The sequence below is a fragment of the Cutibacterium sp. 37298 genome (assembly GCF_023838685.1).
Classification (GTDB): Bacteria; Actinomycetota; Actinomycetes; order Propionibacteriales; family Propionibacteriaceae; genus Cutibacterium; species Cutibacterium acnes.
The window spans coordinates 56,093-286,778 of sequence record NZ_JAJNRJ010000003.1; the positions used below are offsets into that span (position 1 = coordinate 56,093).

Annotated in this window: 208 protein-coding genes, 4 tRNA genes, 10 pseudogenes and 1 riboswitch (2 of these 223 cut by a window edge); of the genes and pseudogenes, 57 read left to right on the top strand and 165 right to left on the bottom strand. The window is 60.7% G+C overall.

Features of this window, described 5'->3' with window-relative positions; all coding sequences use genetic code 11:
• Window positions 1-1,512 carry the 3' portion of a phospho-sugar mutase gene (locus tag LRP59_RS08915; RefSeq protein ID WP_002514724.1) on the top strand. It extends 165 nt beyond the left edge of the window, so 1,512 of the gene's 1,677 nt are visible here — the last part of the coding sequence; its start codon lies beyond the left edge, outside the window; the stop codon is at window positions 1,510-1,512.
• A gap of 31 nt (window positions 1,513-1,543) precedes the next feature.
• Here LRP59_RS08915 and LRP59_RS08920 read toward each other — a convergent pair whose 3' ends face one another.
• Complete coding sequence (locus LRP59_RS08920; RefSeq protein WP_002514725.1) at window positions 1,544-3,217, bottom strand: class I adenylate-forming enzyme family protein; 1,674 nt, start codon at window positions 3,215-3,217, stop codon at window positions 1,544-1,546.
• Between the two features lie 186 nt (window positions 3,218-3,403).
• Between LRP59_RS08920 and LRP59_RS08925 the strand changes: the two genes are divergently transcribed.
• From LRP59_RS08925 to LRP59_RS08935, 3 genes are all read left to right on the top strand, one after another.
• Window positions 3,404-4,057: a uridine kinase gene (locus tag LRP59_RS08925; protein WP_002522136.1), complete on the top strand. Its 654-nt coding sequence runs from the start codon at window positions 3,404-3,406 to the stop codon at window positions 4,055-4,057.
• 30 nt (window positions 4,058-4,087) lie between these two features.
• Window positions 4,088-5,791, top strand: coding sequence for an MFS transporter (locus LRP59_RS08930; protein ID WP_002533562.1), 1,704 nt, complete (start codon window positions 4,088-4,090; stop codon window positions 5,789-5,791).
• A 287-nt stretch (window positions 5,792-6,078) separates the two neighbouring features.
• Window positions 6,079-6,711, top strand: a complete 633-nt coding sequence (locus tag LRP59_RS08935; protein ID WP_002514728.1) for a 3'-5' exonuclease — start codon at window positions 6,079-6,081, stop codon at window positions 6,709-6,711.
• Between the two features lies 1 nt (window position 6,712).
• Here the strand turns inward: LRP59_RS08935 and metG are convergent, their stop codons facing one another.
• From metG to LRP59_RS08970, 7 genes are all read right to left on the bottom strand, one after another.
• Window positions 6,713-8,518: a methionine--tRNA ligase gene (gene metG, locus LRP59_RS08940; RefSeq protein WP_187361753.1), complete on the bottom strand. Its 1,806-nt coding sequence runs from the start codon at window positions 8,516-8,518 to the stop codon at window positions 6,713-6,715.
• A gap of 82 nt (window positions 8,519-8,600) precedes the next feature.
• Entirely contained in the window at window positions 8,601-9,503 is a 903-nt protein-coding gene (locus LRP59_RS08945; RefSeq protein WP_002514730.1) for a ribonuclease H, read from the bottom strand.
• Window positions 9,500-9,913, bottom strand: coding sequence for a cytidine deaminase (locus LRP59_RS08950; RefSeq protein WP_002514731.1), 414 nt, complete (start codon window positions 9,911-9,913; stop codon window positions 9,500-9,502). Before LRP59_RS08950 ends, LRP59_RS08945 begins: the two co-directional genes overlap by 4 nt.
• Before the next feature lies 1 nt (window position 9,914).
• Window positions 9,915-11,273, bottom strand: coding sequence for an ABC transporter permease (locus LRP59_RS08955; protein WP_002514732.1), 1,359 nt, complete (start codon window positions 11,271-11,273; stop codon window positions 9,915-9,917).
• On the bottom strand, window positions 11,270-12,541 hold the full coding sequence (locus tag LRP59_RS08960) for an ABC transporter permease (RefSeq protein WP_002514733.1): 1,272 nt from the start codon (window positions 12,539-12,541) through the stop codon (window positions 11,270-11,272). Before LRP59_RS08960 ends, LRP59_RS08955 begins: the two co-directional genes overlap by 4 nt.
• The gene (locus LRP59_RS08965; protein WP_002514734.1) at window positions 12,538-14,127 is read right to left on the bottom strand and encodes an ABC transporter ATP-binding protein; all 1,590 of its coding nucleotides are present in this window, start codon (window positions 14,125-14,127) and stop codon (window positions 12,538-12,540) included. Before LRP59_RS08965 ends, LRP59_RS08960 begins: the two co-directional genes overlap by 4 nt.
• 135 nt (window positions 14,128-14,262) lie before the next feature.
• Entirely contained in the window at window positions 14,263-15,333 is a 1,071-nt protein-coding gene (locus tag LRP59_RS08970) for a BMP family protein (RefSeq protein ID WP_156190656.1), read from the bottom strand.
• On the opposite strand from LRP59_RS08970, the gene LRP59_RS08975 reads away from it, so the two are divergent.
• Window positions 15,242-15,463 carry a hypothetical protein gene (locus tag LRP59_RS08975; RefSeq protein ID WP_002519606.1) on the top strand — a complete coding sequence of 74 codons (222 nt, stop codon included), beginning with the start codon at window positions 15,242-15,244 and terminating at the stop codon, window positions 15,461-15,463. The two genes, LRP59_RS08970 and LRP59_RS08975, sit on opposite strands and share 92 nt — an antisense overlap.
• A gap of 125 nt (window positions 15,464-15,588) precedes the next feature.
• On the opposite strand, the gene LRP59_RS08980 is transcribed toward LRP59_RS08975, so the two are convergent.
• From LRP59_RS08980 to LRP59_RS08995, 4 genes are all read right to left on the bottom strand, one after another.
• Window positions 15,589-16,830, bottom strand: coding sequence for an aminoglycoside phosphotransferase family protein (locus LRP59_RS08980; RefSeq protein ID WP_002514737.1), 1,242 nt, complete (start codon window positions 16,828-16,830; stop codon window positions 15,589-15,591).
• Window positions 16,827-18,233, bottom strand: coding sequence for a hemolysin family protein (locus LRP59_RS08985; protein WP_002514738.1), 1,407 nt, complete (start codon window positions 18,231-18,233; stop codon window positions 16,827-16,829). The genes LRP59_RS08980 and LRP59_RS08985 overlap by 4 nt, the downstream gene beginning before the upstream one ends.
• A gap of 127 nt (window positions 18,234-18,360) precedes the next feature.
• Window positions 18,361-19,509: a hypothetical protein gene (locus LRP59_RS08990; RefSeq protein ID WP_002533393.1), complete on the bottom strand. Its 1,149-nt coding sequence runs from the start codon at window positions 19,507-19,509 to the stop codon at window positions 18,361-18,363.
• On the bottom strand, window positions 19,506-21,710 hold the full coding sequence (locus LRP59_RS08995) for an NADP-dependent isocitrate dehydrogenase (RefSeq protein WP_148378563.1): 2,205 nt from the start codon (window positions 21,708-21,710) through the stop codon (window positions 19,506-19,508). The genes LRP59_RS08990 and LRP59_RS08995 overlap by 4 nt, the downstream gene beginning before the upstream one ends.
• A 195-nt stretch (window positions 21,711-21,905) precedes the next feature.
• Here LRP59_RS08995 and LRP59_RS09000 point away from each other — a divergent pair, with 195 nt between their 5' ends.
• The 3 genes from LRP59_RS09000 (at window position 21,906) to LRP59_RS09010 (ending at window position 25,692) form a co-directional block, all read left to right on the top strand.
• Window positions 21,906-22,757 (top strand): formyltetrahydrofolate deformylase, encoded by an 852-nt coding sequence (locus tag LRP59_RS09000; RefSeq protein WP_002522125.1) that lies wholly within the window; start codon window positions 21,906-21,908, stop codon window positions 22,755-22,757.
• A gap of 180 nt (window positions 22,758-22,937) precedes the next feature.
• On the top strand, window positions 22,938-23,921 hold the full coding sequence (locus LRP59_RS09005) for a malate dehydrogenase (RefSeq protein ID WP_002532004.1): 984 nt from the start codon (window positions 22,938-22,940) through the stop codon (window positions 23,919-23,921).
• A gap of 427 nt (window positions 23,922-24,348) precedes the next feature.
• Window positions 24,349-25,692, top strand: coding sequence for an aldehyde dehydrogenase family protein (locus LRP59_RS09010; protein WP_002514744.1), 1,344 nt, complete (start codon window positions 24,349-24,351; stop codon window positions 25,690-25,692).
• Window positions 25,693-25,768: 76 nt separating this feature from the next.
• Here LRP59_RS09010 and LRP59_RS12035 read toward each other — a convergent pair whose 3' ends face one another.
• The 4 genes from LRP59_RS12035 to LRP59_RS09030 are packed head-to-tail and all read right to left on the bottom strand — an operon-like array spanning window position 25,769 to window position 28,178.
• Window positions 25,769-26,107, bottom strand: a complete 339-nt coding sequence (locus tag LRP59_RS12035; RefSeq protein ID WP_002522121.1) for a DUF3017 domain-containing protein — start codon at window positions 26,105-26,107, stop codon at window positions 25,769-25,771.
• Entirely contained in the window at window positions 26,104-26,967 is an 864-nt protein-coding gene (locus LRP59_RS09020) for a bifunctional methylenetetrahydrofolate dehydrogenase/methenyltetrahydrofolate cyclohydrolase (RefSeq protein WP_002514746.1), read from the bottom strand. The genes LRP59_RS12035 and LRP59_RS09020 overlap by 4 nt, the downstream gene beginning before the upstream one ends.
• A gap of 14 nt (window positions 26,968-26,981) precedes the next feature.
• Entirely contained in the window at window positions 26,982-27,947 is a 966-nt protein-coding gene (locus tag LRP59_RS09025) for a hypothetical protein (protein ID WP_002522120.1), read from the bottom strand.
• 51 nt (window positions 27,948-27,998) lie between these two features.
• Entirely contained in the window at window positions 27,999-28,178 is a 180-nt protein-coding gene (locus LRP59_RS09030; RefSeq protein ID WP_002522119.1) for a hypothetical protein, read from the bottom strand.
• Here LRP59_RS09030 and LRP59_RS09035 point away from each other — a divergent pair.
• Both LRP59_RS09035 and LRP59_RS09040 read left to right on the top strand, forming a co-directional pair.
• Window positions 28,177-30,600 carry an alkaline phosphatase family protein gene (locus LRP59_RS09035; RefSeq protein ID WP_002514748.1) on the top strand — a complete coding sequence of 808 codons (2,424 nt, stop codon included), beginning with the start codon at window positions 28,177-28,179 and terminating at the stop codon, window positions 30,598-30,600. The genes LRP59_RS09030 and LRP59_RS09035 overlap by 2 nt on opposite strands.
• A 317-nt stretch (window positions 30,601-30,917) precedes the next feature.
• The gene (locus LRP59_RS09040) at window positions 30,918-31,238 is read left to right on the top strand and encodes a hypothetical protein (RefSeq protein ID WP_002522117.1); all 321 of its coding nucleotides are present in this window, start codon (window positions 30,918-30,920) and stop codon (window positions 31,236-31,238) included.
• A 75-nt stretch (window positions 31,239-31,313) separates the two neighbouring features.
• Here the strand turns inward: LRP59_RS09040 and purH are convergent, their stop codons facing one another.
• The 9 genes from purH to sucC form a co-directional block, all read right to left on the bottom strand.
• Window positions 31,314-32,864, bottom strand: a complete 1,551-nt coding sequence (gene purH, locus LRP59_RS09045; RefSeq protein ID WP_002514750.1) for a bifunctional phosphoribosylaminoimidazolecarboxamide formyltransferase/IMP cyclohydrolase — start codon at window positions 32,862-32,864, stop codon at window positions 31,314-31,316.
• The gene (gene purN / locus LRP59_RS09050) at window positions 32,861-33,484 is read right to left on the bottom strand and encodes a phosphoribosylglycinamide formyltransferase (protein ID WP_002514751.1); all 624 of its coding nucleotides are present in this window, start codon (window positions 33,482-33,484) and stop codon (window positions 32,861-32,863) included. The genes purH and purN overlap by 4 nt, the downstream gene beginning before the upstream one ends.
• Before the next feature lie 24 nt (window positions 33,485-33,508).
• Window positions 33,509-34,009: a 6,7-dimethyl-8-ribityllumazine synthase gene (gene ribH / locus LRP59_RS09055; protein WP_002514752.1), complete on the bottom strand. Its 501-nt coding sequence runs from the start codon at window positions 34,007-34,009 to the stop codon at window positions 33,509-33,511.
• Window positions 34,006-35,322, bottom strand: coding sequence for a 3,4-dihydroxy-2-butanone-4-phosphate synthase (ribB, locus tag LRP59_RS09060; protein ID WP_002514753.1), 1,317 nt, complete (start codon window positions 35,320-35,322; stop codon window positions 34,006-34,008). The genes ribH and ribB overlap by 4 nt, the downstream gene beginning before the upstream one ends.
• On the bottom strand, window positions 35,316-35,930 hold the full coding sequence (locus LRP59_RS09065) for a riboflavin synthase (RefSeq protein WP_002522114.1): 615 nt from the start codon (window positions 35,928-35,930) through the stop codon (window positions 35,316-35,318). Before LRP59_RS09065 ends, ribB begins: the two co-directional genes overlap by 7 nt.
• Window positions 35,923-36,918: a bifunctional diaminohydroxyphosphoribosylaminopyrimidine deaminase/5-amino-6-(5-phosphoribosylamino)uracil reductase RibD gene (gene ribD / locus LRP59_RS09070; protein ID WP_002514755.1), complete on the bottom strand. Its 996-nt coding sequence runs from the start codon at window positions 36,916-36,918 to the stop codon at window positions 35,923-35,925. Before ribD ends, LRP59_RS09065 begins: the two co-directional genes overlap by 8 nt.
• Before the next feature lie 74 nt (window positions 36,919-36,992).
• Window positions 36,993-37,127: riboswitch (FMN riboswitch) on the bottom strand.
• Window positions 37,128-37,204: 77 nt separating this feature from the next.
• Window positions 37,205-38,698, bottom strand: coding sequence for a DUF6350 family protein (locus tag LRP59_RS09075; RefSeq protein WP_002514756.1), 1,494 nt, complete (start codon window positions 38,696-38,698; stop codon window positions 37,205-37,207).
• A 148-nt stretch (window positions 38,699-38,846) separates the two neighbouring features.
• Window positions 38,847-39,740 (bottom strand): succinate--CoA ligase subunit alpha, encoded by an 894-nt coding sequence (gene sucD, locus LRP59_RS09080; RefSeq protein ID WP_002514757.1) that lies wholly within the window; start codon window positions 39,738-39,740, stop codon window positions 38,847-38,849.
• A 3-nt stretch (window positions 39,741-39,743) separates the two neighbouring features.
• Window positions 39,744-40,919, bottom strand: a complete 1,176-nt coding sequence (gene sucC, locus LRP59_RS09085) for an ADP-forming succinate--CoA ligase subunit beta (protein ID WP_002514758.1) — start codon at window positions 40,917-40,919, stop codon at window positions 39,744-39,746.
• Between sucC and LRP59_RS09090 the strand changes: the two are divergent.
• A pseudogene (locus tag LRP59_RS09090) lies at window positions 40,899-41,189 on the top strand (hypothetical protein). The gene sucC and the pseudogene LRP59_RS09090 sit on opposite strands and share 21 nt — an antisense overlap.
• On the opposite strand, the gene pcrA reads toward LRP59_RS09090, so the two are convergent.
• Complete coding sequence (pcrA, locus tag LRP59_RS09095; RefSeq protein WP_002533385.1) at window positions 41,146-43,578, bottom strand: DNA helicase PcrA; 2,433 nt, start codon at window positions 43,576-43,578, stop codon at window positions 41,146-41,148. The pseudogene LRP59_RS09090 and the gene pcrA overlap by 44 nt on opposite strands.
• A gap of 435 nt (window positions 43,579-44,013) precedes the next feature.
• On the opposite strand from pcrA, the gene LRP59_RS09100 reads away from it, so the two are divergent.
• The 6 genes from LRP59_RS09100 (at window position 44,014) to LRP59_RS09125 (ending at window position 49,054) form a co-directional block, all read left to right on the top strand.
• Entirely contained in the window at window positions 44,014-44,976 is a 963-nt protein-coding gene (locus LRP59_RS09100) for a MetQ/NlpA family ABC transporter substrate-binding protein (protein ID WP_002514761.1), read from the top strand.
• 31 nt (window positions 44,977-45,007) lie between these two features.
• The gene (locus tag LRP59_RS09105; RefSeq protein ID WP_002514762.1) at window positions 45,008-46,105 is read left to right on the top strand and encodes a methionine ABC transporter ATP-binding protein; all 1,098 of its coding nucleotides are present in this window, start codon (window positions 45,008-45,010) and stop codon (window positions 46,103-46,105) included.
• Complete coding sequence (locus LRP59_RS09110; RefSeq protein WP_002514763.1) at window positions 46,105-46,758, top strand: methionine ABC transporter permease; 654 nt, start codon at window positions 46,105-46,107, stop codon at window positions 46,756-46,758. The genes LRP59_RS09105 and LRP59_RS09110 overlap by 1 nt, the downstream gene beginning before the upstream one ends.
• A 108-nt stretch (window positions 46,759-46,866) precedes the next feature.
• Window positions 46,867-48,129, top strand: a complete 1,263-nt coding sequence (locus LRP59_RS09115; protein WP_032499773.1) for a phosphatidylserine/phosphatidylglycerophosphate/cardiolipin synthase family protein — start codon at window positions 46,867-46,869, stop codon at window positions 48,127-48,129.
• Window positions 48,130-48,261: 132 nt separating this feature from the next.
• The gene (locus LRP59_RS09120; protein ID WP_002522105.1) at window positions 48,262-48,540 is read left to right on the top strand and encodes a GlsB/YeaQ/YmgE family stress response membrane protein; all 279 of its coding nucleotides are present in this window, start codon (window positions 48,262-48,264) and stop codon (window positions 48,538-48,540) included.
• Window positions 48,541-48,769: 229 nt separating this feature from the next.
• Complete coding sequence (locus LRP59_RS09125) at window positions 48,770-49,054, top strand: PspC domain-containing protein (RefSeq protein WP_002514767.1); 285 nt, start codon at window positions 48,770-48,772, stop codon at window positions 49,052-49,054.
• Between the two features lie 251 nt (window positions 49,055-49,305).
• Here LRP59_RS09125 and guaA read toward each other — a convergent pair whose 3' ends face one another.
• Window positions 49,306-50,859, bottom strand: a complete 1,554-nt coding sequence (gene guaA, locus LRP59_RS09130; protein ID WP_002531992.1) for a glutamine-hydrolyzing GMP synthase — start codon at window positions 50,857-50,859, stop codon at window positions 49,306-49,308.
• Between the two features lie 12 nt (window positions 50,860-50,871).
• Here guaA and LRP59_RS09135 point away from each other — a divergent pair, with 12 nt between their 5' ends.
• Together LRP59_RS09135 and cysE are read left to right on the top strand one after the other, a co-directional pair.
• A complete protein-coding gene (locus tag LRP59_RS09135) occupies window positions 50,872-51,066 on the top strand; it encodes a hypothetical protein (RefSeq protein ID WP_002514769.1) in 195 nt (64 codons plus the stop codon).
• Entirely contained in the window at window positions 51,056-51,628 is a 573-nt protein-coding gene (gene cysE, locus LRP59_RS09140; protein WP_002514770.1) for a serine O-acetyltransferase, read from the top strand. Before LRP59_RS09135 ends, cysE begins: the two co-directional genes overlap by 11 nt.
• Before the next feature lie 8 nt (window positions 51,629-51,636).
• Here cysE and LRP59_RS09145 read toward each other — a convergent pair whose 3' ends face one another.
• The 5 genes from LRP59_RS09145 to LRP59_RS09165 form a co-directional block, all read right to left on the bottom strand.
• Window positions 51,637-51,984 (bottom strand): chorismate mutase, encoded by a 348-nt coding sequence (locus LRP59_RS09145; protein ID WP_002522102.1) that lies wholly within the window; start codon window positions 51,982-51,984, stop codon window positions 51,637-51,639.
• A gap of 57 nt (window positions 51,985-52,041) precedes the next feature.
• Window positions 52,042-53,145 carry a GuaB3 family IMP dehydrogenase-related protein gene (locus LRP59_RS09150; RefSeq protein ID WP_002514772.1) on the bottom strand — a complete coding sequence of 368 codons (1,104 nt, stop codon included), beginning with the start codon at window positions 53,143-53,145 and terminating at the stop codon, window positions 52,042-52,044.
• Between the two features lie 33 nt (window positions 53,146-53,178).
• A complete protein-coding gene (gene guaB, locus LRP59_RS09155) occupies window positions 53,179-54,693 on the bottom strand; it encodes an IMP dehydrogenase (protein WP_252236852.1) in 1,515 nt (504 codons plus the stop codon).
• A gap of 97 nt (window positions 54,694-54,790) precedes the next feature.
• Window positions 54,791-56,320: a polyprenol phosphomannose-dependent alpha 1,6 mannosyltransferase MptB gene (mptB, locus tag LRP59_RS09160; RefSeq protein ID WP_002514774.1), complete on the bottom strand. Its 1,530-nt coding sequence runs from the start codon at window positions 56,318-56,320 to the stop codon at window positions 54,791-54,793.
• 48 nt (window positions 56,321-56,368) lie between these two features.
• On the bottom strand, window positions 56,369-56,677 hold the full coding sequence (locus LRP59_RS09165; protein ID WP_074025730.1) for a hypothetical protein: 309 nt from the start codon (window positions 56,675-56,677) through the stop codon (window positions 56,369-56,371).
• Between LRP59_RS09165 and LRP59_RS09170 the strand changes: the two genes are divergently transcribed.
• Window positions 56,615-58,354, top strand: coding sequence for a sodium:alanine symporter family protein (locus LRP59_RS09170; protein WP_002533382.1), 1,740 nt, complete (start codon window positions 56,615-56,617; stop codon window positions 58,352-58,354). The two genes, LRP59_RS09165 and LRP59_RS09170, sit on opposite strands and share 63 nt — an antisense overlap.
• Window positions 58,355-58,474: 120 nt before the next feature.
• Here LRP59_RS09170 and LRP59_RS09175 read toward each other — a convergent pair whose 3' ends face one another.
• The 6 genes from LRP59_RS09175 to LRP59_RS09200 all read right to left on the bottom strand — a co-directional run bounded on the left by LRP59_RS09175 (window position 58,475) and on the right by LRP59_RS09200 (window position 64,603).
• On the bottom strand, window positions 58,475-59,044 hold the full coding sequence (locus LRP59_RS09175; protein ID WP_002522098.1) for a hypothetical protein: 570 nt from the start codon (window positions 59,042-59,044) through the stop codon (window positions 58,475-58,477).
• Between the two features lie 327 nt (window positions 59,045-59,371).
• A complete protein-coding gene (groL, locus tag LRP59_RS09180) occupies window positions 59,372-60,967 on the bottom strand; it encodes a chaperonin GroEL (RefSeq protein ID WP_002514777.1) in 1,596 nt (531 codons plus the stop codon).
• 11 nt (window positions 60,968-60,978) lie between these two features.
• Window positions 60,979-61,275 (bottom strand): co-chaperone GroES, encoded by a 297-nt coding sequence (gene groES, locus LRP59_RS09185; RefSeq protein WP_002514778.1) that lies wholly within the window; start codon window positions 61,273-61,275, stop codon window positions 60,979-60,981.
• A gap of 205 nt (window positions 61,276-61,480) precedes the next feature.
• On the bottom strand, window positions 61,481-62,485 hold the full coding sequence (locus LRP59_RS09190; RefSeq protein ID WP_023269314.1) for an LppM family (lipo)protein: 1,005 nt from the start codon (window positions 62,483-62,485) through the stop codon (window positions 61,481-61,483).
• A gap of 119 nt (window positions 62,486-62,604) precedes the next feature.
• Window positions 62,605-63,399 (bottom strand): hypothetical protein, encoded by a 795-nt coding sequence (locus LRP59_RS09195; protein WP_148378565.1) that lies wholly within the window; start codon window positions 63,397-63,399, stop codon window positions 62,605-62,607.
• Window positions 63,400-63,403: 4 nt separating this feature from the next.
• Complete coding sequence (locus LRP59_RS09200; protein ID WP_002514781.1) at window positions 63,404-64,603, bottom strand: THUMP-like domain-containing protein; 1,200 nt, start codon at window positions 64,601-64,603, stop codon at window positions 63,404-63,406.
• A gap of 97 nt (window positions 64,604-64,700) precedes the next feature.
• Between LRP59_RS09200 and LRP59_RS09205 the strand changes: the two genes are divergently transcribed.
• Complete coding sequence (locus tag LRP59_RS09205) at window positions 64,701-65,279, top strand: hypothetical protein (RefSeq protein WP_002514782.1); 579 nt, start codon at window positions 64,701-64,703, stop codon at window positions 65,277-65,279.
• A gap of 26 nt (window positions 65,280-65,305) precedes the next feature.
• Here the strand turns inward: LRP59_RS09205 and LRP59_RS09210 are convergent, their stop codons facing one another.
• The 8 genes from LRP59_RS09210 to tsaE form a co-directional block, all read right to left on the bottom strand.
• Window positions 65,306-66,058, bottom strand: a complete 753-nt coding sequence (locus tag LRP59_RS09210) for an ABC transporter ATP-binding protein (RefSeq protein WP_002514783.1) — start codon at window positions 66,056-66,058, stop codon at window positions 65,306-65,308.
• Complete coding sequence (locus tag LRP59_RS09215; protein ID WP_002514784.1) at window positions 66,055-67,134, bottom strand: iron ABC transporter permease; 1,080 nt, start codon at window positions 67,132-67,134, stop codon at window positions 66,055-66,057. The genes LRP59_RS09210 and LRP59_RS09215 overlap by 4 nt, the downstream gene beginning before the upstream one ends.
• A 22-nt stretch (window positions 67,135-67,156) precedes the next feature.
• On the bottom strand, window positions 67,157-68,326 hold the full coding sequence (locus LRP59_RS09220; RefSeq protein WP_002514785.1) for an ABC transporter substrate-binding protein: 1,170 nt from the start codon (window positions 68,324-68,326) through the stop codon (window positions 67,157-67,159).
• Between the two features lie 125 nt (window positions 68,327-68,451).
• Window positions 68,452-68,943: an 8-oxo-dGTP diphosphatase gene (locus tag LRP59_RS09225; protein WP_002514786.1), complete on the bottom strand. Its 492-nt coding sequence runs from the start codon at window positions 68,941-68,943 to the stop codon at window positions 68,452-68,454.
• Between the two features lie 113 nt (window positions 68,944-69,056).
• Window positions 69,057-70,100, bottom strand: a complete 1,044-nt coding sequence (gene tsaD, locus LRP59_RS09230) for a tRNA (adenosine(37)-N6)-threonylcarbamoyltransferase complex transferase subunit TsaD (protein ID WP_002514787.1) — start codon at window positions 70,098-70,100, stop codon at window positions 69,057-69,059.
• Window positions 70,093-70,560 (bottom strand): ribosomal protein S18-alanine N-acetyltransferase, encoded by a 468-nt coding sequence (gene rimI, locus LRP59_RS09235; RefSeq protein ID WP_002514788.1) that lies wholly within the window; start codon window positions 70,558-70,560, stop codon window positions 70,093-70,095. The genes tsaD and rimI overlap by 8 nt, the downstream gene beginning before the upstream one ends.
• The gene (gene tsaB, locus LRP59_RS09240) at window positions 70,557-71,213 is read right to left on the bottom strand and encodes a tRNA (adenosine(37)-N6)-threonylcarbamoyltransferase complex dimerization subunit type 1 TsaB (protein ID WP_002514789.1); all 657 of its coding nucleotides are present in this window, start codon (window positions 71,211-71,213) and stop codon (window positions 70,557-70,559) included. The genes rimI and tsaB overlap by 4 nt, the downstream gene beginning before the upstream one ends.
• Window positions 71,213-72,106 (bottom strand): tRNA (adenosine(37)-N6)-threonylcarbamoyltransferase complex ATPase subunit type 1 TsaE, encoded by an 894-nt coding sequence (gene tsaE, locus LRP59_RS09245; protein ID WP_002514790.1) that lies wholly within the window; start codon window positions 72,104-72,106, stop codon window positions 71,213-71,215. Before tsaE ends, tsaB begins: the two co-directional genes overlap by 1 nt.
• 211 nt (window positions 72,107-72,317) lie before the next feature.
• On the opposite strand from tsaE, the gene LRP59_RS09250 reads away from it, so the two are divergent.
• Window positions 72,318-72,998 carry an HNH endonuclease family protein gene (locus tag LRP59_RS09250; protein ID WP_002520618.1) on the top strand — a complete coding sequence of 227 codons (681 nt, stop codon included), beginning with the start codon at window positions 72,318-72,320 and terminating at the stop codon, window positions 72,996-72,998.
• A 9-nt stretch (window positions 72,999-73,007) separates the two neighbouring features.
• On the opposite strand, the gene LRP59_RS09255 is transcribed toward LRP59_RS09250, so the two are convergent.
• The 5 genes from LRP59_RS09255 to LRP59_RS12250 form a co-directional block, all read right to left on the bottom strand.
• A complete protein-coding gene (locus LRP59_RS09255; protein ID WP_002531270.1) occupies window positions 73,008-74,483 on the bottom strand; it encodes a DEAD/DEAH box helicase in 1,476 nt (491 codons plus the stop codon).
• Entirely contained in the window at window positions 74,459-74,923 is a 465-nt protein-coding gene (locus LRP59_RS09260; protein ID WP_002519626.1) for a hypothetical protein, read from the bottom strand. Before LRP59_RS09260 ends, LRP59_RS09255 begins: the two co-directional genes overlap by 25 nt.
• A gap of 538 nt (window positions 74,924-75,461) precedes the next feature.
• Window positions 75,462-77,801: a hypothetical protein gene (locus tag LRP59_RS09265; RefSeq protein ID WP_002537435.1), complete on the bottom strand. Its 2,340-nt coding sequence runs from the start codon at window positions 77,799-77,801 to the stop codon at window positions 75,462-75,464.
• Window positions 77,801-78,496, bottom strand: coding sequence for an ABC transporter ATP-binding protein (locus LRP59_RS09270; RefSeq protein WP_148378589.1), 696 nt, complete (start codon window positions 78,494-78,496; stop codon window positions 77,801-77,803). Before LRP59_RS09270 ends, LRP59_RS09265 begins: the two co-directional genes overlap by 1 nt.
• A gap of 38 nt (window positions 78,497-78,534) precedes the next feature.
• Window positions 78,535-78,840 (bottom strand): peptidase inhibitor family I36 protein, encoded by a 306-nt coding sequence (locus tag LRP59_RS12250; RefSeq protein WP_002533556.1) that lies wholly within the window; start codon window positions 78,838-78,840, stop codon window positions 78,535-78,537.
• A 288-nt stretch (window positions 78,841-79,128) separates the two neighbouring features.
• Between LRP59_RS12250 and LRP59_RS09275 the strand changes: the two genes are divergently transcribed.
• A complete protein-coding gene (locus LRP59_RS09275; protein ID WP_002514796.1) occupies window positions 79,129-80,268 on the top strand; it encodes a glycosyltransferase family 1 protein in 1,140 nt (379 codons plus the stop codon).
• Window positions 80,269-80,311: 43 nt separating this feature from the next.
• Here LRP59_RS09275 and LRP59_RS09280 read toward each other — a convergent pair whose 3' ends face one another.
• The 3 genes from LRP59_RS09280 to glmS form a co-directional block, all read right to left on the bottom strand.
• On the bottom strand, window positions 80,312-81,757 hold the full coding sequence (locus tag LRP59_RS09280; RefSeq protein WP_002514797.1) for an NAD(P)H-hydrate epimerase: 1,446 nt from the start codon (window positions 81,755-81,757) through the stop codon (window positions 80,312-80,314).
• 90 nt (window positions 81,758-81,847) lie between these two features.
• A complete protein-coding gene (locus LRP59_RS09285; protein ID WP_002514798.1) occupies window positions 81,848-82,195 on the bottom strand; it encodes a holo-ACP synthase in 348 nt (115 codons plus the stop codon).
• Window positions 82,196-82,316: 121 nt separating this feature from the next.
• A complete protein-coding gene (glmS, locus tag LRP59_RS09290; protein ID WP_002514799.1) occupies window positions 82,317-84,164 on the bottom strand; it encodes a glutamine--fructose-6-phosphate transaminase (isomerizing) in 1,848 nt (615 codons plus the stop codon).
• Window positions 84,165-84,343: 179 nt separating this feature from the next.
• On the opposite strand from glmS, the gene LRP59_RS09295 reads away from it, so the two are divergent.
• The 3 genes and pseudogenes from LRP59_RS09295 (at window position 84,344) to coaA (ending at window position 87,613) form a co-directional block, all read left to right on the top strand.
• Window positions 84,344-85,363, top strand: coding sequence for a triacylglycerol lipase (locus LRP59_RS09295; protein ID WP_002522084.1), 1,020 nt, complete (start codon window positions 84,344-84,346; stop codon window positions 85,361-85,363).
• 128 nt (window positions 85,364-85,491) lie between these two features.
• A pseudogene (locus tag LRP59_RS09300) lies at window positions 85,492-86,501 on the top strand (esterase/lipase family protein).
• Between the two features lie 128 nt (window positions 86,502-86,629).
• Entirely contained in the window at window positions 86,630-87,613 is a 984-nt protein-coding gene (gene coaA, locus LRP59_RS09305) for a type I pantothenate kinase (protein WP_002522082.1), read from the top strand.
• Window positions 87,614-87,657: 44 nt separating this feature from the next.
• Here the strand turns inward: coaA and LRP59_RS09310 are convergent, their stop codons facing one another.
• The 5 genes from LRP59_RS09310 to LRP59_RS12155 form a co-directional block, all read right to left on the bottom strand.
• Entirely contained in the window at window positions 87,658-88,326 is a 669-nt protein-coding gene (locus tag LRP59_RS09310) for a hypothetical protein (protein ID WP_080542573.1), read from the bottom strand.
• A gap of 95 nt (window positions 88,327-88,421) precedes the next feature.
• Window positions 88,422-89,774: a phosphoglucosamine mutase gene (gene glmM / locus LRP59_RS09315; RefSeq protein ID WP_002514806.1), complete on the bottom strand. Its 1,353-nt coding sequence runs from the start codon at window positions 89,772-89,774 to the stop codon at window positions 88,422-88,424.
• Window positions 89,775-89,999: 225 nt separating this feature from the next.
• A complete protein-coding gene (rpsI, locus tag LRP59_RS09320) occupies window positions 90,000-90,521 on the bottom strand; it encodes a 30S ribosomal protein S9 (RefSeq protein WP_002514807.1) in 522 nt (173 codons plus the stop codon).
• A gap of 22 nt (window positions 90,522-90,543) precedes the next feature.
• The gene (gene rplM, locus LRP59_RS09325; RefSeq protein ID WP_002514808.1) at window positions 90,544-90,987 is read right to left on the bottom strand and encodes a 50S ribosomal protein L13; all 444 of its coding nucleotides are present in this window, start codon (window positions 90,985-90,987) and stop codon (window positions 90,544-90,546) included.
• Between the two features lie 263 nt (window positions 90,988-91,250).
• A complete protein-coding gene (locus tag LRP59_RS12155; protein WP_041444540.1) occupies window positions 91,251-94,532 on the bottom strand; it encodes an endo-beta-N-acetylglucosaminidase in 3,282 nt (1,093 codons plus the stop codon).
• Window positions 94,533-94,649: 117 nt separating this feature from the next.
• Between LRP59_RS12155 and LRP59_RS09340 the strand changes: the two genes are divergently transcribed.
• A complete protein-coding gene (locus LRP59_RS09340) occupies window positions 94,650-95,555 on the top strand; it encodes a hypothetical protein (protein ID WP_002514811.1) in 906 nt (301 codons plus the stop codon).
• A 119-nt stretch (window positions 95,556-95,674) separates the two neighbouring features.
• Here the strand turns inward: LRP59_RS09340 and LRP59_RS09345 are convergent, their stop codons facing one another.
• Window positions 95,675-95,968 (bottom strand): DUF1540 domain-containing protein, encoded by a 294-nt coding sequence (locus LRP59_RS09345; RefSeq protein ID WP_002514812.1) that lies wholly within the window; start codon window positions 95,966-95,968, stop codon window positions 95,675-95,677.
• 173 nt (window positions 95,969-96,141) lie between these two features.
• Between LRP59_RS09345 and trmB the strand changes: the two genes are divergently transcribed.
• From trmB to LRP59_RS09375, 6 genes are all read left to right on the top strand, one after another.
• Window positions 96,142-97,086 carry a tRNA (guanosine(46)-N7)-methyltransferase TrmB gene (gene trmB / locus LRP59_RS09350; protein WP_014598637.1) on the top strand — a complete coding sequence of 315 codons (945 nt, stop codon included), beginning with the start codon at window positions 96,142-96,144 and terminating at the stop codon, window positions 97,084-97,086.
• Entirely contained in the window at window positions 97,083-97,922 is an 840-nt protein-coding gene (gene truA / locus LRP59_RS09355) for a tRNA pseudouridine(38-40) synthase TruA (protein ID WP_002514814.1), read from the top strand. The genes trmB and truA overlap by 4 nt, the downstream gene beginning before the upstream one ends.
• Complete coding sequence (locus LRP59_RS09360) at window positions 97,919-98,539, top strand: class I SAM-dependent methyltransferase (protein WP_002514815.1); 621 nt, start codon at window positions 97,919-97,921, stop codon at window positions 98,537-98,539. The genes truA and LRP59_RS09360 overlap by 4 nt, the downstream gene beginning before the upstream one ends.
• Window positions 98,540-98,607: 68 nt before the next feature.
• Entirely contained in the window at window positions 98,608-99,870 is a 1,263-nt protein-coding gene (locus LRP59_RS09365; protein WP_002514817.1) for an energy-coupling factor transporter transmembrane component T, read from the top strand.
• On the top strand, window positions 99,867-101,522 hold the full coding sequence (locus LRP59_RS09370) for an ABC transporter ATP-binding protein (RefSeq protein WP_002514818.1): 1,656 nt from the start codon (window positions 99,867-99,869) through the stop codon (window positions 101,520-101,522). Before LRP59_RS09365 ends, LRP59_RS09370 begins: the two co-directional genes overlap by 4 nt.
• The gene (locus LRP59_RS09375; RefSeq protein WP_014604194.1) at window positions 101,519-102,331 is read left to right on the top strand and encodes an ECF transporter S component; all 813 of its coding nucleotides are present in this window, start codon (window positions 101,519-101,521) and stop codon (window positions 102,329-102,331) included. The genes LRP59_RS09370 and LRP59_RS09375 overlap by 4 nt, the downstream gene beginning before the upstream one ends.
• A gap of 1 nt (window position 102,332) precedes the next feature.
• Here LRP59_RS09375 and fabG read toward each other — a convergent pair whose 3' ends face one another.
• The 3 genes from fabG to LRP59_RS09390 form a co-directional block, all read right to left on the bottom strand.
• Complete coding sequence (gene fabG / locus LRP59_RS09380; protein ID WP_002514820.1) at window positions 102,333-103,094, bottom strand: 3-oxoacyl-ACP reductase FabG; 762 nt, start codon at window positions 103,092-103,094, stop codon at window positions 102,333-102,335.
• A 92-nt stretch (window positions 103,095-103,186) separates the two neighbouring features.
• Complete coding sequence (locus LRP59_RS09385) at window positions 103,187-104,800, bottom strand: hypothetical protein (RefSeq protein ID WP_002514821.1); 1,614 nt, start codon at window positions 104,798-104,800, stop codon at window positions 103,187-103,189.
• Complete coding sequence (locus LRP59_RS09390; RefSeq protein ID WP_032504820.1) at window positions 104,782-105,525, bottom strand: ABC transporter ATP-binding protein; 744 nt, start codon at window positions 105,523-105,525, stop codon at window positions 104,782-104,784. The genes LRP59_RS09385 and LRP59_RS09390 overlap by 19 nt, the downstream gene beginning before the upstream one ends.
• 980 nt (window positions 105,526-106,505) lie before the next feature.
• Here LRP59_RS09390 and LRP59_RS09395 point away from each other — a divergent pair.
• Window positions 106,506-107,123 carry a superoxide dismutase gene (locus LRP59_RS09395; RefSeq protein WP_002514823.1) on the top strand — a complete coding sequence of 206 codons (618 nt, stop codon included), beginning with the start codon at window positions 106,506-106,508 and terminating at the stop codon, window positions 107,121-107,123.
• 149 nt (window positions 107,124-107,272) lie between these two features.
• On the opposite strand, the gene LRP59_RS09400 is transcribed toward LRP59_RS09395, so the two are convergent.
• Entirely contained in the window at window positions 107,273-107,458 is a 186-nt protein-coding gene (locus LRP59_RS09400; RefSeq protein WP_002522073.1) for a hypothetical protein, read from the bottom strand.
• A gap of 46 nt (window positions 107,459-107,504) precedes the next feature.
• Between LRP59_RS09400 and LRP59_RS09405 the strand changes: the two genes are divergently transcribed.
• From LRP59_RS09405 to LRP59_RS09425, 5 genes and pseudogenes are all read left to right on the top strand, one after another.
• Window positions 107,505-108,734: a beta-galactosidase gene (locus LRP59_RS09405; protein WP_002522072.1), complete on the top strand. Its 1,230-nt coding sequence runs from the start codon at window positions 107,505-107,507 to the stop codon at window positions 108,732-108,734.
• Complete coding sequence (locus LRP59_RS09410) at window positions 108,685-110,394, top strand: beta galactosidase jelly roll domain-containing protein (protein ID WP_236887511.1); 1,710 nt, start codon at window positions 108,685-108,687, stop codon at window positions 110,392-110,394. The genes LRP59_RS09405 and LRP59_RS09410 overlap by 50 nt, the downstream gene beginning before the upstream one ends.
• A gap of 257 nt (window positions 110,395-110,651) precedes the next feature.
• Window positions 110,652-112,265, top strand: a pseudogene (locus tag LRP59_RS09415) (family 20 glycosylhydrolase); the annotation flags it as partial.
• Window positions 112,266-112,361: 96 nt separating this feature from the next.
• Window positions 112,362-113,771 carry a discoidin domain-containing protein gene (locus LRP59_RS09420; RefSeq protein WP_002514827.1) on the top strand — a complete coding sequence of 470 codons (1,410 nt, stop codon included), beginning with the start codon at window positions 112,362-112,364 and terminating at the stop codon, window positions 113,769-113,771.
• Window positions 113,772-114,106: 335 nt separating this feature from the next.
• Window positions 114,107-115,477, top strand: a pseudogene (locus LRP59_RS09425) (MFS transporter); the annotation flags it as partial.
• 17 nt (window positions 115,478-115,494) lie between these two features.
• Here the strand turns inward: LRP59_RS09425 and LRP59_RS09430 are convergent.
• The 12 genes from LRP59_RS09430 to secY form a co-directional block, all read right to left on the bottom strand.
• The gene (locus tag LRP59_RS09430) at window positions 115,495-116,127 is read right to left on the bottom strand and encodes a hypothetical protein (RefSeq protein WP_002519640.1); all 633 of its coding nucleotides are present in this window, start codon (window positions 116,125-116,127) and stop codon (window positions 115,495-115,497) included.
• Complete coding sequence (locus LRP59_RS09435; RefSeq protein ID WP_002514829.1) at window positions 116,127-117,344, bottom strand: glycosyltransferase; 1,218 nt, start codon at window positions 117,342-117,344, stop codon at window positions 116,127-116,129. Before LRP59_RS09435 ends, LRP59_RS09430 begins: the two co-directional genes overlap by 1 nt.
• A gap of 109 nt (window positions 117,345-117,453) precedes the next feature.
• Complete coding sequence (rplQ, locus tag LRP59_RS09440; RefSeq protein WP_002514830.1) at window positions 117,454-118,017, bottom strand: 50S ribosomal protein L17; 564 nt, start codon at window positions 118,015-118,017, stop codon at window positions 117,454-117,456.
• Window positions 118,018-118,321: 304 nt separating this feature from the next.
• Window positions 118,322-119,338, bottom strand: a complete 1,017-nt coding sequence (locus tag LRP59_RS09445) for a DNA-directed RNA polymerase subunit alpha (RefSeq protein ID WP_002514831.1) — start codon at window positions 119,336-119,338, stop codon at window positions 118,322-118,324.
• A gap of 242 nt (window positions 119,339-119,580) precedes the next feature.
• Window positions 119,581-120,186: a 30S ribosomal protein S4 gene (gene rpsD / locus LRP59_RS09450; RefSeq protein WP_002514832.1), complete on the bottom strand. Its 606-nt coding sequence runs from the start codon at window positions 120,184-120,186 to the stop codon at window positions 119,581-119,583.
• A gap of 30 nt (window positions 120,187-120,216) precedes the next feature.
• Entirely contained in the window at window positions 120,217-120,624 is a 408-nt protein-coding gene (rpsK, locus tag LRP59_RS09455) for a 30S ribosomal protein S11 (protein ID WP_002514833.1), read from the bottom strand.
• Between the two features lie 71 nt (window positions 120,625-120,695).
• Complete coding sequence (gene rpsM, locus LRP59_RS09460) at window positions 120,696-121,067, bottom strand: 30S ribosomal protein S13 (protein ID WP_002514834.1); 372 nt, start codon at window positions 121,065-121,067, stop codon at window positions 120,696-120,698.
• 378 nt (window positions 121,068-121,445) lie between these two features.
• Window positions 121,446-121,559, bottom strand: coding sequence for a 50S ribosomal protein L36 (rpmJ, locus tag LRP59_RS09465; protein WP_002514836.1), 114 nt, complete (start codon window positions 121,557-121,559; stop codon window positions 121,446-121,448).
• Between the two features lie 78 nt (window positions 121,560-121,637).
• Window positions 121,638-121,859: a translation initiation factor IF-1 gene (infA, locus tag LRP59_RS09470; RefSeq protein WP_002514837.1), complete on the bottom strand. Its 222-nt coding sequence runs from the start codon at window positions 121,857-121,859 to the stop codon at window positions 121,638-121,640.
• Between the two features lie 214 nt (window positions 121,860-122,073).
• On the bottom strand, window positions 122,074-122,913 hold the full coding sequence (gene map, locus LRP59_RS09475; protein WP_002514838.1) for a type I methionyl aminopeptidase: 840 nt from the start codon (window positions 122,911-122,913) through the stop codon (window positions 122,074-122,076).
• 1 nt (window position 122,914) lies between these two features.
• Window positions 122,915-123,484: an adenylate kinase gene (locus LRP59_RS09480; protein WP_002515951.1), complete on the bottom strand. Its 570-nt coding sequence runs from the start codon at window positions 123,482-123,484 to the stop codon at window positions 122,915-122,917.
• Window positions 123,481-124,800 (bottom strand): preprotein translocase subunit SecY, encoded by a 1,320-nt coding sequence (secY, locus tag LRP59_RS09485; protein ID WP_002514840.1) that lies wholly within the window; start codon window positions 124,798-124,800, stop codon window positions 123,481-123,483. Before secY ends, LRP59_RS09480 begins: the two co-directional genes overlap by 4 nt.
• Window positions 124,801-124,970: 170 nt before the next feature.
• Here secY and LRP59_RS09490 point away from each other — a divergent pair, with 170 nt between their 5' ends.
• Window positions 124,971-125,609, top strand: a complete 639-nt coding sequence (locus LRP59_RS09490; RefSeq protein ID WP_002514841.1) for a hypothetical protein — start codon at window positions 124,971-124,973, stop codon at window positions 125,607-125,609.
• On the opposite strand, the gene LRP59_RS09495 is transcribed toward LRP59_RS09490, so the two are convergent.
• The 28 genes and pseudogenes from LRP59_RS09495 to rpsJ form a co-directional block, all read right to left on the bottom strand.
• The gene (locus LRP59_RS09495; RefSeq protein ID WP_002520600.1) at window positions 125,599-126,957 is read right to left on the bottom strand and encodes an MFS transporter; all 1,359 of its coding nucleotides are present in this window, start codon (window positions 126,955-126,957) and stop codon (window positions 125,599-125,601) included. The two genes, LRP59_RS09490 and LRP59_RS09495, sit on opposite strands and share 11 nt — an antisense overlap.
• Window positions 126,958-127,036: 79 nt before the next feature.
• A complete protein-coding gene (locus LRP59_RS09500; protein ID WP_002514843.1) occupies window positions 127,037-127,783 on the bottom strand; it encodes a glycerophosphoryl diester phosphodiesterase in 747 nt (248 codons plus the stop codon).
• Window positions 127,784-127,904: 121 nt separating this feature from the next.
• On the bottom strand, window positions 127,905-129,611 hold the full coding sequence (locus tag LRP59_RS09505) for an ABC transporter family substrate-binding protein (protein ID WP_002514844.1): 1,707 nt from the start codon (window positions 129,609-129,611) through the stop codon (window positions 127,905-127,907).
• Between the two features lie 200 nt (window positions 129,612-129,811).
• Window positions 129,812-131,524: an ABC transporter family substrate-binding protein gene (locus LRP59_RS09510; protein WP_002514845.1), complete on the bottom strand. Its 1,713-nt coding sequence runs from the start codon at window positions 131,522-131,524 to the stop codon at window positions 129,812-129,814.
• Window positions 131,525-131,771: 247 nt separating this feature from the next.
• Window positions 131,772-133,904 (bottom strand): annotated as a pseudogene (locus tag LRP59_RS09520) (dipeptide ABC transporter ATP-binding protein).
• A complete protein-coding gene (locus LRP59_RS09525; protein WP_002514848.1) occupies window positions 133,901-134,902 on the bottom strand; it encodes an ABC transporter permease in 1,002 nt (333 codons plus the stop codon). Before LRP59_RS09525 ends, LRP59_RS09520 begins: the two are co-directional and overlap by 4 nt.
• 12 nt (window positions 134,903-134,914) lie before the next feature.
• Window positions 134,915-135,898 carry an ABC transporter permease gene (locus LRP59_RS09530; protein WP_002514849.1) on the bottom strand — a complete coding sequence of 328 codons (984 nt, stop codon included), beginning with the start codon at window positions 135,896-135,898 and terminating at the stop codon, window positions 134,915-134,917.
• A gap of 304 nt (window positions 135,899-136,202) precedes the next feature.
• Window positions 136,203-136,643 (bottom strand): 50S ribosomal protein L15, encoded by a 441-nt coding sequence (gene rplO / locus LRP59_RS09540; protein WP_002521986.1) that lies wholly within the window; start codon window positions 136,641-136,643, stop codon window positions 136,203-136,205.
• A 1-nt stretch (window position 136,644) separates the two neighbouring features.
• Entirely contained in the window at window positions 136,645-136,827 is a 183-nt protein-coding gene (gene rpmD, locus LRP59_RS09545) for a 50S ribosomal protein L30 (RefSeq protein WP_002514851.1), read from the bottom strand.
• Window positions 136,827-137,474, bottom strand: a complete 648-nt coding sequence (gene rpsE / locus LRP59_RS09550) for a 30S ribosomal protein S5 (protein ID WP_002514852.1) — start codon at window positions 137,472-137,474, stop codon at window positions 136,827-136,829. The genes rpmD and rpsE overlap by 1 nt, the downstream gene beginning before the upstream one ends.
• Window positions 137,475-137,498: 24 nt before the next feature.
• Window positions 137,499-137,882 (bottom strand): 50S ribosomal protein L18, encoded by a 384-nt coding sequence (rplR, locus tag LRP59_RS09555; RefSeq protein WP_002514853.1) that lies wholly within the window; start codon window positions 137,880-137,882, stop codon window positions 137,499-137,501.
• Between the two features lies 1 nt (window position 137,883).
• The gene (gene rplF, locus LRP59_RS09560; RefSeq protein WP_002514854.1) at window positions 137,884-138,426 is read right to left on the bottom strand and encodes a 50S ribosomal protein L6; all 543 of its coding nucleotides are present in this window, start codon (window positions 138,424-138,426) and stop codon (window positions 137,884-137,886) included.
• 28 nt (window positions 138,427-138,454) lie between these two features.
• Window positions 138,455-138,862 (bottom strand): 30S ribosomal protein S8, encoded by a 408-nt coding sequence (gene rpsH / locus LRP59_RS09565; protein WP_002514855.1) that lies wholly within the window; start codon window positions 138,860-138,862, stop codon window positions 138,455-138,457.
• 158 nt (window positions 138,863-139,020) lie between these two features.
• Window positions 139,021-139,206, bottom strand: coding sequence for a type Z 30S ribosomal protein S14 (locus LRP59_RS09570; RefSeq protein WP_002514856.1), 186 nt, complete (start codon window positions 139,204-139,206; stop codon window positions 139,021-139,023).
• 7 nt (window positions 139,207-139,213) lie between these two features.
• Window positions 139,214-139,843, bottom strand: coding sequence for a 50S ribosomal protein L5 (rplE, locus tag LRP59_RS09575; protein WP_002533365.1), 630 nt, complete (start codon window positions 139,841-139,843; stop codon window positions 139,214-139,216).
• Complete coding sequence (gene rplX / locus LRP59_RS09580) at window positions 139,840-140,208, bottom strand: 50S ribosomal protein L24 (protein ID WP_002514858.1); 369 nt, start codon at window positions 140,206-140,208, stop codon at window positions 139,840-139,842. Before rplX ends, rplE begins: the two co-directional genes overlap by 4 nt.
• On the bottom strand, window positions 140,209-140,577 hold the full coding sequence (gene rplN / locus LRP59_RS09585; RefSeq protein WP_002514859.1) for a 50S ribosomal protein L14: 369 nt from the start codon (window positions 140,575-140,577) through the stop codon (window positions 140,209-140,211).
• Between the two features lie 589 nt (window positions 140,578-141,166).
• Window positions 141,167-141,439, bottom strand: a complete 273-nt coding sequence (gene rpsQ / locus LRP59_RS09590) for a 30S ribosomal protein S17 (protein WP_002514860.1) — start codon at window positions 141,437-141,439, stop codon at window positions 141,167-141,169.
• A gap of 2 nt (window positions 141,440-141,441) precedes the next feature.
• Entirely contained in the window at window positions 141,442-141,675 is a 234-nt protein-coding gene (gene rpmC / locus LRP59_RS09595) for a 50S ribosomal protein L29 (protein ID WP_002514861.1), read from the bottom strand.
• Entirely contained in the window at window positions 141,675-142,094 is a 420-nt protein-coding gene (rplP, locus tag LRP59_RS09600; RefSeq protein WP_002514862.1) for a 50S ribosomal protein L16, read from the bottom strand. The genes rpmC and rplP overlap by 1 nt, the downstream gene beginning before the upstream one ends.
• A gap of 1 nt (window position 142,095) precedes the next feature.
• Window positions 142,096-142,905: a 30S ribosomal protein S3 gene (gene rpsC / locus LRP59_RS09605; RefSeq protein WP_002514863.1), complete on the bottom strand. Its 810-nt coding sequence runs from the start codon at window positions 142,903-142,905 to the stop codon at window positions 142,096-142,098.
• A 1-nt stretch (window position 142,906) separates the two neighbouring features.
• Window positions 142,907-143,368, bottom strand: a complete 462-nt coding sequence (gene rplV / locus LRP59_RS09610; protein ID WP_002514864.1) for a 50S ribosomal protein L22 — start codon at window positions 143,366-143,368, stop codon at window positions 142,907-142,909.
• Between the two features lie 17 nt (window positions 143,369-143,385).
• On the bottom strand, window positions 143,386-143,667 hold the full coding sequence (gene rpsS, locus LRP59_RS09615; RefSeq protein WP_002516048.1) for a 30S ribosomal protein S19: 282 nt from the start codon (window positions 143,665-143,667) through the stop codon (window positions 143,386-143,388).
• A 15-nt stretch (window positions 143,668-143,682) separates the two neighbouring features.
• On the bottom strand, window positions 143,683-144,519 hold the full coding sequence (rplB, locus tag LRP59_RS09620; protein ID WP_002514866.1) for a 50S ribosomal protein L2: 837 nt from the start codon (window positions 144,517-144,519) through the stop codon (window positions 143,683-143,685).
• Between the two features lie 26 nt (window positions 144,520-144,545).
• The gene (gene rplW / locus LRP59_RS09625) at window positions 144,546-144,854 is read right to left on the bottom strand and encodes a 50S ribosomal protein L23 (protein WP_002514867.1); all 309 of its coding nucleotides are present in this window, start codon (window positions 144,852-144,854) and stop codon (window positions 144,546-144,548) included.
• Complete coding sequence (rplD, locus tag LRP59_RS09630; RefSeq protein ID WP_002514868.1) at window positions 144,851-145,756, bottom strand: 50S ribosomal protein L4; 906 nt, start codon at window positions 145,754-145,756, stop codon at window positions 144,851-144,853. The genes rplW and rplD overlap by 4 nt, the downstream gene beginning before the upstream one ends.
• Entirely contained in the window at window positions 145,753-146,424 is a 672-nt protein-coding gene (rplC, locus tag LRP59_RS09635; protein WP_002514869.1) for a 50S ribosomal protein L3, read from the bottom strand. Before rplC ends, rplD begins: the two co-directional genes overlap by 4 nt.
• An 11-nt stretch (window positions 146,425-146,435) precedes the next feature.
• Window positions 146,436-146,747, bottom strand: coding sequence for a 30S ribosomal protein S10 (rpsJ, locus tag LRP59_RS09640; RefSeq protein ID WP_002514870.1), 312 nt, complete (start codon window positions 146,745-146,747; stop codon window positions 146,436-146,438).
• 575 nt (window positions 146,748-147,322) lie between these two features.
• Here rpsJ and LRP59_RS09645 point away from each other — a divergent pair.
• Window positions 147,323-149,239 (top strand): 6-carboxyhexanoate--CoA ligase, encoded by a 1,917-nt coding sequence (locus tag LRP59_RS09645; protein ID WP_002533364.1) that lies wholly within the window; start codon window positions 147,323-147,325, stop codon window positions 149,237-149,239.
• Here LRP59_RS09645 and LRP59_RS09650 read toward each other — a convergent pair.
• The 3 genes and pseudogenes from LRP59_RS09650 to gltX form a co-directional block, all read right to left on the bottom strand.
• Window positions 149,220-150,479, bottom strand: a complete 1,260-nt coding sequence (locus LRP59_RS09650; protein ID WP_032504822.1) for a hypothetical protein — start codon at window positions 150,477-150,479, stop codon at window positions 149,220-149,222. The genes LRP59_RS09645 and LRP59_RS09650 overlap by 20 nt on opposite strands.
• 94 nt (window positions 150,480-150,573) lie before the next feature.
• Window positions 150,574-150,900, bottom strand: a pseudogene (locus tag LRP59_RS09655) (hypothetical protein); the annotation flags it as partial.
• A complete protein-coding gene (gltX, locus tag LRP59_RS09660; RefSeq protein WP_002521992.1) occupies window positions 150,900-152,318 on the bottom strand; it encodes a glutamate--tRNA ligase in 1,419 nt (472 codons plus the stop codon). The pseudogene LRP59_RS09655 and the gene gltX, both read right to left, overlap by 1 nt.
• Window positions 152,319-152,446: 128 nt before the next feature.
• Here gltX and LRP59_RS09665 point away from each other — a divergent pair, with 128 nt between their 5' ends.
• From LRP59_RS09665 to LRP59_RS09675, 3 genes are all read left to right on the top strand, one after another.
• A complete protein-coding gene (locus LRP59_RS09665; protein WP_002514875.1) occupies window positions 152,447-154,144 on the top strand; it encodes a glutamine--tRNA ligase/YqeY domain fusion protein in 1,698 nt (565 codons plus the stop codon).
• A gap of 102 nt (window positions 154,145-154,246) precedes the next feature.
• On the top strand, window positions 154,247-156,193 hold the full coding sequence (locus LRP59_RS09670; protein WP_002514876.1) for a bifunctional UDP-sugar hydrolase/5'-nucleotidase: 1,947 nt from the start codon (window positions 154,247-154,249) through the stop codon (window positions 156,191-156,193).
• Window positions 156,194-156,270: 77 nt separating this feature from the next.
• Window positions 156,271-158,064: an alpha/beta-hydrolase family protein gene (locus LRP59_RS09675; RefSeq protein WP_002514877.1), complete on the top strand. Its 1,794-nt coding sequence runs from the start codon at window positions 156,271-156,273 to the stop codon at window positions 158,062-158,064.
• A gap of 117 nt (window positions 158,065-158,181) precedes the next feature.
• Here LRP59_RS09675 and tuf read toward each other — a convergent pair whose 3' ends face one another.
• The 26 genes from tuf to LRP59_RS09800 form a co-directional block, all read right to left on the bottom strand.
• Entirely contained in the window at window positions 158,182-159,375 is a 1,194-nt protein-coding gene (gene tuf / locus LRP59_RS09680; protein ID WP_002514878.1) for an elongation factor Tu, read from the bottom strand.
• Window positions 159,376-159,643: 268 nt separating this feature from the next.
• Window positions 159,644-161,506, bottom strand: a complete 1,863-nt coding sequence (locus tag LRP59_RS09685) for a hypothetical protein (RefSeq protein WP_252236862.1) — start codon at window positions 161,504-161,506, stop codon at window positions 159,644-159,646.
• 35 nt (window positions 161,507-161,541) lie between these two features.
• Window positions 161,542-162,498 carry a hypothetical protein gene (locus tag LRP59_RS09690; protein WP_032499791.1) on the bottom strand — a complete coding sequence of 319 codons (957 nt, stop codon included), beginning with the start codon at window positions 162,496-162,498 and terminating at the stop codon, window positions 161,542-161,544.
• Window positions 162,499-163,135: 637 nt separating this feature from the next.
• Complete coding sequence (fusA, locus tag LRP59_RS09695) at window positions 163,136-165,229, bottom strand: elongation factor G (RefSeq protein WP_002514882.1); 2,094 nt, start codon at window positions 165,227-165,229, stop codon at window positions 163,136-163,138.
• A gap of 132 nt (window positions 165,230-165,361) precedes the next feature.
• Window positions 165,362-165,832: a 30S ribosomal protein S7 gene (gene rpsG, locus LRP59_RS09700; protein ID WP_002514883.1), complete on the bottom strand. Its 471-nt coding sequence runs from the start codon at window positions 165,830-165,832 to the stop codon at window positions 165,362-165,364.
• Window positions 165,833-165,835: 3 nt separating this feature from the next.
• Window positions 165,836-166,207, bottom strand: a complete 372-nt coding sequence (gene rpsL, locus LRP59_RS09705) for a 30S ribosomal protein S12 (protein ID WP_002514884.1) — start codon at window positions 166,205-166,207, stop codon at window positions 165,836-165,838.
• Between the two features lie 316 nt (window positions 166,208-166,523).
• Entirely contained in the window at window positions 166,524-167,054 is a 531-nt protein-coding gene (locus tag LRP59_RS09710; RefSeq protein ID WP_002514885.1) for a hypothetical protein, read from the bottom strand.
• Between the two features lie 151 nt (window positions 167,055-167,205).
• Window positions 167,206-168,471, bottom strand: a complete 1,266-nt coding sequence (locus LRP59_RS09715) for a choice-of-anchor M domain-containing protein (protein WP_187361754.1) — start codon at window positions 168,469-168,471, stop codon at window positions 167,206-167,208.
• Between the two features lie 46 nt (window positions 168,472-168,517).
• A complete protein-coding gene (locus LRP59_RS12160) occupies window positions 168,518-168,841 on the bottom strand; it encodes a hypothetical protein (RefSeq protein WP_002522000.1) in 324 nt (107 codons plus the stop codon).
• 234 nt (window positions 168,842-169,075) lie between these two features.
• Window positions 169,076-172,957, bottom strand: coding sequence for a DNA-directed RNA polymerase subunit beta' (locus tag LRP59_RS09720; protein WP_002514888.1), 3,882 nt, complete (start codon window positions 172,955-172,957; stop codon window positions 169,076-169,078).
• Between the two features lie 169 nt (window positions 172,958-173,126).
• Entirely contained in the window at window positions 173,127-176,606 is a 3,480-nt protein-coding gene (locus LRP59_RS09725; protein ID WP_023269330.1) for a DNA-directed RNA polymerase subunit beta, read from the bottom strand.
• A gap of 299 nt (window positions 176,607-176,905) precedes the next feature.
• Window positions 176,906-177,298 carry a 50S ribosomal protein L7/L12 gene (gene rplL, locus LRP59_RS09730; protein ID WP_002514890.1) on the bottom strand — a complete coding sequence of 131 codons (393 nt, stop codon included), beginning with the start codon at window positions 177,296-177,298 and terminating at the stop codon, window positions 176,906-176,908.
• A gap of 13 nt (window positions 177,299-177,311) precedes the next feature.
• On the bottom strand, window positions 177,312-177,926 hold the full coding sequence (rplJ, locus tag LRP59_RS09735) for a 50S ribosomal protein L10 (RefSeq protein ID WP_002514891.1): 615 nt from the start codon (window positions 177,924-177,926) through the stop codon (window positions 177,312-177,314).
• Between the two features lie 425 nt (window positions 177,927-178,351).
• Window positions 178,352-179,050, bottom strand: coding sequence for a 50S ribosomal protein L1 (rplA, locus tag LRP59_RS09740; protein WP_002514892.1), 699 nt, complete (start codon window positions 179,048-179,050; stop codon window positions 178,352-178,354).
• Between the two features lie 89 nt (window positions 179,051-179,139).
• Window positions 179,140-179,571, bottom strand: coding sequence for a 50S ribosomal protein L11 (rplK, locus tag LRP59_RS09745; RefSeq protein ID WP_002514893.1), 432 nt, complete (start codon window positions 179,569-179,571; stop codon window positions 179,140-179,142).
• A gap of 129 nt (window positions 179,572-179,700) precedes the next feature.
• Window positions 179,701-180,612, bottom strand: a complete 912-nt coding sequence (gene nusG, locus LRP59_RS09750; RefSeq protein ID WP_252236855.1) for a transcription termination/antitermination protein NusG — start codon at window positions 180,610-180,612, stop codon at window positions 179,701-179,703.
• A 23-nt stretch (window positions 180,613-180,635) separates the two neighbouring features.
• Window positions 180,636-181,286 carry a preprotein translocase subunit SecE gene (gene secE, locus LRP59_RS09755; protein WP_002514895.1) on the bottom strand — a complete coding sequence of 217 codons (651 nt, stop codon included), beginning with the start codon at window positions 181,284-181,286 and terminating at the stop codon, window positions 180,636-180,638.
• 93 nt (window positions 181,287-181,379) lie between these two features.
• Window positions 181,380-181,452: transfer RNA gene (locus tag LRP59_RS09760), tRNA-Trp, on the bottom strand.
• An 82-nt stretch (window positions 181,453-181,534) separates the two neighbouring features.
• A complete protein-coding gene (locus LRP59_RS09765; protein ID WP_002514896.1) occupies window positions 181,535-182,869 on the bottom strand; it encodes an aminotransferase class I/II-fold pyridoxal phosphate-dependent enzyme in 1,335 nt (444 codons plus the stop codon).
• Window positions 182,870-182,972: 103 nt separating this feature from the next.
• Window positions 182,973-184,103: a UDP-N-acetylmuramate dehydrogenase gene (locus LRP59_RS09770; protein WP_002514897.1), complete on the bottom strand. Its 1,131-nt coding sequence runs from the start codon at window positions 184,101-184,103 to the stop codon at window positions 182,973-182,975.
• Entirely contained in the window at window positions 184,100-184,516 is a 417-nt protein-coding gene (locus LRP59_RS09775) for a MaoC family dehydratase (protein ID WP_002522005.1), read from the bottom strand. Before LRP59_RS09775 ends, LRP59_RS09770 begins: the two co-directional genes overlap by 4 nt.
• Complete coding sequence (locus LRP59_RS09780) at window positions 184,513-184,941, bottom strand: MaoC family dehydratase N-terminal domain-containing protein (protein WP_002514899.1); 429 nt, start codon at window positions 184,939-184,941, stop codon at window positions 184,513-184,515. The genes LRP59_RS09775 and LRP59_RS09780 overlap by 4 nt, the downstream gene beginning before the upstream one ends.
• A gap of 145 nt (window positions 184,942-185,086) precedes the next feature.
• Complete coding sequence (rpmG, locus tag LRP59_RS09785; protein WP_002514900.1) at window positions 185,087-185,257, bottom strand: 50S ribosomal protein L33; 171 nt, start codon at window positions 185,255-185,257, stop codon at window positions 185,087-185,089.
• Window positions 185,258-185,312: 55 nt separating this feature from the next.
• Window positions 185,313-185,387 (bottom strand) — tRNA-Met (locus LRP59_RS09790).
• Between the two features lie 65 nt (window positions 185,388-185,452).
• Window positions 185,453-185,525, bottom strand: a tRNA-Thr gene (locus LRP59_RS09795).
• Between the two features lie 202 nt (window positions 185,526-185,727).
• Window positions 185,728-185,809, bottom strand: a tRNA-Tyr gene (locus tag LRP59_RS09800).
• A gap of 171 nt (window positions 185,810-185,980) precedes the next feature.
• Here LRP59_RS09800 and LRP59_RS09805 point away from each other — a divergent pair.
• Complete coding sequence (locus LRP59_RS09805; RefSeq protein ID WP_002514901.1) at window positions 185,981-186,874, top strand: exodeoxyribonuclease III; 894 nt, start codon at window positions 185,981-185,983, stop codon at window positions 186,872-186,874.
• A 1-nt stretch (window position 186,875) separates the two neighbouring features.
• On the opposite strand, the gene LRP59_RS09810 is transcribed toward LRP59_RS09805, so the two are convergent.
• From LRP59_RS09810 to LRP59_RS09830, 5 genes are all read right to left on the bottom strand, one after another.
• A complete protein-coding gene (locus LRP59_RS09810) occupies window positions 186,876-187,811 on the bottom strand; it encodes an enoyl-CoA hydratase/isomerase family protein (RefSeq protein WP_002514902.1) in 936 nt (311 codons plus the stop codon).
• A gap of 103 nt (window positions 187,812-187,914) precedes the next feature.
• Entirely contained in the window at window positions 187,915-189,489 is a 1,575-nt protein-coding gene (gene mptB / locus LRP59_RS09815) for a polyprenol phosphomannose-dependent alpha 1,6 mannosyltransferase MptB (protein ID WP_312845853.1), read from the bottom strand.
• Window positions 189,486-189,794 (bottom strand): 4Fe-4S binding protein, encoded by a 309-nt coding sequence (locus LRP59_RS09820; protein ID WP_002514904.1) that lies wholly within the window; start codon window positions 189,792-189,794, stop codon window positions 189,486-189,488. Before LRP59_RS09820 ends, mptB (LRP59_RS09815) begins: the two co-directional genes overlap by 4 nt.
• A complete protein-coding gene (locus LRP59_RS09825) occupies window positions 189,791-190,375 on the bottom strand; it encodes an NADH-quinone oxidoreductase subunit C (protein ID WP_002514905.1) in 585 nt (194 codons plus the stop codon). The genes LRP59_RS09820 and LRP59_RS09825 overlap by 4 nt, the downstream gene beginning before the upstream one ends.
• Window positions 190,372-190,770, bottom strand: coding sequence for an NADH dehydrogenase (locus LRP59_RS09830; protein ID WP_002522008.1), 399 nt, complete (start codon window positions 190,768-190,770; stop codon window positions 190,372-190,374). The genes LRP59_RS09825 and LRP59_RS09830 overlap by 4 nt, the downstream gene beginning before the upstream one ends.
• A 152-nt stretch (window positions 190,771-190,922) precedes the next feature.
• Between LRP59_RS09830 and LRP59_RS09835 the strand changes: the two genes are divergently transcribed.
• The 5 genes and pseudogenes from LRP59_RS09835 (at window position 190,923) to LRP59_RS09855 (ending at window position 197,103) form a co-directional block, all read left to right on the top strand.
• Window positions 190,923-192,887, top strand: a complete 1,965-nt coding sequence (locus LRP59_RS09835) for a 2-oxoacid:acceptor oxidoreductase subunit alpha (RefSeq protein WP_002533342.1) — start codon at window positions 190,923-190,925, stop codon at window positions 192,885-192,887.
• Between the two features lies 1 nt (window position 192,888).
• Window positions 192,889-193,974: a 2-oxoacid:ferredoxin oxidoreductase subunit beta gene (locus LRP59_RS09840; RefSeq protein WP_002514909.1), complete on the top strand. Its 1,086-nt coding sequence runs from the start codon at window positions 192,889-192,891 to the stop codon at window positions 193,972-193,974.
• Between the two features lie 210 nt (window positions 193,975-194,184).
• Window positions 194,185-194,613 carry a hypothetical protein gene (locus LRP59_RS09845; RefSeq protein WP_002533343.1) on the top strand — a complete coding sequence of 143 codons (429 nt, stop codon included), beginning with the start codon at window positions 194,185-194,187 and terminating at the stop codon, window positions 194,611-194,613.
• 305 nt (window positions 194,614-194,918) lie between these two features.
• Window positions 194,919-195,046, top strand: a pseudogene (locus LRP59_RS09850) (toxin PIN).
• A 74-nt stretch (window positions 195,047-195,120) separates the two neighbouring features.
• Window positions 195,121-197,103, top strand: coding sequence for a M13 family metallopeptidase (locus LRP59_RS09855; protein ID WP_002533345.1), 1,983 nt, complete (start codon window positions 195,121-195,123; stop codon window positions 197,101-197,103).
• Between the two features lie 57 nt (window positions 197,104-197,160).
• Here LRP59_RS09855 and LRP59_RS09860 read toward each other — a convergent pair.
• The 6 genes and pseudogenes from LRP59_RS09860 to LRP59_RS09885 form a co-directional block, all read right to left on the bottom strand.
• A pseudogene (locus tag LRP59_RS09860) lies at window positions 197,161-197,373 on the bottom strand (ABC transporter permease); the annotation flags it as partial.
• Between the two features lie 788 nt (window positions 197,374-198,161).
• Entirely contained in the window at window positions 198,162-199,316 is a 1,155-nt protein-coding gene (locus tag LRP59_RS09865; protein WP_252236857.1) for a hypothetical protein, read from the bottom strand.
• 22 nt (window positions 199,317-199,338) lie between these two features.
• Window positions 199,339-199,794: a hypothetical protein gene (locus LRP59_RS09870; protein WP_230617350.1), complete on the bottom strand. Its 456-nt coding sequence runs from the start codon at window positions 199,792-199,794 to the stop codon at window positions 199,339-199,341.
• Window positions 199,795-200,584: 790 nt separating this feature from the next.
• Window positions 200,585-201,811: a hypothetical protein gene (locus tag LRP59_RS09875; RefSeq protein WP_002514914.1), complete on the bottom strand. Its 1,227-nt coding sequence runs from the start codon at window positions 201,809-201,811 to the stop codon at window positions 200,585-200,587.
• Window positions 201,808-202,428, bottom strand: coding sequence for an ABC transporter ATP-binding protein (locus LRP59_RS09880; RefSeq protein ID WP_002514915.1), 621 nt, complete (start codon window positions 202,426-202,428; stop codon window positions 201,808-201,810). The genes LRP59_RS09875 and LRP59_RS09880 overlap by 4 nt, the downstream gene beginning before the upstream one ends.
• Before the next feature lies 1 nt (window position 202,429).
• On the bottom strand, window positions 202,430-203,362 hold the full coding sequence (locus LRP59_RS09885; protein ID WP_002522014.1) for a hypothetical protein: 933 nt from the start codon (window positions 203,360-203,362) through the stop codon (window positions 202,430-202,432).
• On the opposite strand from LRP59_RS09885, the gene LRP59_RS09890 reads away from it, so the two are divergent.
• The 3 genes and pseudogenes from LRP59_RS09890 to LRP59_RS09900 all read left to right on the top strand — a co-directional run bounded on the left by LRP59_RS09890 (window position 203,303) and on the right by LRP59_RS09900 (window position 204,774).
• Window positions 203,303-203,449: a hypothetical protein gene (locus LRP59_RS09890; protein WP_014604206.1), complete on the top strand. Its 147-nt coding sequence runs from the start codon at window positions 203,303-203,305 to the stop codon at window positions 203,447-203,449. The genes LRP59_RS09885 and LRP59_RS09890 overlap by 60 nt on opposite strands.
• Before the next feature lie 72 nt (window positions 203,450-203,521).
• Window positions 203,522-204,472: pseudogene (locus LRP59_RS09895) on the top strand (ABC transporter permease); the annotation flags it as partial.
• A complete protein-coding gene (locus LRP59_RS09900) occupies window positions 204,469-204,774 on the top strand; it encodes a hypothetical protein (protein ID WP_002514918.1) in 306 nt (101 codons plus the stop codon). The pseudogene LRP59_RS09895 and the gene LRP59_RS09900, both read left to right, overlap by 4 nt.
• Before the next feature lie 153 nt (window positions 204,775-204,927).
• Here the strand turns inward: LRP59_RS09900 and LRP59_RS09905 are convergent, their stop codons facing one another.
• The 19 genes and pseudogenes from LRP59_RS09905 to LRP59_RS09990 all read right to left on the bottom strand — a co-directional run bounded on the left by LRP59_RS09905 (window position 204,928) and on the right by LRP59_RS09990 (window position 225,037).
• Window positions 204,928-205,800, bottom strand: coding sequence for a CoA ester lyase (locus LRP59_RS09905; protein WP_254943293.1), 873 nt, complete (start codon window positions 205,798-205,800; stop codon window positions 204,928-204,930).
• A 92-nt stretch (window positions 205,801-205,892) separates the two neighbouring features.
• Window positions 205,893-206,675 (bottom strand): precorrin-6A synthase (deacetylating), encoded by a 783-nt coding sequence (cobF, locus tag LRP59_RS09910; RefSeq protein ID WP_002514920.1) that lies wholly within the window; start codon window positions 206,673-206,675, stop codon window positions 205,893-205,895.
• Window positions 206,676-206,705: 30 nt separating this feature from the next.
• Window positions 206,706-207,680 carry a polyprenyl synthetase family protein gene (locus LRP59_RS09915; protein ID WP_002514921.1) on the bottom strand — a complete coding sequence of 325 codons (975 nt, stop codon included), beginning with the start codon at window positions 207,678-207,680 and terminating at the stop codon, window positions 206,706-206,708.
• Window positions 207,670-207,863: pseudogene (locus tag LRP59_RS12255) on the bottom strand (hypothetical protein). Before LRP59_RS12255 ends, LRP59_RS09915 begins: the two are co-directional and overlap by 11 nt.
• Before the next feature lie 8 nt (window positions 207,864-207,871).
• A complete protein-coding gene (gene nuoN, locus LRP59_RS09920) occupies window positions 207,872-209,488 on the bottom strand; it encodes an NADH-quinone oxidoreductase subunit NuoN (RefSeq protein WP_002514922.1) in 1,617 nt (538 codons plus the stop codon).
• Entirely contained in the window at window positions 209,485-210,978 is a 1,494-nt protein-coding gene (locus tag LRP59_RS09925) for an NADH-quinone oxidoreductase subunit M (protein WP_002514923.1), read from the bottom strand. Before LRP59_RS09925 ends, nuoN begins: the two co-directional genes overlap by 4 nt.
• 17 nt (window positions 210,979-210,995) lie before the next feature.
• Window positions 210,996-212,882 carry an NADH-quinone oxidoreductase subunit L gene (nuoL, locus tag LRP59_RS09930; RefSeq protein ID WP_002514924.1) on the bottom strand — a complete coding sequence of 629 codons (1,887 nt, stop codon included), beginning with the start codon at window positions 212,880-212,882 and terminating at the stop codon, window positions 210,996-210,998.
• A 10-nt stretch (window positions 212,883-212,892) separates the two neighbouring features.
• Entirely contained in the window at window positions 212,893-213,192 is a 300-nt protein-coding gene (gene nuoK, locus LRP59_RS09935; RefSeq protein WP_002514925.1) for an NADH-quinone oxidoreductase subunit NuoK, read from the bottom strand.
• Entirely contained in the window at window positions 213,189-214,043 is an 855-nt protein-coding gene (locus LRP59_RS09940; protein WP_002514926.1) for an NADH-quinone oxidoreductase subunit J, read from the bottom strand. The genes nuoK and LRP59_RS09940 overlap by 4 nt, the downstream gene beginning before the upstream one ends.
• On the bottom strand, window positions 214,040-214,639 hold the full coding sequence (gene nuoI / locus LRP59_RS09945; RefSeq protein ID WP_002514927.1) for an NADH-quinone oxidoreductase subunit NuoI: 600 nt from the start codon (window positions 214,637-214,639) through the stop codon (window positions 214,040-214,042). Before nuoI ends, LRP59_RS09940 begins: the two co-directional genes overlap by 4 nt.
• On the bottom strand, window positions 214,639-215,961 hold the full coding sequence (gene nuoH / locus LRP59_RS09950) for an NADH-quinone oxidoreductase subunit NuoH (protein WP_002514928.1): 1,323 nt from the start codon (window positions 215,959-215,961) through the stop codon (window positions 214,639-214,641). Before nuoH ends, nuoI begins: the two co-directional genes overlap by 1 nt.
• On the bottom strand, window positions 215,958-218,396 hold the full coding sequence (locus LRP59_RS09955) for an NADH-quinone oxidoreductase subunit G (protein WP_002514929.1): 2,439 nt from the start codon (window positions 218,394-218,396) through the stop codon (window positions 215,958-215,960). The genes nuoH and LRP59_RS09955 overlap by 4 nt, the downstream gene beginning before the upstream one ends.
• Window positions 218,393-219,727 (bottom strand): NADH-quinone oxidoreductase subunit NuoF, encoded by a 1,335-nt coding sequence (nuoF, locus tag LRP59_RS09960; RefSeq protein WP_002514930.1) that lies wholly within the window; start codon window positions 219,725-219,727, stop codon window positions 218,393-218,395. Before nuoF ends, LRP59_RS09955 begins: the two co-directional genes overlap by 4 nt.
• Window positions 219,724-220,509 carry an NADH-quinone oxidoreductase subunit NuoE gene (gene nuoE, locus LRP59_RS09965; RefSeq protein ID WP_002514931.1) on the bottom strand — a complete coding sequence of 262 codons (786 nt, stop codon included), beginning with the start codon at window positions 220,507-220,509 and terminating at the stop codon, window positions 219,724-219,726. The genes nuoF and nuoE overlap by 4 nt, the downstream gene beginning before the upstream one ends.
• On the bottom strand, window positions 220,506-221,807 hold the full coding sequence (locus LRP59_RS09970) for an NADH-quinone oxidoreductase subunit D (RefSeq protein ID WP_002514932.1): 1,302 nt from the start codon (window positions 221,805-221,807) through the stop codon (window positions 220,506-220,508). Before LRP59_RS09970 ends, nuoE begins: the two co-directional genes overlap by 4 nt.
• The gene (locus LRP59_RS09975) at window positions 221,807-222,631 is read right to left on the bottom strand and encodes an NADH-quinone oxidoreductase subunit C (RefSeq protein ID WP_002514933.1); all 825 of its coding nucleotides are present in this window, start codon (window positions 222,629-222,631) and stop codon (window positions 221,807-221,809) included. Before LRP59_RS09975 ends, LRP59_RS09970 begins: the two co-directional genes overlap by 1 nt.
• Window positions 222,628-223,185 (bottom strand): NADH-quinone oxidoreductase subunit B family protein, encoded by a 558-nt coding sequence (locus LRP59_RS09980; RefSeq protein ID WP_002514934.1) that lies wholly within the window; start codon window positions 223,183-223,185, stop codon window positions 222,628-222,630. Before LRP59_RS09980 ends, LRP59_RS09975 begins: the two co-directional genes overlap by 4 nt.
• A gap of 94 nt (window positions 223,186-223,279) precedes the next feature.
• Window positions 223,280-223,663, bottom strand: a complete 384-nt coding sequence (locus tag LRP59_RS09985) for an NADH-quinone oxidoreductase subunit A (RefSeq protein ID WP_002527916.1) — start codon at window positions 223,661-223,663, stop codon at window positions 223,280-223,282.
• Window positions 223,664-223,759: 96 nt separating this feature from the next.
• Complete coding sequence (locus LRP59_RS09990; RefSeq protein ID WP_002527917.1) at window positions 223,760-225,037, bottom strand: geranylgeranyl reductase family protein; 1,278 nt, start codon at window positions 225,035-225,037, stop codon at window positions 223,760-223,762.
• Window positions 225,038-225,260: 223 nt separating this feature from the next.
• Between LRP59_RS09990 and LRP59_RS09995 the strand changes: the two genes are divergently transcribed.
• Both LRP59_RS09995 and LRP59_RS10000 read left to right on the top strand, forming a co-directional pair.
• Window positions 225,261-225,746 carry a hypothetical protein gene (locus LRP59_RS09995; RefSeq protein WP_002514937.1) on the top strand — a complete coding sequence of 162 codons (486 nt, stop codon included), beginning with the start codon at window positions 225,261-225,263 and terminating at the stop codon, window positions 225,744-225,746.
• A gap of 189 nt (window positions 225,747-225,935) precedes the next feature.
• Complete coding sequence (locus LRP59_RS10000) at window positions 225,936-227,099, top strand: isochorismate synthase MenF (RefSeq protein ID WP_002533350.1); 1,164 nt, start codon at window positions 225,936-225,938, stop codon at window positions 227,097-227,099.
• Window positions 227,100-227,164: 65 nt separating this feature from the next.
• On the opposite strand, the gene LRP59_RS10005 is transcribed toward LRP59_RS10000, so the two are convergent.
• Window positions 227,165-228,901, bottom strand: a complete 1,737-nt coding sequence (locus LRP59_RS10005) for a DUF6297 family protein (protein WP_002514939.1) — start codon at window positions 228,899-228,901, stop codon at window positions 227,165-227,167.
• Complete coding sequence (locus LRP59_RS10010; protein WP_002519588.1) at window positions 228,898-229,551, bottom strand: ABC transporter ATP-binding protein; 654 nt, start codon at window positions 229,549-229,551, stop codon at window positions 228,898-228,900. The genes LRP59_RS10005 and LRP59_RS10010 overlap by 4 nt, the downstream gene beginning before the upstream one ends.
• Before the next feature lie 148 nt (window positions 229,552-229,699).
• On the opposite strand from LRP59_RS10010, the gene LRP59_RS10015 reads away from it, so the two are divergent.
• Together LRP59_RS10015 and LRP59_RS10020 are read left to right on the top strand one after the other, a co-directional pair.
• The gene (locus tag LRP59_RS10015; RefSeq protein WP_002514941.1) at window positions 229,700-230,419 is read left to right on the top strand and encodes a demethylmenaquinone methyltransferase; all 720 of its coding nucleotides are present in this window, start codon (window positions 229,700-229,702) and stop codon (window positions 230,417-230,419) included.
• Between the two features lies 1 nt (window position 230,420).
• On the top strand, window positions 230,421-230,686 hold the beginning of the coding sequence (locus LRP59_RS10020) for a TM0106 family RecB-like putative nuclease (protein WP_002514942.1). 1,483 nt of this gene lie beyond the right edge of the window; the window shows 266 of its 1,749 coding nt (coding positions 1-266); its start codon is at window positions 230,421-230,423; the stop codon falls past the right edge of the window.

Sequence of the window (230,686 nt, forward strand, 5' to 3'; positions counted from 1 at the left end):
GCCGGACCATTGACCTTCGGCACCGCTGGTCTACGCGCGGCGCTCGGCCCCGGCCCGTCCCGCATGAACCGAGTCGTTGTCCAGCGTGCCGCTGCCGGTTTCGCTTCCTGGTTGCGCTCCCACAGCAGCCGAGGAGGAACCGTCGTCATCGGTTTCGACGCTCGTCACAATTCTGACGTCTTCGCCCGCGATACCGCCGAGATCATGGCCGGGGCAGGTTTCCACGCCTTGTTGGCCGACTCCCCTATTCCGACCCCGGTGACGGCTTTCGCTATTAAGCACTATGGGGCAGTTGCCGGTGTCATGGTGACGGCCTCCCACAATCCTCCCGCTGATAACGGGTACAAGGTCTATCTGGGAGACGGTTCCCAGATCGTTCCACCCACCGACGCCGAGATTGCCCACGAAATCGAGGTCGCGTCTGAAGAGCCCGTGGGTGCGATTGTTCGCGGTGACGACATTGAGTTTATCGGCGACGAGCTCATTGATGCCTATGTCTGTCGCGCCGCCAAGCTGACTACGGCCAATCCCGACGTCACCTGGGTTTATACCGCCATGCACGGGGTCGGAACACGGGTCGTGCGTCGTCTCGTTGAGAAGGCTGGCTTACCCGAATTTATCGGGGTGACCGAGCAGCTCAATCCAGACCCGGACTTCCCGACTGTAGCCTTCCCGAACCCCGAGGAGCCCGGCGCCATCGATCTGGCCATTGCTCAAGCCCGCAAGCACGACGCCGACGTCGTTATCGCCTCTGACCCCGACGCCGACCGCTGCGCCGTAGCAGCCGTTATTGACGGGGACTGGCGGATGCTTACCGGCGACGAACTGGGCACTCTTCTTGGTGACGATGCCCTGCGTCGTGGTCTCGACGGTGTTTACGCCAACTCGGTGGTTTCATCGACCTGTCTGGGACGGATGGCTAAGGCTGCCGGACGCGAACACCACATGACCTTGACCGGGTTCAAGTGGATCGGCCGTGTGCCTGGACTCGTCTTCGGCTATGAGGAAGCCATTGGTTACTGCTGCGATCCTTCCCACGTACCCGACAAGGACGGCATCACCGCCTTGGCGACGATCCTGCGTCTGGTCGGTGAACTCAAGGCCTCCGGCACCACCATAGCCGAACGTCTCGACGAGATCTGGGCCACCCATGGTCTACACCGCACTTCCCAGCTCGCGGTGCGCGTCACCACCATGTCGATCATCTCCCAGGCCATGGACCGCTTGCGCAACCAGCCCCCCGCAACCCTGCTAGGTGATCGCGTCGATGTCTGCGACCTCGACGATCCCAGCAATGGGTCCGGGCTACCACAGCAGAACGCGATCGAGCTGACCGGACCTCGCGTTCACGTCGTCACTCGTCCCTCAGGCACCGAGCCGAAGCTCAAGTGCTACCTCGAGGTACGCGCAGCCCCAGCGGAATCGGCCGCCGATCTGTCAGCCACCAAGGCCCGTCTTGACGCAGACATGACGACCCTACGAGACGAGATGTCCCAGGCTCTCGGAATCTGAGCGTCCCTGCGACCCGGACGATGCGTCCTCGTCAGTAATGACGGGGACGCACGAATGTGTCGGCCTCCCGGCATGCCATAGCGGTTGCCTCAACATGCTTCTTCTTGCCCGTCGGCGTCATCGGCAACTTGTTAACGAAGCGGTAGGCGCGAGGTCGTTTGAACCGGGCCAGGTCCTCACTAGCCAGGCAGTGAGCCTCCAGCTCATCAGCTGTCACTGCAGCAGCGTCAGGATCGGCCACCACGTAGGCAACGACCAGCTGCCCCCATTCCGGATCAGGCAGACCCACCACGATCGACTCCAGGACGCTCGGGTGGGATTCCAGCACGGACTCCACCTGGGTTGAGAACACGTTCTCACCACCGCTGATAATCATCTCGTCCTTACGTCCGACGATGGTGACGAACTCATGCTCGTCCCAAGTCGCGAGGTCACCCGGGTAGAACCATCCGGCATGGAACTTCGGATCCTTCGAGCCAGTCTCGCCGGAGTAGGACATACCGCACTTGGGACTGCGCATCGCGACCTCACCGACCTCAACGCCGTCCTTGGCGGCCAGCTCGTCGGGCTCAGCGATACGGTCGTCAAAAACCTTGACCACCTCGACGTCGTCATCAGTGCTGGCCCGACCAGCTGTACCGGCCATTCCCGGCAGATCGAAGGGACGCAGGAAGGTGTTCCAGAAGGTCTCAGTGGTGCCGTACCCGTTCGAGATGTTGGGGGTGAGAACCTCCATATACCGGCGGGCCGAGCCGGCGTCAAGTGGGGATCCCATCGTAACGATGCCCTTCAATCCCGACAGGTCACGCGCATTCTTCTCCTGGGCGCGGGCCAGACGCTCCAGGGCCGTCGGTGCGCCGATGAGGAAGGTGATGTGGTAACGGCCCACCCAGTCGAGCACGGTGTCGGCGTCGAACTCGCGCATCGGCACCACCGATCCCCCGACGTAAAAGGTGGGGTTAGGACCGCCAGAGTGCAGGCCACCACGGTGGAACCACGGAGTCATGTTCAGGGTGCGGTCCTGTGGAGTGAGCGGGAAGTGCATGATGACATCGTGCGCGCTCATGACCTCCACGAAGGACGGCAGCGGAACACCTTTCGGCAGGCCGGTCGTCCCTGAGGTGTAGAGACGGATGACCTCGTCATAGGTGCTGAGGTTCGACGGACGATCCGGGGCCCTCCCATCGGCCTGGGACAAAGCGGTGTCGAAGTCGACGGCGCCGTCGGGCAGATCCGGTGAGGTGCCAGCCGGAGCCACCTGGATGAGAAAGGGCGTCGGGGTCTCAGACTCCGGGGCGACCTCCGCAATGGCGGGCAGCACTCGAGAGGTGATCTCGGCGTCGTGGACCAACACTTTCGGGCGGGCGTCACGCAGGGCGCAAGCCAATTCTCCGGGAGCGAGCCGACAGTTAAGGACGGTTCCCACCGCCCCCAAACGGTGAGCGGCCAGGTAACAGATGGCGAACTGCGGGGTATTGAACAGCTCGAAAGCAAAGGTGTCCCCGGGACCGACCCCGTGTTGCGAAAGCACAACGGCGAACCGTTCGACGTCAGCGGCCAGCTCACGGTAGGTCCAGGTGCGATCGGTTGCCGGGTCGATCATGGCAAGCGAATCGCCGAATCGGTGTAGGTTACGCTCCAGCCCTGCCACATAGGTGAAGTCGTGTTCAACGTATGCGCGCAACGGCTGTGAATCAAAGCCCATGAAAGACACCTCTCTGCCAATGTTTAAACGTAATTGCCACGTTACGCCGGTCACGGTCGGCTTCTCAGCGTGGTGGGTGGTAAGTGACGCTGGCGTTTGTTCGTCACCCCGACCGCTCCAGCTCACGCCCGAGGGTTAGGGCGGTCCTCATGGAGTCATGAGAGCATCGGGCATTGTGATGCTTGGATGTCGTATGGCTTTTCCGCAAGGGCCGAATCGGCGTACGTTCCCTATGCATTCCCGATAGACTCGGCAGCCGTGGCGCGCACGATCATCCTATTGGCAGGACCCTCTGGATCCGGGAAATCTCATCTCACTCATATGGCGGATTTACCCGAGCTACGCCTCGACGACTTCTACCGAGATCACGATGAACCCGGATTACCCGTGGTGCGCGACATGGTCGACTGGGACGACGTCGCCTCCTGGAATCTTCCGGTCGCCGTCGAAGCCCTCGGGGAACTCGCCACCACGGGACACACCGTCGTCCCTTGCTACGACATCTCACGGTCTCGAGCCGACGGCAACCACGTCGTCGAGGTTGGAGACGCACCGGCAGTCATTGCGGAGGGGATTTTTGCCCCCGACTTGCTGGAGCCATGTCTGCAGGCGGGCCTCAACGTGCTACCGATCTGGTTGGACCGGCCTCGCTGGTTGAACTTTGCCCGGCGTCTCGTCCGAGATTTGCGGCAGCATCGCAAGTCTCCACCCGTGTTGGTCCGTCGCGGTCTCGCCTTACGCCGGGCTGAACCGGCACTGCGGTCACGAGCTATCGTCATGGGATTTCAACCTATGAGTATGAGGCGAGCAAGTGCCACTGTCGCCGCCCTGATGGGCTGAACGCAGGAGAGGTTTTCAACCTTTTGGCCGATGCCGATGGATCATCGCCTTCATAATGTCGACAGGGTCGAAAGGAATGCCGTGCCAGACACCACCTTCGCCGCCACTGCGGCCCAGCCCATCCCCGGGCGCTGGAAGGCCCTCGCCGTCCTCGCTGCAGGGCTCTCCCTCATCATCTTGGACGGCACAATCGTCGGTGTTGCCCTACCGACGATGATTTCGGCCCTCAACCTGAACCTCACCGACGCCCAGTGGGTCAACGCCATATACAACGTCATCTTCGCTGCTCTCCTGCTCGGAGCCGGCCGTCTCGGCGACCGGATCGGGCGTCGCACCACCTTCACAGCTGGCGTGGTCCTGTTCGTCGGAGGATCCCTGCTGGCCGCAACGGCGTCGGGACCTGGCTCCCTCATCGCCTCGCGTACCGTCCAGGGTGTGGGAGGCGCGCTCGTGTTGCCGTCCACCCTGTCATCGGTGAACTCACTCTTCCAGGGCAAGGATCGCGCCGCCGCTTTCGGCATCTGGGGTGCCGTCATGAGTGGCATGGCAGCCCTCGGCCCACTGCTGGGCGGAGTCTTGACTGAATACGCGTCATGGCGTTGGATCTTCTGGGTCAACCTTCCGTTGGGGCTGCTGGTACTGGCTGGAATTGCCACATGGGTGCCACAGACTCACGGCAGACCTGCTGACAAAGGCGTCGATGTCGACGGTGTACTCACCTCAGCCATCGGCTTTGGCCTGCTCGTCTTTGGGCTCATTGAGGCCACCACCCTGGGGTGGTGGGATAAGAAACAAACCTTCAAAGTTTTCGGGTGGGAATGGCCGACCAGTTGGTCGATGTCCCCCGTGCCGTGGGCGATCGCTATCGGCCTGGTTTTCATCATGCTATTCGTCGTCTGGGAGCATCACCGCGCCAAGGTTGACCGCGACGCTCTGCTTGACCTGACTCTGTTCCGGGTAGGGACGTTCTCCTGGGGTAATCTCACCGCCGCCACAGTGGCCATCGGCGAATTTTCCCTCACATTCGTACTGCCGCTGTTCCTAGTGAACTCGCTTGGTCTCTCGACGGTACGTACTGGGATCGTGCTCGCCGCAATGGCCTTGGGTGCATTTTTCTCCGGGGCGTCGGCACGTCACCTAGCCGCGAGGATGGGTGCCACCGGGGTGGTCGTCCTCGGGCTGACCCTCGAGGTCGTCGGCGTCGGGCTGCTGGCCTGGGTCGTCGGTGTGCAGGGATCCACCTGGCTGATTGTTCTTACTCTCATTGTCTACGGTGTTGGGCTCGGCCTCGCCTCGGCCCAGCTGACCTCGACGGTGTTGCACGACATTCCTGCCGACCAATCCGGGGCAGGATCGGCCACCCAGTCGACGGTACGTCAGCTGGGTTCGGCCTTCGGCGCCGCCATCGCCGGGACGGCGCTGGGATCGGCCATGAACCACACCATTCCCGACGCGGTGGCCTCGATCAGCGCAGTACCGACCAGAGTCCTCGACAAGCTCGTTCACATCACTGAGGACTCAACCGGTTCGGCCATTCCAGGACTTCGCCATGCGTCTGCCCACAGCCCCTTCATTCGCCCGCTCGGTGAATCCCGCGACGCCGTCATCGGCAACCTCGAGACCGGTTTCGCTCACGCAGCAGCGTGGTCGATCGGGTTGTCGTCGCTGTTTCTGGTCATCGGTCTGCTCGGGGCGATCATGGTGAGGCACGAGGCACGCAAGCAGGTCGGCTAGCAGCGCCATAACGGTACCCCAGAGGAGAACAGCTCCTATCCCCACGTATCTTGCATTCATGTGCACCGAAATGTTCCAGTAAATGCAGCAGTGCACTGAGCGATTTCCCTCGAGCTGCTGGCGTTGCCAACACACTGCCTCAATTGACAGCACCACTGCCCGACGTCACGTCAACCAAACCCTACCGACGCCGCTGTAGGGGATCGCCAGTGTCGCAGGTGGGAACTATTCTGACGCCAGTCGCTTTCCGAGGACAGGAAAACAAGAGGGGTAAAGCGGAGGTACACATGGCGTTGCAGAAATGGCCCAACCGAGGCGCGAGCAACGCCACACCGGCAGGCTTCATGTCGACCCGGAGGACTCAGCGTCGGTCCTTCTTCATCCCCTCCCCCTCGCAGATCGCCGAGCCGAGTTTCGTCGCGGTGGACTTCGAGACAGCCAACCGAATGGGCGGAGTATCGGCCTGCCAGGTGGCCATGGTGAAGGTGTGTGACGGACAGATCGTCGACAGGTTGAACACCTTAATCCGTCCGCCCAAGGGGTGGGACTCCTTTGAGTTCACCTATCTGCATGGCATCTCTGCAGCCGACGTCGCGGACGCCCCCAGCTGGACCAACATTGCCGACACCGTTTCCCACTTTGTGGATGGGGTGACCGTATACGCCCATAACGCCGCTTTCGACTCCCGGGTGTGGCGACAGCTTGACGAGCACTTCGGCACCACCACCCTGCCCGCACCGTTCTTTTGCTCGTATCGGACAGCGCAGCGCCTCATCCCGGGGTTACCCAACTACAAGCTCCCCACGGTGCTTCACGCTTGTGCCCCGAATTACCAGCTCAACCATCATCGAGCCGACTCCGACGCCGAAGCCTGCGCCCTCATCGTCTGCGAGTTACAGAGACGGGCGCAGGCAAGCTGACTCACTGCGGGTTGACCGGGGCCCATTGCGGACCGGTTTGGGCGAGCTTAGCGTCGAGCTTCCGGAAGATGGGCGAAGTTTTAGACAGCGGAGTACCTACCGTGATTTCATGACGGCCCCATGACGCCTGCTCGGTGGCGTAATCCCCCATGAGGATCGGTGCCCCATCGGTCTCAATGAGCTCAGGCTGGGCCGCCCACACACCCTCACCACCAAGGGCCTCATAAATCTTCTGCGCCGAATGAGGCATGAACGGGGTCATCATGGTGTTAACGTCACTCACGACCTGCAAAGCCACATGCAGCACGGTGTCACGACGCTCAGGATTGTCCTTGAGCTTCCACGGTTCCTCAGCAGAGATATAGGCATTAGCTAGCCCAACGATCCTCATCGCCTCAGTAATAGCCGCCTTGAATCTGGCGTGGGCAAGCAACCCGCCCACGGTGTCAAACCCAGCAGCAGCGGCATCCAGCAACTCACGGTCAGCGTCTGTCAACTCACCAGCAGCCGGAATCTCGTGGCAATTCTTGAACGCCATCGAAATCGACCTGTTAACGAGGTTGCCCCACTCGTTGGCGAGCTCAAAGTTCACCCGGCGGACAAACTCTTCCCAGGTGAAGTCCGTGTCCTGATTTTCCGGACCGGCAACCGCAATGAAGTAGCGCAGGGCGTCGGGACCGAACTCATGCAGGAAATCTCCGACAAAAATAGTGGCACCACGAGAGTTCGACACCTTTGAACCACTCATCGTCAGAAACTCGCTGGAAACAATCTCGGTGGGAAGGTTGAGGGTTCCAAGTTCCTCGGATGGCTCGCCACCCTTATCGCCACGCCCATTTGTACCCAACAGGATGCCGGGCCAAATGACCGAGTGGAACACGATGTTGTCCTTGCCCATGAAGTAGTACGAACGAGCGTCCTCGTCATTCCAGAACTCACGCCACGCATCAGGCCTACCAATACGGCGCGCCCACTCAATCGAGGCAGACAGGTATCCGATAACAGCGTCGAACCACACGTAGATCGACTTCATCGGGTTGTCCTGCCAGCCTTCTACCGGCACGCGAATGCCCCAGTCGAGATCGCGGGTAATAGCGCGCGGACGCAACTCCTCAAGCAGGTTGTGGGAAAACTTCAAGACATTCGGACGCCAATCGGTGCGAGTGTCAATCCACGATGCCAACGACTCGGCCAGAGCAGGAAGGTCAAGGAAGAAATGCTCGGTCTCGCGAAACTCGGGAGCGGCCCCTGTGGTCTTTGACCTGGGGCCGATGAGGTCGGCCGGGTCGAGCTGACGGCCACAGTTGTCGCACTGGTCACCGCGGGCGTCGTCGTATCCACACACCGGGCAGGTGCCCTCAATGTAACGGTCCGGAAGGGTACGTCCGGTCGATGACTCAAACGCCCCCATCTCGGACCTCTTGACGACGTAGCCGTTTTCGTGGAGGCGAGTAAAGATCTCCTGGGTGACGTGAGCGTGGTTGTCGGTCAGCGTCGACGTGTACAGATCGTAGGACAATCCGAGCCCCTGCAAGTCTGCCGCGATGATGCGGTGGTACTTCTCAGCGCACTCCTGAGCCGTCACGCCCTCCTGATCAGCCTTGACTGAAATAGCGGTGCCATGACAATCCGAGCCGGAAACCATGAGGACTCGGTGGCCCGACATTCGCATGTACCGGGCAAAGACGTCAGAGGGGACACCGAATCCGGAAACATGGCCGATATGTCGAGGCCCATTAGCGTAGGGCCACGCGACGGCGGCAAGAACGTTGGCACACATGAGGTTAACTCTATCGGTAGCCGACATCGAGGATGTCAACGATTGAAGCAGCGTAGGTCGATGCTATGTACCGATCGAGGTCATCGTGGTTCATGACCCGAGCAACTTGTCAGCGCACCGGGGTGATTTGGTGGAACCTCAACTGCCAGCCCCTATCTGGGTCGCGGTGCCATAGCGAAACCCGCACGCTGACCCGAGATCCTGCCCGTGCCCGCCACCGCAGCAGGACGTCCTGTGGGCCAGTCCTTACCATTCCGAGAATCTCAATACTGGCCCTCACCTCGGGGACCGGCATGTCGGCCAAAGCCCGACCTCGCGTCCACAGTCGGCCATTCCCGTCATGTTCGATGAAGTCAGGGGCGGCAAGCTCCTCCAAAGCGCTGCGGTGGGCGATCGCATCAGTCTCCAGGAAGCGGCGCTCTTTGTCGGTGAGGATGCCGATAAGCTCCTGGTCGGGAGTGACAGGGCGCTCGGGTAGATCAAACAACCGCTCTTGCTCATCACCGTTCCCGGGCCTCGGCACATCTTCTTGCGACTGCGGTCTTCGGTCGACCCCGCCGAACCCAGGCCCGCGATCGACCGGCGTGCCGTCGCGGAAGGCCGTGGCGGCGGCGCGAGCACGCTGATCGGCGGCCTCGTTCATAGCATGGCCAGCGTGCCCTTTCACCCACTCAAAGGTGACGTCACGGCCGTCGAGCTCTTCATCAATGGGCTCGAGGAGGTCCCGGTTGAGTACCGGCTTGCCGTCACGTTTGCGCCATCCATGACGTTTCCATCCCGGAATCCACTTCGTGCAGCAGTTAATGGCGTACTGAGAGTCACACAAGATCGTCAGTGGCTCGTTGGCGTCACGAGTGGCGCGCAAAACGTCGAGAACGGCCTTGAGCTCACCCATGTTATTCGTACCGCGTGGCCAACCGCCGGCAGCCCAGGTGTCGTCGTCGATATACCAGGCCCAGCCGGCTGGCCCCGGATTGTCGAGGGAGGACCCGTCAGCTGCGGCCACTATCATGACTTCTCCTGCTGGTTGGCGACACGATCAAGGTTGTCGACGCCGAAGGCCTGCGGTAGCACCTCGGTCATCGTTTGCACCCCGGCTGGAGTGTCGATGAGCATCGTCGGGCCACCATGTTCCCACAGCAGTTGGCGACAACGCCCACACGGCATGATCGTCTCACCCATAGCGTCCACGCAGCAGAAGGCGAGAAGGTGCCCACCACCCCCGGCCACGAGGTCACTGATAAGCCCGCACTCTGCACACAAGGTGACGCCATAACCAGCGTTTTCCACATTGCATCCGACGACGACGCGACCATCCTCAGCAAGCCCGGCTGCTCCCACTGGGAAGTGGGAGTACGGCACGTAAGCTCGTTTCGTCAGTTCGTGAGCTCGACAGCGTAACGCGTCCCAGTCGACGTCCACGTCACTCCTTGATGTAAGGGGTGCCATCGGAGGCCGGTGCCCTCACCTTGCCAACCAGACCGGCCACAGCAACGATCGTCGCAATGTACGGCAAGATAAGCAGAAACTGCGAGGGCATCGGGGCGCTGATCGTCGACAGCTCGGTGGACAGCTGGGTTACGAAGCTGAAAAACAGCGCCATGACGGCGGCCAAACCTGGACGCCAACGGCCCATGATGAGAGCGGCAAGAGCGATGAAGCCGTTACCCACCGTGATGTCCTTCGAAAATGACCCGACGGTACCAATCGTGAAGTAAGCGCCACCCAGGCCAGAAAAAACGCCACCAACGAGCACTGCTGACCAGCGCACTCCAGCAACCGAGATACCCACAGTGTCAGCGGCCTCGGGATGCTCGCCAACAGACCGGACTCGCAGCCCCCACTTAGTGCGCCACAGCAGGAACCACACCAGCGGAATACAGAGGAACCCGATATACACCAACACAGTCTGGTCGAAGAAAATCGGGCCAAAGAACGGAATCTTCGACAGCCCCGGGATCGCGACTGCTTCCATGATCGGTGCCGTGTTGTATTCCTCGGCGTTCGGAGAAAGCAACTGGGTGTAGAAGAAGCCCGTTAGACCAGATGCAAAAAGGTTGACGACCACGCCCATAACAACGTGGTCGACAAAATATTTGATGGTAAAGACAGCCAGCAACGCGGCAGTTAGCACAGACGCGACGATCCCTACAACAATGGCGGCAAAAATAGACTTCGTGATGGATCCGACGAGGGCTGCCGCAAAGGCTGCCGTGAGCATCTCGCCTTCGATAGCGACGTTGACGACGCCAGCACGCTCACACATGACGCCGCACAGTGCGCCGAGGACTAGCGGAGTGGCCACAGACAAGGTGCCCTGAAGCTGGCCTGCGACCTGGAATGGCAAGCCACGTCCGGCAGCAGCCCAGCTCAGGAACCCGACGATGATGGCGATTCCGGCGACGACACCGGCAGTAACCGTGAGAGTGTGACGGCTGCGCCCCATAAAGAAAGCCCCAGCCGCCAGCAAACACGCAATAGCGCTAACGAGCACAACCGGGAACCCAGACACACTCATAGTGCCCAATTCCTTCCCGGCGAGGGCGTCAGTAAAGGCGAAACGCGCCTCGCCTGACGTTGTGGTCAGCAGAATAAACAGCACCAACGCCATGATGCCGATGAGTACGCCCGTGGACAGTCGATGCGTACGGGCCTCACGCGATTCCACCTGTTCAAACTCCAGTTCCTTATCGAGGGCCTCGCTGGCTTCAGCGGGGAGCTCGATACCGGTCTTGGTGATATCAGAGGTGGTAGGCCGGGGAAAACGCGATGCTGGGCTCATGCCAGGGCTCCCTTCGTGGTGGTGTCGGCTGGGACCGGCCCACGGTCACGTTTCTTAGTGCGCTTTTCTCTGCGCGTTGTGAGGAAGGGCAGGACCGTCTTGACCAGCATCGGAGCGGCCACAAACATGACGATCACCGCCTGGATGACCCGAACGAGGTCCAAGGAGGTCTGGGTCATGGCCTGCATACGCAAACCGCCCTGGTTCATAGCGCCCCAGAACAGGCCAGCAAGAACGATGCCGAGCGGCTTAGAACGACCCAATAGGGCCACCGTGATGGCGTCGAAGCCGATGGTTCCGACCAGACCGATAGACAGCTGAGTTGGAGTGGCACCGGAGATCGGACCCAACGCCACCTCGACACCTGCCATACCGGCCAAGCCGCCGGAGATAATCATCGTCCACGCGATAATGGAGTTGGTATTCATACCAGCGGTAGCCGAGGCATTCGGATTGGATCCGACCGCACGGATCTGGAAGCCCAAAGGAGTTCGATCAAGCAGCCGCCAGGTGCCCACGGCAAGCAGCAGGGCCAGGAAGAATCCGAGGTGCAACTGAGATCCGGCCATCCGCGGGAACGTGGCGTTCCAGTCGACAATAGGGGCGATCGGGTCGGTACGGCCAGGCATCTGAAAGGCCTTGGTCGTCAGCAACCAAGCCAGCAGACCACCAGCAATGTAGTTGAGCATGATCGTCACGATGACCTCGTTGACTCCAGCGCGGGCCTTGAGGATGCCAGCGATGCCACCCCAGATCGCTCCGCCAATGAATCCGGCAATCACTGCAAAAAACAGATGAACCGGCAGCGGCAAGGAGTGGAAATTAAACCCAACCCAAGCGGCCAATGTTGCTCCGGCAATCGCCTGACCCTGACCACCAATATTAAACAGGCCAGCCTTGAAACCCAGACCAATGGCAAGACCGCCACAAATGAGGGGGGCCGACTGGGCCGTCGTCGCAGTAAGAGCCTGCCAGGATCCGAAAGCTCCCTGGAACAGGGCCGCGTAGGCCGAAGAAATCTGAGCCCACGAGTCGCTCAAAGCGTCAGGACGAGAGAACAGGTAGCTCCACTCCTTGTTGATCGCGGGATCAGCGGCCACCATAACGATGGCCGAGACGATGAAAGCCAGCACAAATGCTGCAACCGTCACCCACAGATCATTCCAGGGGAAGGAACGGTGCGAGGTAGCCTCAGTCTGGGAAGCGGTAGCTGCCGTCGGAGAGGTGGCCTCTTTCGACGCAGTGGGCTTCGGGGATTCAGTGCTCATTCCGAGACCTCCTTGTGTCCCTTGGCGACGCTGTCACACGCCTCGTCATAACTGAATCCGGCCATCATGAGGCCGAGAACATCGCGGGGAGTTCCCGCCGGTGCGATGCCAACGATGCGACCGCGGTACATCACCGCAATGCGGTCCGATAGCGCCTCGATTTCGTCAAGCTCAGTGGAGACGATGAGCACCGCTGTGCCGTTGTCACGCTCCTCGACCACCCGCTTGTGCAAGAATTCGATAGCACCGACGTCGACACCGCGGGTGGGCTGAGAAGCCACCAGAACACTCAACGAACGCGAAAGTTCGCGCGCCAACACGACCTTCTGCTGGTTACCGCCCGACAATGAGGACACCGGCAACGAAGCCGACGGGGTGCGAATGTCGAACTCCTCGACACGGTCACGTGCATTGTCAGCGATCCGCTTGAGCTGAAGGTTACCGTGCTTGGAGTACGCGCCAACCTGATTCAGCACGAGGTTCTCAGCGATGGAGAACTCGCCAACAAAACCGTCCCGCTGACGATCCTCAGGCACGAATCCGAGTCCGGCCTCAATAACCTTGGCGGGGGCCGCTCCAGTGGTGTCCTTGCCATCAATGCGGATCGTTCCCGCCGTCGGCTTCATGAGTCCGAGCAGGGAGGAAGCAAGCTCCGTCTGACCATTACCCTGTACTCCGGCGACGCCGAGAATCTCACCCCCCGCGACGGACAATGACACGCCGTCGACAACGACTGATCCGCGGTCGTCAGCCACGGTGAGGTCCTTGATGTCCAGGCGAGAGCCGGTCGGCTTAGCCTCGTCCTTATCAACGACGAGCTTGACGACCCGTCCCACCATCATCTCAGCAAGTTCGGCCTCGGACTGGTCCGCGCTGGCCGTGCCTACGATGCGGCCGCGTCGGACCACAGTGATGTCGTCAGCGATGGCACGAACCTCACGCAGCTTGTGGGTAATGAAAACGATGGCCCGGCCCTCATCACGCAAGGTCTTCATAACAGCCATGAGCTCGTCGATTTCCTGTGGGGTAAGCACAGCAGTGGGCTCGTCAAAGATGAGGTACTGAGCGTCGTTGGCTAGGGACTTCAGGATCTCGACACGCTGCTGGACGCCAACCGGCAGGTTCTCGATGACCGAGTCTGGATGGACGTCAAAGTGGTAGCGATCAGACAATTCGCGCACCTTTGCGCGAGCCCGTCGCATCGACAGGATGCCAGCGGTCGATTCTTCCCGCCCCAACGCTATGTTCTCAGCCACCGTGAATACGTTGACGAGCATGAAGTGTTGGTGAACCATTCCAATACCGGCCGCCATGGCCTGCTTGGAATTATCGAAGTGTTGCTCCACCCCGTCGATGTAGACCTGCCCTTCATCGGAAGGCAGCAAGCCGTACAGAATGTTCATCAGGGTTGACTTGCCGGCACCGTTTTCACCGAGCAAGCAGTGGATTCGCCCGGGAACGATGTCGAGGTCGATGTGGTCGTTGGCCGTGAGGGTCCCGAATCTCTTCGTGACGCCGCGCAGGCTCAGCCCATCTTTGAGGGGTGCATTGTCACCGGGTGGGGCGACGGTGGTGTTGGTGGTCACGGGGCAGATCCTTCCACGTCTGGTCCCTGATGTCGCGTGCGCCGACGACGCGCCGACCTCCACAGGAAGTCGGCGCGTCGTCGTCTCACGTGGTTGGCCGCACAGCGGCTGAGCGAACTGAGTTCGCGCTCAGACTCACTTAGGCTGGGCCTTTGAGGTGATTGTGATCTTGCCGGAGTTGATGTCGTCCTTGATCATCTTCAGCTCGTCCTTAACGTCAGCGGGGATCTTGGAGTCGAACTCGTGGAACGGGGACAGGCCGGTGCCACCGTCTTCCAGGGAGCCGACGTACGGCTTGTTGTCGAATTTGCCGTCCTTGGCAGCCTTAACCGCATCGAAGACGGCAACATCCATACCCTTGAACACCGAGGTGATGATATTCGAGCAGTAGGCCGGCTGGGTCTTGCAGCCATCACCATCAACCCAGATGGCATTGGCCTTTCCGCCCGAGGACTTCACAGCTTGCAGCGCGCCGTTTCCAGCATTGCCCGCCACCGGCAGAAGGATGTCGGCACCCTGGTTGAGTAGTGCTTGAGCAGTGGCCTTGCCACCAGAGACGTTCTGGAACGGGTTGGGCTGCGGGACGAACTGACCGTCCTGCTTCTTGACATCCCAACCAATAGCTTGAACCGACTTGTGCTTCTGCTTGTTGTAGTAGTCAACGCCCTGGGAGAAACCATCCATGAAGATGGTGACGGTCGGGATCTTCATACCGCCGAAGGTGGCAACCTTGCCTGTCTTGGTCAGTGCGGAAGCCAGGTAGCCGGCCTCAAAGGAAGACTGGGCAGTGTTGAAGATCAGCGGCTTAAGGTTCTCAGGAGGATTCGCCGGGTTGTCGTCAACGATGGCGAACTTGACGTTCGGGTTTGCTTTGGCAGCAGCGAGGGTGGGCTTCTCGAGCAGGAACCCAACGGAGATGATGATCGAGCACTTAGCGTCCACCATGGACTGCAGGTTGGTGGCGTAGTCCTTATCGTCCTTCGACTCAACCTTGGCGGTCTTCACGCCGAGATCGCTCGCAGCCTTGTTGAGGCCCTGAAGAGAGGTCTCGTTGAAGGATTTGTCGTTAAAACCGGCAGAGTCGGAGACCATACAGGCCTTAAACTCACCGGAGTTGGAGTTGTCCTTCCCAGCAGCAGACGTGGAGGAACCCGCCGAGGAGCCCGTGGACGCGTCCGGAGCCTGCGCGCAGGCCGACAGTGACAAGGCTGCGGCAGCGAAAACGGCGGGAATAGCGAGGTGTAACTTCTTCACGGACTGCCTCCTGGAGCAGACGATGATCCAACGGTGGAAAACCCGTGGGGCATGTGTCGCCGATCGGGCCATAAAACTGTAACCCCTTCGTGGAGAAATCGACACCTTAACGGTCAAACTGGCCCCAAGAAGCAGGAGCATATCGCCTCGACCTTGGGTGGCGCCAGCAATTCATAGGGCGAGCGGGTCCATAGAGCGAACGGGGCGTCAGGCCACCTGATTGACCAGAGCTTCAGCCGCGTCAACGATTGATAAGGTTTCGGCCTGCCAGTTGTCCTCTTGGCTGCGATAAGGCCCGGTAGCCAGCGAAATCGCGACCGCCGCAGAACGCAGCCTCAACTCAATCGGATCGACCCGCGCATCAAAGACCGGAACCCACGCTGTCAAAATCTGCCGCATGCGATCGGCCTGGGGTACATTCATGCGCTGCACCGTAGACAGGTGGGCAACGAGACACGCGAGATCATCGGACCGGCGTCCCGGTCCGATGGTGTCAACGTCGAGGATTCCGCACACGTGGCCATTCCACACATGGATCTGGCCCTCGTGAAAATCTCCATGGGTGGGTTCGTTCTCTGCCGGCACATCTGACAGCCCTGTGGTAATGATCTGAGCCATCCTTTCTAACCGTTCGCTCTGGTCCGGCAGGGCAGCTGTGACCATACGGCTGTAGTGAGCGACCGATTCGCTCCACGGTGACCGGCGCGGAAGGTCGCACACCTGCGGAGGTAACTGGTCGAGTAGACCAACAAGGCTCTCGGCGGTGCACGGACTTCCTGGTTCAAATAGCGCCTTGCTAAGTGGGCATCCCGGCAATTCGGTAAGAAAAAGCAGGTTGTCCTCGGTGACGCCGGCCACCCTCGGGCTCGGCACCGACGCACGGGTCAGTAAGTCGTAGCGGGCCAGCGTCGCCTGAAAGATGCCCTCACGCAACACCTTGACATAGAAGCGCCGATTGTTGACCTCAACGCACAACACCGCGCGACGTCGCGGCCGATATCCGATCATGTGCAGATTGATCTGCTGGGCGCTCACCCGGGCGCCAACCAAGTTAAGGTCAGAGATGATGGCTGCCATCTGTTCGGGGTATGCCGCGCGAGATAGTCCCGGCAGATCAGGGTCGTCAGGATAACGCCAGACGGCGACCTCCCGGGATCCGTCAACATAAATGTCAGCACGTGAATCAGTCACTGCCGGGCCACTCGCTCGGGCACTCATGCCGAAGAGTTCCTGCCGCTCCCCCGCAGGCCACTGCACCCGAGCCTGATAGGTCGCTGTCGTGGACTGACCAGGGTTCGCGTCAACGTGGTCGAGGTGCCAATCGACGAGCCCTCCACCAGCGTGCTCGACAGCTGCTTTCAACAACTCACCGGCCTCCGGGCCAGTCAGCAAGACCGCTCCGTCGGCATCTTTTCCGGGAACGCCGAGCCATGCGGGTCGCCTCCTCACGCGCTTGCCGCCTCCCGCTCAGGGCGCGGGACTGCCGACGCCCCCGCTGGCACCGTTGGCGCGCCAGGCGCATCCAAGCGACGAATCCTCAGCCACGCTGCACGTAGACCATCAACCTCGGTAACCGTCAGCTCAATATTGGGATCGGGTTCAACATCCTCGTCGTCTTCATCGGGCACGTATCCAACCGGATCGAGGTGAACGTCGACCTGGGCACCCTTAGTAGGCACCTCACCGGTCTGAGCCATGAAATACCCCGCGAGAGTGTCGTAAGGCCCCTCGGGCAGCACCAGACCAACCTTGTCGGAAAACTCTTCGAGCGTGGTTAGGCCGTCAATATCGCGCTGCCTGACGTGAGCCAGGTCAGACGGTTCAACGGTGTCGTACTCATCGGTAATATCGCCAACTATCTCCTCGACGAGATCCTCCAAAGTGACGATGCCAGCCGTGCCACCGTATTCGTCGAGCACAATCGCCAAGTGAGCATTAGTGCGACGCATCTCGGTCAGCGCCTTAAGCACTTTGACGCTATCGGGTAAGGAAACGACGGTACGTACCAGTTGGGATACCCGACTGGTACGAATTTGAGGGTCGAGTTCGAGTAGATCTCGAACGTGAACAAATCCAAGCACCCGATCCGCCGATCCATCGATCACCGGATACCGAGAATGGGACCCGTCGCGAACCACCTGAGCCGCCTGAACAGCCTTCATTGATCCCTGCAGAAAGTCGACCTCGGTGCGCGGAACCATTACTTCGCGCAAGGACTTCTCTCCCACGGCGAAGACCTCGTCAAGGATGGTGCGCTCCTCGTCCCCCAACGTCGCCGAGGAGACGACCATGGAACGAATCTCCTCGTCGGTCACCTCTTCGCGAGCCGCAGTTGGATCACCGCCAAGGATCTTAACGACAAGGTCTGTCGAAACCCCCAAGAACCAAATGATAGGCCGGAACAAGGTAGCAATACCGTTTACCATCGGGCCAAGCGCCACGGAGAATCCCTCTGCACGCTGCATGGCCAAACGCTTAGCTACAAGCTCACCTAACACGATCGAAAAGTAGGAAATAATGACCGTGATAGTGACGAGGGCGACCGTTGCAGCCACTGACGCCGACATTCCCCAGGACTCGAATACTGGCGCGAGCTCGCTGGCCAGCGTCGCACCACCAAAGGCGGAGGCAAGGAAGCCTGACAAGGTGACGCCGATTTGCACCGCAGAAAGGAAACGATTGGGATTTGATTGCAGCTTTTGAATGGAACGACCGCGAGATCCGCGGGTCGCCGCCAACTGCTTGATCTGGGAATCGCGGAGGCTCACCAGCGCCATCTCGGCAGCCGAAAACACCCCGCCCACGAGGATGAACAAGAGAATAAGGGCGGCGTTCTCAAAGACCTCAGCCACGGGCCTTCACCATTCCTCTCTTCACAGAGGCAATAACGAAGGTGGCGTGACTATCGCCCTCCCGGTCATCGTTGTGCATAAGACAAGAATAGGAGCTCAGCCCGGCAGAACTCCACGGCAGGACGCCTCAGGGTGAGAGGTTGTGTCCTAAGATGTCCAGGCTCCACCACGTCGAGACTGCCGAGATGACGAGGACGAACACCGCTTGAAGCCATCTCGGACTCCGGTCAAGCAATCTCGCCACTGGCAGAAATGCCGGAAAAGCGGGCAGCAGAAATCGGGCCTTGGAGTTGAAATACCCCTGCATGTGACCTATGAAGATCACGGTCACAAGCACGTATACCGTCAACCACACCTGTTCGCGTCGAACTGCCATGACGATGCCAAGGGCGAGATACATGCACCAGGCCAGGGCGACCAAGCCGGTATACCGCCAGTCGAACGGAACGTGATCCATCCGCGAATGAAGGTCTTCCCACGTGTCAAGCAGGGTCCCCATCTCGCTCCCCCACGCCTTCTGAACAAGCAGGTAACCATTCCATCTACCAGTGCGATGAGCGACGATAACAAACCAGGTCAGCAATCCCAGCGGGCTCAACGCCATCCCGACGAAACGACGCCACCGCTGCCCCGCTTCAGCCTTCGTACACAGGCTCGTCAACCACGCGATACCGAGGACGATGCACACCGGGGCGACGGATGCCCGGAACAGACCGGCGACGCCAACGAATACGCCCGCGAGGATCCACCGTCCCGACAGGATGGCAAGCAGTCCGAGCCCAACAAGGGCGATAAACCAGCCCTCGGTGTATCCCATCGATTCAACGACAGCACGAGGCGCGGCGCCCCAGCACGCCACCAACAGCACCGCTGCGGTCGGTCCTGCCACTCGGTGTCCGACCGCTATGATGACCGCAGCGGCTGTGAGGAAACCCATCTGCGCGGCAATGAGGATCGCTAAATACGGCGACATCCCGGTGACAACGATGATCACCCTGCCAAGAGCTGGCAGCCCTGGCAAAAACGCCAGATCGGATATCCAGGGATCGGTATGGCCAAACATGGGGTTGGGCCAGTGATAACCCCCAGCCGCAATGACGGAATACCACCTTCCGTCCCATCGAGTCAGCCTCGGAACGACCGGTCCGTCCGAAGCCATCGCCGCTATGAGGGCCAGGCGTTGAGCCACCCACACGGCAAGACCGATGCCGATGGTGATGAACCACCGACGTCGGTCCACATCCTCATGACCGGCCGAAATCGGGGCTGCACTCACAGGGATTCAATGATCGCGTTAAAAGTGGTGCTGGGACGCATGGCCTCCGCGACGAGCTCCTCGTCAGGGTGGTAGTACCCGCCCATATCGACCGGGCTGCCCTGGACCCCGTTGAGCTCCTTCAGGATCTGGTCCTCACGAGCAGCCAGCTCGGTCGCGACATCGGAGAATCGGTCGGCAAGTTCGGCATCATCATGCTGAGCAGCCAGCTCGGCAGCCCAATAGCGGGCCAGCCAGTAATGAGACCCCCGGTTGTCGATCTGTCCGAGTTTGCGGGCCGGGGAGCGGTCGTTCTCGAGGAAAGCACCGATGGCCTTGTCAAGGGTCACCGCAAGTATTCCCGCTTTGGTGCCCTCGCTGGTCTGGTCGATGTGCTCGAGGCAAGCACCTAGAGCGCAGAACTCGCCCAGGGAATCCCACCGCAGGTAGTCCTCAGCGACGAACTGGGCGACATGCTTGGGGGCCGAGCCTCCGGCACCAGTTTCGAACAAGCCGCCACCAGCCAGCAGTGGGACGACCGAGAGCATCTTGGCACTAGTACCAATCTCCAGAATCGGGAAGAGATCAGTGAGGTAGTCGCGCAGCACGTTGCCGGTTACCGAGATAGTGTCCTCCCCGCGGCGGATCCGCGCCAGGGTGAACTTCATAGCGTCGGCAGGGGCCAGGATGCGAATATCCAACCCCTCGTGCTTCGGCAGATAGGCCTTGACCTTCTCAATGACGCGGGCGTCATGAGCACGGTTCTCATCGAGCCAAAATACCGCCGGGGTATTGGTGATGCGTGCCCGCTCAACGGCCAAGCGCACCCAATCGCGCACCGGGATGTCACGCACCCGGCTCATGCGCCACACGTCACCGGCTTCGACCTGCTGGCTCGTCAACACCTCGTCACCACAGCGCACCTCAACGCGGCCGTCATGGGGGACGATGAACGTGGTGGGGTGAGAGCCGTATTCCTCCGCCTTCTGAGCCATCAGGCCGACGTTCGGGACATCGCCCATGGTGGCCGGGTCGAGGGCGCCATGCTCGCGGGAGTCGTCCATGATCGCGGCGTACATGGTGGCGTAGCTGCGATCGGGGATGCAGGCTAGGGTCTCTTGTCTCTTACCTTCGGCGTTCCACATACATCCGGAATCGCGGACGACAGTTGGCATGGAAGCGTCGATGATGACGAGGTTGCCGGCATGCAGATTAGTAATGCCGTTGTCGGAATCGACCATGGCCAGGGCCGGGCGAGCAGCGAAGGCAGAATCGATGGCCGTCTTAATTGCAGTCGCGCGTTCTGCGGGAAGCTTCTCGAGGCGGGTGTAAAGGTCGCCCAGTCCAAGATCGGGATTGACGCCTACCGAGTTGAGGTCGTCACCGTATTTCTCGAAGACGTCGACGAGGAAGGTGCGCACTGCATGGCCAAAGAGGACCGGGTCGGAGACTTTCATCATCGTCGCCTTGAGGTGAACCGACCACAGTAGATCCTCTTCGTTGGCCTGGGCCAGGGAAGAAGCGTAGAACTCGTCAAGGGCATCAACGGACATAAAGGTAGCATCAACGATCTCACCGTCGAGAGTCTTGATGCCGCCGGCCAAGGTCGTCTCGGAACCATCGGTCCCGATGAGCACAACGTCGAGATCCTGCCCCCGGGAGACGAAAGACTCTTCATGGTCGAAGAAATCTCCGTGGTCCATATGCGCGACTCGGGCCTTGACCTGATCAGTCCACTGTCCCATCCGGTGCGGGTGAGCCTTGGCGTATGCCTTGACCGCGGCGGGGGCGCGACGATCGGAGTTCCCCTGACGCAATACGGGGTTCACCGCCGAACCGAGCACGGTGGCATAGCGAGCAGCGATTTCCTTCTCCTCATCGGTGGAAGGCTTGTCTGGGAAGTCCGAAAGCTCGTAGCCCTGAGACTGCAGCTCGGCAATAGCGGCCTTAAGCTGCGGGACCGATGCCGAGATATTGGGCAGCTTGATGATGTTGGCATCCGAGGAGCCGGTAAGCTCACCTAGCTCAGCTAGATGGTCGGCAACTTTCTGATCCTCATTCAGGCGATCCGGGAACTGGGCCAGGATGCGCCCCGCCAACGAAATATCCGAGGTCGTGATGTCAATACCCGACTCGTCGAGGAATCCCTCCACGATGGGTAGTAAGGAATATGACGCGAGGGCGGGGGCCTCGTCGATCTTGGTCCAGACGATGGTAGGCATGCACGAACTCCTGTGGTCGAGAGGAACGCCGGTGTGCAACCCGGCAGGGCGTCTAGCGGTACTTCGTCTTAAGAATAGTGGAGATGGCGGACATTTCTGACACACCGAAAAGGAACACCATAGAACACCGAATTGTCGTCATCCAGTTCGCGAGATATCGCATCTGGTGTGGCGAGGCCGACTACCGTACCGGTCATGTCGGAATCCCATGAGCTCGTCGTCACCTGGACTAGCCCGGATCACCCCGGACTTGTCCATGCCGTTACCGGGGCGTGCGCCCAGGTGGGCGGAAACCTCACAGAGTGTCAGCAATTCACTAGCACCGACACCGGAAACTTCTTCATCCGGTTGCAGGTCGAGTCAGCGAGCAGCCGGGCCGACCTCGAGTCGGCCGTCAGTGAACTCGCCAGAAAGTGCAACGCTACTGTCCACGTCGACGAGTTGGGACGGCCCGTCCGTACCCTCATCTTGGCCTCCAAAGCGCCCCATTGCCTGTCTCACTTGCTGTTTAACCGAGACGCTGGTCGGCTGCCAATCGACGTCGTCCAGGTCATGGCGAATCATCCTGACCTCGCCGACTTGACTGCTTTCCATAAGGTCCCGTTCCGGTGGCAAAAAGTCGACCGCGAGTCCAAGACGTCTTTCGAGCAGGAGGTATTACGCACCGTCGGGGACCTTGATGTCGAGCTCGTCGTATTGGCCCGCTATATGCAGATCCTTTCTCCTGAACTGTGTGAGCAACTGTCAGGACGGTGCATCAACATTCACCATTCTTTCCTGCCCGGTTTCAAAGGTGCCAACCCGTACCGCCAGGCCCATTCCCGCGGGGTCAAGCTCATTGGCGCGACGGCCCACTTCGTCACCGTCGACCTTGACGAGGGCCCCATCATCGAACAGCGAGTGCAACGGGTCAACCATTCTCAGACGGTGGCTCAACTCACCGCCGTCGGCCAGGACACCGAATCTGCCACCCTTAATGAGGCCGTCCGTCTGTTCGCTGAGCACCGCACTTTCCTAGACGGAATGCGCACCGTCATCTTGCAGTAGCGGTACCTCCTAACACCCCCCACCAGGGCCGTCATCCGATCCCACATGGCGGGCCGCCACCTGGCCCTCATGGGTGAGGTCATTCTTGATACGAATAAGTCCCCCGGCCAACTTCACATCGTCACCGCGAGTAGGCTTCAAAATAGCCAAGTGTCATCGAGGACTTTCAAGGAGAGATCCATGACCCAGACCCCAGTCAAGATTGCCGTCACCGGAGCTGCTGGCCAGATTTGCTACAGCTTGTTGTTCCGCATCGCTTCCGGTTCGCTGCTCGGAGACACTCCTATCGAGCTTCGCCTTCTCGAGATCACCCCGGCCCTCAAAGCCCTTGAGGGCGTCGTCATGGAGCTTGACGACTGCGCCTTCGGCAATCTCGTGAATATCGAGATCGGTGACGATCCAAAGAAGGTCTTTGACGGAGTTAACGCCGCCTTCCTCGTCGGCGCCATGCCCCGCAAAGCGGGTATGGAACGTTCCGATCTGCTCACCAAGAACGGTGCTATCTTCACCGCCCAAGGCAAGGCCCTCAACGACGTCGCTGCCGACGACGTCCGCGTTCTCGTCACCGGCAACCCCGCTAACACCAACGCCCTCATCGCTGCTACCAACGCGGTCGACATCCCGAACGACCACTTCGCCGCCTTGACTCGTCTGGATCACAACCGCGCCAAAACGCAGCTTGCCCGCAAGACCGGAAAGACTGTCAATGACGTCCGTCACATGACCATCTGGGGCAACCACTCCTCCACCCAGTACCCCGACGTCTTCCACGCCGAGGTCGCCGGCCAGAAGGCCACCAACCTGGTGGACGAGGCTTGGATCGAGAACGAGTTCATCCCAACCGTCGCCAAACGTGGCGCTGCCATTATCGACGCTCGCGGCGCCTCCTCGGCTGCTTCGGCCGCTAACGCCACCGTCGAGTGCATGCGCGACTGGATGGGCTCTACTCCTGAGGGAGACTGGGTGTCCATGGCGATTCCGTCTGACGGCTCTTACGGTGTGCCCGAAGGCCTCATCTCTTCCTTCCCGGTAACTATCACCAATGGCAAGGTCGAGATTGTTCAGGGTCTTGACATCGACGACTTCTCGCGCGCCAAGATCGACGCCTCTGCCAAGGAGCTGGCCGACGAGCGTGACGCCGTCAAGGAACTCGGCCTCATCTGATCGACCCGACGAACGGGCCCGGAAAACGTCACGTTTCCGGGCCCGTTCTGCGCGTCACGGCGTGAAATTTCGGTAGTTTCGGCCGGTAGTCGAGCGTCGAGAGAGATGCACCACACTTATGCACGAATGTGCAGTACATCGTGGTTACAGCCCCGGCGATGACAGTGCGTATAGCCCTGATATAAAGCGGTTTGCAGCCCGATTCGAGGGCTTGGTGTGCAGTGATAAAAGCCACAATTAAGGCACCCGCAGAAATGCTCATTAGTGCACGCTCAGGCATGCCTTAACTGCACCTCGGACACGTTCTGGTTGTTGCTCTAGACGAGCGACTGTCGCCATTTCTATGATCGATGCGTCAGATGTCCTGATGTCCACCGCAAGGAGGCGGATCTCCCCCAGGACTCCACACCCGAAGGAGCCAGCAGCCATGACCACCACAGCAGTCCCTCCCACCAGCACCCAACTCTGCGGAGTGTTCGCCGACATCGACGCCGCAGTGGCTGCCGCTCATAAGGCCTTCCTCGCCTTCTCTGACTGCTCCTTGGCGCAGCGCCGTATCTTCATCAATGCCGTGCGCGAAGCCGCCAGTCAGCAGGAACGTCTGGAATACATGGCCACGGCTGCTGTCGAGGAGACCGGGATGGGCAACGCCCACCACAAGGTTCTCAAGAATCTCTATGCAGCAACCCGCACCCCTGGTGTCGAAGATCTCGTCATGGAGGCACGTCAGGGCGACGACGGCTTGACCACCCTCGAATACTCCCCCTACGGAGTCATTGGCGCCATCACGCCGACGACGAATCCCACTGAGACAATCATCTGCAACACCGTCGGAATGTTGGCTGCCGGTAATACCGTCGTCTTCAGCCCCCATCCGCGGGCTCGTCATCTCAGCGCATGGCTCGTTGACGTTCTCAATCGCGCGATGGTCGAGGCGGGAGCTCCCGACAACCTCATCACTGTCATCACTGAGCCGACTCCAGATACCACCAAAGCTCTCATCACCCACCCCGACATCACGATGCTCGTAGCGACCGGCGGGCCGCAGATCGTCAACATGGTGCTGTCGAGCGGCAAGAAAGCGATTGGGGTCGGATCGGGCAACCCGCCTGCCGTCGTCGACGAAACCGCTGATGTGGCCAAGGCCGCCAGCGACATCGTCCAGGGAGCCAGCTTCGATAACAACCTGCCGTGCACCGCTGAGAAGGAAGTCATCGTCGTCGCCGAAGTGCTGCCCCAGCTCATGACAGCCATGACGGCCAATGGCGCGCAGGTTGTCAGTGATCCCGAGGAGCTCGCCAAACTGCGTTCTTTACTGCTCGACCCTTCTGGCACTCGACCGAATACCGCATGGGTTGGTCAGGACGCCCAGAAGATCCTGCGGGCTGCGGGGATTGAGCCTCATCAGGACACCCGCTTGGTGACAATGGTTACTGATCCGTCGGACCCGTTCGTGCAGGTGGAGATGCTCATGCCAGTGGTGCCGGTGGTTCCCGTCACCGATTACCTCACCGCCATCGACTTGGCCGTCGATCTGGAGCACGGCAACCGTCACACTGCGATCATGCACTCCAAGGATGTTTCGCGGTTGGACCTCATGGCCCGACGCATCCAGACGACGATCTTCGTCAAGAATGGGCCGTCTTTCGCCGGCATTGGGATCAACGGGGAAGGGTTCGCCACTTTCACTATCGCGGGGCCAACCGGTGAGGGGCTGACCTCGGCCCGCAGCTTCGCTCGTCGGCGGCGTTGCGTTCTGGACGCACATTAAGTTCTGCGTTCCGGGCAAGACCCTGCGCGATGTCCCACCCACGCCACTAGTGAGACATCGCACAGGTGAGTTGACGTCACCTCGTGAGGATGACGACGACCATCACCGCCCCTAGCCCTAGCAGGAGAACCGAATCGATCCACCGTGCCCGGACCGCTAATAACCCGGCACATTGTTCGGGCAGCACTACCCGCAAAATCCCTGCCATAACCACCGATGCCGCAAAGACCATCGCGCCGCGACGCCAGTGTCCCGTGCCCATGACGATTGCTGAAGCAGCAACCCCGAGCAGACAGACCGTGAGCGCCCACCAAGATTGAAGATGCTCCTTAGATTCAGCGCAGCGCTCGCTCCGTCGAGCATGTCGAGTCGCGGTACCGACGGGCGCCTCAGCGGCGTGGCGCGGCTGCCTCATGAAAGATCCGCGGCGAGCCGTTCAGCCCGGTCTACCACGTTGGATAGCAACATGGCGCGAGTCATCGGTCCAACGCCACCGGGGTTCGGAGAGACCCACGCGGCCTTCTCCCACACGTCGGCAGTAAAGTCGCCCTGGATCTTCCCCTCGGCAGTCCGTGACACACCGACGTCCACGAGGACTGCCCCTTCACGGATCATGTCGGCATTAATGAGTCCCGGCGACCCAGCAGCGCCAATAATGATGTCGGCCTGCCGGGTGTGTTCGGCAAGGTTACGGGTCCCGGTGTGACACAGGGTGACGGTGCAGTTCTCCGAACGACGGGTCAGCAGTAGCCCGAGCGGACGTCCCACAGTCGTACCGCGTCCGACCACGCAGACGTTGGCACCCGGCAGCTCGATGCCATGACGGGTCAGCAACTCGACGATGCCGCGCGGAGTGCACGGTAGCGGGGCCGGCTCGTTGAGAACAAGACGCCCCAGTGATGCCGGGGTCAAGCCGTCGGCGTCCTTGTTAGGGTCGATGAGGTTAAGCGCCCAGTTCGTGTCGATATGACGTGGCAGCGGTAGCTGAACGATGTAACCGGTGCAATGCGGGTTGGCATTGAGACCGCGGATCTTTTGAGCAAGTTCCTCCTCGGTAACGTCGGCAGGCAAATCAACACGAATCGATTCAATGCCTACTTGCGCACAATCGCGATGCTTGCCAGCGACGTACTGGTGCGAGGCCGGGTCCTCCCCGACGAGCACGGTGCCCAGTCCCGGTACGACACCTTGATCGCGCAGGACTGCTACGCGTTCGGCCAGTTCGGACTTGATCGCGGCGGCAGTAGCCTTACCGTCGAGTTTCTGGGCGGTCATGGATCCTCCTTGTGTCACGGCCTCAACAGGTCCCTATCTTTCCACGAGAACCGCGTTCCCTCGACCACCATCGTCGCCACGTCAATAACCCGATCAATCGTGGTCTCGTCCATCACCGGAGGCAGACTGACGAGGTCGTCGGGCCAGTCGACGTCTATATGCTGCGGCCGATCCCAGTGCAATGGCCCAACCACGCCGACGTTACGTAGCCGGTCTGCCAACTCATCGGCGGCCGGGTGCCGAAGCACCATCGCGCAGCGGGCACTCGGATTGACGATCTGGGCCGCCTCCAAGCCGCTCAGAAGGGCAGCGCGGGTCTGGTCCACCCGGCGAGAGAACTCGGCAACGTTAAACCCTTCAAATTCAGCTCGGGCGTCATCGTCGGGAGGAACTGGAGCCCAGCAGTCGTCGGCCAGGTTTTCAGCTTCTTCGAAGGTGTCGAGGCCTCGGTCCTTCAAAAACCGACGCCGGGCCCTCGTCAGAAACACGTCTTTGTTGTCTCGCGTTCCAACGAGTTCCGAAAGGTCGTCGTCTGCTTGCACCCATGCGACCTCGGTCAGGGGAAGAAGCTTGCGAATACTGACCACCTCGATATCAGCGGGGGTCAGGGACGGCGCAAGAAAAGAATGAGTACGATCGACGACAATTGGCACACTGTCACGACGAGCCTGCTTGAGCACCTCGACGAGCTTCGAACTTGGCTGAATTCCGAAGGTCTCGCAGGTCAACACCGCTGGGTGTTCACCTTGGCGTCGGCAGGCGGCAAGGGCATCAGCAAGAGCGTCCGCGTCGAGCTGGAAGTCGTGGCCGACCGGCAGTCTGCGTACCCGGTATCCTTCTAATTGCCATGGAGTAATCATCGTCTGGCAGGAAAACCAGGGCACCATCAGGCTGTTTGAGCGGCCCCTCTTGCCGCTACAGAGCCCGTCGCGAAGCCATCTGGCAGTCACCGCAAGCGCTTGCCGACCGAGCGCCGTCATCGTCGTCACTGTCACACCATCACCACACATTCACCAGCAATTCTCGTGCTGTTAACCAGCTACTCTCCCAGCCTCCGACTGCCATCGGTAGACCGGTGTCATGCATGCAACACGTCGCCGCCTCACCAGTACGGTGGACACCTCGACCGGCACCTCGACATCAGTCCCGGTTAACACCATTTCACCAAAACCCCACACATCTCCCTTTGCCGGGTATAGACCTGTCGTCATGCACATCCACAGACGATTCACGAAGGCTGTCGGAGCCGCCGTCGCCGCCGGCCTCCTTGCATTTGGGTTGTCAACCCCCGCCCCAGGGCTTGCCCTGCCCGCCGAGGGAGTTCCCGTGAAGGCCGGGAACGCCCCCGCTCACACCACCATCACGACGACGAATCCTGCCACCGGCAAGATCAAGCACGTGTGGCTTATCATCCTCGAGAACAAGTCCTACGACGAGAACTTCACCGGGCTCAACCAGAACTCCTACCTGTGGAAGGAACTCCCCCGTCAAGGTGCTCTCCTTAACCACTACTACGGCACCGGCCACTATTCCCAGGACAACTACATCACCCTCGTTTCGGGCCAGGCGCCACAGATGGACCTGCAAGAGGATTGCGGGGACGTCAATTCGAACTTCGGGTCTAATTCCTCAATTATCCGTACCCACACCGGCAAGGAATTCGGACGCAATGACAATTACGGTCAGGCAATGTCTCTCGCCGGGCCGAATGCTCCAGCCGGAAAGAATGGCTGCACCTACCCCAAGAATATTCCCACCCTGTTCAACCAGTTCGATGCCGCAGGGGTGACGTGGAAGGGATACGCCCAGGACCTGCGCAACCACCCGGGCCGTGAGGATGGCCTGGCCGGGTCGCCAGGCACCCTCGCCAACACCCCCGACAAAAACCCCAAGGTCATGAAGACGAACGCGCAGGACGAGGCCAGAGGGATCACCTCGTACACCGGCGCCCAGGCTGACGACCAATACGTCGCCAAGCACTTCCCCTTCGTGTGGTTCCACTCCATCATCGGCAATGACGGCACCGGCAAGGACGCACTGACCCATCCTATTGACGGCGGTACCCCCTCCGACACCAAGCACATCGTCAATCTTGACGATCACTCCCACGGTCTGGTGAGCGATCTGTCTCAACCCGCCGACCAGGTGCCAGCCTTCAACTGGATCACCCCGAACAACTGCTCAGACGCCCACGACGCTACGTGCAAGGGCAACAACCTGTCCGGTCTCTTCGACGCCCACGGTAACCCGGACTACTCCAAGCCCCTGACAACCCCACCGAAGAACCACACCGGTGGCCTCTACGCCGCCGACCTGTGGCTGCGCTACTACATCCCGCTCATCGAGAAATCGGCCGCCTTCAAGGACGGCGGTCTCATCGACGTCACCTTCGACGAGGCCAACCCGCCCTTCGCGAACCTGTCGTTCAACAACGCGACCGACAACACTGACGTCGCCAAGGCTGCTCGCCGACATGAGCTGTACAACTACTCCCCCCAGACGGTGAAGAACCTCGCCCCCGGCTACCAGAAGTACGCACCCGGCACCTTCCCCGGTGCCACAACGATGGCCAGGAACTATCTCAAGGCCGACCTCGCCGGACAGAACATCAACGGTAGGAACGTCGACTGGGAGCCCACCGGCCCGAACTCCACCCTGGCCACCGACGAGCACGGCAACCAGCTCTTCCCCGGTCCGGGAGGAAACGGCTTTATCACCCGGCCCCCGTCGTGTGAGCAGGACACCAAGCTCGTCAACGCCGACAAGTCCAACTGTGTCCATGGTGCGAAGAACACCGGGGCGAACTGGGGATATTCGCAGGCGTCAACCCTCAAAGCCTCCGCCACCGCCGGTAGCTCGACAGTCCAAGCTGACGTCACGGTCGCCGACATCGGACGCCGGGTCACCGGCAACGGTATTCCCGAGGGGGCCCACGTCGGTAACGTGACCAACCTTGGACCGAACATGGTCGCGTCGGCCTCGGACCCCGTCACGAAGGGCATGTTCACCCTGGTCGATAAGAATGACAACCCCTTGACCACAACCGGTGTTGTGTCGTCCGTCAAACTTTCGGCCACCGGCGTCCCAGGCCATCTAGCTGAAGGGGAAACTCCGGCGTCGACCTTCGACGCACACGACGCCACCCCGGGAGGCGGCATCACCGGATCGATCCTCATCTCCCCCTACATCAAGCCCGGAACCGTCAGCTCCACCCACTACAACCACTTCTCCTGGCTGCGGACGATGGAGGACATTTTCTCCGTCTCCAAGGGCAAGGACACTCGTCAGCTTGAGGCTGGCACCGTTTCCGGTGGCCTCGACGGAGCCGGGCACCTCGGCTTCGCTGCCCAGGCCGGATTGGGAACCTTCGGGAAGGACGTCTTCACCAACTTGTCCGCCGGCAACGAACCCCACCCGAGTGCCAGCACCACCGCGGGTGTCCCGAGTAACCGCCCAACCCTCGCACCATCCCGCAGCCCGGCCACTCATCCACAGTCGGGCAAGCCCGATCTGCCCCACACCGGGACCGAGGGCACAGTTGACCCGGTATCCGACAGCCATGCCTCGATGGAAACCGGCCTGGCAGTCATCGGTGCAGCCCTGGGCACACGGACCTGGCACCGCCACCACTGAACGGGAAGAACATGAGTCGTCACACCACGCCCCGACGAGGGCACCGCACCAGCATCCGTGAGGTCAGTCGCCAGGTTGCCGTGCTCGGATTGTGTACTGCAACAGGCCTGCTCGCAGGCTGTTCCTCCTCCGACCACACGACCCCGGCACCGTCCGACTCCCGTCCCCCGGCCCAGCAGCTGGCATCCCAACCACTGCCGTCGTGGATCCCCAGTCCGACCACTGGAAGCAGAGCCACCGGAAGCGTCCAGCGTCCCGCCCTGTCGTACCAAGGTGTTGAAGTGCGGGTCGATCTCGACCGGGGCAATAGCGTGACGATGAATATCCACGGCCCGACCGCCCCTGCGGGGACAAAGGTGGGTGCCGAGGCTGCCGATCTCACCTGGACCGTCACCGTCAGTGACGCCACCGGCACGATTCCGCTGTCAATCACACAGTTCAACGTGCAGGACGAGGCCGGAAAATACCACTGGGCTCAGCCAGTCAAAGGATCCCCAGTCCCGGCCAAGATTGGCAAAGGTCAGAAGGCGACCTTCACGATCCACACCGTCGCCTCCGCGGGTGAAGGCATGGTTCGATGGGCGCCTGATGGTAAGCACGTCGTCGCCCTATGGGACTACATCGCCGAGCTTGACTGACGCCTCAGAACCGTCAGGGGGCCGAACTATCGGACCCCTGACGTGTTCCACACATCCTTTATGAGGATCGCGGAATCAGTGGAAGAAGTGGCGAGTCCCGGTGAAGTAGAGCGGGACGCCGGCCGTACGGCAGGCCTCGATCGTCTGGTCGTCACGAATGGAACCACCCGGCTCGACGATCGCAGCGATATGGGCGTCGATGAGCACCTGGGGGCCGTCGGCGAACGGGAAAAACGCGTCGGAAGCGGCAACCGATCCGGCGGCACGATCTCCGGCCCGCTCCACAGCGAGCTTGCAGGAGTCAACCCGGTTCACCTGCCCCATGCCGACACCCACTGAGGCGCCGTCGTGGGCCAGCAGAATGGCGTTGGACTTCACCGAACGACATGCCCGCCAGGCGAAGGACAGGTCGGCCAAGGTGGCATCATCAACCGGGTCTCCGGCCGCCAGAGTCCAGTTAGCCGGATCGTCACCGTCGGCCTGGAAGAGGTCGGTCTCCATGGCCAGCAGGCCACCGTCGATCTGACGCAGCTCCCAACCGGCCAGGTGCGGGGCAGGGCACTCCAACAGCCGGATGTTCTTCTTGCGAGACAAGATCTCGACCGCACCATCCTCGTAGCCGGGAGCGACAACGACCTCGGTGAAGATCTCGGAAACCTGTTCGGCCATCTCCACGCTGACCGGGCGATTGGTGGCGATGACGCCACCGAAAGCGCTCAGAGAGTCACAGGCGTGAGCTTTGCGATGGGCTTCGGCAATGTCGGAGCCGGTAGCGATGCCGCACGGATTCGAGTGCTTGATGACAGCCACGCAGGGGGCCTCGAAGTCGAAAGCCGCTCGCCGCGCCGAGTTGGTGTCGACGTAGTTGTTGTAGCTCATGGCCTTGCCGTGGAGTTGGCGGGCTCCGGCCAGGCCGGGCTCGCCGGAGCTACGGTAAACGGCTGCGGCCTGGTGGGAGTTCTCGCCATAGCGCAACGGGCAGGACAGCTCCCCGGTCGTACCGACAAAGGTGGGAACGCCGTCAACGGCCACCCCGTCACGACTGCCGAACCAGGTGGCCACCGCGACGTCATAGGCAGCAGTGTGGGCGAAGGCACGGGCCGCCAGCACGCGACGCTCCTCCATGGTGTATCCGCCTTCGGACAGGGCCCGGGCAAGATCTTCGTACTGGTCCGGGTTCGTCAGGACCGCCACATTGGCGTGATTCTTCGCAGCTGCACGCACCATCGACGGGCCGCCAATGTCAATCTTCTCAATGCACTCATTGAAATCTCCCCCCTGCGCCACGGTCTCGGAGAAGGGGTACAGATTGCACACGACGAGGTCAAAGGGCTTCACCTCTAAAGCAGTCAGCTGCTCACGATGGGTCGTCAAGCGGCGGTCAGCGAGGATCCCGGCGTGCACCTTCGGGTGCAGAGTCTTGACACGTCCGTCGAAGCACTCCGGGAACCCCGTAATCTCACTAACCTCAGTCACCGTCACCCCATGAGAGGCCAGCTCTTTAGCGGTTGACCCCGTCGAGACCACCTCGACCTGCGCGTTAATAAGGGCCTTGGCCAACTGGTCAAGACCAGACTTGTCGTAGACGGAGACGAGGGCCCGACGGATGGGTTGACGTTCGCTCACTGGGAATCCTTTCGAGACGATTCGGTGCCGAGTTCTTCCATGCCGGGACGCGCCCCGGCAAGTTCTGTGACAACCGTGACAAGCATCTCGCGTTCCTCCACCTTGATGCGTTCGTGAAGGGACTCGACGGTGTCGTCGGTGAGGACGGGCACAGCCCGTTGGGCGAGGATTCGGCCGGTGTCAACTCCGGCGTCAACCATAAAGACCGTAGCCCCGGTAATTTTGACCCCGTATTTCAAAGCATCGCGGGGGCCGTGGATTCCGGGGAAAGACGGCAACAGGGCCGGGTGAGAGTTAATGGTACGTCCACCGAACCGGTCCAGGAAAGTCTGTCCGAGCAACTTCATGAACCCGGCGCAGACGACCAAGTCAGGATCGAAGCGGGCGACAGCGTCAGTCAGACGAGCATCCCAAGCCGCGCGCATAGCCGTCTGCGCATCGCTGCGCGGTAGCGGCTCGGCGAAGGTCGGGATGCCGACTGTCTGGGCTCGTTGCAGGGCGACAGCATCGGGCTGGTCGGAACCGACGGCGACGATGCTCACCTGCTCGGGCAGGTTGTCGATGAGGGACTGCAAGAGGGTTCCGGTACCTGAGACGAGGACGACGACGCGAAAGGCCACAACCCCACCTTAAGCCCTCTAGGTCTACGATGGGCCAGACGCAAGGGCAGTGGACAACGCGGTGAGGGTAGCGATAGCTGCTTGGGCAGCCTCATAACCCTTGTCTTCGTGGGATCCCTCGAGCCCAGCACGGTCGAGGGCTTGGGCTTCATCGTCACAGGTAAGAATGCCGAAACCGATAGGGGTCTTGGTACGCACCGCGACGTCTGTAATGCCGCGGGTGGCAGCGTCACAGACATAGTCGAAGTGCGGGGTTCCTCCCCGGATAACCACTCCGAGAGCGACGAGAGCGTCAAAGTGATCGGCCAGGGAGGCGCAGGCCACCGGCAGCTCGAAGGATCCTGGCACTCGGATGACGGCAGGGTCGCGTACTCCGGAATCGACCAGCCCGCGCAAAGCACCGTCGAGTAGCCCAGTCATCACTGTGCCGTGCCACTGGGCTGCGACGACAGCGACCTTAAGACCGCTGCCATCGAGGCCGCTGAGGTCGGGTGCGGAGAGGCCGAGGGCGGTACGTGAACTCATGGTTGGTCTCCCTTGATGGTCAGGGCGGGCGTGGTGGATGTCGCGTGGCTACCAGCCAGAGGCTGCGTGGATATCTCGGACGGGCTGACGTCGAGTGCCAGCACGTGTCCCATCCGATCGCGTTTCGTGCGCAGGTACCGTTCGTCCTCAGAACGAGTCAAGGTCTCGAGGGGGGACATCGTCACCTCGAGTCCCCCATCGCGCAGTGCCTCAGCTTTGGCCGGGTTGTTTGTAAGTAGCCGCACGCTCGTAATCCCAACATCCGCCAGGATTGCGACGGCTGCCCCGTACTCGCGGGCATCGACGGGCAAACCGAGGTGTGTCTGGGCGTCGACGGTGTCCAGACCGCCATCCTGGGCTTTGTAGGCCGCTATTTTGTTGAGTAAGCCGGTAGCGCGTCCCTCATGGTCACGCAGCAGGATAATTGCCCCACCATGGCGGCAGACGTGCTGCTGGGCGGCCGCCAACTGGTCGCCACAGTCACAGCGCAGCGACCCCAAGGCGTCCCCGGTGAGACATTCCGAGTGCACCCTCACCCAGGCGGGACCACCATCGTCAGCGTCGATTCCCTTCTCGCCTACCAGCAACACATGCTCGGCCCCGGTACAATTGTCCCGGTAGCCAGTTATCGCGAACTGGCCCTGACGGGTCGGCAAGTGAGCGCTGGCCAGTGCTGTTACTCGCTGGGTCGGGACGGCCGGGCCCGGATCATGGGCCTGACGCCATTGGGCGAGCTGGTCGATGGTCGTCAAAGCCAAGCCCTCGGTGCGGGCCAGATCAGCGATCGCGTCAGCACGCAGGCACATGCCGTCATCTCCGACAAGTTCACCGATGAGACCGACAGGTTCTAGACCCGCCAGCCGCGCCAGATCGACGGCAGCCTCAGTGTGGCCGCGCCTCTCCAACACTCCCCCAGCCCGAGCCCGCAGAGGCAGCACGTGACCGGGACGCACCAGGTCCGACGGGGTGGAGGAAGGATCGGCCAGGACCCGGGCGGTGCGGGCACGCTGGACGGCGTCGATCCCCGTGGTGATCCCGTGGGCCGCGTCGACAGCAACGGTGTAGCGAGTGCGCAGTGGGTCCTGGCTCGCCGGCCACATGAGGGGCAGATCGAGCTGGTCGGCCCTTTCCTCGGTCATGGGTGCACACAAGTAGCCGGAGGTGTGGCGCACCATCCAGCCAACCCAGCGCGGATCAGCGAGTTCTGCGGCCAGGATGGCGTCCCCCTCGTTCTCTCGGTCGGCATCGTCGGTAACGAGCACCGGTCGTCCGGCACGTAGCTCAGCCAGGACCTCCTCAATGGTGTTCAGCATGACCTCTCCTTGTTCGTCAGGGCCTCTAAGTACTTTGCGATGATGTCGACTTCGACGTTGACCTCATCACCGGGCGACAGCGCCCCCAAGACGGTTCCGGTAAGGGTCGCCGGAATGAGACTCACCTCAAACCACTCCGGGGCCACCGCGCAGACGGTCAATGATGTGCCGTTGATCGCAATCGATCCTTTTTCGACGACATAGCGCGACAAATCGGCGGGGAGGGCGAATCGGAATACCTCCCAATGGTCTCCGGGAGTACGGGACACAAGCTTGGCGAGCCCGTCGACATGTCCCTGGACGATGTGCCCGCCGAGTCGATCCCCTACTGGCACCGGGCGCTCCAGATTGACCCTGCTACCTGGAGCTAGGCCTCCTAGTGCGGTCCGGTTAAGAGTCTCGGCCATGACGTCACAGCCGAAGGAGGCCTCGTCAAGGTCGGTGACCGTCAGGCAGGTGCCGTTAACGGCGATGGACGACCCAAGCCGAGCGTCCGAGCAGACCAGCGGCCCGCGGATGGCGAGTCGGGCGGAGTCCCGTCCCTTCTCGATGGCGAGCACCTCGCCGATTTCCTCGATGATTCCGGTAAACATGGTCTCCTCACTCATGATGTGCGTGAATCTGGATGTCGGGGCCCAACTGGGTCACGTCGTCGATGACGAAGTGGTGCGCCTGGGACAAAGTGGCGACGGTAGGGTCGACGATCGCTACTCGGCCGCCTCCCAACACCGTCGGTGCCATGTGGGCGATGACCTCGTCGATCAGGTTGGCCGCGAGGAAGGCCCCGGCCAGTTGTGGTCCGCCCTCCAGCCAGACACGGTGAACACCGCGGCACCACAGGAGGTCGAGCACCTCAGCAGGGTCGTGGCTGGGAATGTGCAAGGTCGAGGCCGAATCGTCACGTAAATGACACCCAGCAGGCGGTTCTCGCATGCCCACCACGACTCGTAGGGGTTGGTGGGTGACGCCGGGCAGCCGAACCGTCAGCCTCGGGTTGTCGGCCAGGGCAGTTCCGGTGCCGACGATGATCGCCCCGCACCGAGCCCGGCCGAGCTGCACCTGGTGGCGGGCCTGTTCCCCGGTGATCCACTGGCTGGTTCCGTCGGGGGCGGCGCTGCGTCCGTCGAGGCTCGCGGCGTACTTCCAGCACACCCGGGGGCGTCGGTGGATCTGGCTGAAGGTCCAATCGGCGTTGAGGGCTGTGGCTTCCTCGGAAAGAACTCCGGTGACCACCTCGACGCCGTGGGTACGCAGCCACTGTTCTCCCCCGGATGCCACCGGGTTGGGATCCGACTGGGCGATGACAACCCGGGCAATCCCAGCGTCGACCAGGGCATGGCTGCACGGTCCGGTACGCCCGGTGTGATGACAGGGCTCCAAGGTGACGACGGCGGTGGCTCCCCTGGCATCATCGCCAGCCTGGCGCAATGCCTCCACCTCAGCGTGTGGAGTTCCCGCTCCACGGTGCCAACCCTGACCTATCACCCGGTCCTCAGCGACAATGACACAGCCGACACGCGGGTTCGGATCCGGGCATGGTGATTTCGCGGCCATATCCAAGGCGAGCGCCATAGCGTCGTCCCATCGCTGATCCATGTGTCCTCCCGAGCTGTTGCGGCTCCGGGGGTGCGCAAGGACGACACACAGGGCTGACGACGACGCCAGCCACTTGCCGTGCTACCTCCCATCCGGACTTTAACCGTCGGTACCGGAATTTCACCGATTCAACCTCACCGCCACGAGAACGGCTCGGGTCGCGGACTATCACCGCCGGTTCGGACTTTCACCGACCCCGGAGCACGTGTGCTTGCTGACAAGTATGCACCTGTTCGCCATGGCGTGCGACATCATCTCACTGGTTTGTTACCGCAGACGGTCCAGCTCAAGGTCGGTCCGTGGTGTCGCCATCGTCAGGGGCGTCCTGATTGTTTTGAATGGAGTCGTATATGTCGTGACCGATTGCCTCATCGTCGACCGGCTCTGCGGTGGCATTCTCGGGGGCAATCTTGTCCTGTTTAGCTTCAGCTTCTCGCTTGTCAGCTGCCGCCTTCTGCTCAGCTTTTGTCTTCTTCTTAGCGGCGCGGTTGCGAGCTTTTTTCTCGGCTTTGGCGGCGTGGTTTTTCTTGCGCTCCTGACGGCGCTCCGCGCGCCCTTGACGCGACTCTTCGGACCTCAAACGTCGAGACAGGCCGATGACGAAACCGCACAGCATCGTCACCAGGGTCAAGACACCAACGGCACACCCGCCAGTAGCCGGCATGATCGTGCCGACCTCACTCAGTCGCCCATCTCCGAGACTTCCGCTGCTGAGCGACCCCAAGGCACCGAGCACAAGCCCTGATAGCAGGCCCGATAGGGCGCCGAGCCCGCACCCGATCTCGAATCCGGCCTCCGGAAGGGACCTCATAATAAGGATTCCACCGACGATCGCAGCGACGACCGGTACAGCGAACCATGCACAAGCTGCCGGGTTTATCGGACCATTAGACGGTAGTGCACCAAGCACCGGCAGGGCCGGAACGATACCAAGGTGGGTTCCCAGCGGGGATACGAAGGTTCCGGTACCGAAGGCGAAGCCTGGACTCATCGTCCATGCGGTGCCCCACAGCGCCATCGTCGGTAGCCATGCCAACTGCAGGAGGATGAGGCAGAATCCACCCCACCCGGTGGCGCCGATCTGCTGATGCAGATGAATGACCCGGTCCGCATGAACTAACAGCGCCACGGTAAGCGTCGCTGACCCGCCAGCCAGACAGACGGCGACGGTTGCCCCGACGGCTTTCGGTAATCCTCGGGCCCAGTGTGGTAATCGACTCAGGGGATTGATGTGGGCGCCGCGACATGCCCCGACGATCCCTGAACACAGCCCGATGAGCAATGCCCCGACCATGGCTGCCAGCCAATGGGTCGTCGTTGCGCCAGCCGCCATCATGATGGCCGCTAGCAGCTCAATTGTGGTGTGGAGGGCTACCGCCTCGCCGACGTGTCGACGTGCTGGTCTTTTATCGTGTCGGTGCCATAGAACGCGAGCACCGTATCGGCAGGCTTCTTCGCCGAGTAGCAGGCTAACGCAGGTTAAACCGAGCGGAATGAGGCCAATGTGCACCCCGATGATGTCAACGGGCACCCCATGCCCGCTCAGCCACAAACTCGACGCTGCTGCCAGGATGCTAGGAAATGAGCGTCCGTTACTGGCCAGCCATTCCGGAACGATAATTCCGGCGAAAGCGAGCCATTGCACCAGGATCGCTGCTGCCGCGGCCACCACGACGACGACTGGCCACGGCCATGGCACGCGCGGTTCTCGGGATTCGTCGGCCTTAGAGGACTCGATGACGAACCTCGCCGAGGTCGATGTCGAGCCTGATCTGACCATGCGGGGATCCTGTTCGGTTTGGGGAAGGAAGTTATAGGGAACCCTACCGTCCACCAACAACTTTTTCGGTTACCACACCAGGGCCACCGGAACGCAGGAGCCCGGTCCCACGTGGGACCGGGCTCCATGCATTCAGACGGTCAAGGCGTCACTTCTTGAGGGACTCCATCGCCTCGTGGGCCAGCCGGGCGGTCTCAGTCGGGGTCTTGCCGACGCGGACGCCGACGGCCTCAAGGGCCTCCTTCTTGGCAGCCGCGGTACCTGAGGACCCAGACACGATGGCGCCGGCGTGGCCCATCGTCTTGCCCTCAGGAGCGGTGAACCCAGCTACGTAAGCAACTACCGGTTTGGTGATGTGCTCGGAGATGTATTTAGCGGCACGCTCCTCAGCGTCACCACCGATCTCACCGATCATGACGATGATGTCGGTCTCCGGGTCATCCTGGAAGGCCTGTAGGGCATCGATGTGGGTGGTGCCGATGATCGGGTCACCGCCGATGCCGATTGCCGTCGAGATACCCAGGTCACGCACCTCGTACATGAGCTGGTAGGTCAGGGTGCCCGACTTCGACACCAGGCCCACACGACCGGGGCCAGTGATGTCGGCCGGGACGATGCCGGCATTGGACTTCCCGGGGCTAATGATGCCCGGGCAGTTCGGGCCGATGATGCGAGTCTTGCCGGAGCGCTGGGCAGCGGTGAAGAACTCTGCGGTGTCTTTGACCGGTACACCCTCGGTGATGCAGACCACCAATGGCATCTCGGCCTCGATGGCCTCCATGACGGCCGACTTGGTGAACTTGGCCGGGACGAAGATGACGGACACGTTGGCGCCGGTGGCCTCGATGGCCTCCTTGACGCTGCCGTAGACGGGGACGGTGGTGCCACCGTTGAAGTCGACGGTGGTACCGGCCTTGCGCGGGTTGACGCCGCCGACGACGGCAGCACCGGAGTCGAGCATGCGCTGGGTGTGCTTCATGCCCTCCGAGCCGGTCATGCCCTGGACGATGATCTTGGAGTTCTGGTCGAGAATGATCGCCATGTCTCAGGCCTCCTTGGATGCGAGCTCGGCGGCCTTGCTGGCGGCCTCGTCCATGGTCGAGACCATGGTCACGAGCGGGTGGTTGAATTCCTCGAGAATCTTGCGGCCCTCGGTCACAGCGTTGCCGTCCAGACGGACGACGAGCGGCTTCACGGCCTTGTCGCCCAACTTCTCGAGGGCGCCCTTGATGCCAAGTGCCACCTGGTCACAGGCGGTGATACCGCCAAAGACGTTGACGAACACGGAACGCACCTGCTCGTCACTCATGATGAGGTCAAGGCCGTTGGCCATGATCTCGGCCGAGGCGCCGCCACCGATGTCGAGGAAGTTAGCGGGAGCTGGAGATCCCGGGAAATCCTCACCGGCGTACGCAACGCAGTCAAGGGTGCTCATGACCAGACCAGCACCGTTTCCGATGACGCCGACGTTGCCGTCAAGCTTGACGTAGTTGAGACCGAGCTCGCCGGCACGCAACTCGAGCGGGTCGGTGGTGGCGCGATCCACCAAGCCGGCGCGGTCAGGCTGGCGGAAGGATGCGTTGTTGTCAACAGTCATCTTGCCGTCGATAGCCAGGATGCGTCCATCGCCGGTCTTGATCATCGGGTTGACCTCGACGAGGGTGGCATCCTCGTCACGGTAGGTCTCCCATAGCTTAAGAACAGCCGGGACGATAGCGTCCTGCTCAGAGTTGGGGAACCCTGCCTCGCTAAGGATCTCGCGGGCTTTAGCATCGTCAACGCCGTCAATCGGGTCGACCGGCACTTTGGCGAGAGCCTCGGGGCGCTCCTTGGCGAGGGTCTCGATGTCCATGCCACCCTCACGCGAGCACATCGCAAGGTAGCGACGCTCCCCACGGTCGAGCAAGATCGAGAAGTAGTATTCCTCGGCAATGTCAGCACCTTCAGCGACCATCACCTTGTGAACGGTGTGACCCTTGATGTCCATACCGAGGATGGCCTCGGCGCGTTCAGCCGCCTCGGCCGGGGACTTAGCGATCTTTACACCGCCAGCCTTGCCACGGCCACCCACCTTGACCTGCGCCTTGACGGCGACGACGGGGGTACCGAGCTTTGCTGCAGCCTCGGACGCCTGCTCTGGAGTCTCCGCGACGATGCCTCGAAGTACGGGCACGCCGTGCTTCTCGAACAGGTCGCGGGCTTGGTATTCATACAGGTCCACAATCTCTCCACTCTGCGAGTCGACCGGCCGTTGACGGGCCGGGGAACTGGGTGACGGCAGCTGTCTCGACTTCACAGCACAAGAACGTTCACAGCGAAGCGGACGCAGCTGGTCGTTTGCCCACCAATGAACAGACTAACAACCCCGGAGGCCCGATGCCCACCTGATCTCACGACATCGAGCAATCTGACCTTTCGTAGCGACCGAAGATTGCGTCAGCATCCACTTACAGCTTCTCCAGTGGAGCGAACCTCAATGCCAACCTCTTGAGCCCCGCTGACCCGAAGTCGACATCAGCCTTGGCATTGTCGCCCTGGCCTGACGTGGCCTTGACGGTCCCCAGCCCGAAGGTCGAGTGAAGCACTTTATCCCCTACCGACAGCGCGAGGGTGCGTCCCTTGAGCGCACGTGCTGCCCCTCGTCCAGAACCGAAGGCCGGAGTGTCGTCGCGAAGGGCCCCGCGTGCTGATTGCGAGCGGCCACTCGCCGAAGTTGACCATCCCACCGAGGCCTGGCCGATTCTCTCCCATTCAATGAGGCGTTCAGGGATCTCGTCGATGAATCGGCTCGGTGGGTTGTACTGAGCCTGGCCCCACATCGTGCGCACAGAGGCCCGCGACACAAACAGCTGTTTGCGAGCGCGAGTGATACCGACGTAAGCCAGCCGTCTCTCCTCAGACAATTCAGTGGCGTCGGCAAGAGACCGCATGTGGGGGAAGACACCGTCCTCAAATCCAGTGATGAAAACTGTGTCGAACTCCAAACCTTTGGCGGTGTGCAGGGTCATGAGGGTGACGACTCCATCGGAGTCGGCTGGTACTTGGTCGGAATCGGCGACCAAGGCGATCTGCTCCAGGAAGGCCGGCAAAGAGTCGTCGCCGGACGATTCGAGGTCTTCGACGTTGCCCTGCTCAGCCTCGTCAATATCGACAGCATGGACTCGGGCAACGAATTCCTGAGCCACCGAAACAAGCTCGATGAGGTTTTCCAGCCTCGTCTCATCCTGCGGGTCTTTGGAGTTCTCTAGTTCGGTGATGTAACCGGATTCTTTCAGGATCGAGCTGGCGATCTCGTCGGCCCGTTTCCCCTGCTCCACCATGGCGATATGGTCATCCATGAGGCTGACGAAAGCTCGAATTTGATTGACCGATCTGGTTGCTAGACCGTCGATTTCATCGATCCGTTTCAGAGCTTCCCAGAAGCTAATTCTGCGAGCAGTAGCAAACATCTCGACTGCTGCTTCGGCTCGCGCTCCGATGCCACGGCGCGGAGTATTGAGGATGCGACGCAGGGAAACGTCATCGGAGGGGTTAGCGATCGCGCGCAGGTAACTGACGGCGTCACGGACTTCTTTGCGCTCGTAGAACCTCACACCGCCGACGACACGGTAGGGCAAGCCAGTGCGAATAAAGACATCCTCGAAGGCCCTTGATTGGGCGTTGGTACGGTAAAAAACGGCTACTTGTCCATAGCTGGTACGTCCCTCATCGACGAGTTCGTCAATACGTCGGGCCACCCAGGCGGCCTCGTCATGTTCAGTGTCGGCAACATACCCGACGATTTTGTCGCCATCACCCTGATCAGTCCACAAGTTTTTGGCGGGACGATTTAGGTTGACCTTAATGAGATTGTTTGCAGCGGTAAGAATCGTCTGAGTCGAGCGATAATTCTGCTCCAGGAGAATCGTCCTAGCCCCCGGAAAATCCTTTTCAAAGTCAATGATGTTTCGGATCGTCGCGCCACGAAATGCGTAAATCGACTGATCTGAATCGCCAACCACCATGAGCTCCGGCGGATCGACACTGCGAGCACCGTCATCTAGCTCGACTGGGTCATCCCCACACAGCTCACGAATGAACTGATATTGTGCGGTGTTAGTGTCCTGATACTCATCAACGAGTACATGCCGAAACCGACGTCGATACTGTTCGCGAACCTCAGGGAACTGCCTCAACACGGTGACGGTATACATAATAAGATCATCGAAATCCAGCGCATTGGCAGCTCGTAGTCTGCGTTGGTACTCGGCGTAGACGTCACCATTAATTCGATCATTTCCACTCTTGGCAGCCGCGACTGCTTGATCGGGGGCAATGAGCTCGTTTTTTTGATGTGAGATCCAGTTCATGATAGCGCGAGGCTGGAACTTCTTAGGATCCAGATTCTGGTCACGGGCAACGAGAGTGGTGAGCCTTTTAGCGTCCGTATCGTCATAGATTGAGAAATTACGGGAAATGCCCAGACGGTCAATGTCGGTGCGTAGTATTCTCACCGCGGCAGAATGGAAGGTTGACACCCACATCGGTTTAGCGCGATTTCCCACCAGGTCAACGACGCGCGCCTTCATCTCGGCCGCCGCTTTATTGGTGAAGGTGATGGCCAAAATCGACCCAGGATGAACGCCTCGTTCCCCCACCAGGTGGGCGATGCGTCGCGTGAGAACTCTCGTCTTTCCCGAGCCTGCCCCCGCGACAACGAGGACCGGCGAACCGGCGTGCAACACCGCCTCACGTTGGGGCTCGTTGAGATCGGCCAGTAAGTCAGCAGGAGAGGCCGCTCCGGCCGTCACGGGGGCATAGGTCGGCAAAACCCCTGGCTCAACAGGGCTGCGTCTCTCATGAGCCGATTCGAAAAACGAAAACAGATCCGGTGTCGTCATGGCGACTCACAGCCTACCGGCCCATAGCCGTCCCCAGCTGACACAACCCATCGCATGTTCACACAGCGAACCAACGGCCCGTATTGACAGTGATCCTCAAAGGTCCTAGATTCAAGGGCAATTCAGCCCGATGAGGGCCGTCATCGAATCCAGGAGCACTACCATGACCGCGGCCATCAGCCACACCGTCGACGCCGACCTTCGCGCGGCCTCGATGATGATGTGCCGCCTGTGCTGCTTGCGAATGCTCGGCACCTGCTGACGGCGGATTCATCTCCGCTGGCAGGACTTCTGCCTCCTTTCCCACTGGTTTGAGCCAGTAGTCGATCTATGCCCATGTCTGCGTCGCTACGCATACCGACATGTCACCCTGCACGATCCCACGATCGATGACCGTTCGCCACACCTCTCTGCGACATTTCCAGGAGACCTACCATGAGCACGCCTATATCCTCGGCTTCCGCCCCTGAGGCGCTTCCCGAAAAACCCGGAGGACGCCACACCGGCCTCATCATCGCAGCAATCATCATCGTGCTTGCGATCATGGCCAGCATTATCTTCGCGGTAGCCAAGAACACGGGACGGGACTCCGCAGCTGATGGCAAGACGACCGTCAAGATCGGCACGACTGAGGCAGCCAACGATTACTGGAACGTCATCAAGAAAAAGGCCGCTGCTGAAGGCATCAATATCGACGTTGTCAGCTTTAACGACTACACCCAGCCTAACGTGGCGCTGTCCCAGGGACAGATAGACCTCAACGCCTTCCAGCACCTGCTCTTCCTGGCTGATTACGACGTCAAAAATAACGACAACATCACCGCGCTAGCTGCGACCTACGTCGTCCCGCTAAATATCTACTCGAAAAAGTACCAGCGACTCTCCCAGCTACCCGCCGGGGCAACTATCGCCATCCCGAATGACGCCACCAATCAGGGACGCGCCCTGCTGGTGTTGCAGGAAGCTGGCTTGTTGAAGCTACGGGGTAACGGTTCAGCGTTATCCACCCCCGCCGATGTCATCGCCAACCAGTCCAAGGTGAAGGTTAAGGCGATCGATGCAGCCCAGACTGCCGCCTCCCTCGAGGGCGTCGATGGTGCTGTCGTCAATAACAACTTCGCCACAGACGCCGGGCTGGACCGCAACAAGGTTCTCTACCATGATGACGCCACCGGCAAGTCGGCCGATCCCTACCTCAACATCATCGCAGTCAAGGACGCTGACAAAGACAACCCGACGTACCAGAAGGTCGCCCAGCTGTGGTCCGACCCCGACGTCACAAAGGCCATCATCAAACAGTCTGGCGGCACCGCCAAGATCGTCTCTGGCCACTCCAAGGCCGATTTGGACAAGATACTTAGTGGCCTAACTACCGACATCAAGAAGTCGAATTCCTGATCCACATCCGATTTCTAGCGAGGCCTTCCACATGTCAACAGACATCACGCCCTCCTCGGCGCCACAGTGTCCCGACCACATCGTCTTCGAACACGTCACGAAAGAATTTCGTACCCGCTCCGGCACAGTACGAGCCCTTGACGATGTGAGCCTGGCTATTAAGAGAGGTTCCATCTCAGCCGTTATCGGGCACTCCGGAGCCGGCAAATCCACCCTGGTTCGCCTCATCAACGGATTAGAGACTCCCACGCGTGGCCGCGTCTTGGTAGACGGCACCGACGTCTCCCAGCTCTCGGACAAGGCGATGCGCCCGCTACGCGCAGACATCGGGATGATCTTCCAGCAGTTCAACCTATTCGGCTCAAGGACCATCTACGACAACGTTGCCTATCCACTCAAGCTGGCTCACTGGAAGAAAGCGGACGAGAAGAAGCGCATCACCGAATTGCTGAGTTTCGTCGGGTTGACGAGCAAAGCCTGGGACCACCCGGACCAACTCTCGGGCGGGCAGAAACAGCGGGTTGGTATTGCCCGGGCGCTAGCAACTAAACCGTCGATTTTGTTGGCTGATGAGTCCACCTCGGCGCTGGATCCAGAAACGACAGCTGATGTCTTATCTCTGCTCAAGCGGGTCAATGCGGAGCTTGGGGTGACGGTTGTCGTCATCACCCACGAGATGGAGGTCGTCCGCTCGATTGCCCAGCAGGTCTCGGTACTAGCAGCTGGCCATCTCGTCGAGTCTGGAAGCGCCCGCCAGGTCTTCGCTCATCCACAGTCAGAGACCACCCAGCGTTTCCTGGCGACAATTATCGGCCAGCACCCGAACGGGGAGGAACAGGCACGGTTGCAGTCAGAAAACCCACATGCTCGACTCGTTGACGTCAGTTCGGTGGCCAGTCACTCGTTCGGTGACGCGTTAGCTCGCATAAGCCACACTGGGGCGTCCTTCCAGATCGTCCACGGCGGCGTCATTGAGGTACATGACGGCTCGTTGGGCAATTACACGGTGGCCCTGTCTGGTCCGGCACAGGCCGTCGAGCAGGCGGTCCAGATCCTCGAGGAGGTATCCAATTCGGCGGCACCAACCACGTCCGCAACCGTCCCGACACCCACTGAGGAGGCCCACTGATGAACGACTATTTGCGCCCCATCTATCTTCAGTCGATTTGGGAAACCCTCTTCATGGCCCTTATCACCCTCGTCATTGGGGGGATCTGCGGCCTCGTGCTAGGAATCTTGCTGTATGCCACCCGGCGTGGTGGCCTGCTGGCCAACAAGATCGTTCACACTACCCTCAACGTCATCGTCAACATCATCAGGCCGATCCCGTTCATTATCTTTATGACGGCGATCGCTCCCCTCACCCTCAAGGTCATCGGCACCACCATCGGGGTTCGGGCGGCCACCTTCCCGCTGTGCATCGCTGCGACCTTCGCCATCTCCCGGATTGTTGAGCAGAATCTCGTCACCGTCGATCCTGGGGTTATTGAGGCGGCCCGCGCTATGGGGGCCGGGCCGTGGCGGATCCTCTTTGACGTCGTTGCCCGGGAGGCGCTGGGGCCGCTGATTCTCGGTTACACCTACATCCTCATTGCGATCGTCGATATGACGGCCATCGCCGGCGCCTTGGGTGGCGGTGGTCTAGGTCAATTCGCTATCACCTACGGTTACCAGCGTTACAACTGGGCAGTCACAGCCGTCGCAGTGGTGACGATCATCATCGTCGTACAGTTGGCGCAATTCCTGGGCAACTGGTTGGCTCGCCGCGCGCTACGGCGGTAAGCACTGTGGCGACAAGCGCCCAGACCATCCATAACACCACATACCACTTCCGGACCCCACCGCCGGCTGCCTCGCCGCCAGTGCACGAAGGCCCGGTACTCTGTGCACATGACCCGGGCCCCTCGCCAAAGATTCACTGTTCGCCGCGCACTGCACTGGGTGGCAGGCGGGATGGTTGCCGCCCAGATGGCTACGATGGCCGGACTGGTCACCTACAACGGCATTAAGCGACGAGGCCGTCGCCCATACCGTTTCCCCACTGCGCCGGCAGAGCCCCTCAAGGTGTCTGGTCATCAGGTTGAGATCTTCACTTTCGGACGCGATCTTTACGCGGCGATGATCTTCGACATTAAATCAGCTCAACACACCGTTTACCTTGAGACCTTCATCTGGAAAAACGACGAAGTCGGGCGTCATTTTCGGCAGGCACTCGTAGAAGCCGCCGCACGCGGGGTCAAGGTCTATGCGATGTGGGACACCTTCGCCAACCTCGTTGTGGACCCACGATTCTTTCGGCAGCTCGAAGGGGTGCAGGTGCGAGCCCAACCTCTCGTAACCCCCTCATGGATACCGACGCTACGCAATCTGGGGCGAGACCACCGCAAGCTCCTCATCGTCGATTCCAAGGTCGCCTACATCGGTGGGTACAACATCGGCTCCCTCTACGCCGACCGCTGGCGTGACACCCACGCTCGTATTACCGGGCCTGCCGTCGGGGAGCTCGAAAACGTCTTTGTTGACATGTGGAATCAACGCCCCAAGGGGGCCCTCATCTCCCGGCGCAACCAGCCCGTACTACCTTCTCCCGGCGTCCGCTATTGGGATACGCCTTTCGCTGTACACCGCAACTCCCCCCGGATGGCGGTCTATCCCATCCGGAACATGTACCTGGAGGCCATCGACCGCGCGAGTGAGCGAATCTGGATGACCCAGGGCTACCTCATCCCCGATGACGACGTTGTCGCAGCCCTCCACCAAGCCGCATCTCGCGGGGTTGACGTTAGGATCGTCATTCCGGCTGAATCGAACCATGTCATCGCCGACTGGCTGAGCCGGGGCTACTACGACCGCCTCCTCCACCAGGGTGTGCGGCTGTTCCTTTACCAGGGAGCTATGGTCCACGCGAAGACCTGCACTATTGACGGCATTTGGTCCACGATTGGTACAGCGAACCTCGACCGGTTATCCCTCCAAGGTAACTATGAGGTAAACGTCGCTATCACTGACTCCACCGTCGCCCAACGAATGGCTGAGATTTTCGAGATCGACATGGCCAACTGTGTGGAACTGACCTTAGACGAATGGCAGTCGCGCTCTCACATAGCGAAACTCACTGAAGCTCTACTGTCACCTTGGCGACCATTTTTCTAGAATTCCGTCTGCAGCGTAATAAAAATACGTAACCCCTTGTCAGGGCATAGTTGACTATAGTAACATATGACTATATTTACAGTATTTTTCATCCATCTTCGACGGTAGTTACTGGACGGCTGACCCTCTGCAATGGAGGATAGGTCCATGGGATTCATTGGATGGATTGTTCTCGGCCTCATCGCAGGCGCCATCGCTAAGGCCATCATGCCGGGCAAGCAGGGCGGCGGGTTCCTCGTCACTCTGCTTCTCGGTGTCATCGGCGCGGTCCTCGGCGGCTGGCTCGGTTCCGCTATCTTCAACAAACCGCTCGGTAAATTCTGGAGCCCCTGGACCTGGCTCATTTCAATCGTTGGTGCTCTTATCGTCCTGTGGATCTGGGGCATCATCACCAAGAAGAAAGCACAGTAATCACCTGGCCTACCCCTACTCCGGCGAGGCCTCGTCATTGACGGGGCCTCGCTGCGTATCGCGCATTGCCCGCCGTCGTCAAGACGGCACGGGAGGCCACGCGGAGCGTAAGCCTCGCATTGCGTTCGCCAGAGTTGGGGAACAGCCTTGACGTGGCATCATGGGTGAAAATCGACCATCTGGAAGATCGACATGATCACGATCACGCACACCCCTCAGGAGGAATGACATGACCAAGCTCATACGCCCCAGCGAGGGACGCATCATCGGCGGCGTCTGCCAAGGCATCGCTAACTCCCTCAATCTCGACCCCACCGTCGTCCGCGTCGTCGCGGCCCTCCTCATTCTCTTGGCAGGTTCCGGACCGCTCATCTACCTCGTCCTATGGGCCATCATCCCCGACGAGGGCAGCGGATCGAGTATGGTGACAGACCTGGCCGACCGGACCCGTTGTCCGCACAAATCTGAAGGCACGGAAGGTTCCAGCGCCCCCTTTAACCCCTACAAGGATTGACGGTCGGACCTGCGACTTCACCCGGAACCATCACCGTAACCCTGCCGAGTACCTCACCCCGTACGCGCTTGAGGGTTCCCTCGCACGGCTTGCAGCCTCAGATTGCGCGACACAGACCTCGTACTTAAGGGTGGCATTTACCGAACGCGGACTGACCCGAAACATCGATTTCACCGACATGACCGCACTAACACGGCATGGCCCGCACCAAGAAAGGTGCGGGCCATGTCATGTTCACGGTGAGACGGGGCTCATTCCCACTCGATGGTGGCCGGCGGTTTAGATGTGATATCGAGTACCACCCGGTTGATTTGCGGACACGCATTCGTAATGCGAGTCGAGATCTTTTCCAGTACGTCATATGGGATACGTGCCCAGTCCGCAGTCATGGCGTCCTCGCTCGTCACCGGGCGAAGCACAATGGGAGAACCATAAGTACGCCCGTCACCCTGTACCCCTACCGAATGAACATCGCTCAGGAGGACGACCGGGCACTGCCATACCTTGCGATCCAGGCCTGCGGCCCCCATTTCCTCACGCGTGATGGCATCGGCAGTGCGTAGCACCTCCAGACGCTCCGCGGTGACTTCGCCAATAATGCGGATAGCCAGCCCCGGGCCCGGGAAGGGCTGACGCCAGACGATGTCCTCGGGCAGACCAAGTTCGAGTCCGACGGCTCGCACCTCGTCCTTAAAGAGGGTGCGCAATGGCTCAACGAGACTGAACTGGAGGTCGTCAGGGAGCCCACCAACATTATGGTGACTCTTGATATTGGCAGCGCCCTCACCGCCACCAGACTCGACGACATCGGGATATAAAGTTCCCTGCACCAAGAAGTCGATCGGCTGGTCAGCATTGAGACGCTTGGCAACGTCCTCAAAGGTCCGAATGAACTCGCGTCCAATGATCTTGCGCTTGGTCTCAGGATCGGTGACCCCGGCAAGGGCATCCAGGAAACGCTGGGACTCATCAGCCACCACCAAATCTGCGCCCGTGGCGGCGACGAAGTCGTTCTTGACTTGCTCGGCCTCCCCTTGACGCAGCAGTCCGTGATCGACGAAAACACAGGTGAGCTGGTCGCCCACAGCACGCTGCACCAAAGCCGCGGCGACAGCGGAATCGACGCCACCCGACAGTCCGCAGATGACACGCCGGTCACCAACCTGGCCACGAATCTGCGCGATCTGGTCGCCGACGATCGAGCTGGCATTCCAGTCAGGACGGCATCCGGCAATGTCGAAAAGGAAGTGCTCGAGCACCGTCTGTCCGGACTCCGTGTGGTGCACTTCGGGGTGCCACTGCACGCCAACGAGTCTGCGCTCAACGTCTTCAAACGCCGCCACCGGAGCACCCGCAGTGCGGGCCAACGTCGAAAATCCCTCCGGGGCACGGGAGACGGAATCGCCGTGACTCATCCACACGCTGATGGTGTGGGGAATACGGGACAAAAGCTGCCCCGCGGACGTAATGCACAGGCTGGTGCGTCCATACTCCGATGCTCCGGTATGAGCCACCTGACCGCCGAGAGCCTGAGCCATGGCCTGGAATCCATAGCAGATGCCCAGCACCGGCACACCAGCGTTAAACAACGCCGGGTCGACGCTCGGAGCGCCCTCTACGTAGACCGAGGCCGGACCACCCGAAAGAATAATGGCGGCGGGTTCCTTAGCGAGCATGTCGCGCACTGGCATGTTATGCGGGACGATCTCGGAGTAAACATTCGCCTCACGCACCCGGCGGGCAATGAGCTGGGCGTACTGCGCGCCGAAGTCGACCACCAGAACGACGTCGTGAAGTTGTTCCATGAAGGCGAGTCTATGGCCCACGACCCCACCTGGCGCCACTCGCGGTCCCCATATCGGCGTGGATCCCTCATCGACCGTGTGACACGATGCCGCACAATGGCGTCAAACCACCTGTCCCCGTTGGCCGGAAGGCCACGGCTCGATATGGTTTGGTTCATCCACCGGCAGTATTCACCGGCAGAACCGAGGTTGACATATGAGCACTGAGACGACGGCCCTGCTCCGGACCCTCAAGCGATGCAAGGAACGCGCGATGGAGGACCTCGACGCCGCCATGCGCGAGGATCCCGCCGCTACCTCGAAGCTCATGGTCGCCATCGCCTACCAAGGTGTTCACGCCATCTGGGCGCATCGCCTAGCCCACGCCATGTGGGTCAAGAAGCCTGCGCTGCGACCACTAGCACGGTTGTTGTCACAATTGTCTCGCCACATCACCGGCATTGAGATCCATCCGGGGGCGACGATTGGACGCCGGTTCTTCATCGACCACGGCATGGGCGTCGTTATTGGTGAGACGGCGGTCGTCGGTGACGACGTCCTCATGTATCACCAGGTGACCCTCGGCGGCCGCGCCCGCGGACAGTTCAAGCGTCACCCCACGATTGGCAACCGTGTCCTCATCGGCGCGGGAGCCAAGATCATTGGCAACATCACGGTTGGCGACGACTGCAAGATCGGCGCCAACGCGTTGGTCGTCAAGGATGTCGCCCCCGGCACAGTCGTCGTCGGAATCCCGTCGAAGGTGCACCAGGGCGACGTCATCGCCTGATCTGTAACTCAGCTGCCCGACCCAGGGACATCCGCCTCCCCCGTATCCGCCACTCCAGAGTCGTCGCCAGAATCGTCAGCAATAGCTTCGTGGTGACGCACCACCTCGGCCACGATGAACGTGATGACCTTCTGCGCGAATTCGGGGTCGAGGTTCGACTCGACCGCTAACTGCCGCAACCGCGCGATCTGCTCAGCCTCACGGGCGGGGTCGGCCGGAGGTAAACCGCACTCCGCCTTGAGGCGGCCTACCTCGCGAGTAATCCGGAACCTTTCGGCAAGCAGATGGATGAGGGCGGCGTCCATATTGTCAATCGCGCCACGCAACACGACCAATTCATTGGGCACTTCACTCATGGCCGAAGGCTAGCTATCCACCCGCTCACCGGAACAACATTCTGCGTGGTGGGACGGTTAGCGAATCGTCAGCTCGATGCGCTGGAACTCTTTGACCTCCGAGTAACCAGTGGTGGCCATAGCCTGACGCAGCCCACCAACAAGGTTCATGGTGCCGTCCGGGACACGAGAAGGGCCATTAAGGACCTCAGCGAGGGTCCCCACCGGCTCAAAGTGAACCCGGGCACCACGCGGCAGGTCGGGGTGCCATGCCTCCGCTCCCCAGTGCCAACCCCTGCCGGGAGCCTCAGTAGCCCGAGCTAACGGAGAACCGACCATGACAGCGTCAGCACCGCAGGCGATGGCCTTGGCAATGTCGCCAGAACGACCCACTGAACCATCAGCGATGACGTGAACGTAGCGTCCCCCCGACTCATCCATGTAGTCACGACGCGCCTCAGCGACGTCGGCGATCGCAGATGCCATCGACACCTGAATGCCCAGCACCTGGCGGGTGGTATGGGTCGCTCCCCCACCGAAACCCACGAGGACGCCAGCAGCACCGGTGCGCATGAGATGCAGGGCTGCCTGGTAGGTGGCGCAGCCGCCAACGATCACGGGGACGTCGAGATCGTAAATGAACTTACGCAGGTCGAGAACGTCGTCACCGTTGGCCACGTGCTCCGCCGACACCGTCGTGCCACGGATGACGAAAAAGTCCGCCCCGGCATTGACCACCGTCTCGGAGAAACGCGAGGCATTCTTCGGTGACAGCGACCCCGCCACCGGCACCCCGGCGGCCCGGATCTCAGCCATCCGTTCGGTGATGAGCTCAGCCTTGATCGGCTCGGCGTAAATCTCTTGCATCCGACGGGTGGTGGCGACATCGTCGCTCAACCCGGCTAGCTCCTCGAGGTACGGGGTGGGATCCTCGTAACGGGTCCACAAACCCTCAAGGTTGAGCACACCAAGGCCGCCCAAACGCCCAAACTCAATAGCCGTTGCAGGGCTCATAACCGAGTCCATGGGGGCGGCCATGATGGGGAAGTCGAAGGTGAGTGCGTCGATGCGCCACTCCAGGTTCACCATCTCGGTGCCACGGGTGCGCCGGGAGGGAATGAGGGCGATGTCGTCCAGGCTGTAGGCCCGGGTGGCACGCTTGCTGCGTCCGATGTCGTACATGATTCCTTTCCTGCCGGATATCCGGCTCGCCCGTCAATGGGCAGAGTAATTAGGGGCTTCGACCGTCATCTGAATGTCGTGCGGATGAGATTCGCGCAGGCCCGCCGAGGTGATGCGCACGAAGCGGCCCCGCTCGTGCAACTCGTCGATAGTGCGAGCCCCGGTGTAGAACATCGACTGACGCAGCCCACCAACCAACTGGTAGGCCACTGCGCCAAGGGGCCCGCGGTAAGCGACCTGGCCCTCGATGCCCTCCGGGACGATCTTGTCGTTGGTCGTGACATCGCCCTGGAAATAGCGGTCCTTGGAGTAGGACAGCTTCTCGCCGCGCGCCGACATGGCTCCCATCGATCCCATACCACGGTAAGTCTTGAACTGTTTACCGTTGATGAAGGCGAGCTCGCCCGGAGACTCTTCGCAACCAGCCAGTAAAGAGCCAAGCATGACGGAATCAGCTCCGGCGACCAGGGCCTTGGCGATGTCACCAGAGTATTGCAACCCACCGTCACCGATAACCGGCACATCATACTGACGAGCAGCCTTGGAAGCTTCAAAAATCGCGGTCACTTGCGGGACGCCCACCCCGGCAACGACGCGGGTAGTGCAGATTGACCCCGGCCCAATACCGACTTTGATGCCGTCAACCCCGGCCGCACACAGCGCCTTAGCTGCCTCATAGGTAGCGATATTGCCGGCAACGACGTCAACCCCCTGAGCAGCTGGCTCGGCCTTCAGCCGGGCGATCATGTCAAAAACACCCTGGGTGTGACCATGAGCGGTGTCGACGACGATGAGGTCAACCCCCTCCTCAACCAGGGCCATAGCGCGATCCCACGAGTTGCCGAAGAACCCGATCGCAGCACCCACACGTAGCCGTCCTTGCGGATCCTTAGTGGCGTTGGGGTACTTGTCAGTCTTGGCGAAGTCTTTGAGAGTGAACAGCCCACGCAACTTACCGTCGGCGTCGACAAGCGGCAGCTTCTCAATCTTGTGGGCAGCCAGCAAAGAAAGAGCGTCAGATGGACTGGTTCCCACTGGAGCGGTGACGAGTGGGGCTGCGGTCATGACCTCGCAGATAGGACGCTGTGGATTGTCCTCAAAGCGCATGTCACGGTTCGTGATGATACCGACCAGGTTTTCCTTGTCGTCGACGACGGGCACCCCGGAGATCCGGTAAGTGTGGCAAAGCTCCTCGGCGTCAGCCAGGGTGGCATTCGGGGAGATCGTGATGGGCTCATCAATCATGCCCGCCTCAGAACGCTTCACCTGATCGACCATGGCAGCCTGATCCTCAATAGACAGGTTGCGGTGCAGGATGCCAAGGCCACCTTCACGCGCCATAGCAACCGCCATCCGGGTCTCGGTGACGGTATCCATCGCCGCGCTGACGAGCGGAATCGCGATGGAAATGTTGCGAGAAACCCTCGTCGTCGTCTTGACCTGGGAGGGAATGACGTTACTCTCGACTGGCTGGAGCAGGACGTCATCGAAGGTGAGGGCCAGCGGTGCCAACTCCTCAATCGTGGTCGGGCGGGAATCCGAGGTCATAAGCCACCTTTCGCCGGGATGCTCGCTATCCTATCGCCGCTCGCGTCGGCGGCCTTCACCCGTGGCCTGGTCTCCGGCCTTAAGCGAGGTGCCCCCGTCAGGTCGCCGCTGTCACGAAAGCCCATGCTTTCGGAATCCGCCAGACGATGAGATACCCCACGATGACCAGCGGCAGGCACACGTATGGCGACCAGTACCACTGCATCATGGTGAGTATGGCGGTGGCAACGACGCCACCAATGACAGCATCGCGGTGGGTTCGCCGCAGCTGAACCGAGGCGAGCAACGCCAGCGGACCGATGAGATACCAGGGCTGCAAAGATGCCCCGAAAGCGGCAAAGACAATCATGACGCCCGCCTGCAGCCGAAGCGGGCTGCCAATACGGCCGGTCACGACATTGACCGCGTTACGGCTACGCGATGCACTTCGGCCTAGTCGGATACGACAAGGCGGAATGGGGCCCCACCGCACCCAGCACCACATCATGGCAGCGACGGTAAGGGTCAAGCTGACACCAGTCGCCGGCCCAATTAGCCTATTCAACGGAATACCTCCGTTGCCTCGCAAAAACTGTACGACGAGCGCTATCGGAGAGTCGCTGGTCACTGATACCGGGCTACCAGCCGTGCTATTGAGCCAACCCATGCCTAACCCATGGATCGCGGAAATCCCGCCGAATACAGTCAAGGCAGGAATTGCACCTACTGCGATACGCGCGAGTAGCGCCGTCCAGCAATTGCGCGTCGACCACCGACGGCCGCCATGACGCACCGCATTGACGTGAACCAGGGCGACGATGCCAACCCCGGCCAACACGCCAGGCTGCTTGACGCCGCCAGCCAACCCGACGAACGCCCCACCAAGAACGAGCCCGAGCCATCCCCGGCCAATCAACGCCAGACGTATGGCCACAACGAGTGCGACGAGGGACAAACCCACCTGGAGTCCGTCGTTGTGCATGCCCCCCACCACGCTCAACGTCGTCAATGGACAGCACACCGCCAGCCAGAGGGCATGATCCGGATCGGTTCCGGCGTAGCGCGCTAAGCGAGGGACGGCCCAAACCATGAGTGCAACACCGATGAGGGCGGGTATTCGCATGAGCATCACTGACCACGTGGGATCTGCGTGAGTGATCTTCACCACGGCTGCCTGAATCCACAGTGACCCGGGGGGATACACCGCCGTCGTTGCTTGCCACGGCGTGTCAACAGCCTTGCCGAGAACCTCAGCCAAACCTTGTGGGACGCGGTATGGATCCATCCCCTGGGTGAGAATCCAACCTTGAGCCGCGTAAGCCCAGCCATCTTGGCTCAACAGCGGCGGGCTAAAGAGCAGTGGCAAGGTCCAGACGACCAAAGTCAGCACGCGGCGTCCCACGAGTTTACGAGAACGCAACCACGCAATGATGATGGCGATCAGTCCTGCGATACCGCTGACAGCCACTGCCACACCGATCAGACGCACGTGCGTGGGCACACCACCTTGAGGAGATCCCCACCCCCACAACGTCACCATGACAGAGCCGACAAACCCCATCGTCAACACCTCAACCAGACGTCGCCAATCCGGCTGATTATGCGCCAGGACAGGCTGAGGTTCATCGGGGGGAACGGTCGCGATCATCATCACTCAGCGTAGGGGAGCCACACCGTAAGACGTCGCGAAGACGCGTCAGTGTCGAAGGTTTTGGACAATGTGACACACCCACCCGCTAGAGTGGCCAAGGCGGTTTTGCTCCGCCGCAGGCGCGGCCCAGCCCACGGTCATGGCGATGACTGGGCGGCCGTGCTCGCCGAGTCGCTGGTGTCGGTGCGCGCTGAGATCGGTCATCACAGATGGCTGGTACCACACCGTGGTGTTGCCGGGCTTGGTGTCCCATGTCGTCAACGGATAGGACCATTCGTGCCACTTGGCATCATGACATCTCCCGTTTCCGCGAGTCTCGAAGCCCTTGTCCCAACTCCACTGAGCTTGGATCAAGCCATCGACAACATTGTCTCCCCCATTGCTACTGCCATTTCTGACGCGGTGTTCTGGGCTATTCCACTGCCCGGGGGAAATAAGTTCCCGCTCATTCTGGCTTGGTTGCTTGGAGCCGGACTCTTCTTCACCATTTACCTGGGCTTCCAACAGCTGCGTCCAGCATCGATCCGTCACTCCAGCCACGTGATGCGGGGCCACTTCTCCCGACACACCGACCCCGGTGACGTCACCAGCTTCCAGGCCCTCGCAACCGAGTTGTCAGGAACCGTCGGCCTGGGAAACATCGCCGGTGTTGCCATCGCGATCGCAACCGGCGGCCCGGGAGCCTCATTCTGGATTGCGGTAGCCGGATTGGTGGGCATGAGCGTCAAAATGGCTGAGGCCACCCTTGGAGTGAAATTCCGCGTCATCAACGAGGACGGAACCACCTCTGGTGGCCCGATGTACTATCTGCGTGACGGTCTTGCGTCGATCGGTAAACCCACATTGGGCCGCATCCTTGCTTCCCTCTTCGCCATCTGCACTGCTTTCGGTGTCATTGGCGCCGGCAATATGTTCCAGTCCAATCAAGCTGCTTATCAGCTCGCAATGTTCGCCGGCGGTCGGGATTCCTGGATCGGCACCCACATGTGGGTCGTCGGCGTGGTCTTCGCGATCCTCGTCGGGATCGTCATCATCGGGGGCGCCTCCAAGATTGGCGCCGCAACCTCCAAAATTGTGCCATTCATGGGCATCCTCTACGTCATCATGTGCCTGGCCGTCATTGGCGCCAATATCTCCCAGGTCGGCAGCGCCTTCGAGGCCATCTGGTCCGGTGCCTTCACCGGCCACGGTGTCACCGGGGGGATCCTCGGAGTCCTGATCGTCGGCGTCCAGCGTGCGGCATTCTCGAATGCGGCCGGTATCGGTACCGCTGGCATCGCCCACTCTGCGGTAAAGACGCGCCGTCCAGCCCAAGAAGGCTTCGTTGCCATGTGGGAACCCTTCATCGACTCAGTCGTCATTTGCACTATGACGGCCATCACCATCATCATCACCGGGGTCTATCGGAACAGTGGTGCCGATGGCGTGCAAATGACCGCCCAGGCACTAAAGACCGTTGCCCCGTGGTTCAGCTCCCTTCTGACGCTAGCCGTAGTGCTATTCGCATTCTCGACGATGCTGTCCTACTCGTTCTATGGCAAGAAGGCCGTAGGCTATCTGTTCGGCAATTCGACCACCGCCGAACGTATCTACAACGCACTCTTCCTCATCTTGCTGGTAGTCGGAGCTGCGACAAATATGGCCTCGATTCTTGGTTTAGCCGACGCCATGCTTTTCCTCATGGCGCTGCCGAACGTGCTGGGAATGTACTTCTTAGCGCGCGTCGTGGCACGCGAGATTAAGGGGCATCGGGAGCGTATCGACGCCGGAGTCATCCCGCAGGTTCCCGAGGATGCCCAAGTGGGCATGATGGTGGTTAATGAGGCAACCCCCGAACAGCTCAAGAATGCCGATACCGAGTATGCTCTGCGTGCCGCAGCCCAGGATGCCCGCAGTAAGGAGCTTAAGCTAGGACATACCGCCCCCGATACCGAGCGCGACTACCTGCAGCACCTGCCGGAAGGCCATGAGATTTTCAACACCATGGACCGTGAAGGCAAGCCGCTCAAGAACCGACGGCACGAGTCGTAGAGCCTGGAGAATCGGGGCCCCTCGCAATCCGCAAAGCTTCATTGCGAGGAGCCCCACTCCGCACACAGATTGGCCGGCCGAAGGGACCGGCCGGCCAATCGTCGATCTTCCCGATAATCCTCAGCCCTGGATGTTCGGGTTCGGCATCTGGGTAGGCGGCTGCTGACCCTTGTCACTGCTGAGCTGGTTCTGCAACTGGCCCTGTGCCAGGAGAGCGGACATTTGGGCCTGCTGGATGGTCGCGAAATTCTGGGCCTGGTTCATCGACTCACGGTGCATGAGAAGGGCCTGATCGGCGTACAGACGCTGCTCGACCTCCTGCTTAAAGCTCTGCAGCTTGGCCTTCTCCAGAGCAGAAACGGTCAGGCTCGTGACAGAACCAGCATTGTTGACGACCCTCAGCTCGGCGTCCATCGTCGTAAGAACCGCGACGATTAACAGGAGCAAGGCGAGGATGCCCAGCACCGGCTGATGCGCATTGAACATGGAAATCATGAGGACGAGCCAGACTATTGCCATGATTGCGCGACCTGGGTGGAACTTGCTGTTCACGCCAACCTCGCTGATGGAGCCGAGGGGCATGGCGGCATCGTCATGCCCCAGCGGAATCACACCCAGGAGCGTATTGGACTTTCGCGCCAGAAGGCGCCGGCTCGTCACGGTCAGCTCGGTCTTGAGCCAAGCCGTCATCAATGATGGGGAATAGTGGGTGACAAAGATATTCGTCTCCCCAGGAGCGAAACTGAATTCACTTTTGCTGCGGTCTCCCTGCTGCGTGCTCTGGAAACCGGGTTGGTACGGACTGCTCACGATCTAACTCCAAATATGCACTGCGGGATGACTCGTGCGCCATCACCAATGCCAATCTCGACGGAGAAAAAGGTATCCCCCCCTGATGGACTTGTCCAGTCTTTCGAGTTAATCCGCTCAATACTTCCGTTTCTTTGTGACAAACATCAGCCCAGATATGGCGGGGCCCCCCACCCCCCACGGACCGGGGCCCCCGACGCGACGAGGTCACTTGTCCTCGTTGTCCTCCTCGGGCTTGTCGACGACGAGGGTCTCTGTCGTCAGGAGCAGCGAGGCGATAGAAGCAGCATTGGCCAGGGCCGAACGGGTCACCTTGAGGGGATCAATGACGCCGTCAGCGATGAGGTCCACGTACTGTCCGGTCTTGCCGTTGTAGCCGTGTCCGGGCTCCATCTCGGCAACCTTGGAGACGATCACGTAGCCGGGCTCGCCACCGTTCTCGGCAATCCAGCGCAGCGGCTCACGAACGGCTTTAGCGACAATCTGCACGCCGGCCTTCTCGTCACCCTCGAGGTGGAGATCCCCGTCGAGCACATGGGCAGCGTGGATAAGGGCAGAGCCGCCGCCGGCGACGATACCCTCCTCAATGGCTGCACGAGTCGCGGAAACAGCGTCCTCGATGCGGTGCTTCTTCTCGTTGAGCTCGACCTCCGTGGCCGCACCCACACGAATGACGCACACACCACCAGCGAGCTTGGCGATACGTTCCTGGAGTTTCTCGCGGTCCCACTCGGAGTCCGAGTTGTCGTACTCAGCACGCAGCTGAATGACGCGACCCTCGACATCGGCCTTATCACCGGCGCCGTCAACGATGGTGGTGTTGTCCTTGGTAACGACCACCTTCTTGGCACGGCCCAGAACCTCGAGGCCCACCTGGTCGAGCTTGAGCCCAACCTCGGGAGCGACGACCTGACCACCGGTGAGGGTGGCGATGTCCTGCAGCATTGCCTTGCGGCGGTCACCGAACGCCGGAGCCTTGACAGCCACCGAGCTGAAGGTACCGCGGATCTTATTGACGACGAGGGTGCTCAGAGCCTCCCCGTCAACGTCCTCGGCCACGATAAACAGGCTGCCGTGGGCGGCAATAACCTTCTCCAGCAAGGGGAGCAGGTCGTTCATCGACGAGATCTTGCCGGAGTGAATGAGGATGTAAGGATCCTCGATCACAGCCTCCATGCGATCCTGGTCGGTGACCATGTAGGGCGACAGGTAACCCTTGTCGAACTGCATGCCCTCGGTGAAGTCAAGCTCAGTGCCGAAGGTCTGCGACTCGTCGACGGTGATAACCCCGTCCTTACCAACCTTGTCGAAGGCCTCAGCGATGAGGGCGCCGATGGTCTCGTCACGGCTGGAGATGGTGGCAACGCTGGCCATGTCCGAGGTGGTGTCGATGGCGCGCGAGATAGAGCGGAGCTCCTCCACAACGGCGTCGACAGCCTTCTCGATACCGCGCTTGAGGCCGACCGGGTTTGCCCCAGAGGCCACAGCGCGCAGCCCCTCGTGGACGAGAGCCTGGGCTAGCACGGTAGCGGTGGTGGTTCCATCACCGGCCACGTCGTTGGTCTTAGTGGCGACCTCCTTGGCGAGCTGGGCGCCAAGATTCTCATACGGATCAGTGAGGTCGACCTCCTTGGCGACGGTCACACCGTCGTTGGTGATGGTCGGGGCTCCCCACTTTTTGTCGAGGACAACATAACGGCCCTTAGGACCGAGGGTCACCTTGACGGTGTCGGCGAGAGTGTCGACACCGCGCTCGAGGGAGCGACGGGCCTCCTCGTCAAACTGAAGTTGCTTAGCTGCCATGTATCAGCGCCTCACTTCTCGACGACGGCGAGGATGTCACGGGCGTTGAGGAGCAAGTACTCCTGACCGTCGTACTTGACCTCGGTGCCGCCGTACTTGGAGAAGATGACGACGTCACCCTCCTTAACATCCATGGGAACACGGGTGCCCTTGTCGTCGACGCGACCGGGGCCAGCGGAGATGACCTTGCCCTCCTGCGGCTTCTCCTTAGCGGTGTCCGGAATGACGAGCCCGGAAGCGGTGGTCTGCTCGGCCTCGAGAGGCTGGACGAGGACGCGGTCCTCGAGCGGCTTGATCGTGGTTGCCACGTCAAGACCCCTTTCTACTGAAGACGGATTATGTCGTTGTCTCTCGCCAGGGGTTGCGAGCCCCGAGCGCGACGGGCCGTCGGCGTCGCGGGTGCCTCAGGTCCGTTGGCACACTCACCACGAGAGTGCCAACCACGAAAGTACACCCGGAGTTGGCACTCAGGCAACGGGAGTGCCAGAAATGCCCCGGCAAAAGTCAGCAACCTCAGTAAGAGCCGTCGTTCTTCCAGAAGTCATCAGGGTCTGACGGGGGCTGCTGACCCGGCTGCGAGCCCTGATTAGGGATCGGGTTCTGGCCGGTCTGAGACGCACTCGTCGCGCCGCCCGAGACATGGCCTAGAGGCTGATTGCCCCAGAGCTGACCCGGCTCCTGTTGCCTCGGATCCTGGTAACTCGGATCCTGGTAAGGAGGCTGCGCGTAGGGGTCGCCCTGGTAAAGCTGACCGTTCCACTGCTGCGGCTGCCCCTGTGGCTGTCCGTCACCTGGGTACTGCATGGTCCACGGAGCACCACCATTCTCCGGTTGTCCTGCCTTCTGTCCCTTTTTCTTGTTAAGGATGACCACAACAACGCCGACAATGGCCAGGACGGCGACGGCGACAATGATCCAGACCCAGATCGGTATGCCGTTGGAGCGCTTGCTCGTCGCGGTCAGCCCCGAACTGGAGAACAAATCGCTCGGATCGGTCCAGGTAACGGTGTTCCCATCGACCTTGCTCGATCCAGAATGGCTGAGGACCTTGCCCGGGAAGGTCACAGACACCTTAAAGTCGCTGAACATACTCGCGTCAGGAGTACGGTCGGAGCGCCCGCTATCGCGGAACAAGTCCGAGGTCATCTTGAAAGACACCTTGTTTTTGTCGAAGGTGATCTGCATGCCATCCTCTTTGTTGAGATCAGCAGCGGTGGTCTCCCCGGCAATGATGCACCCGATGTAACTATTGTCCTCGAACTTCTCGACCGTGCCGTCCGAGCCGGTACCGGCGGACCCCTTCGAGTTGTTGCAGTCGGAAAACTCAGAGGCGAGGGAGCCAGCCGACGTACTGGCTATTGACTTGGAGACACCAACCGTACTTTTGAGGTGGACGTGATTCTCATCCTTGATCTCCATGGCAGTATCAAATTTTGCGCACCCGGCAAGCAGTAAGAGGGGCGCGATAATCAAAACGAGACAGCGTCTCATATGACGCGAAACATTCAGCATGGGCATATAAAACCACGAACGGGAGCGGTAGGGGTAACTTCCGTACAAATGTGCTGACAGTTTCTCAACTACCCAAGGCGCACGGAATGCCTAGAACCAGTAGCTAGGCCCCGCGCAAACCTCCATTAGCATCCCGGCGCTGCGTCCCCATCACGCGGGCGGGCCCACCACCTCCTATTAATGATCATTGCAGCCACGGCACCACCAATAGCCAGCATCACCAACGCACCAATACCCCACACCCAGCCGGGCAGGCCGCCCTGGCTCTTGCCCGACGCCGTCAACCCATCTGGGGAAAGAAGATCGTTGACGTCAGTCCACGTCACAGTGTCCCCGTCAACTTTGCTCGATCCAGAATGGCTAAGCACCGTGCCGGAAAAAGTCACCGACACCTTAAAATCGCCGATGCCAGCCATGTCACCGACGCCAGAAGAATTAACACCTGGCACGAAATCAGACAAAGCCGATCTGTCAAGATGAAACCGAATTATCTCGTCGTCGAAAGTGATGCCGATTGGGCCATTTTCTTTGTGCCCTCTAAACACATCTGCGGGCGGATTCGCAACGCTACGAGGCCAACCTGACTGAACGGTGATATCGGTTGCCGTCATGGTGCCAGTGACCGTGCAGCCGACATACGTACCGTCGTCGAATGGCTTAACCTTCGTTTTACCAGTCAGGCTGGTATTCGGTGGAGTCAACTCGGAACAGTCGCGAAGCCGCTTGGCAAATCCTTCAGACTGACCACTTCCATCCCGACCAACGCTAGATTTGAGGACTCCGAAGGCGACGGTGACGTCAATATGGTCTTCGTCCCTAATAACGAAGCCAGCATTGAACTTCCCACAGCCGGACAGCAGGACGAGCGGAGCCAGCAACAAGGCAAGGAAGTATGTCGCTGGGCACCGTATGGTCAACATGGATTCATGACATCACATCTGAGCTTGCTCCGAACAGGCCGCATGGCAGTCTCACGCGATCACATACCAGCGCCTTGGTTCTTCCGATCGTCGGGGTGCATATGACCGTCACGCGATTCGGCCCCGAAAGCTTAAGCTTGCGTCGCCATGTAGCAGGGTCTACGTCGACACCGCGTTTCTTGATCTCCACCGTTCCGACGTGGTGATGATGGACCCAGGAACGCAACGCTCTGACGTCAAAGGGCAGGACCTCTTTGACCGCAAACCATGTCAGCCACGGCGAGGCAACGGGTTCTTCTGCAGTGAGATAGGCGATACCCTCCGACACCGCGTGCAACGATCCATCGATCGCCGAGAGGCTGCCAGCGCGGATTGCTGCTGGGTGAGGCTCAGCCACGAAAGGGCCAAGTTCACCAGGTGCAGGGGTAGGACACCTACCGGGGAGTTCTTCTATACCCGTACGACCAACCAGCACTGCTCGATCCGCCGCCCGCTGGTCCTCAAATCCAGACCACACCGTCGCCTCAACCAGGTCTCCACGATGTCCGACATACGTGACGGGGAGGTCTGGCAGCTGCGAGCGGTCGACGCCAGGCCCTAGCTTGACGACCGCAGGCACCGATTCAAGCACTGTCATAACAAATGGCCATGGCGGCTGCACATCTTCTAACCGCCAAGTTCGCCCCCTGCCCGTGCGCCGAGCCGGATCGAGCATGACAACTGTGTCGCCATGAGCCCGGAAGTCAGCGAAGACCGCCATAGCGTCAGCACACATCACGTGCGCTTCGGGCAGATTGTGGCGCGCTAGCTCAGCTGTTACCGGATCGACCTCGACGGCTGTCACCTCGAGGCCAGCATCAAGACATGCCCGCGCATCCGCCCCGCAGGCGCATCCAAGATCGACGACGTGGGTAAATCCGGCTTCTTTGAGGCGATGTGCACGCCACCGCGATACATCTCCACGGGTGGCCTGCTCTAGACCGTCACGGGTCCACAACATTGACGCTGCAACCGGCCCAATTTTCGCAACAGCCCGACGCCTCAGACTGATTTGGTCTAGTACCGCTGCGGCAAGATCGCCATCTATCTGTCGACGCAACCTGGTGGCAGCCAACAACGAGTCGGGATCAGCTTCAGCACCCGCTAAGTCAAGAGCTTTGCTCCCCTCGCCACTAACCAGACGCCGTACCACGGTGTAATCCACGTTGTCACCCTAGACGTACTTTCTGACAGTGTGGGTAGAATCTTCAGTCGAGACATTGCATTCACCGCTATCCATACGAGGAGCAACCAGTACCGTCGTGGCCGTCACCACCTACGAGAATCGATCAAGATTTACCCAGCGCCTGCAGTCCCGGGGGTCAAAGAACACGACTTCCGGGGGAGATCCGTCGCGCCGTTCAGCAGGGTGGTACATCCACCATTTCATCGGTTCGGCATTCCAGTTGGGCACCATGGCGACGACCTATTACGCGTCACACACCGAGCCTCTCAACTGGGACGCCCACACGAACATCAGCTGGGCGCTGCTCTTTATTGCGATCATCGTGATTCCCGGCTTGTTGACCTTTGTGGAATCCTTCGTTGAACCGGACGGTTCTGGGCAGGACGTCGTCGCTGGGGTCACCATCATGCTGGCTCTCGGCGGGATTATCACGATGGGGGTCCTCGCGGATACCCCAATCGTGACAACACCAGTACCGTTCTCGATCCTGCTGCCGGTAAGCCTCGCGCTCACAGCCATTGCCCCATGCAGCCTGCCAGGGAGCAACCCTCGAGCAGACAATATGTTCACGGAAACTCACTACGGAGCGTGGAGTTCTCGCTGGGTGGCTCCGGTGGTTTGCCTCATTCTGTGGATCGTCAGGCTAGCCAGCTGACCAAGATAACGCCCGCAATTGACGGATTACGCGGTTACCACTGGACGAACGACGGGGATGCCGTCGTCGCTGAGCACCCGGGCACGGAACCCATAGACGCGCTCCAACACGTCCGGGGTGAGGACTTCCGAGGGTGATCCTTCAGCATGCACCCCGCCCTCGTGTAACAACACCAGGCGGTCACAATAACAGGCAGCCAGATTCAGGTCGTGAAGGGCGACGATTGCCATCCTGTGCCCGCTGTCAACGGCTCTGCGTACTAGGCGCAACACCTCGATTTGATTGTGTAGATCTAATGCGGAGGTGGGCTCGTCGAGCAACAAGACCTGAGGATCTCGAACTACCATCTGCGCCAACGCCACCAATTGCCGTTGTCCGCCAGACAGCTGGGAAATGAAGCGGTGGGCGATATGGGCAATACCGACGCGCTCCAAGACATGAGCAGCACGTTCCACCGTCGCTTTGCTCCTGCTGCGAGCCGAGGTCAGGACCGACTCAAGGACGGTCAGGGATGCGGTGGCAAGCACGTCCTGGGGTAGGTAACCCACGACGTCGCGCAGTTGGGCTCCGCTGACATGGCCATCGTCATCGCTGATGATCACCTCTCCCGAGGTCGGGGTCTTCAGCCCGGCGATCGCCTTGATGAGCGTGGATTTTCCCGCTCCGTTGGGTCCGAGCAGCCCAGTGACCGTCCCCCGCTCCAGCGGACCGAGGCTCACCCCGTCGAGTACGTGACGCTGCCCGTAAGACAAGTGCAGGTTAGACAGGCGGATGTTCACGATGCCCCTCCGAAGACACGATGCCGAGTGAGGATGAGGGAAACGAATACTGGCACCCCCACTAGCGCGGTGATGATCCCAATAGGTATCGCCACCCCAGGGATGATGGTGATCGACAGGGCATGGGCGGTGGCTAGTAGGAAGGCCCCAGTAGCTGCGGAGGCAGGGGCGAAGTATCGCTGCTCCTCGCCAACCAGGATGCGGGCGACATGGGGACCGACCAGACCGACGAATCCGATGACCCCAGCAAAGGCGACGGTAACCGCTGCCAGCAGTGACGCCAGAATAAGGATTCGCGACCTCAGCCGGGGCACATTCACCCCCATGGCGGCAGCACGTTCATCTCCGAGTCTCAACGCGGTCAGCTGCCCCGAATGCCTGATCGTGATGGGAATAGCGATAGCCAGGACGGCGGCGATGATGGCATTCGAAGTCCACGTAGCCCGTTGAAAGGAGCCCATCGTCCAGAAGACGATCTGTTGGAGGGCCTCCGGGGTGGCTCGGTACTGCAAGAGCGCCAGGAGCGCATGGAATCCGAATACCAGGGCGATACCAAGCAGGATCATGGACTCCCGGCCATCTTCACGGCGGCGTGAGACAGCGGCAACAATGGCAACCGCAACAAGGGATGCCACTGCTGCGCAGACCGCGACGTTGAATTGGGAATTGGGAATGATCGTCCACCCCAAGACGATAGAGGCGGCCGCCCCAAAAGCTGCTGCTGCAGAGATCCCTAACGTGAAAGGTTCTGCCAGCGGGTTGTCCAGGATGGTCTGCATGTGCGCGCCTGCGAGCGAAAGGCACACCCCAATGAGTACCGCCATCACCGACGACGGAATGCGCAATTGCCACAGCACCATTCTGGTCTGAGCATCCACCGTGGAGGGATTGACCAGTGCTCTCAGCAGCTGGGGAAGAGTGATGTCCACGGGGCCAACCACGATGGTGACTAGGAAAGCAGCCACCGCAATGACCGAAAGCAGGACAATGGCCCAGCGCTTCCAACGGGCACGCCGGTAGTATCCCCTCACCACAGCCACCATTCCGGTGGCAGGATCCTCCCGGGCAAGGGACATGTCAGTGTTACTCACGTCGGATTCACTTCTTCAGCGTGACGAAAAACACGCCGCGGTAGCCAAAAGGCAAGTAGTCCTCATGGAATTTAGCGAAATCCTTCGTTAGGTCGACACCCTTGAATTGTTTCGGATGTTGCCATGCCGCGAACTGCTCAAGTGCAAAAACATTAAAGGGAGAGTCGTAGAACTGATGATAGACGGCATGCAACTTTCCGTCCTTCGGGGCCTTGAGTAAGGAAAATCCCGGGGTCTTGAGCAGGCCAGCCAAGGTCCTCTGTGCATCGTCATCAGTGACGTTATATCCAAGTTCGACGTGAGGAACCGACTCCGGTTTCTTCGGATCCTTAGCCCACGAACCACCGGTGGCGATGATGTGTTCGGGTTGGGTTGCCACAATCTTCTCTGGGGTGACGTCACCTGCAGATGTCCGGAGGAGGTCCGCCCCAAGGTTGTGGCCTCCGGCAGCGGTGATGACGTCGCCCAGATTGAGATTCGCATAGGTGGAGCAACAGTCCTTAAGCCCGGCAGCACGCCACAGAAATGTGCGAGGTTTGTCACTTTCCCGGGAGACTCTTCGTGACACGTCATCAACCTTTGATTGATAGAATTTATTGAATTCCTTAGCTCGGGAAATAGCCTTTCCACCAAAGATTTTACCGAGTGTCGCCATCGATTTCGTGGTGTTTTCTAGAGGCTTCCTGCGGAAGTCGATGAAAACATAGGGAAGCTTGGCTTGGTCCATTTTCTGAAGAAATCCAGCCTTCTCCGCAGCCTCTTTCTGGTCCAGAGTCATGACCACCGCATCGGGCTTGAACGACAGCATATTCTCCACAGTGACGTCCCCCTTCGCGATACTGCCAATCATCGGAAGTTTGCTCACCTGTGGGCGGGCCTGACGCAATGCAGATTCGAAGCTGGGCGCCGCCTTGTGTAAATCAGCGCCGATGGCTACCACATCCTTAGCCGGATTCTCCTTGTTCAGGACACTGGTGGCCATCAGCGCGCGCCCCTCAGCCAAAAGAATGCGCTTAGGTTGGGCGTCAAAGGAAACCGTGCGCCCTGCAACATCGGTGACACTCAGAGCGGGAGTATGGCCACTCGACGCCTTCTCCTGGGCACCACCGGCGCAGGCACCAAGACCTAACGTAAGAGCAATCGTGGCAATGGCGCCGAGAGTTCTTGTGACATTCATGATGGTGGCGGGCCTTCCTGTAGGGGGCGTACAGCGCCAATACAAAGCGGGCTTAAGGTTAGCTTTACCTAAGCCTCGGTGCAAGCATGACGCCGCGCATCCACGAAGCCCCCAGCGTCAAAGGTTTACACCGAGTATGACCACCCGGTCGGTCGACCATCGTGATAGGGCAGACAGCCGTGGAACTGCGGAACATCAGGATCAAAAACCAGCGGCAGAAAGTAGCGGTCCCCCTCCCACATCGGTAACTCGTCGAGCGAATCGACGCGCTCCCAGGTCAGTGGCCCCTCTTCATTGGCGTCAGGGATGGCGTCGGCAATGGGATGCCACGAGTCGACGAGGAAGATAAATCCGAAATGGTCTTCACCGTGTCTGCCGAACCCAGGCCAAGAGACAGTGCCACGCAGCCTCATGGCATCGACCTCAATGCGAGCCTCTTCGCGCAATTCGCGCTTCATACCGGCGACAACATCCTCCCCCGGCTCGACTTTGCCACCCAGCCCGTTGTACTTACCGAGCTGCTCATCCCCAGGACGGGCGATGCGGTGCACCATGAGGACACGTTCGCCGTCGGGGTGCATGACGAAACCAAGGGTGGTGAGGATCGGGGTCATCATGGGCTAATCCTCCCACCCGGCAGCAAGATCAGATCATGTCCACTTTCGAAGGCATGCGGCACGATCTCGTAGGCGAACTCCAGCGGGTCGCACGTTCACATTCCTACCCCGACTCAGACGAACACCGTCTCGATGGGCAATCCTGAATCAGCCGAAATATCCATGGCCGACGCAGGCAGCCCCGCCTTGACAACCTGCACACCTAAGGCCGCGATCATGGCCCCATTGTCGGTGCATAGGCCCGGACGCGGCCGTCGCAACTCAACGCCGGCGTCCGCCATCCGCTCAGCAAGCAGAGTCCGCAGACGAGAGTTCGCCGCGACTCCGCCGCCGATGAGGAAGTGAGTGAGGCCATACTCCTGGCACATGTCGACGGCTTTCGCAGTGAGAACGTCGGCAACGGCCTCCTGGAAACTGGCGGCGACGTCAGCGATGCGGAACTCAACTCCGTCACGCTGCTGGGTCTCCACCCACCGACTCACCGCGGTCTTAAGGCCGGAAAAGGAGTAGTCGAAGCGATGTTTAACCATGTCGTGGCGAGCCGTCAGTCCGCGTGGGAAACGAATCGCTGTCGGGTCCCCCTCGGCGGCAGCCTTGTCGATGACCGGCCCACCCGGGTACGGCAGGCCAAGCACGCGGGCCACTTTGTCGTAGGCCTCGCCAGCAGCGTCGTCGATCGTCGAGCCGACCTCAATAATGTCTGTGGCGATGTCGTTTACCCGCAGCAAGCTGGTATGGCCGCCTGAGACGAGCAGAGCCCCACATGGCATCGGCAGCTCACCGTGCTCAAGCAGGTCGACGGCGACATGTCCAGCCAGATGGTTGACGCCGTACAGAGGCTTGTTGAGCCAGCTTGCTAAAGCTTTGGCCGCCGACAGGCCGACGACGAGTGCCCCAGCCAGGCCTGGACCGGCTGTCACAGCAATACCGTCGAGCTCGGACAGGTCCACCCCGGCGGTCGAGGCGGCCTTGTCCAACACCGGGACGATGGCCTCCAAGTGGGCTCGGGATGCCACTTCCGGCACGACTCCACCGAAGCGCACGTGCTGTTCCATCGAAGAGGCGACCTCGTTGGCGAGCAAGTCATTGCCCCGAACGATGCCAACTCCGGTCTCGTCGCACGATGACTCGATGCCCAGAATGAGCGGTTCAGACATGGTTCTCCTCGGATGGGGTTGTGGTCTCGGCGCGGGGCAAATCAACGGACATGACGAGGGCGTCGATCCCGCCGCCGTAGTAGTTGGGTCGCTGCGAAATCGTCTCGAAACCGAAGCGTCGGTAGAGAGAAATGGCTGGGTCGTTATCGCGGCGGACCTCAAGCATCATGGTGTGACACCCCCGGGACGTCGCCCAATCCAGGCCACGGGCGAGCAGTTCGACGGCCAGGCCGCGCCCACGCGCTGCGGGCGTCACCATGATCCGATCGAGATCAGCGACGTCAAAGCCGTGGAATGTCGCAGCGGCAGTGACCTCATCATCCCCAGCAACTAAGGTGAGGCGGTGATCGGCCGGGACGATCTCCTCGGCCCACGACGTACGAGACCACGGCGGGTCAAAGCTAGCCTGCTCAATAGCCATGATGGCGTCGAGGTCGCTCATACGGGCAGGTCTCGTCATCGGCCGGGCAGGGTGAGTCGGGTCGGGGTCAAGGTGGCCTTGCGGGTGGTCGGAACAGTGGCATCAGGATCGCGCAAGTAGAGCGGCTCCAGCCCGACGTCAGGCATAGCCTGCCACGACGCCGCAAGCACCCCGGCGTCCAGATGCTCAGGCGATCCTGGGGTCGGCGTCAGGCCGCGAACCAGACATCCCGGACCACCGATGGGCAGATCCTTCGGCAGGTCCTCAGGGCGAGTGACATTGGGGCCGTCGAGACGATGCCCGGAAGCGTCGTAGCGAGCCCAATACAGCTCATGGCGACGAGCGTCAGTACATACCACGAACTCCCCATCGACCCCAGCCCACTGCCGGGCCAGGATGTCGAGGGAACATACCGGGTGCGGGGTAAGACCGGCCAGGTGTGCCAGTACCCTTCCTGTTGCCACCCCAACCCGCAGGCCGGTGTAGGGGCCAGGGCCGACCCCAATAGCGACCTCTGCGATGTCGGTTAAAGCAATCCCGGCCTCCTCACAGCCGCGATGGATGAGGGGCATGAGCTGCTCAGCATGGGCACGAGGATCGTCGTAGTGCAGGCTGACGAGCACCTCAGATCCACGTGCCAAACCGACGCTGACAGCCGTCGACGTGTCGATTCCCAAGACGATGATGTTCATCAGTTGTTGTCTCCGGTCTGGTCGGGAGAAATGGTGTCGAGGGGAAGTTCGGACAGCAGCGACAGGTCGACGTCTTGCCAGCGCGGGCCGAAGCCTTCCAAATAAACTACACGGGTCTCGTCGGCAGGGTCCCCGCTGCGACGGATGTCGACGTCGAGGTGGGAGCCACCGAGATCCTCAGCTATGCCAGCTCCCCACTCAATGAGAGTAACCGCCTGGTCCATAGTCTCGTCAAGGTCAAGGTCAATGAGCTCGGCGGCCGAGCCGAGACGGTAAGCGTCAACGTGGACTAACCCGGGCCGCCCCTCGGATCCGACGTGGCGGCGCGCCAGCACGAAGGTCGGGGAGATAACGGGCCCATCGACGCCGAGCCCCCTACCTATCCCCTGCGCCAAGGTGGTCTTACCGGCACCGAGATCTCCGGAGGCCAGCACAATGTCTCCGGCACGCAACTGCGCCGCCAGCGCTGCTCCGAAGGCATGCATAGCCTCAGCGGTGGGAACGACGACCCGGGTGGGTAGTACACGAACCCAGCCACTGTTGTAGTGATAGGCCGGGCCGGGGGAAGCCTTGAGGCCCGAGACGACAAGGACGCGCGACTCCAGCTCCGTAGCGATCTGTTCAGCCCCACCGATGAGGGCTGCAACGACGTCGGCATCGTCAGGGGTAGTCAGGGCCAGATCGGTAACGTCGGCGTGGCCACCGTCATCCACCAGGTGAGCTAGACCGACAATCTGGGAACCGACGCGGGCAACAATGCCGAGACCCTGCGTCAGCCACGTCGAAACAGTCTGTGCCTCGAGATCAAGGGCGCGCGCAAGAGCCGCGGCGTCCTGCGGAACTGCGACGGCAAGTTCCGGGATCGCCTCTTGCGGGCTGGTCTGTTTATCCACGAGAACCCAGGATAGTCGTCGAACCTCACCTCAGCCTCGCCGTCCCAAGTCCTCCGGCAGGCAGCGGGACAGGTGATCCAGCCCAAGCCTTCTCACGAGCCAGACCCGTGGTGTAGCGTCCGCGACTATGCCACCAGCGATGCCACGCTGGCTAACAAAAGCTGTGGGAGGTAACGATATGGCGTCAACGCCGCGACGGAGATGGGCATGGGTGCTGCTGTTGGTCGTCGCATCGTTGGTGATCGTCGGGGTGTACCGCAAGGCTGTTCCACAAGAAGGATCGACGGCCTATGGCCAGGCCGCAGAAGCTCTCGGTGACCTCCCTGTCAAGGGACGTGCGCCGATGACCGGCTATTCGCGGGACCAGTTCGGGCCAGCGTGGAGCGACAACTCTGACCCCGCCCTCACCCATCCCTGGGGCCATAACGGCTGCGGTACCCGCGACGACGCCTTGGCTCGCGACCTCGTCGGGGCGAAGCTGAAATCCGGCAGCCGATGTCGAATAGTCTCCGGCGAGTTACACGACCCCTACACGGGACGGACGATACAGTGGAGGCGCGGTCGCAACACTTCAGCTGTGGTACAGATCGACCATGTTGTCGCGCTCGGAAACGCCTGGGTCACAGGGGCTCAGCAGCTGCCCATGGACCGGCGTCAGGCATTAGCGAACGACCCCCTCAATCTGCTAGCCGTCGAAGGACAGGCCAACCAGAACAAGGGGGCCGGGGACGCGGCGACATGGCTGCCGCCACACAAGTCATATCGCTGTGACTACGTGTCTCGCCAAATCGCTGTCAAGCGGAAATACCATCTCTGGGTCACCTCAGCGGAACGCAACGCGATGATTCGGGTGCTCTCGACGTGCCCGAACCATGCGCTGCCCGCCCGGTAAGTGGTCGACTCACCAGGTGTCGTTTCCGGAACGGCCGTATTTAGCCTCAATGTCGCGACGATCGCGGCCACGGAAATTGTGTCCGCGCGAGTCATGCCCACGATCATGGTGATCACGGGAGTCGTGACCGCGATGACGGCCCCCGTCGAATCCACGTCCACCGCGGTTGCGTCCGCCCTTGCCACGACGAGGCTTTCCGTCACGAGCCTTCTTGCCGCGCTGCTGCTTGGGAGCGACGAGAGCCTCGTAATCCTTCTCGTCAATAGGAGCGCCCAGGGCCGGGCTGCAACCGGCCACCTCGGCAACGTGGTCGTCGCCACGCGTGACCTGGGCCTCTACCGGCTTCACCCCGGCTTGACGGTACAAACGAGCCATTGTGCGACGCTGATGCGGCAGGACAAGAGAGACGACGGCCCCGTCGTGTCCGGCGCGAGCGGTACGGCCGGAGCGGTGCAGGTAGTCCTTGAAGTTCATCGGCGGATCGACTTGCAACACCAGAGTGACGTCATCGACGTCAATTCCTCGGGCCGCGACGTCAGTGGCAACCAAGACCGGCAGGGAACCGTCCTTGAATGCCGCCAACACGCGGGCACGGGCACCCTGGGTCAGGCCGCCGTGCAGAGCACCAGCCATGACGCCGGCCTCACGCAGTTGCTCGGCCATCCGGGAGGCACCTCGCTGGGTTCGAGCAAAGACGATGGTGTGGCCGCTACGGTTAGCGATCTCGCACATCAGCCCGACCTTCTCGTGAGGCTTGATCTGGAAAGCGTGATGGGTCATCGTCGCGACCGATCCCTTGTCGGGGTCGACCTCGTGGGTAACCGGCTCGTGCATGTACCGCCTAACCAACTTGTTAACGGCACCGTCGAGGGTGGCAGAGAACAGCAGGCGCTGCCCGTCAGCGGGAATGGCATCGAGGATCGAGCCAACGGCCTCCATGAATCCCAGTTCAGCCATGTGATCGGCTTCGTCGAGGACAGTCACGGCGACACCGGAAAGGTCGGCGTCACCAGTCTCCAAGAGGTCGACCAGACGCCCCGGGGTGGCGACAACAAGGTCGACTCCCCTCTTAAAAGCCTTGGTCTGCGGGCCGTAGCTCATACCACCCGCGATGAGGATGGTCGATAGCCCCATTGAGGACGCCAGCGAGGACAGCACGTCGGCAATCTGCATGGCCAGCTCACGAGTGGGAGAAAGGATGAGAGCTCGAGGCCGGTTATCCTCACGCGGGGTGGCCGACAGGCGCGACAGCAGCGGGACACCAAAGGCCAACGTCTTACCCGAACCCGTTGAGGCGCGGCCCAACACGTCACGCCCAGCGATGGCGTCGGGGATGGCGGCGATCTGGATGCGGAAGGGATCGGTAATGCCAGTCTTGGCCAAAGCAGCAACGATCTCGTCGGGCACGCCAAGGGCCGAGAAACCGCCCTCGTGATCAATACCGGTGACGTCGAGATCGGTCAGCTCAGTGGCCTCCCAATCCATATTGTCGTCGTCGTGGTCGTCACGGGACCAGTCGTCGCGGCGGTGATCCGAGCGGTCTGGCCAGCGGTCATCACGGCGATCATCGCGCCAGCTGTGACGGTCCTCACGCCAGTTTCGGGAGTCCCGGCGGTCGAAGTCACGGCCGCCATTACGGCGATCCCAGTGGTCATCGCGGTCGCGCCGCTGTCCACGACGGTCCTCGCGCCAATCGTCACGGTCCCATGACGATCCGCGGCGGTCGTCACGCTTCCAATCACGATTAGCGTGGTGGCCCGGTCGACGCGATTTGTGGGAGCGGAACTCGCCGTCATCGGGCCACCTGCGGTCGTCGCGACGATCCCAGTCACGGCGGTCGTAACGACGGTCCTGACGGCCATCAGACCACTCATGGTTGCGTCGATCCTGGGAAAAACGGCGGTCTCTGCTACCGCCAGCGTCATCGCGACGCACGTCTTCCCGGGGAGTCCATGCCTCGAAGTTACGACCCCGGGAATCGGTGTGCCCGTTGCGGACACCTCCCCTAGTACGTGGCTTGTGCCCGCGGGCAGCTCGCTCAGCTGCGGTCCAGCGGCGCTTCGGGCTGCCGTCAGCCTTGAAAGATTTGGGATTGCGTTTTTTGTTGCTCAATGGGGTGTTCCCTCATGGTCAGCGGACTCCTCGGCCAGGGGCGACCGGCATCACTGCACACAAACGGCGCAGTGCCACTAACGGGGGTCGCGGAATCTGACCGCAGCACGCCGAACCCAAAGCGGGTCTCGGTGATGGAATCCTGGATGGCTGTCTGTCTCGATGGCTGGGCGAAATAGCTGCCGTGCAGGTGAATGCAATAGAACCGGAGCCGGTGACCCCGCCACGCCCTCAAGGCGCATCGAGCAACTGAAACGCATCATAGGCTCGAACGAATCGGGCCGTTGCCAACGTCAATACTGTACCCAAAAAGGTCGCATCGACGAAATCGACCGCATTCCTCAAGGAACGTCAGTCGCTGATGGTCGTGTTCCACGAGTAGGGCCGGTGGATCGTGGCACCGAGGGTGGAACCAACCATGACCGATCCCGCGAGCGCAGCCAAAACCCACCATCCGCTGTGAACCAGATCCATCGTACCGGACATGATTCGACTGGTGGCCAGCAAGGCGAGCAGCGATCCTATCGTGCCAGCGATGACCGCGACGACACACGTCATGGCGACCTCGAAGAAGATCACACCGTCCACCCAGCGCGGTGTCAGTCCGAGGCGTCGCAGGTGCGCAGTGAGTCGCCTCTGCGCCAAGCGCTCGTCTCGGGCCAGGGAGCCAGCCATGATGACCGTCATCATGGTGAACAGCCCGGTAGCGACGAGGGTCGCCGCGGGTAAGGGAACCTTGGGCGCTATTCGTGGGGCCATGACATAAGACGGATCAATGTGGTGCGTCGTAGCCCAGTGGTAGGCGGTGTCCTCCTGGTTTGGACTCAGGCCGACATATAAGAATCCCCTGCTCACCGACGAGTCACTGGACTTAGCTGGTGGGGTATTCCCATGCCCGATGACCTTAATCTGGCCAAGCCAGCCAAGGTCTCTGGGCACAGTGATTTCGGTGTTGGAAGCCTGCTCATCGGTAGTGACCCGCAAACTTCCGGCTGTTTGCAACTGACGACGCTGCCCATCAGTCAGGGGGAGAATACTGGCGACGTCGTCGACGTTGTGAAAGGCCCACCACGCCACAGAATTGCCAGCGCGGTCGTCGCTAGAACCGTATGTCATCGGCACTTTACGGGCACCGTGCAAGTCGTCGTCGAACTGCTTGACGAGATTGCCGGGCAGGGAAGGGGAGAACCCCGGCTCTGCCAGAAAGTAGGCCATACCGTGCGGGATACCCGTGGAACTAGTGGCATTCATCTGTGCGAACAGTGAGGCGACAATAAGCAGACCTGTAGCAGTAGCGGCAACAAGCCCTGCCGTGAGCCCTGCGAACAGTCCGTGCCATGAACCCCGAGAGCGAAGGGCACGAGACGCGGCGAGCCTGCGGCCCGGTGAAACGTCGCGTCCTGAGACCAAAGCCAGTAACCACGGTGCCACCAGTCCTGCCGTCAACGACGAGAGCGCGGAAACGATGGCCACCGACATCAGCGAGGCTTTCGCTGCCACTGAAGCCCATACCAAGAGGGCGCAGGCCACGATAGCGCCACTCCATGCCAACAGACGAGCCATTTTCACATTGATGCGTTTGCCATGAACCTTGCGTTCCCGCTGACTGCTCGGGGTAACCATGACGACGGCGGTCACGATGGCGGCACCCAGGCAGGTGACAGCGCTCATAGTGGGTGATGAGACAGGTGACAGCGGGCTATCGGAGAAACGGGCCAATAATGGCCGAATAGCTATGACGAGCAGCTCACCAGTAACAAGGCTTGCTGCCGCAGTAGCCATGCTCATGAACAATGTGACGACTCGCAGCGACAGAGCTAGTTTGCGACGCGGCACGCCCATGGCAGTAAGAGGTGCGATGATTCGGCGCGCCGACGTTGTGGCGGCCGCAGCAGCCAAACCCGCCCCCAAGCCGGCGACGAGAAACCAAGCCAGATACTGCTCGACGATTTTCTTTCCAGATAGCGGTGCAAATTCCTTGGAGAGGAGTTGCCCCCTCGTTGTACATGCATCAGAATCGAGAGGATCGGAGCCCAAATCGTCATTAACCTTGCTGCACGTTCCAGCTGAATCAGACGAGGTAAAGAAAATAAGATAGTTTCCACTCAACCCAGATATTTTAGCCTGTTTTTGAGTCAGAGGCCACGCCTGCCATGTTCCAGAGTGAGCCAGGATTTCACGAGAAGACTTATCGAACGTTGCCCCAACTGTTCCGACGATAGTGAGATCGTAGTTCCCAGGCTCCAGGACGAGCTTATTCTTGCCACCGATCCCTTGCCTCAGAGATGGAGTAACAACAACTTCAGAGGGTTTTGTAGGCCATTTTCCAGAGACTAAAGCGTATCTTCCCTTAGTATTGATTCCCGGCATGCTGGATTCCTGATAGAGAACCTCCTCAGGCAATCCCTTCACGGAAACTTGAGTTTCGAGATATGGATTGATTTGGCGGACTTTCCATCGATTAATAGGCACGGTAGGAGATGACGACCCAGCAAGAACTGAAAATCCTGGACTTACCAAGCCATCGGCTGCCCCGAGCGTCGATGTCACCGATTGTTCCGGGCTCAGGTTGATGGAACGATTCACCCCGAGGCTGACGGTCATGATAAGTAAAGCAACAGCCATAGGAACCATGCGCAACCAGCTTTTCCGGGAGCGCAACATCAAGGCAGCCAGATCCCACACCCACATCAGCAGGAATCCTCCAGGTGACCATCGACCAATTCGCAGGATCGGTGCGCATATTCCTTGGCTGTAGGGTCATGAGAAGAGAGCACGACGGTGCGACCCTTCTCATCTTCAGCAAGTGCGCGCAGCAGCTCAAAGACCATCTGAGAATTGCGCCGATCGAGCTGGCCAGTAGACTCATCGGCTAGCAGTATTGGACGGTCTCCAGCTATGGCGCGGGCTATCCCGACCCGTTGGGCTTCACCACCGGATAGCTGTCGAGGATAGCGATCCTGGAGGTGGGCGATCCCAACCCGTTCGAGAGCCTCGATCGCCATAACGCGGGAACGAGAGCCGAATCCACGAACCCGAAGAATGAGTTCGACATTCTCCCGAACCGTGAAATCGACGATGAGGGAGTGCTCTTGGAAGATCATTCCGATGCGGTTAAGGCGAATATCGTCGCGCTCGGACGTCGACAGGGAATAAATGTCGCTACCTTCAACGAACACCGTTCCCGAGGCCGGCTTCAGTAAGCCTGACATGATGTTGAGCAATGTCGTCTTCCCTGATCCGCTCACCCCATGCAGCAGGGTCATTACCCCAGGCTGCATGGAGACGGTGACGTCATCCAGGACGAGATTGCGATTGTGCGTGGTCGAGAAATTGTGAGATACCCCCGATACGACGATTGATCCACCGCCAGCACTGACCTCCATGACGATGGCGGTGGATCGATCCGAGGGAGACCGCCGGCTCAACACCCGCGCCCAAGAGCGAAGGATGATGCCTGATTGTCGTCATACCACCAGAAATAGGGGTCATCAGTCTTGGGGCTATAATCCCAACAACGACCTCCTTGATGTGCATCGTACCAAAATGCAGCTGACCAGTTCGTGTGATTCTTCACCGAACTCAGTGTATCATTATTGCCCCTGCTAATATTCCAACCCCCAGTCGTTGTTCGATATCCGATACGCGCCTTGTAATGTGGCTCAGCGAATAGCTCAAGGCTTCCAGAATGAGCCACAGAGGGCGCGACAGCAAAACTCCCCCCTAACATGACAGTGAGGACTCCTACGCTCACTAACTTGGGTAATCGAATCATGATGACTCCTCGTTGAGTAGGTTGTGGGGCATCCGCAATCTGACGGACAGCTGCCGTTAGGGTAACCTACGCATATCTGACGTGGCAAGGGGCGACGAGGCTCACACAACGTCCCCGCGAATGAAGGGTGATGCACGCCGCACGCCTGTCCCCACGAACCGCAGGTGATCTCGTCACCCCAAGTTCACCACCCCGACACCGCGACCCCGCCAAGGTGTCGCGTGTCCCGGTTACCATGAAGTTGTGCGTGTTGCGATCATCACGGAGTCATTCCTGCCCCAGGTCAACGGGGTGACGAACTCAGTACTGCGGGTTCTGGAGCACCTTCGCGCCCATGACCACGATGCCATCGTGCTCGCCCCCGGTGATGCCGATACCCCACACGAGTACGCCGGATTCCCCGTCATTCCGTTAGCTTCCCTGCACTGGCCGGGTTACCAAGACGTCCGTGTCTCCACCAGCCCGCAATGGACGATGGAACGTTACCTATCGGAGTTCGAGCCTGACGTCGTGCATCTGGCCGGACCATTCATGATTGGGTATAAGGGTGCCATGGCGGCAGCCTCTCTCGGTATACCTATAGTGGCGATCTATCAGACCGATATCCCCTCCTACGCGGGCCGCTACGGGCTGGGCAAACTCGAGTTTTACGGCTGGTACCGCGTGCGTCAGATTCACTCCCTCGCTGTGGCGACTTACGCACCCTCCACCTTCTCCCGCGACCAACTCGTCAGCCATGGCGTGCCCCGGGTAGACATCTGGGGACGTGGCGTCGACAAGGTGCGATTCCATCCGTCAAAGCGCTCCCAACAACTGCACGACGAATGGGCTCCCAACGGCGAGGTAGTCATCGGGTATATGGGGCGTCTAGCTGCCGAGAAACGGGTCGCCGATATGACCAACCTCGCTGACATCCCCAACACCAAGCTCGTCATCGTCGGAGATGGCCCGGCTCGCGCCGAGGTGGAAAAGCAGCTTCCTCATGCTGTTTTCACCGGCGGTCTCGGCGGGGAGGACCTCCCCCGTGCCCTCGCCAGCATGGATGTGTTTTGCTCGACGGGCGAACTCGAGACCTTCTGCCAGGCTGTCCAGGAGGCCAAGGCCTGTGGCCTCCCAGTCATTAGCCCGCGCAAGGGCGGTCCCATCGACCTCATTGACTCGTCTCGCACTGGATGGCTTTACGAGCCTGGCGATATGACCGACTTCCGCTCTCGCGTCATCGATCTCGTCGGTGACGACTACAAGCGACACGCCATGGGCATAGCAGCACGAGCGTCGATCGAGAACCGCACCTGGGAGAACCTGTGCGCCGAACTCGTCGAGCACTACAAAGAAGCAATTCGGCTAGCTGGACGCTCAACGAGGATTCGTGCAGTCCTTTAACACCCCTTTCGGACGTCCCATTCTGGTGCGAAACCGGGGCTCATCAGCGTGACAGAACCGTTGTGACGGTTCCGGGCAGCAATTCGGCAATTTGGTCCGGAGCGTACGGCCCTGGCATTGAAATAGCCGTGGTGGCTTGCATTCCGGCGGCGCATAGAGCCGCATCGTCAGCAGGTAGTCCGGCGGCCATGAGAGTGCCGCACATTCCGGCCAAAACGTCACCAGACCCAGCTTGAGCAGTCCATGCGGGACCAGGAAGAGCGGCACGAACGCCCCCGTCAGGACGGGCAACCCATTGGATAGAGCCTTTCAGCAGGACGGTCGCGCCGAACCGCTGGGCGGCACGGACAACCGAGCCTCGCGGGTCGGCTACTACCTGACTGCGCTCTATCCGCAGCATTCGGGCCAGCTCCCCAGCGTGGGGCGTAAGTAGACATCCCTCCGGCAACTCTGCCGGGAGGAGGGCCAGGGCATCAGCGTCGATCACCATGGGGACGCCTTCAGCCGCCCGCTGAATAAATCGGTCAGCGTTGCCATCGTGAGTGCCCCAACCAGACCCAATAACCCAGGACTGAACGCGACCCTCACCAATAACAACGGACGGAGCCCGGCTCAGAATGAAAGCCATGATGGCGCTTGGCCCAGAAAACCGCACCATTCCCGGGCCAGTGCGCAACGCTCCGAGAACGCCGAGCACAGCAGCCCCCGGGAACTTCTCGGATCCGGTATCGATGCCGACAACCCCGCGAGAGTACTTGTCGTCAAGCGCGCCAGGTACCGGCCACAGCGACGCCATCTCGGCGAGGTCGCAATACTCATCGACATCATCGAGACACTCGCCATCATCGTCGACAAAGTCGAGGCCGATGTCATGAACCTCCAACTCTCCGCAATAGCGGGCGGCCGGGTGAGCAATATGGCACCACTTGAGGCTGGAAAAGGTTATGGTGTATGCGGCGTGAACACAGGACTCCACCTCACCAGAATTCGCATCTAGGCCCGATGGTAGATCGACCGCGAGCACTGGGATCTGGCGAGCACGCAACCAGGTGTCGATTCGCTCTAGAGACTGCGGAATACCTGGACGGCCTCCAATGCCGAGAACAGCGTCAATCGCGAGATCGTACGAGTGACTGGTGACCTCTCCGAGTGAGACACGGATGCAACCAGCGTCGAGCGCGGCAGCCATGCCAGCCTCGTGCGGTTGGCCCATGACCTGAGCGAGTTCGACCCGCCACCCGCGCTGGGCCAAAGCCGCAGCTGCGAACAGCCCGTCACCGCCGTTATTCCCACCACCAACGAGAACGAGAACACACTGGGACGCTGCCCAATCAGGCATGATCTCATCGACGGCTCCGCCCAGCAGAAGCTCCTGAGCTTTTCGTGCGACGGCCTGAGCGGCAATGTCCATGAGGTCTTGTCCCGGGTGGGCATCAAACCACCTCTGCTCAGCTGCTCGGGTGGCCTCGGCGGTACAGACACTTGCCATGACGATCCCCCTTCAGCCCCGCCCGGGGCTCTCGCTGCAGATTGGTATTCATTCAACCACGATGACAAGGGCGGGATGGGGAGGCGCGACTTAACCTTCGCAGACCACCATCGCCACCGCGACACCGGCATCGTGGGTCAGTGAGAGATGAACCCTACGCACACCCAACTCCTCGGCGCGTCGAGCCAGCGATCCACGAAGTTCGAACCTCACAGCTTCACCGTCAGTGACCACCTCGCAGTCTTGCCAGGAGAGTCCTTCTCCTCCACCCAACGCCTTGTACAGGGCCTCCTTAGCGGCAAATCGGGCAGCCTGAGAGCGCGCCGGCATCACAGCCTCAGTATGAGTGAGCATCTTGCGGACCATCCCCGGGTGGCGTTGTACAGCAGCCTCCCACCTGGAGATGTCGCAGACGTCCACCCCGATTCCGATGATCATAGGGTCAAGATTAGGGGTCCGGTCAGTTCCGAGCACCTGGCGACTGCCGCCTGACGTACGAACGGCACATCACCAAAGGTGCCCCCGGGGCCAACGCCGGGGGCACCTAGTCTGAGTGAGCTCACTCCACCGTGACGGACTTGGCCAGATTCCTTGGCTGGTCAACGTCATGACCCTTGGCGGTGGCCAGTTCACAGGCGAAAGCCTGCAATGGCACTGCGGCTACCAACGGTTGGAGCAGGGTCGAGCAAGCCGGAAGCCCGACGAAGGTGTCAGCGTACGGTTTGACGTCGTCGTCCCCTCGCTCGGCAAGCACGATCGTCCTAGCGCCACGGGCACGGATCTCCTGGATGTTAGAGACTACCTTGTCATGAAGCTGATCTCGCCCCTTCGGTGGCACAACGACGAAGACCGGGGTGCCCTCCTCGATGACGGCTATGGGGCCGTGCTTGAGCTCGCCAGCAGCAAACCCCTCGGCATGCATATAGGCGATCTCCTTGAGCTTGAGAGCACCCTCAAGGGCCACTGGATAACCGACGTGGCGCCCAAGGAAGAACACCGCTTCCTCTTCTTTCGCCATCACACGAGCCAACTCATAAACCGGTTCGATCTCGTCGAGAACTTCCTGAATCTTGCCAGGCATCTGGTCGAGCTCAGACATTACGCCGCGGATTTCGTCTCCGTACTTCATACCACGCACCTGAGCCAGGTAGAGGCCCAGCAGATAGCAAGCGACGACCTGGGTGAGGAACCCCTTGGTTGAGGCCACGCCAATCTCGGGGCCAGCGTGGGTGTAGATAACGGCATCGGACTCGCGGGGAATCGTCGCGCCGTTGGTGTTGCAGATCGCGATGACCTTGGCATGCTGCTCGCGAGCATGTCGGATGGCCATGAGAGTATCGGCCGTCTCACCAGACTGGGAAACCGTCACGACGAGCGTCATTGGGTCGATGATCGGGTCGCGGTAGCGGAATTCACTGGCCAGATCGACCTCGCACGCGACCCTCGTCCAGTGCTCGATGGCGTACTTGGCAACCATGCCGGCGTAATACGCTGACCCGCATGCGACGACCACAATCTTGTTGATGCGGCGCAACTCCTCCGGCGAGATATGCACTTCGTCAAGGACTAGATCACCACGGTCGGACCAACGACCCAATAACGTGTCGGCCACCGCACGTGGCTGCTCGAAGATCTCCTTGCGCATGAACCAGTCGTGGCCCTGCTTCTCAGCTGCTGACAGGTCCCAGTCGACGTGATAGGGGCGGGCCTGGCTGAGGTTGCCCTCGAAGTCGGTGACGGTGACCTCATCGGGGGTGAGCACAACAACCTGGTCCTGGCCCAGTTCGAGAGCCTCGCGGGTGTGCTCGATAAACGCTGCGACATCGGAGGCTAGGAAATTCTCCCCCTGCCCTAGCCCGACGACGAGTGGAGAGTTGCGACGAGCGGCCACCACTGTGTCGGGGGCGTCCGGGCTGACGGCCACCAGTGTGAAAGCTCCTTCGAGTCGTGACGCCACCGCCCCCATGGCCTCTGTCAGCGAGGACCTTCGCTGCATCTCCAAGGCGAGCATGTGAGCGGCAGTCTCGGTGTCAGTCTCCGACGAAAAAGTGATGCCCTCGCTCACAAGCTCAGCGCGCAGCGCGGCGAAGTTCTCGATAATGCCGTTGTGAACGACTGCGACGCGTCCGTCGAAGGAAATGTGGGGGTGGGCGTTCTCATCAGTGGGAGCGCCGTGGGTGGCCCACCGAGTGTGACCGATACCTTGAGTGGACTCTGGGAGCGGATGGACTGCCAGCTCCTCCTCGAGATGAGTTAGCTTGCCCGACTTCTTGGCTCGGTACAAGTTTCCGTCCGCCACGACCGCCAAACCGGCCGAGTCATATCCTCGATACTCAAGACGCCGGAGCCCGTCGATGATGACGCGTTCAGCCTGCCGATGGCCCGAGTAACCAACAATTCCGCACATGGCAAGAAACGTACATGAATCATGAGCGGCTCCGCGACTTGAAACGCCTGCACGTTTGAACAACATCTCACACGACCATCTGCACGTATGCACTACTTCGCTATCTGAGGCCTCACGTGACCCCGACGATTCATAGCGTCAAACTCACATCCTGCATCGACGCAAGATATGGAGAAAACATGAAAAGATCAAAGAAGATCGCAGCAGCCCTGACCTCGCTGACGACCATCGTGGCAACCACCTTCGCAACCATCTCGGCAGCCCCGGCGCACGCCGCTGACAGCAACACCTCGGTTCCGCCGGAAATCACTATGCCCGGCAGTCCGGACGGTATTCCATCTGCCGGCAACGGCCCGATCAAACTGTTCATCTATCCTGCTTCTGTTTATGCCTTGGCCCACCCCGGCACCAACCCGCAGGGGGCCAACAATTTCAGCTGCAAACCGCGCGAAGGTCAGAACCCCGTCGTCCTGCTTCCCGGCACTAATTTCGACGCCTATGCGTCATGGTCGATGTACGCACCGAAGCTCACTAAACTCGGCTATTGCGTCTTCTCCCCCAACTTCAACGGGCTCAAGCTGCTGCCAAGCTTCGCCTATACCGGTGATATCCGCGTCTCCGCGAAGGCCGTCTCCGGCTTCGTCGACCGTGTCCTCACGGCCACCGAATCCAAGAGGGTCGACCTCATCGGGTGGTCCCAGGGTGGCGGCCCGCTGCCGAACTACTACATCACCAAACTCGGCGGGGACAAAAAGGTCAACAAGCTCATCGCCCTTGCCCCGTCGAATCACGGCGTCGGGCCCCGAGCCGTCTCAAGGTTCGTGAACGAGTCCATCTCCGAGGCAAAACACAAAAAGATCGAGGCCACCTTCGCCAAAGCCCACATCGCCAGCTATGAGCAGCAACTCGGCTTCTCCAACTTCAACAAGGAGCTCTATGGCAACGGCCCGGTGACCCGCCCCGGCGTCAAGTACACAGTCATCGAAGGCCGCTACGACGACGTGGTCGTGCCATTCACCAACGCTTTCTTGGACGAGCCTGGTGTCAAAAACATCCTCGTTCAGGACACCTGCCGGGACGATCACGCCAGCCACGTCAATTTCACCTATGACGTGAACGTCTACCAGATGGCCGTTAATGCTTTGGATCCTGATCACGCACAACCAGTGACATGCGTATTCCAGCCGTTCATCGGCTAATCACCTGATACCGCCCCATCCCGACTGTGGGGCCTTCATATCGAGGGCCCCACACGTCGTCGTGAGGCCAGCATCGCGCCCCCTGCCGGCACGATAACCAACAACCGCAGATGCATCTGAGAAGATCCATGAAGAAAAACTGGTTACTCACAACCCTCCTTGCCACAATGATGATCGCCATGGGCACGACGACCACCGCCTTCGCCAGCCCGCCTACCGACATCACTCCCGAACATCCAGGCGGGGTTACCCGCCTCACAGCCCCGACGGAATCCCCTCGAATATTGAGGGGCCAAGTATGCCCAGCTGGACCTCTGCAATCAGGTTCGCAATGAAGAACCCCGGCACGAAAGTCCCGGGCACCAACGACTTCACCTGCAAACCGAGGAAAGGCACCCATCCCGTCGTGCTCATCCCGGGCACATCCGAGGACGCCTTCATCACGTGGTCGTACTACGGTCCCCGCCTCAAGGCAGCAGGATTCTGCGCCTACACGTTCAACTACAACCCGGAAACACATCCGCTTGTGGAAGCCGCTGAGACCAGCGGCAACATCTACTCCACGGCAGCTTTCATGGCCCACTTCGTTGACAGAGTGCTCAAGGCAACCGGTGCTCAGAAGGTCAACCTCGTCGGCCATTCTCAGGGCGGCGGCCCCCTGCCGCGCGCGTACATCAAATATTACGGGGCGCCAAGAAAGTCCTCATCTCGTCGGTTTGGTTCCTTCCAACAGGGGAACACGCATGCTCGGCCTGGAGAAGTTCCTCAATGCCAGCGGAAACCCGCTCAGCACTATCTTCAATGCTGCAGCACAGTTTCGAAAGCTGGAATCCCTGCCCCAACAGTTGCAAGACTCCACATTTCTCAGGGAACTCAACGCGGATGGAATGACCGTCCCCGGCATCACATACACCGTCATCGCCACCCGGTTCGACAACCGAGTATTTCCGTGGACTAATACCTTCATCAATGAGCCCGGGGTCAAGAACATCGTCATCCAAGACGTCTGTCCCTTGGACCACAGCGCCCACACGGATATCCCTAGGACCCGATGACCCTTCAGATTGTCATCAACGCCTTGGACCCCGAGCGGGCCGCCCCGGTCACCTGCACCATTCGCCCATTCAGGCCCAGTTAGGGCGCCAGCAAGATTCGATGGGCATGGCTCGACGCTACTCGGAAATGTGCCCATCAACGTCGCATTAACCACGTCCCCAACGTCGCGGTGAAGTACAGTCACTACGACCAACCATTCGGAGGCGCCCGATGAACTTGACCCCCACCACTCCCGTTGACGACGACAACACCGAACCGGGGCCGTTCATCGAATTATCGCGAGAATCGTGGGCCGTACTTTCGGACTCGACCGAGATCGATATCGACGAGGCCACCCTGGACCACATCCGTGGTCTCGGCGACCCCACCAGTCACCGCGACGTCGTCGAGGTGTACCGCCCGTTGACCCAACTCATCCACCTGTACTGCATGCACACGGGCGCCCTCTTCGACGCCTCCAATAACTTCCTGCAACTCACCCGCCACGGCATGAAGCGCACCCCCTTTGTCATCGGGATCGCCGGGTCGGTGGCCGTTGGCAAGTCGACCGTGGCTCGTCTGCTACGGGAGCTCCTGGGACGTTCCCCGCGCCGTCCGGTCGTGGACCTCGTGACGACCGACGGATTCCTCTACCCTAACCGGGTACTCGAGGAACGCGAGCTGCTTTCCCGCAAGGGGTTCCCTGAATCCTACGACCGCAAGGCCTTGCTGAGGTTCGTCGTCGATGTCAAGTCCGGGATGCCTGAAGTCACCGCACCGGTTTACTCTCACGTCACCTACGACATCGTGCCCAACCAGCAACTCGTCGTCCGGCAACCCGACATCCTCATTATTGAGGGGCTTAACGTTCTACAGCCACCACGACGGCGCAGCAGTGGGACAATGGGACTGGCCCTGAGCGACTTCTTCGACTTCTCGGTATACGTCGATGCTGAGGAGGCCGACATCATCCGGTGGTACATCAACCGGTTCCTCACCCTGCGGCAAACCGCGTTCACCGACCCCCACTCGTTCTTCGGTGAGTACGCACGAATGCCCGACAACGAAGCCATCACCATCGCTAAGGAGATTTGGGACACCATCAACGGCCCGAACCTGGTGCAGAACGTGCTGCCCACCCGCGGCCGGGCTACCGCGATCCTGCATAAGGGTCCCGACCACGAGGTCCGCAATGTGTGGATCAGGAAAGTTTGAGTCGGTGCTGTCTCCTCGGGCCTGACCTTCAGAGGCTCTACCGGTCACATGACATGCCAGGGGAACGGATCCGCGATTCGCGACGCCGACAAGGCCTGGTCGATCTGCCCCTCGCAGCCCGGCGGCGCTACTACAACGCGATCCGGCGCCTCGATCCCAATAACCACGCTGCCACCGAACTCGTTGGCGATGGGGCGCCCCGCTCCCTTCGCCAACGGCCATGACGACACCAGCCACGACGAACCAGCTACGACTAGGACGTCACCGTCGCGGGAGAAAGAAAGCTCACCAACAAGGGCCGACGCCAATCTTTCGGTGCCGAGACGATATGCCACGTCACGATCTTTAACCTCAGCCAGTGCGGCGTCGTTGAGCAGCTCAACGTCGCCGTCGAACCATGCCAAAGCGACAACCAGCCCGGGGACGGTCTGGCCAGTAACGTTCGAGACGAAAGGCCGCGCGTAGTCGAAGCTGCGTCCGGCGCGCTCCTGATTCCCCACTACTTTGACGACGACGTGCGCAGCGAGGGTGGCGTCGGTCAGGCGAGTGGCACCGTCGAAAAGAGACCGCACCATCCGCGTGACAAGCTCGTCGACGACCAGCTCCCAGTCGTCACGGTGATGGCCACCCAACTCCTCAGCGATCGGAACTAGCGGGATATCACCGATAGCAGTCGTAGCATGGTCACCTGAGACATCAGCGTCGATGCCCATGGCTGTCAAAGACTCCTCGACTACCGATCGCAGACGGTTCGCCGCCCCGACGTCCAGACCGGGCAGGTCGGCATCTGGGCGGCGACGAAAGACGCTCACAACGCCAGGCTCATTTTGACGGTCTCGGCCAACTCAGAGCAGATCTGATCAGCTTCCTCCTGGGTACCAGCCTCGACCATGACCCGCACGACCGGCTCAGTACCCGACGGACGCAACACCACTCGACCGGCGTCGCCGAGTTTCTGGTTAGCGTCAGCAACCGCTTTATTAACGTCTGGATCGATACCAGCTCGCAACTTGTCGACGCCACGCACATTGATGAGGGCCTGCGGCAGACGGGTCATCACCGAGGCGAGCTCCTTGAGGGTCTTGCCGGTACGAGCGACGCGCGCAGCCAGGTGCAAACCGGTAAGAACACCGTCACCAGTGGTTGCGAACTCACTCATAATGACGTGCCCGGACTGCTCACCACCCAGCGAGAACCCGTTGGCGTTCATCGACTCGAGGACGTAGCGGTCACCCACCTTGGTCTGATCGACGTGAATATCGTGCGCGCGCATTGCGATGATGAGGCCAAGGTTGCTCATGATCGTCGCGACAACGGTGTTGGAGGCCAGACGGTGATCCTCCTGCAAAGCCAACGCGAGAATCGCGATGATGTGATCCCCATCGACGATATTGCCTTCGTGGTCGACAGCCAGGCACCGATCAGCGTCACCGTCAAAGGCCAATCCCATGTCAGCCCCAACCTCAACAACCTTGGCCTGCAGCTTCTCCGGGTGGGTGGAACCGCACCGTTCATTGATGTTGAGGCCATCGGGCTGGTCATGGATCGCGATGACCTCGGCACCCTGAGTGGTGAAGGCAGCCGTCGCTGTATGGAAGGAGGCACCGTTTGCGGTGTCGAGGACAATCTTCATCCCCTTGAGGGTGTCTTGCTGGCGCAGCGAGCGCACCAGGTGGTCGACGTAGGTGTCGACAGCCTGCGGGGTGTAGCGGATACGTCCTACCTTGTCGCCAATAGGGCGAGCCCACGGCTCACCCATACGCTGCTCAATGGCGTCTTCAAGATCGTCGGGAAGTTTCACGCCACCGCGGGAGAAGAACTTGATGCCGTTATCAGGCATGGGGTTGTGAGATGCCGAGAGCATCACGCCCAAATCAGTACGGTACTCATTGACGAGGTAGGCCGCCGCAGGAGTCGGGATCACGCCGACGCGCAACACGTCAACACCGGCGCTGGCCAACCCAGCGCAGACAGCGGCCTCGAGGAACTCGCCGGAGGCGCGAGGATCACGTGCTACCAGCGCGGTAGGTTGGCGGTGTCCGAAAGCACCCGCCTCGCCCAGAACGTGCGCGGCCGCGACCGAAAGGTCAAGGGCCAACTCGGCGGTGAGGTCTTGATTAGCCACACCGCGCACTCCGTCAGTTCCAAAAAGTCGTGCCATGAAGTTTCACTTTACCCACCGCTCACACCAAGTGAGCGGAACACCCGCTGAGCGTGGGCATTTCGAGTGACTCGGTGGTAAAGGCCATGTCACCCTGTGCAACAGCCCCACCGATCCATCCAGGAAATCACGACAGATAGTCCCACGCCCGTGAGACCCCGGAAAACGCCTCGGGGTGGTTCTCCCCTGAGGGAGAGCCACCCCGAGTTCCAGACAAAGACCGGATCAACGCTTCGAATACTGCGGAGCCTTACGGGCCTTCTTGAGTCCAGCCTTCTTGCGCTCTTTGACGCGGGCGTCGCGGGTCAGCATGCCGGCCTTCTTGAGGGCCGGACGCGAGGCCTCGGCGTCAACGTTATTGAGCGCACGGGCGATACCCAGACGCAGCGCACCGGCCTGTCCGGTGACTCCGCCACCACCGATGCGGGCGATGACGTCGTAGGCACCCTCAACACCAGCGGTAGTGAAGGGCTCGGTCACAATCTGCTGATGGACCTTATTCGGGAAGTAGTCCTCCAGAGTGCGGCCGTTGATCTTCCATTGGCCAGAGCCGGGAATGATGCGGACGCGAGCGATGGCCTCCTTGCGGCGGCCGGTGGCAGCACCGGGAGCGATCATGGCGGGGCGCTTAGAATCACCGGCAGCCACGGTCGGGTTGGAGTCGGTGCGGTAGGCGATCTCACGGTCGCCTTCGGTGAACGGGGTGACCTCGGTGTTCTCGAGGTTCTCGGTTGGGGTGTCAGTCACTGTCACAATCCTTCGTGGGCGATCACTGGGCGATCTGGGTGATCTCGTAAGGCTGCGGGTTCTGCGCAGCGTGCGGATGCTCAGGGCCGCCGTACACCTTCAGCTTCTTGAGCTGCTGACGCGACAGCTTGTTTTTGGGCATCATGCCCCACACCGCGCGCTCCACGGCACGGCGCGGGTTCTTCGCAAGCATCTTGCCGATGCTGGTGACGCGCAGGCCGCCCGGGCGTCCGGAGTGGTCGTAACGCAGCGAGTCGGTGGCCTTCTTGCCGGTCAGCGCAATCTTGGAGGCGTTGATGACGACGACAAAGTCACCGGTGTCGATGTGGGGGGCGTACTGCGGCTTGTGCTTGCCGCGCAGGAGGTTGGCAGCAGTGGTAGCCAGACGGCCCAAGACGATGTCCTCGGCGTCAATGACGTACCACTTACGCTGCACCTCGCCGGCCTTGGGGCTGTAGGTGGTCACAGGTACCTTCTCGAACTCGGTCCCATACGTAGGATCACGCACAGGGATCTTGCAACGTGGTGGTGCTCTCGGGCGATTCCTTCACTCGACGGCGTGACACGCCGGAGACCGGAACCGCATCACGACATCGCTGTGTCGGACAGGCGGAGCAACCGCGGCGGTCAACTCCCGTTTGCTCGAAGGCAACACGGGTATTTTACACATGTGCCGCGGGAAGAGCGAATCGCCGGGCGGAGGTCGATTCCCGCCCGGCGTCTTCCCGGTCAGCACCCGGTAAGGGGCATCCTCACCGGCCGAGTCGATCCAGAGGAGGCAGACGAGGACGAGTCCCACCCAGGCCGGATGGCAGAGTCGGCACTCGCTGACGCAGATGGGCCGGACGATCCTCCGGAGCTACTCGGGGCGCTGCCGCGAGCCGCCTCCACCACGACACTTCGCGTCACCGTGTTGCCGAAAAGGTCGCTCACCTCTACCACGATCCGGTGGTTACCCGCCGACCTCGGTGATCCTGAGAGGGTGGCTGCCAACGAGGTCAGTCCGTTCACCGACATGTCGTTGGTCCAGCGCAGCCCGGCAGGCAACGCACCGCGAAGTCGCCAGGACACCGGCTGGTCACCGGACACTGAGATCCTCACCGGAATGATCGGGTGCGAGACCGTCACGCGTTGGCGTGCCGGTTCGACCACAGTGAATCGGGGAGCGGTGGCAGGACGCACCAGGTCGTTGTTCTTGACCGCGAAATGCTGGGTAGTCGTGTTGCCGGCATAGTCGGTCACTTTCATGACGAGAGTCCCCTGGGACGAGGGGAAGGAATGGAAAGCGGTGGGGCAGTCGGTCGTCGGGGCAGTGCCCCATCCCCCACGCACCGATCCGCCGCGACGAATCGTCGTGAGTTTTCTGGATGTACCGTCCGTCCCCTTCCACATAATCTGGAGGCCGTACCAATCGGGTGAGGTGAGGTTCCTCATGTGGAATCCTGACCGTTTCCTCTCCACGACGATATCGTCGAGGGTCACCGGCGCGGCCCAAGAGTCATGGGTGTGACCGCGATAGCTCAATCCCAATCCGTGACCGGCCGTCACCGTGAGGTCATAGGGGTGCCCCTCGCGTATCGGAACCGGCACCCTGGCACCGCCAGCAGCGCAGGGCACGTCGAGTCCGTAGGGCTGGTTGTCGATGTCGTCTTTCGCGATGTCGACGAGGTGGACGTCGACGCGACAGGTCGACACTCTCACACCCTTGGCGTCCCAGGTGACGTCGAGTACCCCCGGCCTGACAGCATCAGTAAGCAGCTTCGACGCCGTTGCAGCCTCGGCCACCTTGATGTGGCGAGGCTGAGCGGAGTAGTCGTAGCTCACCGTCGAGGGGGCTGACATTTGGCCGTCATGACCCACAGCACGCACCCTGAAAGTGACTTTCCCGGTCTTCTTCGGCACCGCCTTAAGATAGGCAAGATCGGTGTAGCCAGAAGCTAGATGGACGATCTTGCCGTCCGGGCCCATCGACTCGACGACGTACCCTGCTACGTCGTCGAAGGGCGCGGCGTGCCAGGATAAAATGGCTTGGCCGTCGTCGTACACCGTGTCGAGTTGCACCTCACTCGGTGCCGCAGGCACCCCCGAACCGTCACGCACTGAGATGGCACCGACATTCATCTGGTAGTCGGGGGCGGGTGCGAACTGCAATCCGAGGGTGGTCAGCGTTCGGCCTGCGAACCGGCCTAAGCGCAGGGTGGAGGTGTGCCAGCCGCCTTTGACACCGCTACCGGGCACATCAACCGTGACGACGCGCCCCGGGTCGTCAGCGAAGACGAGGGCGGCTTTCATGGTGCCATGGTCCTTCGAGCTCTTGCGGAAGGTGATGGGCATGCTCGTGTCTGCCGTCATGGCCAAGCGGGTCTTGAACAGCCGCAACGTCGTCGTCTTGCTCATCATCCCGTGGACGACGAGCGATGACCCGCCACACCACGCTCCGACTTGATGGTACAGCAGGCTGACCGGAGCGCCATGAACGTCCTTGCGTCGGTCCGACGGGCCATAGTCGAAGTCAACCGACGGACGTGTCCCCTCGGTGTCGATCCACCACTGCCAGCTCGGCAGGATCGACTGGGCGTCCATGTCGGTCCATGATGCAGCAGCCGAGACGTCGCCCGCCGAGTACCACCTCATGCCGTGCCCGGTATTGAAGTCGGTGTGGAACTGTCTCCCGCCGATGACCGAACGAGCCGGAATGAAGTCGGCGGCCCCTACCCAGGACGATGAGTCCGCTACGCCAACCTCCGGACGGGAATGGCCAGGATGGGCTCCGGTGTCCTTCGGATTCGACGTCACTCCTGAGAAGTACATCCGCTCACGCTCAGCCACCATCCACTGGTAGGGATCCTGTTGGAAAAGTGGTACGTCCTTGTCCGCACCCTTGGGTTTGACCGCATCAGCCAGACCTCGCTGGTACATGTCGCTGGGGGTGAAGAGTGCAACCGAGGCCTTGGGGCTGTGATTTCGCCTCGACTCGTAGAGACTCGGAAGTTCGGTAGCCGACCGATGCTTGCCGTTGAACCCCGCCTGATTCGCCTCGACACCGAAGAACAAGGACTGGTATGGATCGTATCCTTCAGCCTTGGCCGCCTCGACCGAGCGATCTTGAGTCCCGGGCCAGTTGTAGTTAAGGAACACTGAGTTCATGATCCTGCCGTGGTCAAGCAGACTGGCCTTGGACGAAGACCACGTACCTGGAGTGTTCGTGTACCACTGGGTGTAGAGGCCTTTCGACGTGAGATAGCTCATGAACGGCCGGAAGCGCGAGTCCTGAAGGTTCCCCTCCTCCTCGTTGAGGAAGTACCCGTCGTAACCGAAGTACTTAGCCATCTCGACTAGTTTCTCGGCGATGATGTACCCCCGGGATGTCGGATCCTTGTCGAAGGCTTCCTTAAAAGTCAGCCCGGGGCGGAAGGCCGGGTCGAAGTAGATCGTCGCGATGGACTTGACGCCGTTGCGATGGGCGGCGTTGGTGTACGCGGGATTCGGAATGTCGACGACGCCGAACTCGAAATTGCGCGTCCGCCAGTCACTGGTGGCAGGGTCATAGAGGGACTGTGGAGTCCGTGCGGTCGCTGAGCCGTGCCAGGGGCTCCAGTAGTCGGCATACTGCCAGAAGTTGAGGACGTTGTGGGCGAACCCGTCATTGGCACGGAAATTGCCGAAGAAGGAGTTTCCGTAATCGCCCTGCATGAGCATGACCTGGGCCTTGGCATCCAGCTCCGGATGGGCCTGGGTAGACGGATCGTGAGGGATACGAGGTTGCAGGGGCACCTCGGCACGCAGGTACCGGGCGTAAGGGTCGGTCTGGGGACTCCACGTCCGGATGTCCTGAAGTCGATGCCCAGCGTTGCGGGGTTGGGCCGATGCCAGGGCATGGGCTCCCACGGGTGCTACGGAGTCATCGGCGACGGCAGGGGGCGTCAAGGCCGCGAGCCCCACCAGGGCAGCGACCCCAGCGATAAGCGCTCGTTTCACGGTGTTCCTTTCTACGGTGAAAGCACCACTCATGATAAATCGATTTAGCTCTGCACGGAGGGCGCTCGGGTAATCAACCCGGCACGTACCCCTGTCACGACATGGAGTTATATGTTAGATTAGGCTCGCCTAAGGCGAAGGGATGTGACAATGACTGCTCCACGACACGGTGAGGCCTCCGATGACTCCGACGCCCGGGAGGACACGGATCACATCGCATCAGCCCTGTCGCAGCGCTGTTTTTCCCTAGCCCGTCGCATCCTCGGCGGTGCCGGCATGGCCACAATGGTGGCCCACACCATGATCTCTGCCGGTGAAAGCCCAGAGAAGTGGACCTGCGATCTCCAAGCCCACGGCGTTACGGCGTCGGGGCGTTTCGTCGTCGCCCAGCGCTCCCATCCCGCCCAGGCCCTCTGCCAAGTCCCGGCCGGACTGCCCACTGATGTCCGGCTGGAGATCTCCAAAGATGCCCCAGAACCGGCCATCCGCCTCCTGGCAGCCACCCTCCATGTGCTCGGAACAATTACATGGCTAGCCCCCGCCCAAGTCGACCACCTGTTGGCCACGGACGTGCTACCGAGAGAGGTATCGATCATCGCTGGATTCGACGACGCCCTCATCGGGGTCGTCGCCCCGTATCGCGCGATCCTTCATGACGCCATGGGCAGTACCGAGATCGACGTCCCCGCTCTCATTGACAACATCCCCGACGACAAAGTCTTCCCGTCTGCCGAGGATGAGCTTTCCGCCTTAGACATCGTTGCCTCACTCGGCAATGCCCACCTCTCGCAGCTGTGCGACGGGGTACACAAGAAAACTGTATTCGGCTGCAGTTGCTGGTCTCGCGCAACTCATCACGCGTGCCCGCACACCGTGGGCCGGGTATTCTGCGCTGACATCGATCGCACCGGATTGACCCTCATGTACGTCAACCCTGACCAGACGGGTGCGGTGTTCATACCTTTGGAACAGGACGCGACGTCCCTCACCGAGCTGGAGGCCGCCGTGGCCCAGCTCCCCCTGAACTCGGATCCGGTACGCCCTACGCGTGTCTGACAGCCGGATCCGGGAACAGCGTGGGCCTCCTCTCCCCCGAGGGGGCCCACGCCTGAATCACGGCGGTCAGTTGTACCGGAGGCGACGTAATGCGGGAGCATGAGATACCCGCATGTGGCTCAGCGAGCCTGGTAAGCAGTGCAGCTCGCGGCGTCGCTGATGGCAACCTGCTGGGCAGTGCACATGAGCTTGTCATTGTGGACACACTCAATACGCTGACATGCACCGACGCGGCCATCAGCTGAGGACAGACCGGCGCGAGCATCGAGATGGGTAACGGTTGCGCACGTGGGCTGCCCAGAAGCTCCACCGACGGTCACCGCGAAGGCGGTGCAGCCGGAATCATTGAAGGCGCAATCGGTAACGGAACAAGAAACAACGGGAGTTGCGGTAGACATGTCGAGACCTTTCATAAATGACCACCGCGTGTCTGACGTCGTCAACAATAAGCACTGAAAATATCGCCCACAAGCAAGGCTAGGCTGATCTCAGATCGCCTAGCGACAAGGAATGACGCTTGGAATCAGCGAAGCCTGACCTCTGTTTTCCCGGCCTCTTTCTGGTCTCATTTTTCACAACACTACCAATGTCAAAATATTCATGTTCACCAACTCTTGACGTGGATCGCCGCTCCATCACTTCAGCCGGCGTACACTTCAATCACCGCGTCGCTCAGAGTCATCGACTATCATTCGACCCCGTGCGACCCGACCCCGCTCCCCTCGATCCGACCGACGCTTCCCCTGCCCAGGCTCGCCGCCATCAGCCGGGGCTAGGGGTCGAGGTGTCAGCCGGGGCACACCGCTCGGGCGACCGGGTCCGGCGCGGTGTCGTCTCCTTCGTGCGGCGATCCCCCCGGATGAACGTCTCTCAGCAACGAGCCATGAATACCTTGGCCAGCACGTACCTCATCGACGTCCCCCGCGACGCCACCAGCACCTCGGTCGCACCTGGATCCCGTCTAGACCTCCCCGCGATCTTCGGTCGCACCGCCCCGCTTACCGTAGAGATCGGAGTTGGGTCTGGCGACGTGCTGGCAGCGCTAGCGGCCGCCCATCCCGAGCGAGACTTCATCGGTTTCGAGGTCTACCTGCCCTCCATCGCGACGACCCTCAACAAGCTCGAGAACGCTGGCGCAGGTAACGCCCGGGTCATCATGGCCGATGCCACAGCAGGGCTGGAACACCTCTTCGGACCCGCCGACCTCGACGAATTGTGGACCTTCTTCGCTGATCCATGGCACAAAAAGCGTCACCACAAACGTCGCATCGTCAACCCCGACACAGCCCGTCTGGTGACGTCCCGGCTGCGTCCGGGCGGTCTGTGGCGTCTGGCCACCGACTGGGACGACTACGCCCACTGGATGCTCGAAGTACTCTCAGCCGAGCCGCTGCTCAAGCCGGTCGACGCTGGGCCGGACGGTTTTAGCCCGCGCTGGCCCGAACGGCCGGTGACCCGTTACGAGAACAAGGGGCTGACGGCCGGACGCACCATTCACGACCTCACCTGGCGTCGCGTGGACGGGTCATGACCCGCTGGCGCCTGGACATCGCCTATGACGGGGCGAACTTCTCGGGGTGGGCCACCCAGCCCGATCGCCGCACCGTGCAGGGTGAGCTGGAAACGTGGATTCCCCGCGTACTCCGTCTCGACCAGCCCACTCCCCTGACAGTCGCGGGGCGTACTGACGCCGGCGTTCATGCCCGCGGCCAGGTGGCCCACGTCGACCTACCCGACAACGTCGACACCTCGGCGATGCTGCGTCGGCTGTCGCGGGTCCTCACCCCCGACATCGTCGTGACGTCGGTACGCCCCGTCCCCAGCACGTTCGACGCCCGGTTCTCGGCGCTGTGGCGTCGTTACGTTTACCGCCTGTGGGACGAGTCCTCCCGTCCTGACCCGGTGACCCGGTTCCACGTGGCACCCGTGCGAGGACACCTCGACCTCGACTGCCTCAACACCGCCGGCACTTCTCTTCTCGGGCTGCGCGACTTCGCGGCCTTCTGCAAACACCGCGAGGGCGCCACAACAATCCGTACCCTCCTCGACTGCCACGCCGAACGGCTCGACGACCCGTGCGGCACCGTCGAAGTGACCGTCCGCGCTGACGCCTTTTGTCACTCCATGGTGAGATCCCTCGTCGGAGCTCTCACCGCAGTCGCCTCGGGGCGGCGCAGCCAAGATTGGCTCGACAACGTCGCCGCCAGTACCTCGCGGGCATCATCAGTGCTCGTCATGCCGGCCTGCGGGCTCACCCTCGAAGAGGTCGGCTACCCGTCCGACGAGGATCTCGCTCGACGCGCTGCCCAAGCCCGTTCCCGTCGAAGCCACAACGACATCTGCGACACCTGTTGGGAGGACCGATGAGCCAATCCAGCCACGACGACCATTCCCCCACCCACTACTTCACCACCCCAGAGGGACCCACCCGCACCCGCACTATCACCGTCAACGTCTGGGATGATTCCATGACTATGACAACGGCCGGCGGAGTGTTCTCCGGGACTCGACTCGACCCGGGTACCGCTGTCCTTATGCGGTCAGTGACTCCTCCACCATCCAACGGCACGTTTCTCGATCTCGGCTGCGGGTACGGCCCGATCGCCTGTGCGCTGGCCCGGGCCTGCTCCGGCTCCCACATCGTCGCCGTCGATGTCAACGACCTGGCCATCGACTTGACGACCCGCAATGCCAAGGCCCTCCGGGTCGGCGATCGCGTCCACGCCTGCCGTCCTGAGGAGGTCGACCCTGACCTTCGTTTCGACGAGATCTGGTCAAACCCGCCGATCCGGGTAGGCAAGGCGGCCTTACACGAAATATTGACAACGTGGCTGGCGCGCCTGAGCGACGAAGGAGTCGCACACCTCGTCGTCGGGAAAAACCTCGGCGCAGACTCTCTCACCAGCTGGCTGTGCGAGCAAGGATTCGACGCAGCCCGAGTCGCTTCCGCGAAAGGATTCCGGGTCATCGACGTCCATGCCTAACCTGGTCGTAAACTGAAATGGTGCCACTAGGAAGCGAAGCCGACAACGACTGGAACCGGCGCTGAACCATGTCAAGATTGGTGACGAGGACAGCCAACCCGGTCGTTGGGATTCCGGTAGCAGCCACCCCAAGCAGTACGAGGACCGTCCATCCGTGGTCGTGGTGGGCCTGGGCGGCAGGCTGCGGTATCGCCATCAGCCTCACCAATAATCCGCTCCTCGTCGTCCTCATCACGGCAGCCGTCACCCTCGTCGTCGCTGTGCGCCGCACTGACGAACCGTGGGCCAGGTCCGCAAGGGTGTATGCCGGCATGGCCTTCACGGTCATCATTATTCGCGTATTCTTTCAAATTCTTATGGGTGGCGACGGGAAGGGAACCGTGCTCTTCCGTCTTCCCGAAGCGTCCCTGCCCAACTGGGCTGCCGGAATTTGCCTCGGCGGGCCGGTCACTGCTGAAGGGCTGGCCGCCACCGGTTACGACGCCCTCCGACTAGCCGGAATGCTGGCCTGCCTCGGTGCCGCCAACTCGTTGGCCAACCCCAGACGCGTCCTCAAATCCGTGCCAGCGGCACTGCACGACATTTCGGTGGCCGTCGTCATCGCGCTATCGGTCTTTCCTCAACTCATCGCCTCGGCGCAGCGGGTCCGACGAGCCCGACGGCTACGCGGGGACACACGAAAAGGGATCCGCGCCCTGGGGGCCGTGCTCGTCCCGGTATTGGAAGACTCGGTGGAGATGTCGATGTCCCTGGCCCGCGGGATGGAGTCCCGCGGATACGGGCGCACCCGTGACGGCCGTCGCGTCCGCCCGGGAACCCGCGTTCTGCTCGTCGTGTCCGTGATGGCACTGACCCTAGGGTGCTACGGCGTCCTGGCCAACCCGACCGGATCCTTCAGCACCGACCCGTCAACGTGCGCACCCGGCAGCCTGTGCTCATGGCTCCTCATGGACCGAATGGGTCAGCACATCGGCGCCGTGCTCATCGTCGCCGGGATCATCGGGTCGGTCGTCGGATTACGGATCTCGGGACGTCGCCTCGGGGTAAGTCGATACCGCCCCGATCCGTGGACCTGGCAGGCTACGGCGTCCTGCTTGTGCGGAGCAGTTGCGATAGTCGCCATGATCTGGCTATCCCGCGCCAACCCCAAGGCCATCACCGTCTCTACATCGCCGGTAGTTTGGCCGCCACTGGAACCAGCAATGCTCCTCCTCGTCGTGGCAGCCGCCTTACCTGGGGTTTTCACCCCCGCACCCCAAAGATCCACCCAGGCTGACCCCGAGCAGGCCGCGTCGTGGACATCCCGACAAGACGAGGTACCCCAGTCATGAGCGATGTCATCACCCTGTCGAACGTGTCGATAACCCACCCCGGGGCCTCGACTCCGACCCTGAGGAATATCAATCTCACCGTCGCCGAGGGGGACCTGACCCTGGTCGTCGGGCGCACCGGCACCGGTAAGTCAACCCTGCTGGGGACCCTCAACGGGATCGTCCCACACTTCAGCGGCGGGCGCCTCGATGGCACCGTAACGGTTGCCGGGCGCGACACCCGCACACACCGCCCCCGCGAACTGGCCGACGTCGTAGGTGTCGTCGGACAGAACCCGGTTGCCGGGTTTGTTACCGATACCGTGGAGGACGAGATCGCCTACGGCATGGAGCAGCTGGGCATTTCGCCGTCCGTGATGCGCAAGAGGGTCGAGGAAATCCTGGACCTCATGGGGATTGCCGATCTGCGCCGCAGGGCCTTGCTGAGCCTCTCTGGCGGTCAGCAACAGCGGGTGGCCATCGCCGCCGTTCTGGCTGCCCAGCCTCGCATCCTTGTCCTCGACGAACCGACCAGCGCCCTCGATCCCACGGCAGCCCAGGACGTTCTTGCCTCTATTACCACGCTGGTCCATGACGTCGGCCTAACCGTGATCCTCGCCGAGCATCGTCTAGAACGCGTCATGCACGCCGCCGACGCCCTCTGGTGGCTACCCGGTGATGGCTCGGTCGTCCAAGGAAGGCCCGAGGAGGTGTTGGCCCGCGCCGACGTCGTCCCGCCGCTGGCTGCCCTGAGCCGCGCCATGGGATGGCCGACTGTCCCACTGTCAGTACGCGAAGCTCGCCGTCGAGTCGGTCCACGTCCGGGCCTCCCACGTGCTCCGCAACCCTTCGAAGCGATGACCTGGCCCGGGGGCGGCAACGAGGTATTGCGTTTGGAGACGCTTGGGGTCAATTACGGCCAGGTGCGCGCCGTCGATGCCCTGACGACCACCGTAGAGCGCGGCACCATCACCTGCCTCATGGGTCGAAATGGATCAGGCAAGTCGTCTCTGATGTGGGCGATCCAAGGGGCAACAAAGTCCTCAGGGAGGGTACTGGTCAACCACGAGGGTTCTTGGGCTGACCCCCGCAAAGCCGACGCCGCGACCGCTCGACGAATGGTGAGCTTAGTCCCGCAGTCAGCCTCCGACCTGCTCTACTTACCGACCGTCGCTGAGGAGTGTGCCCAGGCCGACAAGGAGTCCGGGGTGCCTGCCGGCACCACGCGCGCCATCTTGTCCCGTCTCAGGGTGGAATTGCCGGAAGATCGCAATCCCCGGGACATGTCGGAAGGCCAGCGACTGGCCCTCGTCCTAGCGATCCAGCTGTCCAGTCGCCCCGATGTCGTCCTCCTTGACGAGCCCACCCGCGGCCTCGACTACGCCATGAAAACCGAGCTAACCAGAATCGTCAAGGGTATTGCCGCCGGCGCTACTGGCGATCCAGCGGCGGTATTGCTGGCCACCCACGACGTGGAATTCGCCGCAACAACAACGGATCGCACCATCGTCATGGCCACCGGCCACATTGTTGCCGACGGATCCACACGCTCAGTGTGCACCTCCTCGCCCGGATTCAGTCCACAAATCGCCAAGGTCTTTCACCCGGCCGATGTGATGACGATCGCCGACGTCGAGAGGCTCGTGAACACCCCGGCAGGAGACCGCCGATGAGCAGGAGGCAGCACGTCGCCGTCCGCACCTCAGCGACTTCTCGAATCCTGCTCATCATCACCGCCGTTATGGGGTTGCTGGCCTTCTGCTGGCCGCTCTTCCTCAATCCGGGAGGCGCTGCCGACTATGAGACGCGCACCCCGTTTCTTTTCGCCGCGATCCTGCCCGTGGTGTTGGCGGTGGTGGTCTCGCAACTCAGTTCGGACGGGATCGACGTCAAGGCCCTCGCCATGATTGGTGTCCTCACCGCATGTGGGGCAGCGCTACGCACCATCAGCCCGTCAATGGCAGGGATCTCCTTCGTCTTCATCCTCATGATTGCCGGGGCAAGGGTGTTCGGTGCGGCGTTCGGTTTCGTCCTTGGCACCACGACAATGTTCGCATCCGCCCTGCTCACCGCAGGTTTCGGGCCGTGGCTGCCCTACCAAATGATCGCCTCGGGGTTCGTCGGGCTGGGAGCGGGGCTGCTTCCCCGGGCGCGGGGAAGAGCCGAAATCGCCTGGCTATGTGGTTGGGGATTCGTGTCAGCCTTCGTCTACGGGTGGCTGATGGACTTCGCCTTCTGGCCCTTTAACCTCGGCACCAGCACCCAGCTATCTTTCGACCCGCACGCATCTCCACTGACGAACCTGTGGCATTTCGTCTTATTCAACATGGCGACATCCATGGGATGGAATCTGGGACGCGCACTCACTAACGTGGTGTGCCTAGCATTGCTAGGAGGCCCGATTCTCCGGGTATTACGGCGGGCCTCCCGACGCGCCCAGTTCGTGCCAGATGCAGTCAGCCTCGGCACGGAGGAAAACTAACCTACATTTCCGCAAGCGCCTCCGGCCCCTCAGGCAGGATCTGTCCGCCATCCACCACGATCGACTGACCGGTCACATAGCGCGCCCCATCCGAGGCGAGATACGCCACTGCCTCACCGATGTCCTTCGCCTCGCCCAGCATCCCCAGCGGCACGGCCTTCGCCATCTCGGCGAGGTAATCATCGCCAAGCGCCTTCAGACCTGGGGTCATAATATTGCCCGGCATCACGGCGTTGATGGTGATCCTGTCGCCTGCCAGCTCCATCGCGGCCGAGCGAATGAATCCCATCTGTGCCGCCTTGGTGGCGCCGTAGTGGGACCACCCTGGGTAGCCGGTGATGTTGCCAGTGATCGACGACGTGACCACGATGCGCCCGCGACCAGATTCACGCAGGGCTGGCGTTGCCGCTTGGACGACGTGCATCATGCCTTTAACATTCACGTCGAAGATGAAGTCAATTTGGTCATCGTCAAGATGAGCGAGACGGACCTGGGGATACACACCAGCGTTAGCAATGAGCACGGACAGGCCACCACACTCGGTAGCAACATCATTCACCACGCGGATGCAGGCTTTCTTGTCCCGCACGTCGAGTTGGTAAACGTCGAGTCCGTCTTCGCGCGCCTGAGCACACCTTTCCTCGGTCACACCGGTCACGGCAACACGGGCACCGTGGAGTGCGAGTACCTCCGCGATTCCGCGACCTATTCCAGCGGTTCCACCGGTCACCAGCGCGGTGCGACCAGCAAGCAATCCAGTCATTGTCACTCCTCCAACACCGTTGATCGCAGGAGACACAATTCATGGTAACAAACTGGCGCGGAAACACCGCGAATCGGTGTCCCCGACCGGATTCAGGCCACCGGGGTGATCTTCGTCAGCACCTCGTCCCAGGTGCGGTCGAGACGCCGCCCGCCTACGACGATCCCGAAGTGCAGTACCAGGAAAGACCATCCCAGCCCGCCAACGAAGGTCAGCAGGATGCTCCACCACGCATGTCCCGAAATTGCCACCAGCACCACGAGGGCAATCATTGGAATGGCAACGAGAATCCCTGCCCCCATACCGAGAAGGGCACCGAGACAACCGGCTCCAACCGACGATCCTGAGTTAAACCCGTTGCCCTTGCGGCTCTCGACAACTCGCATCGGATTGACGACACTCGTCCACGAGCCGATCCCGGTCGAGAGCAGGAGAACCCCCAAAGCCTCTGCACTCACAACCGGCAGCAACTTCCACTGACCACACCACCAGGAGGCGATGACGGCCAGCGCCAAGCTGACCGGCATGGTGACGAGGAGATACGCAATCGCGCGACCGCGTCGATCCTCCACCCCCGTAACCGACGACTCAATGTGGTGCCACAGAGCCGTTCCGTCATAGCTGATGAGCGACCCGGCATACATCGGCGTCGCAACGAACATCGCGGCGAAGGGGATCGCGGTAAAGATGAGAGCCGTCTGCGGACCGTGCACCTCGCCCCACCCATGGACGAGCATCGGGGCACTAGCCAGCAACGGGACGAGGAAAGTGTTGAGGAGCAGAGACGTCATTCGGGGGTCCCGCTTCAGGTACCTCAGGGTGCGTCCAGCAATCGCCCCGGTCGGGGTGTCCGGCATCATCCGGTCGATCCCATTCGCCGGCTTTACCTTCTCAACGCTCCCGCCGTCCCCGGTCGGTGCGACGAGGCGACGTGCGACGATGGCCTGCCACGCCCACACCATGACAGCGACCGTGGCGATGCTGATGACGAGCTTAACGGCGAAGGCTAACCAGCGGCCATGGGCAACCTCCCACGGCATTGACCATGCCCAGCCCAACGGGGTCCACCCGATGATTCGCCCAACGTTGACCGGAACCGTGCGGGTGACTGTGGCGGTCCTCGTCACGACCTGCATCCCGAGGCCTAGACCGCAGCACAACAGCATGACGAGGATCATCATAGTTTCACAGAACCGTCGCTTAGCCATCACAGCCGACATCGCTACCAGCAGGAGATTCGACGCGATCATGGCAGCTGACCATCCCAGCAGGACACCGAGCACAGCCGCCACCATCGCGACAGCTCTGGCACTCGACCACGCGAGGACGTGCGAGACCGATGCCACAAGGGTGACGACCCCTCCCCAGCTCAATAGCCCGACGACAACGAAAGCGGGCATGAGTTCCCTCGCCCGCCTCGAAAAGACCGCATATCGCGACGGATCTGTGTAGGTAGGCTGAGCACCAAAAAGCACCGGCACAGTGATCCAGAAAACGATCAGCGACGCCCCCGCTACGGCGGTGCTGGCACCGCGAGGGTCGATAGCGAGTTGCCCGGCTGCCCACACATAGGCGAAATAGTTCCCACCGAGGAACAGGGACACGAGGACCAGGAAGATGAGTCCGAAGATCTCGGCCGGCTTGGCACCTTTGCGAAGGGGGACCAGGGTGGTGACCCACTGGTGCTTCAAGACCTGCGCAACCACGTAAGACCCTCCCCCATGTTGGCGTTGCCGCCGACGAGCTCGACGAACCTATTCTGCAAAGACTTGCCCTGGCAGACGTCGTCGAGGGCACCAATAGCGTGGAGACGCCCCCCGGCGATAACGGCCACCGAGTCGCACAAGGACTCGACGAGCTCCATGACGTGGCTGGATATGACGACCGTCCCGCCACCGTCAACGAAACGGCGCAGGATTGACCGAATGGTCTGACCCGAGAGTGGATCGACGGATTCGAGGGGCTCGTCGAGAACGAGAACGGCAGGATCGGCGATAATGGCGCAGGCCAAATCAATCTTCTTGGTCATACCCGCGGAGTAGTCACACACCAGGAGGTCGGCGGCGCTTGTCAGGCTGAGGGCGTCAAGGAGTCCCTCTGCGCGTTCGTTGATGGTGGCCTCGTCAAGTCGGTGTAGCATCCCGCAGAAGCGGAGTAGCTCGCGGCCAGAGAGACGGTCGAAGGTCTTCATCCCGTCGGGCAGGACACCCATCTGGGCCTTCGCCGCAGCCGGATCAGCCCAGACGTCATGGCCGAGCACCTCGACCCGACCGGCATCGGGACGCAGCAGCCCGGTAACCATCGAGAAGGTCGTCGTCTTGCCAGCGCCGTTGGGACCGACGAAGCCGAACATTGATCCGCGCGGAACCCACATGGTGAGGTTATCGACGGCGATCTTGGGCCCAAACCGTTTAGTCAGTCCCTCGATCATGACCGCGGGTTGGCCCGGTGGCCGGGTGTCCGCAGGGGCGGGAACAGCTGCCTGTGGGATAGTCCGGGATCCGGTGGGGTCATCACTCATATTACTCACCACATCATCTCAAAGGGCCAGTCTTACAGGCCACCCTCAGAAAAAGTCAGAATCATTCATAACAGTCTCTCTGTATCCGATCCAACTTGTTTGATCCTTGGCGACCGGAACATATAACAACACATGGGGCCACACGCCCCACGACGCATAACCTTACAGTTAACCGCCATCGAGACTCAACCAGCTTAATCTTAGTTATACCCATACCAGTACGATGGATATCGTCGCTATGAGCGATCGGGGAAGCCGGCCCGGGCGAGGTGTCCAAAAACCATCACCAACACCACGACACCGGGTGCGACAAGGCGAGACACTCATGTGGACACTAAATCCCCCTCAAAACTCACACAGCTCAGCATGCAGAGCGCTACTCATGAGCACGAAGGGCGAATGACAATTTGCCGTGATGAATTATTACAGATGACGCCATCGTCGATCACCCGCCTATCACGAATCAAAGTTATTTCCGTGCGTGATCCAAAAGTTAGCGTCACGCTGTCCAGAAGATCTTTCCTGCCTCGTGCTGCGGTCATCACATGGTGTTCTCCGTATCAACGGCATGTAAAACATCGGTCTCATCACACACGGCAACCCATCCGGGGCGGTGCCCTGAACCCCGGCAGAACCAGGCAAGCCCCGCATGTCTCCGTAGCATCAAACCGTCGCCTTCGCCTCCAATCGGCGACGTCCGAGCACACCCATCGAGGCCCCCGCGCCCCATAAGGTTACGGCCGAATAGGACCAGTTCTTCCACAGCGCGTGAAAAATCTCGCAAACACGGGAATGATGGAGACAGGTTCGGTGTTGTACCACGTAAGCGGCTCTGCCAAGAGCCACGTCATGACGGACGTCGTGACGTATCTCGTTCCACAGGAGGAAGAATGGCTGTTTACACCCTTCCCGATCTCGACTACGACTACGGCGCACTGGAGCCCCACATCTCGGGCAAGATCATGGAACTGCACCATGACAAGCACCACAACACCTACGTTCAGGGAGCCAACACCGCCCTAGAGAAGCTGGCCGAGGCCCGCGAGAAGGGCGACTTCGGAACCATCAACAAACTCGAGAAGGACCTGGCCTTTAACCTCGGCGGCCATATCAACCACTCCGTGTTCTGGAAGAACATGTCCCCCCATGGGGGCGGTCGTCCGGAGGGCAACGAACTCGCCGCTGCGATTGACGAGTTCTTCGGTTCCTTTGACAGCTTCAAAAAGCAGTTTGAGGAAACCGCTAAGGGCGTTCAGGGCTCCGGCTGGGGCATGCTCGTGTGGGACGTGATGGGTCAGCGACTCAACACCATGCAGCTGTTTGACCACCAGGGCAATCTGCCGTCAACCCAGATCCCGGTCGTCCAGCTCGACATGTGGGAACACGCCTATTACCTGCAGTACCAGAACGTCAAGGCCGACTACGTCACCGCCTGGTGGAACGTCGTCAACTGGACCGACGCCGAGCAGCGGTTCGTCAAGGCCCGTTCGATCACCGGTTTGTTCTGATCCGTAGGCCCTGAAGATCCCGTACATTTTTCATCGTCGCTGGCTGCGTCCCCACACGGACGCGGCCAGCGACGTGCCCAGGTTGCACCAACGTGTCCGGCGAATCGGATCGGACTGCATGAACGTGCACCCGAGCTGAGCGCTTGAACTCACGCGTCCATATGCCGCTGATAGCTTCGACTGCGCGTGAGGCACTGAGGCCCCGCGCCCACCACGAGGTGGTTCGCCCACATGACGGAGCCGTCCATGCGCAAAGCCGAGCATCGCCATTCCCTATCCCGGACGATGGCCGCACTGACCGCGGTCGCCTGTGCCTCAACCTCCCTTGCCGCCACACCTGGCACAGCTGCGGCAACGTCACCGTCACAGACACCGAAGGCGATGTCATCGGCGCCTTATATCTTCCCGGGCAACGACGGAAAAGCCCACAAAGTCGCTTGGGACAAGCACTCGTTCACCATCGACGGCACCCGGTTGTCGATCTGGTCCGGGGAACTGCACTACTGGCGCCTCCCCTCCCAGCAAGCGTGGCGCGACGTCATGCGCAAGGCTCGCGCAAACGGTTTCAACGCCATCTCGTTGTACTTCTTCTGGGGCCTGCACCAAGAATCCGCTGACGGCAAGTTCGACTTCTCCGGCATTAAAGACATCGACAAACTCCTCACCATCGCCGAAGAGGAGGGTCTGTACGTCATTGCCCGGCCCGGCCCCTACATCAACGCCGAAATCTCCATGGGCGGCCTCCCCGCCACCATGAGCAACCAGCCCGGGCCTCTGCGTGGCACTGCGAACCTGGCGCGCTCAAAACAATGGCTGCATGCATTCGACGCCATCGCCCGCAAGCACCAAGTGACGACCGGCGGCGATTCCCTGCTCATGTACCAGGTGGAGAACGAGCTGCTCGACGAGAGTTCCGACCGATCCGCCTTCCTCAAGGCGCTGACGAGCTACGTCCGGGCCGACGGCATCACCGTCCCACTGTTCACCAACGACTACTCAATGGCCGGGCATTTCTCCGACACCTCGAAGTACGGCACCGATTTCCATGCCTATGACTCTTACCCATTAGGCTTCACGTGCAACGGAAAGCGCAATGCCCTGAGCGACCACGAAGCCGAGTTCCGGGCCATAGCTCCCACCACCCCACAGTTCATCACTGAGGCCCAAGGCGGGGCCTTCACCCCATGGGGTGCCCCTTTCACCCCCAGCGCCTGCGCCACATTCGCCGATCCCGCATTCACCCGACAGTGGGGCGTCTCCACCATTGGTAATGGCGTCACAGCATTCAACTACTACATGCTCGAGGGCGGGACGAACTGGGGATGGACAGGGGCCCCTGCGTCCGGCTTTACCTCCTACGACTACGGCGCCGCTCTCGACGAAGAACGCACCCTCACCGACAAATTCGCGGTGCAGAAGGAGATCGGTTACTTCCAACGCGCCCTGCCATGGCTGGCAGCCACCAATCCGGTAAGTGCCCCCGAACCTACTCAAGGGCTCCCCAGTCCACGCGTACCAGCGCACTACCGGCGCAACCGGACCACGCTTCATCGGCTTCCGGTTGGGCGACTCCAACGCGACGACCGACACCACTTTCACCACCTCGCTTGATCTTGACTCCGACGGCTCCGCCAACCGCCAGCACGTCGTCGACGACCGTGATTCCGCCATCTCGTACCAGGGTTCGTGGGTGCAGCGCAGCGATCCCGGAGCCTCGGGCAAAACCCTGACGGTCTCATCCCGCAAGGGGGACACGGCGACCTTGACCTTCACCGGCACCGGGATCTCCGTCATCTCCGGTACCGGCACCGATCACGGCATGGTCTCCCTCCGCGTCGACGGCGACGCCCCGGTCGAAGCGACCGGTCACGTCGACTCCGACCAGAACCGGCCTGCCCAAAAAGTGCTCCACGAGTTCACCGGCCTGTCCGGCGGGCGCCACACCCTCACTGTCACCAATCTCGGCAAACCGGCGCAGGGCGGGAAGAGCACCATCGTCAGCCTCGACGCCCTGCGCGTCACCGACGACTCAGCAGCGGACGCCCACGGTGAGAAACCCTCGAACCCGGCCCGGCAGTGGGCCCGTGTCCCACAGGACACGTCCACGACCCTTCACTTGCACGGTCGTGACGCTCTCATGATGGCCGCCGATTTCCCCATCGGCAACCACAAAGTGCTCTACACCACCTCCCAGCCGTTCGGGGCCCCGGTCGTCACCTCCGGGCGCGGCACCGTCGAGTACCTCATCGGTCACCGCGGTGACCCAGGCGAGACCGTCTTGCAATTCAAGGCAGGATCTTCCGCGCCCACGGTTCGGGGCTCCGGAGTACGGACCGTCTGGAACGCGACCACCGGTCAACTCCGCCTCAATTACACCCACACCGGCACTCCGTCCGATATCCGCATCGGTGAGGGCGACGACGCCTTGACCTTGCGCGTCATCGACCGGCAGAGCGCCCGCACCACCTGGCAATTCGAGAGCACTCTCAACGGCCGCACGGTGCACACTGACGTCGAGGGCGCCTACCTCACCGGCCGGACTGTCACCAGTGGCAGCACCGTCGCTCTGAGCGGCCAGATGGCCGAGCCCGGTACCGTCTCCATCATCCCGGACGCCGCGATCACTTCAGCCAGCTGGAATGGTCGGCCCCTGCCACACTTCACCGACGCGCCAGTTCCCGGCCCGGCCGCCGTCTCCGCCCCCGCCCTGCACTGGGTCTCCAAGACAGGCGCTCCGGAAGCTGCCCAGGGCTACGACGACTCGACGTGGAAGGTAGCCAGCTCCACAACAGGACGCACGCCATGGCAGAAACCGACGCTCGGCGGTGCCGCCCTGGACTCGAATCTCCTCGGCTTCTATGAGGGTTCGGTCTGGTACCGGGCTCACTTCACCGCCAACACAACACGTACGCTCAAGCTCAATGCCAACGGTGGTCAGGGCGCACCCAAGCCCAATGGCGTCGACCCGGCCTTTATGCAAGTTTGGATCAACGGCACCTACGCCGGAGCCTATCGCGCGGTCGGAAACACGACGAGCATCGAGCTCCCCTCCTCGGTCAAGGCCGGCGATCCGGTCGTCCTCTCGGTCGTCGTCCACAACCTCGGCCAGAACCTCGACTGGTCCGACAACGGGCTGTCGCGCCAGTCCCGCGGTCTCAACTCCGCCAGCCTGCCTGCGAAGGGGGCGGTCACGTGGCGGGTCCGTGGCGCACTAAGCACCGAACAGACCGGCGATACCGCCCGGACGATGTACAACAATGGTGGCCTGTAAGGCGAGCGCGCCGGATGGTACCTGCCGGGCATGCCCGACAAGGACTGGACAGCGGCCACGACGATGACCGTCGACCATCCGGGCATCCGGTGGTACCGCTCCACCTTCAACCTGTCGGTGCCCACCGGTCAGGACACCACCTTCCATTCCAGGTCGTCGTCAAGCCTTCTGGGAACGGCAAGGGTCCTGGCGGCGTGGGAGCCGACCATTCCCAGGCGACAATCTTCGTCAACGGCTGGAATACCGGCGTCTACGTCGGTGACGTCGGACCACAGACCCGCTTCGTCATTCCCGCCGGGTTCATCAACCTTCACGGTTCGAACACCATCGCCGTCGCTGTGGCCGCCAAGGAAGCGGGTTCCGGTCCTGCGTCGATCACCGTCGAGCCGACCCATTCGGTCACTGGGTCCCTCGTCGGGGCCCTGAACAAGGCCCCGACCTACAGCCCACGGACACCCGACCCCGCCACAGGCACTGTGCCCTCCTTGGTGCCACTACCTGCCTCCCTCAAGACCGACAGCGGAGCACCCTTCGCCCTCAAGGACTCCACCGTCATCGTCGCCAAGGGTCAGGCCAGCGAGAGTGCCAAGTTCCTGGCAACGATCCTGCGGCGCTCCACCGGCTTCCCCCTACCGATCGTCTCGAGCGGCAGCGGCCACAACTCGGTCATCAGCCTGACCGTCGACCCGCACACGAGAATCGGCACGTACGCCCGACAGGAAGAGGCATACTCGCTCGTCTCACGGGCCGGATCCATGACCGCCCGGGCCGTGACGAGCCATGGTCTTTTCGACGCCGTCCAGACGATCCGACAACTCTTCCCGCCATTCATCGAGTCGACCCGGCCCATGATGCGGTCATGGACGGCCCCGGCCGTTACGATCACTGACGCGCCACGGTTCAGCTACCGCAGTGTCCAGCTTGATCCGGCACGTTCCTTCCTGACCCTCGACGAGGTCAGGTCAGTTCTCGACGTCATGGCAGCTCACAAGATGTCGGTGCTACACATGCACCTGGCCGACGATCAGGGCTGGCGGATCCAGATCACCAACAAGGGCCGCGCACCCGGCGACACTCTCGACTACACGAAACTCACCTCGGTGTCCGGACACACCGCAATGGACACCCAGGAACACGGCTACCGCGATGAGCTGGGTCGCACCGGGTTCTACACTCAGCAGCAGTACCGCAGCATCGTCGCCTATGCCGCTGCTCGCCACATCATGGTGGTCCCCGAGATCGACTCGCCGGCCCACTCCAACGCGATGTTGCACGCCTTCCCCGAACTCAACAGTGCCAACTCGCATCCGGAAACCACGGTCTACGGAACGGTACCGCAAAACGGCACTAGTGCCGTGGGATACTCCTCCCTGGACGTCGACAATCCCAAGACCTGGACGGCTCTCGCGCACATCTTCGGCCAAATCGCCCAGATGACTCCTGGTCCGTATCTCCATATCGGCGCCGATGAGTCCCACTCGACCCCACATGATCAGTACGTTAGATTCGTCACTCGGGTGGTCAACCTCGTCCACAGCCTCGGCAAGAAGCCGGTTGGCTGGAACGAGTATTCCATCGGCGGTGTGACCGCGGGCGACGCCATCCAGTACTGGGTCGGTGATACCGAGAACACCCGTCGTGCCGTCAGGGACAGAGGAGCCAAACTCATCATCTCGAAGAGCGACGCCGCCTATCTGGACCAGAAGTACACCCCGGACACTGCGATCGGCCTCGTCTGGGCCTCAAACGGCCATGGTGGGCTGCGTACTTACTACGACTAGGATCCGGAGAGCGTCATCCCCAAAACCACCGATGACGACATCCTCGGGATAGAGGGACCGCAATGGTCCGAGACTATTCGCAACGGCAGCCAATCACAGTATCTGGCCTTCCCCCGTGCCCTCGCCCATGCCGAGATCGGCTGGACACCGCAGTCGCGGAGATCGATCGGTGACTTCCTCAACCGTATGGCCGACGACGGTGCACGCCTGCTGGCCATGCAGTCGAATTTCTACGACACCCCTGAGGTCACATGGGCCAGCGATGCTGCCGGGACCCCGAGCGTCACCGCGCCGGGTCGTCACGGCGAGGTCACCCTCGCAACCCTGGCAGCGCCGGGGACGAAGGCTTCCCCAGACGGTTCGTCGGTGACCGTCGATTCCATCACGGACGCCGATGGCACGTCTGCCTCGACGATTAGTTCCCTCACTGCAAGCGTCGACCTGGGAGCCGAAGGTGGCGTCCAGAAGGTACGATTTGTCGATCAGCACCGTCGTGGCCTGCTGACCGCAGGTGGGCTGTATGATCTGCGCGTCTCACACACCTGGAGCCACACCGGCACCTTCCCGATCACGGTGAAGCTGTCGGACGGCCGGGTCCTCGTCACCTCGGTGACGGTTCGTGACGGAGCCCCGGCACAACCCACCGGCCCCGTCGTAGGCCCCTGCGACAAACCAACCGTCTCCTTCCCCTCCGGCAGCTCCGTCCGCGACGATTCTCGACTCGACGTCTCGTTCACGCACCTGACACCGAACACTTGGGTCGACGTTCTCATCGACGACACGAAGATCGGCACGGTGCACACGGACGCCACCGGTTCGGGCACCCAGGACGTCCCCATTACCTATCAGCCCCCCAGCGGGGCGCACCTGCTGCGCATCGCCGGACCCGACGGACGTTTCGTGGAGAAGGTGTTTACAGTCACGTCCAAGACGCCGCCCTTCCTCAACGCCATCACGAGCGGAGTCACCGCCAAGGCTTCCAGTGAGGCAAGTAATGAGACCGCTCCCAATGGCCGGGCTTCGGCCGCCGTTGACGGTAACCCGAACACGTTCTGGCACTCCCGCTGGGAGGCACCCGTTGCGACCTATCCGCATACCTTGACGGTCGACCTCGGTCGCGAGTACGCATTATCGGCGATGAGGTGGGTCTCCCGCCGGGGCAATCCCAACGGCCGAGTCAAGACCCTCGTCCTGGAATTCTCGACCGACGGTTCCCATTGGACCGGCAGACAACCAGTCACTCTGCCCTCCAACTCTTACCCAACGATCGTCAGTCTCTCGAAACAGACAGACGCACGGTATGTGCGAATCACAATGACCTCACCCCAGGACGCTTCCCAGCCCTTCGCGGCGATCGGTGAGGTGATCTTCACTGGCCTCGCGAACGGCCATGCCGATCAGCCCCGGCATGATCCGACGGCGCGCACGTGGACCCCGCCGGCTCACTGTCAGGTGACGCCCGAACCGTCTCCCACGGGGCGCCCCACCACACCACAACCCACCACGACTCCCGCGAGTGGTTCCACAGCGACCCCGACCGGTACCGCCTCCCAGGCAGGTACGAGGCCCACGAGGCTTCCTGCGACGGGACGCTAAGGACACGAGTTCCTTTCATGACGTACGCGCAACCAGATGTGTCCACATGTGACCGGAGTGCCCGCGCCCAGCCGCCCGTGACACTTCCGGGCTGAGACACGGTCTGGTCTTACGAGGGGCCCGTCACAGCGATGGGCCCCTCGTCGTGCATCCGGGACAGGATTCACATCACCCTCGAATCCCAGCGCCGCGACCCCCATGACCAGTACGGTGAACAGATGGGCCGGAAACCACAGTAACGGTCCTAGAACCACGGAAGGGCATATCGGTCGATCGACGGGTCCGCTCTACATTGCTTCGTGGTGCACTGTCCGCCACCGGAAGGGGCTGCCACAATGGCCGCCAACATCCCGCTTACGAACACCGCCAGTTTGACGCCCGACACGCAATTGGCGTCAGCACCAATCTCCCCCGAATCCAGACGTTTCCTGCGCCATGTCACAGCCGCCACCGCTTTCGGTGGCGGGCTCGACGGCTTCGACCTGGGCGTCATTAGCGTGGTCATCTTGCACATCAATCACGACCTCGAGCTCACCCCCGCTATGGAGGGGCTCGTCGGTGCCGCGAGCCTACTGGGCATCTTCATTGGTGCCCCACTCTTCGGCTTCCTCACCGATAAGTTCGGACGCCGCAGGATGTTCCTCGTCGACATTATTGCTTTCATCGTTATCGGCGCCGGGCAGGCTTTCGCGACGGGTGGAGTCTCCCTAGGGATCCTCAGATTCCTTTTAGGGATGGCCATCGGAGCCGAATACTCGATCGGAGCACTGATGCTTTCAGAGTTTGTTCCGGCCCGGGAGCGTGGATCGAAGCTGGCCTTCCTCGAACTATGCTGGCGCATCGGCTTCCTTATCGCTGTCCTATTGGGGTATGCGCTGCTGTGGTCTGGAGTGTCGTGGAAAGTCATCTTGGCCACTTCAGTAATCCCAGCCCTCATTGTGCTTGGGCTGCGAATCGGTCTTCCAGAATCCCCGCGCTGGTTGCTGCGTCACGGCCGTGAGGCCGAAGCACGTGAGATCGTCGAAAAGCACATGGGTCCGAAATACTTCGCCGCCGAACAGCTCAGCGAGGAGTCGGTGGACGGGGAAGGCTACCGCAAGCTGTTCCGCAAGGGTCAACGGCGGCGCACGATCTTCGTCTGTATTTTCTGGACGTGCATCGTCACCCCGTATTTCGCGATCTTCACCTACGCTCCGAAAGTGCTGGAATCCCTCAACGTGAAGTCTCAAGCCGGCGGCACGATCCTCTCCAATACCATTGGCGTCGTTGGCGCGGTCGTCGGTCTGCTGGCGATCGATCGCATCGGCCGCCGACGTATGCTCATCGGGCCGTTCTGGATGCAGACCGCAGTCTTGTTGATTGTCGGGCTGTGGACCGACGCGCCGCCGTGGGTGCTGGTGGTGGGCTTGGCTCTTTTCGCCTTGGTCAACTCCTACAGCGACATTCTTACTGCGGTGTACCCTTCTGAGATCTTCGACACCGACATTCGATCCAGTGGCGTAGGGTTCGGGTCGGCAGTCAGCCGCATTGGTGCCTTCCTTGGCACCTACCTGCTGCCCATTGGCATCGGGACAATCGGGGTCAAGTGGTGCATGGTCATCGCGGCAGGTCTATGCGTCGTTGGCGCTGTGACCGGCCAGACGCTGGCACCTGAGACCATGAACCGGCCCCTGACGAAAACGGCAACCGGAGAGTTGTCACATGCTGACCCTGGGCCCGGCGCTCAGGCTGACAGCCCAAATGGGCGGTACATCCAACTCTGGATGCCCGATCCCGTCAGCCAGGATTTCCAGACACTAGCAACAACGATCGGGGCCAGAGCGAGGGCGGTATCAATGCTATTGAGCCTGGTGCGATCGAGTACCTCGGTGACGGGGACGAAGGCGACGTTACCAGCGGTGTTACCGGGTCGTGACGCGCAGACGTCGAGCTCTTTTCCCTGGTGTATCACCCGGAGCCAGCTGTGTCCGGTGTGATACCACGGGTGGTGATCCAGACGGACCCGTGCTGCGTGGACTGGACGCACCTGAAACCCCAACTGCTCGAGTATCTTTCCCAGCACAATGTTGTACTGACCTGAATGGCCGTGCCCAGCCGCTAGCGAGGTCTCGGGGCTGAGCCAGAGGTGCCAACACGAGTAGTGGGTGTACATCCGGTGCACGAGTTGGGTTGCTTCATCGACAAGCTCCCAACCCGCCTTCCCGGACGCCCGGCACGCAGCAACGGCGTCGTCGACGGTGCGCACAGGTCGGCCAGCGGGGCCGTCAGGCATGGCCGGCTCAGGGCCGGGAGCCGCCAGGACGACGGGGGTGACGGCAGCCGCCACGCCGGCCAGCACGAGTGGGATCTTCCTCATCACTGCTCCTGGGAGTCGTCGGTTGGGGCGAGGGGGTCTTGGGTGTCCCGCCGCGCGTTGCGACGGTTCACAAGGCGCTGTTTCCAGTAGGGCTTGGCGTCGGGGCGTGCAGCGATCTCGGAATGGATCATGAGCATTGCCTCCACGCTGGCGTCCCAGGTGAACTGCTCAGCTCGGTGTCGCGCGGCGTCCCGCAGTTCTGGGCCGAGCCTGGCCGCAAGACGTTGGGTGGCGTCGGCTAGGCCCATGGCGTCGGGGCTGCCGGCCTCACCGCTCGTCACATCGACGATCTCGTGGGCGCCACCCCGGTTCGCGGTGACGACCGGGGTGCCACAGGCGAGCGCCTCTAGGGAGGCTAACCCGAAGGTTTCTGCGGGACAGACCGACATCGAGACATCCGCTGCTGCAAAACGCCGGGCAACCTCGTCACGGCCCGCAACGAACCCGTTGAAGAAAACCGGAGCGTCGCCGGCCTGCTGTTTCATGGCATCCGTGTCTGGGCCGACCCCGTACATGTCGAGGCGCAGTGGGACCCCGCGTCGATGCAATTCGAGAGCAGCAGCGACGGCCAGCTGGGGGCTCTTCTCATGGCTCATCCGACCGACGTAGCACAGTCGTAAGATATCGTCAGGGCGCGGAGTTGGCAGTCCTGGTTCACGTTTGTTGGGGTTGAAGGTTTCTAGGTCGACGCCGAGGGGAACCTTGACGAGGCGGGCGCCGGTGTCGGCGAATTCACCCGCAGAGTAATCAGAAGTGACGACGACGACATCGAAGGACTTGGAGAGACGACGATTGAGGGCACCGACGGCAGCTGCGACGCCGAACTGTCTGCGTACCCACATGGTGAGCATGTCGTCGAGGCGTTCGTGACTGAATAGCACCGATCCGATGCCTCGACGTGACGCCCAGCCGGCGGCCGGAGTGAGGGTCCACTTGTCAGAGGACTCAATGGAGGTGGGGCGGAAGCGGTCCAGGATGTCGAGGGCTCGCCAGGGCGTAGCGATCATGCGGTAGCCCGCAGAAACGCGCGGGGCTGCGATCTCGACGGTGATGCCGGATTCTGATTCGGTGATGCGGTCTTTAGGACCCGGTATTACCAGGATTCGCTCGTGACCGGCCGCAACGTACCCCTTTCCGAGAGCGTCGATGGCCACCTTCATGCCGCCGGACACCGGGCCGACAAAGTTGGCGAGCTGAGCGATACGAAAGGTGGTCACCTCTCTAGCCTATGCGGTGAATCTGAACCTCGATACTTAGGGTTGGATCGGGACGCAGGCATAATAAACGCCGGTCCTCACTAGTGAGGACCGGCGTTTTGAAGGAGGATCAGGCCTCAGACTTCTCCTCGGCCTTCTCGTCAGCCTCGGCGGCCTCCTGCTCGTCGGCCACGGGAGCCTGTGCAGCGGCGTCCTCGGCGGGGGCGTTGTGCTCAACGGCAGCGTCTCCGGCTTCGGGCTCGGCGTCCTTGGCCTCGGTAGCGGTGTTGATCTGCGCCTTGGCGTCAGCAGCGCTGGCCGGAGTCTTCGGAGCGACCTTGTCGCTGATGACCTCGATAACGGCCATGGGGGCGTTGTCACCCTTGCGGTTGCCAATGCGAGTGACGCGAGTGTAACCGCCGTCACGACCCTCCATGCGGGGGCCGATCTCGGTGAAAAGGATGTGCACGATGCCGCGGTCGGTGATCGTGCGGTTCACGAAACGACGATTGGCAACAGTGTCGGTCTTAGCGCGGTTGATGAGCTTCTCGGCCAACGGGCGAACGCGCTTGGCTTTGGTGACGGTGGTCACGACGCGGCCATGCTCGAAGAGCTGGCTGGCCAGGTTGCGCAGAATGATGCGCTCGTGAGCCGGGGATCCGCCAAGACGGGGACCCTTTGTGGGTTTCGGCATTCTTTTCTCCTTGTGTGTCGGTATGGCGGGCAGGTGGACCCGCCTCAGTCCGGCTGAGGGAGGACGGGCGTCCTCCCCTCCCCTTTCCCGTCATATGACGGATGGGGGTGCGGCCAGGGTCCACCCCCCTGGCCTCCCCTCCGAAGAGAGGAAAATCTTGAGTTGTCACGGTGCAAGGGGGTCGCCCCCGCAATCTCCCCCACCAAGTCAACCCCAAACACAACTAACAACACACTTGCGACTGCGAAAAAGGCCAACCCACGCGGGGGATGCAAGGGAGGTCGCCCCCCCTGCACTTAATAAATCAGTACTGCTCAGTCTCCGCGTAATCGTCGTCATTGGCCTCGTCGTAGGCCTCAGCTGCGGCAAGTGGGTCAAACCCCGGAGCCGAGTCTTTGAGGGCTAGGCCAAGCTCGGTGAGCTTTTCCTTGACTTCATCGATCGACTTGGATCCAAAGTTACGGATGGCCAGCAGGTCCTGCTCAGACCGCGAGACGAGTTCTCCAACAGTATGGATGCCCTCACGCTTGAGGCAGTTGTAGGAACGGACGGTGAGGTTGAGCTCCTCGACCGGGGTGCCCAGGCTCTCGGCGTACTCCTCGTCGACTGGTCCGGAACCGATCTCAATGCCCTCAGCTTCAGCGTTGAGCTCGCGAGTCAGCCCGAACAGCTCAACGAGGGTCTTGCCAGCGGAGGCAATGGCGTCACGAGGGAGGATGGACGGCTTGGTTTCGACGTCAACAACGAGCTTGTCGAAGTCCGTGCGCTGCTCGACTCGGGTGGCCTCAACCTTGTAGGTGACCTTGAGAACCGGGGAGTAGATCGAGTCGACGGCGATGCGTCCGATCTCGGCATTCGGATCGTCGTTGAGGGCGCTAGAGACGTAGCCGCGGCCACGCTCGACAATAAGTTCCATCTCGAAGCGGCCATCGTCGTTGAGGGTTGCGATGTGCAACTCCGGGTTGTGGATGGTCACACCGGCAGGCGGGTTAATGTCGGCAGCGGTGACCTCGCCGGCACCGGACTTCCGCAGATACATGGCGACCGGCTCGTCTTCCTCCGAGGAGAGCACAAGGCCCTTGAGGTTCAGAATGATCTCGGTGACGTCCTCGACACAGCCCTCAATAGTCGAGAACTCGTGCTGGACTCCCTCGATCTTGATGCTCGTCACAGAGGCGCCCGGGATGGACGACAGCAGGGTGCGACGCAGCGAGTTGCCAATGGTGTATCCGAAACCCGGCTCCAGAGGCTCGATGACGAACTTCGAGCGGAATTCGGAGATGGACTCTTCAGTGAGAGTGGGGCGCTGTGCAATGAGCATATTTTCTACCTTTCGCGCCAACCGCTATATGAAGGCGCACAGGGGACACGTTGACGGGGATTCCCGCCGCGATATTCGGTTGTGAGGGGTGGCGGCCGCGACACCCGCGGGCCGCCGCATCGGGGGTCACCCCTCGCAATTCTCCCAGCAAACTCAGGCCAAAACGCGACCACCACCAAACAGGAAGTCACGAACTGGAATTGACCCGCCCGGGGTTGCAAGGGGTCGCCCCTCTGCATAGATCACTTCGAGTAGAGCTCGACGATAGCCTGCTCGTTGACGTCAATGACGATCTGGTCACGGGTAGGCAACTGGTGAACGAGAATACGGCCCTTATTGGGACGAACCTCGAGCCATGCCGGGACGTCGCGGGTCTCGAAGGTCTCGCGAGCGATAACGATCGGGGGAAGGTCCTTGGACTTCTCGCGAACATCGATGATGTCGTGGGTGCTCACCCGGTAGGAAGGAATGTTGACCTTCTTGCCATTGACCAGGAAGTGGCCGTGGCTGACCATCTGGCGAGCCTGACGACGGGTAGCAGCAAGTCCAGCGCGGTACACGACGTTATCGAGACGCGACTCGAGGATCTGCAACAGGACGTCACCAGTCTTACCCTGGGCGCGGTCAGCCTCCTCGTAGTAACGACGGAATTGCTTCTCCAGGACGCCGTAGGCGTAACGAGCCTTCTGCTTCTCGCGCAGCTGCAGCGAGTACTCGGAGTCCTTGGTGCGACCGCGTCCGTGGACACCCGGGGGGTACGGACGACGCTCGAAGGACTTGTCGTTACCGACAAGGTCAGTCCCGAGGCGACGGGACTTCTTGGTAAGGGGGCCGGTGTAACGGGCCATTGTGTATCAGTCCTTTGCTCTCGGAGTGGGTCAGACGCGGCGGCGCTTCGGCGGGCGGCATCCGTTATGCGGAACAGGGGTGACGTCGGAGATCGGGCCGATCTCCAAGCCGACAGCCCCCAGGGAACGGATGGCAGTCTCACGACCGGAGCCGGGACCCTTAACGAAGACGTCAACCCGCTTCATGCCATGCTCCATGGCGCGACGTCCAGCAGCCTCAGCGGCCATCTGAGCGGCGAACGGGGTGGACTTACGGGAGCCCTTGAAGCCGACAGTGCCGGCAGAGGCCCACGAGATCACTGCACCCGAGGGGTCAGTAATAGCGATGATGGTGTTGTTGAACGTGCTCTTGATGTGCGCCTGACCGGCGACGACGTTCTTCTTCTCCTTGCGGCGCACCTTGGTCTTGGGTGCACCCTTGTGGCCTGCAGTAGCCATGTGATGTCTCTCCTGAAATCAGTGTGATCTGCGCGTCGGTGACGGTTGGTGAGTGCCCTGTAGGCGATGATTCACTTGGCCTTCTTCTTGGCGACGGCCTTCCTCTTACCCTTGCGGGTACGGGCGTTGGTGCGGGTGCGCTGACCACGAACCGGAAGTCCGCTGCGGTGACGACGGCCCTGGTAGGTGCCAATCTCGATCTTGCGGCGGATGTCAGCAGCCACCTCACGGCGAAGGTCACCTTCGACGTGGTAGTTGGCCTCAATGTGGTCACGCAGTGCCACGAGCTGATCATCGGTCAGCTCGTGGACGCGCAGGTCACCGCTGATTCCGGTGGCCTTCAGGGTCTCGGTGGCGCGGGTGCGGCCGATTCCGTAGATGTAGGTCAGGGCGACCTCGAGGCGCTTGTCGCGCGGCAGGTCGACTCCGATGAGGCGTGCCATGTGGCATCCCTTTCTTGTTCTTTCGACCCGATTGCTCGGGCCGCGAAGGTGTCCGACGTGGAGCGCCCTCGTCATCCCTGAGAACGATGGACAGTGTCTGACTGTCCGACGAGGCCCCGGCCTTCGTCCGGGGGTAGTAGCCCGAATCCGTGCTCGATGGGTTCGAGCGGGGTTCCGGGACGTGCTTCCACGGTGTCCCGAGCATTGCCCGGGAGGTCTGCACCAGCGTGTGTTAGCGGTGCGTTTATTTACTTGTGGAATTAATGTGTTCACCGCTCCCACCTGGATGATGGGCCTGACGGTGGACCTCAGGGGCCGAACCCCTGTATTCCTGCTGACCGTCGCGATGACGATCTGCGATCCCGTCGCGGCGTGGGCTCAGCCCTGACGCTGCTTGTGGCGCGGGTTATCGCAGATGACCATCACGCGGCCGTGGCGACGAATGACCTTGCATTTATCGCAGATCTTCTTGACGCTCGGCTGAACCTTCATGAGATTCTCTTTCGCGTAACGGCCCCCTGGTGGGAACCTGGGTGGTGCGCCGCTAAGCGCTTGGCAATGAGCCGCAGCTCACTTGTGGCGGTAGACGATCCGGCCGCGGGTGAGATCGTAGGGCGACAGCTCAACAACGACACGGTCCGACGGCAGGATTCGGATGTAGTGTTGACGCATCTTGCCGCTAATCGTGGCAAGAACGCGGTGCCCATTCTTGAGTTCGACGCGGAACATGGCGTTGGGCAAAGCTTCAACGACAGTTCCCTCCAGTTCGAGTGCTCCCTCTTTCTTGGCCATTACGTCCCATCTGTCCGCTACCCACACCCCCTGCGGGCGTGGTTGTGGCTCCGCACACACGAAGCCAGCAGGTAACGATACCTTTTCAGCTTCGTCTCCCCAAATTGAAAGGAGCTAAAGGGCACCAGCAGTAACTCACACAGAGGGCACACATCCCGCCCGTAGTCCACAGTGCTGCCGGAACCCACGGCCCCGGCAGCGCTACAGATCAACCTCAGTCAAGGGGCCCGAATGGCACTCCACGCTTCTCGAGTTCGGCCTGACCGCCATCGGGCTCCGACAACACCCACAAACCTTTACTGGTTACGGCAACGGTGTTCTCCCAGTGGCTAGCCCACGAGCCGTCCACCGTAACAACGGTCCACTCATCGTCCAGGGTCGCGGTGACCTCCGTGCCGAGGGTAGCCATCGGCTCGATGCACAGCACCATGCCCTCAACGATCTTCGGGCCACGTCCGGCCCGCCCCCAGTTGGGAACATCCGGATCCATGTGCATCTCGGTACCGATCCCGTGGCCGGTGTACTCACGAATGATGCCGTAGTCACGGTCATGGGATTCCAGGGATGCTTGCACCGCTGCGGAAATGTCGCCGATCCGGGCTCCAGGCACGACCTTGGCGATACCGGCCCACATCGACTCACGGGTCACCTCGGATAAGGTCCGAGCCTCCTCGCTGACATCTCCCACGAGGACGGTCCGGGCGGCATCTCCATGCCACCCATCAACAATGGCGCCATAATCGATGGAGACGATGTCGCCATCCTTGAGCTCCCGCTCGCCGGGGATGCCATGGACGATCGTCTCGTTAGGGCTCACACAGGCAACACCCGGATAGGGCGGCAGGCCCCAGTCACCCCCGTAATTGAGGAAGTTTGACCTGGCGCCATGCTGCTCAAGGACGTCCCGACCGGCTCTATCAATGTCGGCAGTGGTGGCCCCGGGCACAGCGACCGCTCTCATGGCTTCCAGCCCCTTAGCGACGACGAGGCCGGCCCGTCGCATCGTGCGAATCTGGTCGGGCGTCTTGATCTGGAATCGGTTGCGACCCAACACGTCAGTTCTTGGAATCAAGTGCGGCGAAAATGCGCTGACGCACCTCGTCGATCTCGCCGACTCCATCCACCGGGACAAGGATGCCGGCCGAACGGTAGTGCTCCAGCAGCGGCTCAGTCTGGGAGGAGTAGACCTTCATCCGGTTACGGATAGTTTCCTCGTTGTCGTCAGTGCGTCCCTCAATCTCAGCACGCTTCAGCAGACGCTGAGTGAGCAGCTCGGGATCGACGTCAAGGCTGATGACGGCGTCAAGCCGCTGGCCATGCTCTTTGAGGTAGGCGTCAAGGGCCTCGACCTGGTGCATATTGCGGGGGTAGCCGTCGAGCAGGAAACCGTTGGCAGCATCGTCCTGATTGAGGCGATCAACAACGATCGCGTCGGTTAGCTCGTCGGGGACGAGGTCCCCGGCGTCCATGATGGCCTTAACCTTCTTGCCCAGCTCGGTGCCGTTCTTGATATTGGTACGGAACATATCGCCGGTAGAAATCGCGGGCACGCGGTAATGCTCGGCGATGGCGGTGGCCTGAGTCCCCTTGCCTGCGCCCGGGGCGCCCATGATCAGCAATCTCATGATGACAGGAATCCTTCGTAGTGTCGTTGCTGCAACTTGCTTTCAACCTGTTTAACGGTGTCCAGCGCCACACCCACGATGATGAGGATGCTCGTACCTCCGAAGGGGAAATTCTGGTTCGCATGGAGGGAAACGAATGCGAGCGTCGGGATCATCGAAATGAGGCCCAAGTACAAGGACCCAGGTGCCGTCAGCCTCGACAACACATAGGCCAAGTAGTCCTCGGTGGGCTTCCCGGCTCGGATGCCGGGAATAAACCCACCATACTTCTTCATGTTGTCACTCATTTCGACTGGGTCGAAAGTGATGGCCACGTAGAAGTAACAGAAGAAGATAATGAGCAGGAAGTAGGCGATGTTGTACACCGGATGGTCACCGCGCGTGAAGTAGTGACCGATCCACTTTGCCGCGGACGTCTGCGGCCGGAAAGTTGCGTAGAGCACCGGAAGGTACAGGATCGACGAGGCAAAGATGACCGGGATAACGCCAGATTGGTTTACCTTGAGCGGAATGTACGTCGTCGAGCCACCAAACATTCGGCGCCCCACCATCCGCTTGGCGTACTGCACCGGGATACGTCGCTGGCCTTGCTCGATGAATACGACCGCAGCCATAACGGCTAAACCAATCGCGATCACCATGCTGAAGATAAACCACGCGTGAGCCTGACCGGCGCCATTTCGAGCGACCTTGATAGACCACAGCGAGTCAGGGAAACGCGCCGCAATCTGAGTGAAAATCATGATCGACATACCGTTGCCGATACCGCGGTCGGTGATGAGCTCACCCATCCACATGACGATGGTCGTACCGGCCGTCATAGTCAGGATCATGACGACGACTTCGAAGACCGAGGTGGAGTAGACGACTGGCAAGCTGCAGGTGAATAGACGGCCGGAGGTGGCAAGCGTGACGAAGGCCGTTGCCTGCAACAGGCCAAGCACGAGAGTGAGGTAACGGGTGTACTGGGTGATCTTGTTCTGACCGGACGCGCCCTCCTTCTTAAGGGTTTCCAGCTTCGGGATCACGACTGTCAGCAGCTGCAGGATGATCGACGCAGTGATGTAGGGCATGATCCCCAGAGCGAAGATCGCCAACTTCAGCAAGGCGCCACCGGAAAACAAGCTGATCATCGAGTACAGACCGGCGGAGGAACCGGAGCTCGCCTGGGTAACACAGGTGTTGATGTTCGTCACATTGACGTTCGGGACGGGGATGACAGACCCGAGCCGGAACACCGCCAGGATGAACAACGTGAACAGGATCTTGCGGCGAAGATCCGGTGTTCGGAACGCATTGGCGAAGGCGGAAAGCATCCGGGCCCTCTCCCATCTCGTGGACTACTGACTATGCACATCCAACCCCCATGACGCGCTGCTGGCAAATGTCTGGGAGCATGGACGCAGCGGGGGTAGCCTATCAACTTACGAGGGCAATACCCACGTCGCCGTTTATCGTTACTTATCTGACCCCCTTCTGGAGCGCCATGAGACCGCCGATCATCATCTCCTCGCACCGGGGACGGATCGGCGTCGGGGTCATCGTGGCGGTGATCATCGTGCTGACGGTCCTGGACCTCATCAGGTCTGGCCTCGCTGGATTGACTAACCTACCCGCCCTACTGCTCTTCGCGTGGCTGGTGTGGATCATCTGGGGGGTAGCCGAGATTCGGATCGACGACGAGGGGGTAAATATCGTCAACCAGTTCCGCATCTGGGACGTGCCCTGGCGTCGGATCACCGAAGTAACGGGACGTTGGGGCCTGTCACTCACCGCTGAGCGTCGTCCGGATGCCGAGGGAATGCGCAAGCCGAGGACGATCTCAGCGTGGGCCGCCCCGGCTCGTGGCACAGCAACCGCGATGAAGGGCAATGCCGATCACATCCCGCAGATCATCATCGGCTCTGAGACACCCATGAGGTGGTCCCTCGACTCTCATTCGACAGCTCATCTTATCGAGATGGAACGGATCGAGCGTCACCCATCTGGTGCGGTAGCTTCGGCTGAGGGACACGAGGCGACAGGCTCAGGCACGAAGTCCTACGACGGCGAGATCCACGTGCACCCCAATTGGATGACGATTTGCGTCACTGTAGTGCTCGTCGCGACCGTCATCATCGTCTGAGGCTCACCGTACCCAGTTCCGCGGGCGAAGTTGCGGCATCACCAACAGCGTGAATACCAACCGCCTGACGATCACGCTTTTTGACGCGCATGTTCATCAGATCGAGTGCAACCGCACACATGGAACCAACCAGCGCCACCACAAGAGTAATCATGAAGATCTGGTGATATCCGACATAGGCATTTCCACGATGCTTTTCAATTATTCCTGCGGTAAGTGGGTTAGCCCAAAAGATCGAGGCATACGCCAAAAATGATCCCACCGCCATCGCAGACCCATTGACGTGCTCGGGAAGATTCAATTCAGCGACTGGCGCCAAGAGCACAGCCTTACCCATAAAGATACCGAACGCCATGACCATTAACAGGATCATCGCTGGCCACATCATCCCGTCACCAACTGGCAACAACCTCACCGCCAAAGTACCGATCGCAGTAATCAGCAACGCGATACCCATCATCCTGGTCGATGACTTGAACAGATAGTCAGCGAGTACCCCGGCTACCAGCCCGGAAATGATCCCCAACAATCCAGTATTGAAGATACCAAAGGCGCCGGCCACAGCATCAGAAGCCTTGAAGACCAACGAAAGGTAGGGCGCAGACGAGTAAATGAGGTTAACGTAGCACCAGTAAACGCACAACCCAGCCAAGCCCGCAAGCCACACCCGAGGCTTTATCAGCACTGCTACCAGACCCTTGAGCGCCTCCACATTCGCTGATTCCCCCTTGCCTGCGGCGTCACCAGCCACGGCATTCTTAGGGACCCGACGCAGTAACGCGAAGATGAGTGGTACGAGAACGAGAGTGTAGGCGATCGCGAATCCGCGCATCACCGTCGTCGTATGACCAGACCAAAGCGCCAATGCACCAATCACCACGACATTCATGAGAAACTCGACACCGCGGCGAATTGACTCCAGCAGACCCATTGCCAAACCCCGACCCTTCTTGTCCGCATCTTGGGACATGAAGGCGACGCCATTGACCACAGCTGGCCACCCGATAGCGTCCCACACACCCCACGACGCCGCGATGACGATCATGACGTCGAAGGACAAGTTGGGGATCGAGAACAGAATGAGACCAGTGACGAGACGCCACGCACACCACGAGCACAAAATCGAACGAATAGTGAAACGGTTGTTGATCCAGCCGCCCGGCACATAGAGGAACATCGCGATGCCGAGCCACCCCATCAGGATGCCGAATTGGTCGATCCTGATTCCGAGAGTCTCCGTAAGAGGGACGATAAGTGACCCCTTGAAAGCCTCGAATGCCGAATAGGTCAGCTGACCCGCCAGTACCACCGTGAGGAACGGCACCGCCCTCGCGCCTCGCAAAAACACTGGGAGTCGGCTACCTTTTCCCGATTCAGATACGTTCGGGTCAGCTAAGGGAACAGTTGTCTCCATGGCTTTCCACTTTTTAATGTGCCGCGACAGTGCCGACCAGCAGATCTGGGACGTCGGATATCACTCCATCGACTCCCCAATTGAACAATTGGTTCGCACGATCAGCGCGGTTGACCGTCCACGCGTTGACTCGAAAACCAGCGTCCTTGAACTGCGCAACACTCCGCTCGGTAAGTGCAGAATCCTCGGGGTGGATGTAAGTGGCTCCCACAAGCTCCAGCATGGAACGCCAATCGTCATAGAGCGCCGCCGTCTCATAAAGACATGCCACGTCCCATTGCGGAGCCGCTTCCTTGAACTTGGATAACAGCACATGGTTGAACGAGCTCACAATCACCTGGCGTCCAGGCTCGAGTCTTTCAAGCTCTGCGATCACGGAATCGCGTAACTGAAGCGAACTGCGAGCTCCCTCCTCGTTCGACTTGATTTCAATATTGGCGTTAACACCACTCTCATTCATGAAGTCAACGAGGTCCGCTAACCGCGGCAGCGGCTCCCCGATAAACTGGGGCGAGAACCATCTGCCAGCGTCAATAGCAGGTAGATCCGAGGCGGTCAACTCATTATAACGACCGCGGCAATTCGTGGTTCGATCCAAGGAGCTATCGTGGATGAGTACCGCGGTACCGTCACCAATAATATCAACATCGGTCTCGATCCACTTGATACCAGCTTCCACAGCCGCCCGGAAAGCTGACATCGTGTTCTCAGGCGCACGAGAACTCAATCCTCGGTGCGCAATAACTCGTTGAGTAGACATACAAGATTTCCTTGGGTATAACAGTTGTGCCAACGTCGGCGGCATAACTGTAGCAGAACCCTGCAAAACACCGTGCCGGGAAAACTTTCCCAGCACGGTTCTCAACTCAGATATGTCATCGTCACTTCTGGAAGCCGATATCCTCTGCGCGCACGGTCTGGAAGGTGGAGGCACCAAAGTTCGCCAGGTTCTTCGGAACAGCAGTGAAGGACATACGTCGGTACAGTGGCAAAGTCATGACGTCATCCCAGATGGTCTTGTCAGCCTGGTTAGCCAGCTCGCGGCGCTTTGAGACATCAGACTCGGTGCCGATCTTCGAAATGAGTTTCTCAACTTTTGGATCGAGGAGCTGAGAGTAGTTGGACTGCGATGGCTGCTTGGACCCTTCTGCGGCAGCGCCATAGATCTGGCGGATGTTGGCCATCGGGTACGCGGTGCCGTTCCAGGTGAAAGCAATGACGTCGAAGGAGTGGCTGCTCAAGGTCTGGGTGAAGGAATCACTCGGGGTGTTGACCAGATTGACCTTCACGCCGATCCTCGCCATGTCCTGCTTGAACAGTGCACCCTCGTTCTCGGAAGTGGGGACGCCAGTCAACTGAGCGTAATTAATGGTCAGAGTCTTACCATCCTTGACGCGGTAATCACCCTGCTTCTTCCAACCAGCCTCGTCCAGACCCTTCTTAGCAGCTTCAGGATCGTACTTGTAATCCGCAGAGTTATCCCGGTAGCCGGCCTGACCCGGCATAAACAAGTGGTTGCCCAGCATGAGGGTCTCAGGACTGACCGGCATGCCCGCGAGGTCCGACTTGGCGATAGCGGGACGGTTAATGCCCTTGACGATAGCCTGGCGCACCTTCTTATCGGACAGCATCGTCGACTTAGTGTTGAAGGTGAAGTGGCGCCACTGCACCGAGCCAGCCTGACGCATCTCGACATCTGGACGCTTCTGGGCAGTCCGATAGCCATCCTTAGTGGTGATGTTTGAGGCGACGTCGATCTCCTTATTAGCGAACGCCTTGGTCTGGGTGGCGCTGTCCATCGCCTTGAAACTGACGGTATCGAGCTTCGACTTATCGCCCCACCACTTGCCATTGCGCTTGACGGTCAGAGTCTTGGACGCCTCATCGATTTTCATGGGGATAAACGGGCCAGTGAACCAGTCAGGGTTCAGCGTCTTCCACCCGTCGTTGAAGGTGTGGGGATCTTTGACGCCCTCTTTCGGCAGCACCGTGCTGAGGACAGTCGTCCAGTCGGGGTAGGTGGTCTTAAAGGTCAGGACGACATCAGTGTCCTTGGCGCCTTTCTCCACCGAGGAAATCTGGTTGAAACCGTCGGTGCTAGCCGGCAGAAAGTCCGGAGCGAACCCGCTATTCGCCTTCCAGGTAGCCCGGTAATCGGTGTAGTCAATGGTGCGACCCGAGTTCCACGTAGCCTTCGGGTTGAGGTGCAAGGTCACGACCTGCTTACCACCCTTGGTCTCCACGTCCGTCGAGGAGATGTAATTCGGGTTCGGCTTCGGGGCGCCGTCTTCGGTGATATCGAAGTTGGTGGCACCCACGAACCGCCATATCGTTGTGCCCAAGTCAGCGGTGTCGCCGTTGACGTTCAGGGGGTTCCACTCTGTCGGCAGCTGCTCGATGGCCAGACGCAGCGTGCCGCCGTCCTTGAGTTGACCGCGGTCAACCACATTAAGTTGAGCCATGGGGGCCGACTTCGATGTCACCCCCGACTGCTTACTTCCGCCAGACTGGTCCTTCTGTCCGCACCCGGTGAGTGCCATAACCAACACGGCCAGCACCGCCACGGGGGTCACGATCGCCTTGCGCAAGATGTCCTCCAGTGAAGTGAATGACAGGACGCTCCTGCCATCATCCGGCCTCTGCGTCGAAAACCGGACATCACACCTTAACGAAACCACCGTGAAGATCATCAAACCACCCTCAGCAAGGCAATTCGCCCCCCACATCGTCGAGGAAGAACATTGGAGGGCCCGGCAATCCATGCCGAGCCCCTCCGCAATCCATCAGATCACTTGACGTAGCCGACATCCTCAGCACGGGTGGTTTGGAAAGTCGCGGCACCGTAGTTCGCGAGGTTCTTCGGGGTGCCGGTGAACATGATACGGCGGTACAGCGGTAGCACCATCACATCGTCCCAAATATGCTTGTCAGCGTCATTGGTCAGCTCGCGTCGCTTGTTGACGTCCATCTCGGTGTCAATCTTCGGGATGAGCTTTTCAATCTCGGGATCAACGATCTGAGCGAAGTTCGACTGCGACGGCTGCTTGGACCCCTCCGCGGCAGCGCCATAGATCTGGCGGACGTTAGCCATCGGGTACGCGGTGCCCTGCCAGGTGAAAGCGATAACGTCGAAGGAATGGTTCGTCAACACCTTCTGCATGTCACTGGACGGGGTATTGACGAGATTGACTTTGACGCCGATCTTCGCCATGTCCTGCTTGAATAGCGCACCCTCATTCTCGGAGGTGGGGACGCCAGTCAACTGAGCGTAATTGACGGTCAGAGTCTTGCCATCCTTGACGCGGTAATCACCCTGCTTCTTCCAACCAGCCTCGTCGAGCTGCTTCTCAGCAGCCTTCGTGTCGTACTTGAAGTCCTCGGAGTTGTCCTTGTAACCAGACTGGCCCGGCATGAAGAAGTGGTTGCCGAGCATCACCGAGTCGGCTTGGACCGGCAGACCGGCAAGGTCCGACCTGGCGATAGCGGGACGGTTGATGCCCTTGACGATAGCCTGACGAACGTTCTTGTCCGAGAGATTGGCCGACTTAGCGTTGAAGGTGAAGTGGCGCCACTGCAGCGAACCAGCGGCCCGCATATCGGCATCATCACGCTTCTTGGCTGTCTCGTAGCCGTCTTTGGTGATGATGGTGTCGGCGACGTCGATCTCTTTATTAGCAAAAGCCTTAGTCTTGGCAGCGTCCTCCATCGCCTTGAAAGTGACGGTATCAAGCTTCGACTTGTCGCCCCACCATTTGTCATTACGCTTGACGGTCAGAGTATTGGAGGCCTGGTCCACCTTGGTGGGGACGAAGGGGCCGGCGAACCAGTCAGGGTTCGGCTTCTTCCAGCCAGAGTTGAAGGTGTCAGGGTCGGAGACGCCCTCCTTAGGCAGCACATTGCTCCATGAGGCCGTCCAATCCGGGTAGGTCGTCTTGTACGTGATGACGACGTCAGTATCTTTGTCGCCCTTCTCCACCGAGGAAATCTGGTTAAAGCCGTCGGTGGTGGAAGGCAGGAACTTGTCGTTCTCGCCATTGGAAGACTTCCAGGTGGCCTGGTAATCGGTGTAGTCAATGGTGCGACCCGAGTTCCACTTAGCCTTCCGGTTGAGGTGCAAGGTCACGACCTGCTTACCACCCTTGGTGTCCACTTTGACCGACTTGATGTAGTTCGGGTTTGGCTTTGGGGTGCCGTCCTCGGTGATATCGAAATTATTGACGCCGATGAACTGCCAGATGATCGCGTTCAGGTCAACGGTGTTGTTGTCAACCTGCATCGGGTTCCAGCCAGTCGGCAACATGGTGATGGTAAGGCGGAGGGTGCCGCCATCCTTGATCTGATCTCGGGGCTTGATATTGAGGGCAGCCAGCGGCGCACTAGCCGACGTAGTCTTGTCACCCTTATTCTGGTCGCCGCCGGACTGGTTCTTCTGTCCGCACCCGGACAGAGCAAGCGAGCCCACGGCGAGCGCTGCAACTGCGGTCGTCAACGTCTTGCGCACGATAAACCTCCGGAAAGTTAGTGATGCGGATCGGGGATAGAGTGAGCTTTGCACCCCAGCACCGGCCCAGCGACCACAATCGACATCAGAATGCGGTTTCGTTATAAAATCGTGACTTTTCCTTGATCCAACCGTGATGTTCAGGGTCGACCGCGCTCCCCCGGTTTTCCGCACCGTTCGGATTCTGGACAAGACGAATGGGGTAGTGCCGTCACGACACCACCCCATTGCGCACGGCCATCACACCTCAGAACACTCGAATCTCCTCGGGGAAGTGACAAGCAGCACGGCGATCGACATCCGGCTGCGAGTAGTGCAACTCAGGACGCTCCCCCACGCACTTGGCCTGGGAAGCCTCGTCGAATCCCTTGAACTTCGGACAGCGGGTATGGAAGGGACATCCGGACGGCGGAGCGGCTGGGGAGGGAAGGTCACCCTCCAGCAAGATGCGATGACGGTCATGCTCTCTGGCCGGATCCGGCACCGGAATAGCCGACAGCAAACCCTAGGTGTAGGGATGCATCGGGTGGTCAAAAACCTGTGAAACCTCGCCGAGCTCCACAATTCGTCCTAAGTACATGACGGCCACACGGTTGGCGATATGACGCACCACCGACAGGTCGTGTGCAACGAAGAGGTACGACAGCTCCAACTGCTCGCGCAAGTCCTCCAAGAGATTCAACACACCGGCCTGAATCGACACGTCAAGGGCCGACACCGGCTCATCAAGTACCAACAGCTTCGGGTTGAGAGCCAGGGCACGGGCGATGCCGACGCGCTGTTTCTGGCCACCGGAGAAGTTCCTCGGATAACGATTGGCGTGAGCAGGTTCCAAACCCACCAGGGCCATGAGCTCGTCAACTCGTTCCGGGATCTTGTTCTTCGGGTAACCGTTGTACTTCAGTGGCTCAGCAATAATGTCAACGATCGGCAGCCGGGGATCCAAGGATGCCATCGGATCCTGGAAGACGACTTGGAGGTCCTGACGGGTCCTCTTGCGCTGCCTCGCATTCATCTTGGCGGCGTCATGGCCCAAGACGACGACGTTCCCAGCCTCAGGCTTGGCCAGCTCGAGGATCGACATGATCGTTGTCGTCTTCCCGCATCCGGATTCACCGACCAATCCAAGGGTCTCGCCCTTCTTGATCCGGAAGGAGATGCCATCAACAGCATGAACTGTGCCAACGCGCCTCTTGAAGACCGCACCCTTCATAAGCGGGTACGTCTTGACAAGGTTCTCGACGTGCAGAACGTCCTCCAAGGCCTCACGGTCTGAGGTTCCCAGCACGGCCTTGAAGTGGCTCTTACACTGCCCGAGCTGAGGGTAAACATCGACGTAGCTACGGTCGATCAACTCACCATACCGGATACACGCGGCCTCGTGTTCGGGTAAATCGGTATCCGTCAACTCCGGCTCACTTTGGCGGCACGCATCAACCGTCATCGGGCAACGCGGGGCGAAAGGACAACCCGCAGGCAAGTTGAGCAAGGAGGGAGGGTTGCCCTCGACCGGGGTGAGCGGTTTGTCCTTGTCGAGGTCAGGCCGCGGCAGAGAGCCCAGCAGACCGATCGTGTATGGGTGACGGGAATGGTAAAAGAGGTCGTCAACGCTGGCACGCTCGATGACGCGTCCGGCATACATCACGGCAACCCTGTCAGCCAGACCAGCTACCACACCGAGGTCGTGGGTGATCATAACGACGCCCGCATGGGTTTCACGCTGGGCTACGCGCAGCAAATCGAGAATCTGGGCCTGGATGGTCACGTCGAGGGCCGTCGTCGGCTCGTCGGCGATGATGAGGTCAGGGTCGTTCGCGATGGCCATGGCGATGACGACTCGTTGCCTCATGCCACCGGAAAACTCGTGCGGAAAAGCTTTGGCACGCACCTCGGGATTCGGAATCCCCACCAAGTCGAGCAGCTCGATGGCACGCGCCCAAGCGTCCTTGTCGGACATCTTCGAGTGCACCTGCAGAGCTTCGACAATCTGGTCACCGATGGTGTACACGGGGGTCAATGCACTTAGCGGGTCCTGGAAGATCATGGCGACCTTCTTGCCGCGTACGTCAGACATCCAGTTGTCGTCGCGTCCCAAGAGTTCAGTGCCATGGAGCTTGATCGACCCCTCGACGCGAGCTCCCTCATCCAGCAGTCCCATCACCGACATCGAGGTGACCGACTTACCCGATCCAGACTCACCCACCAGCCCGACAACCTCGCTAGCGTTGACGGTGAGGTTCACCCCACGCACAGCATGAACGACGCCATCCTCAGAGGGGAAACGGACGTTGAGATCCCTGATCTGCAGGACCGGCACACCTTCCTGACGCTCGGGGAGGGCGTCGGAAAGGTGTGCCGCCGTGGCAGTTTTCTTACTCATGCCTTACCACCAGACTTAGAGGAGGGATCGACGGCGTCACGCAGGCCGTCACCGATGAAGTTGACGCTCAGCAGCAGGATGACCAGCACACCAGCCGGGAACATGAACAGCCACGGCGAGGTTGTCACCGCCGTCATACCGTCACCTAGGAGGGTGCCCAGAGACGTTTCTGGCTTTTGCACACCAAATCCGAAGAAAGACAGCACCGTCTCGCTCATGATTGCCGCGACCACGCCGAGGGCGAGATCAATAATGAGATAACTCGCGATGTTCGGGATGACGTGCTTGACGATGATCGTGAACGGCGGCACTGACATGAACCGGGCAGCGGTAACGTAGTCAAGGTTGACCACCGACAAAGTCATGGCTCTCACGACACGAGCCGACAGCATCCAGCTGAAGGCCGACAGCAACACGATGAGCAGCAGCGTCGAGGTGCTCTTGCCAGAGGTGTGCTGGCTCAGGATGGCAATGATGAGGAAGGACGGGATCACCAGTAACAGATCAATGAACCAGGGGATGGCCTTCTCCGCCACCTTGCCGAAATACGCTGCCGCGGAACCAATGAGAGCGGCCAGGGTCTCGACGATCAGGGCAACACAAAAACCGATGATGAGGGACTTACGCAGGCCCTCAACGGTCATAGCGAACAAGTCGAATCCACCCTGGCTGGTACCGAACCAGTGGTACTGGTCTGGCGGGGAGAGGAAAGCGTTGTCGTCAACCACCCAATAATCCCAGTTAGCAATGTAGGGGCCAATGGCGGCAAGCAAGACGACCAGCGCCAAGCCGATAACACCCACTTTCGAGCCGACTGGACGCCAGAAGCGACGCAGGATCAAATGACCCCGCGACATGTGCTTGCCGTCACGCTCGTTGCGACCCGGCCGGTGTTTCTGCTCGGATGCAGTAAGGGCGTCCGGGCCCTCTATCGGAGCGCTGGGACCCACCTTCGGGGTATTGAGCTCGACGCTGGAATTGTTCGTAGGTTCAGACATGACGGCTCCTCCTCATCGAGCCCGGACACGCGGATCGATGACCGCGATGAGGATGTCGGACAACAAAGCACCGGTCAGCGTGCAGAGACCGGAGAAGGCAACAACCGCAACCGACCCGTTGATGTCGTTCTGCTGGATCGACATCACCGAGTAGGAGCCGACACCGTTCCATGCGTATACCTGCTCGGAGATGGTGGCGCCAACGAAGATATTGGCGACACCGAAGGCAAAGTAGGTGGCCATTGGGATGATGGCATTACGCAAAGCGTGGTGACGGATTGCGCGCCCTTTGCGCAGTCCCTTAGCCCGTGCAGTACGGACGTAGTCAGCACCCAGGGTATCGAGCATCAAGTTGCGCTGATACCGCGAGTAGCTGGCCAGGCTCAAGGCTGACAACGAGATCGTCGGTAGCAGAAGGTGCTGCATGCGGCTGAGAAACTCCGCTCCGAAATAGTTACCGTGTGAGCCCACCTCACCAATGAATTGGAAGAACTGGGTTCCGGTCACCTGGTTGAAGCGGATAGCGCCCAGCTGCAGCAAGACCGCCAACACCATCGTCGGGGTTGAGATGAGCAGCAGGCACAGGAAAGACACAATCCGGTCAGCAGCCGAATATTGGCGTACCGCCGACCAAGCACCGATCGCAACACCGCCGACCATGCCGATAATCGTTCCGCAAATCACCAGACGAACCGATACACCGATGCGGGTGCCAATGAGGGAGTTGATCGCGTCGCCGTGTGGAGTCCAGCCCCAGTTCCAGTGGAGGAAGACCATCTTCAACCATCGCTCGTACCGCACCCAGATACTGGTGTCGGGGTTGATATTGTAGTTGGTCAGTGACTGATTGATCGCCGTCCAGTTGAGCTTCGGATTCGTCTGGTCGAAGGCGTTGCGCGGATCCAAGGCATACGAGGCGAGCACGTATGCGAAAGAGACTGCTATGAACAACAGCACGACATAATTAATGAGGCGACGCACCACGTATTTGAGCACGATCGTCCTTTCTCACAGTGTGCATTGCCTGCTCGGATGGCAAGCGGGCCGCCGGCGAGTGTGACGATGTCCCGCGCGGCAAGACTTGCCGCCACACAGGTGTGAGGTCATCACGGCACGCGGGCCGCACGGTGTGCGTGATCATACACACACCTCGCCCCCGCGACCATGTGTTGAGATTAAATAAGTGAGGTACGTCGTCTCTGGAATTGTGCTGTCAGTTGATAGACGACGGGAGGGATGAGAAACACTGTGTTTCCCATCCCTCCCGTCGTCAAGCGGTCGTATCTATGACGAGAAGAGGTCAGCGTGTGGTAACGCTGCCACCAGCTTTCTCGATTTTTTCCTGAGCCGACTTCGACCAGGCGTCAACCACAAGGTCAACCTTGACGGTCAGCTCGCCGGTTCCGAGAACCTTGACGAGTTCGTTGTCACGCACCGCACCAACGGAGACCAGGTCGTCAACAGTAATCTTGCCGCCCTTGGGGAACAGAGCCTCGACCTTATCCAGGTTCACGACCTGGTACTCGGTGCGGAACGGGTTGTGAAACCCGCCCAGCTTCGGGGCCTGCATATGAATCGGCATCTGGCCGCCGGCGAAGAACTCGGGCACGTTCTTGCGTGCACCGGTGCCCTTGGTACCGCGACCAGCGGTCTTACCCTTGGAACCCTCACCACGACCAACGCGGGTCTTGGCCTTGTGGGCACCAGGAGCGGGTTTGAGGTCATGGAGCTCAATAGCCATGTCAGTCCACCTCTTCCATGGTGACGAGGTGACGAACGGTCCGGACCATGCCGCGGAACTCCGGGCGGTCCTCCTTGATGACCGTGTCACCAATACGCTTCAGTCCGAGGCTGCGCAGGGTCTCACGATGATTTGGCTTGGTAGCGATGCCAGACTTGATCTGGGTGATCTTCAGCTTGCTCATCAGTTAACCCCCGCCTTTTCCTCCATGCGGGCAGCAGCGGCGGCCTCGTCGGCCTCCTTGCGCGCACGCAGCATGGCTGCTGGGGCGATCTCCTCAACGGACTTGCCGCGGCGACGGGCGACCTCTTCAGGCTCCTCGAGCTGCTGCAACGCATCGACGGTGGCGTGAACCACGTTGATCGCATTAGAGGACCCGAGGGACTTGGCGAGCACGTCGTGCACGCCGGCACATTCGAGAACAGCGCGGGCCGAGCCACCGGCAATAACACCGGTACCAGGGGAAGCCGGACGCAGCATCACGATACCGGCGGCCTTCTCACCGATCACCGGATGGGTGATAGTACGACCGACCAGCGGCACCTTGAAGAAATGCTTCTTAGCTTCCTCAACGGCCTTGGCGATAGCTGCGGGCACCTCTTTAGCCTTGCCGTAGCCGACGCCTACGCTGCCCTCACCGTCACCCACGACGACTAGCGCCGTGAAGCTAAAGCGACGGCCGCCCTGGACCACCTTGGCGACGCGGTTAATGGCCACGACGCGCTCGAGATATTCGTTCTGATTGCGGTTGCGATCGTTCTGGCCACGACGGTTGTCACGGCCACGACGCTCACCACCTGCACCGCCACCGCGGCGCTGGGTTCCACTCATCGTTGCTCACTTGCCTTTCGTGGGTCAGAAGTCGAGACCAGCCTCGCGGGCCGCATCGGCCAGCGCGGCGATCCGCCCGTGGTACTGGTTTCCGGCCTTGTCGAACACGACCTTGGTAATGCCAGCAGCCTTGGCGCGCTCACCAATGATGGTGCCGACGCGGGCCGCCTTCGCGGTCTTGTCTCCGGACATCTCGCGCAGCTCGGCCTCCATAGTGGAAGCTGACACCAGAGTGTTGCCGGCAACATCGTCGATGACCTGAACGAAGACATGCTTCGACGAACGGGTCACAACCATGCGAGGACGCTCGACGGTCCCGAAGATCTTCTTGCGACCACGGGCCTGGCGACGAGCACGTGCCTTGGCGCGGTCGGACAGGCTCTTGCGAACAGTCAGGGTGCTTGCCATGTCACTTACCTGCCTTTCCAACCTTGCGACGGACGTTCTCGCCCTCGTAACGCACGCCCTTGCCCTTGTAGGGCTCCGGCTTGCGGATCTTGCGGATGTTGGCCGCGGTCTCTCCCACGGCCTGCTTGTCGATGCCCTGAACCGAGAACTTTGTGGGGTTCTCGACGGCGAAGGTGATTCCCTCCGGGGCGTCGACGATCACCGGGTGTGAGAAACCGAGGTTGAACTCGAGCTGCTTGGGGCCCTTGGACAGCACGCGGTAACCCACGCCCTGGATCTCCAGCTTCTTCTCGTAGCCCTCGGTCACACCGATAACCATATTGTTGATGAGGGTGCGAGTCAGCCCGTGCAACGAGCGATTCTCACGCTCATCGTCAGGACGCTCAACGAGGATCGCGCCCTCATCATTCTTGCTCACGGTGATGGGTTCGCGAACGGTGAAGTTCAGGGTTCCCTTGGGACCCTTCACCTCCACGTACTGCCCATCAAGCTTCACCTCGACACCGGACGGGACGGCGATGGGAAGCCTGCCAATGCGCGACATTGATTACTCCTATCTGTCTCGTCGACGGTCACCACACGTAGGCGAGGACTTCCCCGCCCACGGACTTCTCATGGGCCTGCTTGTCAGTGAGCAGCCCCTGAGAAGTGGAGATGATAGCGATGCCCAGGCCGCCGAGTACCTTCGGCAGGGCGGTGGACTTGGCGTAAACGCGAAGTCCGGGCTTGCTGATACGGCGGACGCCAGCGATCGAACGCTCGCGGTTCTCGCCGTACTTGAGGGTGAGGGTCAGGGTCTTGCCGACCTCGCCCTCCTTGGGTTCGTTGACCTTATAGTCGGCGATGTAGCCCTCGGACTTGAGGATACCGGCGATTCCCGCCTTAATCTTCGAGTGAGGCATCGACGTCTGGTCGTGGTACGCCTGGTTGGCGTTGCGCAGACGGGTCAGCATGTCTGCGATGGGGTCAGTCATGGTCATGGCTGGTTTGGCCTCTTTCTCACAACGGTTTCCCTGATGCCGCCTCCGTGGGGACCGGCTCGGGACCTTCTGTGTTGTTCAGGTAGGTATGGGGCGGGTTACCAACCCGCCGGGGCCTTATCGGGCCCGTGGATCAGCATCCTTAGACGGACGCGCGGTCACCAAGACGACTTGGTGACACCCGGGAGCTGACCGGCGTGGGCCATCTCACGCAGACAGATTCGGCATAGACCGAATTTGCGGTACACCGAGCGCGGACGACCGCAGCGCTGGCAACGGGTGTAAGCACGGACACCGAACTTGGGCTTGCGGGCCGCCTTGACCTTCAGAGCTGTCTTGGCCATCAGATCCTCACTTCTTCTTCTTGGCGTAGTAGGCGGGACCGCGCTTGGTCTTCGCCTTCTTCGGATCATCCTTCGCCTTGAACGGGAATCCCAGGTGTTTGAGCAGGGCCTTGCCCTCCTCGTTGGTCTGCGCGGTGGTCACGAAAGTGATGTCCATGCCACGGATGCGGTCGATCTTGTCCTGGTCAATCTCGAGGAACATAACCTGCTCGGACAGGCCGAAGGTGTAGTTACCCTTGCCGTCGAACTGGTTCGAGTTGAGACCACGGAAGTCGCGGATGCGGGGCAGGGCCAGGGTCAGCAGACGGTCGGCAAACTCCCACATGCGGTCCCCGCGAAGGGTGACGTGGCAGCCGATCGGCTGTCCCTCGCGCAGCTTGAACTGAGCGATGGACTTGCGAGCCTTAGTAACCTGCGGCTTCTGACCGGTGATGGCGGTGATGTCACGAATAGCACCATCCATAACCTTGGAGTCGTGAGCGGCATCACCGACGCCCATATTCACCACGATCTTTTCAAGACCGGGGATGAGCATCGGGTTACGGTAGCCGAACTCCTCCTGCATGGCAGCGCGAATCTGCTCGCGGTACTGCTTCTTCAGACGAGGCATCTCGTGCGCGATAGCGTCGGTGCTCACTTGGCCTCCTCCTTCTTGAGGTAGCGGACGCTGCGCTGGGCGGCGTACTCAGAGCCGTCGGGGCGACGCTTGGTGACGTCCACGCGACGGTAACCGACGCGAGTCACGACGTCCTTGCCGTCGATCTTGGTCACGAGCTGAACGTTCGAGACGTGGATCGGAGCCTCAGACGAGATGATGCCGCCCTTAGTGGTGCCGCCCTGTGGGGTGGGCATGTCGCGACGATGATGCTTACGAATGTTCACACCCTCGACGACGACGCGCTCACGGGCCGGGTCCACCGAGAGGACCTCGCCGATGGCGCCCTTGTCGTTGCCAGCGATGACCTTGACGCGGTCACCCTTCTTGATCTTGAGCGACTTCATTCAGATCACCTCCGGGGCGAGCGAGACGATGCGCATGAACTTCTTCTCACGCAGCTCGCGGGCGATGGGGCCGAAGATACGGGTACCACGAGGCTCCCCGTCTCCCTTAAGGAGGACGGCAGCATTCTCGTCGAACTTGATGTAGGACCCGTCCGGACGACGGTGCGACTTGACGGTCCGAACGACGACGGCCTTGACGACCTCGCCCTTCTTCACGTTTCCGCCGGGGATGGCATCCTTGACGGTGCACACGATGGTGTCACCGAGGTAGGCGTAGCGACGCTTCGATCCACCGAGAACACGGATGCAAAGAAGCTCCTTCGCACCAGTGTTGTCGGCGACTTTAAGTCGCGTCTCCTGCTGGATCATGTCTTCTCCTTTGTCCCACTGGTTCCCTCCCGGGCCTGATAGGACTGTTGAACACGAACCCTCTGGATTTTGCCAGAGGGCAACCCGCACCTCAGGGGGTACGCGGCTGTCGTCCGCGAGAGGTCCCGCCACCCTCGGGCGGCGCACGGTAACCTTCGACTCCGCAGAGTCGGGGCTCCACGCTGTGCTTAAAGGTGGGCACAGTCGCAAGACAACTTCAGCAGTTTAACTCTCGTCGCGACAGATTGCCAGTCGTCACGTTGGCTCATCGAAGATGGCCGCGTGGGTCGTGAGTGAATGGGGCCAACCCCACGAGCCACCCCCAGCATCCGGGCAGACGTGCAGGTCGCCAATATCCAGAACCGGTAACGAACCATAGCGCACACGCAAGCGGCTGGCGGACAAGGTGAAACGTTGGTTTGAGATTGATCCTCTGGCTGTGGTTGGCTCCTCCAGCGCTAGCCCGCCTTAGCTTAACTACGAAACGCAAACCAAGGCGCTACTCCCCCTGTCCCCACACACAACAAGGCGACCCACCCTTTCGGATGGGTCGCCTTGACGTCAGTGTGGTGATCGCCTCACCAACCAATCACTTGGCCTTCTCGACGATCTCGACGAGGCGCCAGCGCTTGGTGGCCGACAGCGGACGAGTCTCCATGATCCGAACGCGGTCACCCATACCGGCCTCGTTGTTCTCATCATGGGCCTTCAGGCGCACGGACTTTGTCATGACCTTGCCGTACAGCGGGTGCTTGACGCGATCCTCAACCATGACGGTGATCGTCTTATTCATCTTGTCGGACACGACGAGTCCCTCACGGACCTTGCGGCGGGTCGTCCGCTCAGCGGTGTTCTCGCTCATACTCAGGCCTCCTTAGTGGAATCGGGATCGTCGACGATATTGAGGTTGCGCTCCTGGAGCACGGTGTACACCCGGGCAATATCCTTGCGGACCTCACGCAGGCGAGCCGTGTTCTCGAGCTGACCGGTGGCCGACTGGAAACGCAGCCCGAACAGCTCCTCCTTCAGTTCACGAACCTTGTTGCGCAACTCTTCACCGGAAAGCTGGCGCAGCTCAGCAGCAGAAAGCTTCGGCATCAGTTGTCACCACCTTCACGGGAGATGAAACGAGCCTTCATCGGCAGCTTGTGGATGGCCAGACGCATGGCCTCGCGGGCCACTTCCTCCGGCACACCCGACAGTTCGAAGAGAACTCGTCCAGGCTTGATGTTGGCGATCCACCACTCAGGCGTGCCCTTACCGGAACCCATGCGGGACTCGGCAGGGTGCTTGGTCATCGGGCGGTCCGGGTAGACGTTGATCCACACCTTTCCACCACGCTTGATGTAGCGGGTCATAGCAATACGGGCGGCCTCAATCTGACGGTTAGTCAGGTACCCACCCTCGGTGGCCTGAATGCCATAGTCACCAAAGGCCAACTGGGTGCCACCCTTAGCAGCGCCAGTCCGCTTGGGATGGTGCTGCTTACGGTACTTCACTCGACGAGGAATCAACATGTCAGGCTCCTGCGTTCTCGGTCTGCGGGGCCGGAGTCTCAGCAGACTGCTTGGCGGCCTCGGCGCGACGCCGTCCACCGCGACGGTCAGGACGATCGCCCCGGCCATGACGGTTTCCACCGCGTCCACCACGACCGCCCTGGGCAGCCTGGCGAGCAGCCTTCTGGGCAGCGCGCTCCGCGCGAGTGCCGGTGACGTCGCCCTTGTAAATCCACACCTTGACGCCAATGCGGCCGAAGGTGGTGCGGGCCTCGAAGAAGCCGTAGTCAATGTCAGCGCGCAGGGTGTGCAGCGGCACACGGCCTTCGCGATAACCCTCGGAACGACTCATCTCAGCGCCCCCCAGACGTCCGGAGCACTTGATACGAATACCAAGAGCGCCGGCGTTCATGGCGGACTGCTGAGCCTTGCGCATGGCGCGACGGAAAGCGACACGGGCAGCAAGCTGCTCGGCAATTCCCTGAGCGACCAGCTGGGCGTCAGTCTCAGGGCTCTTAACCTCGAGGATATTCAGCTGGATCTGCTTGCCGGTGAGCTTTTCGAGCTCACCGCGCACGCGCTCAGCCTCCGCGCCATTGCGCCCGATAACGATGCCCGGGCGGGCGGCGTAAAGGAAAATGGTCACGCGCTCGGAGCGACGCTCGATCTCGATGGACGAAAGACCGGCGCGCTCCAGATTCTTGTGGAGCAACTCTCGGATCTTGACATCCTCACCCACGAGCTCGGCGTACTGCTTCTCGGCGTACCAGCGGGTCTTGTGATCGGTCGTCACACCGAGACGGAAACCATGGGGATTGATTTTCTGGCCCATGTCAGGCTCCCTTCTCGGTCTCGGACTTGGCTGCAGCTGCCGGACGACCCGACGTGGCCTTCTTACGGGCCCGACGGGCTTCCTTGGGCTCGACAACCACGGTGATGTGAGCGGAGCGCTTCAGAATCCGGCTAGCGGATCCCTTGGCGCGGGGACGGATGCGGCGCATGGTGATGCCCTCGTCGACAAAGGCCTGCGAAATGTACAGGTCGTCGGCACGCAGGCCCTCGGTCTGCTCGGCGTTGGCCATGGCTGAGGCAATAACCTTGCGAATCGGCTCGGCCGCGGCCTGCGGCTGGAATTTCAGCATGGTCACCGCATCAACGGCGTCCATACCGCGAACCAGGTTGATAACACGACGGCACTTGCTGGCGCTCATCCGGACGTGACGCGCAATAGCGTACGAGCCGGGTCGATCGCCGAGCAGGGCGGCGCGACGGCTGGGCCTCTCAGTTTTGCTCATGAATCAGATCCCTCTCGTCAGCGCCTGCGCGCCTTCTTATCGTCCTTCACGTGACCCTTGAAGGTCCTGGTCGGGGCGAACTCTCCGAGCTTGTGCCCAACCATCGATTCGGTCACGAAAACCGGGACGTGCTTGCGGCCGTCATGCACGCCGATGGTGTGCCCGATCATATCGGGGGTGACCATGGAGCGACGCGACCAGGTCTTAATGACGTTGTGTGTGCCCGCCTCGTTCTGGGCAGTGACCTTCTTGGCCAGATGCTCGTCGACGAAGGGGCCCTTCTTCAGACTGCGTGGCATGTCTCAGACTCCCAATCAGCGCTTCTTGCCGGACTTGCGGCGACGCACGATGAGACGGCTGCTCGCCTTTTTCTTGTTACGGGTGCGACCCTCGGGCTTACCCCAAGGGCTCACTGGGTGACGACCACCGGAGGTACGGCCCTCGCCACCACCGTGCGGGTGGTCGATCGGGTTCATGACCACACCGCGAACAGTCGGGCGAATGCCCTTCCAGCGGTTACGGCCAGCCTTACCCCAGTTGATGTTGATCTGCTCGGCATTACCGACCTCACCGATGGTGGCGCGGCAGCGAATGTCGACCATGCGCATCTCACCCGAGGGGAGGCGCACAGTGGCGTACTTACCCTCGCGGGCGACCAACTGCACCGACGCCCCGGCGGAGCGACCCATCTTGGCGCCACCACCCGGACGCAGCTCCACAGCGTGAACCGTGGTACCGACCGGAATGTTGCGCAGCGGCAGGTTATTACCCGGCTTGATGTCAGCCTCAGGGCCGGACACCACGACGGTTCCCTGGCCAACACCGTCAGGGGCGATGATGTAACGCTTCTCGCCGTCGGCGTAGTGGAGCAGGGCGATACGAGCGGTGCGGTTCGGGTCATACTCAATGTGAGCAACCTTGGCCGGCACGCCGTCCTTGTCGTAACGCTTGAAATCAATGATGCGGTAAGCCTGCTTATGTCCACCACCAATGTGACGGGTAGTAATGCGGCCTGTGTTGTTGCGACCACCCGTCTTGGGCTTGGCAACGAGCAGGGACTTCTCAGGAGTCGAGCGGGTGAGCTCGACGAAGTCCGACACGCTCGAGCCGCGACGGCCCGGAGTGGTGGGCTTGTACTTGCGGATACCCATTGGTACTTCGTTCCTTCTCTCGCGGCTCAGGCGACCGGGCCGGTGAAGATGTCGATGCGATCACCCTCGGCAACAGTCACGATGGCGCGCTTGGTGTCGGGACGCTTACCCACGCCAGTGCGAGTGCGACGTACCTTCCCCTTACGATTCATCGTGTTCACCGAGGTGACCTTCACACCGAAGATCTGCTCGATCGCAATCTTGATCTCGGTCTTATTAGCAGTCGGCTTGACCACGAACGTGTAGGTGTTCTGGTCGAGCAGACCGTAGCTCTTCTCGGAGACGACCGGGGCGAGGATGATGTCCCGGGGATCTCGGATCTTCAGCTCGCTCACTTGGCGTCCTCCTTCTCGGAGTCGGACTTAACGGCGTTGACGAAGCCAGCGGCCTCAGCAGCCGCGGCGGAACGGAACCACACCTCAGCGATGGTGCGCCCGTACCACGGAGACGACGGCTCGTGGAACTTCATGGAGTCCTCGTTGCCCTTGATGTCGAAACCAGCCGGCGGGTTGTCACCACGGAAGGAGTCCTCACCGTAAGGATGCTGATCGGCAACATTGGTCTCGGGGACCTCAGGCTCAGCGGTCAAGGTCTGGGTATTAGCGCTGCGGGCACCAACGAAAGCGTCGAGGCCAGCCTGGCTGAACACGATGGTCCGGGCGTTGACGACGTCATAGGTGTTGAGCTGATCGGCAGCCAGAACGTGAACCTCGGAGAGGTTACGCACCGACAGCCAGTCGATCTCGTCGCTGCGGTCCAGGACGACGAGCACCTTACGAAGCTCAGCCACACCGGACAGCACAACCTTGGCCTGCTTAGTCGAGGGCTTATCACCGTCAACCAGCGAGGTCACGACGAAGATGCGGTTGTCGCGAGCCATATCAGACAGGGCCCCACGCAAAGCAGCGGCCACCATCTTCTTGGGGGTGCGCTGAGCATAGGAACGCGGCTGCGGACCGTGAACGGTGCCGCCACCGACCCACTGCGGTGCACGAGTCGAACCCTGACGAGCACGACCGGTGCCCTTCTGGCGCCACGGCTTCTTGCCGCCACCAGAGACTTGGCCACGGGTCTTCGTAGCGTGGGTGCCCTGACGAGCAGCCGCGAGCTGGGCCACGACGACCTGATGAATCAGCGGAATGTTGGTATTCACGTCGAAGAGGTCCCCGGGAAGCTCGGCCGATCCGGCCTTCTTGCCCTTGACGTCAAGGACGTCGATGGTCTTGGTCTCGTTCATGCGGCATCCCCATTCTTGGCGGCCTTCTTGGCGGCACTGCGGACGACGAGCAGGGAACCCTTCGGGCCGGGAACCGCGCCGCGGACCAGCATGATCCCGCGCTCGGCGTCGACGGAGTGAACCTGCAGGTTCTGGACAGTCACGCGCTCGACACCCATGCGGCCGGCCATGCGGAGGCCCTTAATGACCTTGCCTGGCGTCGAGCAGCCGCCGATGGAGCCCGGCGAGCGGTGCTTGCGGTGCACACCGTGGGTAGCACGCAAACCACCGAAACCGTGACGCTTCATGACGCCAGCGGTGCCCTTGCCCTTGCTGGTGCCGGTGACGTCGACGAAATCAGACTCGGAGAACACGTCAGCAGCGATCTCCTGGCCCAGGGTGTATTCGGAGGCGTCGGCGGTGCGCAACTCGACAAGGTGACGTCGAGGGGTCACACCAGCCTTCTCGAAGTGGCCAGCCTCCGGCTTGGTGACCTTCTTCGCCTTGACGGCCCCGTAGCCAAGCTGGACGGCGGAGTAGCCATCAGTCTCGGGAGTGCGCACCTGAGTGACGACACACGGTCCGGCTTGGATGACGGTCACGGGAACGAGCCTATTGTGCTCGTCCCACAGCTGGGTCATGCCGAGCTTGGTGCCCAGCACGCCCTTGACAGTGCGTTCATTGGTCATGGTGCTCAACCTCACGGAAGCTTGATCTCGATGTCGACACCAGCCGGCAGGTCAAGACGCATTAGCGAATCGACTGTCTTTGGGGTCGGCTCGAGAATGTCGATGAGCCGCTTGTGGGTGCGCATCTCGAAGTGCTCGCGGCTGTCCTTGTACTTGTGGGGCGAACGGATCACACAGAACACGTTCTTCTCGGTCGGCAGCGGCACCGGGCCGGCGACCTTAGCGCCCGTGCGGGTCACCGTGTCGACGATCTTGCGCGCCGACGAGTCGATGACCTCGTGGTCGTAGGCCCGCAGCCTGATGCGGATCTTTTGTCCCGCCACAGTTGTTCCTTCTACTCGTCTCTGCCGCGTCCAAGATTCCCTGACGTGGGAGTCCGGTACGCCCAGAGGGTTCCGGCGTGAGGAGCGAACTCCTCATTGGTCCCAACCTCACGATCCCGCAGATCCGGAAACCGCAAGGTCACGTCGCTCCCCTCCGACCCACGCGCTCGGGTGTGTCGCGCATCGCAAACTGCAGAACACCACCGCTCACTAGCCGTCGAGGACCCCGTGAACACTGTGGATTTGTCGGCAGTCATCCGATACTGACCCGCTTCCATGGGCCCGGCAGCGGACTCACCTTGGTGGTGACACCTCTACCGCATGGCCGCAGTGGCCGGTGTGGCTGCAGCGGCCGGGCCCGACCTCAAAAGATCATTGGGCGAGGCGCACTGCAACCCCGTTCGGAGCAACTTCTACAGTGTGTCACCGACGAACCAGCAAGGCAAATCAGGACCAGCAGACCCCAACAACGGCCCCGCAATTGAATGGTGTTCAATTGTTATCCGGTTGCCAACGCCGAGGAGTCGCCAATGTCATCGCAAAACCCCACAACCGCAGCCTGGTGGAGTGTGCGCATGAGAGCCGCTGGGACCCTCGATGACGAGCCCTATCACGTCAGTGGAGCCGAGTCGCTCGTTGCGCCGGGAATGATCGAGCAGACCGTGGCCGGTCTGACACAACGCGCTCTTGCGCCGGGGCATACCGTCAAGGCTCGGCAGGTGCGCGTCAGTCTGGATCAACTCGACGTCGAGCCCACCGTCATTCCTGCTCTTCCCACTGAGCTTAAGGAATGTCCTGATCCCATGGCGGCTCGCCAGTACTTTGTCGACGTCTTATCCCGCTTCGTCCCCCATCCTGCCGAAGCACTGCGTGTTCTCACTGAAGGCCCGACCATGCGAGGAGCTGCCATGGTTGAGTCGGGAACTGGCCGTCGGTTAGAGGCCGACCCTCTGCGTGGGGTGCGAGTTACGAAGTTCGGAGATCTCACCGAATCGGCCCCGGGAGCGTCTTTGGCACACAAGAAACACCATCATGAAGCCGTGTTGTTGGCTAGCAAAGTCGCAGCCGCACCGGGAGTACTGGCGGAACTCTGCATTTCCGACGACCCCCATTACACCCGCGGCTACGTTTGTGTCGACGGGGTCTACACGACGGTGACTAACGTCAAAGCTGACGGCGACCCCAATGGTGGACGCATCATCCTCGTCGACACGGCACGTGCCGACCCAACCACGATCACCACGTGGCTCGAAAACCACCCCGTTCTTATCGGCCCTGCCACGGCCAGCGGCCCCAAAGCGGCCTCCTGGCATGATCACCTCTGCGGCCGTCTCAACGCATGGCGCGCTGCTGGCCTCGAGCGCCGTCCCCGCACCTTCTGCTCTGCTCAGGATCCTGACACCGTCACAACCGACGGACCTGCCTTACTGTTCTCCTCATCGGACTACCTCGGCCTGTCGACCGAGCCTAAAGTTCAGCAGGCCATGATCAACACTGCCAGAAGGCTCGGGAATAGTTCGGGTGGCTCTCGGCTCACGACGGGCACTTCCGTAGCTCACCACCAGGCTGAACGTGAGATCGCCGCATGGTTGGGATACCCGCAGGCCGTGTTCATGGCCAGCGGCTACCAAGCCAACATCGCGACCATACAGTTGCTCGCCGACCCTCACGTCACCGTCATTTCCGATGCTGAGAACCATGCCAGCCTGATCGACGGGTGCCGCTTGGCGCGAGCGCGCACCGTCGTCGTCCCCCACGCCGACCTCGACGCCATCGACACAGCCCTCGATCGCGTTACGACCAACAGGGCGCTCGTACTCACCGAAGGCGTCTACTCCATGGGCGGCGACGTCACCCCTGTCGGCGAGCTCGTCGAAATTGCCCACCGCCATGGTGCTCTGGTTGTCGTCGACGATGCTCATGGGATTGGTACGGTCGGTCCCACTGGCCGCAGCGCGACCGAAGGTCTCTCGGCGTCACAACGACCCGACGTTTTGTTGGGAACTGCGAGCAAAGCTCTCGGGGTCGAGGGTGGTTTCGCATGCGTCGACGAGACTCTGGCTATCCTGATGCGCAACTGCGCACGAGGGTACGTGTTCTCCAGCGCCCCTTCTCCTGCCGTCGCGGCAGCCGTGGCCGCGGCCGTGAAGTATCTACGAACTGACACAAGTCGGGTCCGTAAACTTCAGGCCAACGTCGCCCAGGCACGTCGCCTCCTGGCCGAAGCTGACCTCATTCCGCCCTCGGCCGCCCATGATCGCGGCCCGATCATCCGGATCCCGGTTGGACCGGAATCTCGTGCTGTCGCAGCTCAGGGAGAGCTGGCTCGTCGCGGCCTCATGGTCGGTGCGATCCGCTACCCCGCAGTCGCGAAGGGCGACGCCATCCTGCGTATCTGTCTCACGGCACGTCACACTGACGAGCACATTCGGATTCTCGTCACGTCCCTCCGCGAAGTCCTTGACGGCGCTCTCAGCGACGCACCACGGTGACGTTCTTCGGGAGGTCGTAATACTGATGAAGGCGGGCCTCGGTGGTTCCACGGCGGCCCGCATAGTCGGGCAACCAGTCTGGGGCGGGCAGCGCCTTCGGGACGACGACTGTGTCGCGCTCCCCACGGCGTGCCGCGTCTAGCTGGGCGTTGACCGCTCGCCAGACACTACCGTTGAGTGTCGCTCCCTCGAGCATCTCCCACGCTCCCAATGGGCCGGTACCCAGACATGACGCGGTAGTAACCATAGCCAGAACCGTCGCGAGTTGCGTCTCCGATACCGCCATAACTCGCGCGCCAGATTCCGAGGCTGGAATACAGCTGTCGCCCTGGGTTGTGCCACCCCGCATCAGCCCGACTGCAGCCCATGCCCATATCAGCGCACTCACGGTAAAAACCACTAGGCCGAGGAAGGACGTTCGTCCCCCTGGAGAACCTTGAATCAACGGCAGCGCATAGTAACCAAACGCCGCGCCCGTCGACACCCCCACCATGCCGCATCCCGGTATCCGAGCAACCATCACTGTGAGCACTACAAGGATCGCCATCACGATGCCGAAGCACACCCCGCTCAGCACTCCGGTGGCCGAGAAGTACAGTCGAATATCTCCCACGAGCTTTCGTTGCGCGAGTACCGTAATAATTCGCAGGCTGGCCGCGGCTAGCCCGACAGATGCCACACAGAACAGGGCGAGCAGGATCCCGATAGCGCGGCGGTGGAATCCGCGCCTCATGACTACCAGACACAGAGCGATAACTGACAGCATGATCGCAAAGAACACGACCGGGTAATTGCTGAGCGAATGACTGACGGAGTGGACGATGAATGACACTCGTTTGGGAATCTCCCCGGTTGATTTCGGGTACGGATATGGGTCTCCCACTCGGTGACGACGTGCCCACAAACCCGGCATTCCCATTCTCGCGGCATTTCCCACAGCCGCCACGATCAGAGCCACCGCCCACCGAGTAGTCCATTTCCCAGCAGGTGTTATGAGAGCCATGGCAACAATTGCTCCGACGATTCCCGGCGCATTCAATTCATGGTGAATGCTTGCTACACATGACAGCACCACCGCTATCCACAAAACCCAGCCGTGGTCGACATTCGGTCCCCGCTGGGACCACAGCAGAAGGATAGAAACGATACCGAGCGCTAGACCCCACATATAGCCGATGTTCGCAGCAATGAACATGATTGTATCCCCACCCATATGTGGCTCGAACCCAATCACGGCCAATTGGTGCGAGAAATGCACCGATGCCTGCTAAAAGGTCAGCACCGGGCGACACTACTTCCCGTAGATCTCGAATAAGGCCTCGCACCATGAGCCATAGTGCCAGCGACGCCGTCACAGACGAGAGTATGAGGGGAACGCGAATCCATCCCCCCATCGCCATGACGAGTTGCACCATCATGTCCGAGAAACGACCATTGCGCTCTACCAGATCGCAGACGGTGAGCCGCGCAAAATCCGCCCAGTCAATACGCCCGCCGGGAGTACCAGATCGGGTGGCGAAATACAAATCATCGATATCCCACACAGGCGTTCGCCACACCAACGCCCAATAACAGGTGACGAGCACCCAGAACCACACTATTGGGCGTCGCAGAAGTGGATGACGCCGCAGCACAACCCCCGTCTCCCCGTGTTCAGTCATTACTTCTGGTCTATCTCAGCCTCGAACCTTTGCATACGACGAAGAGTCGACTCCTTGCCCAGAATCTCCATCGCCTCGAACAGCGGCGGGGACACCCGCGAACCAGTCACGGCCACCCGAACCGGCGCAAAGGCTAGGCGGGGCTTGATGCCCATCTCGTCGCACAGTCGGGCGCGCAAGGCAGCTTGGATAGCGTCAGCGGAGAAATCATCAAGTCCCTTGAGCACCTCAACAGCGGCATGCTGGATGTCGTCGGCTCCTGCCTTGAGCTTGGCCACAGAATCCCCATCGAAGACCAGGGCGTCGTCGTCAGTCAGCAGGAAGGCCAGCTTGGGCAGAGCCTCGGACAACAACGTTAATCTTTCCCGAACTAGCGGCATCGCGGCGTGGATGACACAGCGATCCTCCTGGGTCAGATCACGACCCAGAACTTGTCGCGCCTGGCCCATCTGGTCGGCGTAGTCGAGCACACGATCAGTGAGGACCTCAGCGTCAAGGCTGCGAATGTACTGACCGTTGAGCCAGTCCAATTTAGTGACGTCGAAGACCGGGCCGCCTGTAGAAACGTCTCCCCAATCGAACCGGGACACGAAGGAATCAAAGTCCTCCATTTCCTGGCCCTCAGCAACCGTCGGGTAGGCCAACAATTGAAGGAAATTACGCAACGCCTCAGGAAGATAGCCTTGCTCACGGAACCACATCAGCCGAGCAGCCGGGTTCTTACGCTTAGAAATCTTGGATTTATCAGTATTACGCAGCAGGGGCATATGAGCGAACCTCGGCGCTTCCCATCCCAGCCACTTGTAAAGCAATAGATGCTTGGGCGTCGACGAAATCCATTCCTCACCGCGCACAACGGTATCGATACCCATCAGATGATCGTCAACGACGACGGCCATGTGGTAAGTCGGGAACCCGTCAGCTTTGAGGATCACCTGATCGTCAGGACGAGGAGCACGCACCGTGCCCCGGATAAGGTCATCAAACTCCAGATCGACATCCTCAGGAATAAGCATCCGAACCACCGGGGTCTCGGTGAAACCTGGCAGTTTAGCTCTTTCCTCTTTCGACATCCCCAGGCACATCCGGTCGTAACCGGTCTCCGGCGACTTCGCCGCAGCACGCTCCTCGCGCAACTGCTTGAGCCTCTCCTGGGAGCACCAGCAACGATAGGCGTGACCGGACTCGATGAGTTTCTCAACGAGCGGTTTGTACGTGTCTAACCGCTCAGACTGCTTGTACGGCTCATACGGGCCACCGACGAGCGGGGACTCGTCAGGAGATAACCCCAGCCACTCGAGTGTCTGATAAATCTGATCCTCCGAACCCGCCACCAGACGAGTGCGATCAGTGTCCTCGATGCGCAGCACGAACTGGCCACCGGTGCGTTGTGCCCATGCCTTGTCGAACAAGGCCATATAGGCCGTACCGACGTGAGGATCACCAGTGGGCGAGGGGGCAACGCGCGTGCGCGCGGGATGCAAATCAGTCATGATGACACGAAGTCTATCGGGATCCGCTGACAGACTCCGGTAAAGTTCCCGCCATGGCAGAACCTACTGGAAACCCGGCTGAGTCCAGCTCGGACTTCATTCATCAGGTTGTTCGCGCGGACATCCACCAGGACACCTACGGCGGGCGCGTCCAGACCCGGTTCCCACCTGAGCCTAACGGCTACCTCCACATTGGCCACGCCAAGGCCATCGTCACCGATTTCGGCGTTGCCGAGGATTTCGGCGGCACCTGCAACCTGAGACTTGACGATACTAATCCAGGCACCGAGGAAACCGAGTATGTCGAGTCGATCGTTGCAGACATTGAGTGGTTAGGTTACTCCCCGGCCCACGTTGTCCACGCGTCAGACTATTTTGAGCAGCTTTACGAGTGGGCGAAATACCTCGTACGTGAGGGGCTGGCCTACGTTGACGACCAGTCCCCCGAAACTATCCGCGAGCAGCGCGGCGGCTACGGTAAGCCGGGCATTGAAAGTCCCTATCGCAACCGTCCTGCCGAAGAATCCCTTGACCTGCTGAGGCGGATGCGTGCCGGGGAATTCCCCGACGGTTCCCGCTGCCTGCGCGCCCGCATCGATATGCAGGCCGAAAATATGTGGCTGCGCGACCCAGTCATGTACCGGATCCGCCACCAACCCCACCACTCCACCGGTACCGAGTGGTGCATCTACCCCACCTATGACTGGGCACATGGTCAGTCTGACGCTATTGAGGGCGTGACTCACTCGTTGTGCTCCCTAGAGTTCAACAGTCATCGTCCGCTCTACGACTGGTTCCTTTCTCACCTGCCCCTGGACGGCCCTGCCCCCAAGCAGCGCGAATTTGCCCGTCTCGAGTTGACCCACACCATCACCTCGAAGCGCCGGCTCAAGTCCCTAGTAACCGACAACATCGTTGACGGATGGGATGATCCGCGCATGCCCACCCTGCGCGGTATGCGTCGCCGTGGATACCCAGCAGCCGCCATTCGAGCCTTCTGCCAGGCCGTCGGCACTACCAAGAACAACTCGGTCAAGGCCATTGAGGAGTTTGAGTCCTTCATGCGCCGCGAGCTCAACGCCACCGCTCAGCGACGCATGGCTGTGTTGCACCCCCTCAAGCTTGTCCTTGATGGCTGGCCGACTGACGACGACGGCAACCCGGTGGTGGAATGGTTCCAGCTGGTCAATAATCCGGAGAATCCTGACGACGGTACCCGTCGCGTCCCCTTCACCGGAGAGCTCTGGATTGAGGCCGATGATTTCCGCGAGGACCCTCCCCGCAAATTCTTCCGCCTCTCCCCTGGACATGAGGTGCGCCTGCGCGGCGCCTACCTGGTGACAGCCACCGACGTCGTCAAGAATCCTGACGGAACTATTGCTGAGGTTCACGCCAGTTACGACCCGCAATCGCGCGGCGGAACCGCCCCTGACGGCCGCAAGGTGAAATCGACGATGCACTGGGTTTCGGCTGGCCATGCCATTCCCGTGACAGCCAACCTGTACGACCGCTTATTCAGCGCTGAGATTCCCGGGTCGCAGACCGGGGAAGCCCTTGACGATCTCAACCCACATTCCCGCGAAACACTCACCGAGGTCATGGCCGAACCAGCCCTAGCCAATGTGGCTCCGGGCGAGGTGGTGCAATTCGAGAGACTGGGATACTTCGCTGCAGATCACGACACCGCCGTGTTCCATCGCACCGTCGGTCTGCGTGACGAATGGGCCCAGCTACAAAAGCGCCAGGCCTGACTAGACAATGTTGCCGACAAAAATCCATCGATTTGTCCCCCAACGCTCACCTCATTCGGTAACGATGGTGTCGCTTCCCAACCCGTTGGAAGGACACCATCTATGCATGACAACCCCCTTGGTACGAGCCTGTCGCGCCGCGCCCTGTTGGCCGGCTCGCTGGGAGCTGGACTCGCCATGACAGCAGTTGACCGCTCCTTCGCATCACCGATCCCCACAGTTTCAGACTCCACGCTCAGCACGGCGGCGCTCACAGTGTTGGCGACGACCGATATCCACGGTCATGTCTTCGACTGGGATTACTTCGCTGACGCTGCCTTTCCGCCTTCGGATAAGGGGCGTTCCTCGGCTCCCTTGGGTGTGAGCCGCGTGGCCACGATCGCGAAACAGGTCCGCGCAGAGCAGGGCGCCGACTCCGTCGTCATGCTCGACAACGGCGACACCATCCAGGGCACCCCGCTGACGTACCTTTCAGCGAAGCAACCCGACAAGCTCGGTCACGATGAGGTCATGGCTCGCGCCTTCAACCTGGTGGGTTATGACGCTGCAAATATCGGCAATCACGAGTTCAATTACGGGATCGCAGAACTGTTCCGCTACCACAACGACCTCAAAGCCCCGCTGCTATGCGCCAACGTCATTGATGTCAAGACCGGCAAGCCCCTCACCCAGGGCAGCCTCATGCTGACCAAAAACGTTGCCGGTCACGAGGTGAAGGTTGGCATAGTCGCGGTCACTACCCCCGGCTCAATGGTGTGGGACAAGGCAAATCTGGTCGGCAAGGTCGATATCGCTGATCCAGTCAAGACCGCCGCTCGATACTCAGTACGTCTTCGCAAAGATGGTGCCGACGTCGTCGTCGTGCTCGTTCATGCCGGGCTCTCCGAAGTTCAGGCTGCCCCGGTTTACCACGGGCTGCCCGAGAATAACGCCACCGTGTTGGCAAAGTCCGTTCCCGAGGTTGACCTGGTTGTCATCGGTCACACCCATCAGGATGACCCCGTTGAGATTGTTGACGGCATCTCAGGGCACAAGGTCGTCATCACTCAGCCCGACTACTGGGCTCGTTCGGTATCTCACGTGACGATTCCGCTGAACTTCTCCGCCACCAAGGTCACGATCCGCCACGATCAGATCACGGTCAAACCGCGTTACACCCGCGATGTTAAGGAGGACACAGAGTTCGCCTCCGACTCCCAGCTACAGACCGACCACAAGGCCACCGTCAGGTACGTCAACTCAGTTGTTGCCACCTCGATGGCGACGCTGACAACTGAGCGTTCGATGGTCGAAGACACCCCGATCCTTGACTTCATCGGCAAGGTCGAGGCCGACACCGTTGCCAAGGCGATCAAGGGCGGCACATATGACGGCATCCCGGTCATTGCCCAGGTGTCACCGTTCTCCCGCACTGCAGCCTTCCCGAAAGGTGACGTCACGATCAAGGACATCGCCGGGCTGTACGTCTTTGACAACACGTTGGCCGGAATCCTGCTTACCGGTAAGCAGCTCGAGGACTACCTGGAGTACTCCGCGAAGTACTTCAAGCAGGCCAAGAAAGGGGCCGCCGTCAATCCGGCTCCGGCCAGCGAAGGCGGCGACACTCAGGCCGATTACCAGGGCAAGCCGGTATGGGATTACAACTATGATGCCGTTACTGGGGTCACGTACTCCATCGATATTTCCCGGCCGGTCGGCGCGCGCATCCTGGGCCTGTCGTGGCAGGGTAAGCCGGTCGCTCATGACCAGAGGTTCCTGCTGGCCATCAATAACTACCGCATGAGCGGTGGCGGCGGTTACCCGCACGTCGCCGAGGCTCCGGTCGTCTGGGACGAGATTCTCGAGATTCGCCAGCTACTCATCGATACTGCCATGGCAATGAAGACGATCAATCCAAAGGACTTTTTCGATCGCAACTGGTTCGTCACCACGACCGGCGAGACGTGGCCAGGCAGCGGCAAGCCAGGTGACGGCGGCATATCTGGTGGGCCCCAACCGGGATCTGGCTCTCCCAATCGTCCGACGACCCTGCCAGGCACTGGCGTCTGACTACGTGTGAACATTGTTAAACCTCGGCCCACCTCAAAGGTAGGCCGAGGCTCTTCTTGTCCGGGCAACGTGGAAGAGTGCGATCATGGCAGGTAAAGACCGCACGCCATCGATACTGGAAGGATGTAGCGCTGACTACCCAAATCGTCCCGTGGATTCCTAAGCATGGGTACCCGGCTCGGCTGGCCAACCGGAGTTGGCCGGCGAAAGTGCTGCGCCGTGCCAGCATCGTTGGCCTCATCTTTGCCCTGTTCGGCCTATGGACGGCTTTAACGCCCTCACTGGTTCCCCGGACGTGGTGGATGGTCGCGGTCAATGTGTGGTTATCAACACTCTTCGCATACGGGATCGGCGGATTCATTGGCCGAATCTCGCGATGGCTAGCAGAGATCACTCGGTTGCAGGTGTCAGTGTCGACCAGCGCCGTGCGAGGGATTCAACGTAGTTGGTATGCAATCCTCGCCCTCATATCGCTCGGAATGTTCATATGGTGCACCCGACAGCAGCGTTCTGTATCCGACGCTGTTGGGCTGCCGCGTAAGGTGTGGTTTGCGCAGACCGTCGGGGTAGTGACGGGCCTCATCTTCTTCGTCACAGCGGTATTACTTATGCGTTTCATCGCTCACGGCATCCGAACTCTGTATACCGGTGTGCACCGTTTCATCGCCCAGCCAGTTCTCGCCGTCGTTGTCGTTGCTTTAAGCGTGGCTTTACTGCTCTGGGCAACCAATAACGTCATCGTGAGAACGACTGCCAACGGCGTCGCCCATGTCATGGCACAGACGAATGCCCAAACAGCAGCCGGACGTACCCCGCCGACGTCTCCCCTAAAGTCTGGCTCCCCGGATTCCCTCCAGCCCTGGGACGGACTGGGCCGAGAAGGCAAAGACGTCGTCACCGACGGGCCGAGCGCCGCCATGATCAGCGATGTCATGGGGAAACCGGCAAAGGAGCCAATCCGGGTATATGCCGGGCTCAATACCCAACGTGATTACACGGCGGAGGCTCGTGGTGTGCTTGCTGAGCTCATTCGCACCGGAGCGTTTCACCGTAAGGTACTCGTCATTCAGAACGGCACGGGTTCTGGCTGGGTGGAGGAATGGTCAGTGTCTGCGGTCGAATATTTGACCCGCGGCGACTGCGCCACCGCCACCATGCAGTACTCGTACCTAGGCAGCGTCGGGGCCTTCCTCCTTGACCGCGAATCACCAAAGCAGGGAGCCCGGGCACTGTTCACCGTCATCTATAACTACTGGAAAACACTTGATCCGCAGACTCGTCCCAAGCTGTACACCAGCGGGGTATCTCTGGGGTCCTTCGGAGGGCAGGCTGCCTTTGCGTCGATCAATGACATGGTGTCGAAGGTCGATGGCGCTGTGTGGGTGGGCACGCCCGGTTTCACACCAATTTGGAAGGACCTCGAAAAGCATCGACGGGAAGGGTCTCCCGAAATCGTCCCAGTAATTGACAATGGCCGGGTCGTACGTTTCATAGGCAATCCGCGTGAAATCACTCATGATCACTGGGGAGCCCCCTACCCACCCTGGCGTTCACACACCCGCATTGCCTATGTCCAGCATCCTTCAGACCCGGTGACGTGGTGGTCCCCTGAGATGATTTGGGCTGAGCCCGACTGGATGCGCGAGAGAGCTGGCAACGACGTCAATCCCCACATTCTGTGGACGCCGTGGTCAAGTTTTTGGCAGGTAACCGCCGACATGACCCTAGCAACGACCCCACCAGGCGGCCACGGTCACAATTACCACAGCGAGTTCATCCCCGTCTGGGCTGCTGTGTTGGGGATTTCCTGTGACGACAACACCGTGGCCGCGGTCGCCAAGGCAATTCCTAAGACGTCAGCCCCTCGGTAAAGGCGGGGCTACCCGGATGTCCTTTGTTGCCTATTGGCGCCATAGAGCAATCTGTATTCACATGCGATGAGGGCCGTTCCCTTAAGGGAACGGCCCTCGTGAAAAGCTCAGATCACATCACTTGATGATCTTGGTGACTCGACCAGCACCGACGGTGCGGCCGCCCTCACGGATAGCGAACTTGAGCTGATCCTCCATGGCAACCGGGTGAATCAGGTGCACAGTCATGTCGGTGTTGTCGCCAGGCATGACCATCTCGGTGCCCTCGGGGAGCTCAACAGTGCCAGTCACGTCCGTGGTACGGAAGTAGAACTGGGGGCTGTAATGGGAGAAGAACGGCTTGTGGCGGCCACCCTCATCCTTCTTGAGGACGTAGACCTGGCCCTCGAAGTCGGTGTGGGGGGTGGTGGAACCAGGCTTGGAGAGGACCATGCCGCGAACGACGTCCTCCTTCTTGGTGCCACGGAGCAGAACGCCGACGTTCTCACCAGCGCGGCCCTCGTCGAGGATCTTACGGAACATCTCGACACCGGTAACGGTGGTCTTCTGGGTCTTCTCGTGGATACCGACGATCTCGACCTCTTCGCCAGTCTTGACGACACCACGCTCGACACGACCGGTGACAACGGTGCCACGGCCGGTGATGGTGAAGACGTCCTCGATCGGCATAAGGAAGGGCTTGTCGAGATCGCGCTCAGGCTGCGGGATGTACTCGTCCACGGCGTCCATGAGGTCGAGGATCGACTGGGTCCACTTCTCGTCACCCTGGAGGGCCTGGAAGGCGGAGATGCGAACGACAGGGCAGTTGTCGCCGTCGAACTCCTGCGAGGTCAGCAGCTCGCGGACCTCCATCTCGACAAGCTCAATGAGCTCCTCATCGTCAACCATGTCGCACTTGTTGAGGGCGACGACGATGGCGGGCACACCCACCTGACGAGCGAGCAGAACGTGCTCACGAGTCTGAGGCATCGGGCCGTCAGTAGCAGCAACCACGAGGATGGCGCCGTCCATCTGAGCAGCACCGGTGATCATGTTCTTGACGTAGTCAGCGTGCCCAGGGCAGTCGACGTGAGCGTAGTGACGCTTCTCGGTCTGGTACTCGATGTGGGCGATCGAGATGGTGATGCCGCGCTGACGCTCCTCGGGAGCCTTATCGATCTGGTCGAACGGCGACTCCTCATTCAGCTCCGGGTACTTGTCGTGCAGCACCTTGGAGATCGCCGCGGTGAGGGTCGTCTTGCCGTGGTCGATGTGTCCGATGGTGCCGATGTTGCAGTGCGGCTTGGTCCGCTCGAACTTGGCCTTTGCCACTGGGGCTCCTTCTGGAATGTCGCCCGCTTGTGCACGGGACGCGTCATGTGGATATTCCTGGGAGGTTCCCAGGAACGTTTCTGGACGGGCCCCCGACCAGAGGTCAGGGAACTTTTCTTATTATTCTGCACGTGCCCAGGGATAGTCAAACCAGGTCTTCCCCTTCTGCTGGCCGCAACACGCCAGCCGCCGCCACGACCGCACGCTGAATTCATGACCCGACACGCGACGTGGCAGCGAGCACACCCACCGCTAGGAGAAAGAGCGCTCATCGAAGATCGTTTTCTGTCCACTGGCCAGCGCCACTATGGTCAGGTGGGTATCCGCCCGGCGGCGGAGGCACCGGAGCGCCGGGGCGCGATGACCACTGCTGATTCTGAGCCGTTTGACCCTGCGCAGGGACCCGGTACTGCCCGTTCTGGGCAGCCTGCTGACGCGCAGCCTCAGCACGCTTCTTGTGCCATGCCCGAATAGCATCGCGCTTGATGTAAGCCAGTACAGCAACGGCGACAATGAGGACACCGATGACGACCGCGACAACGACAGGACCGGTCCGCAGGGTACTAACACGGGCGTTGAACACCGTGGATTCGCCAGGTGTCCACGTCTTTTCAGAGCTGCCATCGTCGAACGTGCCGTGATCGGTGATGATCCTGATTTCGCCCCTCGACATCCTGTCCAAGGGGGTGACCGCGATCATCCAGTGATTCTTGAACGTCGTCGGCTCTAGTTCGTTCTCTACGACCAGGGGAGAATCGCTTCCCGAGTACTTCTTGCTGAAGGCGAGGGGATCGTCGGCGCTCCCCCTGACCGTGTACTGGGTGGTGCCTTTGCCAGACTTTTGCTCGACCGACCAGTTCCTGTCTCCCCGGAGCAGTTTTTTGACCTCCTCCTTGTTGTCCCCCAGAGCGGCATTGTCGAAGGTCAAATTGGCCTCGTACGAGACCTCTGCCCCCGGGTTAAGATGCATCGTTGTGCTGGTCTTCTTGGTCTCCAGCGGCACGTCCAACGTCAAAGGCGCGTCGCCCCTGATGATCTGAGTGCTCGTCTGGCCCTCGTCCGATGGCGCAGAAGAGTCCTCATTCACCCACTGCGAAGGGTGGGTGACCACCGTCACCGGGTCCCCGGCGTCGCGGGAGCAGATAGCCGAGCAGGAGACCTGACCGGTCAAGGACAACGGAATCACGAATGACGCTGTTGTCCCACTGCTCGGGTCGCTCTGCTTCGCCTGTCCGGGAGCGATCTTCAAACTGCCAGACTTGTTGCCGAGAGCCTGAGCCACCCTCTTGTCGACCTCTTCCAAAGAACCGGCCTTGATGGTGACCTTCTTGCCCACTGGGTAGGTCGACGAGAGCTGTTGGCGCACATCCTCAGGCAGGTCGTCACTCTTCGCGTCGGCGGCCTCACCATTGCCGTCCTTGGTGGCCTGGTCGAGGAAGGCTTTGACCTTATTCTTTTTGTCAGCACCCCAGGCCTGCTCGGAGAAGTACCAGACGACGGCACCGACGTCCCTCATGCTCTTGAAGTTCAGCTGAACGACAACCTGGTCGAAACCGTTGTCAGCCACGTGCTCGACGTCCAGCGGCGTCTGCGAGGTGAAGTTCTTGCCTCCGATCGTCAACGTCATGTTGTTCTCGGAGTCGAGGACGTTCCCAACGTTGCCGGAATCAACGATTCCGTCCTGTTCCAAACCTTGCGGCAACCACTCAAGAAGATCCCGGGACGTGAAGTTCTCCTTTCCGACGACTCCGTTAACCAACGGGGTGTTGATGTTCTGGATGTCAGACGTCGGATCCTTGGAGCCGCCAATGATGGCGCGCACCTTAGTGAGGTAGTCCTGGGGACTGGAAAAGTCGAGCTGGAAGGAGGCAACCATCGACTTTCCCTGCATGTGCAAGCCGTTGTAAGTCAGCTGCGAGGGAACATGCTTCTTGATACTTGCGTCATAGACGCTCAACGGCTTGGCAAACACCTGCTTGGCTTGATCGGAATCGTCGTTGGTAAAGGTCACCGTCAAACCCCGGGAACCCGAACCATCGTCGTTGACCTTGAGAGTTGTACCTATGACGGCACCGCATCCCGATAACACGAAGGCCATCGCCACACACAGAGCCACGACACCACGCCGCATCGGCGCGCTAAGACGCCGTCTGCTCATCGTCGGACTCATGACGTGATCCCCCCGGCGACCGCGGCACAGAGCAACCAGAGCACGATAACCACTACCACGTAAAAGCCAGTCCCGATGACGTGCGGGACGAGCGGGGAACGGGAATATGGCGGGAATTCTCCGGTCTTGTTCACGCCAGTGTAGAGGAGTAACTCACCAAGGAACTGGCACATCGCGCCAAGCGCCCACAGCATCACGAGCCCTACCGGGACCAGTGCCCCGGAGGGCACAAACCACAGGAGGCTCACGACTGCGACGACGAAGGTGGAGGACAGGGTCGCGACCGAGTTGACGGTGTAGGCGACCTCCCAAGTCTGCCTGGACTGACGCCACGCGTATACCATCTTGATGAAGAGCGGACGTACCGCGAACACCACGGCGACAGCCAGGAACATGGTGAAGAACGCCTTCAACCACGAACTGAACTCGAATCCGGTGACGTTATAGGTCTGACTGGGGTCGTCCATACCGAACCGACCAAGGAAGCCGTGAGTAACACGGTTGGCCCCGTTGTCGATGGAGGACGTCACCCGCCACATCAAGTTGGCAAAGGCGAAACCGGCAAATCCAGCCTGGGCAAGACCAGTCCAGAGCCAGAACTTCCGGGAGGCCGTGGCCAGATCAAAGGCCTCTACGACATCACCTCTCCAGATCCGACGGAGAACTCCCCACGCGTCAGCGAACCAGTTACCAGATGGTTGTACCGCGAGCGCCCCCTGATAGGGCTGCTGCATCATCGGCGCTTGACCAGCGGCAGGCATGGTCGGCAGGGGCTGCGTGGTGGTGTACCCGCCTTGCTGCAGACTCGTCTGGTAAGGGCCCGGGTGCCCAGGGTTCGGCACCATGCCGGGTTGGACGCCGGAACGTTGGCCCGGAGCCTGCGTCGGGTAGGCAGGCACCGTACCAGGCTGGGGCACGCTCTGCTGCCCAGGCTGGACACCCGGATGACCTATCTGCTGGCCGGGCTGAGGGCCTGGGCCGTAGGGACCGGAATGTCCCTGGGCCTGCCACCCACTCGGCCAGCCTGGTCGAGGGCCATTGGGCTGATCAAAGCGGGGCCCTCCCTGAGGGCCCGCGAATCCCCCAGACTGGTGGAGCTGATTCGGGAGTGGCGGATTCGGCGGCATCGTCTGCGGCTGTCTCTGAGGCTCTCCGACCACGCTCGCCGAACCCGCAGCAGGCTGTCCGAAGCCCCCATCGGGACGCCCGGGCTGGTCTGCCGGACCAGTGCTGCGACCATCAGCGAGAATCTCCGGCCCCGAGGGTGGTTGCGGTGTCGGCGTCGGCGCTGGACGGATCACCGTCTGCGAAGGATCAATGGAATCGTAGGCGTTGTTGGATTGGTTACTGGTAGAAAGCTGATCGTGTTGTTCCTTGCCGTGACCGGATTCATCCGCCATGGAGGTCCCCTTAGTTCATGACAGGGGATTTGAATTCGTCAATCCCCGGTTCGCAATGTCAAATTCCGGCAAAAGTATAGCCCTATCTGAGACAGGTGATTACATGTGTATGCCTTGTTTGGGTTTTCATGAACGTTTTGGCCCGGCCCCAATTGGGGGGGCCGGGCCAATACGTTCATGAAAAGTGAGCTTACTTGCCTCCGTTAGCCTTGGCAATGATCTCGTCAGCAACGGACGACGGGCACTCGCCATAGGAATCAAACTCCATGGAGTATGAAGCCTGTCCGGAGGTCTTTGAGCGCAAGTCACCGACGTATCCAAACATCTCAGATAGCGGGACCAAAGCGCGCACGACCTTGTTTCCGTGCTCCTCAACCATCTCTTGGATCTGGCCGCGGCGGGAGTTGAGGTCGCCGATGACAGTACCGAGGTAATCCTCAGGGGTCGTGACCTCAACGGCCATCAACGGCTCGAGCAGACCCGGGTTAGCCTTGCGAGCGGCCTCTTTGAAAGCCATCGAGCCGGCGATCTTAAACGCCATCTCGGAGGAGTCGACCTCGTGGTAAGCACCATCGAGCAAGGTGACCTTGACATCCTCGACCGGGTAACCAGCGAGGACACCGAACTGCATGGACTCCTGAACACCGGCATCAACCGAGGGGATGTACTCCTTGGGGATGCGGCCACCGGTAACGGCATTGACGAACTCATAGCCGAATCCGGGCTCTTTCGGCTCGATCGCGATGATGACACGAGCGAACTGCCCGGAACCGCCGGTCTGCTTCTTGTGCGTGTACTCGTACTTCTCGACGGGCTTGCGCAGGGTTTCACGGTAGGCGACCTGTGGCTTGCCGATATTTGCCTCGACGTGGAACTCACGCTTCATACGGTCGATGAAGACGTCCAGGTGGAGCTCGCCCATACCGGCAACGATGGTCTGACCGGTTTCCTCGTCAGTGTGGACGCGGAAGGTCGGGTCTTCCTCGACGAGACGCTGGATGGCGTTCGAGAGCTTCTCCTGGTCCGCCTTCGACTTCGGCTCGATAGCCTGCTCGATCACGGGGGCCGGGAAGGTCATCGACTCGAGGATGATGGGGTTCGTCTGGTCACACAGAGTCTCGCCAGTGGTGGTGTCCTTGAGGCCCATGACCGCGCAGATCATACCGGCCCCAATGCTCTCGATCTCCTCGCGCTTATTGGCGTGCATCTGGTAGATCTTGCCGATGCGCTCCTTCTTGCCCTTGGTGGCGTTGAGCACCTGGTCGCCAGCATGGAGAACGCCAGAGTAGACGCGCACAAAGGTCAGCTTGCCCAAGTGCGGGTCAGAGGCAATCTTGAACGCCAGGATCGACAGCGGCTCATCATCACATGGGCGACGCTCAAGCTCGACGGACTCGTCACCGGGCTTGAAACCGGAGATGGCGGGAACGTCAGTCGGGGACGGCAGGTAATCGACGATGGCGTCGAGTAGCGGCTGCACACCCTTGTTCTTGAAGGAGGTACCACAGGTGACAGCGGTGAAGGCGGAAGCCAGCACACCGCGACGAATGGCGGCCTTGACCTGATCGACGGCCACGGCATCGGGGTCCTCGAGGTAGAGCTCCATGAACTCTTCGTCGTTCTCAGCGACGGTCTCGAGCATCTCAGCGCGGGCCGCCTCGGCCTCGTCCTTCATGTCTGCCGGAATATCCTCGGTCTCGTAGTGAGCACCGAGCTCAGTCTCGCCACGCCACGTCTTAGCATTCATCTCAACCAGGTCAACGATGCCCATGAACTGGTCCTCGGCACCGATCGGCAACTGCAGCAGGACCGGAATAGCGTGCAGACGCTCTTTAATGGTTTTGACGCAGTGGTCGAAAGAAGCGCCGGTGCGGTCCAGCTTATTGATGTAGCAGATGCGCGGCACGCCGTACTTAGCGGCCTGACGCCACACAGTCATCGACTGCGGCTCGACGCCCGCCACACCGTCGAATACGGCGACAGCACCGTCAAGAACACGCAGCGAACGCTCCACCTCGACGGTGAAGTCCACGTGTCCGGGGGTGTCAATGATGTTGATCTGGGTGTCATGCCAGAAGGTGGTGGTCGCGGCGGAGGTAATGGTAATGCCGCGCTCCTGCTCCTGCTCCATCCAGTCCATGGTGGCGGCGCCGTCGTGGACCTCGCCGATCTTGTAGGACTTGCCGGTGTAGTAAAGGATGCGCTCGGTCGTCGTCGTCTTGCCGGCATCGATGTGGGCCATGATGCCGATGTTGCGAACCTTGCTCAGGTCAGTTTTGGCCACTGTGTTTGACCTCGAATCTTGGAGTAAGTGGTCTTGGTATGATGCTCGACGCAGATGAACCTGCGGTGAACCGCAGGTTTTCTAGGCTGGACGTGATGGTGCCCCCTCCCCAGATGGGAAGGGGGCGAACGATCACCAGCGGTAGTGGGCGAAGGCGCGGTTGGCCTCGGCCATCTTGTGAGTATCCTCACGGCGCTTCACCGAAGCGCCCAAGCCGTTGGAGGCATCAAGGATCTCGTTCATGAGGCGCTCAGCCATGGTCTTCTCACGACGCTCGCGGGAGAAATTCACCAGCCACCGCATCGCCAGAGTGGTCTGGCGGGCAGGCTTGACCTCGACCGGCACCTGGTAGGTGGCACCGCCGACGCGGCGAGACTTGACCTCCAGCGAGGGCTTGATGTTGTCGAGCGCGCGCTTGAGGGTCTGCACCGGATCAGTGTTGTTCTTGGCCCGGCAGCCCTCTAGGGCGGTGTAGACGATGTTCTGGGCAACAGTCTTCTTGCCGTCGAGAAGGATCTTGCTCACAAGCTGGGAGACGAGAGGAGATCCATAGACGGGATCGACCATCACTGGGCGCTTCGGCGCGGGTCCCTTACGAGGCATGAATCACTTCTCCTTCTTGGCGCCGTAACGGCTACGGGCCTGCTTGCGGCCCTTAACACCCTGGGTGTCGAGGGAGCCGCGGACAATCTTGTAACGCACACCCGGGAGGTCCTTCACACGACCGCCACGCACAAGCACCATGGAGTGCTCCTGGAGGTTGTGTCCGACACCGGGAATATAGGCCGTGACCTCAATGCCCGACGAGAGGCGCACACGGGCAACCTTTCGCAGTGCCGAGTTCGGCTTCTTCGGCGTCGTGGTGTACACACGGGTGCACACGCCACGACGCTGCGGCGAGCCCTTGAGGGCAGGCGTCTTGTTCTTGCTGATCTTGTCAGTGCGGCCCTTGCGGACCAGCTGCTGGATTGTAGGCACCGGCTGGTATCTCTTTCCGTCTGGTGGGTTCGGAATTCCCTGGCTTCGCACTCCGCCATCGCTGCGTCGGGATCACCGCTGCCCTCGCTGCAGATTGGGAGTGCCGTGCGAACTCCGCACGGGCAGACCTTCTCGCAGCAACTCGAGCGGTCGTGAATCGCCGTGCCAGGGCACGCACAAGCGTCCGGACGAACCGGACATGCTTTAATAGAGTATCCCCCCTGCATTGCGGGGGTCAAACCTGGCAACGCTACGACAAAGCGCGCCAGGGAAACCCCGTAAGCACCGTCGGGTGAGAAACCTCTACCGGGATTTCTTAGGCGCCAGTCTGCGGAAGGGCCATCGGACGACCCGCGGGGGCACCCATGCCGCCCGCAGCAAGGAAGTTCCCCCGACCATTAGCCCAGCCAGGGAGCGTACCGTTAACCTGAATACTGCCCCTGGCATGGAGCGACGGGAAAACGATCGGCGGAATGCTCACCACACCACCCTCAATCTTGGGAAGAATAATGGGGCGTCCGCTGATATCGGGAAGGGTGATTGTGCCGCCTTTAATGTCAGGGAGGGTTATCGTCCCGCCCTTGATGGTCGGCAGGATGATCGGACCGGCACTGATATCGGGAAGATAGATGGTGCCACCGTGGATTTCCGGGGGCACGATGCCGTGGTGGTGAGGCGACCACGTAATCCCGCCTGATGGACGATTAGCCAGACGAGGATGTGCAGTTGCTCTGGACGTCGGCACCGGAATCGAGGCGCTCTGCGCTCTCGCATCTGGGGCCGTCACCGCGAAAGCTACCATTCCCAGGCACGCCGCAACCGCACCCGTCAGAACTGTTCGCTTCATACCGTCATCCCCTCGCAATACCAATGGTATCCGTATGCCTTCGAGTCTACGACATCAGACGGATGGGCAACAATTCGATGTTTGCCCTCAGGTGAAGAACCCCGCGTCCTGAGACGCGGGGTTTCACAGATAGGAAGAGTAATTCAAACTGTCAGACACCAGTATGAGGCAGAGTGCCTATCCCACCAGCGACGCGCGCAACACCCTGATCATTTCCATCGGTAACGACGGTGGTTGCCGTCGTAGTGGCAGCACCCGGAACCGGCTTGACGGTACGCTCACCGGAAGTCGGGGCCGGAGTCGGCTTCGGCGTAAACGGCTCGGGAGCTGTCTTCTCATCCACCCTCTTGACAAGCTGGCGAGCACTGACCACCGCAGATGGTTGGCCGGTCGGCACCGTCACTGACGGAAGAACGGTCGGCGCCGCAGACGATTGGCTACCGCTTCGGTCACCGACAACCCACGTGTACGTCACCGGCTCGGAAACAACGGCCTTGCCATCAGTCGCCGTGACCGGGACTCCCTTCAGCCGGACCTTCATGGTGTAGGTACCTGGCTTCTCAAACAACCAGTTAGTGTGGACATGGCCCGGTTTCTTCTGCGAGATGGACTCTCCCGAGGCCAGCACCCATGAACCGGACACCAGCGGGGAACACAGCTTACCGATACCCTGCAGGAACATGTACACCTTCCCTGGCCCCTTCACATCGACGAACTCGAGGTCAACAGCCCCGAAATCAGGTGTGACACCATAGGTGTCCCAGCCTGGGAACAGTACCTCTTGTTGATTGTCGCCATTTTGGGCTAGAAGGTACCCCTCAGGCCCAAAGCGGTCGTGCATGCTCTGGGGTAGTTTCCGGTAGGCATTCTTACCGATGCGCAGTGTCACCGCCTCAGGTTTCCGGTAGATGGCCTTGCCGCTGTGGTCATCCTTGATGACCATCGTTAGCTTGCGGTTGCGAGCGATACCAGTAAACACGTCAAGATGGCCTTGGGCGATCTCGACCTTGGTGTCGTCAATCTTCGGCGCTGCCGCGTCGTGGGGTGCACCGGACGGCTCCTCCAACGGATCATGCGACGGCCCAGCGGAAGGCTCACCCGAGTCGTCAGAAGGATCAGGGCGCTTGTCGTCGTCAGACTTCAGGACATCCCACGACATGGTGAACGGCTGGGAGGAGACCTTGTCCCCGTCGGTCTTGGCGCCGACAACAACACCGCTCATGGTGTATTTTCCGGCATGAGTGAAGAACCAGTGGGCATGCTGATGACCCTTGATCGGCAGTGAGGCTCCTTTGACCACCTGATATGTGTCATCAGCGAGGAAGGTGCCGAGTTTGGCGTTCTCGTCTGCCTCGGGTGAATTGCCGAGGAGGTACATCTTGCCTGGACCCGTAATCGCGGTGAAGTCGACGCGCAACGCGTCGAATCCATTCTTTGTGAAGCCCGGAGCATTCCAGCCAGGTTCAAACCATTCGGCAGTATTCTCGCTGCCAGTAGCCCTCAAAAGGTGACTCACTCAGCCCTGTGAGCTTGTACCGCTTGCCGTAGGTGTCCGACTGAATCTGGAATTCGACATCGTTTGGGTCGTACATTCGCGAGTGGAGCCCATTGGCAACCTTGACGACGGGGACACCGGTATCAGTGGTGATGTAGAAGGCGTCCGTGTGATTTTTACTCAAGACCACCTTGGCGTCCCTGGCCCATGACATCGGCGCGAACACCGACGCAACCAGAGTCATGAGGACGGCCAACGCCACCGGCCTTCGTAGGTTCTTCCTGATCTGCATATCACTTCTTTCCAATGAGACGGGTGGCTCATAGAGGACAGCCCAGGATCACCTGCGCATATCTCTGAGAGAGAACCACCATCATGGTACATGATATTGAGAGTCTTTCGCATTAATAGCTCAAGCCCACGCCCATCGAAGCTCCAAGGCCCTGCTTAAACCTCCCGCCTCATGCAAAAAGTCTCTCCTCCCTCACAATGAGGGAGGAGAGACTCGCAGTCGGCGTTTATAACCTCAGCCCAGATCGCCCAAGTCCAAGTCATCCAGTGGAACAGCCTCGCCCGATCCTGAACCAAAGTCGTAATCGAACGGGTCATAGTTCATCGTGAACGCAGCAGCCTTAGCCTCTGCGGTCGGCTCCACCCGCATATTGCGGTAGACCTCCAGACCAGTACCGGCCGGGATAAGTTTACCGAGGATGACGTTCTCCTTGAGACCAACCAAGGTGTCCGTCTTGCCATTGATCGCGGCGTCAGTAAGAACCTTAGTGGTCTCCTGGAAGGACGCCGCCGACAACCACGACTCGGTGGCCAACGACGCCTTGGTGATGCCCATCAGCACCGGGCGGCCCTCGGCCGGACGGCCTCCCTCAGCAACCGCCTTACGGTTAGCAGCCTCATATGCACCGCGGTCCACGAGCTCGCCTGGCATCATCTGGGTGTCACCAGACTCAATGACGGTGATCCGGCGCAACATCTGGCGAATGACAATCTCAATGTGCTTTTCGTGGATACCAGCACCCTGAGTGTTGTAGACCTTCTGCACCTCCTTGACGAGGTACTCCTGCACCCGGCGGACACCGGAAATACGCAACACATCCTGCGGATCGGCAGTACCACCCATGAGCTGCTCGCCAGCGGCGACTCGCACACCGTCGCGGATAACGCGGTGGGTACCGTCGAGATCAAACTCGAGACGGGCACGGCGCGGCACGACGTACTCAACATCGTCCTCACCGTCATCACGCACCAATACGAGCTTGCGGCGATTGTCGGACTCGTCGATACGGATGACACCGGCAGCCTCAGCCAGCGGCGACTTACCCTTCGGGCTACGGGCCTCGAAGAGCTCGACGACACGGGGAAGACCCTGGGTAATGTCGTCACCAGCAACACCACCGGTGTGGAAGGTACGCATCGTCAGCTGGGTTCCGGGCTCACCAATCGACTGAGCGGCGATAATGCCAACGGCCTCACCGACGTCAACCAGATGACCGGTCGACAACGAGCGTCCGTAGCAGCGAGCGCAGCAGCCCTGGGCAGCAGTGCAGGTCAGCACAGAGCGCACCTTGATTTGCGAGATTCCAGCCGCGATGAGCCGAGAAATCTCCTCATCACCAAGGTCAGAGTTGGCCTCCACCACAACATTGCCGTTCGCGTCGAGGGCGTCAGCAGCCAAGCAGCGGGCGTACACTGCAGTGTCCAGCCCCTCCACACGCACCAGGTTGCCGTTGCCATCGTTGACAGCAATCGTCTTGGGCATACCGCGGGTAGTGCCGCAATCGTTCTCCCTCACGATCACGTCTTGGGAAACATCGACCAGACGACGGGTCAGGTAACCCGAGTCGGCGGTACGCAAAGCGGTATCAGCCTGCCCCTTACGACCACCGTGGGTGGAAATGAAGTACTCCAGAACCGTGAGGCCCTCACGGAAGTTCGACTTAATCGGGCGAGGAATGATGTCGCCCTTCGGGTCGGCCACCAGACCGCGCATAGCGGCAATCTGGCGCATCTGCGTCATACTGCCTCGAGCGCCCGAATCCACCATCATGTGAATCGGATTAGTCTGGGTGAAGTTGGCCTCCATGGCGGCGGTCAGCTCGGCGGTGGCCTCAGTCCAGATCTGGATCAGGTCCTGACGACGCTCCTCCTCGGTGACGGCGCCACGATCGTACTCACGGTCGACCTTGGCAGCGCGGGTCTCATACCCAGCCAGGATCTCCGGCTTAGTCGGCGGGGTCTGGACATCACCAATAGAAACGGTCACGCCGGACAAGGAACCCCACTTGTAGCCAATGTCCTTAAGGTTGTCGAGGACGTGCGCCACTTCGAGCTGGGTCATGCGCTCGCTGAGATCATTAACGATCTTGCCGATCTGCTTTTTGCCAACCAAGAAGTCAACGTACGGGTAGTCGTCCGGAAGCACCTCGTTAAACAGCGCCTGTCCGAGAGTGGTATCGAGGATCACCGAACCGTCGGCACGAACCGTCTCGTCATGCGGCGGCACAATGCCCTTAAGGCGCAGCTTGATCTTGGCGCCAATCTCGAGCTCACCAAGATCGTGGGCCATAATGGCCTCCGCAAGCGAGGTGAAGGCACGCCCCTCACCCTTGAGGCCGTCAAGGGCCATCGTCAGGTAGTAGGCACCAATGATCATCTCGTGCGAAGGCAAGGCGACCGGGCGACCATCAGCAGGCTTGAGGATGTTGTTCGTCGACAGCATGAGGACGCGGGCCTCAGCCTGGGCCTCGGGACTCAACGGCAGGTGCACAGCCATCTGGTCACCATCGAAGTCGGCGTTGAAGGCCGAGCAGACGAGCGGGTGCAGCTGGATAGCCTTGCCTTCAATGAGCTGAGGCTCGAAGGCCTGAATACCCAGGCGGTGCAGCGTCGGTGCACGGTTCAGCAGAACCGGATGCTCCTTAATGACCTCCTCGAGGACGTCCCACACCACCGGACGCTGACGCTCCACCATGCGCTTGGCAGACTTCACATTCTGAGCATGCTCAAGGTCAGCCAGACGCTTCATGACGAAAGGCTTGAACAGCTCCAACGCCATCGTCTTCGGCAAACCACACTGGTGCATCTTGAGCTGCGGGCCGACGACAATGACCGAGCGGCCAGAATAGTCGACGCGCTTACCAAGCAGATTCTGACGGAAACGGCCCTGCTTGCCCTTAAGCATGTCCGACAGCGACTTCAGCGGGCGGTTGCCCGGGCCACTCACCGGACGCCCACGACGGCCGTTATCGAACAGCGAGTCGACAGCCTCCTGGAGCATTCGCTTCTCGTTGTTCACGATGATCTCCGGGGCGCCAAGATCAACCAGTCGCTTAAGGCGGTTGTTTCGGTTAATGACGCGACGGTAAAGGTCGTTGAGGTCCGAGGTGGCGAAGCGGCCACCATCGAGTTGCACCATCGGACGCAGATCCGGCGGGATGACCGGCACGCAGTCCAGCACCATAGCCTCCGGCGAGTTACCGGAATCGAGGAAAGCCTGAACCACCTTGAGGCGCTTAAGGGCGCGGGTTTTCTTCTGGCCGCGACCAGTCTTGATGATCTCACGCAGCTTCTCAGACTCGCTCTTGAGGTCGAAATCGTGCAGACGACGCTTGACCGCCTCGGCACCCATCGAGCCCTCAAAGTACTTGCCAAAGCGCGACTTCATCTCGCGGTAGAGAATCTCGTCACCCTCAAGGTCTTGAACCTTGAGATTCTTGAAGCGATCCCACACGGCGTCCAGACGATCAATCTGGCGCTGAGCGCGAGTTTCAATATGCTTGAGCTCCTTCTCGGCGCCGTCCTTGACCTTGCGTCGCACGTCAGCCTTGGCACCGTCGGCCTCGAGCTGAGCCATGTCTTCCTCAAGCTTGACCCGGCGGGCCTCCAGCTCGGAATCACGGCGCTGCTCCAGCCGCGACCGCTCGGTCTGCACTTTGGCCTCCAGCGATGGAAGGTCACGGTGGCGAGCCTCATCGTCGACGGCGGTGATCATATAGGCCGCGAAGTAAATGACCTTCTCGAGGTCCTTCGGAGCGATATCGAGCAAGTACCCCAGACGGGAGGGAACCCCTTTGAAATACCAGATATGGGTCACCGGGGCAACCAGCTCAATATGTCCCATACGCTCACGACGCACGTTGGAGCGGGTCACCTCGACGCCGCAGCGCTCACAGATGATGCCCTTGAAGCGGACGCGCTTGTACTTGCCGCAGTAGCACTCCCAGTCCCGGGTCGGTCCGAAGATCTTCTCGCAGAACAGGCCGTCACGCTCGGGTTTGAGGGTGCGGTAGTTGATGGTCTCGGGCTTCTTGACCTCGCCGTGGCTCCACGCACGGATCTGGTCGGCCGTGGCCAGGCCGATCTGCAACCGGTCGTAGTAGTTGGTGTCCAGCACGATTGTTCTCTTTCCCCCACTCGGGTGGGTGGTGGCCCCTCCTCGTCAGGAGGGGTTCCAGTCGGGGTGTCTGTGTGAGTCGGGTTGTCCGGGCCCGTCCCCACCCCCGTCAAACGGACTGTGTTCAGGGGTCGGGGGCCGACGCCGTCACCCCCGACATATGGGCAGGTCAGTCGGCCATAGCGTTGTCGGCACCAGGACGACGCCCGATGTCGATACCCAGACCAGACCGGGTGTCTTCCTCAGAGCCGCGCAAGTCGATCTCTTGGCCCTCCGAGTTGAGCACCTCCACATTCAGGCAGAGTGACTTCATCTCCTTGACGAGCACCTTGAAGGATTCAGGAATACCCGGCTCAGGAATGTTCTCGCCCTTGACGATCGCCTCATAGACCTTGACACGGCCTGGAACGTCATCGGACTTGATAGTGAGCAGCTCCTGCAAGGCCCAGGCGGCGCCATAGGCCTCCATAGCCCACACTTCCATCTCGCCGAATCGCTGACCACCGAACTGGGCCTTACCGCCAAGCGGCTGCTGGGTGATCATCGAATACGGGCCGGTGGAACGGGCGTGGATCTTGTCGTCGACCAGGTGGTGCAGCTTCAGCATGTACATGTAGCCGACGCCCACCTTCGAGGGGAAGGGCTCGCCGGTACGGCCATCAAAGAGGGTCGCCTTACCGTCGGTGTCAACGAGCATCTCGCCATCGCGGGTTGGATGGCCATACTGCAGCAAACCGGTGATCTCCTGCTCGGTGGCACCGTCGAATACCGGGGTGGCCAGACGGGATTCCTCAGGAATATCAATGAGGCCAACCTCGCGCAGACGCTCAGCCCAATCGCCCTCGGCCTGGGTGATATCCCAGCCGGAGTGAGCGATCCAGCCCAGGTGCATCTCAAGAACCTGCCCGACGTTCATTCGGGAGGGTACACCCAACGGGTTGAGGATGATGTCGACAGGGGTGCCGTCCGGCAAGAACGGCATGTCCTCGACAGGTAGAATCTTCGAGATGACGCCCTTGTTACCGTGGCGTCCAGCCAGCTTGTCACCGATGGAAATCTTGCGCTTCTGGGCGACGTAGACGCGAACCATCTGATTAACGCCCGGCGCCAACTCGTCACCGTTCTCGGTGTCGAAGATGCGCACCCCGATGACAGTGCCTTCCTCGCCGTGAGGAACCTTAAGGGAAGTATCACGGACCTCGCGGGCCTTCTCACCGAAGATCGCGCGCAGCAGACGCTCCTCAGGGGTCAGCTCGGTCTCGCCCTTCGGAGTGACCTTGCCAACCAGGATGTCGCCAGTGCCAACCTCTGCACCGATACGCACAATGCCGTTCTCGTCAAGGTTGGCCAGCATATCCTCGGAAACGTTCGGAATATCCCGAGTAATCTCCTCAGCACCCAGCTTGGTATCACGAGCGTCGACCTCGTGCTCCTCGATGTGGATCGAGGTGAGAACGTCGTCAGAGACGATCCGCTGGGACAGAATGATGGCGTCCTCATAATTGAGGCCTTGCCAAGGCATGAATGCGGCCAACATATTGCGACCGAGGGCAAGCTCGGCGTTGTCGGTCGACGGGCCGTCGGCCAGCGGGGTGCCAACCTCAACGCGCTGCCCCACCTTGACCAGCGGACGCTGATTGATGCAGGTACCAGCATTCGAGCGGCGGAACTTTTCCAGCTTGTAGGTCTGGTATGTGCCGTCGTCGCAGGCGATGTCGATCAGGTCAGCACTCACCGACAGCACCGAACCGGCCTTCTCAGCAAGAGTGACATCACCGACGTCAACCGCACAGCGGTATTCCATACCAGTTCCGACGAATGGAGCCTCAGTGCGCACCAGCGGCACGGCCTGACGCTGCATATTCGCACCCATGAGGGCTCGGGAAGCATCGTCATGCTCGAGGAATGGGATGAGAGCAGACGCCACCGACACCATCTGGCGCGGGGACACATCCATGTAGTCGACCTCGGAGCTGGGAACCTCGTCGGCCTCACCGTGGCGCTGGCGCACCAGCACACGATCGTTGGCGAAATGGCCGTCGTCATCAAGCTTCGCGTTGGCCTGGGCAATGACGTGACGATCCTCTTCGTCAGCGGTCAGGTAGACGACCTCATCGGTAACATGCCCGTCAACGACCTTGCGGTATGGGGTCTCGATGAACCCAAAAGCATTGACGCGAGCGAAGGAAGCCAGCGAACCAATCAAACCAATGTTCGGACCCTCAGGGGTTTCAATCGGGCACATACGACCGTAGTGCGACGGGTGAACGTCACGGACCTCCATGCCGGCACGGTCACGAGACAAACCGCCGGGGCCCAAGGCCGACAGGCGACGCTTGTGGGTCATCTCGGCCAGCGGGTTGTTCTGATCCATGAATTGCGACAGCTGGGAGGTTCCGAAGAACTCCTTGATCGCTGCCGTCACTGGGCGGATGTTAATCAACGTCTGCGGGGTAATGGCCTCAATGTCCTGCGTAGTCATGCGGTCACGCACGACGCGCTCCATACGGCTCAGACCGGTACGCAGCTGGTTCTGGATCAGCTCGCCGACGGTACGCAAACGACGGTTACCGAAGTGATCAATGTCGTCGGGCTCAACGACGATGTCGTCTTGTCCCTCCCGCGGCAGAGTCGCGGTGCCCTCGTGCAGGGCGCACACAAAGTGGATAGCAGCGACGATGTCATCGACCGTCAGGACCTGCTGATCGAAGGGCAGGGACAGACCGAGCTTCTTGTTGATCTTGTACCGACCAACCTTGGCCAGGTCGTAGCGCTTCGGGTTGAAGTAGTAATTCTCAAGCAGCTGCTGCGCGGCATCACGGGACGGCGGCTCACCGGGGCGCAGCTTCTTGTAGATGTCAAGGAGAGCCTGGTCCTGAGTCTCGACGCCATGATCCTTCTCAAGGGTCTGACGGATCGACTCATGAGTGCCGAACTCCTCAAGAATCCGGTCGGCAGTCCAGCCGAGGGCCTTGAGGAAGACGGTCACGTTCTGCTTGCGCTTACGGTCCAGACGGACGCCGACGGTGTCGCGCTTGTCGATCTCGAACTCGAGCCAGGCGCCACGCGACGGGATCACCTTGCAGGTAAAGATGTCCTTGTCGGAGGTCTTATCGGCAGTCTTTTCAAAGTAGACACCGGGGGAACGCACCAACTGGGACACCACGACACGCTCCGTGCCATTGATAATGAAGGTGCCTTTGGAGGTCATGAGCGGAAAGTCACCAATAAAGACCGTCTGAGACTTAATCTCCTCGGTCTCATTGTTCATGAACTCCGCAGTCACGAACAGCGGGGCTGCGTAGGTAGTGTCACGATCCTTGCACTCGTCAACGCTGTGCTTAGGATCTTCGAAACGGTGGTCCCGGAAAGACAGGGACATCGTCTGGGAGTAGTCCTCAATCGGAGAGATCTCCTCGAAAATCTCCTCGAGTCCGGACTTGGTATTAATGTCGGTGCGCCCCTCTGCAAGGGCGGCGTCCACACGGGACTGCCATATCTCGTTGCCAACGAGCCAGTTAAACGACTCGACCTGAAGATCGAGAAGGTTGGGAACTTCCAACGGCTCGTGAATCTTGGCGAATGAAATTCGTCCCGACTGGGGCGAAATGGCGCTGGTGTTCTTCGACGCGGTACGCGTGGCGGCCAATGTGCGGTCCTTCCGAGAACTCCTACAACCGACCCGTCGGCCGGTCTGGGGGCATGACAAACCGCCCATGTCAAGCATGGGCGATCGCTGGCAATGGTGCAATGAGCTATTGTAATACGCCTTATTACTTTACCGCAAGTCCACGCCACCTAGCCTTCACCATGGGGGACACTTCTATAAGGCAACGATCTCCTCTTCGCTGAGACCGGGCCGTGATGCGGGTTTACCTGCCAAGCACGTGGGGCCACCCCTCAAAGAGGAGTGGCCCCACGTAGTGAACTTTGTAAGCAGTCACATGCTCACTTGAGGGTGACGGTGGCACCGGCGGCCTCAAGAGCCTCCTTGGCCTTCTCGGCGTCCTCCTTCTTGGCCTTCTCGAGGACCGGCTTCGGGGCGCTCTCGACGAGGTCTTTGGCGTCCTTCAGGCCCAGGCTGGTGAGGCCACGGACCTCCTTGATGACCTGGATCTTCTTGTCGCCGGCCGACTCGAGGATGACGTCGAACTCGTCCTTTTCCTCCTCGGCAGGAGCGGCCTCGCCACCGGCAGCCGGAGCACCGGCAGCAGCGACAGCCACCGGGGCGGCTGCGGACACGTCAAAGGTCTCCTCGAACTGCTTCACGAACTCAGAGAGCTCGATGAGGGTCATCTCCTTGAAAGCGTCAAGGAGCTCTTCGTTGCTGAGCTTCGCCATGATGGGCGTCCTTTCACTCGTTGGTGTTGTCCTGGGCGGCGGACGCCTCAGGGGTCTCGGTTGTCTTGGGCTCCTGGTCGGAAGCCTCTCCAGCTCCACCAATCACAGACGGATCGGCAGCAGCCTTCTCCTGCAAAGCGCCCAGGCCGCGGGCGGCCTTCGACGGCAGGGCGTTGAAGACCACAGCGGCCTTCGTGAGGTTGGCCTTGAGGCCACCGGCGAGCTTGGCGAGGAGGACCTCGCGGGACTCGAGATCGGCGAGCTTCTTAACCTGGTCGGCGTCAAGGACGTTACCGTCCATCACACCGCCCTTAATGACCAGGAGCGGGTTGTCCTTTGCGAAGTTCTTCAAACCCTTGGCCACGGAGGCCACGTCACCATGAATAAAGGCGAGGGCGGTGGGGCCGACGAGCTGATCGTCGAGTCCCTCAATACCCGCCTCCCTGGCGGCAATGCGGGTCAGGGTGTTCTTCGCAACGGCGTAGGTGGCGTCACTCCCCAGTGAACGGCGCAGATCCTTGAGCGCCGACACGGAGAGACCGCGGTACTCGGTCAGCACGGTGGCGTCGGCCGAGGAAAACTTCTCCTTCAGCTCGGCGACCGCAGCGACCTTGTCAGGCCTAGCCATTGGGTCTCCTTCCCACTTCTCGTACGTCGCGCTGGCAGCTGCACTGCTAGCGCCGGAGCCGTAGGGAGGACAAAAAGAACCCCCGGTGCACAGGCGCACGACGGGGTAACAAGTCATCTCGGCGTTCACCTGCGCGGGCCATCCATCGCTCCGGATACTTGGCGGGAAACCCCGACCAGCGGTCTACGGCAACTCGTACAGAATAGCTGGCTGTAGGTGGAGTGCCAAATTACGCGATAGGGCAGCTCCAATCGCCCCAATAACATGTCCATCTGGGGATGCGTTCAGAAACTCCCCAGCGTGATGACGCCATGACCACCATGGTCACATCCACAGTTTGGCTGAGGCGCACCTGGGCAGGCGGTGGCTCGCGGAGACGCAAAGACGGCCCCCGCAACGTCGTTGCGGGGGCCGTCAACAGTCAGTCAGTCTGCGTCGCGAGCGGCGACAGGATCGATCTGCACACCGGGACCCATCGTCGAGGAAACGGTAATTTTACGCAGGTAACGACCCTTAGCGGCGTTCGGCTTAAGACGCAAGATCTCGTCGAGAGCAGCGAAGTAATTCTCGGCCAGCTTCTCGGATCCGAAGGACACCTTCCCAATAAGGAAGTGAAGGTTGGCGTAACGATCGGTACGGAACTCGATCTTGCCGCCCTTAATATCGGAGACAGCCTTAGCGACATCCATGGTGACAGTGCCGGTCTTAGGGTTCGGCATCAGGCCACGCGGACCGAGCACGCGTCCCAGACGGCCAACCTTGCCCATCATGTCCGGGGTAGCAACCACGGAGTCGAAGTCCAAGTACCCGCCCTGGACCTTGGCGATGAGATCGTCGTCACCGACCTCGTCGGCGCCCGCCTCGCGGGCGGCCTCGGCCTTCTCACCGGTAGCAAAGACGAGGACCCGTGCCGTCTTGCCAGTGCCGTGAGGAAGGTTGACGGTACCGCGAACCATCTGGTCGGCCTTCTTGGGGTCGACGCCGAGACGGATAGCCACATCGACGGTCTCGTCGAACTTGGCCGACGCGCCGGAAGCCACCAGGGCCAGAGCCTCCTCCGGGGAGTACAGCTGGTCGACGTTCACCTTCTCAGCGGCTGCGCGATATGCCTTGCTGCGCTTCATATCTGGTTCCTTTCACCAGGTGTGGTGAGGGCAGCGCGTGCCCCTCCACAAAAATTGTTTGTGGGAAAACTGTCTGCGGGTTGGGCGCCTCAGGCCTCAACCTCGACGCCCATGGACCGAGCAGTACCAGCCACGATCTTCATGGCCGCCTCAACGTCGTTGGCATTGAGGTCTGGCATCTTAGCCTCGGCGATCTCACGGACCTGATCCTTGGAGATCTTGCCAACCTTGTGGGTCGCCGGGTTCTCCGTGCCCTTCTTAATTCCGGCAGCCTTCTTAATGAGCTCAGCAGCCGGCGGGGTCTTGAGGACGAAGCTGAGCGTGCGGTCCTCGTAGATGGTGATTTCGACCGGGACGACGTTTCCACGCTGTCCCTCGGTCTGAGCGTTGTAAGCCTTGCAGAACTCCATGATGTTGACACCATGGGGACCAAGAGCGGTACCAACGGGCGGGGCCGGGGTGGCCTGTCCCGCTTGCAGCGCGACCTTGACGACGGCCGCTACTTTCTTCTTAGCAGGCATGTTGGGTCCTTCTTTCGGTGGTGACGACACCGGTCGGTGCCGTCAGTGTGAGTCCAAGTGTGACGAGCACTCGGACGCAGACGCACCGGCCAAGTCTAAGCAACTCGGCCGGTGGGGCCAAAATCAGGTTCAGATCTTCTCGATCTGGTTGAACTCGAGGTCCACCGGAGTGGAGCGGCCAAGGATCTCAACCAGAGCCTTGATGCGCTGGTTATTCGTGTTTATCTCCGTGATCTGGGCTGGGACACCAGCGAAAGGGCCATCAGTGATCTGCACCGATTCGCCGACCTCGTAGTCGGCAACCTCAACCTTTGGCTTAGCCTTCGGTGAGGGAGCCTTGTCAGCGTTCTCACGACTAACCCTGGCGAGAACCGACGGCGTCAACATCTTGATGACCTCATCAAAAGTTAACGGGATCGGAGTGGTGGATTGCCCGACGAACCCGGTCACCGACGGGGTGTGGCGCACGATACCCCACGAGTCGTCAGTGAGGTCCATCCGCACCAGCACGTAACCAGGCAAGTACACCCTGGTGATCGTACGGCGCGCGCCGTTGCGGATCTCGACGACCTCCTCGGTCGGGACGACCGTTTCAAAGATGTAGTCCTCCATGTTGAAGTTCTGCACCCGAGCGTCCAGGTTCTGTTTCACCTTGTTCTCCATGCCGGAGTAGGTGTGCAGCACGTACCACTCGCCGAACTTCGAGGACAGCTCACCGCGTAACTCTTCAATGGCAGCGTCAACGACATCCTGATTATCAGCATTATCAGCTTCAGAAGACTCATCCTCGTCGGCGTCTTGCTCATCGTCAGCAGCCTGACCGATGCCGAGGTTACGGGCGATGTCATCATCTGAGGCCTCGGCAGGCTCGTCGTCACCAAGATCAAGGTTGATCTCGGGCTCCTCAGCAGAGTCCTCCTCGCTGAGGTCCCCAAGGTCGATCTCGACCTCGTTGTCCTTCTCCTCGGCGGTGTCGGGGGTTAACGCGTCAAGGTTAATCTCGACGTCGTCAGTTTCACTGAAATGGGGGCTGTCACTCACAGGTCAATTCTCCAATGTGATCGTCAGTGGCCAAAGAGCTTGATGACGACCCATCCGAAGACGACGTCCAAGCCACTGACGTAGGCGATGATGAGCAGAACAAAGACGAGGACGACGAGGAAGTACTGTCCCAGCTCGTCGCCACTAGGCCACTTGACCTTGCGCAACTCAGCAACCGACTGCTTGGTGAAGGTCACCGGGCCAATGCGTTGCTTGCCCTGATCGGCGGGCTTATGGTGAGAACGCTCCTTGCGAACCGGAGCTTTCGTCAGCTTACGCTTCGGCTCGGGGCCAGCAGACTTAGCCGCAGACGCGGTAGCGGGCTCCTCATCAGCCGCGCTAGCTTCCTTGCGCACGGGCTTGCCGCGGCGGGCTGGTTTGCCAGCAGAATCCTTCTTGCGCACCGGCCGGGAAGAACGAGCTGACGCAGCGACCTCCTCCGCTCCTTCGAGCTGGTCGGGGTCGTCAATAACCATATCTTCGGGATCGGCCTTATCGGGAGTCTTATCGACGACATCGTCTGGGGTCGTCAACTCTTCAGCCTCTGGGTCGACAACGTCGTACTCGTCAGTCTCCGGAAGGTTGTTGGATGCCAGATCCTCGCCCCTTGGAGACAGCTCGCCCTTGACGGAAAGATCGTCTCCGTCGCTGAGGTTTCGCTTCTCGTCGGTCACGCTATTCCTTCGGGTCCTGCCTGACGGTTGGTGCCGTGGACCAGGACTTCGCCACGGCTGCGCACCAGGGATACGCCCCGCACATGCGTCTCGCAGGGCACGAGGGACTTGAACCCCCAACCTGCGGTTTTGGAGACCGCTGCTCTGCCAATTGAGCTAGTGCCCTTCGGCGATGCCTGGGTGACAACGCCAGCACAGGGAGTATAGGAGAGAACTCGGTCCCGCGTCGAATTAGGCACGATAGAAGCCTACAGAACTTCCGGCCAACCATCCATCGGGTGGTTGACCGCAGCCATTTCAGCTGCACGGTCTTGTGGCCCACCCTTCAGCAGCTTCTCGCTAGCTGCGAGCAAGACGCAGGTCGACACACCCTCTATAGCCGCACGCAGCTCGTCCACACCAGGAAACGACGGGGCCAGACGAATTGTGCGATCGTGCGGGTCACGGTGCAACGGGTGAGACGCTCCAGCTGGTGTCAGCGCGATACCAGCTTCCTTGGCCAGGGCAACAACTCGTGACGCGGTACCGTCCATAACGTCGAGGGTGATGAAGTAACCACCAGTCGGGTGAGTCCAGGATGCGACACCACGTCCGCCCAGACGATGAGTGAGGATCTCATTAACGACAGCGAACTTCGGGGCAAGGATCTCACGATGGGCGCGCATGAGCTTGCGGACCCCCTCAGCGTCACGCAAGTACTGCGCATGACGCAATTGATTGACCTTGTCAGGGCCAATCGAGCGGATTGCTGCGTGTCCCAGGTACCAGTCGAGGTTGGCCTTAGAAGAGGCCAGGAAGGAAACGCCGTCACCAGCGAAGGTGATCTTGGACGTTGAAGCCAGCTCGAAAACGCGGTCCGGGTTGCCCGCTTCCTCAGCCCAGTGGAGCACCGGCAGGGCAGGGCGCTCAGTGTCGGTGAGGTGGTGCAGGGCATAGGCGTTATCCCACCAGATACGGAAATCTGGCGCTGCCGGCATGGATACCAAAGCCCGGACTGTGCATTCGTCGTAAATGGCGCCGTTCGGGTTGGCGTACATCGGCACGACCCACATGCCCTTGACCGACGGATCGGCGGCTAGCTTCGCAACCTCGTCGACGTCAGGGCCGTGCTCTCCTAGTTCCACCGGGATCATGTCAATGCCTAGATGCTCGCAGATGGCAAAATGTCGGTCGTAACCGGGAACCGGGGCGATGAACTTGACGTTCTGACCGGACCAGGGCTTCTGTCCGGCAATGCCGTGGACGAAAGCGAACATCGCCAGATCATGCATGATCGACAAACTGGAATTGTCGGCAGCAATGATGTGGTCGACGTCGACGCCCAACAACTCGCCGAAAATGCGGCGAATCTCAGGGAGACCTCGGTTACCGCCGTAGTTACGAACGTCCCGGCCGTCCTCGGCATGAGAGGGGACGTCAATCGTCAGTAAGTTCGCGTTGAGGTCAAGCTGAGCTGGAGAAGGCTTGCCACGGGTGATGTTGAGACAGACACCACGGGCGACGAGGTCGGCATGCTCGCTGCTTAGCTGCTGATGCAGGACGGACAGGTCATCGTGGGACAGGTCAATCAACGGGGTGGTCATGCCCCCAATTCTGTCTCCTCGCCAGTCCAGGACAACACGCGACCCTCCAGCCCTGCTGCAGTAAGGCTTGAAGGGTCGTGGCGTCTGGCAATGCTAGGACGCGTCAGATCGTGCAGCCGATCAAGCGCGGCTCGGGCACCAAGGTGATCCCATAAGCGTCGCGAACTCCGCCAATAACAGTGCGTGCGAGGGTAATGAGGTCGCCTGAACTGGCACCGCCACGATTCGTCAAAGCCAGGACATGTTTAGTCGACAGACTCGCCGGCGCATCCTCAGCCGCTTTGAATCCCTTACCGTAACCGGCGTGGTCGATAAGCCAGGCCGCACTCGTCTTGACCCGACCGTCGGACTGGGGGAAGGCCGGGGCCCCCTCCGGAACCTGATCCGGCGGCACCAAGGGGTTGGTGAAAAAGGACCCGGCACTCCAGGTGTCATGGTCATTGGGGTTGAGGACCATCCCTTTACCGGCCCGGACCGCTAACACCGTCTCACGCACCTGAGAGGTATCGACCCTCTCCCCCAGCTCTACTCCCAAACGTCGCGCTAGTTCGGCGTAGCGGACTGGCAGAGAGCGGGTACCGAGGTTGAATTGCATGGTGACGTCGAGGACGACGTAGCGATCGGGCTCAGCCTTGAAACGGCTAGAGCGATACCCGAAATCACATTGGTCAGCGGTAAAAGTGCGCTGAGTGTCGTCGACACGGTCCCACGTACGCACCCGCGCGATGAACTCCCCCACTTCGACGCCGTACGCACCGACGTTCTGGATGGGCGTCGATCCGACGAGACCGGGGATGCCAGAGAGAAACTCCGGGCCGACCCATTCCTGCTCAATGGCATGGACAACGAAATCGTCCCAGACCTGGCCTGCGGCGACCGTCACCAAGGCGCCCCCACACGACGACACCTCCGCGGACAGTCCCGAGGTAGCGACGCGGACGACGGTGCCGTCGAACCCATTGTCACCGACGAGGACATTCGAACCACCGCCGAGCACCAGGCACGGCTCGCCGCGCCGATCACAGTCACGAACAGTTGCCAAGAGTTCGTCGTGGGTCGTCGCGATGACAAGGTGACGCGCCGGGCCACCCACCTTCAAGGTCGTCAGGGGGGCCAGCGACACGTCTTCGCCACCGGACAGACACGTCGTCGTTCCAATGACCTCGTGATGAATCGTGCTGCAGGCCTCAGTGGGGTCGTCGTCCTCGTAGGGGCCAATGACCGTGGTGCTCATTGCTCCCCCTGCCTCACGACCACCTCGACCCGGCCCAGGACCGATTGGCCATCGCATTTGACGTCGACAGCCAGGGTCGCCGCCTCCTCGCTGACCTTGCGCACCGTGGCGGCGACCTCGATAGCGGTGCCCCCCTCGGTATCTGGAACCTGGACCGGTCGAGTGAAGCGCGCTCGCTGCGAAACCACCCGCTCAGGGCCGCCGACCCACTCTATGACAGTGCCAAGAGCCGCACCCATAGTCCACATACCGTGGGCGATAACTCCGTCCATGCCGGCCTCGCGGGCAGCTCGATCACTGTAGTGGATGGGGTTAAAGTCGCCGGATGCGCCTGCGTAACGGACCAGAGTAGTCCGAGTAACGTTGATGGCTCGCGGGCCGAAAGTCTGCCCCTCCGACAGCTGTACGCTCATGCGTTCCCCTCTGGACGGGTATGCCACAACGTTGACGTGGCATTGCCCAAGTGCTCGCCGTCGACGTGATCCAACGAGACGTTAATGCCGATGATGTCGGTATTGCCTCGGGTACGCACAGAAGTGATAGTGAGGGCGGCTGTCACCTCGTCGCCTTCATGAAGCGGACGGATCCAGTGAAAAGACTGGTCAGTGTGGATCATGTGCTCCAGGCGCAGGTCAAGCTGCTCGTCGTCGAACAACGCCTCCCATGCCCGAGACGCCAACACCATCGCGAAGGTGGGCGGAGCAATGGGGTCGTCGCCTCGATAGGCCGGGGCGTTATCCCCCAAAGCAGTGGCAAGCTCCCGGATTTTCTCTGCGGTAACAAGATACGGGTCTGTCGTCGGGTAGGTGCGCCCAACGTCATGAGAACTGATCGACATGTCGTCAGGCTATCCCAGACCCCCACCGCCACAGAATACCTCGGAGCATCTTAATTGCTCACACACAGCAATTGCTCCCACACAGCACGAGGGGCCGCCTCTAAAGCAGCCCCTCGTTTAAGATTCTTGGGTTCAAGTCCCGGTCTCAGCGGGTCTCGCGGTGCGCGGTGTGCTTGCGGCAGCGCGGGCAGAACTTCGCCATCTCCATGCGATCAGGATTGTTACGGCGATTCTTCTTGGTGATGTAGTTGCGCTCCTTGCACTCGGTGCAGGCGAGCGTGATCTTCGGGCGAACGTCGCCGGACTTCTTGGCCATCTTTCCTACTTTCGAGCCGTATGGAGTGTGTGCTCCCGAGTTTCCCCGGTTAAATTGGTAGCGGGAGCGGGAATCGAACCCGCGACACAGCGATTATGAGCCGCTTGCTCTACCCCTGAGCTACCCCGCCAATGTGATCCTCGGCACCGCATCCTGGCCCGGCCCACCGGGCGAGTGGGGCCGATTCACACTCAGAGCCCCCAAGCAGAATCGAACTGCTGACCTTCTCCTTACCATGGAGACGCTCTGCCTACTGAGCTATAGGGGCAACGGATGAGAAAACTACACGAGCTTTCGACCGTTGGCAAATCAGAACCCGAAATCTCCTAAACCCCCGAGATTAAACCCCGAAACCGGCTTTCAGTCGAACCGAGCCGTCCCGCCTCATCACATCTCCAACCGATCAATGTCAGCCCAAGACCTGGTTATGGCGAAACCAACCCCCGAATCCATCCGACCCGGGGGTTGCGTGGCAGGTGTTGGATTCGAACCAACGTAGGCGAAACCGACGGTTTTACAGACCGCTCCCTTTGGCCACTCGGGCAACCTGCCGTGCTGGCGTTAACCAGCGATCGATGATATTAGCAGACGGGCCGCAGTCATGACCAATTGGTATGTGAATCAGGCCGCATCCGTATCACCCACCACCAGAGACGTCACCGGTTGCACGAGATCGCCCGGGACAACCGACTCCGTACTCCGCGTTGTGACACACTCCTGCATATGCGCATCGCCAGCTTCAACATCAACGGTATCCGAGCTGCCTTAAAGCGGGGATTCTCCGAGTGGATGGAGGCTCGTGACTGCGACGTCATCGGGCTGCAGGAAGTGCGTTGCCGTCCTGCCGACCTACCCGAAGGAGCCTTCGGTGACCGTCACGTCTCCTGGGCACCCGGCTCGCTGGCCGGACGCAACGGCGTCGCTCTCCTCACCCGTACCGCCCCGGCCGAGGTCCGGTCCTGGGGAACCCACCTCGTCATGACTCCCGGCCAGGCTCCTACCCCCGCACAGGTGCTCACAGGCAACACCAACGGCCTCCCCACCGAGTTGCTGCCCTTCGCCGACGAGGGACGCTACATCGAGGTCGACCTGGCCGATACTCCCCTCACCGTCGCCTGCCTCTACCTGCCCAAAGGCGCCACCCCGGATCCAGCCAACGAGAAAGCCATCGCCAAGCAGGACCGCAAAATGGCCTTCCTGGCAGGGTTCCGCGACCACCTAGTCCGACGCCGCCAAGAATGCACCGCCCAAGGCCGCCACTTCCTCGTTATGGGTGACTTCAACATCGCCCACGAAAACGCCGACCTCAAGAACTGGAAAGCCAACCAGCACAATGAGGGATTCCTACCCGAAGAGAGGCAGTGGTTCGACACCATCCTCTCCCCCGACACCCTCATTGACGTTGTGCGCGCCCAGCACCCCGACACCAACGGGCCCTACTCGTGGTGGAGCTGGCGCGGCAAGGCCTTCGTCAATGACGCGGGCTGGCGTATCGACTACCACCTGGCCTCACCAGAGTTGGCGAGCAAAGCCATCACGTCCGAGATTGATCGTGACCCTTCCTACTCCGAGCGCACCTCCGACCACGCAGCAGTAGTCATCGACTACGACCTGTAAGTCAGGACGGGTCGAACATCCCCTCAACCTGACGAGCGGGCACGTCAGCCACGCTCTCGTGGGACCAGTGCGGGTTGCGGTCCTTGTCGACCAGCTGGGCGCGCACCCCCTCGCAAAAGTCCGAATTGCGCATAAAGGACCGCCCCAGAGCACGATCAGTCTCCAACACCTCGCCAAGACCCGACGCGGATTCAGCCCTCACGACAGCGGCCAATGCGACAGCTACCGACAACGGACAGCGCGTCGCAATGTGCTCAGCCGTCTTACGCGCGGCCGGCTCGGGACGATCAGCCAATCGACGACACACCTCGACGGGATCATCAGTGTCATAGCACTCCTGAATCCACACCGCATCGCGCGCCAACTGACAAGCGACCGGATCGACGTCAACGGGCTCGCCGTCAGCGTCGACGACCTCATCCACCAAACCGGCCCACAGCGCCGAAGCCGCATCGATGGAGGCCCCGGTCATGGCTATATGGCGGCCGACAAGGCGCGGGGCCCGAGAGAGCTCGAAACACGCACCCACGTCAGGCCATAGACCAATACCCGTTTCCGGCATCGCGAGGACGAGGTCGTCGCGGGCCTCGACCCGCTTAAGGCGCAGTGCCAACCCAAGCCCGCCGCCCATGGAGATGCCGTGCAGATGTGCGGTCCCCGAGTGCACCTCAGCAATGGCAGCGTCAACGTCGTACTCGCCATCCAACCAGTCACCAGCGGCCTCGGGATCCTTTAATGCCAACGATCTGAGCTCGCGAATGTCAGCCCCCGAACAGTAGCCGCGCTCTCCCGCACCGGATAGATCGATGCTGCGCGGCGATCCCTTGACGGCCTCCCCAATAGCCTCCAGCATCTTGCCAGATAACGAGTTGATTGCTCGGGGACGGTCCAAGATGATCGTGACATCGTCGATACCGCTGATCTTCACCTCATCCATATCCCCAGCCTGCCACGTCAAGAACTCGCGTCGTCACTCTCTGCTCCCAACAACCATGGCTACCGCCACCGAACTATCCGCTGCATACCGGGCGCTCTAACAGTCAATGGACCTTGTGGGGGTGCGGAACGTGAACGTCCTTATGCGTCCACCCTTGCCCCAGGCTGTGTTCGTGCCACACCAGGCGGGCCGCCAGCACCAGGACCAGCGCGACACCGAGAGCTGCGGCACTATTGCGCCAGGACAGGTTGACCGCATCGAAGGACAACATGATGACGGTGGTCCACACCGCAGGGCGAACGAAGCGGACAGCTTCGTCAATCAGGGACAGTAGCAGCGCCCCCCATAGCACATACCAAGAATGCAGCGCTGGAGCACATAATGCCACGGCAAGAAATCCCAGCACCAGGAAGGACAGCGGCTTGCGCGGTAGTAACCGGACGGCCATGACCACCAACAGACACACACCGACGAGCACGCCAATGGCCTGGGAAATCGGAATGACAGCTGCCGCTGCTTGATGTGCGCCAAAGGCACCAAGCACCATTCGCACACCCATGCCGACCAGGGTGAAAGGAGACACCGTCAACACCATACCGGGAACATTGACGGCGTGGTACCAGCCAAACCCTAAACCCGATGCCCACGAAATACCCGAAAAAATAGCCACCGAGATAGTGAGGGACCCTACCGTTCGCCCCAAAGCCGGAAAAAGGTGGCGCGGATGCCACGACGCCATAGGATGACGGATCATCGGCAGAGCAACTGCGACCATAAATGCCGGCTGTTTGACGGCCGCCGCACCCCCGACAAGTACCGCGCCAATCGTCCATGACCAACTCGTCATACAAGCAATCCACAACCCGATAACGACCAGCCCCATCATGAGGGCGTCATTATGTGCTCCCCCGATGAAGTCCACCACGAGGATGGGGTTGAGGGTGGAGAACCAGGCTGCAAAGTGCGGGTCTCGTCCGACTCGACGCGCCACCCGGGACAACAATAACCCTATAGCGATAACGCCTAAGAGAGCCGGAACACGCATAAAGACCGACGACCAGTAGGGATTGTCCCCAGTGAGGTGGACGATCCCATGTTGGACGACGAGGGCTAAAGGACCGTAGGGGGTCTTGGTATAACGCCATTCCTGGGCAACTTGGTCGGCGAAGGCCCCAGGTAGCAACCCGGGATACCCCTCATAGGGGCTGATGCCGTTTTCCAGCAGCCAGCCCTGGGCGGCATATGAGTAGGCGTCGTGACTGAAGATGGGTGGAGCGAGCAGGAAAGGCAGACCCCACACGCCGAGTACAGCCCACGGGTGTAGTCCAGCACGAATACCTGGAAGGTGCTTAAAGTATCGACGCGCATGCTTCGGCAGCGGTTCTGCGGTAAGGTCACGCGGCTCGCGACCAGGCCGCAGGCGCAGCCAGGAATCGACCAGCAGACCGACGCCAACGAGGACAAGCAAGGTCCCGACGATACGCCACGTTGATCCGCGTAGACCAGCCTCGTTTAGCCGAGACCACCATGGCGAGTTCAGTGGCAGATAGGCCGGGGTCAGTGATCCGGCCGTGATGAGAATCGTCCCAACCAGCCCTTCCAGGACCGACCAGGACCTCCAGGCGCGCACATAGGCAAGCCATCTGATCCGTCGTCGCCGCCCAACCGGCTGCTTCACCGATCACCGTCCAATCCCCACGCGCTGACCAGATCGGTGCGCGACGACGATTCCGGAACACACTTATCGCTCCAGGACAGGACGTCAAACGGGCAGGACTCGATGCACATGCCGCAATACATGCACAGCCCCCAGTCGATAGCGAACTCGTCGAGAACGGCTACCGTGCGGGGACGGCGAACATCGCAATCCGGAACCGCTTCGTGGTGAGCGTCGATGGTGATGCACCAAGCCGGACACTCGCGGGCACAGATCATGCAGGAGGTGCACGCGTCGACGTCAAGGTTGATAGTCGAATGTCTCATGCCTGCCTGCCTGACGCCGTGCTTGCCATTCGACGGGCAGCTGATCGCGGGCGCCGGCCAGACATGGCCGCGATGACCTCGGCATCCGGAACATCCTCGCCGTCTTTGATACGCCGCCACGTCTCAGGGTCAGGAACGCCGACCGGCAGACGTCGACCCGCGGACTTCGAGCCAGCCTGGTCAGCCGCACCCGGCCACACGGTGTCAGCTCGCTGCGCCAACACAGCTTCCTTGCGCAGGGGCGGTTTCGGTGCATCGTGGACAAGGAGGGCACGATCATCTGCCCCAGGGCCGACAAACCTCACACCAAAAAAGTCGTGGATCTCCCGCTGATACCAAGATGCCCCGGCCAGCACGTCGACAATCGAGTCCAAGGTCCCGCCGTCACGAGGCACACGGGTGGAGATAGTCACGTCGTCGCCGTCATGATTCTCGAGGCGGCAAACCACGATGATGTCGGGATCCTGGCCGCGCTCCCCTGCCCCGTCGATGGCCGTCAGGTGAGCCAGCCACGGGCGAGTGGACACCGCCTGGGCAACAGCGTCGTGCCAGCCGATTGCAGGGACATCGCTGGTCGTCATGCGGCCTCCCGGGACGAGGCTAACAACCCAGTGAGCGTTTCAGGTCCGGGGGGACAGCCCGGAATCCAGTGGTCGGCGTCGACCCCCGCATCCGGGAGTCCAGCGACGACACCAGCGGAATCCCAGTAGGGTCCGCCTGCGCAGGCGCACGCTCCAAAAGCCACCACGTCAACAGGATGGTTGCGCTTGAGTTCACCGACAGTGTCACGCACCACGGGCGCCAGACCAGTCGTCACCGTCCCGGAGACGAACACCACTATCGGGGCGCCGTCTGGGATCTCTTCGCGCACCGGAGCGTTGGCTGACACGGCAGCCCCACTCTCGACCCCACAGCAGGCCAGCGCGAGGTCGACGACGTACACGGATCCGTCGGCGAACCAGTCGATGAACTTCACCAGGTCATCCTACCGAGGATACTGTTCATCACATTCGCGTGGCAGCGCGCAGCCGGGACCGAAGTTCGATAAGCAAAGGCTCGATGGTAGCGTTAGTAGCTGGTTCCGAAGCATCCAGACGCGCATCGTCGGTGCGGTCGTCCGCCACCCACATGACACGTCAACAACGGAATCCCGCGACGAGAAAAGAGGTCAGAGTGCCTTCCACCGACACGGCACATCACACCACTGACGAGCGAGAGGTCCAGTCCCTCGACCGAGTAGTCATTCGATTCGCCGGCGATTCCGGCGACGGCATGCAGTTGACCGGCGACCGCTTCACCGCCGAGTCCGCCATCCATGGCAATGACATTTCGACTTTGCCGAACTTCCCTGCCGAGATCCGCGCCCCCCAGGGCACGATCCCCGGCGTCTCAAGTTTCCAGGTGCACTTCGCCAATTACGACATCGCCACCCCGGGTGACCAACCTGACGTCTTGGTCGTCATGAACCCCGCCGCCTTGGCCGCGAACCTCGGCGACATCCGCCGCGGCGGTCTCATCATCCTCGACTCCGCCGAGTTCACCGCGAAAAATCTCAAAAAGGCCGGATACACCGAGGATCCGCGCAATGACGGCACGCTGGAGTCCTACCAGGTCGTCGAACTCGACCTCACCGGGCTGGCCGTAGCCGCCGTCGAACCTTTCAACCTTGGCCGCAAGAATTCCGAGCGCGCCAAAAACATGTTCGCCCTCGGACTGCTGACCTGGCTATACGGACGTCCGCTCGGCCCCTCGGAGAAGTTCCTAGCTAGCAAGTTCGCCTCCAGGCCGGACATTCGGGACACCAACTTTGCCGCGCTCAAGGCCGGGCATGCCTACGGCGAGACGTGCGAACTATTCCGGGTGCGCTACGAGGTGGCCCCGGCCCCGATGCCCGAAGGCACCTACCGTCAGGTCACCGGCAATATCGCCACCGCGTACGGTCTCATCACGGGTGCCAACCGGGCCGGGCTGCAGCTGTTCTTAGGCTCCTACCCCATCACGCCGGCCTCCGACATCCTCCACGAGCTGTCTAAGCGCAAGGCCCACAACGTCGTCACCTTCCAGGCCGAGGACGAGATCGCTGGGGTCAGTTCTGCCATCGGCGCTTCCTTTTCCGGTTCGCTGGGCGTGACAACGACGTCGGGCCCCGGCATGAGCCTCAAGTCCGAGGCCATCGGCTTGGCCGTCATGACGGAGCTGCCGCTGGTCGTCGTCGACGTGCAGCGCGCCGGACCTTCCACCGGTATGCCGACCAAACCTGAGCAGGCCGACCTGCTACAGGCAATGTTTGGACGCAATGGCGAATCTCCCGTCCCGGTGCTCGCAGCGAAGTCCCCGTCGGATTGCTTCGACACTGCGCTGGAGGCCTGCCGTATCGCGGTGACCTATCGCACCCCCGTGATCATGCTTTCTGACGGCTATCTTGGCAACGGTGCGGAGCCGTGGAAGGTGCCCGATCTGGCTGAGATCCCGCGCATTGACCCCCGTTTCGCGACCGAGCCGAACACCACCGCTGCCGACGGCTCGCCGCGGTTTATGCCTTACCGCCGTGACCCGCAAACCCTGGCGCGTCCGTGGGCGCTGCCCGGCACCAAAGGTCTGGAGCACCGCGTCGGTGGTCTGGAGAAGTCAGCCCACACCGGCGCTATCTCCTATGACCCGACCAATCACGAGGAGATGGTGGCCACCCGCGCTGCCAAGGTGAAGGGCATCGCAAAGACCATTCCTCCGACTGCCGTCGACGATCCTTCCGGTGACGCCGACGTGCTCGTGCTCGGATGGGGTTCCGCGTACGGCCCGATCACCGCCGCCGTACGCCGAGTACGTGCTCGCGGCCTGTCCATCGCCCAGGCCCACGTGCGCCACCTCAACCCGCTGCCGGAGGATCTGGGTGACGTGTTGCGTCGATACCGGCAGGTCGTCGTCCCCGAAATGAACACCGGCCAATTTGCGATGCTGTTGCGCTCGAAGTACCTCATCGACGTCAAGACGATCTCGCGGGTGCGCGGCCTACCAATCCCGCCGGTGGACCTGTGCGATGAGTTGTGTCGCCACTGTGGTGGCAAGGGTAGCGACGATATGAGGGAGGCCTGAGATGACTGACATCACCACCGAGGATCGTCCCGCCGGCCTGGCGAGTGTGCCGTTGGCGATCGAGCCGCTCAAGCGTCGGGACTTCGCCTCTGACCAAGAGGTGCGTTGGTGCCCCGGATGTGGCGATTACGCGATCTTGTCTACCTTCCAGGGTGTGCTGCCCGACCTGGGTATCGCCAAAGAGAACGCCGTCGTTATCTCGGGAATCGGCTGTTCCTCCCGCTTCCCGTATTACATAAATACTTATGGTATGCACTCGATCCATGGCCGTGCCCCGGCTATTGCGACGGGTGTGGCGGTGTCGCGTCCCGACCTGGCCGTGTTCGTCATCACTGGGGACGGCGACGCGCTGTCGATTGGGGGTAATCACCTCATCCACGCCATGCGGCGCAACGTCAACCTGACGATTCTCATGTTTAACAACCGGATTTACGGTCTGACGAAGGGTCAGTACTCCCCTACCTCGGAGGCTGGCAAGGTTACGAAGTCCTCCCCGATGGGGTCGATCGACGCACCGTTCAACCCGTTGGCAGTGGCGTTGGGGGCGGGCTGCTCCTTCGTAGCTCGTGCCGTCGACTCTGATCGGAAGCATCTCGCCCAGGTGCTCGCCGCCGCCGCCAAGCATCGGGGCACCTCGTTTGTCGAGATGTATCAGAACTGCCCGATCTTCAATGACGGGGCGTTCGATGACTACAAGGGGCCCGAGGCCGCCCAGCACCTCATCCGACTGGTTGACGGGGAGCCGGTGCTCGTCGGAGCTGACGGTTCCCGCGGCGTGGTGCGCGACCCCGTAAGCGGCCAGTTAACGGTGGCTGACGTCGCCGAGGTGGGCATGGACCACGTGCTCGTTCACGACTCCCATCGCGCCGACCCGTCGCTGGCCTTCGAGTTGGCGCACTTGGACGACGGCATCGTCGTCACCCAGACCCCAGTCGGGGTCTTCTACGACGTGGACCGCCCCACCTATGACGATCAGGCTCGCGCCCAAGTGAAGCTGGCTTCCGGGGATGCGACCGACCCTGGCTCCCGTAACGCCGCGCTGCAACAGCTGCTACTCGGCAGCGACACCTGGCAGGTTCAAGGCTGACGACACCAACCACGACGGCATCGGAGACGCCTACGACCCCCACACCACCACTAAGGCACTACGACGAGCACCCACAAAAACACGCTCGAGGAGCAATACCGTCGCGCACCCGTTAATGGTCTCATCATCGGCACCATCAACGGGGTTGCCTGGGTGCTTGTGCTTTTGATTCCTGGATTGTTTGCGAATGACCTTTCAAGGCGAGCGAAGATGGATCTCGTCGCCTTGATATTGCCTGTTCTTGGATGGATCACTGGGGCATGGGAACGGTCATTTGCCTCCCGTGGAGATCCAGCAAAAATAGAGCATGGGATTAAGGTGATCGGTGCCGCGATGATGACTACAATCGGAATTATGACGGCAGCCACTTTTTATACGCTAATTGCGAGTCAAGATAGCCTCCATGTGCCATCTCGTGCCGCATACAGCGCTAAGGCATTTATCTTGTACCTTCTTCCTTTGGTGGTGTTTCCTTGTGCTGGATGGGCGCTCGGGGGTGTGCGAGCAAATAATATCCATGATACTCGATGGATCATTTCTAAGATGAGTATCATGGCGAGTGTAATGCTGTTTTTGTCTACGGCTTTCTGGTTTACCACGAGCTTATTTATAGAGGCATTATTCTTTTTCGAGTTCTGAGCATTTTCCCATCCCGAACCCTGCTCAACTTGCTACACAGTTACTACGCTGGAACCATGCGGAGCATCAGCCAGCGTGAGATGCGTAAGCGGCAAGATTCTGCGCCACGTTAAGGCTGGGGAAGTCCTGATCGTCGCGCGTCGAGGGCTTCCGTCGCCCAGCTGACGCCCTACGCAGGCGATCGCCGCAACCAAGCCCGCCAGCCAAGAGGCAATTTTCGACACCAGCGATCTCATCACAACTGCGATCGACAGCGAAACTGCGATCGACAGCGAAACTGTCCTCAACGACCTGCGCGGCAAACGATGACTCGCTGGTACTCGACACCTCGGCCACTGCCATCGACCTCCAAGCCAATGCACTAGCCATCTACGACCAGCGGTTGCAATCAGCGGCACGCGACTGCGGCCTGACGGTCGTCGCACCTTCCTGAAGCGGAAGGCCGAGTAGTGGCCGAAGCTGTGATAGGCGGAAATACATGGCTAGCGCGCCGGATAGGGTGGACCTATGACCGCATCCTTCCAGGACCGGGACTCCGACGTCCGCCCAGCCGATGACCTCTTCCGCCACGTCAACGGGTCGTGGCTGTCAACAACGACCATCCCCGACGATCAGGCGAGCACCGGATCATTCCGGGTATTGCGTGACAACTCCGAGGCCGCCGTTCACGACATCCTTGAGGAACTGACCTCCGGCGACGCCCACGAGTTGCGGCAAGCGGCCAGCGCGTCAACTGACCACGAAGTCGATCTTATGGCCGAGCTGTACCGCCGATTCATGGACTCTGCCGCCGTCGAAGCTGTCGGCACGACCCCCTTGACGCCGATCTTGGCACGCATCGATCGCGTGACAACGACATCTGAGTTCATGACATTGTTGGGCCGGCACTACCGCAAATCCCTCGGCGCTCTGTTCTACCTTGCCGAGGAGTCGGACCCCGCCGATCCCACTCGTTACGTACCGTGGATGGGTCAGGCTGGACTGGGCCTGCCCGACGAGGCCTATTACCGTGACGACGACAAGGCTGAGGTCCGCGAGACCTATGTGAGCCACGTCACCCGGATGCTCACCCTGGCCGGGCTGGACAACGCCGCCGACCAGGCTCAGGCCGTCATGGATCTAGAAACCGAAATCGCGTCCCACCACTGGGATCAGGTCCGCTGCCGAGATATGAAGGCAGCCTTTAACCCCAAGACCTTTAGCGAGCTGTCGAGCACCCATCCAGGTCTCCACCTCGATTTGTGGCGTGAGGGTGCTCGCATCCCCGTCGAGGTCCTGGCCACCGTCATCGACAACCAGCCATCCTTCTTCGATGGGGTCGAGGGAATGCTCGTCGACGAACGCCTTGACCCGTGGAAGTCGTGGGCACGCTGGCACGCCATATCTTCCCTGGCCCCCTATCTCAGCTCAGCCTTCGTCGATGAGAACTTCGACTTTTACGGTCGTGTCCTCAACGGCACCCCTGCGCTCAAAGTTCGATGGAAGCGCGGCGTCTCCTTCGTCGAGTCGACCCTGGGTGAGGCCGTCGGCAAGCTTTATATCGCCAGGCACTTCCCTCCGGCAGCCAAAGAGCGGATGGACGACCTCGTTGCCAACCTGCTGGCGGCATACCGTCAGTCCATCTCGACGCTGACATGGATGAGCGAGTCGACCCGAGCTGAAGCCCTACACAAGCTCTCGGCCTTCCGCCCCAAGATCGGCTACCCGGAACGTTGGCGCGACTTCTCGGGACTCCGGCTACCTGACGGAAGCCTGATCGACGCCGTTCTAGCCTGCAACTCATTCCACCTCGACCGAACCATTGAGAAACTCTCGGGCCCCATGGATCCCGACGAGTGGCTCATGTTCCCGCAAACGGTCAATGCCTACTACCACCCATTGCGCAACGAGATCGTCTTCCCCGCCGCGATCCTGCAACCGCCATTCTTCGACGTCCAGGCCGACGACGCCGCCAACTACGGCGGGATCGGTGCCGTCATCGGTCACGAGATCGGTCACGGTTTCGACGACCAGGGCTCGACCTGCGACGGTGCAGGCAGACTGCGTGACTGGTGGACCGCTGAGGATCGCACCGCCTTCGAGGAACGCACCAAGGGTCTCATCAGCCAGTACGACGCCCTTGTGCCGCTGCAACTACAGCCGGACGGCCCGCACGTCAACGGATCGCTGACGATAGGCGAGAACATCGGCGACCTCGGCGGAGCGGGAATCGCCTTCAAAGCCCTGCAAATATCTTTTGCGGGAGCCGAACCCGGACCGATTGACGGCCTGCCGTGGCAGCAGCGGTTCTTCCTGTCTTACGCCCGGATCTGGCGGGAAAAGCAGCGCGACGAGTCCCTGCGCACACAGATTGCCACGGACCCGCACTCACCCACCGAGTTCCGCAGTAACCAGATCGTTCGCAACATCGACGCCTTCTATGACGCCTTCGATGTCACCGAAAACGACCCGATGTGGCTGGCCCCCGAGAAGCGAGTCACCATCTGGTGATGCTGGTGCCCCCGCTAACCCGGGGGCATTTCTCATGCTCAGGTCGCATCGTCAGAGTCATTGTTCGCGCAGCAACTCGTAAGGCTTGTGAGACTTCACCGAAGCAATAGTGCGCGGCAAGCACCCCAGCGGCACGGCAGCAAGAAGGAGCAGAGGGAACCATGCCCCTTGTTCCAGCACATCGGCCAGCGGCACCGGGGACATCGCCACCGGACTCACCCCAGCAGCCGTCAACGCCATCGCTACACCACACAGCACCAGTCGAACAACTCAGAAAGTTTATGATTCGAACATGTACTCACATGGCCAAGCAAACCTGCATCCTCGATACACGACGTGATCTGGGCTAGAATCGGCGCAAAGAGCTCCGCCAGCCACAATCCTCATTCACGTATTCAGGAAAATCCTTATCTCCACTCTGAAAACTGAATGTCACCCATCCTATACAATATAGATCATTCATGATCATCAAATGCCAAGACCAGTGGCCGCATGAACATCTTGTAAAGAGCGATCCCATCGCTGATATCCAGCATCACCACAACTGATGCCACCAAGACACACCGCTCGATCCGAATCAACGCACCGCAAAACGTTGCGTTTCTCTTGGAAGATTCATGGATGAAAGGCCACCTACCAGCTCCAATACCCAGCATTCCTGAGTTCCGATGCAGCCTCAATACTGCACACCCCCTCCACGCCCTCTCCATTCTTCACGAGGCTCGTCGCTAGATACCGGCGAGGGCATTTGGTTCCATTAAGAATCTCCGCGACGCCTTTCCTTTTCGAGTCAGGCAGTTTCGAGAAGACATTAGCTGATTGCAACGCAACAGCTATAACACTAGAAGGACCCGAATAACGATCAAAGTGGGACAAATACCCATCAGAAACGCGCCACCACATCGACCTATCTATCTCTCCCTTATCGCCGAACAAGTCACTATGTGCGTAGGCAACCATAGCCCAATACGCATCATCCGATGGTTTCGTATAGTCTACATTATTCAAACGCCACGCCCGCAGGCATAAACCCTTATTCTTAAACCCCAATTGCCGCCTTACGATTGCCGCGGGAAGCAACCGAGATCATTGCTTCGAGTAATGCATCCCTCAGGAAGCCTTGTCTTCACCTCAAGGTCGTCACCGCCACCAACGTCGTCTCCTATAGTTTTCAAGGACGACGCCGCCATTAAGTCGGTGATATCACCGCTGGACCCTTCATCAGAGTTAGAGCCCTTTACAGACCTCAATCCTTTCAAAAGGCCGTCTGTTGCCGCTCCGCTCGGAAATTTATACCCGTCAACAAGTCGCACGAATTCATACGTTGTGTATACGTTCCCAAATATCGCCTTCGGAGGCGAAGCAAGCCCATCACTAGAGCTCAAACGCGTCAAAGCTTCCGCAGTTACTTCATCTCCACATCGCATAACACCACGAGAATGCTTTCCAATCGAAGCAAGAGCAGCCAAGGTCATAGAATCAGAATCCTTGCTATCTCTCCGAAGCAAGTTGCAATAATTATCGACAGTTTCCTGTTCCTTATTTGAAAGGTGCTCACCGTCAGAAACTAGCCCGAGGATATCAAGCAGAGTTTCAGGCCCTCTCCCCTCGGAGACGAGAGGCGTGCTCCCACACGATCCCTTTATGCCAAGGCTACGTGATCTCCAATCCAAATAGCGGCTCGAGCATCTCGCCTCGGCAAAATCACGATCCTCAAGAAGAGATTTGACCTCACCAACCAAAGGAGAATTTGAATCTGAACGTTCTACAGCTTCAAGCATGTTTAGCCCGGCACCAAGGCGGTCGGCAGCGGTTGGAATCAACTTAAGTTCTCGTATATCAGTTCGGTCAAAATACAGCTCTCTAGCGGCTCGACTAGCATCAATCTTGTCGAAAAGTGATTTATCTTTCACAAGAACCTGAAGTTTCTTCACGTCAAGCTTTGGCAAGGCATCAGCCCTACCCATCTTCATCATTGCATCGCGAATATAATATGTATCAATCGCGGTCTCATCTGACGCCGATCCAGCTAAGATTGGTTCATAAAGCAAATTATTTCTTGAACTCTCAATCTGCGAGAGCTCATCCTGATCCACCACCAGACCACCGTTATCCGGCGCTCCGGATGTACGAGAACAGCCAGCCGTGGCGGATAAAATAACGATTATTACTCCGACCGCCACAGCCCTAACGAGACTGTCTATTAGACTCATTAATCAGAATTCTAGGCGATGCTCACACACTGGCATTAACAGTGCGGATGTTACCGTACGCAAATGCCTTTGCTGTTGACGTAAAGCGGATAGAAATAGCAGTAATTCCGGCGCATACTCTGCCTGAAATATATGCACCCTTTTGCCCCCTGTTATTCTTGATCTTTGCACTAGCATCAGCACCATTAAAGCTAGCGCCCGCGCCCTTCAAGCTTACATTGATTCCCGTCGCATGTGCATTAAAGTCATCCTCAATCCATTTTGGTTTCATTGTGCTAACCGCACTCGACTTGAAGTCATGACAACCCTTCCATCCTCCGAGATTAGAGGCCCAAATATTTGCCGTAAGGCGCGCTCCGTTATCAAACTTCGTCGATTGCGAGTCACTGTAGGCATTCGCTGGTGCTGCCGTCACCGACCCAACGAGACAAACCCCAGCCACGACAGCTGCAGCAAGCTTCCCGGTAGTTGCACTCATGATGATTCTCCAATCGTTGTACATACTTGACACAGCCTTGGTCAAGATGTTTATAGATTAACTGCCCAGAGGGTCACTCCTAGGACACTTCTCAGAGAACCACTTCAGACCAGTCACGCCTTGAATTGCGCCTCAGAATCAATGATGTAGCAGGATCCCGGCTACGCATTAGTGTCTCACCACGATGAGAAACGAGGAGAGAAGTGAGCTCTTAGATGCACACCTCCACGTCTGCTGGACCAGATATCCAAGATCCTCTGGCTTCCTCACTACTGAAGTCTGTCATCGAGATGGCGATCAGACTGCTTACTCGCTGAAGCCCTTTCGCTGTCAAGAGTCGCTTGACAATAGAAAATTCCCCCGCTATGAGTTGTCGTCAATCTATGCTTTGTGGCCAGTACTGGGCCGTTCCTCTCCGATAAGCACACCGCCCAGTAACCGTCGGTGACGGCACTCCAACTCTCCTCCCGTGCATGACGAGCCATCATCTTCGTCGAATCTCCAGCAGGTGGGGCCGACAAAAAGACGGACGCAGCTCGGCACTTCTCGCCAACCTTCAAGCAGCGGATTAAGGAACCGGCCTTCAACTTCATCGACACTTGCGGGAGTCCACTAACCAACTCGATTGGTGCAGATGAGCGACGAAGTCCGCACGGAAAGCTTGACGAAACTTCCAAGCCTTCGCTCCCGGATCGGAGCACGGACTCACGGCGCGACCTCGCGAGCCTATAGGTGGGCCCCGATAACTTCATCGGCGCCATTCAGGGTGTCATCTCATTCATCGTCATGGTCACTGCTCGCGCAACAACTCGTAGGGCTCGTGAGATCTCACCGAGACCACGGTGCGCGGCAGGCATCCCAACGGGACCGCGGCAAAAAGCACCAAGGGGAACCATGCTCCCTGCTCCAGCACATCGAGCAAAGGCACCAGGGTCATCGCAACCGGCCCCAGGTGCACACCTGCGGCCGTCAACGTAATCGCTACACCACACAGCACCAGCCCAACAACAACGATTCCCAGCGCCATCACCACACCAATGAGAAAGGCCTCCGTTTCAAGGCAACCGAGAATCCACTCCCCCGAGCGGCCGAAAGCCTTAAATACTGCAATCTGAGACCCCCGCTGACGCGAGATCGTCGAGCCAACACTGACCCCAAGCACCAATGCCGCCACACAGATGACGACGATGAGGATCGTCTGCATCCGCTGGACATCAGAGGTCATCTGATCGGCGTATCCGACCACATCAGCCTGGCTGGTTGCGGAAAATCCTGCCTGGCTTAGCTGCCGATGGACGTCAGCGACGTGGGCGCGCGAATCAGCCTCGACATAGGCCCTCGACACGCCCTGCTTATCAAACGCTTGAGGGGACATCCCTGCGTTGGCAGCCTCCCAATTCTTGGCGTCGTCAACATTAACGTAGACCGTATCGGGACCGTCATTGTTCGGACGGCTGGAGTCGTAAAGGCCAACAACCTTGAGCTTCGTCGGGACAGCCTCAGCTTCAGATGCCTTCGTCTTGCGCTGGTACGACACATTGATCGTCGTCCCCAGCAAAGCTTTGAGATCATGACCGTTTACCGCATCTGGCACGATGACTTCCCCTGGCCGCACTGGCCTGGTGGGGCCGTCAAAGGCCACCGTGGCGGGAGGAACATCGGGAATCTGTGCCGTGGCCCATACGATCTGCGGAAGCCCATTGTCGTCGTCGCAGAGCAGTCCAGCCTGCGACCACTCGTAGACCTTCGCCACATGGTCCATGCCCATCATCTGCCGGCGAGCTGCCGCGTTAATCGGGCCATTAGACCCACGCCCCGTACTGTCAACAACAACATAGTTGAGTCTCTTGCCCGCGTCAGCGGCGTCAATCTGGTCACGAACATGGCCTGCGACGATGGTGTTCATTGCTAGAGCGCATCCTCCCAGCAAGGCCAGGACGATGATGAACCAGCGCTGTCGGGGCAAGCTGGAGCGTCGCAAGGAGACCCAGGCGTGACGCGATGCTGACATGCTCATCGTGTCGCCTCCACCGTGACGCTCAGATGTGGAAGGTCGATCGGTTGGTGCGATGCCATGATGATCGTTCCTCCGTCATCCAGGTAGTCCTGAAGCAGTTTCTCCACGGCCCACCGATTGTCGTCGTCAAGGGATGCCGTCGGCTCATCTGCCAGCAAGACTGCGGGCCGCGACGCCACAGCCCGGACGACGGCCACCCGCTGCTGCTGCCCACCGGACAACGTGCTGGCCTGCTGATTGGCCAGGTCAGCCATGCCGCAAGAGGCCAGTAACTGATACGCGATCTCGGCTTCGGCGCACAGAGCGGCGTTCTCCCAGACAGTGAAGTACGGGGTGAGGAATGGGTACTGGAAGGCGTAGGCAACCAGCCCCTCACGGCGAGCCTGCTCAGGATCACGGTCGCCATGACCATGAGCAATGGTGATGTGCCCGCTCGTCACTGGAAGCAGGCCACCGATCATGGCCATCATGGTCGACTTACCCTGACCGGATGCTCCCTTGATGAGACATGCCTGACCTGCGTCAACAGTCGCATCGGCGCAATGAATCGTGCACCCCCCACGCGCGGAATCGCCCGAGGGGAATGTCTTGGTCACACCTTGCCAAGAAACCGTCATGTCACCACGCCCAATTCCCGGAATACCTCAACAGGTACGCCGATTCGATACTGCACTTGTCCTTGACCGGCTTTCCATTGCGAATGAGCGCCGGACCAAGGTCCTTCCTCGGACATGGCGCATCCGCGAGACTGTCGCCGATGCGTTGCAACTGGGAACGAGACAATGTAGAGACGGTATTCGCCGCCGACAAGGCCATCGCGATAGTCGTACTCGGGCCACTGTAGGTCTCGAGATGGCGCAAATACCCGTCCGAGATCGACTCCCACCCCCATTTCTCGGCGTCCTTAGCATTGCTGAATAGGTCGGCACTGGCCAGCGCCTGCATCGCCCACCGAGCCTCCTCGGAAGAAGTCGTCTTGACCTTCCACGGTGTGAGGCACAACCCGTCGTTGGACAGGCCGATCTCCCGCCTCATCGTCGCGATGGGCAGATCCGTCATCACCGTCTTTCTCGTGATGCAGCCCTTCGGCAGGCGGGTACGTTTGTCGACCTCTGATCTCTCCTTGTCGGACAACGCGTTGAGGGTTTTCAGGGATGACGCCGCCATGAGTTGGGTGACGTGGGCCTGCCGACTGTCTCCACCATTCACCAAATACGGGCGCAAAGCCGCGACCAGATGATCATGAGCGTAGCCATCGTCGTCGGGTAGATCGTGACCGTCGATGAGCCGGAGGTACTCATATGTGCTCTTGAGCGTCCCGTTGACTGACGAATTCGCCGGCTCGCGAATGAGGGAGTTGGAGGGGCTGAGGACCGTCCCGAGGTTATCGACAACGGGCGCCTGCGCATCATCAGCGCACGCAGTAGGCAGGAGAAGCAAGATGGCTGCCACCCCCGCCAAGAATCGTTGAAAAGACATACTGCGTACAATATGACACAATCGGCTTACCTCGACGATCACGACAGCGTCACCGGTGAACGAGCTTGTCATGCCGACGTTGACACTGGGCTGACAGCTGTGTCCCGATGTGCCGAGGTCAACAGAAAAATCGACACCCCGCAGACTGTGACCCGTTGAGGAGTTACCCTGCGGTCAGCTGCGGCCACGGCAAAACCGCGCGACACGATATTCGGTATCAGGGAAGATCACGTCATGCCAGCAACCGCCACCTATGCGACCCTGGAACTATCCCACCGGTGCTGTGACCTCGCGCTCGCCCGAACCCCGTTTCGTCGCGCCCGTCAACCAATCCTTGCAGTGGTGTTCTTCCTCATCGTCCTCGCATTGTGGCAGTCGATGCCCACCATGCTAGCTGCCATCACCTCCTCCCCAGAACCGTTCACCGTCTGGCCCCTCGTCTTCCACGACATCAATCTGTATTACGGCGCTCCAGCAACCACAGGTTGTTTCCTCGCTCTGATCGTGGTGAGTCTCCTGCCGGTCATGGTCTTGCCGACATCACCGTTAGACATACGGCACCGCTTCGTTATGCTTCCCGTCGTCGGCCTCAATGCGTCCTTCTTCAATACGGCGCCCCAGTTCAGGGCTCTCTTCCGCAGCCGGTACACCCTGCAGGCGGCTCTGCTCTCAGCGGGATTCGTCGCGCTTTTGGCCACCCGTGTCGCAGGCCCATCATCAGCATGGGGGGTGGAACCCCTGACCATCGGCAGATTCTTTCAATACGCCACCCTCGCACCGAGCTTCCGCATCTTTGAACCGCGGCTACCAGCATCGCGCTTCTACCTTCGGATGCTCGCCGCACAATACGTCCTCGTCGCGCCGATGCTTGTCGTGGCAGTGTTGACCGACATCTTCACCAATCACCCAGCACATTCCACGATCCTCGCTACCGCCGGAGTATGCGGATCAGCCCTTATCACCATTGGTGTCGGGATTTTTGTCCCTGCTCGCGACGACAATCCCCTGTCGATCCTGCTGGGTTGCGCGATTGTGCTGACCATCGGAATGGCGCTCGTCGTATTCTGCGGAATCCTCCATCTTCCTGCCGCAGCATCTATCGGCCTTGGTATCGCCTGCGCAGCCTTACTCATCACCTACAGCATCGTCACCATTTCGGATCAACGGAAGGCAGCCCGATGAAGGACCCTAAAGTCTACCTGACAAGCCTAATCATCGCGATTATTGCGACACTAACACTGGCCACCGGAATCATCTTGATCCTGATGTTTTCGGTGCACGACGAGTCGGCTTACCGAACTGGTCTCTTCGGGTCGGTATATTTCCGAGCCGCACCCAACCCCCAAGGCAATATCGACGCGACGATGGGTGTCGCGTCGCTGCCACGGCTAGGCATCGTCGCAGCCGCGATATTTGCATTCACCCTCCTCGTCTCAGCTATCTATTTTCGGCTCAAGGCCTACCGTGCATCACTCATCCAATAATCGTGCGGTGTGGCAACACCCGCGGGATCTCAGCTTGCAGCCGTTAGCCAGACACCTCGTTTTCATAGGATTCGCGCCTGGGGCCATCCTCGCCTTCGGATGGGCATTTTGTGCTGCCCACGGCGCGAACGGCTCACATCGGGTACCCCACGCTCACTCCTGTCCGCGTGCCTCGATCGCCTCTGTCATCGCCAGGGCTCGTCGGGCAGTATCGACGTGAAGGTTCTCGATCATGCGGCCATGGTAGGTAACAACACCCGAGCCATTCCCGCTCTCCCAGGCGTCGATGATGCCGCGGGCCTCCGCGACCTGTTCAGCGTCGGGTGCGAAGACCTCGTTGGCCGGGCCGACCTGGCCGGGGTGAATGAGCGTCTTGCCGTCGAATCCCATGAGCTGGGCCTCACGGCACTGGGCCGTGAATCCCTCAACATCGCGGACGTCGTTGTAGACCCCATCCAGGATGGCAGTACCAGCTGCCCGAGCCGCCAGCATGCATATCTGCAGCGCCGTCACCACCGGGGCGCGGCCAGCCACGTGAGACGCACGCAGCTCCTTAGTCAGATCGTTAGTGCCCATGATGAGCACCGTCAGACGGTCGGAGGCCTCAGCGATGTCAAGGCAATCCAGCACCGCCCGTGGGGTCTCGATCATGGCCCATAACTTGACACTCTTATCGGCCCCGGCGGCCTCCATGTCAGCGACAATAGCGCGCACTTGCTCAGCAGAGCTGACCTTAGGGACAGCGATAGCGTCTGGGCCAGCGGCAACAGCGGCAACAAGATCATCGTGATACCACTGGGTGTCCATCCCGTTGACACGGATGGCAACCTCCCGGTAGCCGTACGGATGCCCCCTCACGACGCCAGCTGTACGTTCACGGGCCTCAACCTTAAGGTCGGGGGCCACCGCGTCCTCAAGATCAATGATGATGCCATCGCAGTCGATGCTGCGGGCCTTCTCCAGCGCCCTGGCATTAGCACCGGGCATGAACAGAACAGAACGACGCGGGCGCAGTGCAGAATCCATGCCTACAATTGTGCCGCAACCGAATCCAGCGCCGAGAGCGGGCTGAAGTCCAGTCATTGTGACCGAGTACTCACGGTCACAATGACTGGACTTCAGCGACGACGCAGCAGATACGTATCGAACACCCACCCCAAACGCTTCTCAGCGTCGGCACGGGCGCTCAGGATCTCCTCGCGAACCTCAGCGAGGTCCCCACTGATGAGAATCTCGTCGGGAGTGCCGATGTAGGCCGCCCAGTAGATATCGATACCCGTGGGATCAATGAGGCTAAAAGTCTGACGCCCGTCAAGCATGACGATCACATCGTCAACCCCCTCCGGCATCCCGTTGGCCAGCAACCGGGCAGGCGAGATCTGCAGCGCGCGGCCTTGCCGATTGAGCGGAATCTGGTGACGCGACGCCAGGGACAGCGAACTCGAAATACCAGGAATGACGTTGAGCTCAATCGGCACACCCCCGTCAGCGTCAACGGCAGCGATGAGTTTCTTGACGATGGCCAGAGTGGACTCGAACAGGCCCGGGTCACCCCACACCAGAAATCCGCCGCGTTGACCGTCGGCAAGGTTGTCAGCAACGGCATGGATCCACTGATCGAGTCGCTGGCGACGCCACTTGGCGACGGCCGCCTTGTAATTCTCGGCGGTCTTCCATGGACGGGGCGGATCCTGCAACTCGACGACGTGCAAACCATCGGAGTCGGCGTCGGGGCGGTGACGACGCAGCACCTCACGGCGGAACTCGACGAGGTCATCGACGTCGTGCTCCTTGAGGACGACAAAGAGGACATCGAGGTGCTGGATGGCGTCGACAGCCGCCAAGGTCAGCCAATCCGGGTTGCCGGGGCCGATGCCGATGAGGTCAAGACGACGGGACACAATGTCTCCTTAGTAGTTTCGAACGTGGCGTCAGGACGAGCGAGAAACCACCTCGTCGCACAGCGCCTCAAGAGCCTGCTTGGCATCCCCGTCAGGCAGCGGAGTTAAGTGGGTACGGGCGCGGTCCGCCCGGCGCTGAATCTCGACACGAGCCTCGTCGATAACGTGGTTGGTGCGCAGCTTGTCCAATACATCAGACAGCACGGCGTCATCGGACAAATCAGCATCGAGCATCTCCTTGAGCTCGGCGTCCGCCGGATCGTCAGAAGCGCGCAGCAAAAGGGTCGGCAAGGTCGGAACCTTCTCGCGCAGGTCAGTACCTGGGGTCTTGCCAGTCATCGTCGACGTGATGTCAATGAGGTCATCGGCAAGCTGAAATACCTCCCCGATGTCCTCACCAAACTGCTCTAAGGCGGCGACGTTCTCGGCGGACGCATGGGAGACCATCGCCCCAAAGACAGCAGAGGCTGCAATGAGTGACCCCGTCTTATCGGCAACGACCTTGAGGTAATGGGCCAGCGGATCTTGCCCCTGCGAAGGACCACGGGTCTCGGCAATCTGACCCTGTACCAGGCGGGAGAACGTTCGGGCCTGCAACTTAACGAAGTCGACTCCCAGTTCCGCTACGGCCAGGGAAGCCCTCGAGAACAGGTAGTCCCCCACCATGATGGCCACCGAGTTGCCCCATCGCAGGTTCGCTGAAGGGGCGCCGCGACGCCTAGACGCCTCGTCCATAACGTCATCGTGATACAGCGAGGCAACGTGGGTGAGTTCCATGACAACAGCGGCACGCACCAGGTCGGCGTCGTTCACCGCGTCACCAAACTGGGAGCACAACACCACCAGCAGCGGGCGGAACCTCTTGCCACCGGCAGAAATGATGTGGTTGGCCGCCTCAGTCACGAAGGGGGTGTCAGCGCCGGCCTGACGACCCAGCTCGTCCTCGATGAGGGCAAGTTTGGCGCTCACCAGATCGGTGAACTCGCTGCTGGCGCTATACGACACAGTTCTCCTCTTCCAACCAAGCGATCGTCCGGTACTCGTCCGGCCGTCGTCTCGACGTGACCTGGCCATCTTTCACTCTACTGGCTTGACGGTGCTCGCGTCTTGCTGGAGTGTCATTGTCATGGTCTACACATGTAGCCAGGCCGGGGTCGCATCACTTCCAGATGCGACCCCGGCCCCCATTAACAAACTCAGCGCAGGAAAGTGCTTGCCTGGTTGAACAGGTCAATAATCGGCTGTGGGGCAACACCCATGACAATGGTGAACACCGCGCACACGATGAGGGTGATCCATCCGGCGATGGAGGGCTCGGCAACCTCCACGGGGTCGTCGCCCTCCTTCGCAGACCGGAAAAACACCACGACGATGATGCGCAGATAGAAGGCCGCTGCCACCAGGGAGAACAGCACCCCAATCAACACCAGCCAGGCGTATCCGCCACGCCAGCCGGCCAGGAAGACCACCAGTTTGCCGGTGAAACCTGCCGTCAACGGGATGCCGGCGAAACTCAGCACAAAGATGACGACCAGAACACCGATCCACGGATGACTACGACCAATACCCGCCCACGAGGCGATCTCAGTGGATTCGCCACCGGCGCGACGCACCATGAGGATGAGCAGCCAGAAGCCGATCGATGCCAAGCCATAGGCCGTCATGTACACCAGCACCGACGACACCGAACCAGTCTGGCCCTCGGCCATGCCGGTCTGGGTCGTCCAGGCTCCGACAACACCGACCAGCACGAACCCAGCATGGGCGATAGCGGAGTAGGCCAGCAGACGCTTCATATCGGTCTGCGCGAGGCCCACGATGGCGCCCACACCCATCGAGGCCACAGCCACGACGGCGAGCACGATCTGCCAGTCCCATCTCATCGCGCCCAGACCGACATACAGGACGCGCATCAGACCGACGAGGGCGACGAGTTTGGTCGCGACAGCCATCCAGCCGCTAACCGGCGTCGGAGCGCCAGTGTAGACATCGGGGGTCCAGGAGGCGAACGGAACCGCGCCTATCTTGAACAACAGCCCGACGGCCACCAGGATCATGCCCGCGACGATGAGTTTCGACGAGCCGACCTGAGTGACGCCCGCTGCAGCTAGATCGCCAAGCTTGAAACTGCCGGCGCATCCATACAGCAGCACGATGCCATAAAGGAACAAGGCCGAGGACAGCGCACCCAGCAAGAAGTACTTCAGCGCGGCTTCCTGAGACAACAGCCGACGACGTCGCGACATCCCACACAGCAGGTACAACGGCAGAGAGAAGATCTCCAAGGCAACGAACATCATGATGAGGTCATTAGCCGCGGCGAAACACATCATGCCCAACGCCGCGAACATCAGCAGCGGGTAGACCTCAGTGTGCTCGCGATGCTCCTGCTCGGCCTTTGCCTCCAGCGGGGAACCAGGCACCGACGACGCGCTCGCCACAAAAGCCGTCTGGGTGGTGCCGACTCGCTCAGCGAAGAGCACCACGGTCCCAAGACCGGTCGCTAGCAGAATGACCCACGTAGCCAGGGTCGGTCCGTCGAGGGCCAAAGTTCCCTGCCCGGCAACAATTCGGGTGCCACGGGCAATAGTGGTTAGCGTCGAGGCGATGGCTACAACCAGAGTGGCGACCGTCACGATGATCTGGGTCGGACGACGACCCGATCGGGGAACAAAGGCCTCCACCAGCACCGCCACGCACGCCCCTGCCATGAGGACGAACACCGGCGCCAGCGGCCCCCACTCGAGGTGCGGAGCCGCGACGTCGAGGAGCGCTGGCAGCCCAGACGCAGTAATCAACAGGGCGGGATTCACTTGAGACCCTCCTTGACGACGGGTGCCGGATCGGTGGCGTGGACCTGAGTCATGGTGGCCGTGGCTACTGGTTCAATGGCGTGCAGCATCGGCCTGGGGACGAACCCGAACACCAGCAGCAAAATGATGAGAGGTGCAAGCACCAACTTCTCCCGCCCGTTCAGGTCACTGACCTGCTCAGAGACACCCTGCACCGGGCCAGTCATAGTGCGTCGGTACGTCACCAGAACGTACACCGCAGCCAGCACCATGCCGATGGTGGAAATGGCGACATAGATTGGGTGGCGGGACCAAGCACCAGCTAAGGCCATGAACTCGCTCACAAAGTTTCCCGTGCCCGGCAACGACAGGGTCGCCAGCCCGGCGAAGAGGAAAGTTCCGGCGAGTACCGGGGCGACCTTCTGGACGCCACCGTAGCCGTCGACCTTCGCCGTCCCGCCCCGGCGCACCAGGAAACCAAGCACGAGGAACAACGCTGCCGTCGAAAAGCCGTGGTTGAACATGTAGAAGATCGAACCTGTGATCGACGTCGTCGTCAGGGCGAAAATGCCAATGACCATAAAGCCGAAGTGACTTACTGAAGTGTAGGAGACGAACCTCATGAGGTCGCTCGAGGTCGCGGCCATCATGGCACCCCACAGCACCGAGATAATCGCCAGGGTGAGGACGAAGGGGGTGGCCCAGTCGGAGGCGGCGGGGAACAGGCCCAGACACAGCCTCAGCATTCCAAAGGTGCCGATCTTGTCGAGCAGGCCGACGAGTAGGGAAGACGCCCCCGCAGTGGCCTGTTCGGCGGTATCAGGCAGCCACGTGTGCACCGGGACCATCGGGGCCTTGATCGCGAAGGCGATGAAGAATCCGACAAATAATTCCTTACCAATCGCCCCCGAGAAGTCCACCTTTGCCAGGTCGCTCAGAAGGAAGGATCCACCGTGCACCCCGACGCCGATGACGGCGAATAGCATGACCAGCCCACCAGCCAAGGAGTACAGCAGGAACTTCATCGCTGCTCGGCCTCGTCGTGGACCGCCCCATCCTGCGATGAGGAAGTACATCGGGATGAGGGTGGCCTCGAACATGAGGTAGAACAGCAAGACATCGGTGGCAGCGAAGCAATAGATTGCCAGTCCCTCAAGCATGAGGGCCAAGCCGAAAAACGTCCCAGTTGACCAGCGAACCGTCTCGTCGTCGCCCACATGCCACTCGGCGAGTAGCACCACCGGCACGAGGATGACGACCAGCAGGACCATCGTCAGGGAAAGGCCATCACCACCTAGCGCATACCAGGCTCCAACAGCGCGGATCCAGCGATGGGTTTCCGAAAGGTTGGTGCCATTGACGCCGACGATGAAAACGTAGACACCCAGTACCAGAGTGACCAGAGAAAACACCATGCCGGTGGCTCGGGCCGCAGCCCCGCGCAGCATCATGGTGATAACGCCGCCGACGATCGGCAGCAGCGCGATCACTGTGAGGATCGGGAAAGACATGTCAGCTCCTCCAGCGCTCAGGCCATCCGGCCCAGGACGACGACGAGTCCGACGACTACCACGCCGACGACCATCATGAGGCCGTAACTGCGCACGTAGCCGTTTTGGACTTTGCGGATGATCTGGGAACAAGCCGTGGTGACGGAGCCAGCGCCGTTAACCAGACCGTCGACCACCGACCGATCGAAGCCCGCGACACCGCCGGCCAGCCAACGCCCCGGCTTCACCACGACAACATCGTTGATGTCGTCGCCGTAGATGTCGTGACGACCAGCGACAAGCAGCGGATCGTGAGTCTCGGGCTCCTCGTTCGGCACATTGTGACGGTTGAGCAACCAGCCTGCCACGATGCCGAGGATCACTACGGCAAGGGTGATGATGCCGATCACGCCCATGTGCCACATACCGGCGTGCTCTACCTCAGCGCCAGTGGCCGGCGCCAGCCAGTCACCAATCCAGTTATTCATGAAAGCGCCTGCGAAGATCGACAAGACGGCTAACACGATGAGCGGAATCGTCATGACCGCCGGGGATTCGTGCGGATGGACGTCCTCACGCCACCGCTGGGAACCCAGGAAGGTCAGCACCATGAGGCGAGTCATGTAGTAGGCAGTGATTCCGGCCCCGATAAGGGCCAGCACCCCGAAGACCGTACCCTTATCGAAGGCGGCCTCGATGATGTGGTCTTTGGAAAAGTAGCCAGAGGTACCAGGGATACCGATAATGGCGAGGTAGCCGCACGCGAAGGTCCAGAAGGTCATAGGCATCACCTTGGACAGCGCACCAAAGTGGTACATGTCCGTGTCGTCACCGGTGCCATGCATCACCGAGCCAGCCCCAAGGAACATGTTCGCCTTAAAGAAACCGTGGGTGAGCAGGTGGAAAATCGCCAGAGCCGCACCGGCCGGTCCCAAACCTGCAGCCAGCATCATGTAGCCGATCTGGCTCATCGTCGATCCGGCAAGGACCTTCTTGATGTCCTTCTTCGCTGAACCGATCCAGGCGCCGAACAACAGGGTGATGGTACCGACGATCGCCACGGCCAACGAGGCTGCTCCCGTGTGGGCGTAGATCTCGTGAGAACGTACCACCAGGTAAACACCAGCGGTAACCATCGTCGCAGCGTGGATCAGGGCCGAGACCGGCGTCGGGCCCTCCATGGCATCAAGCAGCCAGGCTTGCAACGGCACCTGAGCGGACTTACCACAAGCAGCCAGCAGCAGCATGAAACCGAGCAACGTGGCCCAGGTTGACGTCAGCCCCGACGCTTTAGCTGAAACATCGGAGAAGCGCACGCTGCCGAACTGGGCGAGCATCGTAAAGATCGCCATCGTCAAACCGAGGTCGCCGATGCGGTTCATGATGAAAGCCTTATTACCGGCGCGGGCAGCAGCGGGACGACCAAACCAGAACCCGATAAGCAGGTAGGAGGCCAGACCGACACCCTCCCAGCCGACAAACAGGATGAGGTAGTTATCGGCCAACACCAACGTCAGCATCGCGGCAATGAAGAGGTTGAGATAGGCGAAGAACCGACGACGATCGGTGTCATGGGCCATATACCCGATCGCGTAGATGTGGATCAGTGAGCCCACGAAGGTGATGAGCAGCACAAACAGGATCGAGAGCTGGTCAATAAGCAGCCCCACTCGCAGATCCCACGCCCCGACGTCGATAAATCGGTAGACACCCACGTCGACGGCACGAGACGCGCCGTCACGTCCGAGCAGGTCGACAAAGAGGACCAACCCGATGACGAAGGAGGCGATCGGAGCCACAGTGGCCAATACATGCCCCCACGCGTCGCTGCGGCGTCCCAGCACCAATAGCAGCGCGGCAACCACCAGTGGCACCGCAATCATGAGCCAGGCCACGTTGAACAAGCCGGTTTCCAAGACAGTCACGGTACCTCCCTCAGAACTTCAGCAGGTTGGTGTCGTCCACCGAAGTGGTGCGACGGGAACGGAAAATAGTGACGATGATCGCCAAACCGACAACCACCTCAGCGGCTGCCACGATCATCACGAAGAAAACCCCGACCTGTCCGTCGAGAGAGCCGTGCACGTGGGCGAAAGTCACCAGCGCCAGGTTCGCGGCGTTGAGCATCAACTCCACCGACATAAAGGCCACCAGGGCATTACGCCTCGTGAGGAAGCCCACAATGCCGATAGCGAACAAGATCGCCGAGAGCACCAGGTAGTCATTCGGATTCATTCGAGTTCTCCTTGGACCTCGTGGCGGGCGGCACTGATTGACGCAAACGCCCGATGCGTCGGAGCCTTCAACTCACCAGCGTCGATAATGGCACCGCGAGTCGCCAAGGTTCCCGAGATCGAGTCCTGAGCCACCGTGCCGTCAGGCAGCAGAGCCGGAGCACCAATCTGGTTCGTGCGGGCGTAGACACCGGAGTTGGGACGAACACCGGGGTGAGAGCCATGCTCGGCGTAGGCAGCCATACGGTCTGTCACCCGTTCACGCTGGGACTTCTTCTTGTCGGCCTCGCCATGGGCCAACACCATCGTGCCGACGGCAGCAGTGATGAGCAAGGCCGAAGTGGCCTCAAAGACGAGGACATACTTGGTAAACACCAGCTCGGCAAGCGACTTGACGTTATTCCCACCAGCTGCGTTGGCCTGCCCCAGGCCCACCGGATGGTCAGTGCCGATAACATCGGTCGTCACTGCATTACCGACAGCCAGGATCAGCAGCACCACAAAGGCCAAGGCGGCGATCATGGCGGCCACCTTGTGACCCTTGAGGGTCTCTTTGAGGGAGTCGGTGGAGTCGACGCCGACAAGCATGACGACAAAGAGGAAGAGCATCAGGATGGCGCCGGTGTAGACGATGATCTGCACCACAAAAAGGAAAGGCGCTTCCTGGCTGGCGTACTGCACGGCCAGACAAATCATGACCACGGCCAGCGACAACGCCGAGTGGACAGGCTTCTTGGCAAAAACCATCACCAAGGCCGCAAGCACCATGATCGGTGCCAACAGCCAGAAGGCCCACTGGGATGCCGTCACCATAGGGACGAGACCGGCGAGCAGGGGAAGTCCCGTAGTCATCGGGCGGCCTCCTCGTCCTTGTGTTGGGTGTCGTTGTCATCGTCCCGGTGCACAGTGGCACCACTATTGGCCGAACCGGTCCGTACGTCGTCCTGCCCAGAGGGAGGAAGACCGTTGAAGTAGTCATCTTCGCCATCGCCGAGACGGCGCGGGTGTGGTGGCTGCTCCATGCCCTCCTTGAGGGGAGCCAGCAACTCGTCCTTTGTCCAAATGTGCTTGGCACGCGAGGTGTCGGCCATCTTGAAATCGTTCGTCATCGTCAGGGCACGAGTTGGGCATGCCTCGATGCACATTCCGCACAAAATGCAGCGCAGATAGTTGATCTCGTAAACGCGACCGTAACGCTCACCAGGCGAGTAACGCTCCTCGTCAGTGTTATCTGCCCCCTCGACGTAGATGGCGTCAGCCGGACACGCCCATGCACACAGCTCACAACCCACACACTTTTCCAACCCGTCAGGCCAGCGGTTGAGCTGGTGACGGCCATGCATGCGCGGTGGCATCGGCTTTTCCTTGCCCTTCTCCGGGTATCCCTGGGTGAAGGACTTGCGGAACATCGTCTCGAAGGTGATCCCGAATCCGGACCAGGCTCCCATCACAGACCTCCGTTCTCGTCGTGGTCTCGTCGAGCCACCGTGGTGGCCGTTGCAGCCCCGGCCAATGGGGCCTGCACCTGATGTGGCAATGGCGGTACCGGATAACCACCGGCGAAAGCGTCGAAGGGTTCGTCAGGAGCCTCATCGGCCGTGGAATCGGTCTTACCACCCATGAACGCCCACACGATGAGAGCGACGAGGATGACGCCGACGACCACCAAAAAGACCGGGTTTCGACCCCATCCTTGATTGATGACGGTGCGCCAGGCAGCGACCAGCAGGACCCACCCCAGCGACACCGGGATGAGGACCTTCCAACCCAGATCCATGAAGTGGTCATAACGGAACCTCGGGATCGCGGCACGCACCCACACGAAGAAGAAGATGACGAGCTGGGTCTTGAGGAAGAACCACAACAGACCCCACCAGCCCGAATCGATGACGCCGAAGTAATTCAGCGGCCACGGAGCGCGGTAGCCGCCCAAGAACAACGTGGTACAGACCGCCGACAGGGTCGCCATGTTGATGTACTCCGCCAGGAAGTACATGCCATAGGGGAAACCTGAATACTCGGTGATGTAACCGCTGACGAGCTCCGACTCACACTCCGGTAGGTCGAAGGGCAGGCGGTTCGACTCACCAAACATCGTGATGACGTAGATGACGAAGCTCGGGATCAACAGCAACCAGTAATGCCCGGCGATATGGGTATCGAACCCGCCGACGACCAGGTGATTTGCCTGGGACTCGACGATCTGCGACGTCGACATCGAGCCGGAGAAGATGAACACCGTCACCAGAGACAGGCCCATCGCGACCTCGTAGGAGATCATCTGAGCACTGGAGCGCAGCGAGCCGAGCAAGGAGTACGTGCCCGCCGACGACCAGCCGGCCAACACCACGCCGTAGATGCCGATGGACGCCACCGCAAGGATAAACAGCACGGCAACCGGCACGTCAGTGATCTGGAGCCTGGTGGTGTGACCGAACATCGACACTTGACCACCAAGAGGGATGACGGACCAGGACGCGAAGCAGGCGATGCCCGCTATGACCGGCGCCAGGTTGAAGACGATCTTATCGGCACCCTTCGGGGTGAGCATCTCCTTGAAGATGAGCTTCAGGCCGTCACCAACAGCCTGAAACACGCCACCAGCCCACGCCGAGTTCATGATCGGGCCGATGCGGTTCTGCATCTTGGCCAACACACGGCGCTCGAACCACACGTTGAAGATGGTCCAGGCCAGCAGGATCACGAAGAGGATGACGACCTTGACGATGATGAGCCACACCGGGTCGATGGTGGCCTCGAGGGGACTCATGCCACACCTGCCTCTCGGGAAGTTTCGGTTTCAACGGCGCTCAGCGAGACGACGGTTCCGGGAGCGTCGGGGACGGTGGTGCGGCTCTGAGGGGCGGTCGAATCACCACGCAGCGACGGGATCCACACTGCCTCAGCCGTCATCGTCGTGTCGATCTTGACCGGAAGTCGCAGACTGATAGGCCCACAGACATCAATAAGCTGCCCATTGGTCACACCAAGTTGCTCGGCCGTCAGCGGGTCGATGACGGCAACCGGCGCAGGTGCGGTAGCGACCAGTGCGTCGGCACCAGTCAGGCTTGCCGAGCCCTCCAGCAGCTGACGCCAGGTCTCCAGCACTCGGCCAACCGAACCGGCCTCAACCATGGGCGCCTGCGGTACGAGCGGGGAGGCTGACTCCATCTTCGGATGACCGCCCGACCACTGCCCAAGGTCTCGCCACGCTTTGTGAGCCTGAGCGACCGTCGCTAGACCGGAGACCGACCCCATCTGGGAACTCAGCGCGTCAAGGACGCGGATCTCATTCATAGGGGTCGCGGGCTGCTTATTGACCACCCTGACACGGCCAGGGCGATGCTCCCAGTCGAGGAAAGTACCGGAGGTTTCCTCCAGCAGGCAGACCGGCAAAACAACGTCGGCTCGGGCTGAGACCTCAGAGAACCGCTGTTCGACAGAAACGACGAACCCGCAATTCTCGACGGCCTCGCGAGCTCCAGTCGGGTCAGGCATATCAGCCAGCTCGACACCAGAAACGACCAGCGCGTCGAGCTTTCCGGCCTGAGCAGCAGCCAGCATTCCGGCGGTGTCAAGGCCAGGCTGGGTCGGCAAGTTGGTGACTCCCCACGCGGCCGCGATATCGACGCGCGCCTTGGCGTCATCGACGAGACGTCCACCTGGCAGCAACTGAGGCAGCAGGCCAGCCTCGATGGCACCCATCTCGCCAGCTCGACGCGGCACCCAAGCCACCCGAACCGTCGAGTCAAGATCGTTGATGGCCGACAGGGTGCCGGGCCGGGTAGCGGCCCTCTCCCCCACCAACACGATGGTGCCCTCCCCAATGGTCCCGTCGGCGACCAACTGGGCGAGAGCTTCAGGCTCCTGACCGGGCAGACAGCGAGCCAGCTCGGCACCCATCTTCGCCGAACCATTGGATAGGTGAGTTCCGACTACGGTGATCGCCGCCTTGTGACGACGCCACGCCTTCCGCAGACGCAGGAAGATCATCGGGCACTCGTCCTCAGGCTCCAAGTCCACCAGGACTACCCGCGAAGCCGTCTCAAGGTCGGCGTAGGTGACCGATTCCTCGAGGCTGTGCCCGGCGACCCTGGCAGCCAGATAGGCGGCCTCCTCAGCTGAGTGTGGACGGGATCGGAAGTCGACGTTGTTGGTGCCGAGCACGACTCGAGCAAATCGCGACCAGGATAGGCACGTCTCCACCGGGAGGCGCCCGCCGGTAAGGACGCCGACGCTGGTACCGGCTTTCGTCAGTCCAGCGGCGGCCGTCTGCAAGGCCTCAGCCCATGACGCCGGTTCCAGTACGCCGTTGTGACGCACCAGCGGAGTCGTTACCCGGTCGTCACCACGGCCGTAGCGGAAAGCGAAGCGACCCTTATCGCAGTTCCACTCCTCGTTGACGTCTGGCAGGTTGCCGGCGTTGCGGCGCTTGACCTCGTAGTGACGGTGGTCGGTGCGCAGCTGGCAACCGGCCGCGCAGTGCTCACAAGTCGTCACCGTCGAGACGAGATCGAAAGGACGGGAACGGAAGCGGTACTCGGCGCTGGTAAGAGCCCCTACCGGGCAGATCTGGATGACGTTACCGGAGAAGTAAGAGTTGAAGTCGTCACCCTGGTAAGCACCAATCTGGGAGACGGCACCGCGCTCCTGCAGGTTGATGAAAGGATCTCCGGCGATCTGGTCAGCGAACCGCGTACAACGCTGACACAGCACGCAGCGCTCGCGGTCTAGCAGCACCTGGGCCGAGATATTGATCGGCTTGGGATAGGTGCGCTTGACCCCGTCATAGCGAGACTCACCACGTCCGTTAGCCATCGCCTGGTTCTGCAGGGGGCACTCGCCGCCCTTGTCGCAGATCGGGCAGTCCAGCGGGTGGTTAATGAGGAGGAACTCCAGCATGCCCTTCTGGGCTTTGCGAGCCATCTCGGAGCTGACCTGAGTCTTGACGACCATCCCCTCAGCGACCGGCATAGTGCAGGAGGGCTGTGGCTTGGGGAACCCACGACCGTTACCAGCGTCGGGGATCTCGACAAGGCACTCTCGACAGGCACCGGCCGGGTCAAGCAGCGGATGATCACAGAACCGTGGGATAGCGGTGCCGATGGATTCGGCGGCGCGAATAATGAGGGTCCCCTTGGGGACACTCACCTGCTGACCGTCGATGGTGCACGTCACGAGTTCGACGGGCTTGTTTTCGCTCATGCTCCGGCCCCCTCCAGGACTCGGCGATCGGCGTCGTTGAAAATCGAGCTGCGCTCATAGGGCAGATACTGCCAAGCGGGAATCCCCCGACACCCAGCTTCGAACTCGTCACGGAAGTGGCCAATAGCCCCGCGCAGACAGCCCACGGCGCCGTCAGCCAGAGCACAGAAAGAACGGCCACCGATATTGTCGGCGATGTCCATCAGCTTGTCGACGTCCCCCTCCTGGCCCTCACCAGCCTCGATGCGACGCAACATCTGGACAACCCACCAGGTACCCTCGCGGCACGGGGTGCATTTACCGCAGGACTCATGCTTGTAAAACTCCAACCAGCGCAGCGTGACGCGAACCACCGAGGTCGTTTCGTCGAAGCACTGCAGAGCTTTCGTGCCGAGCATCGTCTTGGCCCCAGCCATCCCCTCGTAGTCGAGGGGGAGGTCGATGTCGTCCTTGGTCAGGATCGGGGTCGAGGAACCACCGGGGGTAAAGAACTTCAGTTCATGTCCCTGTCTCATGCCACCGGAGATGTCGAGAAGCTGACGCAGCGTAGTGCCCATCGGGGCCTCATACTGCCCGGGGTGAGTCAAGTGCCCGGACAGAGAGTAGATGGTGAAACCATCGGACTTCTCGGTGCCCATGGACTTGAACCATTCCTTGCCGTTACGCAGGATCGACGGTACCGTCGAGATGGACTCGACGTTGTTAATGACCGTCGGACTGGCATACAGGCCCGCAACGGCCGGGAAGGGCGGGCGCAGACGAGGCTGGCCACGGCGCCCTTCCAAGGAATCCAGCAGAGCCGTCTCCTCTCCACAGATGTAGGCGCCTGCGCCTGCATGGACGACAACCTCGAGGTCGTAACCGGAACCGAGGATGTTCTTGCCAATATAACCAGCCGAGTAGGCCTCCCGCACGGCCTGCTGCACACGCCGGACGACATGCAGCACCTCACCGCGGATGTAGATAAAGGCCGCCTTGGCCTTGATGGCGTAGGAAGCAATGATGACGCCCTCGACGAGAGTGTGCGGGGAAGCCATCATGAGCGGCATGTCTTTGCACGTGCCCGGCTCAGACTCGTCGCCGTTGACAACAAGGTAGGTCGGGTTGGGATTGTCCTTAGGCACGAAGGACCACTTCATGCCGGTGGGGAACCCAGCGCCACCACGGCCACGCAGATTAGCGTCCTTAACCAGCGAGACAACTTCGTCAGGCGGCATCGTCAAAGCCTTACGAAGGCCGGCGTATCCGCCCTGTCGCTCGTAGTTGAGCAGCTTCCAGCTGCGCTCTTCATCCCAATTGGCCGACAGAACCGGGGTCAGTGGATCGGTCACTTCTTCTCCTCTTCCACGGGCTCAGCGGGAGCGGGCAGGATATTCGGATCTGGAGCCTTCCAGCCGTTCTGCTTAGCTAGCCGGACACCCTGCAGAGATGCCTCACCAGCGCTGGGGCCCTCATCAGCCCGACCATCGGGGAAGCCAGCGAGCACTCGCTCAGCCTCACGCCAGCTGGTAATTTTCGCACCGCGGGTGGAATGAACCTCTTCATCGCGAGCCAAGGAATCCAAGATTTCCTCAGCGCGGATCGGGGTCATGTTATCCATGTATTCCCAGTTGACCATCATGATCGGCGCGAAATCGCAGGCAGCGTTACACTCCACCCGCTCAAGAGAGAACTTACCGTCGGGGGTCGTCTGCCCCTCCTTAATGCCAAGCTTCTTCTCGACACGGGCAAGCACCTCCTCGCCACCCATGACGGCGCACAGCGCCGTGGTGCAGACACCGATGTGATGCTGGCCCGCAGGGTGCTTCTTATACATGGTGTAGAAGGTCGCCACCCCGGACACCTGAGCGGTGGTAATGCCGAGTACTTCAGCCGCAGTCTCAATGCCGACCGGCGAGATGCGTCCGTCCACCGACTGAACCAGGTGCAGAATCGGCAGCAACGCCGAACGGGAGTCGGGGTAACGCGAGGCGATCTGATGCATCTCCTCGATGGTGTGCTCGTCGATATTGGTAGAACGGTCGGTCTGATCGACTCCGCCGGTCCCCGAGAAGTCCGAATAGAAAGACTCGACGTAGGGGTATCCCAGGTTGACGGGTTCGCGATCGCTCATCGGTCGACTCCTCCCATAACGGGGTCCAAGGATGCCAGAGACGGCACCACGTCAGAAAGCATTCCGCCCTCACACATGGCGGGCAGGGACTGCACGTTGACGAATCCGGGATCGCGCAGATGGGAGCGGTAAGGCCGGACGCCACCGTCAGAAACAAGGTGACAGCCGAGCTCGCCGCCGGCTCCCTCAATGGCCTGGTACACCTGGCCAGCAGGCACCCGGAAGCCCTCGGTGACAATCTTGAAGTGATGGATGAGAGCTTCCATCGATTCGCCCATGATGTGGCGAATGTGCTCATTGGAATTACCCTGACCATCGGGGCCCAAAGCCAGTTCAGCCGGCCACGCGATGTGCGGGTCCTCGACCATATGACGGTCACCCTGGGTGTCCTCAAGGCGCTTGAGGCATTGCTTGAGAATGCGCACCGACTGGTCCATCTCTTCCAGGCGGATGCGGAAACGCCCGTAACAGTCGCAGGTATCCCAAGTGGCGACGTCGAAGTCATACGTGTCGTAATCGCAATAGGGCTGGGTCTTGCGCAGGTCCCACGGCAAGCCGGTAGCGCGCAGAGCAGGACCAGTCACTCCCAGGGCCATACAAGTAGACAGATCAGCGTAACCAATGCCCTGGGTTCGGGCCTTAAAGATCGGGTTCTCATTGCAGAACTGGCCGATCTCGGGGAGGTACTTCTCCATCCGCTTGATGAGGTCACGCAATTGGTCAAGCCCGGTCTCGGGCAGGTCCGTAGCGACGCCGCCAGGACGAATCCACGCGTTATTCATGCGCAGACCCGTGACGGCCTGGTTAAACTCCAGAATGATCTCGCGTTCCCTCAGGCCGACCTCGGCCACCGAGGAAGCACCAAGCTCCAGACCGCCAGTACCCACCGCAATGAGGTGGGATGAAATGCGGTTCAACTCGGTAATCATGACCCGAAGTACGCGAGCACGCTCGGGAACGTCGTCGGTAATACCGAGCAGTTTCTCGACGGCCAGGCAATACACCAACTCGTTGAAGAAGTTCGCAACATAGTTGCACCGGGTCATGAAGGTGACGCCTTGAGTCCAGGTGCGAAATTCCATGTTCTTTTCGATACCGGTGTGGAGGAATCCAATCCCGACTCGCAGGTCCGACACCGACTCGCCGTCAAGCTCAATGATGAGCCTCATGACGCCGTGAGTGGACGGGTGAGACGGCCCGAAATTCACGACGACGGTCTCGTCGCCTCGCTCGGCAGCCTCATCAACGATCTGGGCCCAGTCGCCGCCCTGGGACAAGTACTCGTGATTCTCGCTCATCAGTTGTAGCTCCTGCGCTGGTCCGGCGGTGGCACGACGGCACCCTTGTACTCAATCGGGATACCGCCAAGCGGGTAGTCCTTGCGCTGCGGATGGCCGACCCAATCGTCGGGCATGAGGATGCGAGTCAAGGCCGGGTGGCCGTCAAAAATGACCCCAAACATGTCCCAGGCCTCGCGTTCCTGCCAGTCCGCGTGCGGGTAAACCGACACGACGCTGGGAACGTGTGGCAGGGAATCGACGTCGCTGCGCCCGGTACGGGCAACGTCCTCCTGACCGGGATCGGCCAGCGCCACCTCAAGGCGAATGCGACGGTTATGGGTCATTGACAACAAGTTGTAGACAACGTGCATTTCGCGTCCTGCCATGTGCGGGTAATGCACGCAGGTCAGCGACGTACAACTTTCGAACCGCAGGGCGTCATCGTCTCGAAGAACCTCGACGAGTTCGAGGAGCTTCTCAGAACGGACGAAGAAGGTGATCTCCCCACGATCAACCACAGTCAGGCCGTCAGAAAAGTCGGGGACGAGCTCCGCCATTCGATCCGCAACCTCGTCGAACCAGCCACCATAGGGGCGCTCAGAGTTGCCAGAGATTTCGACCGTGCGAACGATGCCGCCGTAACCAGACGTGTCGCCGGGGCCGGAGGTCGCTCCCCACATACCCTTTCGGGTATCGATGCGACGATCGGTCCACTCACGGCCCTTCGCGGGGGTGTGGACCTGGTCGGGATGGCTGGGATCAAGGAAGTTGCGGCCGTCGGGGATGCGATCCCCGGAGTCCAAGCCGCCTGCGGCGCCGCGCGGGGTCGGCTTGTCACTCATCGCATGAGCCCCTTCTGCTCGAGAGTGGTCTTAGCGTCGAGGGCCTGCTTCTCCTTGGCTGCCTCGACCTCGGACATGTGGCCCATGAGCGGCCAGTGCTGGATCTGCTCACGGATCTTGAAGACGGCGTCAATGAGCATGTCCGGGCTGGGCGGACAGCCTGGCAGGTAGACGTCCACCGGGACGATATGGTCGCATCCCTGAACAACCGCGTAGTTATTGAAAATGCCGCCAGAAGATGCGCATGCACCCATCGAGATAACCCACTTGGGTTCGGGCATTTGGTCGTACAGCTGACGGACCACCGGAGCCATCTTCTGGCTCACCCGGCCCGAAACGATCATAAGATCTGCTTGACGGGGAGAGGCACGGAACACCTCGTGACCCCAGCGCGCAGCGTCAGCACGCGGGCCACCGTAGGAGATCATCTCGATGGCGCAGCAGGCCAGGCCCATCGTCAGCGGCCAGAATGAGGTCTTGCGGAGCCATCCGACGATGGCCTCCATTGAGGTCATCACGATGCCAGCTGGGACGTCGGCGTCGTACTCAGCCATCTCGCGCATCCTTTCTTTCTTAGACGTTGAGTGATGTGGCGCTCGGGCCACTCAACATATTTGCTGCGCGCGACCCCAAGGCCGCGCGGGAAGATCAGGTCCAATCCAGGCCGCCGCGGCGACGGATATAGAGGTAGGGGATGAAAACCATCGCCACGAACAACACCATCTCCACCAGTGCAAAGACGCCGAGGTGGTTAAAGTCGACCGCCCACGGGTAGAGGAACATGATGTCGATGTCGAACACGATGTAGAGCATTGCGACGACGAAGAACTTGACCGGGAACTTTCCGCCACCTGCCGGTTGTGGCGTCGGTTCAATGCCGCACTCGTAGATCTCGTGTTTGGCACGATTGGGTCGTTTTACCGCAAGAACGACGTTGACTGCGATCGTCGCCAGCACGAAAAACGCACCGAGGACGACCATCCCCACCAGGGGAGCATATCCGTTCATCTCACCACCTCTAGTCAGCACCATTCGCTCAGACCATACGACTCTCATTTGTCGCGCTGGTACTTTGGGTAACCTAACTTGAGGTTTGGCGACGCCAGATGGCAGTCGTCGACCACGACCTCACACCGACGGGGCAGCCCTCGTCAGGGCGTTGATAATACGGTCATCAAGGTCTCCAGATTCGGAATCAGTGAGGTTTGCCAATAATTTATTCACAAACTTCATGAGTCGACGGCGAGGAAGCCCGTACGTCGTGCAGATCTTCATGACGCGCGGGTCACCAATGAGTCGCACGAAGATCGTCCCCAGCCGGTAGTAACCACCGAAGTGGTGCCGAAGGGCGCGCGGGTACCCCTGAAGCGCTTTCTCGGCAGCCGGTGTCTGGTGGCCACAGTAATAGGCCTCAGCGATGGCGTCAGCCGCCAACTCACCGGCCTCCATGGCGTAATCGATGCCCTCGCCATTAAATGGGTTAACCATGCCGCCGGCATCCCCTACAAGTAGCAGACCGTCGTGATAGTGAGGTTGACGGTTAAACGCCATCGGCAAGGCGGCACCGCGGATCGGCCCCTCCTGGTGTTCTTCGTCAAGGGTCCACTCGGCGGGCAGATGTGACAGCCAGCGCTTCATCAAGGAGCGGTAGTCAGTGTTCCCAAAGGCGGCAGAGGAATTGAGCATTCCCAAACCGATATTGACCGTTCCATCCCCCTCAGGGAAGGCCCAGCCGTAGCCCGGCAAGAGGTCAGATTCTTGCGGGGTCCCGTCCCACGGTTCTAGCCAGCTCTCCAAATTACGCGACTCCGACAGCACAGAGCGGTAATAGGCGCGTACCGCCACGCCCATCGGACGATCGTCCCGCTTGTGCAGGCCCATCGCTAAGCCGAGTCGAGAAGAATTGCCATCGGCTGCGACGATAACGGGGGCGGAATACTCGGCACCCTCGGACGTACGGACGCCGCGAATACGGCCGTTAGGATTGAGGATCGGCTCAATGACATTAGCATTCTCAACGAGGGTGACTCCCTGCGACTCGGCGTGACGGGCCAGACGCTCGTCGAGAACCGTGCGTCGGCACACCATGCCGAAATTGGGGTAGTCAGCCAGCTCGGGCCAAGGAAGAACAAAGGGGGTGACACGTCCACCGTGGATCCGCAACCCCTCAGTGTGTTTCCACCCGGCTTTTTCGGAGACGTCTATTCCCAACCGGATGAGCTGCTTGACAGCACGCGGAGTCAGGCCGTCACCGCAGACCTTGTCGCGGGGGAAGGTCGCCTTCTCCAGCAGGGTGACGTGCAACCCCCTGCGGGCAAGATGTGCGGCAGTCGCCGAACCGCCGGGACCAGCACCGACGACGACGACGTCGGACTCCATCTGACTCGTCACGTGGACCCTCCTCATCGACGACGGCGCCGAACTACCGGCATCTGCAAAGGCGAGTCTAGGGGCTGTCAGCTACAAGCATGTCGGCGCGCCAGGTTCACGAAGCCGGAAGGCAGATAAACCTCTACCCGGGACGCCGTCGTCTCCAACACCTTAGTGACACTATGCAGTGCTATGCTCCAAACGAAAGTCTAAATGATTTTCGCTAATTTCCATACGTACGACATATCGGGAGACCATCATGTTCGTCCAAATCGCTGCCAGCCTGGCAGCCGCATCGACCATTGCACTCGGCGTTCCCGGAGCTGCCACACCCCTTAATGGAAGCCAACTTCCGACCGGTCCCCAAGTGTCGGTGACGGACCCTGCACAGCACACTGGACCGTTCAGTACGGCCACCCCTCTCACCATTAAGGTCAAGCCAAGCGCCCCATGCGTGAGAGCCGACGGTCGCCAGCAATCCCTGGTGGCCCGCGTCCTCGACGACAAGGGCCATCAGGTATGGTCCGGAACGTTCGACGAGTCACAGCTCATCGGCGGCACTGGACGTGGCACTGCAACGTTCCACGTTGGATCCGCGGCCGCAGCATTCAACTTTCACGGCGGCAAGCGCACCACCTACCGGGCTCTCGGCTACTGTGCCTACCCGCACTACGTTAACGGCACCCGGGAGCGTCTCTCCCAGGTGAGCGTCAAGACATTCACGGTGGATCCCGCCATCAACTGAGCTAATAGGCGTGGGCAGCGCCGCCAGGCCAACGCGAATTGGCCGTTCTCGTCGGCGCTCATAGCGATGAGACGGCGCTGCCCATGTAGACATCTGGGTTATCCTGCCACCGTGATCCTTGCCCCAGGTTCAGCCCGTTTGTGCGCCCGCACCGTCTCGATCCCGGACCCAGGCCCGCTCGAAAACTACATGACGCCCGAGGACTCGGTATGCTTTTTGCACCGCAACTACGGCATGGTCGGGTTAGGTGAGATCACACGATTCGAGACTGATTCCCCGGCAGCCGCCGACGTCTGGTGGGAGGCATTGTGCGATGATCTCGAGCACGAAACTGAGATGCCTGATGCTGAGGCCACTGGACCAGTCGCCTTCGGATCCTTCACGTTTGACCCAGACCGGTCATCGTCACGGTCTGTCATGATCCTTCCCAAAACGATCATTGGACGCTGGCCCGGTTATTCGTGGCTCACCCAACTCTCCTGGGACAGCATCACCGACGATTCTCCCCATCAGCAAAGCGTGCCCCGGCCCCCCGGGGCCGTGACGGTACGTGACGGTGTCGTCAGCGAGCGAAGTTGGCGCCAAGTGGCGCGACTTGTCCAGGACATCATGAGCCCCGGAGAACTCGATCAGATTGTCCTCATGCGTGACGTCGAGGCCAAAGCTGCCTCCTCTATCGACCCGCGATGGATCGTCGAGACTCTGCGTCGCCAATTCCCCAACGCATATACCTATCTCGTCGAGGGATCCGTCGGCACCACGTCGAAACTCACCGTCGGGGTGAGCAAGTCCTTAATCACATCCCGGGTACTGACGCACTCCCCCGCTACCGACGCCAACCACCAAACCCTGCTCACTGCGCTTCAAGGCACAGGGCCGCTGGCGGCCTATCATGACGAGATCGTTGAGCGAACCTGCGCACGTCTCGAGCAATTCTGCGACACGGTCCACGTTCCTGACTGTCCGGGATGTGTCTATAACGATGCCTCAACCTACCTCGTTACCGACGTCACCGGTATCCACTCTCCCGACCAAGGATCCTGTCTGGCCCTCGTGCAGGCCCTGTGCCCGCCAGCTTTTGTCACCGGACTACCACCACATCGCGCCATGTCCGTGTTGGCCGAGGTTGAGCACGTCGACCGTGGCCGCGTTTCCGGCCCCACTGGCTGGGTCGATTCTTTGGGCAATGGCCAGTGGGTCACCGACTGCCGTGGCGGTCAGATCGACGCTACCGACCCTTCACTCGTCCATATCTTCTCTGGCCACCCCGTCAGCCATGACGACGACGCGGACGTCTTGTCGGCCGAGGCAGAGCATCGCATCGATGTGCTGCGGGACCTCTTCTTGACGTAAGTTGAGGCCTCACCATATGAAAGCGGTGGGACGCGCCGATAGCTGACGTCGATCCCGCCCGACGATTACCGTCGCTTACGCTCGATGACCTTCTTCTCAGCCTTGCCGCCCCGAGTGTCCTGACGGGCCTCGGCTAGTTGACGCTGCGACTCCTCGCGCATCTCTGCCAGGTCCTGCTGGTTCATACCGCCCATTCGCAGGAATCCAAATACCACCACGGCAATGAACACCGACACCCATGGTGACCATCCCAACACCAACGGGATGGTGATAAGAGCAACCATGTCGAGCCCGCGAATAAGGTTGAACATCAACCCGGGAGGCATTGCGCCAGCCTGGGTTGCCACCATCGGCGAGGAGTAATCAGCTGGTTTTGCACTGACCCACCGAATCGCACCAGCAAGGCCACCAGCAGCCGTCACCAAGCCGTACATGACGGCCTGCTCCCACGGCCTTGATACCGCCGAGCCGACGCCGTGGAAGGCTGGGATAACGGCAATCGCCCACAACGCTGCTGCCACCGCAGGCACCACCGAGGCCGCCGAAATGACCTGGCTGGTAGTGAAAGGTAGACAGCGCACCAGCCCCTTGCTACGAGTGAGCACTCGCAGACTGGTGAAGAAAGGCACCAAAGCCGCAACAAGCACCAGGGCCGACACAGGGACCGTCAGAGCACCGAATCCCAGAGCGGAGACGGCATAGGGAACCACGGCCGTCACGATGAGGGTGAGCAGCGGCTTTGGAGACCGCATGACACGCTGCACGTCGCGCCACACCAGGGCTCTCAAACCCTCGCCTCGTCCACGGGTGGGGCGCACCTGGCCGCGTTCGATGGCTTCTCGCTCCTGAAGAATGTCGCGTATGAGGGCGAAGTCAAGAGCGAAGGCGGCCCCCTGCATACCAGAGGCCAGTGAGCCACCAGCCATGAGACGGGCGCGTCGGATTCGGTTCAGACGCAGTCGTGCTAGCACGAAGGTGACAACAAGCAGTACCGCTCCAGCTCCGGCCACCACCCAAGCGGAGACGAGGTTAGTGCCACTCGACATCGGCACCGCATACCACCCCGACGCCGTCGAGATGACCCCAAGCAGCACCGCCAGACCAGCCAGTCCAGCCACAGCTTCGACGGCCTTCACTGGCCAGGTACGTTCAGCGCCCTGCTCAGCGCCCGCAAAGGAAACGACTCCGGCAGCACCCAGGGCGCTCGCCAGGGTCCAGGCGACGACGGCCTTCCCAGCAGCCCCAGTAAGGGCAGCCACCAGGGCACCCAGGACGGCACCAGCGATCACCGAAACGAACACCGCAGCTCGTAGCCGTTTGGCGAGAAACTTGGCTCGGTCAATCGGAGCGTCCATGAGCCAGAATCCCTCAGCTGCCGAGGCAAGTACCGGCCCAAACACCCGGGCCGCGGCCAGGGCAAAGGCCAACACTCCTGACAATGCCGCCCACGGCAGCAGACCGCGAGCCGTCTGGCATCCCGTCGAGGTGCAGCCCGAGGCCTGCCCTTGGGCCTGCACAATGAGGCTGATGACCATGGCAAGGACGACGACCAACGAAAAGACGAGCACGTAGGCGTCGCCAATGGCCTGCCAGATATTGCGGGTGGTACGGCCTTTACGCCAGTCGCCCATCAGGAGGGAGAGCTGACGTTCATCGGCCTGACCGCCGAAGAATTCGTCGGGGCGGTGAGCGATGACCAGCTCCGGGTCGGGGACGACCGCCGCCTCAGCCCTGGCATTCTGTGGTTCGGGCTGGGACACCTTGGGGCGGGGCTTGGAGTGCTTACTGTTGCGCCGACTCATCCGCGCGGGCCTCCCAATTCGACAGTTCGGGCTCCCAGGGTCTCGACAAGGGCTGGCTCGTGGCTGGCCATCACGATTGCCAGGCCGTGATTCATCTCTTCGCGCAGCCTCTTACCAAGCCATGCGACACCTTCGACGTCAAGGCGGGCCTCGGGCTCATCCAAGACGAGGAGTTTGCGGGGGCGCACGAGGGCCGTTGCCAAGCCCAGTCGGCGCCGCTGACCGGAGGAGAGCGTGCCGGGAAGCTGGCCGGACTGTGGGACGAGCTGGACTTCCTCGAGCACCTCGTCAACGAGAGCGTCCGCGTCGACCAGCCCGTGAGCGCGGGCAAGTAAATCGAGGTGTTCTACCACCGACAGATCGGGGAAGAAGTCAAGGTCGTCAATGACTGTAGCAACGTTGCGACGAAACTCCGGATTCGTCTCGGAAACCTTTTTACCAAGCACCTCGATCGTTCCAGAGCTTGGGCGGTCGGCTCCCACCAGCATTCTCAACACCGTTGACTTACCGGCTCCGTTGCGGCCAGTAAGAGCGACGGCTTCCCCCTCATGAACGGTAAGGGAGAGGTGATCAATAATGATTCGGTCACCATAAGACTTCGAGATGTCCTTAGCGATGAGGACAGTAGAGCGGGATGCCATGCTGGCCATTCTCCCGCACTTGCAAGACCCACCTCAACCGGCATTGACTCATGGACCAACCTGCCCGAGGGGGTCAAGGGGACACGCAAGGCTACAAGACCACCCAACCCGCCCGAGGGGGTCAAGGGGGAGTCGCCTCCCCCTTACAATAAAACCCGTGTTGACAACCCGAGCCACCCTGGACAAACACCACACTGACGTCGCATCGATGTTCGACGGGGTGGCGAAACGCTATGACCTCATGAACCAGATCATGACGCTCGGGGCGATCGACACTTGGCGCGACCTCGTCGTCGCTGCGGTAGAGCCGGAACCCGGCCAGACCATCCTCGATTTGGCGGCTGGAACCGGCACCTCCTCAGCTACGTTTGCCGCCCGCGGCGCGCAGGTTTATCCCACCGATATTTCCACCGGGATGCTGGCGGTGGGTAAGCAGCGCCAGCCCCATCTGCACTTCGTCGCCGGGGACGCCACCTGCCTGCCCTACGCCGACAACTCCTTCGACGCCGTGACGATCTCCTACGGTCTGCGCAACGTCGAGGACCCACAAAAGACACTGCGCGAGATGCTGCGCGTCACCAAGCCTGGCGGCCGGGTCGTCATCTGCGAGTTCTCCTACCCCACCTGGGCACCGTTCCGCCACGTCTACACCAAGTACCTGCTGGCGGCGATCCCGGCCATGGCCAAGCTGGCCTCCTCGAACCGGGATGCCTATGACTACCTGGCCGAGTCGATCCTCGCCTGGCCCGACCAGCCTCATCTGGCAGACATGATGGCCGAGGCCGGCTGGCAGGCCATTGCGTGGCGCAATGTCTGTGGCGGCGTCGTCGCCTTGCATCGTGGTTGGAAGGGCAGTGACGAGAAGGAGATGGCCTGAGGTGAAAGGTCCCTCCTCCCCGATCCTCCTCGACGCCTGGGCAGCTCGCAGCTGCCCGGTCAAGACCCAGAACGCCTATGACCCCACCCTGTCAGAACCGGTCGGCGATCCGCGTGACGACGAGCTCTTCGCAGGGGCGGAGGCCCACCTGACGGTCATCTGTGACGCCCTGGCAGCCGTCACGGACGCCGTCGATCTGCGCTCGGTCACCTTGAGCGTGGCCGGTCGCCGGGTCGCCACCCGCAGGGCCATCGAGGCCGGTGCACC

What these genes read in the sequence shown, in the direction of transcription:
- LRP59_RS08920 (WP_002514725.1), bottom strand. Translation starts at nt 3,217, where the DNA reads ATGGGCTTTGATTCACAGCCGTTGCGCGCATACGTTGAACACGACTTC.
- LRP59_RS08925 (WP_002522136.1), top strand. Translation starts at nt 3,404, where the DNA reads ATGTCGTATGGCTTTTCCGCAAGGGCCGAATCGGCGTACGTTCCCTAT.
- LRP59_RS08930 (WP_002533562.1), top strand. Translation starts at nt 4,088, where the DNA reads ATGCCGATGGATCATCGCCTTCATAATGTCGACAGGGTCGAAAGGAAT.
- LRP59_RS08935 (WP_002514728.1), top strand. Translation starts at nt 6,079, where the DNA reads ATGGCGTTGCAGAAATGGCCCAACCGAGGCGCGAGCAACGCCACACCG.
- metG (WP_187361753.1), bottom strand. Translation starts at nt 8,518, where the DNA reads ATGTCGGCTACCGATAGAGTTAACCTCATGTGTGCCAACGTTCTTGCC.
- LRP59_RS08945 (WP_002514730.1), bottom strand. Translation starts at nt 9,503, where the DNA reads ATGATAGTGGCCGCAGCTGACGGGTCCTCCCTCGACAATCCGGGGCCA.
- LRP59_RS08955 (WP_002514732.1), bottom strand. Translation starts at nt 11,273, where the DNA reads ATGAGCCCAGCATCGCGTTTTCCCCGGCCTACCACCTCTGATATCACC.
- LRP59_RS08960 (WP_002514733.1), bottom strand. Translation starts at nt 12,541, where the DNA reads ATGAGCACTGAATCCCCGAAGCCCACTGCGTCGAAAGAGGCCACCTCT.
- LRP59_RS08995 (WP_148378563.1), bottom strand. Translation starts at nt 21,710, where the DNA reads ATGCCTACCATCGTCTGGACCAAGATCGACGAGGCCCCCGCCCTCGCG.
- LRP59_RS09000 (WP_002522125.1), top strand. Translation starts at nt 21,906, where the DNA reads ATGTCGGAATCCCATGAGCTCGTCGTCACCTGGACTAGCCCGGATCAC.
- LRP59_RS09005 (WP_002532004.1), top strand. Translation starts at nt 22,938, where the DNA reads ATGACCCAGACCCCAGTCAAGATTGCCGTCACCGGAGCTGCTGGCCAG.
- LRP59_RS09010 (WP_002514744.1), top strand. Translation starts at nt 24,349, where the DNA reads ATGACCACCACAGCAGTCCCTCCCACCAGCACCCAACTCTGCGGAGTG.
- LRP59_RS12035 (WP_002522121.1), bottom strand. Translation starts at nt 26,107, where the DNA reads ATGAGGCAGCCGCGCCACGCCGCTGAGGCGCCCGTCGGTACCGCGACT.
- LRP59_RS09020 (WP_002514746.1), bottom strand. Translation starts at nt 26,967, where the DNA reads ATGACCGCCCAGAAACTCGACGGTAAGGCTACTGCCGCCGCGATCAAG.
- LRP59_RS09025 (WP_002522120.1), bottom strand. Translation starts at nt 27,947, where the DNA reads ATGACGGCGCTCGGTCGGCAAGCGCTTGCGGTGACTGCCAGATGGCTT.
- LRP59_RS09035 (WP_002514748.1), top strand. Translation starts at nt 28,177, where the DNA reads ATGCACATCCACAGACGATTCACGAAGGCTGTCGGAGCCGCCGTCGCC.
- LRP59_RS09030 (WP_002522119.1), bottom strand. Translation starts at nt 28,178, where the DNA reads ATGACGACAGGTCTATACCCGGCAAAGGGAGATGTGTGGGGTTTTGGT.
- LRP59_RS09040 (WP_002522117.1), top strand. Translation starts at nt 30,918, where the DNA reads ATGAATATCCACGGCCCGACCGCCCCTGCGGGGACAAAGGTGGGTGCC.
- ribH (WP_002514752.1), bottom strand. Translation starts at nt 34,009, where the DNA reads ATGAGTTCACGTACCGCCCTCGGCCTCTCCGCACCCGACCTCAGCGGC.
- ribB (WP_002514753.1), bottom strand. Translation starts at nt 35,322, where the DNA reads ATGCTGAACACCATTGAGGAGGTCCTGGCTGAGCTACGTGCCGGACGA.
- LRP59_RS09065 (WP_002522114.1), bottom strand. Translation starts at nt 35,930, where the DNA reads ATGAGTGAGGAGACCATGTTTACCGGAATCATCGAGGAAATCGGCGAG.
- ribD (WP_002514755.1), bottom strand. Translation starts at nt 36,918, where the DNA reads ATGGATCAGCGATGGGACGACGCTATGGCGCTCGCCTTGGATATGGCC.
- LRP59_RS09075 (WP_002514756.1), bottom strand. Translation starts at nt 38,698, where the DNA reads ATGGTCAGATCAGGCTCGACATCGACCTCGGCGAGGTTCGTCATCGAG.
- sucD (WP_002514757.1), bottom strand. Translation starts at nt 39,740, where the DNA reads ATGGCGATCATTCTCGACCAGAACTCCAAGATCATCGTCCAGGGCATG.
- pcrA (WP_002533385.1), bottom strand. Translation starts at nt 43,578, where the DNA reads ATGACGACACCGGATCTGTTTTCGTTTTTCGAATCGGCTCATGAGAGA.
- LRP59_RS09100 (WP_002514761.1), top strand. Translation starts at nt 44,014, where the DNA reads ATGAGCACGCCTATATCCTCGGCTTCCGCCCCTGAGGCGCTTCCCGAA.
- LRP59_RS09105 (WP_002514762.1), top strand. Translation starts at nt 45,008, where the DNA reads ATGTCAACAGACATCACGCCCTCCTCGGCGCCACAGTGTCCCGACCAC.
- LRP59_RS09110 (WP_002514763.1), top strand. Translation starts at nt 46,105, where the DNA reads ATGAACGACTATTTGCGCCCCATCTATCTTCAGTCGATTTGGGAAACC.
- LRP59_RS09115 (WP_032499773.1), top strand. Translation starts at nt 46,867, where the DNA reads ATGACCCGGGCCCCTCGCCAAAGATTCACTGTTCGCCGCGCACTGCAC.
- LRP59_RS09120 (WP_002522105.1), top strand. Translation starts at nt 48,262, where the DNA reads ATGGAGGATAGGTCCATGGGATTCATTGGATGGATTGTTCTCGGCCTC.
- LRP59_RS09125 (WP_002514767.1), top strand. Translation starts at nt 48,770, where the DNA reads ATGACCAAGCTCATACGCCCCAGCGAGGGACGCATCATCGGCGGCGTC.
- guaA (WP_002531992.1), bottom strand. Translation starts at nt 50,859, where the DNA reads ATGGAACAACTTCACGACGTCGTTCTGGTGGTCGACTTCGGCGCGCAG.
- LRP59_RS09135 (WP_002514769.1), top strand. Translation starts at nt 50,872, where the DNA reads ATGGCCCACGACCCCACCTGGCGCCACTCGCGGTCCCCATATCGGCGT.
- cysE (WP_002514770.1), top strand. Translation starts at nt 51,056, where the DNA reads ATGAGCACTGAGACGACGGCCCTGCTCCGGACCCTCAAGCGATGCAAG.
- LRP59_RS09145 (WP_002522102.1), bottom strand. Translation starts at nt 51,984, where the DNA reads ATGAGTGAAGTGCCCAATGAATTGGTCGTGTTGCGTGGCGCGATTGAC.
- LRP59_RS09150 (WP_002514772.1), bottom strand. Translation starts at nt 53,145, where the DNA reads ATGTACGACATCGGACGCAGCAAGCGTGCCACCCGGGCCTACAGCCTG.
- guaB (WP_252236852.1), bottom strand. Translation starts at nt 54,693, where the DNA reads ATGACCTCGGATTCCCGCCCGACCACGATTGAGGAGTTGGCACCGCTG.
- mptB (WP_002514774.1), bottom strand. Translation starts at nt 56,320, where the DNA reads ATGATCGCGACCGTTCCCCCCGATGAACCTCAGCCTGTCCTGGCGCAT.
- LRP59_RS09170 (WP_002533382.1), top strand. Translation starts at nt 56,615, where the DNA reads ATGACATCTCCCGTTTCCGCGAGTCTCGAAGCCCTTGTCCCAACTCCA.
- LRP59_RS09175 (WP_002522098.1), bottom strand. Translation starts at nt 59,044, where the DNA reads ATGACGGCTTGGCTCAAGACCGAGCTGACCGTGACGAGCCGGCGCCTT.
- groL (WP_002514777.1), bottom strand. Translation starts at nt 60,967, where the DNA reads ATGGCAGCTAAGCAACTTCAGTTTGACGAGGAGGCCCGTCGCTCCCTC.
- LRP59_RS09190 (WP_023269314.1), bottom strand. Translation starts at nt 62,485, where the DNA reads ATGCCCATGCTGAATGTTTCGCGTCATATGAGACGCTGTCTCGTTTTG.
- LRP59_RS09195 (WP_148378565.1), bottom strand. Translation starts at nt 63,399, where the DNA reads ATGTTGACCATACGGTGCCCAGCGACATACTTCCTTGCCTTGTTGCTG.
- LRP59_RS09215 (WP_002514784.1), bottom strand. Translation starts at nt 67,134, where the DNA reads ATGTCCCTTGCCCGGGAGGATCCTGCCACCGGAATGGTGGCTGTGGTG.
- LRP59_RS09220 (WP_002514785.1), bottom strand. Translation starts at nt 68,326, where the DNA reads ATGAATGTCACAAGAACTCTCGGCGCCATTGCCACGATTGCTCTTACG.
- LRP59_RS09225 (WP_002514786.1), bottom strand. Translation starts at nt 68,943, where the DNA reads ATGATGACCCCGATCCTCACCACCCTTGGTTTCGTCATGCACCCCGAC.
- tsaD (WP_002514787.1), bottom strand. Translation starts at nt 70,100, where the DNA reads ATGTCTGAACCGCTCATTCTGGGCATCGAGTCATCGTGCGACGAGACC.
- rimI (WP_002514788.1), bottom strand. Translation starts at nt 70,560, where the DNA reads ATGACGAGACCTGCCCGTATGAGCGACCTCGACGCCATCATGGCTATT.
- tsaB (WP_002514789.1), bottom strand. Translation starts at nt 71,213, where the DNA reads ATGAACATCATCGTCTTGGGAATCGACACGTCGACGGCTGTCAGCGTC.
- LRP59_RS09255 (WP_002531270.1), bottom strand. Translation starts at nt 74,483, where the DNA reads ATGGATTGGGAGGCCACTGAGCTGACCGATCTCGACGTCACCGGTATT.
- LRP59_RS09260 (WP_002519626.1), bottom strand. Translation starts at nt 74,923, where the DNA reads ATGACGCTGGCGGTAGCAGAGACCGCCGTTTTTCCCAGGATCGACGCA.
- LRP59_RS09265 (WP_002537435.1), bottom strand. Translation starts at nt 77,801, where the DNA reads ATGTGGGTGTGGGATCTGGCTGCCTTGATGTTGCGCTCCCGGAAAAGC.
- LRP59_RS09270 (WP_148378589.1), bottom strand. Translation starts at nt 78,496, where the DNA reads ATGGAGGTCAGTGCTGGCGGTGGATCAATCGTCGTATCGGGGGTATCT.
- LRP59_RS12250 (WP_002533556.1), bottom strand. Translation starts at nt 78,840, where the DNA reads ATGTTAGGGGGGAGTTTTGCTGTCGCGCCCTCTGTGGCTCATTCTGGA.
- LRP59_RS09280 (WP_002514797.1), bottom strand. Translation starts at nt 81,757, where the DNA reads ATGGCAAGTGTCTGTACCGCCGAGGCCACCCGAGCAGCTGAGCAGAGG.
- LRP59_RS09285 (WP_002514798.1), bottom strand. Translation starts at nt 82,195, where the DNA reads ATGATCATCGGAATCGGGGTGGACGTCTGCGACATCTCCAGGTGGGAG.
- glmS (WP_002514799.1), bottom strand. Translation starts at nt 84,164, where the DNA reads ATGTGCGGAATTGTTGGTTACTCGGGCCATCGGCAGGCTGAACGCGTC.
- LRP59_RS09295 (WP_002522084.1), top strand. Translation starts at nt 84,344, where the DNA reads ATGAAAAGATCAAAGAAGATCGCAGCAGCCCTGACCTCGCTGACGACC.
- coaA (WP_002522082.1), top strand. Translation starts at nt 86,630, where the DNA reads ATGAACTTGACCCCCACCACTCCCGTTGACGACGACAACACCGAACCG.
- LRP59_RS09310 (WP_080542573.1), bottom strand. Translation starts at nt 88,326, where the DNA reads ATGGGCATCGACGCTGATGTCTCAGGTGACCATGCTACGACTGCTATC.
- glmM (WP_002514806.1), bottom strand. Translation starts at nt 89,774, where the DNA reads ATGGCACGACTTTTTGGAACTGACGGAGTGCGCGGTGTGGCTAATCAA.
- LRP59_RS12155 (WP_041444540.1), bottom strand. Translation starts at nt 94,532, where the DNA reads ATGAGTGGTGCTTTCACCGTAGAAAGGAACACCGTGAAACGAGCGCTT.
- LRP59_RS09340 (WP_002514811.1), top strand. Translation starts at nt 94,650, where the DNA reads ATGACTGCTCCACGACACGGTGAGGCCTCCGATGACTCCGACGCCCGG.
- LRP59_RS09345 (WP_002514812.1), bottom strand. Translation starts at nt 95,968, where the DNA reads ATGAAAGGTCTCGACATGTCTACCGCAACTCCCGTTGTTTCTTGTTCC.
- trmB (WP_014598637.1), top strand. Translation starts at nt 96,142, where the DNA reads ATGTCAAAATATTCATGTTCACCAACTCTTGACGTGGATCGCCGCTCC.
- truA (WP_002514814.1), top strand. Translation starts at nt 97,083, where the DNA reads ATGACCCGCTGGCGCCTGGACATCGCCTATGACGGGGCGAACTTCTCG.
- LRP59_RS09360 (WP_002514815.1), top strand. Translation starts at nt 97,919, where the DNA reads ATGAGCCAATCCAGCCACGACGACCATTCCCCCACCCACTACTTCACC.
- LRP59_RS09365 (WP_002514817.1), top strand. Translation starts at nt 98,608, where the DNA reads ATGTCAAGATTGGTGACGAGGACAGCCAACCCGGTCGTTGGGATTCCG.
- LRP59_RS09370 (WP_002514818.1), top strand. Translation starts at nt 99,867, where the DNA reads ATGAGCGATGTCATCACCCTGTCGAACGTGTCGATAACCCACCCCGGG.
- LRP59_RS09375 (WP_014604194.1), top strand. Translation starts at nt 101,519, where the DNA reads ATGAGCAGGAGGCAGCACGTCGCCGTCCGCACCTCAGCGACTTCTCGA.
- fabG (WP_002514820.1), bottom strand. Translation starts at nt 103,094, where the DNA reads ATGACTGGATTGCTTGCTGGTCGCACCGCGCTGGTGACCGGTGGAACC.
- LRP59_RS09390 (WP_032504820.1), bottom strand. Translation starts at nt 105,525, where the DNA reads ATGATCGAGGGACTGACTAAACGGTTTGGGCCCAAGATCGCCGTCGAT.
- LRP59_RS09395 (WP_002514823.1), top strand. Translation starts at nt 106,506, where the DNA reads ATGGCTGTTTACACCCTTCCCGATCTCGACTACGACTACGGCGCACTG.
- LRP59_RS09405 (WP_002522072.1), top strand. Translation starts at nt 107,505, where the DNA reads ATGTCATCGGCGCCTTATATCTTCCCGGGCAACGACGGAAAAGCCCAC.
- LRP59_RS09420 (WP_002514827.1), top strand. Translation starts at nt 112,362, where the DNA reads ATGGCCGACGACGGTGCACGCCTGCTGGCCATGCAGTCGAATTTCTAC.
- LRP59_RS09430 (WP_002519640.1), bottom strand. Translation starts at nt 116,127, where the DNA reads ATGAGGAAGATCCCACTCGTGCTGGCCGGCGTGGCGGCTGCCGTCACC.
- rplQ (WP_002514830.1), bottom strand. Translation starts at nt 118,017, where the DNA reads ATGCCGAAACCCACAAAGGGTCCCCGTCTTGGCGGATCCCCGGCTCAC.
- LRP59_RS09445 (WP_002514831.1), bottom strand. Translation starts at nt 119,338, where the DNA reads ATGCTCATTGCACAGCGCCCCACTCTCACTGAAGAGTCCATCTCCGAA.
- rpsD (WP_002514832.1), bottom strand. Translation starts at nt 120,186, where the DNA reads ATGGCCCGTTACACCGGCCCCCTTACCAAGAAGTCCCGTCGCCTCGGG.
- rpsK (WP_002514833.1), bottom strand. Translation starts at nt 120,624, where the DNA reads ATGGCTACTGCAGGCCACAAGGGTGCACCCAAGACCAAGGTGCGCCGC.
- rpsM (WP_002514834.1), bottom strand. Translation starts at nt 121,067, where the DNA reads ATGGCACGCCTCATCGGAGTCGACCTGCCGCGCGACAAGCGCCTCGAG.
- rpmJ (WP_002514836.1), bottom strand. Translation starts at nt 121,559, where the DNA reads ATGAAGGTTCAGCCGAGCGTCAAGAAGATCTGCGATAAATGCAAGGTC.
- infA (WP_002514837.1), bottom strand. Translation starts at nt 121,859, where the DNA reads ATGGCCAAGAAAGAGGGAGCACTCGAACTGGAGGGAACTGTCGTTGAA.
- LRP59_RS09480 (WP_002515951.1), bottom strand. Translation starts at nt 123,484, where the DNA reads ATGAGATTGCTGATCATGGGCGCCCCGGGCGCAGGCAAGGGGACTCAG.
- secY (WP_002514840.1), bottom strand. Translation starts at nt 124,800, where the DNA reads ATGCTTTCCGCCTTCGCCAATGCGTTCCGAACACCGGATCTTCGCCGC.
- LRP59_RS09490 (WP_002514841.1), top strand. Translation starts at nt 124,971, where the DNA reads ATGAGACCGCCGATCATCATCTCCTCGCACCGGGGACGGATCGGCGTC.
- LRP59_RS09500 (WP_002514843.1), bottom strand. Translation starts at nt 127,783, where the DNA reads ATGTCTACTCAACGAGTTATTGCGCACCGAGGATTGAGTTCTCGTGCG.
- LRP59_RS09525 (WP_002514848.1), bottom strand. Translation starts at nt 134,902, where the DNA reads ATGTCTGAACCTACGAACAATTCCAGCGTCGAGCTCAATACCCCGAAG.
- rplO (WP_002521986.1), bottom strand. Translation starts at nt 136,643, where the DNA reads ATGGCTATTGAGCTCCATGACCTCAAACCCGCTCCTGGTGCCCACAAG.
- rpmD (WP_002514851.1), bottom strand. Translation starts at nt 136,827, where the DNA reads ATGAGCAAGCTGAAGATCACCCAGATCAAGTCTGGCATCGCTACCAAG.
- rpsE (WP_002514852.1), bottom strand. Translation starts at nt 137,474, where the DNA reads ATGAGTGGAACCCAGCGCCGCGGTGGCGGTGCAGGTGGTGAGCGTCGT.
- rplR (WP_002514853.1), bottom strand. Translation starts at nt 137,882, where the DNA reads ATGGCAAGCACCCTGACTGTTCGCAAGAGCCTGTCCGACCGCGCCAAG.
- rplF (WP_002514854.1), bottom strand. Translation starts at nt 138,426, where the DNA reads ATGTCGCGCATTGGCAGGCTTCCCATCGCCGTCCCGTCCGGTGTCGAG.
- rpsH (WP_002514855.1), bottom strand. Translation starts at nt 138,862, where the DNA reads ATGACCATGACTGACCCCATCGCAGACATGCTGACCCGTCTGCGCAAC.
- LRP59_RS09570 (WP_002514856.1), bottom strand. Translation starts at nt 139,206, where the DNA reads ATGGCCAAGACAGCTCTGAAGGTCAAGGCGGCCCGCAAGCCCAAGTTC.
- rplX (WP_002514858.1), bottom strand. Translation starts at nt 140,208, where the DNA reads ATGAAGTCGCTCAAGATCAAGAAGGGTGACCGCGTCAAGGTCATCGCT.
- rplN (WP_002514859.1), bottom strand. Translation starts at nt 140,577, where the DNA reads ATGATCCAGCAGGAGACGCGACTTAAAGTCGCCGACAACACTGGTGCG.
- rpsQ (WP_002514860.1), bottom strand. Translation starts at nt 141,439, where the DNA reads ATGAGCGAGAACACCGCTGAGCGGACGACCCGCCGCAAGGTCCGTGAG.
- rpmC (WP_002514861.1), bottom strand. Translation starts at nt 141,675, where the DNA reads ATGCCGAAGCTTTCTGCTGCTGAGCTGCGCCAGCTTTCCGGTGAAGAG.
- rplP (WP_002514862.1), bottom strand. Translation starts at nt 142,094, where the DNA reads ATGTTGATTCCTCGTCGAGTGAAGTACCGTAAGCAGCACCATCCCAAG.
- rpsC (WP_002514863.1), bottom strand. Translation starts at nt 142,905, where the DNA reads ATGGGCCAGAAAATCAATCCCCATGGTTTCCGTCTCGGTGTGACGACC.
- rplV (WP_002514864.1), bottom strand. Translation starts at nt 143,368, where the DNA reads ATGAGCAAAACTGAGAGGCCCAGCCGTCGCGCCGCCCTGCTCGGCGAT.
- rpsS (WP_002516048.1), bottom strand. Translation starts at nt 143,667, where the DNA reads ATGCCACGCAGTCTGAAGAAGGGCCCCTTCGTCGACGAGCATCTGGCC.
- rplB (WP_002514866.1), bottom strand. Translation starts at nt 144,519, where the DNA reads ATGGGTATCCGCAAGTACAAGCCCACCACTCCGGGCCGTCGCGGCTCG.
- rplD (WP_002514868.1), bottom strand. Translation starts at nt 145,756, where the DNA reads ATGAACGAGACCAAGACCATCGACGTCCTTGACGTCAAGGGCAAGAAG.
- rplC (WP_002514869.1), bottom strand. Translation starts at nt 146,424, where the DNA reads ATGACCAATGAACGCACTGTCAAGGGCGTGCTGGGCACCAAGCTCGGC.
- LRP59_RS09645 (WP_002533364.1), top strand. Translation starts at nt 147,323, where the DNA reads ATGAGAGCCGCTGGGACCCTCGATGACGAGCCCTATCACGTCAGTGGA.
- gltX (WP_002521992.1), bottom strand. Translation starts at nt 152,318, where the DNA reads ATGGCCTTGTTCGACAAGGCATGGGCACAACGCACCGGTGGCCAGTTC.
- LRP59_RS09665 (WP_002514875.1), top strand. Translation starts at nt 152,447, where the DNA reads ATGGCAGAACCTACTGGAAACCCGGCTGAGTCCAGCTCGGACTTCATT.
- LRP59_RS09670 (WP_002514876.1), top strand. Translation starts at nt 154,247, where the DNA reads ATGCATGACAACCCCCTTGGTACGAGCCTGTCGCGCCGCGCCCTGTTG.
- LRP59_RS09685 (WP_252236862.1), bottom strand. Translation starts at nt 161,506, where the DNA reads ATGCGGCGTGGTGTCGTGGCTCTGTGTGTGGCGATGGCCTTCGTGTTA.
- rpsG (WP_002514883.1), bottom strand. Translation starts at nt 165,832, where the DNA reads ATGCCTCGTAAGGGACCCGCGCCGAAGCGCCCAGTGATGGTCGATCCC.
- LRP59_RS09710 (WP_002514885.1), bottom strand. Translation starts at nt 167,054, where the DNA reads ATGAAGCGAACAGTTCTGACGGGTGCGGTTGCGGCGTGCCTGGGAATG.
- LRP59_RS12160 (WP_002522000.1), bottom strand. Translation starts at nt 168,841, where the DNA reads ATGCAGATCAGGAAGAACCTACGAAGGCCGGTGGCGTTGGCCGTCCTC.
- rplL (WP_002514890.1), bottom strand. Translation starts at nt 177,298, where the DNA reads ATGGCGAAGCTCAGCAACGAAGAGCTCCTTGACGCTTTCAAGGAGATG.
- rplJ (WP_002514891.1), bottom strand. Translation starts at nt 177,926, where the DNA reads ATGGCTAGGCCTGACAAGGTCGCTGCGGTCGCCGAGCTGAAGGAGAAG.
- rplA (WP_002514892.1), bottom strand. Translation starts at nt 179,050, where the DNA reads ATGAAGCGCAGCAAGGCATATCGCGCAGCCGCTGAGAAGGTGAACGTC.
- rplK (WP_002514893.1), bottom strand. Translation starts at nt 179,571, where the DNA reads ATGCCTGCTAAGAAGAAAGTAGCGGCCGTCGTCAAGGTCGCGCTGCAA.
- LRP59_RS09765 (WP_002514896.1), bottom strand. Translation starts at nt 182,869, where the DNA reads ATGACCACCCCGTTGATTGACCTGTCCCACGATGACCTGTCCGTCCTG.
- LRP59_RS09770 (WP_002514897.1), bottom strand. Translation starts at nt 184,103, where the DNA reads ATGAGCACCACGGTCATTGGCCCCTACGAGGACGACGACCCCACTGAG.
- LRP59_RS09775 (WP_002522005.1), bottom strand. Translation starts at nt 184,516, where the DNA reads ATGAGCGTACAGCTGTCGGAGGGGCAGACTTTCGGCCCGCGAGCCATC.
- LRP59_RS09780 (WP_002514899.1), bottom strand. Translation starts at nt 184,941, where the DNA reads ATGTCGATCAGTTCTCATGACGTTGGGCGCACCTACCCGACGACAGAC.
- rpmG (WP_002514900.1), bottom strand. Translation starts at nt 185,257, where the DNA reads ATGGCCAAGAAGTCCGGCGACGTTCGCCCGAAGATCACGCTCGCCTGC.
- LRP59_RS09805 (WP_002514901.1), top strand. Translation starts at nt 185,981, where the DNA reads ATGCGCATCGCCAGCTTCAACATCAACGGTATCCGAGCTGCCTTAAAG.
- LRP59_RS09810 (WP_002514902.1), bottom strand. Translation starts at nt 187,811, where the DNA reads ATGGATGAGGTGAAGATCAGCGGTATCGACGATGTCACGATCATCTTG.
- LRP59_RS09820 (WP_002514904.1), bottom strand. Translation starts at nt 189,794, where the DNA reads ATGAGACATTCGACTATCAACCTTGACGTCGACGCGTGCACCTCCTGC.
- LRP59_RS09825 (WP_002514905.1), bottom strand. Translation starts at nt 190,375, where the DNA reads ATGACGACCAGCGATGTCCCTGCAATCGGCTGGCACGACGCTGTTGCC.
- LRP59_RS09835 (WP_002533342.1), top strand. Translation starts at nt 190,923, where the DNA reads ATGACACGTCAACAACGGAATCCCGCGACGAGAAAAGAGGTCAGAGTG.
- LRP59_RS09840 (WP_002514909.1), top strand. Translation starts at nt 192,889, where the DNA reads ATGACTGACATCACCACCGAGGATCGTCCCGCCGGCCTGGCGAGTGTG.
- LRP59_RS09845 (WP_002533343.1), top strand. Translation starts at nt 194,185, where the DNA reads ATGGATCTCGTCGCCTTGATATTGCCTGTTCTTGGATGGATCACTGGG.
- LRP59_RS09855 (WP_002533345.1), top strand. Translation starts at nt 195,121, where the DNA reads ATGACCGCATCCTTCCAGGACCGGGACTCCGACGTCCGCCCAGCCGAT.
- LRP59_RS09865 (WP_252236857.1), bottom strand. Translation starts at nt 199,316, where the DNA reads ATGAGTCTAATAGACAGTCTCGTTAGGGCTGTGGCGGTCGGAGTAATA.
- LRP59_RS09870 (WP_230617350.1), bottom strand. Translation starts at nt 199,794, where the DNA reads ATGAGTGCAACTACCGGGAAGCTTGCTGCAGCTGTCGTGGCTGGGGTT.
- LRP59_RS09875 (WP_002514914.1), bottom strand. Translation starts at nt 201,811, where the DNA reads ATGAGCATGTCAGCATCGCGTCACGCCTGGGTCTCCTTGCGACGCTCC.
- LRP59_RS09880 (WP_002514915.1), bottom strand. Translation starts at nt 202,428, where the DNA reads ATGACGGTTTCTTGGCAAGGTGTGACCAAGACATTCCCCTCGGGCGAT.
- LRP59_RS09890 (WP_014604206.1), top strand. Translation starts at nt 203,303, where the DNA reads ATGACACAATCGGCTTACCTCGACGATCACGACAGCGTCACCGGTGAA.
- LRP59_RS09885 (WP_002522014.1), bottom strand. Translation starts at nt 203,362, where the DNA reads ATGACAAGCTCGTTCACCGGTGACGCTGTCGTGATCGTCGAGGTAAGC.
- LRP59_RS09900 (WP_002514918.1), top strand. Translation starts at nt 204,469, where the DNA reads ATGAAGGACCCTAAAGTCTACCTGACAAGCCTAATCATCGCGATTATT.
- LRP59_RS09905 (WP_254943293.1), bottom strand. Translation starts at nt 205,800, where the DNA reads ATGGATTCTGCACTGCGCCCGCGTCGTTCTGTTCTGTTCATGCCCGGT.
- LRP59_RS09925 (WP_002514923.1), bottom strand. Translation starts at nt 210,978, where the DNA reads ATGTCTTTCCCGATCCTCACAGTGATCGCGCTGCTGCCGATCGTCGGC.
- nuoK (WP_002514925.1), bottom strand. Translation starts at nt 213,192, where the DNA reads ATGAATCCGAATGACTACCTGGTGCTCTCGGCGATCTTGTTCGCTATC.
- LRP59_RS09940 (WP_002514926.1), bottom strand. Translation starts at nt 214,043, where the DNA reads ATGACTACGGGACTTCCCCTGCTCGCCGGTCTCGTCCCTATGGTGACG.
- nuoI (WP_002514927.1), bottom strand. Translation starts at nt 214,639, where the DNA reads ATGGGAGCCTGGTCCGGATTCGGGATCACCTTCGAGACGATGTTCCGC.
- nuoH (WP_002514928.1), bottom strand. Translation starts at nt 215,961, where the DNA reads ATGAGTCCCCTCGAGGCCACCATCGACCCGGTGTGGCTCATCATCGTC.
- LRP59_RS09955 (WP_002514929.1), bottom strand. Translation starts at nt 218,396, where the DNA reads ATGAGCGAAAACAAGCCCGTCGAACTCGTGACGTGCACCATCGACGGT.
- nuoE (WP_002514931.1), bottom strand. Translation starts at nt 220,509, where the DNA reads ATGAGCGATCGCGAACCCGTCAACCTGGGATACCCCTACGTCGAGTCT.
- LRP59_RS09970 (WP_002514932.1), bottom strand. Translation starts at nt 221,807, where the DNA reads ATGAGCGAGAATCACGAGTACTTGTCCCAGGGCGGCGACTGGGCCCAG.
- LRP59_RS09975 (WP_002514933.1), bottom strand. Translation starts at nt 222,631, where the DNA reads ATGAGTGACAAGCCGACCCCGCGCGGCGCCGCAGGCGGCTTGGACTCC.
- LRP59_RS09980 (WP_002514934.1), bottom strand. Translation starts at nt 223,185, where the DNA reads ATGGCTGAGTACGACGCCGACGTCCCAGCTGGCATCGTGATGACCTCA.
- LRP59_RS09985 (WP_002527916.1), bottom strand. Translation starts at nt 223,663, where the DNA reads ATGGTGCTGACTAGAGGTGGTGAGATGAACGGATATGCTCCCCTGGTG.
- LRP59_RS09990 (WP_002527917.1), bottom strand. Translation starts at nt 225,037, where the DNA reads ATGAGGAGGGTCCACGTGACGAGTCAGATGGAGTCCGACGTCGTCGTC.
- LRP59_RS09995 (WP_002514937.1), top strand. Translation starts at nt 225,261, where the DNA reads ATGTTCGTCCAAATCGCTGCCAGCCTGGCAGCCGCATCGACCATTGCA.
- LRP59_RS10000 (WP_002533350.1), top strand. Translation starts at nt 225,936, where the DNA reads ATGACGCCCGAGGACTCGGTATGCTTTTTGCACCGCAACTACGGCATG.
- LRP59_RS10005 (WP_002514939.1), bottom strand. Translation starts at nt 228,901, where the DNA reads ATGAGTCGGCGCAACAGTAAGCACTCCAAGCCCCGCCCCAAGGTGTCC.
- LRP59_RS10010 (WP_002519588.1), bottom strand. Translation starts at nt 229,551, where the DNA reads ATGGCCAGCATGGCATCCCGCTCTACTGTCCTCATCGCTAAGGACATC.